Genomic DNA, 230,686 nt, shown 5'->3' with positions numbered 1-230,686 from the left:
CACAAAATCACGACAGGTTCAACGCCTTCTTCTTCCAACCGAGCAAGCATTCTTATCGCTTTTCGCATATCGCCCTTTAAGACTTCATCGGTAAATTGAAAGCTTGAGTAACGTGATTGTTGCACCATGACTTTTGCCACGTCATCAACTTTAATCGTATCTGCAGAAGGATAAAGCAGAGCGAGTTTTTCTAATTCTTGACGGCCAGCCATGATATTACCTTCACACATGTCTGCCAGGGCCGTAATGGCATTTGTTTCTATGTTTAAGTTGAGTTTATGTGCTTTATTGCTCAGCCATTTTTGTAGTTGAGCACCTTCGAGATCATATACATGACAAAACCAACCTTTATTTGCCAATGCAGAAAACCATTTGGTTTTTTGCACATCCTTGCCGGCTTTTGGTCCTTGAATCAGTAACACAACATCAGGGTTGTCAATATTTGCTATTTCTTGAAACTGTTTTGCGCCGGTTGCACCGGGCTTGCTGCTAGGCATGGTAAGTTCGATATATTGTTTGTCTGAAAATAAAGACATACTTTGCATAGCATCGATTAGGTGTGCCCACTCAAAGTCTGAATCAAGGGTAAAAGTTTGTCGTTCGTCAAAACCAGTTTGACGTGCGTGTTGACGAATTGCATCGATAATATCAAGTTTTTGCTGTGGTTCGTCACCAAAAAGAAGGATAAACGGCGGTAACGCATTTTGCTTAAGTTGCCGTGTAATATCGTTTGCGTTAATTTGCATCTGAAGCGATACCGCCTTGAAGTTCTGGATCTATCACTGAACTATTATATTGGCTAGACATCAGCCGGATAATGCGGTCGGCAGTTTCGTTACGTAATTCTTCAAGCACTAAATCCAATTCTCTAGACTTAGCTAAAATCTGATCTGGGTCGTCTTGGTATTCTCTAGAAACCGTTAAACTCTCTGACATGCTTTGTTTGCCGGGAAATAAAATTTGATAATCAATGGTGTATACCAATTCGTATTCTGCAACTTGACCGGTAGTAAATACCGACAATAAACGCCGTTCAAATTGTTCTGGCTGTAATAACAACACTACTGTTTTTGGCATATCTTGAGGCAAAATGGTGTTAATGTCGCCGATGAGACCGTTAAGTTGATAAACAGGCAGGCGCGTTTCAAGCGCCCTAGACAACGGAGAATATTGCAATGGCGCTTGAATTAATACTTGGGTTAAATTTACTGGTAAGGCTTGTGAACCACGAAGTTGAAAACCGCATGCGCTAATACTGAAGATTAGCACAACCAAAAGTGTTAGGTCGCCAAAGCGCACAAAAGAGACTTTTCCTAAGCTGAATAAATTTAACTTTTTTGCAAGCAAAATGATGTCCTTAATTGGCCACTATATTAACTAACTTACCTGGTATCACAATGACTTTACGCACTTGTTTCCCAGCCGTAAATGAGAGCACGTTTTCATGCTCAATAGCCATCCTTTCTAGCTCGTTTTTATCTATATCAGCACTCACTGTGAGTTTTGCACGTAACTTACCATTTACTTGCACAATAATTAACTTCTCGTCCTCAACTAAGGCGCTTTTATCAAAAACTGGCCAAGGAGAGGTTTGCAATTCATCTTGATATCCGAGCATTTTATGCAACGCTTCACAAATATGGGGCGTTACAGGGTTTAGCATTTTTACCATCGCGCTTAAGGCTTCTTGCATCAATGCCAATTGATCTAAATCGGCTTGCTGCTCATCCTTTACTAACTGTTGAGCGTACTTTTGTAAAAAGTTTAACAACTCCATCATTTTAGCGATAGCAGTATTAAATGTTTGACGGCGTAAAATATCGTCTGTGACTTTTTGAATGGCACCATGAAGTTCAAATCGCAATGCTTTTTGTGCTTTGCTAAGCGATTTTACATTGTATTGATATTCCACTTTAAAAGAGGCTTCAGCACAATGTTGTGAATGCTCATTTACCAAACGCCAAAACCTTCTTAAAAAGCGGTTAGCGCCTTCTACCGCTGATTCAGTCCATTCAAGGTCTTGTTCAGGTGGCGCGGCAAACATGGTATATAAACGGATGGTATCAGCACCATAAAGATCAATAACAGACTGCGGATCAATGCCGTTATTTTTCGACTTTGACATTTTGATCATGCCAGCATGTTGAGCAACTTGCTGATTCGATTTAAGCACGGCGCTTATTATGCGACCTTTATCGTCCTTTTCTAATGTTAAATCATCAGGTTTATGCCACGTTTTTTTACCGTCATTTTCAGTGTAAAACGCGTTGGATAAGACCATCCCTTGACATAACAATCGTTTAAATGGCTCATCACTTTCTACTAGGCCTTCATCGCGCAACAGTTTATGGAAAAAACGCGCATACAAAAGGTGTAAGATTGCATGTTCAATCCCACCAATATACTGATCAACAGGTAACCAATAATTGGCTTCACTTGGATCTAACATGGCATCTTTAGGGGCTGATGCATACCTCGCATAATACCAAGATGATTCCATAAATGTATCAAAGGTGTCGGTTTCTCGGGTCATTGCTGAGCCGGCATGGTTTGTTTTTGCCCACTCTGGATCAGACTTAATTGGCGAGGTCACACCATCCATCACAACATCAGTGGGAAGGACAACTGGCAAATCTTGTTCGTCGACTGCAAAAGAGTTTCCATTATCGTCATTGACTATAGGAATAGGAGCTCCCCAGTAACGTTGACGTGAAACTCCCCAATCACGTAGACGATAATTCACTGATTTTTTGCCTTTACCGATGCTTTCTAACTTAGCCGCAATCGCATTAAAGCCATCTTCATAGCTCAGGCCAGAATATTCACCAGAATTAATTAAGTCATTTTTTTCGGTGTAAGCCGCATCTGCAATATTGTGGTTTTCATCTTCCTTTTTATTGGCTACCACTTGCACAATAGGTAGTTTGTATTTTGTCGCAAACTCCCAATCACGTTGGTCATGCGCAGGGACCGACATAACAGCGCCTGAGCCATATCCCATCAACACAAAATTTGCTATCCAAATTGGCAGTTTCTCTTGTGTCAGGGGATGAATAGCATATAAGCCAGTAGCTAAGCCTTTCTTTTCCATGGTCGCCATTTCGGCTTCGCTTGTTTTGGTATTTTTACATTCTTCTATAAAAGCGGAGATTGCTTCGTTACCATTTGCCAATTCTTGTGCAATCGGATGTCCTGCCGCTATTGCTAGATAGGTCGCTCCATAAAGCGTATCGGGTCGAGTTGTGTAGACTTGTATTTGCTGATAGCCAGCAGTTTCATTCACTAAATCGAAATCAATATCAACACCTTCAGACCGTCCAATCCAATTTTTTTGAGCAACTCTGACTTGTGTTGGCCATTCGTCTAGTTGGTCTAAGTCGCTTAATAGTTGGTCAGCATAATCGGTAATTTTAATAAACCATTGTGGTATCTCTTTTTGTTCTACTTGTGCACCTGAACGCCAGCCTTTGCCGTCAATGACTTGTTCGTTTGCTAATACCGTTTGATCAACAGGGTCCCAATTAACGGTTGCATTTTTTTTATATACCAAGCCTTTTTCAAACAAGCGCGTAAAAAACCATTGTTCCCAACGGTAGTATTCTGGTTGGCAGGTGGTTAGTTCTCGCGTCCAATCATAACCAAAGCCAAGCGCATGCAACTGCGTTTTCATATAATCGATGTTTTGTAAGGTCCAGCTTGCAGGTGCGGTATTATTATCAATGGCGGCATTTTCTGCTGGCAAGCCAAATGCGTCCCAGCCCATAGGTTGCAGAACACTTTTGCCTTGCATGCGCTGAAAGCGGCTAACCACGTCTCCTATGGTGTAATTGCGAACATGGCCCATATGTAAACGGCCACTTGGATATGGAAACATGCAAAGACAATAAAATTTTTCTTTGTTTTCGTCTTGATTGGCTTTAAATATATCAATATTTTTCCAGTGCGCTTGTGCATTGGCTTCTATATCTTTGGGATTATATTCAAAGCTTGTCGTTGCATTTACTTCTGTGTTTGCCATTGATTAAAGGTTCTCTATTTATTACGAAACAGTCAATGGCATAGGATAGCTTGTAAGGGTAGGCCGGGACAAGATATAACACGATCATTTTTTCAACATTTTAGTGATAAAATACGCTACACTTTGTTGTTGTTAGATAGTCACAATAAGAAGAAATAGCAAAAGTATGTCCGAATCAACACTTGGTGAGCCCTCATCCGCCATGCAAAAAAAGTCTTCAATAGCACAAAAGCCTAGCCACGTGGGTGGTAATGAGTTTGGTATTCAACTTCAACTTCATCCTGAACACTTAACCGCTACCTACGATAAAAGCATGTTGCAAATTGCCGATGAGCATCAAGCTGACACTCATATGCTAATTGGTCAAGATCGAGCAAAAAATGCCCTAAGGTTTGGCTTAGGTGTTGATGTGGCAGGTTATAATTTGTATGTAATGGGTGAACAAGCAACGGGGCGACATACCCTCGTAAATGAATACATCACCGCACATACTAAGTCTTGCGCTAACGCGCAAGTTTATGATTGGTGTTATTTGAATAACCTTGAGAATGAAAGACAGCCAATATCCCTTGCATTGCCACCGGGCGACGCCAAGCAACTGGTAAACGACATCGAAAACTTTATAGATGAGGTACTTGCTACTTTTCCCGCGGTTTTTGAGAACCCGAGTTTTCAACGAAAAAAAGCCAGTGTTACTCGTCACTTTGAGCAAAAATACGACAAAGCAATAGACGATGTTGAACAAATTGCTGCTACAAAAAGTATCGCGCTTATTGAAGAAGGTAACAGCATTAGTTTTTCACCGATTATTGATGGTAAGCCTCTTAATGATGCAGAGTTTACGCGTAAAACGGATATTGACCGACAACATTACTATCAAATAATAGACGAGTTAGAAAAGGTCTTAAGCGAGGCATTGATTGAGCTACCTATGTGGCAACGCGAAAGCGCTGAGCAACTCAAATCGTTGAAGCAGCAAACGGTTGAGCAGGGCATTAGGCCTTTGTTAAAAGATTTAGAGCGACAATACAAAAACAATATCGCGATTTTGAAATATTTGCGGCAATTAAAGCATCATTGTATTGATATGGTGATTGAGACCTTAGTTATTGACAGCAAAGATGAAAAGTCAGATGAGTACGATAAACGGGCATTGTTTGTAGATACTTATGTACCTAACATTCTTGTAGAAAATAAAAACGATGTGCCGGTTCCTATTATTTATGAGCCCAACCCTAGTTACCAAAATATCTTTGGTAAAATTGAATATACTAGTGTGCAAGGCAGTGTATATACCAATTACCGAATGATAACCGCAGGTGCATTGCACAAAGCGAATTCAGGCTATTTAATTTTAGATGCAGATAAGGTGCTGGATAATCCACATGTTTGGGAAGCATTAAAATTAGCGCTTAAATTTGGTCAAATAAGAATGGAGCTTCCTCAGCAAGAAGTTGGCATGGTGAACTCTATAACTCAAATGCCGGAAGCGATAGCCTTGCAAACAAAAGTTATTTTGTTGGGATCGCGAGATTTGTATTACACGCTACAAGAATATGATCCAGAATTTTCAGAGCTTTTCAGAGTATTAGTCGATTTTGACCACGAAATTTCGCTTAATCAAACCAATGTTAACCAGTTTGTTACGCGAGTAAAAAAACAAATTAATCAACTTAATTTAAAAGGCATTGATATATCCGCAATGGCAGCGTTGATTTCTTATAGTTTGCGCCAAGCCGAGCACCAAAATAAGCTAAGCGCGAAATTTGCTGATGTTATCGAGCTATTAAATGAAGCAAACTTTTATTGCCAAGAAGAGCATGCAGCTGTGCTATCTGAACAACACGTTGAAGCAGCATTACAAGCAAAAAAGCACCGTTCTGGTCGTGTTAGCGACACATTTTTACAAGATATTCAGGAAGGGCATGTTCTCATCAGTACCGAAGGGCAAAGCATCGGCACCATCAATGGCTTGACTGTACTAGAAATTGGAGACACGACCTTTGGCACGCCAGCTAGAGTGACCGCAACGGTTTATGCAGGTTCAAATGGTGTGGTAGACATTGAGAGAGAAGTAGAGCTTGGTCAACCTATTCACTCTAAAGGCGTGTTGTTATTGACTGGTTATTTAGGAAATAAATACGCGCAAGGGTTCCCATTAACACTCTCTGCAAATATCGCTCTAGAGCAGTCTTATGGTTATATCGATGGCGATAGCGCTTCTTTAGCTGAATTACTAGCGCTTATCTCATCATTAACAGAAATTCCTCTGCAACAAGGCATAGCGGTAACCGGCTCAATTAATCAGTTGGGAGAAGTACAAGCCGTAGGAGGGGTTAATGAAAAAATAGAAGGTTATTTTACACTTTGTGAAAGCCGAGGTTTGACCGGTCAACAAGGTGTGATTGTACCTTGGTCGAATCACGTCAACTTAATGTTAAATGAAAAAGTACGGGAAGCTGTTAAGAATGGACTTTTCACTATTTATGCAGTTAAAAATGTCGACGAAGCGATCGAAATTACAAGCCAAAAAGAAGCGGGCAAATTGAATTCCCGCGGGCGCTTTGCTCGAAATAGTGTGCATTACTGTGCAATTAATCGTTTATATGCGATATCAAACGTAGTTAACGGCGCACACGAAGACTAAGAGGTGTTTAAGTTTAGTTTGTTTATTTAGGCGGCATACGTAAAGCGCCGTCTAAACGGATTGTTTCGCCATTTATGTAGCTATTTTCAGCGATATGCATCGCTAATTTAGCAAATTCTTCTGGTATACCTAAGCGTTTAGGGTGTTGTACGTTACTGGCAAGTGCTTCTTGTACCTTATCAGGCATCGCTAATAACATTGGGGTGCCCATTATACCTGGTGCGATCGCGTTTACTCTTATCCCTAGAGGAGCAAGATCTCTCGCCATTGGCAAACTTAAGCCAATCAAACCAGCCTTGCTTGCGGCATAGGCCGTTTGCCCAATTTGCCCTTCATACCCAGCAACAGAAGCCGTATTAATAATACAACCGCGGTCTTCGTTAATGCTTGAATTTTTGGCCATTGCAGCTGCCACAACTCGTGCAACATTGAACGACCCTACTAAATTAATATTGATGACTTTTGCAAAATCATCAAGTGGCATCGCTTCACCTTCTCGATTTAGCGTTCGTTTAGCAGGTGCTACACCAGCACAATTTATTAGCAATCGAATTTCTTTTCCAGCAAGTTTATTAACAGCAGCTTCAACTAGTGCGCTACTAGTGACATCGACATAATCAAACCAACAATTACTAGGGTGCATTTTTTGAGCAATTTCATCGCCACTATCTTTATTGAGATCAAAAATAACCACGTGCCAGCCATTCGCAAGTAAAAACTCTGCGCTCGCTTGACCTAAACCAGAACAACCTCCAGTCACAACCGCTAATTTGGCGCTAGCTGTCATAAAAACCTCATGTATTTATTTTTTAGGTAAAGTGATTTTGTTGTCATCGCTTGCTTTATAAATGACTAAAGTGTGTCCAATTGCTTGTACTTTTAATGAGCCTGTCTCACCAACAATGGCGTCCATAATGAGTGTTTTTTCGTCTCTGTCGTCGGAGGGTATTTTGACTTTGATTAGTTCATGATGAGCGAGCGCGTTATTTATTTCTGCAACGACACCTTCGGTTAGGCCATTGCCCCCCAGTTGCACAATTGGTTTTAAAGAATGGGCAAGACCTTTTAAAAATTGTTTCTGTTTATTACTTAATGTCATGTTTTATTACAACTTGATTAGATTATTACTTTAATTATGGTTGATATTCTATATTCTAACTCCACTTATAAGCTAAAGCGACTAATGATATTGATTCAGTAGTAAATAGACGGTTTTTAATGTGAACATTTTCGAAAGACTGTGTTCAGCTGGCATGATTATTTTACAACAAGATTTTGTTTTAATCATAGCTTCGGTGAGCTTGCTTAAGAATTACTGAACAAGATTGGCGGAACTAACGTATGCACCTTATAGTCATAAAAGGCTAGTCAGGGCATTATTTTCTAGTTAGATTGGCGCCTGTTTGGTGGCATAGGTCCATAAAGTGTAGTAATCTTTGTGGTGTAACGAAAAATATAAAGTACAGCAAAAACATATGATATACGTGCAACGCTTAACACAAGCAGTATATTAATTTTAACTTTTTTTAGAGGTTCACAGCGTTGAGCGACATGGCAAAAAATCTCATCCTTTGGTTAGTCATTGCAGTTGTGTTAATGATGGTGTTTCAGGGCTTTAATACTCCTACGACAGCCGCGAAAAATACGGATTACACAACTTTTTTACAAAACGTTGAAGACGGTAATGTAAAAGAAGTATTGATGGAGGGCCGAAACATAACCGGCACGCTTCGCAATAACGAAGAGTTTACAACCGTTATCCCACCAATTGGTGATCCGCAGTTGGTCGATCAATTGTTTAAAAAAGGGGTAATCAGCTACAGTGCAGAGACAGAAAAGCCAAGTTTCCTGAAAACCCTCTTTGTCAACTGGTTCCCAATGCTATTGCTAATAGGGGTGTGGATTTTCTTCATGCGTCAAATGCAAGGCGGCGGTGGTCGTGGTGCAATGTCGTTTGGTAAAAGTAAAGCTCGCTTGCTTAGTGAAGACCAAATCAAAACAACCTTCGCTGATGTTGCTGGCTGTGATGAAGCGAAAGAAGACGTCTCTGAATTAGTCGACTTTTTACGTGACCCAACTAAATTCCAAAAACTCGGTGGCCGAATTCCTAAGGGCGTACTAATGGTAGGTCCACCGGGAACAGGTAAAACCTTGTTAGCGAAGGCAATAGCCGGAGAAGCCAAAGTCCCATTCTTCACCATTTCAGGTTCTGATTTTGTTGAAATGTTTGTTGGTGTGGGTGCATCTCGTGTTCGTGACATGTTCGAACAAGCTAAAAAATCTTCACCTTGCATTATCTTTATTGATGAGATTGATGCAGTTGGACGTCAACGTGGCGCTGGTCTTGGTGGCGGTCATGATGAACGCGAACAAACATTGAATCAAATGTTAGTCGAGATGGACGGTTTTGAAGGCCATGAAGGTATTATTGTGATTGCGGCAACTAACCGCCCTGACGTACTTGACCCCGCGTTACTTCGTCCTGGTCGTTTTGATCGCCAAGTAACTGTAGGCTTGCCTGATATCCGCGGTCGTGAGCAAATTCTTAAAGTGCATATGCGTAAGGTACCAATTGCCGACGACGTAGAAGCGTCGGTCATTGCGCGCGGCACACCAGGGTTTTCGGGGGCTGATTTAGCAAACTTAGTTAACGAAGCTGCGCTGTTTGCGGCGAGGACTAACAAACGCTTGGTAGCGATGGAAGAGTTTGATAAAGCCAAAGACAAAATCATGATGGGATCAGAGCGTAAGACCATGGTGATGTCTGAGGAAGAAAAAACAAATACAGCATACCACGAAGCTGGCCACGCAATTGTGGGGCGCTTAGTGCCTAAACATGATCCAGTTTATAAAGTATCTATTATTCCTCGCGGACGCGCCTTGGGTGTAACCATGTATTTACCTGAGCAAGATAAATACTCTAACTCTCGCGAAGAGTTAGAATCTCGGATAGCGACCTTGTTCGGTGGCCGAATCGCAGAAGAAATTACCCTTGGTAAAGCTGGTGTGACAACAGGCGCTTCAAACGACATTGAGCGTGCAACAATGATAGCTCGAAAAATGGTGACGCAATGGGGCTTGTCTGAAAGAATGGGCCCAATGCTTTATGCTGAAGAAGAAGGCGAAGTGTTTCTTGGACGTTCAACGTCTAAGTCAAACAATATGTCTGACGAAACTGCGAAAGCGATTGACGCTGAAGTGCGTGAGTTGATAGACCGTAATTACAAGCTTGCTGACCAGATCTTAAAAGACAATATGGATATTCTCGAAGCGATGAAAGACGCTTTGATGAAATATGAAACCATAGATGCTAAGCAAATAGACGATTTGATGGATAGAGTTGAAGTACGCCCTCCCGCTGATTGGGGCAAGGCTGATAATTCGTCAAGTACTAACAAACCTACTGGTGGTGCTTCTATTGATGTTGGTAAAGAAGACAAACCATCTGAAGATGGCGAGCCAAGTGACGCGCCGCAATAAAATCTAAAATTAACGAGTAGCAGACAAACAACACCGACGCAAGTCGGTGTTGTTCGTTTTTTCTAGAGTTTTTTGCAGATATTTCTCTTTATTTCTTATCTTTTCTTTACTATCGGGTATAATCTGATCTAGCGTTTATGATCAAGTGGATAACGAATATGATGGTTTTTAAAGATAAAGAAGTCATCTTTAATAGCCCTAAAGTGATGGGTATATTAAATGTCACTCCCGATTCGTTTTCTGATGGTGGAAAATTCACCAGTGTCAATGCAGCCTTTGAACAAGCGCAACTTATGGTTGAAAAAGGTGCTTGCTTTATTGACGTCGGTGGAGAGTCTACGCGACCCGGTGCAAGTGAAGTATGTTTGCAAGAAGAACTCGATAGAGTTGTACCAGTTATCGAAAAAATAGCCAAGTCGCTCGATGTTATTGTGTCTGTCGATACCAGCAAACCAGAGGTAATGACTGCTGCAGTGAATGCCGGTGCTAAACTCATCAATGATGTACGAGCACTTAGCCTACCAAATGCCTTAGAAACTGCAGCAGGTTTTGCAAAAACTCACAATATTCCAACTTGCGTTATGCATATGCAAGGATCCCCGCTAATCATGCAAGACAATCCTAAGTACGAAAATGTCGTTGAAGACGTGGTTGAGTTTTTTAGGCAGCAGATTCAGCGCTTAACTCAAGCTGGTTTTAAATACCAACAAATTATGCTTGACCCAGGTTTTGGTTTTGGTAAAACCCTTGACCATAATTATCAAATGCTTAAATATTTTGTTAATTTTACACAATTTGACTTGCCAGTCTTAGCGGGTATGTCACGTAAATCAATGATTGGCAATTTATTAAACAAGCAAATTACAGAAAGACTCGCCGGTGATATTGCAACAAATACAATAGCAGCGATGGCAGGTGCAAGTATCGTTCGTGTACATGATGTTGAAGAAGCTGTTGACGCAATGAAAATTGTCGATAAAGTAAATAGACTAAGCGATCTATCAAATAACTGAGCCTTAAAGCGTGTTCGAGCGCATTGAGAAAGACTGTTAAAGGCTAAACTAAGGAATAATATGTCAAAGAGGCAATATTTTGGAACCGACGGTATTAGAGGTAAAGTTGGTCATAGTGTAATTAACCCAGAATTTGTAACTAAATTAGGATGGGCTGCAGGTAAAGTACTTGCAGGAACCGGCACCAATAAGGTGTTGATAGGCAAAGACACTAGGATTAGCGGTTATATGCTAGAGTCGGCATTAGAAGCGGGTTTGTCGGCTGCAGGTATTAATATTGGATTATTAGGTCCAATGCCCACACCAGCCATCGCTTATTTAACAAAAACGTTTAGATCGGAAGCCGGGATTGTAATTTCAGCCTCTCATAACCCTTATTATGACAACGGGATTAAGTTTTTTTCTAGGACGGGTCATAAACTAGACGATCAAATTGAACTCGCTATTGAGCAACAGATGCTTGCGCCAATGACTTGTGTTGATTCGGATAAATTGGGCAAAGCCAGTCGAATAAATGATGCCGCTGGGCGTTATATAGAATATTGCAAAGGCACATTTCCTTCTGACTTGTCTCTGTCGGGGATGAAAATTGTTGTCGATTGTGCCCATGGCGCAACATATCACATTGCACCAAATGTACTTTCAGAATTAGGCGCCAAGGTTATTGAGATCGGCACTGACCCTGATGGATTGAATATCAATCACAAGGTGGGGGCAACTTCTCTCAAAGCGACGGTACAAGCGGTTAAAAAGCACGGTGCTGATCTGGGCTTTGCGCTTGATGGTGATGGTGATCGCATCATGATGGTAGACGAAAAAGGAAATGTTGTAGATGGAGATCAAATAATTTTCATAATTGCCCGTCAGGCGCTTCGTTCAGGTAAATTAAATGGTGGCGTCGTTGGTACTAAAATGTCTAACCTAGGCATGGAAGTAGCACTTGAACAATTAGGTATTCCATTTGAACGTGCTGATGTTGGGGATCGCTACGTAATGGAATTATTAGTGAAAAAAGGCTGGTGTATAGGTGGCGAAAATTCAGGCCACGTGCTTAACTTAAACTACGCATCTACTGGTGACGGCATAGTGGCTGGTTTGCAAGTGTTATCTGCAATGCTAAAAGCCAACATGAGTCTAAGTGCCTTAAATTCTGGTTTCAGTAAATTTCCTCAACGCTTAATAAATGTCAAATTTGAAGACAAAGGTGTGGATCCTTTGCAATCTGATGCTGTTAAAAAAGTGGTCAAAGAAGCAGAGACGGCGATGGGTGATAACGGCAGAGTTTTACTGCGTAAAAGCGGTACAGAACCGTTAATTAGGGTGATGGTTGAAGCAAAGACCGAACAAGACTCCGACTTATGGGCGCAAAACATCGCGGATGTAGTAAAAAAAGCAGACTAATTTAATGTTTTTGTGTCAGCCAAGCTTGTATAATTGGAAAGGGTTAGTTACTATCAGCGCCGCTTTTTACGGTGCTGTTTTTTGTATATCAGATTAAACAGTCCTGTAAGACTGATTGGAGTTGTTTATGACAAAATCGCGCAAGCCAATGGTAGCAGGAAACTGGAAAATGAACGGTTCCCTTGCACTTTTAACTGCATTTACGCAAGCGGTTGAACTTAGCACTGTCGTTGACAAAGTGCTGTGTGTCCCTTTTCCATACTTAGCGGCAGCAGGTAAGGGTGATTTTGCAATTGGTGCACAAGATTGCAGCCAATTTGAATCTGGCGCTCATACTGGTGATATCGCAGTTTCTATGCTTAAAGAGCTAGGTGTAGAGTATGTGATTGTGGGTCACTCAGAACGAAGACAAGACCATGGCGAATCAAACGAAGATATTGCAGCAAAAGTAAGTACTGTCTTGAAAGCAGGTTTAACGCCCATATTATGTGTGGGTGAGCCATTAGAATTACGGCAAAGCAATACGTTTAAAGAATATGTGCTTGAGCAATTAAAAGCTGTTGATGAAATATGTGGTAGGTCAGCTTTAAGCCAGTGCGTAATTGCCTATGAACCTATTTGGGCAATTGGTACGGGAATGACAGCGACACCAGAACAAGCTCAGGAAGTACATGAGTTTATTCGTACACAAATAAGTGATTGGTGTGAAGCTGCCGGCCATTCAAGAATTCTTTATGGCGGTAGTGTAAATGCGAGTAATGCTGAACTATTGTTTGCAAAACCGGATATTGATGGCGGCCTAATAGGCGGCGCCAGTTTAAAAATTGAAGATTTTGTGGTTATTTGTAACGCCGCAAAATAAAAGAATAAATCAAGAGGAATATGATGTTATACGAATTGTTGTTAATTGCTTATCTGGTTGTTGCCATTGCCTTAGTGGGCTTTGTGTTATTACAGCAAGGGAAAGGCGCAGATATGGGTGCATCGTTTGGAGCAGGTGGCGCAAACACTATTTTTGGTTCAAGTGGTTCGGGTAATTTTATGACTAGAACAACAGCAATTTTAGCCACTTTATTTTTCGCTATTAGTCTAATCATTGGTGGTATGACGGCAGGTACTAGTGATACTACTGACGAATTTCAAAATATTGAAGTACCGGTAGATGATTCAATACCTGTTCTGCCTAACGATTCTGACATTCCTGTAGCAAATGACGCACCAGCGGTAGAGCCAAGTGATGTGCCTGAAACTACTCCTGACGATCAACCAAATAGTTGAAGTTGGCAGAGTAAGAGTTAACGCCTCATGACAATGAATATGCGGAAGTGGTGGAATTGGTAGACACGCCAGCTTGAGGGGCTGGTGGCCTCACGGCCGTGCGGGTTCAAGTCCCGCTTTCCGCACCAAATAAAAAAGGGGTCAGTGTTAAGTAACACTGACCCCTTTTTTTGCTTTTTTATTGTCTTGCATTTAATGAGGGCCCTAACCTTGAGCCTTTCGACCTTTTCAGTTGTCTTTCAATATTGCGCTTTACTCTATTAAGCGTAATCAAAAACGCTTGCTGAATGCTGTTGGCACTATCGGTTACAACAATATCTGTCGCATTTGTCATTTTTATACATATGGTGCAAGAAGTGAGAGGCGATTTTCCATTGTCTAACTTGTCAAAAACAATATCAAAACTAGAGGTGATATTATTGAAACGAGATAAGCTTAAGCCCACACGCGAATCGATGAACTCTCGGTCATTGTCGTTTATATTTTCACTATTTTCATGAATAGTATATCGCATAATTTTGAACTCTTATCCTTCAACACATCGAATTAAACTTTTCTATTACAAACTTTATCAATTAAAAGTGAACAAATAAATTCGAGAATATGTATAAGTAATATTCGGAAAAAACTGTCTATCGACTTGTATGGAATAGCTTACATGTCAGAAAATTTAAATTATAAGCACTTGCACTATTTTTGGGTGGTAGCGACCGAAGGTAGTATTGCGCGGGCTGCAGATAAGCTTTTCATCACTCCGCAGACCATTAGTGGTCAATTAAGTATGCTAGAAGAACGGATAGGACAGCCATTATTTGACAGAGTAGGGCGTCGCCTTAGGTTGACAGAAACAGGCCGTTTAGTCTTGCGCTATGCTGACGACATCTTCGAATTAGGGCGTGAACTTAGTGATGTGCTTAGAGGTGCACCACTTGTAGGTACTTCCGAATTTATAGTTAGTGCGGCGAGCGCTTTACCTAAAACAATTGTTTATAAAGTATTAGAGCCGGCCCTAACTATATCGGACGACATTAGCCTTACTTGTAAAGAAGGCCCAGTCGAAGCTATTTTAGGTGAACTTGCAGTACATGAAGTCGATATGGTGCTTACTGATACACCGCTTTCAAGCGCATTTAGCATAAAAGCCTATAATCATTATTTAGGACAATCGAGTCTATCATTTTTTGCATCACCTGCATTGGCTGCAAAATTAGATGACAATTTTCCCTTAAATTTGCACGATGCTCCTATGTTATTGCCAACTAAACAATACGCTATTCGGCAATTGTTTGACAAATGGTGCACCGACAACAATGTTTTCCCAACCGTGAAAGGACAGTATGACGATAGTGCGTTGATGAAGTCATTTGGCCAATCGGGTTTTGGTATCTTTTTCATGCCCAGTATCATTGAAGCTGAGGTCAAAAAAGCGTATGGCTTGACAGTTATTGGAAGAAGTCAGTCCTTAAAGCAAAAGTTTTACGCAATCTCTGCTGAACGTAAAGTCACTCATCCCGCTGTTGCCGCTATATGTAATACCGCAAGAGATATTATATTTAAATAAGTGCCCCAGCATTTATAATTCGGATGCTTCTTTTTTAGTGTGTTGATAAATAAATTTTCTCTATTTTTTGCGTGAGAAACTCTCTGTGTTTGATAGTAATTTGCCGGAAGGAGGGATTAATGTGGATTTTTGCATTAATCAGTTGGTATTCGGAGTATACAAAGCTATACTATGCACCGCATTTAAAAGCGTAAATATATAGACAAATTAAAAGGATAGAGTGTGACTCCTATTACTAAAACTTTCCAGTATGGTCAACATACTGTCACCCTAGAGACTGGGGCAATAGCAAGACAAGCAAGCGCAGCCGTAATGGCAAGCATGGACGACACTACAGTATTAGTATCTGTAGTTGGTAAAAAAGACGCTAATCCAGACCAAGGCTTCTTTCCATTAACCGTAAACTATCAAGAAAAAGCTTATGCGGCTGGTAAAATACCAGGAGGCTTCTTTAAAAGAGAAGGGCGTCCGGCTGAGCATGAAACACTTATTGCACGATTGATCGACAGACCAATCAGACCTTTATTTCCAGAAGGTTTTAAAAATGAAGTACAAGTGGTTATCACTGTTATTTCAGCTAACCCCGAAATTCCAACAGATATCATTTCGTTAATTGGTACTTCAGCTGCTTTAGCTATTTCAGGTATGCCGTTTAATGGCCCTGTTGGCGCAGCACGTGTTGGTTATATCGATAATGAGTTTGTGTTGAATACTCGCGCGTCTGAACTCGATTCAAGTCAATTGGACTTAGTGGTTGCAGGAACAGAAAGTGCAGTATTAATGGTTGAATCAGAAGCAGAAGTATTATCAGAAGAAGTAATGCTTGGTGCGGTTGTATTTGGTCATGAGCAATCTCAAGCCGTTATCAATGCGATTACTGAATTTGCAGAAGAAGTCGCTCCGGTTAAATGGGAATGGACTGCACCTGAACAAAATGTTGAATTAAAAGAAAAAGTAAAAGCAGCTGCTGAAGCCGGTATGACAGAAGCGTATCAGATTTCTGATAAAATGGACCGAAAGGTTGCAGTAGATGCAACTACAAGTAAAGCGCTTGAAGAATTGACAACTGCCGATGAAGAACTCGACCCAAAAGAGGTTTCTGAGTTACTTCATGAACTAGAAAGTGACGTCGTAAGATCACGCATTTTAGCGGGTGAGAAACGTATCGACGGCCGCGACCCAGACACTATCCGTGCGCTGCATGTAGCTACGGGCGTATTACCAAGAACTCATGGCTCTGCTGTATTCACGCGGGGTGAAACGCAAGCATTAGTTGTTGCAACACTTGGCACCGACCGTGACGCACAAATGATAGATGGCCTTGGTGGCTCTTCAAATAGTCGCTTTATGATGCATTATAACTTCCCTCCATACTGTGTAGGTGAAACAGGTTTTATTGGTTCTCCCAAGCGTCGAGAAATTGGTCACGGTAAACTTGCTAAACGCGGTATCCAAGCGGTTATGCCAAGTGCTGAAGAATTCCCGTATGTAGTGCGCGTCGTATCTGAAATCACCGAATCAAATGGTTCATCTTCTATGGCATCGGTTTGTGGTACTTCATTAGCACTTATGGATGCAGGTGTTCCTATTAAAGCGTCTGTTGCTGGTATCGCCATGGGCCTAGTAAAGTCTGACGATAACTTTGTTGTATTGTCAGATATTTTGGGTGATGAAGATCACTTGGGCGACATGGACTTTAAAGTAGCAGGAACTACTGAAGGTGTTACTGCTCTTCAAATGGATATTAAAATTGAAGGAATCACTCAAGAAATCATGCAAAAAGCGCTTAAACAAGCGAAAGAAGCAAGATTACACATTTTGGGTGTTATGGACCAAGCAATTGGCGGACACCGTGAAGAAATGTCTGAATTTGCTCCAAGAATTTACACCATTAAAGTGCAGTCTGACAAAATTAGAGACGTAATTGGTAAAGGTGGCGCAACTATCCGCTCTATTACTGAAGAGTCTGACACAAACATCGAAATAGAAGATGATGGTACGGTTAAGATTTTTGCTACCGAAAAAACCAAAGCAGACATTGCAATCGCTCGTATAGAGCAGGTTACGGCTGAACTAGAAGTAGGTAAAACCTACCATGGTAAAGTAATGCGCATTGTTGATTTTGGTGCGTTTGTAGAAGTTTTACCAGGCAAAGAAGGTTTAGTTCACATTTCACAAATTGCACATGAGCGTGTAAATAAAGTCACAGACTATTTGAAAGAAGGTCAAGAAGTAGACGTGAAAGTGATGGAGATAGATCGTCAAAATCGTGTTCGTTTAAGTATGAAAGAATTACTTGCAAAACCCGAGCCGAAAGAAAGCGCTGAAGACGAATAAGTCTCTAAGCTATCAAGAAACCGTCTTATAAAAAGACGGTTTTTTTTTGCTCCAATTTGGTAAAATTAACCGCTTAATGCACCCAGCGAACCTTTATTAATAATTTGTAACTCTTTTCCAATATAACAAGGAAGCATCATGACAAAATTAACAGAGAGCCAATCACAAGCGATAGAAGCAGCAGCTTTTAGACGATTACTTAATCATTTAGATAATAACAAACAAGTACAAAATATTGAGTTGATGCTACTTGCAGATTTTTGTCGGAATTGTTTGTCGCGTTGGTATATGGAAGAAGCCAATGCGCAAGGCCATGATGTGACTGACGCTCAAGCTCGCGAGGTGGTTTACAAAATGCCATATTCACAGTGGAAAGAAAACCATCAGTTACCAGCAACTGATGAACAAATGGCAGCATTTAATGCCAAAAAAGAGGCGAAAAATAAATAGTTGAAATGAACTTAATGACTTTGTTGTTAATCTAAAAACAAGTAATAACAGTCTGAAGGCTCGGTTTACTGCGCTTCTAAAGCTTTAATTGATGAAACTTTTGTGGAAAAGATCGTGTTAAATAGTAAACTAAAGACCCAAGCTGCTAAGGATAAAAATAGCACGTGATAAATTTAAAGATTGTTAAGCACTTCATTTTGACATTAGCAATGCTGATTGCAGTGTCGGGGTGTGCTAGTCGGGGTGACAATTACGACCCCGTTATTAGTGGTTTATTGTTAACCGAGCCTGAGCCTGTGAGCGCGCGCTCGCAATTAGCTATCGCCCAATATACTAATTATTTGTATCGCGCCCAAATGACTGACACAGAGCGCGCTGATTTATTGTTAAAACGTGGTTTTTACTATGATGCGATTGGTTTGGCAAGCTTGGCGCGAATGGACTACGCTGAAGCAATAAAACTTAATCCTTTGTTGGCGGAAGCTCACAATTCTGTTGGTGTGCATTATATCCAAGCGGGCATGTTTATGCGGGCATATGAGTCTTTTGATTCTTCTTTAGAAATAAACCCCGAATATGATTATGCACTGTTAAATAGAGGTATCGCTTTGTATTATGGTGGTCGTTCTGAGCTTGCCCAAAGCGACACATTAGCTTTTCTGCAAAATGATGAAAGTGACCCATTTCGAGTACTATGGCACTTTATTATTGCCCAGGGCGTTGATCAAGAAACCGCCCTACAGACCTTATCTACACACCGTGAAAAGTTACCAAATGACAATTGGGCAACTAGTATTGTCGATTTTTATCTTTCTCGAAAGTCAGAGAGTGAAGTGATCGCAGACTTATTGACAGACGTGTCGAGTCAAACCCAACTAAATAATCGTTTGTGTGAGGCTTACTTTTATTTAGGAAAGCATTTTGCGTCTGAAGGCAATGTGTCTAGAGCCGAGAATTATTTCAAATTGTCATTGAGTACCAATGTCTACGACTATGCTGAGCATAAGTACGCACGGATTGAATTAACCAATCTGCGGCAAGAGCGCCGTTCTCGAGCACAATAAGCTTGTTGAAAGTCATTAACTGTTGTTGTTTGCTACTATTGCTTGGCAGTATCTCTGCCAGTACAAGTCACAATACGGCAATGTTGTTATTTTATTCCTCCTCTTCTGATAGTTCAAAAAGTACTTTGCCTCCAAGTCAGTCCTTACTTTGGCGTGCTGCTTTGTCTGGCTCTTTACTAGCCGAGGAAAGAATAATTAAGCATGCGAAAGAATACAACCAGCACTATTGGATAAAAAAAGTCGCAGATTTAGGAAATCTCTCAGCAATAAAATTTTTAGCACAACAAAGCTCTGATCAAATTGAACGGACAAAATGGCTTTTAAAAGCCGCAAAACAACAAGATGAAGCCAGTCTTTTTGAACTCTCTTTACTAACTACCAATAAACGCCAACGTATAGCTTATTTGCATGAAGCAGCGAACCTAAATTATGCCCCTGCAATAATTGCTTTAGCAAAGTTTTATTATGCCAATAAAGATATGCAAGAGGCTACTGATTGGTTGAGGAAAGCGGCGACCTATGACGCCCAAAGTCAGTATAGGTTGGGTCGTTTACTATGGCAACAAAACAAACGAGAAGAAGCGCTAAAAGCATTTGTTGAAGCTTCAGAAGCTTATGCCGATGCGTCGGAATACGCAAAAACGATACAAGAAATAAGGCAAGTAAAACTTGATACATTAATACCAAGTTTGAATAATAACATGCTCCCAAGTGATAATGGCAGAGTGTGTGAACAACGCTTACAATTTGCCGCTACGAGCCTTGATAGTGCGGTCCACGCAAGACAATTTAAACAGTATTTTGAAAAAGATGAAAGATTTACCCATTTATCAATTTGTATATTACCCATTGTTTGGCTAGAAGATAATGCGTTAGCATGCCAGCCAGACAATGCTAGACAGCGTTGCGATCTTTGGCCGCTTGCGAAAATAAGACATAAACCTTTATATTCACATTTGGTCTTGTTTTTGCCATCAGGTAAAGCTTATGTACAAAATGGGTTGATGCATTTAGACCAAGCTGATGTTTATTCAGTGTTTGTTCACGAATTAGCCCATTTTGCTGGCTTTGTAGATGAATATGCGATTTCAGATTACTTAGCAGAGCAATACTGCTCAGGCATGTTTGAGGCCCCGAACTTGCTGGTCTACACTCAGAAAAGTGGCTTATCTCGTCAAGAGAATCAAGCAAATTTACAGGGCCTTGCAACAGATAAATGGGGTGGAGTCGCTTCTCTTTCCGCTTCGCGTACTTGCGCTAATAGTGATGTACAAAGTTATAAACCTTCTGCTGATATTACGTTTTTAGAGCATCATGATACCGACAATATTCCGCCCTTGTATTTGTTGTTTTGGCAAAATCAGTTAGAAAAAAAATCGGTGACCATAGGCGAGTACTTTGCTCGCCTTGCCGCAGAAAAAAATGACCCTGATCTAAGCCGGTATTGGCGCAATATCAATCTATAATTTAGGTTGTTTGAAATGGTCAATATACATGGCAGTTGCGCCACAAATAGCAACCGGCATCACTACAAAATTCAGTACAGGGATGAAACTAAACACATTGACCATAATGCCGAAGCTAAATGCCTTTGACTTATCTTGGCGAAGTGCATCCCGCGTAGAAACGAAAGCAGATTTGCGATTATCAAATGGGTAGTCAACATATTGGATTGCCATCATCCAGGCGGTAAACAAAAACCATAAAACTTGCCCAACTACGGGTAATAGGAAAAACAAAAGTAAAAAGCCAATTGCTCTTGGGATAAAATATCCTAACTTAGACATTTCTCTACCTAAGGTTCTAGGTATATCTTTAACAACATCTAATAGCCCTTCGTCACCTAAACTTTGATTACTCAGATATCGTTCAACTTTTTCGCTTAACAAGCCATTAAATGGTGCCGCTATCCAGTTTGCTAAGGTGCCAAAAATAAGCGCAAACACTAATAACACACTGATAATGGCAATAGGCCATAGTAGATATAATAAACCATCTTTTAGCCATCCTAACCAGTCTGGAATTAAATCTACCACGTAGTTAATTGAAAATTGGATGTAGTCGAGTAAGAAGTAGAATGCAGTACTAAATAGTAGCAAATTGATAATCAAAGGGACTAATACAAAGCGCTTAATGCCTTTTGTGCGTATTAATTCAAAGCCTTGAAAAAAATAACTAGCCCCCCCTCTATGATTGCTTTCTAAGTCTGATCGTTGACTAGCGTTTTGGTTCATTTATGATTCCGTTAATCTTGTGCTAATGTCAATATTGTAAATACTTTCAAGATAAGGTGCTATAGGCAAATGGTTTCAAGATATTACGGTGTTGACTTTAGTATTGAGCTTGTGCGTCGCTTAGCCTAAACTGAAGTAATAGTGTCTTATAATAAAAACAAAGCTAAATTTTAAATATGCGTTTAAAGAAGATTCGACTAGCAGGGTTTAAGTCTTTTGTAGACCCAACAAACATTCCATTTCCAGGCGACATGACGGCTATTGTTGGCCCAAATGGGTGTGGGAAATCGAATGTAATAGATGCTGTTCGTTGGGTGTTGGGAGAATCTTCAGCTAAAAATTTACGCGGCGACGCAATGACTGATGTCATTTTTAATGGGTCAACGTCAAGAAAAGCGCTTGGCCAATGTTCAGTAGAATTAGTCTTCGATAATAGCTCTGGACGAATACAGGGTGAATTTGCTGCTTTTAACGAAATATCAGTTAAGCGTGTTGTGACAAAAGAAGCCGTTTCAAGTTATTATTTAAACACGGCAAAATGTCGTCGTCGAGACGTCACTGACTTGTTTTTAGGCACGGGTTTAGGTCCACGAAGTTATGCAATTATTGAACAAGGAATGATTGCAAAACTAATAGAGTCTAAACCGCAGGAGCTTCGAATCTTCATTGAAGAAGCGGCCGGTATCTCTAAATATAAAGAGCGCAGGCGTGAAACGCAAAATCGGATATCGCACACTAAAGAAAATCTGGATCGACTCGAAGACGTACGTTCTGAACTTGGCACACAAATAGCGAAACTTGGAAGACAAGCAGCTGCAGCAACAAAATACAAAGAGTTGAAGCAAAATGAACGTCAATTAAAAGCAGAGCTTGCCACGATCAAATGGCTGGATCAAAATGAAATTGTGTCTAGCATTGATGCTGAAATAAACGAAAAGAATACTGTTTTAGAAGACTTAGTGAGTGGATTACAGGGTGATGAGTCTGGTTTACAAAGCTTAAAAAATAAACAGTCTATGTTGAAGCAACAACACCAAGATGCTCAACAGCAACTGTTCAAAGTGGGTACCGATATTACTAAGCTTGAACAGTCGCAGTTATATGCAAAAAAACGCGCTAGTCAAATACAATCAGAAATTGAACAAATCAAACAAAGTGAACATACATTAGTAAGAGACTTAAATGCAGTTTCTAACGAGGCGGCAAGCGCTAAAGAAAAATTATTGGAAGCACAACCAGAAAAAGAAATTGCTGAAGCACAACTTGCTGAAGTTGAAAGCAAAAAACTAGATGTTGACGAACAACTGCACAAAATCCTGAAAGACAACAAACGACTTGACGATGAGTATTATCTAAAGAAACAAGCCCTACAGCAAAAACATGGTCAAATTCAACAAACCGTTGCTATGCAACAGCGTAACGCCGAGAGGATAGGTGTTTTACAACAGGAGAGCGCTGAATTAAAAGATACTTCTTATGCAAAAAAATTACAAAGTGCTGAGCAAGACTTAACTGAAATTAAAACGGTACTTTCTGAATATGCATCTGAGAAAGAAGCGCTATCGCAATTGCTCAATCAAGCCAGTGATGTGACTAACCAAAGACAAAAGGCGGTAGATAGCGTTAGTAGACAAGTTGTTAATATTCAAGCAAAACTCGATGCTCAACAATCTTTGCAAAACGACAGTGATGAAGAAATAAACTTAAATGAAAGCTTTGATGAGCTGACAACGCAGACGGCTTGGCAATATTTTGATGTTGAAGCTGGATTTGAAGCGGCTGTTGATGCTGTGCTTCAGCATAGTTTACAACAAAGTAATACGGCATTAATTGTAGATGGGAAGTTAAACGAATCTATTTCCGATATTCTGCAAGCCGAAAACCTGCCTAGCTTATTATTTAGTGATGATTTCACACGAGAGAAAAAAGCAGGCTCATTAGCGGAAAAGATTAACAATACCGCTGTACCTGCATATTTTAATCATTTTATCGTTGTTGAGTCGACACTTGATGCCTTGCAAAAATGTGCTTCACTATCATCAAATATGGGGGTTGTGACAGTGTCGGGTCGATTGTTTTTTCGTGACCGTATTGTCAGCATCACTCAGTCTGATTCTAAACTTGTAAGAGCGGCACTGATTGAAGATATTCGTGAGGCTTTAGATAAAACTGAGAACGAACTTAGGCTAGCTAATAAAGCTTTTGAAAACGCCCAAGAAAAGGAAAAAGGCCTGCAAGAAACACTTAGTAAACTTGAAGCGCGCATTAGCAAGCAACAGGAACAAAAAACTGAGCAACAAATTTTGACTCAGAATTTAGCTTTTCAATTGTCACAAATGGATGACAGACTGAAAAAACTGCAAGCAGAAATAGCCAGTATTACAGAATCTTCTGAACAAGAAGATATGTCTTTAGAATTACTAAATGAAGAAGTTGAAATATTGAGTGTTGAGTTAAGCGACACTGAAGATAAGCGTAATGACTTTAATCAACGCAGTGAATCGTTGCAGGCACAACAGCAAAACATGCAAATACAGTTTAATCAGGCACAGCAGTTGTTGCATACCCATGCATTAACATTACAGCAATTACAAAACTCGCTGCAAATTTTGCAAGAACAAGGTAATAATAAACAAACATTGCTCGACGAAAACCGGGAAAAACTTGCCTTGCTTAACGAAGAAGCTGAAGAGTTATTATTACCAGAAAATGAACAAGAAGAAAAGTTACAAGCTCTTTTGGCCAAGCAGGAATTATTACGCAATAATATTGGCGAACAACAATTGTCTATCGATAAAGTTGATCAAGAAATCACTGAGTTAGAAAAAGGGCAGCAAGGCCTGCAGGCAAGAATGGATTCAATAAAATCCGAGATCGAATCGTTAAGAATACGTTCAGAAAGTGCCTCAGTAAGGTCGCAGTCATATCTAGAACAATTAGCGGAAACAGGTTTACAAATAAAAGATGTGTTAGCCAAATTTGAGCAAGAGGCAAGTGATAATGAACCGGGTAAGATGGCGGAGCAGGAGCTAAGCGCTCAAATATGGCAAGAAAACTTAGAAAAAGTCAGTGCTGCCATTAGTCGATTGGGGGCAGTTAACTTAGCGGCAGTGGCCGAATTTGAAGAACAATCTACGCGTAAAAAACATTTGGATGCACAAAACGAGGACTTGAGTAAGGCGCTAGATACACTTGAAGAAGCCATGCGTAAAATTGACAAAGAAACGCGAACTCGATTTAAAACAACCTATGATAAAGTAAATGCTGATTTAAAATCCTTATTTCCGAAAGTATTTGGTGGTGGTTCTGCTTATCTTGAACTCACAGGTGACGACCTACTGGAAACTGGGGTAACTATTATGGCAAGACCCCCCGGTAAGAAAAATAGTACTATTCAGTTATTATCTGGTGGAGAAAAAGCACTAACCGCATTATCATTGGTATTTGCTATATTTCGACTTAATCCAGCACCATTTTGCTTGTTGGATGAGGTTGATGCACCTTTAGATGACGCAAACGTTGGAAGATTTTGCCGCTTAGTGTCTGAAATGTCAGAAACGGTGCAGTTTATTTATATTTCGCATAATAAGGTGGCGATGGAAATGGCGACACATTTAACAGGTGTTACTATGGCTGAGCCAGGAGTTTCAAGAATGGTCGCTGTTGACATGGAACAAGCGCTCGCTATTGCAGAATAATTAGAACAAAGGGCAATAATGGAACAAGAATTACGCTACATATTAACGATTATAGGCGCTATTGTAATAGGCGGTGTTCTGATCCATGGAATGTGGACGGTACGCAAAAATGGTAGTAAAAATACAAAACGCGCTAAATTTCAAGAAAGCTCTTTTGAACCAGGTTTTGAACGAGAAGACGACCTCGGCGGTGATGGCCCCATTTATGACGATGTGGGAATAGGTAAGGTTAGAATTGTCAATGAGACCTTAAGCCCGATAGAGGATGATTTTGAAGATGACACTATAATTGAAGAATCGGTATTGAATGAAAATACCAATGAAATTGAAGACGTTGATATTGCCGACGATTCTGAATTAGTAACAAAAAACACCCAACTTACTGATTCAACTGATGAAAAAGAGCCAACAAACGGCGAACAAGTGGACAATCCTGAGCAAAGTAAAACCGGTTTTGAAGCACTTTACACCCCAGACGAATCCGAAGATGAAAGCCAATTACTAGCCTCTGAAGAAAGTGCGCCAGTAACAAAGGAAAGTGATAATGAAACTCACTTAAAAATAGTTGATGCTCATGTCGATGCGCCAGTTTATTCGAATGTGGTCACTCAACCCAAACCAGAATATACAAAAGCAGTCAATGCCAGAGCAGAAGCCAGTCGAGAAAAACCGGATGATTTTGGCCAACCTCCAGGGTTTCTGTTAAAGAAAAAAGACGATGAAAACGCAAGTTCAATTGCTACAAGCGCAGATACACCAATTGACAGTGCTTCGAGTAGCCAACAGAATGCGATTGAAGATAATCAACAAGATGCCTTGCGTAGCAAAAATTCGCTACCTAAAGAAGAAATTAAACCAGAACCTGATTTTTCACTGAACATTCAGGATGGGCCGTTGGTGCCAAATAACAATAGGACAAACGGAAGCAGACCCATTGCAGCAAAGCAAGGTGTTGAAAAAGAACTTAGTTTCGCAGAGCAGGCTAAACGATTTGTGCGACGCAACAAAAAAACAGTCGCAGAAAAAATTAGAAAAGAACCTACAACAAAAACAAAAAATGCTGAAGACCAGATGCGAATTGACTTTGACGCTGACAATATGAGCAGAAAAGACGATCTTAACGCATCCATCAATAAAGATGAAACACCTGATTCACAAACAGAACGTTCCAAGTCACCTAGCAGCCCTGCACAAGAGCAACAAACCGATGTGTTAGTGCTTAATGTTAGAGCTGAAAACGATAAGCCTATTTCTGGCGCAGCTTTATTACCCATGTTGTTAACCTTGGGGTTTAAGTTTGGTGAACACGATATTTTTCATCGTCATGTCAACACTAATGGCAAAGGGCCTGTTCTGTTTAGTTTAACCAATATGTTTAAACCTGGCGTATTTGATGTTGATAACATGGAAAACTTTGATACTTTTGGCGTTTCGTTATTTATGATGTTGCCGATTGATGGTGACGCACAACAGGTTTTTAATATGATGCATAATGCGGCCCGTAAAATTTCTAGTGAGTTTGGTTGCCGTATACTTGATGGGAATAAAGTCGGTCTAAGCAAACAAAGTTTGCAACAATATGTAGAGCGTATTAGAGAATTCGAACGAAAACGAATTAACCGCTAATCGCATCACTAACGACGATGAAAATAAAATCTTTGCAAAGATAAAGAGAGCTTAATGAGCAATTCTGCTATCAATAATAAAATTCAAAAGTTACGCGAAATACTAGAAGAATATAATCATCAATATTATGTATTAGATGATCCTTCCGTTCCCGATATTGAATATGATCGTGTTCTTAAAGACCTAATAGCGCTAGAGAATCAATACCCTGAATTTAGAAGTAGCGATTCACCGAGTCAAAAAGTAGGCGGTAAAGCACTCAGTAAATTCGAACAAATTAATCATGAAGTGCCCATGTTGTCTTTGGACAACGGTTTTAGTGAGGCTGACTTACAAGCTTTTGAAAAGCGAGTTAATGAACGTTTGAATACGTCTATTCATATTGAATTTGCCTGCGAGCCAAAATTAGATGGACTAGCAGCTTCAATTTTATATGAAAATGGACTTTTGGTTCAGGCCGCCACTCGTGGTGATGGCCAGGTCGGAGAAAATATCACTGAAAATGTCAAAACAATTGCCAATGTCCCTTTAAAATTACGGGGTGAAAATTTACCGCAAAGACTTGAAGTTAGGGGTGAAGTATTTATGCCTAAACAAGGTTTTGACAAACTTAACCAACAACAAAAAGAAATCGGCGCTAAGGTTTTTGCTAACCCCAGAAATGCTGCAGCAGGAAGTTTACGGCAATTAGATTCTAAAATTACGGCGGCGAGACCTTTACGGTTTTTTGCTTATTCAGTGGGCGTTTTAGAGGGTGGTAATATAAGTCAAAAAGCGAGCCATAGTCAGCGCTTGGCTAGTTTAGGGGAACTTGGTTTACCTTTGTGTAAAGAAAATCAAGTAGTGACCGGCTTTGATGAGTGTTTGAGTTATTTTGAAAAAATAGGGCGAATGCGAGATGATTTAAGTTACGACATCGACGGCGTAGTATTTAAAGTTAATGACTTACAATTGCAGCAACGACTAGGTTTTGTATCAAAAGCACCTCGATGGGCGATGGCGCAAAAATTCCCTGCACAAGAAGAAATGACAGTGTTAAACGATGTTGAATTTCAAGTTGGACGCACAGGGGCCATCACACCAGTTGCAAGGCTGGTGCCCGTGTTTGTTGGTGGTGTGACGGTGTCTAATGCGACTTTGCATAATCAAGACGAAGTGAATCGTTTACAAGTTAAGATTGGTGACACCGTAATTATTAGACGAGCAGGTGATGTAATACCGCAGGTTGTTTCTGTTGTGCAATCTAAAAGGCCAATGAACGCAAAAGATATAGCGTTTCCACGCCTTTGTCCTGAGTGCGGCTCGGACGTTGAGCGTATAGAAGACGAAGCCGTTATGCGCTGTACTGGTGGTTTGGTTTGTGGCGCGCAACGTAAGCAAGCAATCAAGCACTTTGCTTCCCGTAAAGCGTTTGATATTGACGGTTTAGGAGACAAAATCGTCGATCAACTGGTTGATGAAAACCTCATCGAAACACCCGCCGACATATTCACTTTGACTTTGAGTCAACTACTTGGCTTAGAAAGGTTTGCTGAGAAGTCTGCCGTCAATTTATTAAATGCAATTGACGCAGCCAAACAAACAACCCTACCAAAGTTTATTTATGCCTTGGGAATTCGTGAAGTAGGAGAGTCGACCGCACGTAACTTGGCAATGCATTATTTAAGTTTAGACGCTATCAAATTAGCGGATACGGAATCCCTCCAAGAAGTGCCTGATGTAGGTAAAATTGTCGCTACACATTTACATGCATTTTTGGCAGAAGATGCCAATATAAAGGTAATGGATAAGTTGATTGAAGCAGGTGTTAATTGGCCTGATATTGAAGCACCTAGTGAAGACAAACAGCCCTTGATAGGCAAAACCATTGTGTTAACCGGCACCTTAACGCAAATGGGCAGAGCGGAAGCAAAAAATAAATTGCAGGAGCTTGGCGCAAAAGTGTCAGGCAGTATTTCGGCGAAAACGGATCTGCTTATTGCGGGGGAGAAAGCTGGGTCAAAATTAACCAAAGCAGCAACACTCGGAATTGAAGTGTGGGATGAAAATCAGTTTGTCGAATTTATCGAAAGCACCCAATAATGCACAAAAATAATTATGCTAAGATAGCCAAATAAAGTTATACACTAGTGAGATAGTCAAACAATTGTGCTACTTAATATAGGCGAACACAATGGATAACAATAGACGTAAATTACTACAAGGAATGGTGCTAACGAGTGCCGGATTAGCGTCTGGAATAAGTTCTGCTAATGCTTTTGATAATCACGCAACCAATAAAACTGCTTTAAAAGGTAATATTAATCATTCGGTGAGTCGTTGGACATATGGCCATTTAAGTATCGAAGAACTATGCCAATTGGTAAAGACTTTAGGTTTTGCTGCTATCGATTTAGTTGGCCCCGATGATTGGCCGGTGCTAAAAAAATATGGCATTGATTCATCAATGTGCAACGGTGCAGAGTTAAATTTAACCGATGGGTGGATTCACGTAGAATTTCATGATGAACTTGTTGCTCGATATAAAAAGCACATCGATTTGGTATCTCAAGCGGGGTATAAAAATTTGGTTTGCTTTAGTGGTAATGCAAGAGGTATGTCAGCTGAGCAGGGTTTAAAGAATGCTGCAATGGGCTTGAAACGGGTAATTCACTACGCTGAAGAAAAAGGGGTTATTTTGCAAATGGAATTATTCAATAGCAAAATTAATCACCCCGACTACATGGCAGATAATTCGCCATGGGGTATTGCGCTTTGCAAACTCATTAACTCTACTAATTTTAAGTTGCTATATGATATTTATCATATGCAAATTAGTGAAGGCGATATTATTCGTACTATCCAGGAAAATCATGAGTATTTTGGGCACTACCATACAGCTGGCGTCCCAGGACGCAATGAAATTGATGATACTCAAGAATTATTTTATCCAGCTATTGCAAAGGCGATAGTGAAAACCGGGTTCAAAGGGTATTTGGCCCAAGAGTTCATTCCAACGCCAGAAAGCAAAGATGGTAAAGTGAAGTCTTTGCAAGGAGCTATAAAAATTTGTGATGTATAAAAACGCTTATAGACAACGTAAAGGGTAATTTTACGAATAGTAGACGTTCATTGAGTCAAAAAAAGCGATAATTAAAACGATAATGCGAGACGACAAATGAAAAATAATAAATATGATGCAATTGTAGTCGGATCAGGTATCAGCGGTGGCTGGGCAGCAAAAGAACTGACTGAAAAAGGCTTAAAGGTCTTAATGCTTGATAGAGGCAAGAATGTTGAGCATGGCAAAGGCTATACAAATGCCCACAAAGAAAATTTTGACTTGCCACACAAGAACCGACCCACCAATGAGATGAAAAAGAAATTCCCCGTGCTGAGTAGAGACTACGTTCTCAATGAAGCTACAAGCGGCATGTGGGCTGATGAACAAGATTCTCCTTATAAAGAAGATAAGCCTTTTAGTTGGTTTCGAAGTCATAACGTAGGAGGACGGTCGTTATTGTGGGGGCGGCAATCTTACCGCTTTAACGCCGAAGATTTTGTTGCAAACAAGAAAGAAGGGATAGCAGTTGACTGGCCTATTCGCTATGAAGATATCGCGCCGTGGTATGATCATGTTGAAAAATTTGCCGGAATTAGCGGAAACCGCGATGGTTTAAACGTGTTGCCTGACGGTGAGTTTATGCAGGTTGGTATGGACTTGAACGTTGTTGAAAAAGATGTCGCTAAACGCTTACAAAAAGCTTACAAAGGTGAACGTCATTTGATTATAGGGCGCACCTCTAATATGACACAGGCCAAACCGGAAGAGGGCAGAACGGCTTGCATGTATCGTGCAAAATGTTCACATGGTTGTCCGTTCGGTGCTTACTTTTCTACTCAATCTTCAACATTACCAGCGGCGATGAAAACGGGTAACTTAACCTTACGTCCGTTTTCGATTGTAAAAGAAATTTTGTTCGATAAAGATAAAAAACGTGCAACAGGCGTTATGGTCATCGACGCAGAAACAAATGAAACCATTGAATATCAATCAAAAATTATTTTCGTTAATGCTTCAGCCTTTAATTCAACTTGGCTTCTTATGAATTCTGCTACCGATGTTTGGGATAGTGGCTTAGGCAGTAGTAGTGGAGAATTAGGACATAATGTAATGGACCACCATTTCAGAACTGGCGCATCTGCAAGTGTTGAAGGATACGAAGACAAGTATTATTTTGGACGCAGACCAACAGGCTTCTATGTGCCAAGGTTTGCTAATTGGGGTAAAGATAAGCGCGATTATCTGCGTGGTTGGGGTTATCAAGGGGGGGCAAGTCGCACAAACTGGCGACGTGAGGTGTCAGAATTAGGCATAGGAGAAAACCTCAAAGATGCATTATCTGAACCGGGAAATTGGCAAATTGGCATGACCGCTTTTGGTGAAATGTTACCTGATCATAGTAATCGTATTTATTTGAGTAAAACCGAAACTGACAAGTGGGGTTTGCCTATTTTAGCCATGGATGTCGAAGTTAAAGACAACGAAATAAAAATGCGTAAAGACATGATGCAAGAAGCGGTGGACATGTTTGAGGCTGCCGGTTTAACAAACGTACATGGTTGGGATTCAGGCTATTCGCCGGGTATGGGTATTCATGAAATGGGTACTGCCAGAATGGGGCGTGACCCAAAAACATCTGTATTGAATGCTTTTAATCAAGTTTGGGATGCCCCCAATGTATTTGTAACTGATGGGGCATGCATGACATCTGCATCATGCGTTAACCCTTCCTTGACATATATGGCCCTTACTGCTCGCGCTGTTGATCATGCGGTCAAGGAACTGAATAAAAGGAATCTGTAAGATGGAAAGAAGAGATTTACTTAAAATGATTGCCGCTGCCACTGGCATGGCGATGGTCGGCAGCGCTTATGCTTACGACTTTGCGCAAAATGTAAAATGGCAAGATACCAACTTTAAGCAAGATGATATCCATTTTTTAAATGAGCTGGCAGAAGTCATCATGCCACGCACCAACACCCCAGGTGCTAAAGACGCTAAAGTGGGCGAAAGTATGGCTATTATGGTTAACGATTGTTACGAAGCAGAACAGATTGCTAATTTTAAGAATGGTATAAAAACAATTGAGGCTCTTGCACAATCTAATTACGGGTTACCTTTTGTTAAATTGTCGAAAGATAATCGGCATGAGTTAGTATCAAGCGTGAATGAAAAGGCTCAACAAGAGGTCAAACGTAACCAAACTATGGGTGAAAATGAGCAAGATAAGAGAAGTTATGAATACCATTATTTTATTATGATGAAACAACTCGTTTTGTTTTGCTTTTTCAACTCAGCCGAAGGCGCAACAAAAGTGTTGCGTCATGTGGCCATTCCTGGTCGCTACGATGGCGATATGCCTTATAAAAAAGGTGATAGAGCTTGGTATAGATAAAAACCCAAGCCTACTGTTTAAAACTTGTTGGTTTTTCGTTTTAAAAGCCGGCGCTCTTGCCATGCTTTAACAACAGACCAACGCCATATCCAGTCTAAACCAAAATACCCTATTGCGCCGGCAAATATTGAGCAAATTGCACACCCAAGTATAAAAGCTGGCCCGATAGTCGATATTGATTGTCCAAGCCAAGACCAACTCAATTCAAAATCAAAGGTGATAATTTCCGTCCCAAGTACAGTACTTCCCACCTGATAAGCAAAGTAAAATATAGGTGGCATGGTAATAGGGTTCGATATCCATACTGTTGCGATAGATAATGGCAAATTGACTCGCAAGGGGATAGCAGCCGCCGCAGACAATAGCATTTGAAAAGGCAATGGCCAAAAGGCGAAAAATAGACCAATACCGACGGCTCCCTTGGCGGAGCGCCTGTTTAAATGCCACAAATTTGGATCATGCAGTAATGTGCCGAACATTTTCAACGTACGGTTTTTCTTCACCTCATTGTGATCGGGTAAGAATCGTCGGATAAATTTCTTTGGCATTATTTGACTGCTCAAAATGGAAGTTACATGTACTCAATAAACGATAAGGCAATGTTAAGCTTTATCATTATTTTTTGTTCAAGCGCATTATGGCCTAAGTTACCATCAATTACACTGCTGCTTTGCGCAATTTGCGTATTAATTTTTTGTTACGCTTATAGTTTATCGGCCATTTTGCAAGCAGGCTTAATCGCATTCTTATGGGCATCAAGTGTCGCTTATTATTATTTATATTGGCAAATTGATAAGCAATATTTTGAACAAAACACCTTGATTACCGGCACAATCACATCCCTTAGCTCTATCCGAGTTAAACATCTTTCAGAATCGGATGAAGACAGTAAAAAAACAGAAGTTATGCATTCTAAAAGTGAAATAAAACGCTTTAACAAAAATCACAACACAGTCTTTAACATAAAAATTGATACCCTTGGCAATCAATCTCTTTGGCTAAAGCCAAGCGTTCGCATAAGTTGGTATGCACCATCTTTCGATATTTCTCAAGGTAATAAAGTACGACTGTTGGTCAAACTAAAACCACCGAATGGTTTAGCAAACCCAGACGGGTTTGACTATCACCGTTGGTTAGTCAGTAAAAACATCAGCGCAACGGGATATGTTAAAGACAGTCCTAGTAATCAGTTAATGCTGTTCTCACCAAGTGTTAGGCAAAATTGGATTACAGGTTTGAGTCGTCAACATCAAGAATACATGCCATGGCTTATTGCACTTACATATGGTGATAAACGGTATTTAAGTGCTGACGACTGGCTGTTAATTCAGCAAACTGGCACTGCCCATTTATTTGCAATATCTGGCATGCATTTGGGCATTGTAGCGGGTTTTGTGTTAGTGGTTTTAAAGGGGATGTTGTTGTTAATTGCGCTACTTTTTAACGTAAAGCAAATTAATTTACAGCATTTGAATTTGTTTATATGCTGTATTGCTTGCTCGTTTTATGCGTATATTGCAGGGTTTGAAATTCCTGTGTTGAGAGCATTAATTGCCCTTTTCATTATTTCTATCGTTCTCAACTTACAATGTTATTGGCGCCCAGTGTCTGTTTTTTTATTTGTAATTTGTTTATTTCTAGTATTGTTTCCGTTTTCAATTTTGAGTGTGAGTTTTTGGTTTAGTTTTGGTGCAGTTTCGCTCATTTTATTTTATCTATGGCGTTTTCCTGAACTTGAGAAAAACAATAGAAAACAGCCTCACACTTGGCTTTATTTGGTTTATTTTAAGTTTAAGACGATATTTAAATTACAAGTATTTTTATCACTCGTAACTCTACCTTTTGTGTTGTTTGTATATGGGACTTTGCCCCTAGTAGCAGTTCCCGCTAATTTATTTATGCTTCCAATAGTTAGCTTTATATTGGTGCCTGCTTGCTTGATCATAGCCTTGTTAATTTCAGTTGGTTTATATCCAAGCGGGCTATTGAGTATATTAAATGAAGCTTTAGCGTTAAGTATTAATATGCTCAAAGGTATAAACCGTTTTGCCACATTTCAGCCAAGTTTGGAATATTTGTCTGCATTAGACTATGCCGCTTTGACCTTGTTTATGTTTGTCTGCCTATTACCTAAATGGCCAACAAAAACAAAATGGTGTTTAAGCTTATTTTTGTGTTACTCAGGGTGGCAAATACTCTGCTATCAACAGTATTATTTTAGTCGAGAGACACGAGTGTATGTATTTGATGTGGGTCAGGGGAGTGCGGCAATTGTGCAAAGTAAACCTTCAGGCAGCATGCTTTCAAATTATGCTATTTTTGATACTGGCGGTGCTTATAGAGGCAGTTTTAGCATGGCAAAAAGTGCGCTATCACCGTTTTTAGAAAAACGTAAACAAAATAAAATAGATTTTTTATTGTTAAGTCATCTCGATAATGATCATGCGGGTGGAAAAGAATGGTTAACGAAGCAATATGTCATAGAGGAAGTATTCGCACCTAACAATTTATGTGGCAATAAAAATAATAAATACTGGTCAGGTTTAGCAATAACTATTTTATGGCCATTGAGCCCCCAATCAGGTGATGAAAACGACCATAGTTGTGTGGCGCGCATCAGCAATGGTGAAAATAGCATTTTGTTTACGGGAGACATTGAAAAAAATAGTGAGCAAGCTATTGTCGAGACTTATAAAAATACTAATTTATTGCAAGTAGATGTGCTTATTGCACCCCATCATGGGAGTCAAACTTCTTCCACAAAAGCCTTTGTAGAAGCCGTGCAGGCCAAGCATGTTATTTTTACTGCGGGTTTTAACAATCGCTGGAAATTTCCTAAACAAGAAATTCTAAATCGTTACAATAAAAACGATGCGTCGACCTTGATAACCGGTCGCGATGGCCGAATATTAATCAATATTGAAACACTAGAAGTTAGTGCATATTTAAGGCATGAGCATCAACGCTGGTATCGCCAACGTCACTAGCTCTTAAAGCAGAGATGTTTAATTGGCTATCAAGATATAAAAAGAGGTAGAATATAGCGAAATGAATAATGACCTATAAACATAATTTGACTGACACTCTCGAATCAAACGAGCAAACCGAACAAAAAACACGTCAAACTGTACGTCGGTTTCTCGGCTATATTAAACCGTTTAAATTACTTTTTTTGGTCGCCGTCATTGGCATGATTGGCTACGCATTAATAGATACCTACGTTTTAGCACAAGCCAAACCCCTCATAGATGACAGTCTAAATAATAATGATTACACGTTCTTGAAATTGGCAGCATATCTTATTGTCCCCATTTTTATCTTACGTGGCATTTTTAATTTTATGGGGACATACACCTTGGAGTATATTGGTACCAAGGTTGTGATGAAAATGCGCCAAGAACTATTCGAAAAATTTATTCATTTGCCCGTTGAATATCACGACCATCATTCTTCTGGAAGCCTAATCTCTAAAACCATATACGATACCGAGCAAGTTCGATGGGCTGCTGGCAAAGCACTATTAACATTGGTGCGAGAAGGGATGTTTGTCGTTGGTATATTATTTGTCATGTTTTATTATTCGTGGAAATTATCATTAATTTTCTTTCTTATCGGCCCCTTGGTTGCGGTTATTGTATCAGTAGTAAGTAAGCGATTTAGAAAAGTAAGCAAAGCTATACAACAGGCTATGGGTACCTTAACAGCTGCCGTCGAACAAGCCGTTAAAGGGCACAAAGTAGTATTAATGCATGATGCGCAAAGCTTAGAATCTGAACGTTTTGCTGAAAAGAACAATCAAAATCGTTTGCAAAATATGAAGCTTGCGACATCTCAAATACTCAGCGTGTCTACGATTCAAGTGATAGCCTCTATTGCCCTTGCATTTGTCTTTTTTGCGGCGAGTCTCCCCGCGCTTGCGGATGAATTAACGGCAGGTATATTTATTAACGTCATATTTTTGATGGTAATGTTGCTTAAACCATTAAAACAGTTAACAACCGTTAATACTGAGTTTCAAAAAGGCATGGCTGCTTGTAGCAGTATTTTTGAAGTTCTCGATAATTTAAATGAAGTAGATACGGGTACAAAAGAAATTGAACAGGCCAAAGGTAAATTGTCGTTAAAGAATATTACGTTTACCTATCCTACAAAAGATACTCCTGCGATTAACGACGTAAGTTTTGACGTAAAACCTGGGCAAACAGTGGCACTTGTAGGGCGTTCAGGCAGCGGAAAATCAACTCTGTCTAACTTACTAACGCGTTTTTATTCGCCGCAAGCAGGACAAATTTTGCTAGATGATATTAATATTAATGACTTAAGTTTACGAAGTTTACGTCGGCAATTTGCTCTGGTATCGCAACAAGTTATTCTATTTAATGACACTATTGCGAACAATATTGCTTACGGTATGGCAGATAAAGTCAGTCGCGAAGAAATCATAAAAGCTGCCGACGTTGCTCACGTGACCGATTTTGTGATGCAAGAAAAAGACGGTTTTGACACCATTGTTGGCGAAAACGGCTTAACGTTATCTGGCGGACAACGACAACGCATCGCAATAGCGAGGGCTATATTAGCTGATGCGCCAGTATTGATATTAGACGAAGCAACTTCGGCGTTGGATACGGAATCAGAAAAATATATCCAGCATGCCTTAGATGAATTTCAAAAATCACGCACAAGTATCGTGGTAGCTCACCGTTTATCAACCATAGAAAATGCAGACCTGATATTAGTGGTAGAGCAAGGAGAAATAGTTGAGAGTGGAACCCATCTTAGTCTACTAGAGCGCAAAGGAGTTTATTCGCAACTTCATGCGCTTCAGTTTTCTCAATAAGTATTAATATGATGGCAACAACCCTTCAACGATGGTGGTATAACAATAGTCTGTTAGTTTGGCTGTTATTGCCATTTACTTTGATTTTTTGGTCTTTGTCAGCCTTGCGTCGACTTGCCTTTATAATTGGCATTAAAAAACAGTACAAAAGTAAGATCCCGATTGTGATTGTTGGGAATATTTCAGTTGGTGGCAACGGTAAAACACCTTTAGTGATTTGCCTAGTAGAGTATTTTAAAGCCCAAGGTTACACCCCTGTTGTTTTGTCGAGAGGATACGGTGGACAGCAGAAAGACTTCCCTCATGTTGTTACTCACAATTGCCCGCCGGGTTTGGTTGGTGACGAGCCAGCCTTACTCAAAAATCGTCTAAAATGTGAAGTGTTGATAGATCCTAAACGAGCTAGAGCTTGCAAATATGTAGAATTAAATACCGACGCTGACATTATAATTTGCGATGATGGCTTGCAACATTACGCTTTAGGTCGAGACATTGAACTTTGCGTGATTGACAAAAGAGGCTTAGGGAATGGATGTTTATTACCAATGGGGCCACTTAGGGAGTCCGCTAAGCGTTTGAGTACGGTTGATACTATATTGTTCAACGCAAACGATGAACAGTTTGCAGCTTTGCAAGACAAATTACTTCAGAATGTAAGCATATCTTCATATCAGATGCGGCTTAAAGCGACACATTGGGTTAACTTGTGTAATGACGAAATCAAAGATGTGTCATACTTCTCAAGTTTTACTGACAAAAGCGCTATTTCAGCCATACTTGCAATGGCAGGTATTGGTGATCCCCAACGATTTTTTGATACCCTTGACGCACTAAATATTGCTTACAAAGAAGCTAAGTCTTATCCTGACCATTATCACTTTTCAGAAATTGATATACCTCAGAATTACACCGTGTTAATGACAGAAAAAGATGCAATTAAATGCAAACATTTTGCGCACAAAGACTGTTGGTACTTGAGAGTAGATGCAAGTATTGACGATGCTTTTTACAAAAGTATCGAGCAGAAAATAAAGAATTAACAGTTATATTGTGTTGTACGATTCTACAAACGATGCAAAATTGAAAGATAATAGGAGAATATATGGCGTTTGATAAAAAACTATTGGATATTATTGCATGTCCTAGTTGCAAAGGGAGTTTGGTCCTAGGTATATTGCCTGATCAAAAAGAAAAAGAATTAGTCTGTAAGTTTGATAGGCTAGCTTACGCTATAAAAGAAAACATACCTGTCTTGCTCGAAAATGAAGCGCGCGAGCTTACAAGCGAAGAACTCGCTGAACTTAAATAGAGACTGTCGATAATTAGATTTATTGGTATTGTCAAAATATCCAGTATAAGGAAAGTTAATGTCGTTTATAGTGGTTATTCCTGCGCGTTTTGCGTCGACCCGTTTTCCCGGTAAGCCCTTGGCCATGATCCATGGAAAACCTATGATTCAGCATGTATATGAGCGAGCAAATGCCGCAGGTGCCGACAAAGTAATAGTCGCCACAGACGATAAGCGCATAGGAGATGTAGTTAGTGCTTTTGGCGGTGATGTTTGCTACACCGCAGAGAGTCATCAGTCGGGTACAGAACGCATCGCAGAAGTGCTGACAAAAGAAGGGATTAGTGAAAATAAAGTAATTGTTAATGTGCAAGGCGATGAGCCCTTTATTCCCGAAGAAAATATCCGCCAAGTGGCCAATAATTTAGTAGCAGCGAAGACCCCTATGGCAACTCTTTGTTTTCCAATTAGTCATCGCGCAGAGCTAGAAAATAAAAATATAGTGAAGGTGGTATTCGCAAAAAATGGTAAAGCCCTCTATTTTTCTAGGGCGGCTATTCCTTTTGACCGGTCTTGGTTAGAAAACACCCAAAAGATGCAAGCAGATGCTTATTTTCGCCATATTGGCATATATGCATACAGAGCAGGGTTTGTTCACGACTATTTGGCTCTTACAGCTTCACATTACGAATCAATTGAGTCATTAGAACAACTCAGAGTGTTGTATCATGGATATGATATTCATGTGGCTGTGGCTGCAAAATCACCACCTCATGGCGTAGATACTCCAGAAGACTTACAACGCTTTAATGTAAAATAGCGCGAAATCTAATCCTGGTCTGGCGACAACACGGCCCACAAGTCATGTTCATCACTATGAATAATTTCTACCCAAACACGTTCTCCAGGAGAAAGTTCGTGTTCATTATTTATATGAATTAATCCGTCTATTTCTGGTGCTTCACCAAAACTGCGCGCCACAGCGCCTTCGCTGTTTACTTCATCAATAATGACATTATATTCATTGCCAATTCGGTTTTTCAAACGTTGTGCACTTATACGTGATTGTACTTCCATAAAACGTTGAAGTCGTTCTTCTTTAATATCTTCACTGACATGGTCTGTCAAAAGGTTTGCCTTTGCTCCTTCGACTGGCGAGTACTTAAAGCAACCAACACGATCAAGTTGAGCTTCTTCTAGAAATTCGAGTAACTCTATAAACTCTTCTTCTGTCTCACCCGGAAAGCCAACGATAAACGTAGACCGAATCACTAAATCTGGACATAATTCCCGCCATTTCTTTATTCGTTCAACGGTGCGGTCAGCACTGCCTGGGCGCTTCATTAAACGTAAAATGCGTTTGTTAGCATGTTGGAAGGGGATATCCAAATAAGGCAATATTTTCCCTTCTGCCATCAAAGGAATTAGATCATCTACATGTGGGTAGGGATATACATAGTGTAAACGGACCCACATATCCATCTCGCCCAATTTCTCACACAGTTGTTGCATGTGTGTTTTAACTGGCATGCCATTCCAAAAACCAGTTTGATATTTTACATCTACACCATAAGCACTGGTATCTTGTGATATCACTAATAATTCATTTACGCCCGCTGCTTTAAGACGTTTCGCTTCGTCTAATATCTCACCAACAGGCCGGCTAACTAGGTCCCCTCGCATGGAAGGAATAATACAAAAAGTACAACGATGATTACATCCTTCAGAAATTTTTAGATAGGCAAAATGCCGAGGTGTTAGTTTTATGCCATGATCAGGCACCAAATGCAGAAAGGGATTGTGACTTGGTTTTGGTAAATGTTCATGCACTTGTTCTACTACTGTCTCGTATGCATGTGGTCCAGTAATAGCTAAAACATTGGGGTGGACCTCTCTAATTTCATCTTCTTTTACACCCAAACAACCGGTAACAATGACCTTCCCATTTTCGTTGAGAGCTTCACCAATGGTGTCTAAAGATTCTTGCACAGCAGAATCTATGAATCCGCAAGTATTAACGATAACAAGTTCTGCATTGTTATATGTTGGCACAACGTCATAACCTTCCGTGCGCAATTGGGTTAAAATCCTTTCAGAATCGACTAGGTTTTTCGGGCAGCCTAATGAAACAAAGCCTATTTTAGCATTACCGGTTTTCGTAAATTGATTACCAGCATTATCACCAAGGGTTTTAACCGGGATATCCATGGTCGTTGATTGTTTTGGGTTGTACTGGTTAACACTCATTTAGTGATCTCAAAATAGATATGATGAAGCAACATATTTCTGCCGCTCATGAAATGATTAATTTACTTGCAGCAATTTCGATTTTATAAAATCCACAATGGTTGCCGTATTTGTTGATCGTACCGTAAATTCTGGTATTTGCATAAAAATAAATGCTTATTAAATGAAATTATTTGATTAATTTACAGGTCGTGTGTGTCATGTGATGCATGATCACACAACAATTATGCTTTGCGTTATGCTTACAGCAGTGTTAATAATAACAAACTTCACTCGCCTTTTACCAAGGAAAGACAATGTCGAATAATATTAAACAAAACAAACTCATTAAAAATATCAGCACCCTTTTAGTGTCAAGCCTATTAGTTGCTAGTTCAGCCTTTATACATGCACATGATGGTAATCAAGCCCTCGTGACAAGTGTAATGAAACGTGATGCCGAACAGCGGGCCAGAGACGTGCATAGAAGGCCTGTGCAAACCCTCTCATTTTTCCACGTTGAACCTGGTATGAAAGTAGCTGAAGCTTTGCCCGGCGGAGGATGGTATAGTCGAATATTAGCCGATTATTTAGGCAAGGACGGCGCGCTACATGGCATAAACTACAATGATGATATGTGGGCTATGTTTGGTTTTTTTGATGAAGAGAGTATCAAAGGACGAATTGCTGCAACGAGTAAATTTCCTCAACTAGTAGCAGGTTTTACTGATAATGGGATAACTTCAAGCGGCTTTACTTTTGCTTCAACCCCTGCTGCTGCAAATGGAACTCTGGATCGAGTATTGTTTATTCGTGCCTTACATAACTTAAATCGATTTGAAGAAAAAGCGGGGACGCTCTCCCAAGCATTAAAAGCAGCATATAATTTACTTAAAGCCGACGGCATGGTGGGTGTTGTCCAGCATCGTGCACCCGAAGATGCATCCGACAATTGGGCTGATGGGAGCAGAGGTTATTTAAAAGAAAGTGACGTCGTTAAGTCTTTCGAAGCAGCAGGCTTTGAATTAGTAATGCGTTCAGAGCTCAACGCCAATGAAAAAGACATGCCAGGTGAAGGTGACATTGTTTGGCGATTACCTCCAAGCTTCAATGGTGCTAGAGACGATGAAGAAAAGCGGAAAAAAATGCAGGCCATAGGTGAATCAGACCGAATGACCTTGTTGTTTAAAAAGAAAGGTGCAACGATTACTCATTAAAAATTATGCCACTAAAATATCCACTTAATTACTACGACGAATCTGGGCGCTTAAAACCGCCCATCTTTATTTATATATTTTTGTTATTTGTTTGTAGAGGTTTTCTTGTTCTTATTATTTCATTGTCTTTCAGAGAAGACAGTGAAGCCTTAATACGTTTATTTTATCCACATCCTTACCACTTTTATTTGTCTTTACTTCCGCTGCTACCAGCAGCATTTGCTTTGTATTTAGTCAGTTACCGAAACAAGCTTTGGAAGGAAACAAAGTTTGCTATTTTTAAATGTTTAAAACCTGCAATGATATTGGCTTTAGTAATCGATTTGCTGATCCAAAGCTACATTCTTATCCAACTTCAATTTGCTTTTTCTATGAGCCATGGCGTATCTATTTTTATGTGCGGCTTAGGGTTAGTGTATTTAATTCGAAGCCAACATCTCAAAAACCTCACGAATGATTGGTCAAGACCCTGATTTTATGCATTAATATGGGGTACTTAAAGGGTGACTAAGGAAAGCAATTTATGGTTGAAGCACATAAAGAGTTGACGGAAACAACAGATAATAAGCAAAACTTACAAGATCAAGAATCGATAAATGTAAAAACCACCCTTTTTGGTAAAGTAAAGCAATGGCGCAAAGGGTGGGGCGAACGATGGTCTAGATTGCACGCTAACCAGATAATTTACGTAATTGCATTGGTTTTATACTTCACAGTAGATGGAGAAAAAACTGAACCAAACACGCTGATATGGTTAATTGGTTTACTTGCTTTTTTTGGCATGGCGCGTGAGTTATGGGCGATTTTTGTCAAAGTATGGGAGTCGATGCTTGGTAGGCTTTTATTGCTTGTGAGCTATGCTGCGATTGCTAATTTTACTTTGGCACTGGCATCGCAAAAAGTAAACATGGTGATTGGTGCTGATCCAAGCCAACTTTACCATACTCAAGGTTTAACCACTTTATTAATGCTGCCGCTATGGCTCATGATTGTCAGTATTGTTGCTGTTATTTTTATGTTTGGTTTACTGCAAATATTAAAGCTAGTAACCGGTTTGTTTATTTTCATGCGTATTATTGGCAAAAGAGCTAAACCAAAAGAAGCATTTCCTAAGACCTTTATTATTATTCGATTGGTGCTACTTTTTCCGGTTACCATGACCATGACAAGTGCTGTTGGTTGGTATGGTGATCAACTCAATCTAGCTGATAATTCTGGCTTGAGTTTTAATGTTACTCCAAAAAATATTGCTGGAAAACAATTGGCAAAAGCAGGCATCGCTGGTATCGAAGAAAGCTTAAAAGATGAAACAATAACAGAGAAAGAACGAGAAGATTTGCTTCAACTTAAGGAAGATTTACAAAGTGGTATTGACGATAATTTTATCGAGTTCATGCCAGATGAGGAAGAAGCGGTTCAGAATTCTGAAGTGGAAGATTCAAGGGTAGCGACTGTATCTGAGTCGGCAAATGATGCGCCTGCAGATACACAAGAACCTACAGAAACATCAGGGACAGAAGTTACCGAAGTACCTGAAACTCAAGAACTCCATTTTCTCGATCAGTTAATTGCTTCTTTTGTTTATAACTTCGAGGCTTTTCAATTTTCACATTGCGATAAAACACCAACAGAAAGGGTAGTTTACATTAGTGAAAGTGAAATTTTGGCGGTAATAGAGGATAGCACGACAGCAACGGGTTATCGGTTTAGTACTCGAACCTGTGTCGTGAAGTAACATTGCTTACTAACACTATAAAAGGCAAATTCAATGGATAACAATGTGTTTGAAGCACCAGAGTCGGATTTGACGATTGATGAAACACTTAATATGGAAAAAGCTGACCGAGGAACTCGTTTGGGGGCTGTTATTATTGATACCATTGTGATGATATTTTTGGTTGTTCCCATAATCTTGTTTTCTGAAATTTTTACTAGTGGTATTTACTTCGATGGTTATTTATCCGAAGTGCTGTCAGGCTTGCTTGGTATTGTTGTGTTTGCGCTTATCAACTACAAACTATTAGTCACAAATGGCCAGACAATAGGTAAAAAGGCTCTAAATATTAGAATAATCGATGAACAAACGGGCAAACTTGCAAGGGGTTACAGCCTACTTACACGCTATGGGTTTTACTTTTTTGTCGTGTATATTCCCTTTGTTGGTTGGATTATATCTTTTGTCAACGCATTGTTTATTTTTGGTGACGAGAAAAAATGTATTCACGATAAACTCGCGAATACAATTGTGGTGAAAACTTAGATATACAACACCTAACGGCTTATTTTTGAGCTGAGGACAGAATAGCTTGTTGGAAATAGTCGTTAATACTTATTGTGCTGTCTTCTACTAATTTTTTATAACAAATGCCAGCGAAAGCAAATGAATGTTCACCTGACTTCATAAAAACACTTGGCGCGTTTTCGTTTGTTTGGTCATAAAGCCACTGGCCCTGTTTAATCGTCATAAATGTTTGACCTAAATAAGCGCCAAATAAGTTACAAATAGTAAAAATGGCTTTGTCTTCCAATGCGACAGCTTTATATTTGTCTAAAAATCCGACAATTATTGTGTCAATTTCAGAGATGCTTTTTTCGCTATAGTCTAATGTTAATTTAAATTCAGTGTTGGCTAGATTTACCGCATCATTTGCACTGTCTATCATTAATTTGTTTAATTCTTGTTGTTCCATAATTACCTTAAAAAAATTACCTTAAAAAATTATCTAATTATTTTGTGATGAGTCAAAAGACGGCAGGTCAATCTCTCGATGCTGTAAAAAAAGTTGGCTTAGTAAAGCTGTGCCCGGTCCTTTTTGCTCGGGTGACGGACAAACTAAAAAAGCAGTAAATTGTTTAAAGGCGCTTCCTTCTACCTGTAAGTGCACTAAATTTTTATCTGCTATTAAGTCAGTTACTTTATGTTTAGGCAACCAACAAAAACCGACTTTTTGCAGCAGTAAATCAATCGCCGTGTCAAATTGACTAACAGTCCAGCGATGCTCTGATTTTAACCAGCCTGTTTTTTCATCAGGTGTCTCAGACGTATCTTTGATAACAATTTGCAAATATTGAGACAAAGTATTGGTCGATAATGGTTGGGTTAAACTAGCTAATTCATGATCTGGATGACAAACTAGAACAAATTCAATATGGCATAAGGCTTCACCTAAATAACCACGTGGGGTATCTATTAAAATAACAAGATCTGCCTCTCGACTGGTCACAGCTTCAGTGCTACCAGTTAAAACAGTGTCTATGATCTTAATTCTGGACCCTCTACTCATCGGCAAAAATTCGGCCAAGACTGGAAAGAGGGCTTCTCTTGGGTAGGCCAAATCAACACATAATATGATTTCAGGCTCCCAATCTTGGTTGATATTAACCGCCAATTGTTCAAGTGACTGCACATTAAGCGTTAAATCCCTAGACCGACGTAACATAACTTCACCGGCCTGAGTTAACACTGCTTTACGACCGACAACTTCTAATAGTTGCACGTTTAGCATGTTCTGTAATTTAGATACAGCATGATTAAGTGAAGATTGACTCTTATTTAACGCAGAGGCCGCTTGTGCGTATCCACCATAGTCCACAACAGCTTGCAAAATGCGCCATTGTTCTAGAGTTGTTTTAGGACGGTAAACCACAATATCCTTTGTTCCTTAAACATTCGTCGTGTTTTATTAAAAATTAGTAATTGCAGAATACTAAACTATTATCTACAGCATAGAGTACTTTTATAATAATACTTAATTTCTGACAATAGAAAGACTCATAAAATAATGAAATATAATTCTTTTTTGCCAATTAGCGCTTTACTAGCACTATGCCTTATAAGCATATTGGTACATTTTTCTGTTATACCCCCAGGCGCACAGTTACTGGAGTCAATAAGAGATGTGTTTTCTGAAGGCGTTTACTGGGTAATTTTTTTAATCATATTGTTAGAATCCATCGTCTATGTAGGATTCTACTTTCCTGGTCAATTTTTTGCTGTGGTATTGGTGGTGGGTGCTAACCCAAGCATCAAGGATATAGTTTATTTGACCATAGCGATGGTGCTCGCTGCTACGATTGGTTCATTGATAAATTATTTTTTAGGCCAGTCTACCGGAACCAAAGACGCAAATGAGTCGGTTAAAAAGAATGAACAAATAAAGGTATCAAATTTACTCATAGCTATGATACACATAAATTCCTTGGCGTTTTTTATGTTTAATCAAGGCGCACAAAATAAGTCAATTAAAATCGTCGGGTTAGCTGGCTTATTAAACTTACCGTATTATCTTTTATTGATTGCAGGCACAGCGGTGCTGAGTGAGCAAGTAATGGCAATGGCGGAAAATACTTATATGTTGATAAGTGTTATTTCAATATGGCTCATTATTGCCTTGTTTTTTGATATCAAAAAAGCGAGAGCAAATAAATTAAAAGCGCAATCTGTGTAATTATTAGCCCTGGCGTTATAATTTATTTATCAAATAGCTTAATGCACGACTAGTGGCTACCATACCAAACGTCGCGGTAACCCCGACAAAAGCACCAAAGCCTGTACTGCAGTCCATTTTGCTCGCACCTTCACTTGCTTGTTTGGCAAATGAGACTTTACCATCAGGTGTAGGGTATTTAAGTTGTTCGCATGAATAAATACATTCCACGCCAAAATTACGTTTGGTATTTTTACTAAAATGATAATATCTACGTAATTCGGAACGTACCTTTGCTAGTAAAGGGTCTTGAATCGTTTTTGCTAAATCAGCCCGCCGTATTTGTAACGGGTCTGTTTGTCCTCCTGCGCCGCCAATACTAATGACTTTTATTTTATTTCGCTTACAATGCGCAATTAACGCTGCCTTCGCTTTTACACTGTCGGTAGCATCTATTACAACATCATGCTGAAAACCTATGTAATCTTTTACGTTCTCAGGCGTGACAAAGTCTTCTATTTCATTCACCTTACATTCGTGGTTAATATCCAAAATGCGTTTTTGCATCACTTCAGTTTTACTTTGCTCAAGCGTTGAATCCAAGGCGTGAATTTGACGATTAATATTGGAGATAGCTAAGTCGTCTAAATCAATCAGGGTTAGTTCGCCAATGCCAGATCGAGCAAGGCTTTCTGCTATCCATGAGCCTACACCTCCAATCCCGACTACTAGAATATGGCTTTGTTTAAATTGCATTAAGCCAGCGTTCCCATATAAACGTTTTATGCCTGCAAATTTTTCGAAATAAGTCATACAGTTACCTAAATAGTCTGCATTACTGGCTGTTGAAAATTGGTGTAACCAGTTATATCGTTATCAGATTTTGTGTCATGAAAGCTTAATGCGGTTTATATTGCAAGCATAGCTGTATTTTTTTACTATACTAGCTTGCTTAGTTGCTCTGTTAATGGACTTGAACCCCAGCAGAGTATTAAATTTTCTTATCGGTAAAAAAGTGCATTAGCCACTTTGCACCCGTTCAACAATAAAGTGAAATATGACAAAGATTACCTGTTTTAAGGCCTATGATATTCGTGGTGAATTACTCACTCAACTTAATGAAAATGTAGCCTATCGAGTAGGACGAGCGTTCGCAGAATACTTAAATGCTAAATCAGTTGTTTTAGGCTCTGATGCACGCTTAACATCTCGTCCTTTGAAACTGGCCTTAGCCGCAGGTTTAATTGATGGCGGTGCAAAAGTATCTGATATAGGTGACGCAGGTACTGAAGAAATATATTTTGCAACAAAGCATTTAGGGGTGGACGGTGGTATTGAAGTTACCGCCAGTCATAATCCAATTGATTACAATGGTATGAAAATGGTAAAGGCTGGTTCTGTTCCTATTAGCGGTGATACTGGCTTAAAGGGTATAAAAGCTTTAGCAGAAAGTTATGATGAATCAATAGTCATTGAACAACTGCTACACTATTCCGCGCTGAAACAGGTGAGTGATGAAGAATTTTTGCAAGGTGCTCATTCTATTAAAGAATTGCTTTTACTAGAGACTAAAGCTTATGAAAGAACAAGTTGCGTCAACGACTATGTATTGCATTTAAATGAATATATAGATATCAAAAAGCTTACTCCCTTAAAACTTGTTGTAAATTCGGGTAATGGCAGTGCAGGGCATATCGTGGACGCGATAGAGTTGTTTTTCAAACACCAGTCTGTCCCTGTAGAGTTTATTAAAGTGCATCACCAAGCTGATGGGACTTTTCCAAATGGTATTCCAAACCCCCTATTACCCGATAACAGAGCAGATACCGCTAAAATGGTAATCAAACACTCAGCAGATATGGGTATCGCGTGGGACGGCGACTTTGATCGTTGTTTTCTGTTTGATGAAAATGGTGATTTTATAGAAGGGTATTATATAGTTGGATTATTGGCTCAAGCGTTTCTAGACAAAAATAAAGGTGCAAAAATAATTTATGATCCTCGTGTTTTCTGGAATACCGAAGACATAGTCTCTAAAGCTGGCGGTAAGCCGATAAAATCTAAAACAGGACACGCTTTTATCAAAGAGCGTATGCGCAAAGAAGACGCAGTTTATGGTGGTGAAATGAGTGCGCACCATTACTTCAGAGATTTTGCTTATTGTGATTCGGGTATGATCCCTTGGTTACTGGTGGCAGAGTTACTTTGCACTTCAAAAAAATCGCTTTCATCAATGGTAAAGGAGCGTATTGCACAGTTTCCGTCGTCAGGAGAAATTAACTATAAAGTATCAGATGCAGGACAAACGATAAAAAAGATAATGCAGCATTACGAAGCTAGTGCCCAAGTCCTGGACAAAACTGACGGTGTAGGCATGGAATTTGGTTCTTGGCGATTTAATTTGCGTAGTTCAAATACCGAACCGGTTATTCGTTTGAATGTTGAAAGCCGTGGCGATATCTCTTTGATGCAAGAAAAAACCGCCGAACTAAGCGCCTTAATAACAGAGTAATACCAATAAAAAATCTAAAATACGGCGCCTTTGTGCTGAGGAAACTTACTCCATACATCAGCATTTAAGGCGTTGGTCATGCAAATCTCAACCTTTCACGCTTCATAAATAAGCCATAAACAAATGTGTTACTACAACAACTGTCGTTAAAATCATGCGCAATTGAGTGTAGGGAATTAGAATATCTCTCTCCAACGCTAATACATATTTGTCGTACATTAAAACACCAATGTATGTAATTGAGAGTACGCTTAAAAGAGTATCTCCACTGAGAAAAATGAGAGACAGCCAAGCAACGATGCTAGGCAACATTGCCATATACAATTGATGGTTTTTGCGTCTATTTTGTAAAGCGTCTAACCAATGAATACCGCCAAAAAAAGACAATATGATGGCAGAATATTGAACAAAAAATTCGAAACCCTCAAAATAAAAAAGCTGGTCTGTCATTATCAAAAGAGGAATAGTAATAAAGGGTAGCAAACCCAAATAACCTAATAATTTCGCGTTAGTATGCATTGGTAAGTCCTGATTTTTATGCAAGTTACAACAAGATTTTCATAAAAGGGCGCATCGATACTGCATTAAAAAGGCGCTGATTTCTTATGAAACAGCGCCTTAATTCAACTATTTATATCGCCTACTTTTTAATAGGTGTGTAGTCTCTTTTACTTAAGCCTGTATACAACTGGCGTGGACGTCCGATTTTTTGTCCAGGCTGGCTAAGCATTTCGTGCCAATGAGATATCCAACCTACCGTTCTTGCCAATGCAAATATACAGGTAAACATATTGGTTGGAATACCAATTGCGCTGAGCACAATACCTGAATAAAAATCAACATTAGGGAACAGTTTTTTCTCTGCAAAATACGGGTCACTCAGCGCAATTCTTTCTAACTCCATAGCCACATCCAATAATGGGTTATCTACATTGAGCTCTTTAAGCACTTCATGACAACTTTCACGCATTACCGTCGCGCGAGGGTCGTAATTTTTATAAACTCGATGACCAAAACCCATTAATCGGAAAGAGTCGTTTTTATCTTTTGCCCTAGCGATAAACTCTGGTATGCGATCAACGCTGCCAATTTCTTCCAGCATATTCAAACATGCTTCATTGGCGCCACCATGTGCAGGCCCCCATAATGACGCGACACCGGCCGCAATACAAGCATAAGGGTTAGCACCTGAAGAACCGGCTAAGCGAACTGTGGATGTTGATGCGTTTTGCTCATGATCAGCGTGTAAAATAAATATTCTGTCCATTGCCCGCTCAACCGCAGGACTGATATGGTATTCCTCAGCGGGGACTGAGAACATCATATTTAAGAAGTTTGCCGCATAACTTAGGTCATTTCTTGGATATACGAAAGGTTGTCCGACATTGTACTTGTAGCACATCGCCACTAAGGTTGGCATTTTTGCTATTAGACGGTGTGCAGAACGTTTTCTTTGATCAGGGTCACCCACGTCCAAATCACTGTGATAAAAAGAAGATAAAGCTCCAACAGTACCGCAAAGCATTGCCATTGGATGACTATCGTTTCTAAAGCCATGGAAGAACATATTTAATTGCTCATGCACCATAGTGTGTCGTGTAATCGTTTCTTTGAACTCTTGATACTCTTCGTTAGTAGGTGCATCACCGTGCAACAACATGTGACATACTTCCAAATAATCTGCATCACGGGCTAAATCTTCAATAGAAAAACCACGGTGAAGTAAAATTCCTTTTCCACCATCAATAAATGTTATTGCAGATTCGCATGAGCCGGTTGCCATAAAACCTGGGTCAAAAGTAAAGTAGCCATTCCCACCTATACTTCTCACATCGATTACAGGATGCCCTTCTGTACCCTCCAAAATAGGAAGTTCTAGTTCAACATCGCCTGCTTTGAGGGTAGCTGTCTTATTTGACATGAAATCATTCTCCTAAGTAAATAGTAACCGATTAAACGCAATAACTGCCTAAATTGTTCAACATTTATGCAAAAAAACGTAATAATCTTTCAGTATTGACAATCTTTTGTTTTAAAAAACGGGGAACGTCATTCTTCCTTTATTAAGCGCTTAAGTCAATTCAAAAATAATTACAGCCTAAAAGAGCAAAAATCAACAAAGATTGTTATGCACTAGTACAAATCTACAGAAGTTATTTACGAATTGGCCGATAATGGCAAGTTATAAACAAAAGTTTACGACCAAAGTTTGAGAAACTAAAGAATCATTGCTATTCGACACTTAGGTTGATATATTCAAACCCGCTGAATTTACAGGGATATTTGCTAAAAAATGGTAATATTTTGTTCACAGGGCGTTAACAAAAGTTACCAAAATGTAAACACACACAATGCACTAGATACACGTTTTATGATGCACTATTTATAACTCGGTATCCGCACAAATTAACAGGCGTTTTTATTGTGAAAAAACAAAGACCAGTCAATTTAGACTTGACCACAATCAAATTACCTTCTGCAGGCAAGGCTTCCATACTCCATCGTGTCACCGGCGTCGCAATGTTTTTTGCGATGTTATTTGTGATATGGGCTTGGGCGACCTCATTGCACTCGGAAGACGGTTTTAACCAAGTTGTCCAACTAATGCAAGGTTTCTTCGGCAAGTTTATTGCCATCGGCACCTTATCTGCGCTCACTTACCATATTTTAGGTGGTTTACGCCATTTGGTGATGGATATGGGCTATTGGGAAGAATTAGAATCAGGCAATACTAGCGCAAACGTGACGATAGGTTTGTGGATTGTTCTGACAATAGTGATAGGAGTTGTATTATGGTAACTAACCAAGCTTCAATAAAACGAAATGGCATACAAGACTATGTCTCAATTCGTGCTACAGCTGCGATCATTTTAGCTTTCAGCATTTATATGCTGTACTTTTTTGTTGCCACCCCTGTTATTACCTATGATGTTTGGAAATCTTTGTTTGAGTCGATATTCATGCAAGCGTTCACATTGATTACACTCATTGCGGTAATGATTCATGTGCGCATTGGCTTATGGCAAGTACTGACAGACTATGTAAAACCGCATAGGTTAAGAATGATACTGCAGTACGTGTTAAATATTATTGCAGTGGCGTACGTTGCTGTTGGCTTATTTGTTTTGTGGGGTGTTTAGTATGAGTTTACCAGTTCATGAGTTCGACGCGGTTGTTATTGGTGCTGGTGGTGCCGGCATGCGCGCTGCGTTACAAATATCTGAATCAGGACGATCTTGCGCGCTACTATCAAAAGTCTTTCCGACCCGTTCTCACACAGTATCGGCACAAGGCGGTATTACAGTTGCACTTGGCAATAGCCACGAAGATAACTGGGAATGGCACATGTATGACACTGTAAAAGGTTCAGATTACATAGGCGATCAAGAAGCTATTGAATATATGTGTAAAACCGGCCCTGAAGCAATTATCGAAATGGAAAATATGGGCTTACCTTTTTCTCGTACAGAAGAAGGAAGAGTTTACCAACGTCCATTTGGTGGCCAATCGAAAAATTTCGGCGGTGAACAGGCAGCCCGAACAGCTGCCGCTGCAGACAGAACAGGCCACGCATTATTGCATTTGTTATATCAGCAAAATGTAAAAAATAAGACTAAAGTATTTTCTGAATGGTATGCACTCGATTTGGTGAAGAACCAACAGGGACAAGTTGTTGGCTGCACCGCAATAGATATTGAAACCGGCGAAGTAGTCTATTTTAAATCAAAAGCCGTAGTGTTAGCGACGGGTGGAGCAGGGCGTATATATGCTTCAACCACTAACGCCCACATAAACACTGGTGATGGTGTTGGCATGGCGCTTAGAGCAGGTGCCCCATTACAAGACATGGAAATGTGGCAGTTTCACCCAACAGGTATAGCCGGCGCTGGTACACTTGTGACCGAAGGCTGTCGTGGTGAAGGTGGATATTTACTTAACAAAGACGGCGAACGCTTTATGGAGCGTTACGCGCCAAACGCAAAAGACTTGGCAGGCAGAGACGTGGTTGCACGTTCTATGATGACCGAGATAAGAGAAGGTCGTGGTTGCGACGGACCATGGGGAACGCATATTAAACTCAAGCTCGACCATCTTGGTAAAGATGTGCTTGAATCTCGTTTACCAGGAATTTTAGAATTATCACGTACCTTTGCTCATGTCGACCCTGTCAAAGAGCCTATTCCGGTAATTCCAACTTGTCACTATATGATGGGTGGAATACCAACTAATGTTGATGGTCAAGTAATACAAATTGATAAAGACGGCAATGAATCGCCGCTTGAAGGTTTGTTTGCATGCGGTGAAATTGCCTGTGTATCAGTGCACGGTGCTAACCGTCTAGGCGGTAACTCCTTACTCGATCTAGTGGTGTTTGGCAGAGCGACTGGCCTTCACTTAGGCAAGAGCATTGACGACATAGAAGTCAAATCTGAGGCTTCAGCGTCAGATTTAGACGCTGCAATGGCTAGGTTTAATCGTTGGGAGTCATCTGAGGTCGGCAAAGGTGAAGATCCAGTTCAAATTAAGAAAGACATGCAGCAATGCATGCAATTGAACTTCTCCGTATTTAGAGAAGGCGAAGCTATGGCGGAAGGGCTTAAAGAACTTGGTGAAATCAGAGAAAGACTACAAAACGCTCGACTAGACGATAAAAGTAGTGATTTTAATACCCAAAGAATTGAGTGTCTTGAACTCGATAATTTAATGGAAACTGCTTACAGTACTGCAGTCGCGGCTAATTTCAGAACCGAAAGTCGTGGTGCTCATAGTCGTTTTGATTTTCCTGAGCGTGATGATGAGAATTGGTTGTGTCATTCGGTATATGTGCCTGAAGACGAATCAATGCGCAGAAGAGATGTAAATATGGCGCCTAAAATCAGGGAAGCATTCCCTCCTAAAGCGCGCACATACTAAGAGGTAACAAGAGATGCAGTTAACATTTTCAATTTATAGATATAATCCTGACGTCGATGATGCTCCTAAAATGGTTGATTACCAACTTGAAGTTGAGGAAGGTCAAGACATGATGGTGCTAGATGCACTAATTGCCTTAAAAGAAGAAGACCCAACTTTGTCTTTCCGTCGTTCTTGTAGAGAAGGTGTTTGTGGCTCAGATGGAATGAACATGAATGGCAAGAATGGTTTAGCCTGTATTACGCCATTGTCAGCGCTTGGTTCGGGTACAATTGTAGTTAGACCATTACCTGGTTTACCTGTGGTGCGTGATTTGGTTGTCGACATGACGCAGTTTTATACGCAATACGAAAAAATAAAACCGTTTTTGATTAATGATGACAAGCAACCGCCTGCTCGTGAATATTTGCAGAGCCCAGAAGATAGAGCAAAACTAGATGGCCTATATGAGTGTATCCTTTGCGCTTGTTGTTCTACTTCATGCCCGTCATTCTGGTGGAATCCAGATAAGTTCATAGGGCCAGCTGGCTTATTGCATGCATATCGTTTTTTGATTGACAGCAGAGATACTGCAACCGACGAACGTTTAGGTGAATTAGACGACGCGTTCAGCGTGTTCAGGTGTCACGGCATTATGAATTGCGTAAGTGTTTGTCCAAAAGGATTGAATCCGACTAAGGCGATTGGTCAAATAAAATCAATGCTATTGCAACGCGCAGTGTAAACAATTGTGCGATTGAATTTTAAAGCTACCCTATATCGGTAGCTTTTTTGTTTGTGTTGTTTTGGTAAGAGCGCTTTAAGAAATGGTCAATGAATTTTTTGGCATTGAAAATGCATGATTGAAAATGCATGAGTAGAGTGCTCAATATTAATGACAATTTTTTAATCAACGCATTTAGTTTCTGATAGCGATAGATATTTTAAGATCGCGAAAAGAGGACTAATTTTTTCTTTTTTGGGGCAAATTGCTCAATATTTAGATTAAAAAGGCATTTTTTTAAAAAAAGATGTAATACATTGGTTATATAAGATTTAATTTAAAAACTACTTAGAATACAATATACACATAAACTCGAATCAAGGCTTAAAGATGCAAAAGAGCGTGATGCAAGCATGGTGGGACTCTTCACATATGGCAGGAGCGAACGCCGCTTATGTCGAAGAACTATACGAAACATATTTAGAAAACCCCTTAGAAGTACCCGAAAATTGGAAATCAGTGTTTGATGCACTGCCAAAAGTAGAAGGTGTTGAGGTTGAGAGCAACCATACTTCCATTCGGGAAGAGTTTAAGAAGATGGCGGCATTGGGCCCGGCAGCGCGCATGGGCAGCAGCTCAACATCATCAGATTCTGTGCCAGGTGATGAAAAACAAGTCAAAGTACTACAACTAATAAATGCCTATAGATTTAGAGGTCATCAACACGCCGATTTAGACCCATTAGGTTTATGGAAGCAAGAGCGTGTAAGAGATTTAGAACTATCACATCACAACCTATCCGAAAATGATTTTCAGAAAGTGTTTAGTCTGGGCTCATATGCCGTTGGTAAAGACAAAATGGCTTTGGGTGATTTGTTTAAGTCACTTAATCGCACTTATTGCGGTTCTGTTGGTTCTGAGTATATGCACATTACCGACACAGAACAAAAACGTTGGATACAGCAGCGTCTTGAGTCAGTAGAGGCAAAACCCACCATCGACCGAGAAGCAAAAATAAAAATTCTAAAAGGGCTGATTGCCGCCGATGGAATGGAAAAATATTTAGGTGCAAAATTCACCGGTGCAAAACGTTTTAGCCTAGAAGGTGGCGATGCACTTGTGCCTATGCTTAAAGGCTTAATTACCGAAGCGGGTGCTGCTGGGGCAAAAGAAGTGGTGCTTGGCATGGCTCACCGCGGCCGATTAAATGTTCTTGTTAATGTATTAGGTAAAAATCCATCAGTACTATTTGACGAATTTGCGGGCAAGCATGACGACTCACTTGGTGCAGGTGACGTAAAATATCATGCGGGTTTTTCTTCAGACTTTATAACGCCTGGCGGAAACGTGCATTTAGCCTTAGCGTTTAATCCATCTCATTTAGAAATTGTTAATCCAGTTGTTATGGGGTCAGTTAGGGCCCGGCTCCAGCGTCGCGCATGCACCGATGGTTCAGCGGTGTTGCCAATTACTATACACGGCGATTCTGCAATTGCAGGGCAAGGTGTTGTGCAAGAAACGTTTAACATGTCGCAAACGAGAGGATTTTCGGTTGGTGGCACAGTGCGGATCGTCATCAATAACCAAGTGGGCTTTACAACATCTAATACTGAAGACACTCGTTCAACACAATACTGTACTGATATCGCGAAGATGGTGCAGGCACCTATATTCCATGTTAACGCAGATGATCCAGAAGCAGTGGCCTTTGTGACAAAAATCGCGCTTGAATATCGCAACAAATTTAAACGAGATGTTGTTATTGATTTAGTTTGTTATCGTCGTCATGGTCACAACGAGGCTGACGAACCAAACGCAACGCAACCATTAATGTATCAAAAGATTAAAAAGCATCCGGTTCCTAGACAAGTTTATGCCGATCAATTATTAGTGGAAGGTGTAATAGAAAAACACGAAATAGATAAACTAGTTGCTGACTACAGAAACGCCCTAGATCATGGCGCTTGTGTCGTTGAAGAATGGAGACCAATGACAGAGCATTCTGTTGATTGGAGTCCATATATTGGACATGATTGGGATGTTGCTTACGATGGCAGTGTGAAAAAAGAAAAGTTGGTCGATTTAGGTAAATCAATCACTTCATTCCCTGAAGGCCACAAGCTGCAATCGCGAGTCAATAAATTGTATGGTGACCGAGTTGCCATGATCAATGGCGAAAAACCTCTGGATTGGGGCATGGCCGAAAACTTAGCATATGCGACTATTTTAGACGATGGCACTGATATTAGAATGACCGGTCAAGATTCGGGACGTGGTACGTTTTTCCATCGTCATGCCGTATTGCACGGTCAAACCGATGCAGTAGCTTATATGCCGCTGCAGCATTTGCATGATAAACAAGGTGCTATTGAGATATACGACTCAGTATTATCTGAGGAAGCCGTTATGGCCTTCGAATACGGTTATGCCACAGCTGAACCCGCAACCTTAACTATATGGGAAGCGCAGTTTGGTGATTTTGCTAATGGTGCTCAAGTCGTTTTTGACCAATTTTTGTCCTCGGGTGAGGCCAAATGGGGGCGTCTATGTGGTCTTACCGTTTTACTACCACACGGTTATGAGGGACAAGGGCCAGAACATAGCTCTGCAAGATTAGAACGCTTTTTGCAGTTGTGCGCTGACCACAACTGGCAAGTATGCGTGCCGACTACGCCAGCACAAGTGTATAATATGCTTCGTCGTCAGGCGGTCAGACCAATGCGCAGTCCGCTTATAGTAATGTCGCCAAAATCACTGTTACGTCATCCACTTGCCGTATCTAGTATTGATGAACTTGCAAATGGGGTTTTCCATAATGTCATTGGTGAGATAGATGACATTCCGTCAGAAAAAGTAGAACGTGTCATTATGTGTTCAGGCAAAGTTTACTTTGATTTGTTGGAACAAAGACGGAAAAACGAATTAAACAACATTGCCATTGTGCGAATTGAACAGCTTTATCCATTTCCGCAAAAAGAAATGGACGAAATTGTTGAGCAGTATGCACATGTTAAAGACTGGGTATGGTGTCAAGAAGAACCACAAAACCAAGGTGCATGGTATTGCAGCCAGCATCATTTTAATCAGTCTATACCAAAAGATGCAAAACTCACTTACGCCGGCAGGTCAGCTTCAGCTTCACCTGCGGTTGGGTATCTATCAGTTCACAACCAGCAACAAAAAGCACTGGTTGAAGACGCACTAACAATTAAATAAGGAACCTGAAATGGCTCATGAAATAAAAGTGCCGGTATTACCAGAATCTGTTGCCGATGCAACTATTGCTACTTGGCATGTAAAAGCTGGTGAATCTGTAACTCGCGATCAAAACTTAGTTGACATTGAAACTGATAAGGTTGTTTTGGAGGTAGTGTCTCCAGCTGATGGCGTATTAAGTGAAATTATTTCAACTGAAGGCGACACTGTTCTTGGTGAGCAGGTTATTGCTAAAGTTGAAGAGGGTGCTGCAGCCAAAGCCGGTGCAAGTGCCCCTGCTCCAGCCACCGAAGCCGATGTTCCGGGCGGTGAGGCTTCAGATATTGCAGTGCCTGTGTTACCCGAATCAGTAGCCGATGCAACTATCGCTACTTGGCATGTTCAGGCCGGTGAATCGGTAACTCGAGACCAAAACTTGGTTGATATCGAAACCGACAAAGTCGTATTAGAAGTAGTAGCGCCGGCTGATGGTGCATTAAGCGAAATCATCGCAGCAGAAGGCACAACGGTTGTTGCGGAAGAAGTGATAGCTAAGTTTGTTGCAGGTGCTGCTTCAGCGAGTGCAGCTTCTGCGCCAGCGAATGATAGCCCAAGCGAAGCAAGCGCAGACGCAGATGCGTTGAGCCCGTCGGTGAGACGCTTGTTGGCAGAAAAAGACATAGATCCAAACAGTGTTAAAGGCACTGGAAAGGGTGGTCGTATCACTAAAGACGATGTTGAAAATCATATTAAAGGCGCTTCTAAAGCACCTGCTAAAGCTGCACCAGTTGCTGCTAGCGAAGAAGAACCTTCAGTTGCCTCAGGAACCCGCACTGAAAAACGTGTACCAATGACACGCCTGCGTAAAACAATAGCCAACCGCTTACTTGAAGCGAAAAACTCAACGGCTATGTTGACTACATTTAACGAAGTTAACATGAAACCAATTATGGATTTGCGTAAGCAATATCAAGAAGGTTTTGAAAAACGTCACGGCATTCGCTTAGGTTTTATGTCCTTTTATGTCAAAGCGGTAACTGAAGCCCTTAAACGCTTCCCTGAAGTAAATGCGTCGTTAGATGGTGATGATATTGTTTATCATAACTACTTTGATATTTCGATTGCCGTTTCAACACCAAGAGGCTTGGTTACACCAGTGCTTAAAGATACCGACATGTTAGGTATGGCTGGTGTCGAGAAAGGTATCAAAGCATTAGCATTAAAAGGAAGAGACGGCAAATTGTCTTTAGATGAGTTGCAAGGTGGTAATTTCACTATCACCAACGGTGGTGTGTTTGGTTCGTTAATGTCAACGCCAATTATTAATCCACCACAAAGTGCTATTTTGGGTATGCATAAGATCCAAGATCGCCCTATGGCAGTTAATGGGAAAGTTGAAATACTGCCTATGATGTACTTAGCCTTGTCTTACGATCACAGAATAATAGATGGTAAGGAGTCTGTTGGGTTTTTAGTAACAGTGAAAGAAATGTTAGAAGATCCAACACGTCTAATATTAGACGTTTAGTATTAAATTGCTTTCCTTAAATTGATACTTTAGTAGGAAAGTGATTATTAGGGTAATGCCTGAGGTATTATCTGCTTTATCGCCGGATTCATGATAGAATTCGGCGCTGTTTTAACCGGGCATAAAGTACTAAGTTTACGCAAAATTTGCTTTAGTGACAGAGTATAAAGTCACTTTATTGAGCTAAACATTCAGCCCTTCATTCAACAATATCGGATAAAATAACCATGAATTTGCATGAATATCAGGGTAAACAGTTATTCAGAGAATACGGCTTGCCTGTATCTGAAGGATATGCTGCTGATACCCCACAAGCCGCTGTAGAAGCAGCCGACACAATTGGCGGTAGCGAGTGGGTAGTAAAATGCCAAGTGCACGCAGGTGGACGCGGTAAAGCAGGCGGCGTTAAGCTTGTCAAAACTAAAGATGAAATTAGAGCCTTTGCACAAAATTGGCTTGGTAAAAACTTAATTACTTACCAAACAGACGAAAACGGACAGCCAGTAAGCCGCATATTGGTAGAGTCTTGTACCGATATTGACCAAGAACTGTATTTAGGTGCAGTTGTTGATCGTTCTTCTAGAAAAATTGTTTTTATGGCGTCTACAGAAGGCGGCGTTGAAATTGAAAAGGTAGCTGAAGAAACCCCAGAGAAAATTCTTAAAGCTGAAATTGACCCATTAACAGGTGCTCAACCTTTCCAAGCGCGTGAGATTGCATTTGCACTTGGTTTAAAAGGTGTTCAAGTAAAACAGTTTACGCAAATATTTCTTGGCCTTGCTAAAATGTTTGAAGACCTAGATGTTGCGCTTATTGAAATCAATCCATTGGTAATAAAGGCTGATGGCAACATGCATTGCTTAGACGCAAAAGTGGCTATAGATAGCAACGCTTTGTATCGCCAGCCTAAAGTTCGTGAAATGCACGATCCATCTCAAGAAGATGCGCGCGAAGCACAAGCAGCCCAGTGGGAACTAAACTATGTCGCCTTAGACGGCAATATTGGTTGTATGGTTAACGGTGCTGGTCTTGCAATGGGAACGATGGATATTGTTAAGCTGCACGGTGGTAACCCAGCTAACTTCCTTGACGTGGGCGGCGGTGCTACAAAAGAACGTGTTACCGAAGCATTCAAAATAATTTTGTCAGACAGTAACGTAAAGGCAGTATTGGTTAATATTTTTGGCGGTATAGTCCGTTGTGACATGATTGCTGAAGGTATCATCGGTGCAGTTGAAGAAGTCGGTGTAAACGTACCAGTAGTGGTTAGACTTGAAGGTAATAATGCTGAATTAGGCCGTCAAAAACTAGAAGAATGTACACTAAATATTATTGCGGCAGCTAGCTTGTCGGATGCTGCTCAAAAAGTGGTAGATGCGGCAGGAGGTGCAGCATGAGTATTTTAATCGATAAAGACACCAAGGTTATCTGTCAAGGTTTTACAGGTGGTCAAGGTACTTTCCATTCTGAACAAGCGATAGATTATGGCACGCAAATGGTAGGTGGTGTAACACCTGGCAAAGGCGGAACAGAGCATTTGGGTCTTCCTGTGTTTAATACTGTGAAAGACGCAGTAGCTGCAACCGGTGCAACAGCCTCTGTCATTTATGTACCAGCTCCATTCTGTAAAGATTCTATTATAGAAGCAGCTGATGCTGGTATTAAAATCATAGTGTGTATTACCGAAGGTATACCCACTATCGATATGCTTTATGTGAAAGAATATATCTCCAGCAAAGATGTCACGATGATTGGTCCTAACTGCCCAGGTGTTATTACACCAGGTGAATGTAAAATTGGTATTATGCCTGGTCACATTCATAAAGCAGGTAAAGTAGGTATTGTATCTCGTTCTGGCACTTTGACTTATGAAGCGGTGAAGCAAACTACCGATGAAGGCTTTGGTCAATCTACCTGTGTTGGTATTGGTGGCGATCCTATTCCGGGTAGCAACTTCATTGACGTTCTAGCGTTATTTGAAAAAGATCCTGCAACAGAAGCCATTGTGATGATTGGTGAAATTGGCGGAAATGCTGAAGAAGAAGCAGCCGCATTTATTAAAGACAATGTAACCAAACCTGTTGTATCTTACATTGCTGGTGTTACCGCACCTGCAGGTAAGCGCATGGGACACGCCGGTGCGATTATCGCAGGTGGTAAAGGTACCGCTGATGAAAAATTCAAAGCACTTGAAGCAGCCGGTGTAAAAACTGTTCGCTCACTAGCTGACATTGGTAAAGGTTTACGCGAAATTACCGGTTGGTAAATTCCCTATAACTTTTAGTTATTCGAAAAAGCCCATCGAAAGATGGGTTTTTTATTGTTTAACAGTTAATCAACACCAAGTTGACCCTTAGAAAGCCAAAAACCGCAGATAAAAGCTAGCACTAGCTCCAAGCCTAAATAAATGTACATAATCGTATTTGGATTACCATCTATTAGCATTCCTAAAACTCGAGTAAATGCCATTCCAAGCATTAACCATAAAAGCATTCCCATTGCGACATGAACTGTAGAATCTTTTTTAGCTAGGAAAACAAGTATCAACCCTATTGCAATCGACATTCCACCGTATGTTGCTCGCATATCGATAATGCCCGATGAACTAGTTGGAGAGGTATCCGTCACAAAGCTAGACATTTCAATGGGTATGAGCGTAAACGCTAGTCCATAAATCAGGAAAAAAGCAGCTCCGACGAATACCACTAATTTTCCCACGGTCATGTACCGACTAAAATCTTTCATATACGATTATTTCCACTTTTACTAACTTTATATAGATAACCATATTTACAAAAACTATCTGCCTTTCACTTCTTCTGGGTTTAAAACACGCACTTCACGCTGCGGGAAGGGTATTTCAATATTATGTTCTTTCAGCGTTTCAAAAATAATTAAAAGAAGGTCGCCACCTACACGGTTTTTGCCGTCATCTATGCCAAACATCCAAAATTCGACAAACATATTAACGCCTGAATCGCCGAAGCTGTCTATTTCACAATCAGGTCGCTCCTCAAAAGGTAAGTCGTCTCCGCTTAACACTTGCGGGTGAGTTGCAACTGCCGCCTTGATAAGTTCTACCATCGGGCGTATGTCTGTTGAATATGCCACAGTAAAATCGACGCGATAGCGTTGTTTAGGATCTTTGTGAGACCAGTTAACTAAGAGGTCTGAGATGAATTTTTCGTTTGGTACAAGGATATCTTTACCGTCGTAGGTTTCTAGCACGGTATAGCGCATTCTGAATTCGCGCACAAAGCCACTTTGCCCACCGTCTATTTCAACATAATCACCAACAGTTAGTGAACGGTCTAATAAAATAATAATACCGGAGATAAAATTAGAAGCGATAGATTGTAAACCTAGGCCAATTCCAACACCGACAGCACCACCAAATACAGCAAGAGTGGTCAGGTTAATACCCATTATGTTCAGTAAAAGCAATACAACAATGCAAAATAGCGTGACTTCGAATAACTTTGTAAATACTTCTTTTGTCGGAATGTCGAGTGCTGACTGCTTTTTGATAATAGCTTTACCAAAGGTGTTAGAAGTGCGTCCTAACCAAAACAACAAACCTCCAAATATAAGAACACGAGCAACTCCATATGCAGATATTTCAACATTACCAAGCGTGATTGAAATAGATTCTAGAGCAACAATCAATATTGGTAAAATACCCAACATGTGCATAAACAGTATTGGTAAGCCTACCCAACGAAAGACATTTGCGGGGAAGGGACTTGCGACGAATGCATTAATAAACGAATGGAAAAATAATAAAACCGCTACCGTTAATGCTGTTTGTAAAAGCCAATATTCAACTTCATAGGTTCGAGCAATTTCAATACTCGCTTTCATTAAAATAATCGCAATAATTGGCGCAATCATTGAACCGATTATAAACGCAAGTTTTCGTGCTGGATGAGATGACTCAAAAGGCTTTTCATTGAGTGTTTTAATATTTTTTCTAATTAAAAATGCTACCCAAAAAGCAAATATATAGCTTGAGACTATGACAGCTAATTGGATATAGGTCATTTGGTTAGAAATTGCGACAGTGATATTGGCGATTAACAAGTCAAACTTTTCACTTAACTGTGCGGGATCCATAAATATTCTTTTTAACCTTAATCGAGTGCAACCATAGTAGCGCTCAATAAATAAAAACTCTAGGTTTTTAGTTAATTGGTAAAGTTATACACCTTAATTTACGTGTACTTCAAAAGTACTTAGCAGAAGCACAAACAAGAAAAAGTTTGCTTATATTTATCGTATTTATTGAGAAAAAAGCGCTAAATTGTAAATCAATTGTTGCAATTTTGTATGAATACGTATGCAGGCATATGTTAATAAATTTTCAAAAATGTAACATCTATGGGAAGTGGCAGTAAGGCGTTTTATGTGATTAAGACTTTGTATCTTTAATTACAACAAAAACAACTATTAAAGGCTTTGCTGCTGAGACCGGTCAATTTTGACAACTATATGAGACACACATATGAACAAATTTAAACCCAACCATATTACTCGCGCATTGCTTGCTAGTGGTATGTTGCTCGGGAGCCCTGCCTTATTTGCCCAAGATGCAAGCAACGATGCTTCAAGTGAAGAAGAAGCGGTTGAGGTCATTGAGGTTAAAGGTTTTAGCACAAGCCTGATTAAATCGCTCAATCAAAAACGATTCAGTGACACAGTAACTGAACAGCTTTCTGCAGATGATTTAGGAGGTTTACCAGATGTATCTATTGCAGATGCGTTAACAAGGTTACCAGGTATATCTGCGGTTCGAACAGGGGGGCAAGCGGCTGAAATTAATATTCGTGGCTTAGCCGGGGATTTTGTATTTTCAACTCTAAATGGTCGCGAACAAGTTTCAACAAGTGGTAGTCGTTCAATCGAGTTTGACCAGTATCCTTCTGAGCTTATTACATCAGGTGCTGTTTATAAATCACCTAAAGCATCGCTTATTGAAGGTGGCGTTGCAGGAACCGTTGAACTAAAAACAGCAAGCCCTTTGGCGAATACCCAACAACATACATTTAATATGAATGTTCGAGGCATGTATAACGACAGAGCAAAAGAAGTCTCAGACGCTGATGAGTTTGGTCACCGTTTAAGTTTTTCATACCAAGGGAAATTTGCAGACGACACCTTAGGCGTCGCCCTAGGGTATGCTCGTTTATTTCAACCTAGCGTATCGACACAATTTATAGGTTTAGCGTCTAACAGAGAGAAAGATGTAGACGGATTAGCCGGTGACACAGAAAATTTTAACCCCAATTTGCCTGAAAACGAACAGTGTGTTGAATGTGAAATTATTGGCGAAGGCTTTGAAATGCAGCATAAAGGTGGCGCCGAAACGCGCGATGGCTATGTGGCAAGCATCGAATGGGCCCCCGTAGATAATTTTACGCTCAAAGCTGATGCTTTTTATTCAAAGTTTGATTCAGAAGCATTTGCTCGTGGCTTTAGGGTAAAACTTGAAGCACCTAATGTGGCAGTTGGAAATCCTACAATAGTGGATAATACCGTTATTGGTGGTACCTTCAATCGTTCGGGGGGCGGCTTTACACGAGTGGAACTGGTGAATGACGATAATCAAGATTTTGATGAAATCAAAAACTTTGGTTTAAACGGCAATTGGGAAATCACCGACAATTGGACAGCAAACTTCGATATTTCAAGCAGCTCTGCAGAGAGTGATTTTCGAAATGGCTTATTATGGTCATTGGTTGCTGAAGATGCCAACGCTGAATCGCCACAGTTAGATGAAAATATATCCATTAGCTATTTACTCAATGGTTTGGACTTACCCGATTTAGGTTTTAATCAAGCAGATGCATTTTCTGATATCAATCGTGTGTTGGTTTCAAAATACGGAATTTATCCTTTCCAAAACTCTGACAAACTTGATGCGTATCGCTTAGATTTTAAATATCAATTAGAAAATGATTATGTTTCTTCGATTGAGTTTGGAGCGCGTTATTCTGATAGAACTTATACCAATGATCGCTCGGTCTATGAATATGGTTCTGATTCTAATTTTTCTTCTACTCAACCCCCGTTGAGACTTACGCAAGACATGGTCGAAGTTGTAAATTGGGAAGGGGATTTTTCATATTTCCCTAGCTATTTATCTATTGACCTTGATAAAGCACTTAATGCTTGGTTCCCGGGTGGCATTCCTCAACCTCGTCAAACATGGGGTGGGTTTGATGGTGTTATAAATGCGCCAGATGATGTTTTACTTGGAGGGGATACGTCATGGTCTGTTCTGCAAAGTGGAGAGGTATACGAAGAAGTCACTTCAGCTTATGTAATGGCCAATTTAGACATGGAGCTAGGCGGCATGCCAGTCACTGGTAATGTTGGCATTCGTATGGTTGATTCAAAACAAGCTTCAACATTTTTACAAGACGTAGACGGTGATATTGATGCTGGTGCACAAATCATTAGAGATGAAGTAGGGTTAGCTTCTGATCAGTTCCGTTCGGTCATATTAGAAGACACATACACTGACTATTTACCGTCTTTAAACTTGAACTTCCAAGTTGCTGATAATTCTTACGTACGGTTTGCAGCAGCTAAAGTAATGGGTAGAGCACCTATTAATGAGATGTTCGCAAATACTGGTGTTCGCGTTAGTTTACCTTTAGCTGAGCGCGATATAGATACTGGTGAAATTACCGTAACAGGGCAGGCTACTGCCAGCGGACAAAGTGATAATTCGCCTTATTTACGTCCGTTTTATGCCAATCAATATGATTTATCTTTTGAACATTACTTTACTGAAACCGACGGGGCTATTGCATTAGCGCTTTTCTATAAAGATATTCGGTCGTTTGTAGATCGCAGCACAACCGACCCTTATGACTTTAGAGCGAATGGGTTTAACGTACCAGAAACTGTCGATTTAATTGTTCAAGAAGACGACGGAAGCGGCACAGGCACTCTGATACCCGTTTTGGATGCGAATGGATTACCATTGACTACGACAGTTCCTGTTGTTGATGGTTCTTATACGACAGCAGTAAATAACGGTGAAGGTGGTTACATTCGTGGTGTTGAATTTTCTTACACACAAATATTTAGTTTTTTACCTGATTTGTGGAGTGGTTTAGGCGCTAACGTCAGCTATTCATATACTGAAACAGAAATCACTCGTATCTCTGATCCTAACCAAGGTATTTATTCAAGTGACCTACCAGGGCTATCGCCAGTAGTATTTTCTGGGACCTTATTTTGGGAACATGAGGGATTTGAAACTCGCATTAATGCGCGTTATCGAGACCCTTTTGTTTCACAACAAGTGGCAGTAAACGCTCAGGTAGTTAATTTTGATTCTGAGATGGTGGTTGATTTTCAAGCTTCATACGAAATCAACGAAAATTTGGGTATTTTGTTCCAAGCGAACAACATTACAGACGAGCCAACAAAATCCTATTTTGGTGAAGAATCTAGAACAGGCACCATTCAGTATTTTGGCACGCAGTTCTTCCTTGGGGTGACGTATTCATTATGAAAACACTAAAAACATCCAAATTAAATATAAACAGACAGAAAATAACCAATAAAATAGTGGAGTTACCAACTATGGTTAATTTAAGAAAAACCTTAAGTGCAATACTCCTGGTGATGAGTGCTTTAATACTTGCTGGGTGTGGCGGTTCAGGCGTTGAACCTGGGCAAGTTGCCGTTACCTGTAACGTGCCTAATATTCCAAATGCTAGTGGAACGTGTGTGCCACCACCTCCTATTTTGTGCCCAGCACCAACTGTACCAAACGATACTAACGATGCCTGTGTGGTTGGCTTTAACTCTAATCTACCTGATCCTGTATTTTTCCCAGCCGAAAACCAAGCGGTGCTTTATTACAACCGTGGTGATGTAGACGCAGATAATTCAGCCAATGACCCTGTGTATGAAGGGTGGCGTTTGCATACTTGGAGCAATGCTGCATGTGATGCCTACGCCGATGGCGACACAGCTTGGGCAGACGGTCGTATTCACGATGGTATAGACCCTACTTATGGTGCGTATTGGATCCTCGATTTAAAACCAGGTTATGCCGACACCGAAGGCGCATGCCATAACTTTATTATTCATATCGGCACTGACGATGCCGGCAAAGAGATGGGCGGTGGTGATTTTGCGGGCAGTTTAACGCAAGATGATCCTCGCTTTGCGCGCATGAATTTTACTTTGTCTGGAATAGCCGAAATTTATGAGTTTCCAATTGACTCTTTGGGTGAGCAGCCAGTTTCTGTTGAAGGTGCTCAAGCACATTGGCTAGATGCACAAACTATTCTTTGGAATGTTGATGACGCGATTGTCGATACTGTTAAATTACATTATTCAGCAGACGCTAACCTCGATATTACTTTGGAAGAGGGCGTATTAAATAGCACAACAGCCGAACTGACGGAAGTTGATCTTACTGACGCTCAACAAATGATTGCGCCGCATTTAAATGGTCTCACTGCATTTGCGGGTAATTGGACTAATGATGATGCAAAAGCAGTTTTGACTACTCAAGCTATTGTTGGCGCTTACGACAGTGAAAACAAACTTGTTGCGGCAACACGTTTGCAAATTGGTAATGTATTGGATGAACTTTATACTTCTGGTGATGCGGATGCTGACGAAACAGCTCTAGGCGCGATATACACGGATAGCGGTATTACTGCTGCTGTGTGGGCACCTACTGCACAAAATGTGGCGCTTAAGCTATATAACGACGATAAAACCCTAGCATCGAGCAACGCCATGACTCTCGATCCTGTGACAGGTGTTTGGTCTTATAATGGTGGTAGTGAACTTGACCGCCAGCTATATCGCTACGAAGTCACTGTTTATTCGCCCGTTAACGACACTATAGAAGTGTTAGATGTGACTGACCCATATTCAGTTAGCTTGTCGGTAAATGGTCGGTTTTCACAGTTTGTAAATTTAAACGATGATGACCTGAAACCAGATGGTTGGGAAACTCATAACATTCCTACCGTAGAAAACTTTGAAGACATCGTTATTTATGAGGGTCACATTAGAAACTTCAGTATTAGAGATGAATCAACAAGTGAAGCTAATCGTGGTAAGTACATGGCGTTTACTGAAAAAGGCTCGGCCCCGATGCAACATTTGCAAACTCTGCAAAGTAAAGGGTTGACGCATTTTCATGTCTTGCCAGCGAATGATATTGCAACAATAAATGAAGATTCTGCAAGAACGGTTGATTGGAATAGTACAATACAGGAACTGTGTGCATTAACGCCCAGTTCAGATGTGTGTAACGACAATACGCCGCGCGATATTACTATTGCTGAGCATTATGAAAGCTTCAGTGTTTTAACTGAACCTGGCGCGGCACAAGCATTTACTGAGCAGCTTCGTAATTTTGATTTGTTCAATTGGGGCTACGATCCTAAGCATTTTAATACACCTGAAGGTAGTTATTCGTCAGATGCAGATAGTGTGGCGCGTATAAAAGAAATGCGTTCAATGAACCAAAGTCTGCATGAGATTGGCCTTCGGGTAGCCTTAGACGTAGTTTATAACCATACTAATGCTTCGGGTCTCTTTGCTAATTCAGTATTTGATAAGGTCGTCCCCGGGTACTATCACCGTTATAACATTGAAACGGGAGATATCATTAGAGAGACCTGCTGTGATGACACTGAACCACGTAATCGCATGATGGAAAAATTCATGGAAGATTCGTTACTTATGTGGTCTGAGCAATATAAATTTGATGCATTCCGTTTTGACATTATGAGTCAAGCTTCAAAAACCACCATGGTAGAGCTATTTGAATCGGTTAAAGCGGTTGACCCAGACACATATTTCTACGGAGAAGGATGGGGTAAAAATACCGCACCTTATGGTGATTTTGAAATCGCGAGCCAATTTAATATGGCAGGCACTGAAATTGGCACCTTTAACGACCGTATTAGAGAAGCCGTGCGTCAGGGTGAAATCTTTAGCCGTGAAACGTCAGAAGGTGCATTAAACGCACAAGACAGAGTGAAAATGAGTCTTGCCGGTACTTTGACCGACTTTATCCTTAAAACATCGGGTGGAAGCGATTCTGAAACCAGTGTATTAGGTGGTTATGCGCTTGATCCAGCCGACATCATTAACTATGTGTCAAAGCATGATAATGAAACACTCTGGGACCAATTTAACTATGTTTTACCTGAAGATTTGAGTTTAGAAGAACGTGTTAGAGCACAGAACATAGGCATAGGTATCCCATTAATGTCGCAAGGTATTCCGTTCTTGCAAATGGGCGGTGACTTTTTACGCTCAAAATCAATGGACAGAAACACGTTTGATGCGGGTGATTGGTTCAATTATGTCGACTTTACTATGCAAACCAATAACTGGAATGTGGGTTTACCTTTAGCTCAAGATAATCAAGGACGCTGGGACGAAATATCTCAGTTTATGAATTCACCTGAACGCGCTGCAAGTATGTCAGAGATTGAATTTGCCGCCGAGGTTTTTCAAGAGTTTTTAAGTATACGCTCAGCAAGTTCATTATTTAGATTAACTACGGCCGACGAAATTAAAAATAGAGTAGGCTTCCATAATCTAGGTGCGCGTCAGCAGCAAGGTTTAATTGCTATGAGTATTGACGATGGTATTAATGGTGAAGATAGTGTCGCTCTTGATGACCTAGACATGAATTACGATGCCTTGATGGTTGTGATCAACTCAGGTTATGAAGAAAAGTCCATTGAAGTCATGACGGCAGCAGGGTTTGAGCTGCATCCAATGCTAATGAACTCAATTGATCCTACCGTTAGAGGTGCAAGCTTTACTGATACCAGTACAGACGAACAAGTCATGGGTATGTTCACAGTACCACCATTGACGATAGCTGTATTTGTTAAATCACAAGGGATGGAAAGAGGCTATGGCTTGGCTGCTACCGCTACCGCGGGTGCTCCTGATGTTGTGCCATACGGAGACACTACTGTGTATGTGCGTGGTGGATTCAATGATTGGGGATTAGCTAGCCCAATGGAATATAAAGGAGAAGGTGTTTACGAAGCCGCAATTGAGGTTGAAGGAAATACAGAATACTTCTTCAAAGTTGCGTCAGAGGATTGGTCTACCGTTGACTTTGGTGAAAATGCTGAGCCTGTTGTTATTGAAGGCGAAGCGAAAACACTTAAGCGTGGGGAAGGAAATTTAAGCACTACTCTTGACGTATCGGCAACCTATCTATTTACACTTGATGCGAGTGATGCAAATGCTCCTGTATTGACAGTAGTAAATGAAGAACCTTACGTAGGCAATACCATTTATATTAGAGGCTCCATGAATGGCTGGGGTACTGGTGATGAATTGTTATATCAAGGTTCTCGTATTTATAGCGCAAGCCTTAACTTAGATGCCGCAGAACATCAATTTAAGGTAGCTAACGAAGGATGGGCTGGACCAAACCTTGGTGGTGCTAGTGCTGACCCTGCTGATGTAAATGTGTCGGTGGGCGGGCAAGACCAGTTCTTGTTTGAAGGCGGCGATAACCTTGTCCTAGACATTAGCGAAGCGGGTGATTATGTGTTTATTTTTGATACACAAAACCTCGATGAGCCTAAAGTAAGGGTATTTGCTGAAGCCTTCTTTGGCGAGACACCTGTTTATATTAGAGGTGGTATGAATGGTTGGGGTGAAGTCGACCAACTTGAATATCAAGGTGCGGGTGTATATAGCGTCAATATTGCGTTAGATGCAGCTGATGTTGACTTTAAAGTAGCAAGTTCCGATTGGTCAACGATAAACTTAGGCGCTGTAGATGAAAACTCTAATGGAGTAACGGTGGATCAACCATATACTTTATTTAGAGACGCAAACAGTCAAAATATGTCAATAAGTATAAGCGAAGCGGGTACCTATGAGTTTAAGGTGGTGGGACCCGATGCTAATGCTCCTACTTTGACAGTTTCGCCCATTGAATAACTCAAACTAAGGTGACCAGAAAATGAATCGAAAAAGGCCGCTTTGCGGCCTTTTTTTTATTTTTTAAAGTATCTTTTTTATTTAACTTTCTATTTAATAGAGACTCTACAATTTTTAGTCTACGCTAATGAAAATAAAGAATACGCCAAAACTCGTTCTAGAATTATGCTCATTGTTTGTGCTTGTGCCTGCGGTTTTGGCTTATAGTCCATATGCTTGGCTCAATATTATGGCTGTCATCTTAGCACTTTGTTTATTAGTTGAGGCTATTAAGCAAGAGTGGTCAACGGTTTCTTTTAGCATAATTTTAGCAAAGTTAAGATCAGTCACTGTGAGTCGGCAGACTTGGTATAGAATCTTAGGAAAGTGGTTTGTTTTTGCCTCCATTGCATGTCTGTTGGTTTATATCTACTTACCTGACAAACTCTTTCATGTACTAATAAACCAGCCGATTTTGTGGCTAATTATTGTTTTGATTTATACCTTTTTGTCAGTGCTACCCCAAGAATTTTTATACCGAACCTTCTTTTTTAAACGTTATGCAGTGCTTGGCCTAACACAGTCATGGTTTATATTTTTAAATGCCTTGTTGTTTAGTCTAGGTCACTTGATGTTTCATAATAACTTGGTGATGGTATTGACATTTTGTGGAGGCCTTTTGTTTGCTTATACGTACACTCAAACTAAGTCATTCATCGCAATATGCGTTGAACATGCCTTGTATGGGCTATGGCTATTTACCGTTGGAATTGGCGGTATGTTAGCGTTTCCGGGTGGCTAAGTTATTAATTTTATTTTGAATGCTCCCATCGACAGCACCCGCCCTTAATGCTCTTTTATAATAGTAAATAGCCAGTTCGTTTTCTTTTAACTTGGCTAAAATTTCGGCTGCTTGTATGTTATATAGCCCATTGTGGGGTAATGCATCAGCCAATATTTGTGTGGTTTTCAACACCATAGTAAGGTTTTTTGTGTCTTGGTAATATGCGAGGTTATCCTCCATCATTTCAAGCCAAGTTATTGTTTTTTGAAAATAGGCTAAACCGAGTTCTTGTGGCTTATTTGTTGGTTTCGATAAAGACAAGTCTTTTGAGTTCTCAACAAAAGGATAGTGTGAAGTAAGGTTTTCGATAGTTGCATAAGCATTATACTCTTCGCTTGGCAGCACTAAACGTTGGCGCCAAGTTTGTTCTATGGCAATATCGCGCCAATTAGCTCTAGGTTGATGTCTAATTACAACTTGTTTTAGTTGTTGGTAAAATGCTTCAGAGATTAAATAATAAGCTTGTAGCTTGGGATGCAAGTGTTCTAGCATCAAACTATTCCCAATTATTTGTTGGGGGCTTCTGTTTGATAATAAGCTAAAGCTATCTACAAAATGAACACCGTCACGTTCTAATAGTTTATTTATTATTGAATTTATTTCTTTTGGCGCACGAAACTTCAGTAAATCATGTTGAATTGCAAGTTCAAAATGCATCAAGGCAATATCACGGGCATTTGCTTTTAGCGCACGCTGAGCAAATTGAAAATGTAAATTTGCTGACTGGCTTTTAGTAAATTTTCTCGATATTTTTTGATAATCTTTTATCGAAAGCGTTTGCTGCTTTTGCATGTTGTCTAATACTTGTTTATTTGTAGCTTCAATTGGCAGACTAGCTAGGGGTTGCTGATGCTGATAATTACTAGCAATTGACGATAACAATACTGGAATATTCGCTGCAGCGTATTTGTTGAGCAAGGCGTTTAAATTTGTTTCAAATTGATGTAAGCCAGCTTGATACACCGGACTTGCATATTCTATATTTTGATTTTGGGCAACTTTTGCCATCATCGTGCGACTTTTTTCAAAATTATTTTTATCAGTCTCTACTGCTGTTTGATTCCCTCTTTCAAATTGAGCATAAATCCATTGAAACAACTGAAATGTTCGGAAGTCTTTCAAATATAGTTTAGTACGGGTTAACCAATATCCGTTGGCAAGACTAAAGTTAGAACTGGCGCCCAAAATTCCCAAAAATTCGTTATGCCCCGCATAAATGAGTACCATGTCGGGTTGTTGGGCTATGATTTGGTCGGCCATATCTAAGAGGGTAAAACTATTGACTGCCGACATTGCAGTATTGATCACTTCAACATGATGTTCAGGCATACTTTGTCTAAGTCTTTGCTCCAATGTGCCTGCAATCGATGCACCTAGCCCATACGGAAAGCCAGCGGCACTGCTTCCTCCTTGAACTACCACTCTAAAGCCGTTTTCTGGTTTATTCGCTAGAAAGAAGTCTGTTTCTAAACTGACGCTAGGTTTATTTTGACTGAACGGAAAATATCTATCCATAATGTTTGGAGTAGCTAATAAATATGCATTGTTAGCAGGGTTAGCCACAAACAATTCATGGCTTTTACCAAAACCGATAAGTCTAAGCGTACCTTCAAAAGCTAATACAAAGATAAGGGGAATTAAAAACGCAATGATATAAAATACAAAATGTTTTCGATTAGCCGCTTTATTTAACTGAGTCTTCGGTTTATTCATTAGTTTGATTCTGTTGGTTAATTTTTCTCAATTATATGTTTTTATGATTTTGGAAATATTTTTAAGGCTTTACACTTGCTCTAATGTCTTTAGCACGCTTATTATTCGGCTCCATTTTAATTACTTGATCAAGTTCCTCTATGGTTCGCTGAGTATCGCCTAATTTAAAAAACACTTCCGCTAAACTCAATCGGTAATTAGTATTGTTTGGTTTTTCTGCAGAGGCGCGTAGCGCATAATATTTGGCCAGCGGCAGTTTATCGGCCCGCAGATACAATAAACTTGCAAGGCGAGCCATGTCAGTTTGTTCTGGTATCGCGTCGTATAATATACCTGCGATGTTGGCAGCACGTTCAAATTCTCTGCTACTTTGATAATAATCTAAAAGTGTTTTTTGGGTTTCAATCCATGACGTGCCTTTTATTCTCGAAATGGCAATACTGTTCACTGGGTCAGTAGCTTTTGGAAACGGAACAGGTTTTTTGCGATCTACAAAAGGATAATCTGAAGTTAACTGTGCGATTTTATAATTGGCGTAAATTTCGTCAGCTTTAGTCAAGGGATTTGTTTTAAAAGCGTCGTCAGTTTTGATGACATATGATGATGACAATACTTTGTATTTATTCAAAGCTTGAAAAAATGCTTCTGCAAGTAAAAAGTATCCCTTTTTGTTTGGGTGCAGGTGTTCGAGCATTAAACTGTTACCAATTATACCGTCACTAGTTTGGCCGTGCATAAAAGCATAGCTATCGACTAGTTTGACATTAAAATCTGCGCTTAATTTACGAATAATAGTATTAAAACGTGAAGGCGCTCTAAACCTTAAAACATCATAATCTAGCGCTTTTACATAATAGCCATGGGCACTTTTCACATCATTAGAGTGATAAAAACGCTCGGCTAATTGATAAAAATAGTCTGCGTATTTGGCACTTTCAGCTATTGCAATGTCATCTTGCCTAACGGGTGTAGATTTTCGTTTTAGTGATTCACTTAGCTCACTTAAACGAGTTTTATCGTTTGTTTGTGACCTATTGGCTGCTGCTGATGCAAAGGGGGCTTGGTCTTTTTCGTTGGCAACCAAAGTCGATAAAAAAACAGGGATTTCAGCACTATTAAACGCGGCTAAAATCATTGATAAATTTTGTTCAAATTGATGCACGCCCGCTGTAAAGGTTTCGTCGTTGTAAATAATCGCTTTGTTTTTTGCAACTTGTGCCATCACAGTGCGTTGAGCATCTATGGGGTTTTGCTGGTTTAAATTATCAGTTTGTTTTTTCTTAGAAACAAAACGGTGATAAAAATTTTGAATAAGCTGGTACAAGCGAAACTCTTTGAGCTTCAAGAACAACAAATTACTCGCATGGCCGCCACTACCAGCATAAATAGAGCCAACTCCCATTACGCCAAGATATTCATTATGACCGGTGTAAATGAGCACAATGTCAGGTTCAATGGCAATGACTTCATCTGTAATGTCGAGCAAGGTATATGTATTTATGCTAGACATGGCTACCGAAATTATCTCCACTTCCAATTCGGGTTGGCTTGCTTTTATTCGTTGTTTTAACATCCCTGCTACTGAGCCAAAACGTCCATACGGGAATCCAGCCATTGTTGATCCGCCCATGGTGACTATCCGCAAAGTGTCTTTTTCTTTGTTGTGTTTAAACAAGAATGTATCGGGAGCGACACGTGGAATATTTTCTGTCGCTGGGAAATAACGTTTGATTAATTCAGGATTTGGCTGAACATATTGATTAAATTGCTCTGATGGCACAAATAGCGGATAAACTTTCCCATAGGAGAAAATGCGCAGTGAAAGTTCTAATAGCGCTATAATAACAAAAGGCAATAAACATGCGATTGCATAAAACAGGAATTTTTTTGCTTTCATAAAGAAACGTAACCCAAATTGGGTTTATTTTTCTTTGAGTGTAGCATAAAGTGTGCAATCAATGGCAGGTAGAAACAGTCTTTTGCATACCTATTCATTGCAAAAATAAGTAGGATACTATTAGCTAAACTAGTAGGCTCTTCAACCTAACAATTGCAAGATATGCATATATAATAATAAGTTGTGGTATACAAATAATGTCGGAAGAATTAAATGGTAGTAAACGACAACAAGACCAATCAAATATTGGTGAATTAAGCAAAACTTTGCCGCAAAAAAACTGTGTTATTTTAGGTATATCTGCCTATTACCATGATAGTGCGGCGGCTATTTTAGTAAACGGTGAAATTATTGCTGCGAGTCAACAGGAGCGCTACTCGCGAAAGAAGCATGATCCGGCCTTTCCCATTGATGCAATTGACTTTTGTTTAGAACGTGCAGGCGTTGATTTAGAAAATGTTGATGCTGTTGTATTTTATGATAAACCATTGCTTAAATTTGAAAGACTACTCGAAACTTATATGGCAAATGCGCCTAAAGGCTATCGCTCATTTGTGAGAGCCATGCCTATATGGTTAAAAGAAAAGCTGTATTTAAAAAAAGTACTCAAAGATGAATTGTCAAATATTGTCTTTCGGCGTTATGCAAATCAAACTGATTTGTCATTATCTGAAGCTAAGTCAAAGCTTAAAAAGAAAGTTAAGTTGCCCCAACTTCTCTTTTGTGAACATCATCAAAGTCATGCAGCAGCGGCATTTTACCCAAGTCCGCATGTCTCTGCTGCAGTGGTTTGTCTAGATGGCGTAGGTGAGTGGACAACCTCTTCAATCTGGCAAGGAAAAGACAAACAAATTATACCGCTACAAGAAATACAGTTTCCACATTCCTTGGGTCTTCTTTATTCTGCTTTTACGCAGTACTGTGGTTTTAAAGTGAATTCCGGTGAATATAAACTCATGGGTTTAGCGCCATATGGCGATGCTAAATATGTACAAATTATTTATGATCACTTAATCGACGTCCGTGAAGATGGCAGTTTTACCCTTAATATGGATTATTTTGATTTTGCCACGGGTAGCCATATGACTAATGCAGCGTTTCATTCACTGTTTGATGGTCCGGCCCACAGTTTTGACGCAGCAATGACCCAAAAGCAGATGGATTTAGCAAAGTCTATTCAAGTTGTTACCGAAGATATTGTGTTGAAAATAGTCGCCACAGCATATCAATTGACTGGTGAAGAAAATTTATGTCTGGCAGGAGGCGTTGCTTTAAATTGTGTATCTAATGCAAGAATTATTAAAGAGAGTAAATTCAAACATGTATGGATTCAGCCAGCTGCAGGCGATGCAGGAAGTGCACTAGGAGCCGCGCTACAAGTTTGGCATCAATATTTTGAAGGTAAACGTACTGCAAGTAATGGTCGAGATGATATGCAAGGCGCCTATTTAGGTGACGAATTCAGTAAAGAACAAATTGAGTCAGACATTACCTCACTTAACTTACCTTTCTCTGTTTTATCTGAAGATGATTTATATACACAAACGGCTCTTTATTTGTCTCAAGAAAAGGTGCTAGGTTGGTTTCAGGGGCGCATGGAGTTTGGACCAAGGGCACTTGGCAATAGGTCTATTCTGGGCGATCCGCGCAGTCAAAAAATGCAAAGTCAAATGAATTTGAAAATCAAACAACGAGAGTCTTTTCGACCTTTTGCTCCGGCCGTATTAGAGGACGATGCGAAGCAATGGTTTGATCTTAATTGCACTAGTCCTTATATGCTGCAAACAGCAAGCGTACTAAAATGTAAACGTGTTGATGAATGTGATGCAGAAACCAAGAATGAATCTAGCGTAAAAGGTTTAGCAAAGTTGGCGCAAATACGTTCACAAGTCCCCGCGATCACTCATGTCGATTATTCTGCAAGAGTGCAAACTGTTAATGAATCAAGTAACCCTAAGTTTCATAAACTGCTAAACGCTTTTAAAGTAATAAGTGGCGTAGGTATGGTTATCAATACTTCCTTTAATGTTAGGGGAGAGCCACCCGTTAGATGTCCAAAAGATGCAATTAGGTGTTTTTTAGCAACCGATATGGATGTGTTAGTTTTAGATAATTTTGTTCTTGATAAAAAAGAACAGCCCTTAGACGCAATACGCAATGCAAAACTTATACATTTTGAAAAGGACTAGCGTTAACATGACTAAGCTACAACAATGGTTTAAAAATGAAGTTTTGTTACCTTTTGCTGAACGACAAGATGTTCTTGCTTTGAAGAGCTTTGCCTTAACGATGGCGGTTGCTTTTCCTGCAGTATTTATGTTGCTACTACCCTGGTTATTTCATGGTACTTTGCAAGGTACCGTGCCATTATGGCCGGCAATGATCAGCTTCATATTAATGGCTTTGTATATATTTAAGCCACTTTTTTTATACTATCCTTATGTGCTTTGGATGATATTTGCTTCTATCTTGGGTTGGTTTAATACGCGAATTATCTTGGCACTTGCTTACTATTTCTTGATTGTGCCAATAGGGCTTTTCATGCAATGGCGAAAAGGCTTACAATATAAAAATAAAATGCCGCTTGAATCTGCATGGATACCACGCAAACAAAAGCCGAATAAACACAATTTGAAGGAACCTTTTTAATGCTTGAGTTTATACAGGACCTTTGGGCTTTTCTTCGGGTAAGAAAAAAAATTTGGTTATTACCGATTATTATTATTCTCGCGTTATTGGGAGCAATAGTAGTGGCAACACAACAGTCTAGCCTAGCGACTTTTATTTACACTTTATTTTAATACTTGTGACTCGCTCTTTAGCTGTTGCAAAAATAGAAGATGAACTGCTCTTAGCCATACGCACAAAAGACATTATTTTGTCTGCACCGCCAGGTTCAGGAAAGTCAACTTACCTACCTATCAGTTTGCTACAAAAAAGTCATTTCACTGGGCAAATAATCATGCTTCAGCCGCGGCAAATTGCCGTGCGTAATATTGCCGAATATATTGCGAAACAGTTACATGAAGAAGTAGGGGGGAGAGTTGGTTATCAAATGCGTGGTGAGGCCAAATATAGCAATAAAACCCAGCTAATGATAATGACTGAGGGCTTGCTAAGTGCCAAAATACGAAACGACCCTGAACTCTCTGGCGTGTCGTTAATCATTTTTGACGAGTTTCATGAACGTAGTCTTCATTCGGATATCAGTTTAGCGCTTTGCCTCGATGTGCAAAGAGCGTTAAGAGAAGAACTGCGTATTTTAGTCATGTCGGCGACGCTGAATATCAAACCATTACAAAAATTACTGCCAACAGCGGTGAATATAGCGTCAGAAGGCCGAAGCTATAATGTTGAGCAATATTATCGTCCAATATTGCATGCTCGATCGGGATTACAATATTATCCCCATGACATGCATAAACAAGTATTGCTAGTGGTTAAAGAAGTCTTGCATATGCCAGTGATAAGTGCGAAAGGACATATTTTAGTTTTTCTGCCTAGTGCAAAAGATATCACTATGTTGGCGCAACTATTTGCCCATGAGAATTTACCAAATATATCTATACACAAGTTGTATGGTGCATTGTCAGCTAAACAACAAAAATCTGTGTTTGGTCCAGTATCTAAAGGGCAACAAAAGCTTATACTTGCGACCAATATCGCAGAAACTAGTATTACGATAGATGGTGTCAGTGTAGTAATTGATTCTGGTTTAGAAAAACAAATGTCCTTTAATTTGAGCGCGCAACTCAATGAATTAAAACTTATTCAAATATCAAAGTCTTCAGCTACACAGAGAGCAGGGCGCGCGGGTCGTCAACAGGATGGAATTTGTTTTCGATTATGGTCGCAACAGCAGCATCAATACCTGATTGAAAATAGTCAGCCGGAAATAACACGAGTCGATATCAGTAGCAACGAGTTATTATTGCAAGATTGGGGCAGCGATTTTCAATCTTTACTCCTTATTGATAAACCAAGCAAGGCCCAAATAAGCCATGCCAAGAATCTTCTACAGACGCTTTGTTTTAGTCATGAAAATAGCACCATAACCGCCAATGGTAGAATTGCGGCAGGGCTTTCCTGCCATCCAAGGTCGGCATTACTATTAATAGATGCTCAACAACACCTAAAAAATCAACGAACTGAGCTGGCGTTTTCACTTGTTTTAATGGTGGTGATATTAGAAAACAAAGCTCTCGACAAACCCGCACAGTCGCGCGATATCATGATTCAAATGCAGTGGTTTTTAAAAGAATTACACACAAACAAACATGATAGTTTACTTTCCACTTCATACATTAAGGATTTAAAAAGGTGGTGCACACGGTTTGGGTTTATTCAGCAATATGAATCTGAAAGGCAGATGTTAAAAGTATTATCAACCATCAATTTGGATGCTTATAGAAACACAATCGTTATAAGCTTATTAAGGGCCTATGGCGATAGGCTTGGTCTTAGCAAAATAATCCACACAAACAGAAGCAGTACCGACTTAGAAATGAAATATTTGCTGTTTAATGGAACTGGCGTCGCAATCAAACAATTTAATTACGAACAAGACTTAGGCTCCCTGCCTAGAGCAATAATTTGTTTAGGCGCACAAGTGCGCGCCAGTGCTTATAGTTTGGTGAATTTATATTTTCAAATTGATGATGCTGATTTTGAGGCTTATTGTGAAAAAAATATGCGAACGGAGATTGAACAAAAATGGGATAACAAACTGCAAAAAGTAGTATTTCTTAAAACAAATAACATTGGAGCAATACGACTTTTTGAACAAAATATTACTTTCGAGGTGGCAAAGCAATGGTTAAAAACAGCGGCAATATTCTCGGCTGAGGAATCATTACTAAACATTGAACAGAAAAGCCATCAGATATTACTAGGCCAAATTAAGGAGTATGGATTAAGGCGAATAAGCGGCGACGCATGGTCGTTAATAGAACGTATAAATCTAGCACATATATTGGCGCCTAATATGCAGTTTCCGTATTTGTCTGAAAATACTCTATTTTCGTCTTCTCAACAATGGCTATACCCATTTTTGAAAGATAAGTTGAGTTGGCAAGATATTAAACAATTAAATTGGTCACAAATGTTTGAAGCAATATTAACGTGGGACCAACAAAACTATTTGAAAATACACTTTCCTAAGCACTTTATTGCACCCACTGGTATTAAACATAAATTAGAATATACGGTTATCGATCGTCAAAATTATTTGGTTGGTTTAGCAATTAGAATACAAGAGCTCTATGGCCTAAATGAGACACCTTCTATCGCAAATGGGACATTATCAATAAGCCTTTCGCTGCTCTCACCAGCCAACAGAGAAATTCAGAAAACAAAAGATTTAGGCCGCTTCTGGCAGGGAAGCTATAAAGAGGTACAAAAAGAAATGAAAGGGCGTTATCCAAAACACTTTTGGCCGGACAATCCTGAGTCAGCGATACCTACTTTACGAAGCAAAAAGAAGATGTGAGTCAAAATATTCATTTCCGCATTACAACATCACACCGTCTAAAAAAAGTGATGTTTTAGTGCAACACAAACAAAATATAGCTCTTATAATCATTATTTTTTAAGCTGAATACGTATGTATCTGTCCTCCTTATTTGTAAAGGAGTAAGCTCTATAAATGGGGAAACTAATAAGAGGAAAGTGTTTTGAATAAGAAGGCGATATTCAATCCGCAACGTTATTTAATTTGCTTGTTAATATTGAGCATTATCTTGTTCTCTTTACAGTCATGCAATAAAGTGCAGGAACAACCAAAAAAAGAATCATCACCTCATACCAAAGCGATGACAGAATTATCTAATCAACATAAGCGTAAACATCATAGTTTAGGTCAAGGAAAGCCTGTAATTTATCAGGTGTTTACTCGTCTGTTTGGGAATAAAAATGACAGCAATATTCCTTGGGGTACAATGGAACAGAACGGTGTTGGAAAATTTGCAGATTTTAATGATGAAGCCTTGTTAGGCATAAAAGCCTTAGGCACCTCTTATATTTGGTATACAGGGGTTCCTCACCATGCTGTGATAAATGATTATTCGGAATATGGCATCACAAATGATGATCCGGATGTTGTAAAGGGTCGTGCTGGTTCCCCATATGCTGTTAAAGATTATTATAATGTTAATCCAGACTTAGCAATTCAAGCTAACAATCGATTGGCAGAATTTGAAGCACTAATAAGGCGAACACATAAACATGGTATGAAGGTAATCATTGATATTGTGCCTAACCATGTTGCGCGTCATTATCAATCTTTGTCGCTTCCAGAGGGACAAAATAATTTTGGTGCGACAGATATCACCTCTCTTGAATATCATAAACACAATAACTTTTATTACATTCAAGGTGAGCCGTTTCAAGTTCCCGATGCTGAAGACCAAATGGTATTAGGAGGAGAGCAACATCCGTTGGCAGATAATACATTTGAAGAAGTACCAGCAAAATGGACGGGAAATGGGTCACGTGCAGCAAAACCAAATGCCAATGATTGGTACGAAACTGTAAAGGTTAATTATGGTGTTCGGCCTGACGGCACCTATGATTTTCCGCGCTTACCTGACGATTTTGATGATAAGACATATAAACAGCACAATGAATTTTGGTCACAACAAACAGACTTACCAGACTCTTGGTATAAATTTGAAGCCATTGTCCATTATTGGTTAGAAAAAGGCGTTGACGGCTTTCGTTATGATATGGCTGAGATGGTGCCAGTTGAATTTTGGTCATTTTTAAACGCGTCTATAAAAGTAAAATATCCTGAGACTCTGCTCTTGGCAGAAGTATACAATCCAGACTTATACCGAGACTATATACAGTTGGGTAAAATGGATTACTTATATGACAAAGTCGAATTTTATGATTCGTTAAAGCTAGTCATGCAAGGCAAAGGCCCGGCTAGTCCACTTGCAGAAATTCAAACAAGCTTGGCAGATATAGAACAACATATGCTGCACTTTTTAGAAAACCATGATGAACAGCGTATTGCTAGTCCAGAATTTGCTGGGAGTGCCGAACACGGCAAACCCGCTATGGTTGTTTCTGCGCTGATAAGTCGATCTCCTACTATGCTTTATTTTGGTCAAGATGTGGGCGAAGATGGCAGCGAAGACCTTGGTTTTGGCAAGCCAAGCAGAACCAGTATATTTGATTATGCGGGGGTACCTGCCCATCAAGCATGGATGAATAATGGCAAATTTGATGGCGGACAATTGTCGTTAGAACAAAAGCAGCTTCGTGAGTTTTATAAAACGCTTATGAATATTTCTGCTCGCCATCCCGCGATGCAAGGCGATTTTATTAGCCTTCATAGTCATAACCTGATAACGGGTGAACACTATTCTGAACAGCAATTTTCGTTTGTGCGCTATACAAACAATGTAATGCTAATAGTGGTTTCTAACTTTGCGATGCAAACGAGCAAATTACGGCTGAAACTGCCTAAAAATTTGATTCATCGATTAGAGTCGATAAAAGGGGGTAGTGTGGCTAATAAAAGTTATCCGTTAAATGATTTGTTAGGTGGAGACACTAGCCATTTATTGTTTAATGATAACACAGCGACCTTTGATCTTGAGCTGTCACCTATGCAGTCTCAAGTGTTTGAGCTTGTATTGACATCTGGAGACTAGCCATGTTTTTGCTAAAGCGACGATTCAGGATGGTAAATAGAATTAGCACGCTCTTAATACTGTGTGGCGTGCTTGTATCTACTGCAATTGCGAGTGAATTTCGCCGCTTAAGCAGTGCAGAGTTAATTGCAGAAGAAGGCAGATTAGTTTTATTGCTTGATTCGGGCGAAGTGGACATTAGAGCAATAAATTCGGGTACCGTTGAAGTACTTTATAAACTAAATGATAGCGAACAGTTGCCGTCATTTGCATTACCAGAATACACAAAACCTTTTATTGGTGGTGTGCTCAGGCAAACAGAGGATGGCTATCTTTATCAGTTACCCGAGGTCACACTTAATATTCAGGCAAACCCATTTAAACTCTCTTTCAGCAATAAAAATGGCTATTTAACACAAGAAGAAACAGGTGCCTTTTTGTACGAAACTATCCGGGGCTTTAGATTTGCCCTTGAAGACGAAGAAAGGCTAATGGGTGGAGGCCAACGAATATTAGGAATGAATAGAAGAGGGCACAGATTACCGTTATACAACAAAGCTCATTATGGTTACAACTCAGATTCTTCTCAAATGTATTTTGGTCTACCGGCCGTCATGTCAGACAAAGGTTATGCAATCGCGTTTGATAACAGCGCAAATGGCTTTATGGACCTAGGGTATTCAGAAAAAAATATACTGCAATTTGAAGCAGAAGCGGGTCGTACATCTTATATATTTACCGCTGGAGAAGATTATCAACAGCTAATACAAAATTTTGTTAGTGCAACTGGCACACAACCCTTGCCGCCACGATGGGCATTAGGAAATTATGCTTCTCGATTTGGTTATAAATCTCAACAAGAAGTATTGGATACCATCGAAAAGTTTATTGATCTAGATTTTCCAGTAGATGCGGTTGTTCTAGATTTGTATTGGTTTGGTCCAGATATCAAAGGGCATATGGGAAATTTGACATGGGACAAGGTTAATTGGCCTGAACCTGAAAAAATGATCAGCGATTTAAACGCTAACGGTGTAAAAACGATAATGATCACTGAGCCATTTATCTTGCGTTCATCTAGTCAATGGCAGTCGGCTATCGATAATTCAGCCTTGGCCAAAAACTTGGCTGGTAACGCACGTACCTTCGATTTTTATTTTGGAAATACTGGCTTAGTCGATGTGTTTGATCAAAACGCCCGCGATTGGTTTTGGCAATATTATAAAAAACTTAATGCACAGGGTGTATCAGGTTGGTGGGGGGATTTGGGTGAACCCGAAGTACATCCTGCAGATACCTTACATAATATGGATGGAAATATAGTTACTGCAAACGAAATTCATAACGTTTATGGGCATCGTTGGGCAAAAATGGTTTACGAAAACCAAAAAGACGCTCGTCCACTAGAGCGACCGTTCATTATGATGCGTTCTGGTTTTATCGGTAGCCAACGTTATGGCATGATTCCATGGACTGGAGATGTAGAGCGGTCATGGGCGGGGTTGCAACCACAGGTAGAACTAGCGTTGCAAATGAGTATCTTTGGTCTCGCATATATCCATAGTGATTTAGGAGGCTTTGCTGGTGGTGAAGAGTTTGACGCAGAATTATATACAAGATGGCTGCAATATGGGGTTTTTCAGCCAGTTTACAGACCTCATGCACAGGACCATATTGCTCCGGAACCTGTTTTTCATAACCTAAAAACCCAAGAGATTGTGCGTGATTTTATTAAATTACGTTATCGTCTATTGCCTTACAATTATTCTTTAAGCATACAAAACAGTATGACAGGTCTTCCAATGATGCGGCCTTTGTTTGTAGAGTTTTCAAACGCTTCAATTGACCGCACTGACGCGTACATGTGGGGAGATTCATTGTTAGTTGCACCTGTGGTTGAGCAGGGTCAGTCAGAAAAAGATGTATTGTTGCCACACGGTAAATGGTTCGATTTTTGGACACAAAAGGAATATATCGGAGGTAAGACCGTTACTATAGAAACACCTTTAGAAAGGATCCCGGTTTTTGTGAAAGCTGGTGCATTTGTGCCTATGACTGCACCCATTCAAAACACTTCACAGTACAATAGTGGGGCGCTCGATGTGTTTTACTATTTTGATGATACAGTTGCTAACGCTGAATATACTATGTTTGATGATGATGGAATAAGTCCAAACACTATAAAATCTAAGCAGTATCAATCTTTTCACTTTACAGCTCAAGCGAAGGATCATGAACTAGAAATTAATTTAGATGTAAAAGGGCAATACTCGACAGCTCCAAGCCAACGTGACATTACTTATACTATTTACAATATCAATGCTTTACCTAAAATGATAAAAGTAGACGGCCTTGAATATGACGTGATTGAAAGCGACGACGCTAGTCCAAAGCTTGGTTTGAGTCTGATTGATGAGCTACATGCTATTTATCATGCTGATAAACGCACACTGATAATTAAAACCAAAAATGTGACAAAAAATCAGATTAAGATAGTAAAGTAGATATTGGCACTACGATAATTAGCAAATTAATTTATGGTTTAATAGCATCTTTGTGTAGCATAAAGCGTTCACAAGTATTACTTAAATAGTCGCTCATTTTTTGTAAATTCAGCGTATTTATTCTCTCGCCAACGGCAGTTGATCTGAAGCGACCATATCCTGCTAGCAGACAAAACCAAGATATAGCGGGATAATATCGTGACATATTTCGCTCTTCCAGCACTGGAGTAATATCTTTCCCTGCATCCCAGCGGCTCAATAACGCTTTTAAGTTTTCTGAATAATCAGTCATTGCGCGATTATCTTGCCAATAATTAGAATCATTTCGGGTATTTACTTTATAGTGACAAACAATATAGTCCCTAATACCCTCATATCTATCTTTTATATTTTGATTAAATATGTCACGGCTTTGGTCGGTGTATTCCCCGTTTTTAAATGTCTTTAAAAACAATCCGATGCTCTCCATTACGAGGTGTAAAGCAGTTGCCTCCAAAGGCTCTATAAAACCTTGAGAAAGGCCGATAGCCACAACATTATTTTTCCAAGCTTTTTTCATCCTGCCAACGCGCATCTTTAGATGTCGTGCTGTAATAGAGTCATCAACATTTAAGTGTTGCCGTAATTCAGTTTCAGCCCTTTCAAAATTAGTATACTTTGAACTAAACACATAGCCATTTCCCGTCCGATTAGTCAGCGGTATGTGCCAAGCCCATCCAAATTTTAGTGCACTGGCTCGCGTTTCAGATTTAAGTGGATTAGCAGGTGCAGTCGGCAGAGCAATGGCTGAATCGTTATATAAATTATTAGCAAAACTTTCAAAATCTACGTGTTGTACTTTTTCTAACAATAAGCTCGAAAAGCCTGATGCATCTATAAAAAAGTCGGCTTGGATTTCTAATTCTTGGGGCAGATTGTTTGGTTCACGATCGCAACTTTCTAATTGGACTCGAATAGATTTGATATTATGTTGCGCGTCCTGTTGTGCACTAATAAACTTACCTAATGTATGTTTTACGCCGGCTTTAAGCGCTATTTTTGCCAAAAATTTACCAAGTAATAAAGAATCAAAATGATAAGCGTAATTTAGCGGTACTTGAGATTGGCGATTCTTGGTTAAAGGAGCTAAGGCATTGGCACTCAGTTGAGCGCTCAAAAAAAATGCATCTGGTGTGCATAGTGCGTTTTTACCATTTAAGCGATGCATACATTGCTGTAGAAAAACGCCAGCAGTTTGTCTATCGGTCGCTGAGGGAAATGGATGGAAATATTGGTTACGGTCAAGATGATTAGTCCAATTAACGAAACTAATACCATTTTTATAAGTGGCATGACATTCAGGCATCCACGTATCTTCTTGTATATTTAACATATCAAAAAATTGTTTCAAATGAGGCGTCGAGCCTTCACCAACGCCTATTGAGCCAATATTTGCACTTTCAACAAGATGCACTCTAAAGTCTGAAGATAAAAACTTTTGTAATAGATTAGCTGTCATCCAACCAGCTGTGCCACCACCCAATATCACAAGGTTCTTCATGTTTATACTCATAATTGAAAGTGTTAATCGAAAAGCAAATATCAAAACTTCGGCTATATATTCTAAATCATTGCTCTCATTTGTCTTTATAACCCAGCTATTATGAACTTAATAGTAGGCCTTTTAATAATTATTCCTTTTATTTATGTGAATACGTATGCACATGAATAGTTAATTTAAATGGTACGGGTTACACTTTATGTTACATGATTGTTAATGAACCTGAGTTATTAAAAATGCCCGCAACAAAAAGGCATTGCTTAATCAAACTCGATAGATAAACAATAAGTTAACACCACAAATGGACTATCAATGCGTAAACAACAACCTCAACTCAGTTTTTTTCAAGTTTGGAACGTCAGTTTTGGCTTCTTAGGCGTTCAATTTGGTTTTGCCCTACAAAACGCAAACGTTAGTCGAATCTTGACTGATTTGGGTGCTGATCTGCATTCTTTATCTTTGTTTTGGATTGTCGCACCGTTGATGGGATTGCTAGTACAACCAATAGTAGGGGCTGCATCTGATAGAACTTGGAATAGATTAGGAAGACGCAAGCCTTATATATTAGGTGGCGCTCTAGCGGCTGTTATTGGTATGATTTTATTGCCAAATGCACCGTTGTTTGTTGCTTTTATGGCTCCTATGATATTTGGGGTGTTAATGGTGGCTTTAATGGATGCTTCATTTAATGTTTGCTTTCAACCCTTTAGGTCTTTGGTGTCAGACATGGTACCAGGCTCACAACGAAACGTCGGTTATTCAGTGCAGTCAATATTGATTAATATAGGTGCGGTTGTAGGGTCAATATTACCCTTTTTATTGACCAATGTGATTGGATTGGATAACACTGCACAAAAAGGTGAAGTCGCTGAGACCGTTGTGTGGGCATTTTATATTGGTGCAACAGTACTTCTTGGTTCAGTACTATGGACGGTTTATCGGACTAAAGAATATGCACCGGCCGACTATGCCGCATTTAAAGGGTTAAGTGAACAAGACTTAGCGACCAACGTTGCCCCTAAAAAGAGCATGATAAAGCGTCTACATGATTTTTTCATTCTAGTGAAAACTATGCCAATTACCATGCGTGGCTTAGCCGGCGTACAGTTTTTTTCTTGGTTTGCTTTGTTTATTATGTGGGTATATACCACTCCTGCTATTACACAGCATATATGGGGGGTAGAAGTTAAATGGTTTGATCCAGATTATTTAGCTTCAATTGGCAATGTCATGCCACAAGCAATTGTCGATGCAAAAGGTGCGGCGGGTGATTGGGTAGGTATTATTTTTGCTGCTTATTCTTTATTTGCTGCTATTTTCTCAATCTTTTTGGCTCGCTTAGCTGATAAATTTGGTCGTAAACTTGTATATGCGAGTTCGCTGTTTATAGGTGGCTTGAGTTATATCAGTTTTATGTTTTTTCAAGACCTAACACCCATCCATGTAGATTTATTGATTACTCAAGTTACTGTCCCAACAGGAGCTGTTTATTTGCTAATCCCAATGATCGGGATTGGTATTGCATGGGCCGCTATCTTGGCTATGCCATATGCAATGTTAGCAGGCTCTCTGCCTGCGGATAAGACGGGTGTCTACATGGGTATATTCAATTTCACTATTGCATTGCCTCAGATTATCTCAGGGATTACCGCAGGTTTGATTTTGAAGTATGTGTTTGACAATGTTGCTAGCAACATTATTGTTTTGGCGGGCGTATCGATGATTATTGGTGGATGTTTGGTCTTTTTTGTCAAAGAAGTAAACGAAAACGAATCATTAGTTGATTAATCTGCGCAAGAGGCTCTGACAACAAGTTCAGGCTGCATTAGTATATCTTCAACCGTCTCATTTTGGATTAGCTTGACGAGGTTGCTCACTAATAGCTTGCCAGCTAATGCTGTATTTTGCTGAACAGTCGTCAAAGGAGGGGTAGCAAATCCGCTGCTCTGAATATTGTCGTAGCCAACAACAGCAATATCGTTAGGTACTTTTAAATCTCTTGAGCGAATAGCACGAATAGCCCCTATTGCCATTAAATCAGAGGCACAAACTATGGCATCTGGCTTGGTTTTATCCAATATTGTACAAGCAGCGTTATAACCGTCTATCTCAGTCGATATTGCGTCAACTTGTAATATTTCGTCTGGAGCTAAATGAGCTTTTTTAAGCGCTTTTGCAAAGCCCAAATAACGCGCTTGAAGTTCTGGTGCACCAGCGTTTATTTCACCAATAAATGCAAAGGTTTTGTGCCCTCGATCTATTAAGTGCTGGGTAATCATTAGGCCACCTTGGTAATTGTCAGATCCGATTGAAATGCCTGGGTGATTGTCATCAGGCGCTCCCCAACGTAAAAAACGCGTGCCTTGTTCTTCGAGCTGAGTCAATTTATATTCATATTCAGTAAAACTGCCATACCCTAATAAAATTAGACCATCTGCCTTTTTCCCATCCTCATACATTGCATGCCAGTCATCACTTAAATTTTGAAAGGATACTAACAAATCATATCCAGCAGCAGCAGATGCTTTGGTAATGCTACCTAACATACTGATAAAAAATGGGTTAATCGAAGAATCATCAGAAGTGGGATCTTCAAAAAACAATAGCGCCAGCGTTTTACTTTGTTGCTTACGCAGATTACTGGCGTTTTTATCTACTTTATAATTAAGGTCCTTTGCAATTTGTTTAATTTTTTCACGAGTTTCTGGATTTACTAAATGGCTGTCACTAAGTGCCCGAGACACTGTTGACTGAGACACGCCAGCCATATGCGCAATATCTATAGAGGTTGCTTTGCCTTTCATTTAGTGAAACCCATGTTCAGTTAATTTCCATTTCAAATTTATACACTAGTCAGACTTGTTTATACAAGTCCTAGTTTTTATAGCAAATAACCTTTTAACCAATATCCGACTAGGTGATATACTATCACCTGATGATTATTAACCGAAAAAATAAAAGGAACCTTGCACTATGGCCGAGACTGACATACGTCCGACCAACTTTATTCGTCAAATCATAGACAAAGACTTAAGCTCTGGCCTACATCAAAAAATCAGTACTCGATTTCCGCCGGAGCCAAACGGGTATCTTCATATGGGTCATGCAAAATCAATTTGCTTGAACTTTGGGATTGCACAAGATTATCAAGGCAGTTGCAATCTTCGTTTTGATGATACAAATCCTGATAAAGAAAATATAGACTTTGTTAACTCTATTAAAAGTGATGTGCAATGGTTAGGTTTTCAATGGGACGGAGAAGTTAAATATTCGTCTGGTTATTTTGATGAATTACATGCTTATGCCGTTGAGCTTATTGAAAAAGGCTTAGCTTATGTAGATTTTAGTACCCAAGAAGCGGTGCGTGAAATGCGCGGAACACTCACTCAACCGGGCACAGACAGTCCCTATCGAAATACATCAATTGCAGAAAATCTATCTCATTTTGAAAAAATGAAAAATGGAGAGTATCCAGAGGGACATTGCAGTTTACGCGCTAAAATTGATATGAGCTCAGCTTTTATGTGCATGCGAGATCCTATAATTTATCGGATAAAATTCGCTCATCATCATCAAACTGCTGACAAATGGTGCATTTATCCAATGTACGATTTTACCCATTGTATTAGTGACGCGCTAGAAGGTATCAGTCATTCGTTGTGCACACTAGAATTTCAGGATAATCGTCGTTTGTATGATTGGGTAATCGACAACATCAGTATTTCAGCTAGGCCTAGGCAGTATGAGTTTAGTAGGCTAAATCTTGAATATACTGTGTTGAGCAAGCGTAAGTTGATTCAATTGGTAGAAGAGGGGCATGTTGATGGCTGGGACGATCCTCGAATGCCAACAATCGCAGGGATTCGCCGTAGAGGTTATACGCCCGCTTCAATAAGAGAATTTTGCAAGCGTATAGGCGTAACAAAAATGGACAACATGGTTGAAATGAGCATGTTGGAAGCCTGTATTAGAGATGAGTTAAATGAAAATGCACCTCGACGTATGGCGGTTCTAAACCCTATTAAGGTGCTTATTGAAAATTATCCTGAGGATAAAAAAGAGATTCTAAAAGCGCCCAATCATCCAAACGATATTAGTATGGGAGAGCGGGATGTTGTCTTTAGTAAAACCTTATACATTGAAGCTGAGGATTTTAGGGAATCCGCAAACAAAAAATTTAAACGCTTAGTCATTGGTAAAGAAGTGCGATTGCGCAATGCTTATTTTATAAAGGCAGAAAGGTTTGATACTGATGAAGAAGGAAACGTAACCTGCGTTTATTGCACTTATGATCCTGATACTTTAGGTAAAGACCCTGCTGATGGACGCAAAGCAAAAGGTGTTATTCACTGGGTGAGTGCAGAACATTGTTTGCCAGCAGAAATTCGTTTGTATGATCGTCTATTTACAGTACCCAATCCCGCTGCTGAGGATGATTTTGCTGCTTGCATTAACCCTGATTCTTTGCGCTCGGTAGAGGGAGTTGTTGAGTTAAGCTTACAGTCGGGCAAAGCGCAAGAAAGTTTTCAATTTGAGCGCACGGGTTATTTTGCCGTTGATAAAGAAAGTAGTGTAGACAAATTGATATTTAATCGAACTGTTGAACTGCGCGATACGTGGTCTAGATCACAATAATAATATGGCTACTAAAAAAGGAAGCAAATGCTTCCTTTTTTTACTTGAATTGGCAGTCTAAGGATTGCCCCGTAATTCCTCTACTTATATCAGACATTAAATAAACGTAGGTTGGCATAATATCGTCCGCCGTTTTTAGCGTTTTAGGATCTTCCGCTGGAAACGCTTTTGCTCGCATGTTGGTGCGAGTTGCCCCTGGGTTAATGCAGTTAAAACGCAGGGTACTGTTTTTGTGTTCGTCAGCAAGGACTTGCATCATTCCTTCAGTGGCAAATTTTGAAACACTATAAGCACCCCAAAAAGCGCGGCCTGAACGGCCAACTGAGGATGTCGTAAAAGCAACTGACGCCAAAGCAGTTTGACGTAACAAGGGTAAAAGCGCTTTAACGATTAAAAACTGGCTGTTTACGTTAACTTGCATAACCTCTTCATACTCGGAGGCCTTGATTTGTTCAAATGGGCATAGGTTGCCTAAGACACTGGCATTAAATAAAACGCCATCCAGTCTTTTAAATTGGCCTGTAATGGTGGATGCCATTCCTTCATAATCCGACTCAGTCGCCCCTCGTAGATCTAAGGGTAATATGCAGGGTTGTTTACATCCCATCTCAAGTATTTCATCGTGTACTTTTTCAAGTTTATTAACGGTTTTACCAAGCAATATTATTTCAGCGCCAGCTTGTGCAAAAGTAATAGCCGCGGTTCTGCCTATACCGTCGCCAGCACCCGTTACCAAAATAACTTTATTGCTCAAGCTTTGTTCGTGAATTTCAAATGCTAAATGGGGATATTGGTTTGTCATATAAAATTGTCTTGTTAGCTTGAGATAATCGCCGGCATAGTACATCACAAATACAAATAGCTAAAGTAAGTAAGACGACTTTTTGCTAAATGACATTTTTTTATTACATTACGTTTACAAAGGCGCTACACAAGCCTGTTAAAATAGGGTTTATGTAAGTGCATGAATAATTCAGATTGTACGAGTTGAAAATAACTGACTTGTTTGTGTATGGGACAAATAACGAATAGTGTGCTATTGAATTAACATCATGGTATAAATCACAAAAAAGGACTTTTATCCCCTTTTTCTTTTGTCTTTCATCCCCACATTATTTTGGGAAACAACCAATTGGAGCAATAGTTTGCAATTTTTATTTGAATACGGTTTATTTTTAGCACAAGCTATAACCATTGTTATCGCTTTTGCTGCCATCGTGATAATTATTGTCTCGGCGGCGAGCAAACAAAAAGGAGGTTCGCCTTCAGGTAACTTAGAACTTGAATCCTTATCTGATAGTTTTGATGATCTTGAGGAAATGGGAAAGCAAGCGCTGCTTAGTAAAGATGAGTTAAAACAGCATTTAAAAGAAGAAAAAAAGACTAAGAAAAAAACGAAAACTGAAAGTGATACTAAAACTAATCACTTATTTGTAATCGATTTTAATGGCTCGCCAATGGCGAAAGAAGTTGAGACGCTTCGCAAAGAGATTACCGCTATTTTATGCATTGCTAAAGACAACGACGAAGTATTGGTCAAAGTTGAAAGTGGTGGGGGAGTAGTACATGGATATGGGCTTGCTGCTTCGCAGTTACAACGTATTAAAGACCGTGGATTAAAATTAACGATAAGCATCGATAAGATTGCAGCGAGCGGCGGTTATATGATGGCTTGCGTGGCCGACAACATAATCGCAGCACCTTTTGCAATTGTTGGATCAATTGGTGTGGTTGCTCAAATACCTAATTTTAATAAATTACTTAAAAAGAACGATATTGATTATGAAATGCATACCGCCGGAGAGTTCAAACGCACCTTAACTGTTTTTGGTGAAAATACCGAAGAAGGTCGTTCTAAGTTTCAGTCGGAGCTTGAAGAAGTGCACATAATGTTCAAAGAGTTCGTCACGACTAATCGACCGAGCCTAGAGATTGACCAAGTAGCGACAGGTGAATATTGGTATGGATCTAAAGCGCTAGAAAAGCAATTAGTTGATACTTTGCAAACCTCTGATGACTTTTTAATGAAAGCGAACAAGTCGTTTAAATTGTATACATTAAAATATGCCAGTAAAAAGACACTTGCTCAAAAGCTTGGCCTAGCTGTATCAGACGGTGTAGAAAATGCCTTTACAAGAGTGCTTGCAGGCCTTAGAAACTGGCAATTGTAGTGGCAACATTTCGATTTCATACATAAAAAAAGGACCATAAAGGTCCTTTTTTTTCTGAAAAAGAAAACTAGCGAGGAGCTTTTGCGCCTGAATTATCAGCCATAATTTGCTGAATATAAAAATCACGAACTGAAAACGTTTTGGCCGCTTTAGCTTTTTTAGCTGCAGGGGCTTTTTTCTTAGGTGCTGGCGTTTCTTTTGGCGCAGCTGCCTTTTTAGCAGCAGGTTTTGCTTTGGCTGCTGGCGCTTTTTCTTTAGCGGGTGAAGCTTTAGCACTTTTAGTCGCTGCAGAAAGTTCAGTTGCCATTTCGTCTAACTGAGCTAGACGCACATTTTTGCCGCCATCAACACTATACCAACCACCTTTTGCCTCTATTGTCGGGGCTTTTCCGTTAGCTTTTGTGTATGCTTTGGTAAAAGATTCCAGTACGGTATCTTTGTCTAGTTTACTCATAAATAATAATGTACCTTTTTATTGTTTAAAATTTGTTAATATTGAATAGTTTATACCTAAATTAGCAGAAATGTCTAATTTCTTATAAAAAGGATTTGAAATTGCTATTACAACAACTTATAAAACATTTAAATGAGCTGCTAAATCCTATGCAAATGCATGATTATTGCCCAAATGGTTTGCAGGTCGAAGGCAATCACAAGGTCAATAAAATTGTCACGGGCGTCACTGCTAGTGAGGCTCTTATTGATGCTGCAATCGAAGCAAAAGCTGACCTTATATTGGTCCACCACGGCTACTTTTGGAAAGGCGAAAACCCAATCATCACAGGCATGAAGAAAAAACGCTTACAAAAATTACTTGCTCATAATATTAGCCTTTTAGCTTACCATTTACCGATTGATGTTCATCCTGAATTAGGAAATAACATGCAGTTAGGACTTCAATTAGGATGTATTAATATTGTTCCGCATCCCGACATTAGTCCCAAAGGAATTGTCATGCTTGGAGACCTTGAAAATTCACTAGATAATGAAAAGCTATGTGATTTGATTTCAGATAGATTGAATAGAAGAGCATTAGGGGTAGGTGAGAATACTACCATTACAAAGCTTGCATGGTGCACGGGTGGCGGCCAGTCATACATTGATAAAGTAGCAACGGGAAGCATTGCAATAGATGCATATATTTCAGGTGAAATATCTGAGCAGACGACTCATAGCGCGCTTGAACAAGATATTGTTTACTTTGCTGCAGGACATCATGCAACAGAACGTTATGGTGTTAAGGCTGTAGGTGAATGGATATCAAAACAGCACAAAATCAGTGTGCAATTTATCGACATTGACAACCCGGCTTAATCAACAATATGGAAATCAGAGGTAATTTTGACGGTATAGCCAATAAGTTTGATGCCAATATATACGGCACAAGCAAGGGGCGTTTGAGACATCAATTATTGCTACATCACTTGAGCTCGTTTATAGACTCAAATGCGCTTAATGTGCTCGATATTGGCGCTGGTACCGGTGTGATGAGTGCTGAATTTGCTCAAAAAGGTCATCATGTGTCACTAGTGGATATCTCAAAAGATGCATTAAAAATAGCCGAAAATCGCTTAAATGATGCTAAAAATATTGAAATATACAATATGTCTTTTGATGGTTTTGTCAGTAACTACAAAACCAAGCCAGCAAAAAGCTACGATTTAATACTCTGCCATGCGCTGTTAGAGTGGCTTGAAAATCCATTCGACGCAATAGATCAGGCCTTGAAATTATTAGATAAAAATGGCGTGTTATCGTTGAGTTTTTTTAATCAAGACGCCAAAGCATTTAATAATTTAATATATGGAAATTTTGATTATGTGATTAATGGCATGCCGCATAAAAATACAGTGCGTCTAAATCCACATAATGCTCAGTCTGCCCAAGTTGTAATAAAGTGGTTAGAAGGTCGAAGTGATCTCAGTATTGTAAAACAGTCGGGAATTAGATGTATTCATGACTATTTGCAAAAAAAAGAAAGTATTGTGAACGATTATCAGCGATTGTTCGAACTAGAAATAGAATACGGTAGTCAAGTTCCCTTTATGTGGTTGGGTAAATATTTTCATGTGATAATTCACAAATTATGAAATGTTTTATGGCTGTAAAAAGGAGTCGTTATGAGCATTAAATATGTTCCTTTAGCACCACAACACTTTGCGGCAATTGTAGAACTTGGAAACGATGTTCACGGTGACAATTATTTAAACTTGAATACCGTTGAAAATTTGTATCAACAAAGTTGGTCTCAAAATATTAATGCTAGCTGGGTAGCAATTGATACCGATTTTAATTTGCAAGCCTCAAGCGAGTTACACACACCAGAAATACAGTCGCGAAAGAAAAAACGTATTCTAAAAGATGGTTTATTAGTTGGTTTCAGATTAACAATAGCCGCAAATAATTGGAATGTTGATGAATGGTGTTCCCCGCAAGATTGGTCTCATGAACATCAGAATATATGCTATTTCAAATGCAACACAGTCGATATCAATTATCGAGGCAGTGGAATAGGCTCGACTCTCTTAGCTAGATCTATTGAACGTTGCGAACAACAGGGGGCGAGGGCTGGTTTAGCGCATATATGGTTAGCAAGTCCTGGTAACTCAGCCTACCGATATTTCACTGCATGCGGTGGACGGCTAATTAAAAAACATCCAAATAAATGGCAAAGTGCTTCAATTGAAGATGAATATGTCTGTCCGGTTTGTCAGAATATTTGTTGCTGCGTTGCAGCCGAAATGCTGCTCGAATTTTCACAAAAATCCATATGATATACGACCCTTTAGTAGACAACATAATCCCTAGCAATCAGCCTTACCCAGATAGCGCATGGGTAAGCGAAGAAAAGAAACAATACCCCAAATTAGATAAGGATGTCGAAACAGAAATCGCAATAGTAGGTGCAGGTTATACAGGCTTATCTACTGCCTACCATTTGGCAACAAAATACCAGAAAAATTGTATTGTGATTGATGCCAATCAACCTGGTTGGGGATGCAGTGGCCGAAATGGTGGTTTTGTTCTGCCTGGGAGCGGGCGAATGAGTGCTCCGCAAATGACTAAAAAATGGGGTGAAGTAACAACAAAATTGATTTATCAAGAGTTTTTAGATTCTGTTAATGCTGTAGATGAGCTAATAACCAGTGGTATAGATTGTCAGAGACAAAATGGCGGGTATATAAAGTTAGCGCATAAAGCATCTAAACTAGCACCATTGCATCAACAGCTTGTTGAACATAGTTCAACCTACAAGGACGCCATTATTCCTTTGAGTCAGGCGCAGGTAAAAGATGAATATTTAGGAGGTGTAAAATCTGCAGGGGGCATATATTTTCCTAACGCTTTTGGAATAAACCCTTGGTTGTTTTGTCATGGACTGGCAGAGCGTGTCGAAAAACAAGGAGTTAAGATTTTTGGTAATACGCCGCTAATCAACTGCCTTGATAAACAAAATGCTAATGCAAAACAGCATGTGTTGTTTACACCAAATGGTAAAATACACGCAAAAACGTTGATTATAGCTAGCAATGCTTATCATCCTAATAAACTTTTTCCTATTTTAAAAAACAAAACATTTCCTGTCATTTCTAGTATTTTAGTGACAAAGCCATTGAGTAGTGAGCAACTTGATTTACTTAAAATGCGAGAGGGCTTAATGGTAATGGACACTAGACCTATGAAATACTATTACCGCTTGTTATCTAATAATCGCCTTTTATTTGGTGGCAGAGGCGCCGTGACTGGTAAACGTGCTAATCATAAAAAGTATCGGACAATACTTGAAAATGGGCTTTTGGAGACTTTCCCGAGGTTAAAAAGTGTTGAGGTGGAAAAATTTTGGAGTGGTTGGGTCAATATTTCTTATGATGATTATCCAAGGATCTATCACGATACCCAACAAAATATATTGTATAGCAGCGGATATTGCGGTGCAGGCTTAGCATTTTCGGTACAAGCTGGAAAGCGCTTAGCGCAACTACTGCATGAACCACACACTTTACCAAAACTACCATTTTGGCAAAGTGAATTAAAAACTTACCCATTCCCGACAATGAGAAGAATCGCTTTACATGGTCTATATGCGTTAACTAAGCTCAGAGGTTCCTAGCGTTAAGCGTTTAAGGCTTTTTCAATTGCCCCTGAAATAGCCATTGGTTTAGTAGTGCTAGCAAAACGTTTAATGACTTGCCCATCTTTTCCAATTAAAAACTTAGTGAAATTCCACTTAATCCTAGCACTTCCCAATAAGCCCCGTGCGTCTGTCGTTACTTTTTTAAAAACAGGATGAGCATTATCACCGTTGACTTCCACCTTTTTGGATAATGGAAATGTTACCCCAAAATTTAATTCGCAAAATTGCTCAATATCTTGGTCAGAACCAGGCTCTTGACCGCCAAATTGATCGCAAGGGAAACCAAGTACAACTAAACCTTGGGCTTGGTATTTTTGATAAAGTTCTTCTAAGCCTTTATATTGTGGAGTGAAGCCGCATTTACTAGCGGTGTTAACTATCAATACTACTTTGCCTTCGTATTCAGAAAGTTTAACTTCTTGATTTTTATTATTGGTAAACGTGAGTGAATAAAAGTCTTCCGACATGCCGCGATATCCTGTTTTTGGTATAAATTAAAAACAATAATATCATAAATCTATTAAATATTGCTTAGCGGCCTAATTTTACTTTTATCCGCGCTAAGCGCTTTTGATTTTTTTCATTGAGTGTCACAGTTTCTAATTCTTGTAAAAGATGATCGACTAATAAACCTTTGAATTCCTGTTGCTCAAGGTCTCCTAAACATTGCAGTAAATTCAATGAAAAGGCAGGAACACCCGGAAAGGTAGAATAAGCTTTATGAAAACAAGCGATTGCATCACTATATTCACGTGCATTGTATAATTTCATGCCCTTGTCGTTAGCAGCTAAAGCGCGGTCTTTTTCAATATGATAAGTTTCCTCAAGCTCTGACACTAACTCTGCACAAATAAGTCTTTCTATGTGATTTTCTTGCACTAGCAGTTGTTCATCGCATTCTGCTAAGATTTCATTTGCTTTATCGCTGTTACCTAATCCAAACCAAACTTTAACTGCGTCAATGAGGGTGCTAGTGTTGGCCTTCGACAAACTGCCGATTGAATTGGTATCATGAATAAGTTTTTCAGCCCGTTCTTGGTCACCTTCAATGGTATATGCAAGGGCTAACATATAGTTTTTTTGTGTTTCTGACTGGCGATCAGCTTGGCCTCTGTTTGCCTTACCTATTAATTTTCTCGCTTCAATGAGTTTGTGCAGTCTTTGTTCTTCGTAATCTTCTTGTGACAGTGTTACATGGTCATCACTATTGACTAAGTGTTCTGCCATTTGAATATGAAATCTGGCGAGTTCAAGCGCATAATCGAACATTCTGTCCTTTACAGATAAGTTGTTTTGGACTTTCTTTTCTAGTAGTGCTTGTGCTAAATCGCTCTTGTCCAACATTTTGTATGCAAAGACTTTTAATCTTGTGGCTTGAATAGATAGTTCGCTATCTTTTATGTTATCGAGTAAGCGAGCAGCTTCATGGTAGTCTTTCTTGCCTATAGATAAGCTAGCCATCCACTCAAATGCTTTGTCTTTTGTCAGGCTTTCTGAAATTAAGTGGTTAAGCATTTTTTGGCACTGTTGCCATCGCCCGGTAAAAAATTCACTTTTGATTAAACCCCAATGCGCCCATAAAATATTCGACGATTTTTTTAATACATCGGAGTATAAGCTAATAGCTTCAGGGTATTGTTTTTCGGCCATGAGTAGTCGACCACGCATTTTTAAAAAATCATTTTTAAAACGTTTGTTTACATTGCCTTTTAACATATGGGTAATGATGTTGAGGGCCTGTAAATTGTCTTTCCGACTCATACAGTCTAAAACAGGTTGGATCTCTTTACGCAGGCGTAAATAATGAATCATATTCAAACGCAAACTCCGCATAGTATAGGGTTTGATTATGATAAAATCGGGGTGTAAATCGAGTATTTGGCCAATTGTTTGCGGCATGCCGTCAGACGTGACAAACACTAAACCGGTGGATGCTTTGAATAAACCTTGCTCTTGCAATTGTAATATCCACTCTACACCTGTTTTACTTTGACCTAAATGGAAATCCATTAATACCAAGTCAAAATTGGCTAAGCGCAGTCCATTTTTTAATTCATTCCCGTTGCTGTAACTGGCAATATCAAACTGCTCAATGGCCATCAAGTGACCTCTTAGATTTGTTCGTGCAGTAGCATTATCCTCCACAATCGCAATACGTAGCAATCGAGACTGGCGCGATTTTTCTGCGGTAGGTAAAAGTTGTGACGCTTCTGTCATGAATGATTGCCGATGTGAAGTTATTGTTGATAAGCAAAATTGCTTAGCGCTATGACGATATATATAGCTATATCGGTCATTTTAGAAAACACTTAAACGCGTGTGCAGCGTAATTTACCGAGTCTCTTATCCATGTTTGTAGGCGACTGATTGTTTACATTTCACCCTATATTCATTTATAGTTAACGTTAACGTAAAGGTAAGCTTTGCGATGAAAGCATAAAATGGGCTTTTAGCTACAGCTGCTTACATGTAAATCAGTAAATTGAAGAGTGTATATGTCAAAAGTTAAACAGTTAATAAACGGTAATTTTGAGTTTTCAGCATCAGCTGACTTTATTTCAGTAACGAATCCGGCGAATAATAAAGAAATTGCTCAACTTCCTGTCACTACAGACGCAGAAATATCCGCAGCGGTAGAATCGGCAAAACAAGCTTTTGAATCTTGGAAAAAAGTACCTATTTCAGAACGAGCAAGAGTGATGTTGCGTTATCAGCATTTGCTTAAGGAAAATCATGATGATATCGCAAAAATATTATCCCAAGAGACGGGTAAAACCTTAGAAGATGCAAAAGGCGATGTGTGGCGAGGTATTGAAGTCGTTGAACAAGCTGCCAATGTAGCATCTTTGATGATGGGGGAAACCGTTGAGAATGTCGCTACAAATATTGACACTTACAGTATGATTCAGCCATTGGGAGTATGTTTTGGAATTACACCTTTTAATTTCCCCGCTATGATCCCACTATGGATGTTTCCGATGGCAATTGCATGCGGCAACACTTTTGTACTAAAACCTTCGGAACAAGACCCACTAACGCCTATGAAATTGGCAGAATTATTTGCTCAAGCGGGTGCACCAAAAGGGGTATTAAATATTGTACATGGTGGTAAAGAGCAAGTTAACACACTATTAGAACACCCCGATATAAAGGCAGTTTCATTTGTTGGCAGTGTGCCAGTTGGACAGCATATTTACCGAACGGCAACGGCCAACATGAAACGAGCACAGTGTTTTGCCGGTGCTAAAAACCATTCTGTGATTATGCCTGACGCGAATAAACAACAAGTACTCAATAACCTTGTTGGAGCAAGCGTTGGTGCTGCTGGGCAACGTTGTATGGCAATATCTGTTGCTGTTTTTGTGGGTGAAAGTAGTGAGTGGATAGACGAATTAGCAGCCAAGATTGGTCAGGTTAAACCTGGCCTTTGGGATGACAAAGAAGCTGGTTTTGGTCCGTTAATATCTCCTCAAGCAAAAGCCAGAGTTTTATCGCTTATTGAGCAAGGTAAAAAAGAAGGTGCCACTTGTTTGGTAGACGGCAGTGATTTTAGTGTTGAAGGCCATGAAAATGGCAATTGGGTTGGTCCAACGGTATTTACCAATGTGAATGCCGAGATGCAAATCTACCAACAAGAAATATTTGGCCCTGTTTTATGCTGTATGCGGGTTGACTCCCTAGCGGATGCAATAGCATTGGTAAATGCAAATCCATTTGGCAATGGAACATCAATATTCACGTCCAGCGGCGCCGTCGCTCGAAACTATCAAAGCAATGTTGAAGTTGGGCAAGTTGGTATCAATGTGCCTATTCCTGTTCCCTTACCGTTTTTCTCTTTCACGGGGTGGAAAAATTCTTTTTATGGCGATTTACATGCATATGGCAAACAAGCAATTCGTTTTTATACCGAAACCAAAACAATTACTGCAAGATGGTTTGATGACGAAACGGTTAGCGGGCCAAATATGACCATAAATTTACGTTAATAGTGGGAGGCGGGGTAATGGATTTCGAATTAAACGAAGATCAACAAGCGTTTATTGATACTGCAAAGCAATTTTCAGAAGCTGAATTAAGCCCGTTCGCTGCACAATGGGACAGAGACCATCATTTTCCAGTTGATGTCATTAAAAAAGCCGGTGAACTAGGCTTTTGTAGTTTATATACGCCAGAAGACGCAGGTGGTTTGGGCTTATCAAGACTCGATTCATCGATTGTGTTTGAACAATTAGCAATGGGATGCACAACTACTACTGCGATGTTAACCATTCACAACATGGCGACTTGGATGATAGCTTCTTGGGGAAGTGAGCAAGTCAGAAATGAGTTTATGGACAGTTTAGTCTCAGGCGAGAGTATTGCCAGCTATTGTTTGACGGAGCCAGGTAATGGTTCTGATGCGGCAAATTTAAGAAGTACAGCCAAACAAGATGGTGACGATTTCGTATTAAATGGTGCAAAGGTGTTTATATCAGGGGCGGGTTCGACACAAGTTTTGGTAGTAATGGCCCGCACAGGTGAAGCTGGCCCTAATGGTATATCAGCGTTTGTAGTGCCTGCTGATACCAAAGGTATATCATACGGTAAAGCAGAAGAGAAAATGGGCTGGAATGCACAGCCAACGCGTATGGTCAGTTTTGATGATGTTCGTATAAACAAAGCCTACTTATTAGGTAGTCTTGGGCAAGGTTTCAAATTTGCTATGCAAGGTTTAGACGGTGGTCGCATTAATATTGCAACCTGCTCAATTGGTACTGCTCAGCAAGCGCTCAATACTGCGACCGCGTATATGCAAGATAGACAGCAATTTGGTAAACCCTTAGCTAGTTTTCAAGCCCTACAGTTTAAATTAGCCGATATGGCGACAGAACTTGTTGCAGCGCGCCAACTAGTGCGCTTAGCTGCGAGTAAAATAGATATTAAACATAGGGATAGAAGTACATATTGTGCCATGGCGAAGCGTTTTGCTACGGATGTTGGTTTTGATGTATGCAATCAAGCACTGCAAATACATGGGGGTTATGGCTACATCAAAGAGTATCCATTAGAGCGTCATGTGCGCGATGTACGTGTCCATCAAATCCTAGAAGGTACCAATGAAATAATGCGCGTCATTATTGCACGGCGCCTGCTGTCGGATATGAGTGAAATAGTATAGGTATTTCAAAATGAATCATATTGAAACGGTAGTCATTTCAAAATTAGAAACTCGAGCAAACGCCAATATAGGTCGTATACAACTTAATAAGCCTAGTTCGTTAAATGCGTTAGACCTAAAAATGGTAAAAGCCATACTAGAGCAATTACAAGCTTGGCAACACGATAATAGCATTGCAGCGGTGTTTATCGATAGCTGTCTTGAAAAAGCGTTTTGCGCAGGAGGTGATATTGTCAGTATGTACACTGCAATGTCTAAAGAAGCAAAAAATAACCCAGAAGATCTGCCCGACTTTATGGCTGAATTTTTTGCTACTGAATACCGTCTTGATTATTGCATACATGCTTACCCTAAACCGATAATTGCATGGGGTAGCGGCATTATTATGGGCGGTGGTTTAGGTGTGTTTGCAGGCTCTCATCTTAAAATTGTAAGTGAAACCGCGCGAGTAGCGATGCCCGAAATAAGCATTGGTCTTTTCCCTGATGTAGGCGCGAGTTATTTTTTAAATAAAATGCCAAAAGGCGTTGGAAAGTTTTTAGGGTTAACAGCGTCCAGCGTCAATGCCAAAGATTGCATCGACATAGGCATAGCCAACCATCTGATTTTAAATCAAGAAAAACTTAACTTTATCACTCAATTACAAGCACTCGAACAAATAGATATGCAGAGTATTCGCAAGACATGCGAAGCTTTACAAAGCAACGATTCAAGTAATATTCCGGTCCCCACAATTGCACCGCTTTTTGATACATTAGCGGTGCTTGAAGAGATGCAAAGTCTAGCTGATATTGAAAATTATTTACGTACGCTTATCCAAGGCAAAGAGCTTCAATTAAATCAAATTACATATTTACAAAAAGCGCTTGATAATTATTGTTATGGCAGTCCAATAACGGCAAAGCTAGTTGTCGAGCAACTCAAAAGAGGAAATAAACTGAAGTTAGCGGATTGCTTTCGTATGGAGCTGAATATGGCATACCGGTGCAGTATCAATGGTGAATTCCAAGAGGGTGTAAGAGCTTTACTGATTGATAAAGATAAATCACCAAAATGGCATTATAAGTCTCATACTGACGTTCCTGACAGTGTTATCGAAAAACACTTTACGTTTTTATGCGAGAGTGAGAAACAAGGTTTAGGTAATTTAGAGCAACAATTTGGAGTGCACAATGACTCACGCGAATGATATACATATTGCTTTTTTTGGGTTAGGTAATATGGGTTCGGGTATGGCAAAAAACTTGCTAAAAGCCGGCGTTAAAGTAACTGTATTCGACTTAATTCAGGCACCAGTAGATGACTTAGTTAATTGTGGAGCGATTGGAGCTAATACACCAGTAGAGGCTGTTTCGAATGTTAACTGTGTAGTCAGCATGTTACCAGCCGGTAGGCATGTTGAAAGCCTATATGGAGAAATTTTACCTAAACTTAAGGACAAGTGTTTGCTAATCGATTGCAGTACTATTGAAGCTGATATCGCGAAGCTACTTCATGAAAGAGCGCAACAAGCTGGTCATAAATTTGTTGATGCACCTGTATCAGGGGGTGTTGCTGGAGCGGCTGCAGGTAGTCTAACCTTTATTGTAGGTGGTAGCGAAAGCGATATGCTAGCTGCAAAACCAATATTAGAAATTATGGGTGAGCATTGTTTTCATGCGGGCGGTCCTGGCGCCGGTCAGGTTGCAAAAATATGCAATAATATGTTGCTAGCAATATTAATGTCAGGCACTTCTGAGGCCCTGCAGTTAGCCGTTGACAATGGCATCGATGCGGCAGTGATGTCAAAAATTATGCAGCAAAGCTCAGGAAATAATTGGACCCTAGAAAAATACAACCCTGCACCCGGTGTAATGCCGGCCACTCCAGCGTCTAATGAATACCAAGGCGGTTTTATGGTTGATCTAATGAATAAAGATTTAGCCCTGGCGATGAATGCTGCAGCTAGTAATAGTTCATTGGTGCCAATGGGCGCAATGGCAAAGTCTTTGTATCAGATGCATAAAAAAAATGGCCACGGAAGCTTAGATTTTTCATCTATATTTAAAGCATATTCGGAGCAAAAATAAAGTATAATATCGTTAAATATGTAGTGTTATTATTTATTAGTGCTGGCTAAATATGCAAATTCAAAAAAGTGCATTGTTTCTTGATAGAGACGGCGTAATCAATGTCAATCATGGCTATGTATTTAAGAAAGAAAATTTTTCTTGGATTGATGGCATTTTCGACTTAGTTAAACAAGCGAACAAGGCAAATATGCTAGTTTTTGTGGTGACTAATCAGTCCGGCATTGGCAGGGGTTACTATTCAGAAACAGAATTTACTCTCTTAAATACTTGGATGGTGAGTGAATTCAAGCGCTCGGGAGGGCACATTGATAAGGTATATTGGTGTCCACATCACCCTGAACATGCCGTCGGAGATTACCGAAAGGTCTGCGAGTGTCGAAAACCTAAAACAGGAATGATTGAACAAGCATTAAACGAATTTGCCATAAATCTATCGAGCTCCGTTATGGTCGGAGACAAAGCATCAGATATGTATACTGCCATTAATGCCGAGCTCGGCAGAGCTTATTGGTTGGGTGCACACGAGTCTGATATGCATGAACTGGCTGACCAAGAGCATCAAAAAACTATCATTCAACCGATACAAGCATTGAGCAATATTCGTCTTTCTACTGTTCGCTAAAATCTTTTAAATGCTTAATTGACCGACTTAATAAATTAGTGTCTATGTCTTTCAGCACTTTTGTTTGGGTTTCAAGGTTTACCACTTCATGACTACCATCAGTACCAACAATTGTTTTTAAAGGGTAGCGTAGTACTACTAAGTTTTGATCTTGAGTACTAACGATCCATTCTCTTGTAGGGGCTTGAAGCGCTTGTCCAGTGGAGTAACGGCTAATTTGTGCGTTGCATTCAAAGTATTGCAAAATAGTGGGGGCAATGTCTTCGTTTGATGAAACAACAAGTGGCATGTCAAAGTTACTGTGTAACTGATAATGACCTAGAGTCTGATTTTTATGAATTAACAATACTTTTGCATTATCAGCTAAGACATTAAAGTCTAATTGATCGAGCTGAGCTGATGTCAACGACGCCAAAAATAACCCACTGTTTGCTTCAAGCATTTGTTTAGAAAGTTCAGCAAATACTTGTTCAGTTTCTTGGCTCGCGATAAAGCTTTGATAGGGTACTTCAAATGCTTCCATCAATTCGGCTACAACAGACGGATTTTGCGTCATGCTAAGCAAATTATTGGGGATGCCATAATGAAGTTGTCTGATAAGGCTAATATCGTCGGGCTGAGTATTAAGATGATATTTATTGGCGGTAAGACCAGCAAACACCTCATTTTTGCTTGCTTCCACAACAGCTAATACAATCACCTTTTTACTATTATCAACACTGCAATAAACAGGTTGTGGTGGGTAGTTAAAACGGTTGCTATCGCTATTATATTGCAATTCTTCGAGCTGCTGTCGGTTTTCTAAATCAAGCAAACCATAACGAGCCATTAAGGTTTTAGCCGTTGCCGGGTAAGATAAAGGAAACATATTGTCTTGTTTTAGAACGGGTGTATACAGTCTCGCATCTGCCCAAACATGAATGGCATGACTACTAATAAAACATAATACAAACGTTACTATAATGTAGGGTGCGATTTTATATTTACGCAAACGGTCAAAACGCTTATAAATTGCATTAGCAATTACTAGTTGAAAAATTAACCAAATGATAAAAAGTAAAATCAAATAAAACCACTGCAACCAACCAAAGGCCCCAATCTGTCCTCGGGTTTCACTGCGTAATAATTCAGCTGAACTGAAAGATATATGAAAGCCAGTTTTGTTGTATAACAATGCGTCGAAGGCTAGTAGTGCCAAACTTGAGGCTGCAATCACCGATGAGGTGGCACGTAATACTCGCATATTTTGGATTTGATAACACAATGGTAAGACCAAAATTACAAAACCTAAAAATATGATAAAACTAGTATGGCCTAACCACGTGGTTATTAGATAGATAAAGCTAATTGGAGTATCTGCAATAGGCGTCGAAAATAAATAAACCAGCGATATAGCAATCGCCATAAATATGTTCGCTAGCGCGAACCAATGGCCCCACCCAACATGTTTTGTTATTTGCTGGCGTCTTGGAGATTCAGAATAAATCATATATGCCCTAGCTAGCTGTATCCTTTGTTACATCGCGATTATGAAGTGTGCTTTTTGTTAAAGCATCACAAAACTGGGATACTAAAACCTCTCTTTTATCAGCTGAGACCTGATTATTAAAAATATTGGTCAATACATTTCCCAGAGCCATGATAGACAAATCTCTACTTGACCGGTTTCGCTCTAACGCGACAAACACATCTTGCATTAAGGTTTCAAACTCTTCATTACTGTAACGTGACCGTATTGGCATAAATTTGTCCTGTGCTTTTTATCGAAAAACTCGTTACAATTGCAGTATTGGGCTTCTGCTTCAGTATAAAGCCTTCGACTAGTTTTACCAATTTTTGTTCGTTTTATCGCGAATCGCACAAATTTCAGCCAATTTTTATAACAGGAATCAATCACTTTTTATGAGTGCAAACGTCAAACAATTTGTTGTTCATCAAATAAGTCTGTCAGAAGACGGAAAGCTTCATTTTATCCCCAAGTCGAATTGCTTCGAACTTAGTCCAGCGATTTATGATTTAGCAGCGCAATTGCATCATGTGTTTAACGCTAAACCCAGCAAAGGAGTGGGAGGATTTGGAGATACCGTAGACCCGACTTTTCGTCAACATCTTGAAGCGCTGCAAAATGATAGTTTGGACTTCCATGGATTTAGCGTGGAAGCTTCTCAGCAGTTATTAAAAGCAATTGTAGATGAAGCAATGGTCGAAACAGGCTATGTTATATTCAGTCAATACGATTACCTTGCAACTGACTATTTGATGATAGCCATGCTAGATGCAAAGGAACTGGTTACCGTCAATAATGACTTAGAACTTTCTCAAAATAGATTCCTTGAATTGAGTAAAATGCAAATAGCAGTTCGTATAGACTTGACGCAACTTGAAGTAGACGAGCAAAATGCAAGATACATCAGCTTTATAAAGGGGCGCATGGGGCGAAAAGTATCTGATTTTTTCATGAACTTTATTGGTTGCGAAGAAAAAGTGGACACTAAAGTTCAAAATAAAGAATTTGTGCGGCATGTGGATGATTATTTATCGACGCAACAACTTGCGCCAAACGAAAAAAACGACCATCGCCAGGCAGTTTCTAAATACTACAAAGATAAAGCTAGCATGGGAGAAGAAGTTGAAATTTCTGAAGTCAATAATATTTTGCCTCGCTTAGATGAAGTCGACCATAGCTTTACGAACTATAATAAAAACTTAGAAACCCCCCTTGAAGAAAAATTTCAGGCTGATAAATCCATGCTAAACGCGATGAATAAGTTTTCTGGCGCAGGCAAAGGCATGAGTTTGAGTTTTGATAAAAAACTTCTAGGTGACAACATTCATTACGATAAAAGTTCAGATACTTTAACCATTGTCGGCCTGCCACCTAATTTAAAAGATCAATTGATTAAAAGTGTGCAAGGTGGCTCACACTAATGCAATTATTTGTAAACGATCTGACGGTAATGGATTTTTCCTATTTGTGCCCTAGAAGGGGTATGGTTGGCGAGAGCTGGATTGTCGATGTGATTTTAGATGGTGGTTTAAATGATGAAAGCATGGTGCAAGATTTCGGCATTGTAAAAAAACAACTCAAACGAATTATCGATGATTATGTCGACCATAAACTCGTTGTACCTGCTGAAAACACAAAAGCTAACATTCATCATCCGCAGTCAGATGAACGTGTGCAGGTTGACTTTTTATTCGATGAAGATAAATGGATTCAATTAAATTGTCCGCCAGAAGCATATGCCTTTGTTTATAGTGAAACGGTTAATAAAAAAAGCGTCACTCACTATCTTAAAGATGTGATTGCAACGCATCTTCCTGAAAATGTCCATGATATCGAAATTAACTTGCGTGAAGAAATAATCAATTCGCCTTACTATCACTATACTCACGGTTTAAAGAAACACGAGGGCAACTGTCAACGTATTGCTCATGGTCATCGCTCAAAAATTTTGATAAGCGAAGATGCAGAAAACGCAGAATGGCTGCAAACTTATTGGGCGAAACGATGGCAAGATATTTACATTGGTAGCAATGAAGACATAGTAGATGCAAACACACTGAGTTTTGAGGTAAAGCAATTTACTAGCGCAAACTGCTTTCAGTACGAATCCTCACAAGGTATTTTTGAAATGGCCATTGACAAAAGTGCCTGTGAACTAATTGATTATGACTCCACGGTGGAGTGCTTAGCGCAATATGTCTTAGAAGAAAGCCGTAAAAAGAGCAATAAACGACTTAAAGTCATGGCTTTTGAAGGCGTAGGTAAAGGAGCCATGTGTGGAGACTAGAACCTTACGGAGCGCAATTATATTCGTCACTCTTTTTATGCTGCCTTTAGCCATTTTTGCTCAAACCCAGCCAATACTAGAAGGGGACTTTACCCAAGGTAGCCTTGTAAGAGGTAAATTGGATACCGGCGCTAAGGTTTTTTTGAATGACAAAGCGATAAAGGTAAGTAAAAAAGGGCATTTTGTATTTGGCTTTGGTCGTGATGCCGCCTTAACGCAGACCTTAAGTTGGCAACTTGCGGATGAAACTAAGCAACAAACATTGCAGATAACCTTAAGCAAACGTGAATACAAAATTGATAAAATAACGGGTGTTTCGCAAAAGTACGTAAGCCCTGCAACAGAAGTGTTAGAACGCATTCGAAAAGAAAACAGTGCAATTGCTAATGCTCGTGCCGTTTTTACCAATAGCATAGATTTTACACAAGACTTTATACTCCCTGCAGAGGGCAGGATATCCGGTGTTTATGGGTCACAACGTTATTTTAATGGAGAGCCGAGAAGACCGCATTTTGGACTCGATATAGCAAATATAACTGGCACACCAGTAATCGCGCCTGCAGCGGGTATTGTTCGTTTAGCGCACGATGATATGTATTATTCAGGTGGGACGTTGATTTTAGATCATGGCTTTGGTGTCAGCTCAACATTCATTCATCTCAGTAAAATTCATGTACAAGAAGGTGAAAAAATCGAACAAGGAAAATTAATTGCAGAAATTGGTGCAACTGGCAGGGTTACTGGTCCCCATTTAGATTGGCGAATCAACTGGTTTCGTGAACGCCTAGATCCAGCGTTACTTGTAACGCTTCCACAATAATACCAGCTAAGACCTTAGTTTAGACCCAACCAATTTTCAAATTTAGCTTTATCTGCAATTTCTAACACACAGATATCATCAATAGCGGGGCTAAGCTCAAAATGTAATTGTTTTAGGCGCCCATCGCGCATGACATGTATTGGCACTGATTCACCTTTTGCCTGCTGTTGCAATATTTGATAAAAGCGTTTCTCATTGCACTGCCAACCATTGACCGCAATTATAACATCATCAATATGCATACCAGCAAGAGCAGCAGCTCGTCCCTGTTGCACAGAAATAACGCTCAATTGTTGATTATTCATGGCTAAGTTTGCGCCTATATCAACATTGTAATGAATCTTAAGTTCACCGCCAGTATCCTGCATGTTTTGCTTTGGTCTTGTATTCAATTGAATACCAATATGTTGTAGTAAAGAGGGAAGGGGAAGATCTAATGTTGTTTGGGTTGCCATATGGATGAAACTATCCAAATCAATGTTATATTTTTCTTTGCATATTTGCTGTATGACATTGTCAGGCGTGCCTTTATTTACTTTCCCATAGTCCTGCCATAAATCGAGCATAATAGTGTCGAGTGAAACGGCTTCTTGTGAATGCTGGCGCAATAAAATATCTAAGCAGAGAGCTACAATTGTGCCTTTGTTGTAATAGCTAACAATATGATTGTTTGAGCCAGCATCCTGTTTGTAAAATTTATTCCAAGCTTCAAAACTAGATTGTGCGACACTTTGTTTAAAGCGACCTGGGTTGTTAAGTAAGCGTGAAATGACTTGATTTAATATTTCTAAGTATTTTTTTGGCGAAATAACTTTTGCGCGGGCTAAGCTTAAATCATCATATAAAGATGTAAAACCTTCGTAAATCCATAATTGTGGCGTGTAAGTTTCAACTGATAAATTTGGCTGTTGCATCACCTCTGGTTTAATACGTTTTACATGCCACGTGTGGAATAACTCGTGACTGCACAAACTCAAAAATGTTTGATATTCTTTTTCCATTTCATTATTGCCATCTGTGCGAAAATCATTAGCGGTAGCGGCATTAAAAAGTGGTAAATCAAAACGACTGTACTGCAATACCGTGCTATTTAAATGCTCTAAACCGCCAAATCCTTTGTCACATACTAGGGTCATAAACCAGTATTCTTTGCACGGAATTTCGCCAAACAAGGCGAGATGATGAGATATAATTGGCTCTAAATCTTTTTGCAGTCGATGTAAGTCAAGGTTATTTTGACCAGTGAACACCAAGTGGAACTCGCATCCTTTATAACTGAAGCTATGTTTAGTAAATAAACCAAATATGACAGGGTGGTCAATAAATTCTAAGTAGTTGGTACTGGTATATTGCGCAACGTTATCTGTATTTTTTGAGTCATTTACTACTGGTGTCATAGCGGTCGCAACATCCGCCGATTTTCCCATGCTTTTGCAATCGACGTACAAAATGTGTTCTGCGTTTTCTGTTCCTTCAATACTTAAGAATAAGCTAGTGCCATTAAAAAAGGCATACTCGTCGTCAATGTAAGCACTTCTGACTGATAAGTCATAAGCATAAATTTCATATTCTAATTCTACATTGTGAAACACCTCGCCCCGCACATGCTCAAGCGACCAAGTTTGTTTGTCTGTTTGTGATAAGCAAAGTGTTTTTGTAAGGCAATTTAACTCAATTAAATTACGTGAGAAATCACGAATCATATAACTGCCGGGGATCCAAGCGGGTAAGGTCAACTGCGTTTTTGTAGTAGGCGCAATAGAAGCGCTTAATTTCACCTTGAATAAATGTTCGTGAGGGCTAATGACGCTGACGGTGTACTGAATGGTTTGTGCAGGCATATCAATTATTTAGCTGTAAAAGTATCAATGGTTCTCAATATAGCATGCCAACTAGATATTTACAGGCTAGTTCATAAACTAACTTGTAGAAGTGTAAAGGCGGTTGTAAACTTAACAAAAGATAAAAATGATAATAAAAGAGTTAGCATATGCGCGAAATAGAAAAATTAATTAACCATTATGGTGAAAGCCACCAAAACAAAACTAATATCCTTATTCATGCTATTGCAGTGCCAAGTATATATTTTGTGACAATCGCATTAATTTGGTCGATTCCGGTCCCTGAATTTATTGCTAAATACAATATTACATGGGCACATATAGCGGCTATTCCCACTTTATGGTATTACTTCAAACTATCAGGTCCTATAGGCGCTGCAATGACTATACTCACGATATTGTCATTCGGTGCCATCAACTTTTTAGCAAATGCTCAATTGCTTGTCGAAAATGGCATTACTGTATGGCAATTTGCGCTGGCCTTATTTGTGCTGATGTGGATTCTTCAATTTGTAGGGCATAAAATAGAAGGGAAAAAACCATCGTTTTTTGAAGACTTACGTTACTTGTTAGTAGGCCCAGCATGGTGGTGGGTACATTGGTTAAAAAGGCTAAACATTAACTACTAAAAGCAAGGCATAATTACATTGAGTCAAACGATTGGGCTTAGGCAATCTGTTTCTAAGCCCATATTCCGCTAATATAAGTTATCCCAACAACATTAACGACTCTAGCATCTGCATAGAAAATGGGTTCAGCTTTTTAGATTCGCTATCAATCTGGTCAAATGCGATAGAAACGGGGATAGCCGCTTTTATCCCAGCCATTACACCTTTTTTGCCCTTGATCATTTCATGCACTGCGTGTGTTCCAAGTTTTGTTGCCAATAATCGGTCTTGCCATACGGGGGAACCACCACGTTGTACGTGCCCTAGCGTAAGAATTCTTACGTCTACACCAGTTTCTTTTTCAAGTGACTGTTGTAGGATGTTGAGACCTCCCGGCCAAATGTTTTCTGTGACGACTATTATATGACTAGAGTTCTTGTGATGCAGTCGTCGTTTAGATAATTTATCAAGTATTTTCATTACTTCTTCAGCAGCGCTAGTAAAAGTTTCTGGTAAAACCACATGATCTGCTCCACTTGAAATAGCCGAATTTAATGCAATAAAACCAGCTTCTCGACCCATTACATCAACTAAGAATATCCGTTCAAATGCTTCAGCGGTGTCTCTCACTTTATCCAACGATTCTACCGCTGTTTGAATAGCAGTGTGGTAGCCAATTGTGTAGTCAGTACCAGCGATATCATTGTCAATGGTTCCAGGTACACCAATAACCGGCTTATCCCAATAATACTGCAGTTTTTGGGCTCCCTTGAATGAACCATTTCCACCTATAACAATAAGACCATCTATCTCTTCATCATCTAAATTTTTGGCTGCTTGTTTAACATATTGGTCTTTTCTAAACTTTTCGCAGCGAGCACTGTGCAGAATTGTGCCGCCCCTTTGTAGCAAATTTTGCACAAGTGAAGTGTGTAAAGGTATAGATTCTTTTTTTAGTAAGCCTATATAGCCAGAACGATACCCAACAACCTCTATACCTTCACTTTCGCAACTTAAACAAATTGATCTAATACAAGCATTCATGCCGGGTGCATCGCCGCCCGAGGTAATTATTGCAATTTTCTTTATTGTCATTTGAAACCTTTCTTGTATATTTTGTCGTATCTAGCATAACAAATAAAATTTAAAGGAAAACAATTGCATGAAAAAAATTATTCTGCTGACTTGTATGCTTTTGTTAGGTGGTTGTTCAACAAAGTTTGCATACAACAATGCAAGCTGGTTGATTTACTGGTACATGGATGACTATATCGAATTGAACGATGCGCAAGAAGACCAATTTGATCGCTATTTTGCTGAGTGGATAGAGTGGCATAAAGCTGAGGAGTTGCCTAAATATGCCGCGCAGTTGAATCAAATAATTGAAGATATTGAACAGCAAAATATTAACCTTGAACGCATCGCTTTTCACCGAGACAATGCGCGTGCTCATTGGGTTAGGGCCAGAGAATACATCGCAGAAGATTTAGTTGCGCTTGGTCGCACCTTAAGCGAAGAACAAGTGGTTTATTTACTAGCCGCATTGGAAGAAGAAAACCAAGAAGACGAGGAGGAAATGGCAGAGAATAAGGAACTCTCTAAAGATAAACGAGACCGAAATTGGGTAAAACGAAACCAAAAAAATATTAGACGTTGGATGGGGCGCTTGAGCGATGAACAAAAACTCTTCATTTCTGGTTTTCGTGAACGTTTTGAATCTACAGGAGTGCTCTGGTTGGATTATAAACGTCGCTATCAGCAAGCCCTACGGGAAACCTTTGCTATGTCTGCACGAGATGAAAATTTTGATGCGGCATTGTTAGAACTCATTGTTAATCCTGAGCAATATAGGGGCGAAGTATTTGATGAAGCTACCGATAGAAACTTACTCGCGGCCAGTGAATACATGATGGGTTTATACGACATGGCAAATAAAAAACAACTAAAAAGACTGATAGACGAGATTGACTCTATCAAGGAAGATGCAATTAGCCTGCAAAAATAAACATATCCAATTTAGCCACAGTTTAATCGCTGTGGTTACTGCTACAAGGTGAAAATGGCATACCGAAAGGTGTTTATCGCACCTTACCGTTATTCGTCGCATTTCAATGTATTCTTTTATAAGCACTTGTTACTTTTATTTCACCGTATATCACTGTGAAATAAAAGTGAGAGCCATTATGTTCAGTTACATTATAGTTGACGATGAAAAGCTAGCCCGTGCTAAGGTTAGAGAGTATATGAAAAGCTTCCCTAAATGGACTTTGCTAGGTGAAGCTAGAGAATTTAAAGAAGCAGAAGATCTAATTATTGCTGAACAACCCGACCTATGTTTTATAGATATCAACATTATCGGAGGAAGCGGCATTCAGTTAGTTGATAATTTAATGAAAAGCATTAACAGCCATTGGATATTCACGACTGCATATTCAGAATACGCAATTAAAGCATTTGAACTGAATGCAATCGATTATTTACTCAAGCCATTTTCGAGAGAACGTTTTCAAGATGTTCTTATTAAGACGGAAAAACGCCTTAAACCTTCGAATCATACTTCACCATCAAAGCTTGCTGTTAAATCGATTGGTGAGGTGCATTTTGTTAATGTCGATGATGTCATTTGGATTAAAGGCTCAGCAAATTATGTAGAGCTTCATTGCAAAGAAAAAATGTTTTTGCATAGAGAATCAATTAATAACTTAGAATCGAAGTTAGACAAGCAAACATTTATTAGGGTGCATCGTAGTGCCTTGGTGAATATTAATAGCGTAGCGTCGTTATCAAGTGAATTAGGGCGTTATACTTTATTGCAATTAGTTAACGGTGACGAAGTAAAAATAAGTGGCACACATAAACCCAAATTATTCGAAATGCTAGGCTTAAACTAACATGCATCGTTGATGTTTTTAACGGACAGTTAAGTGTTGATATCAATCAGCCTTTTGGCAATAAGGTAAACAAGTGGTCAAACAAGAAAGAAACATAAAAGAAACACGTTTTCGTAAACCCTCCTTTTGGCTTTTACATAGTGTGGGTTGGTTTGTGTATTGGGTGTTATTTATTACTGAAAACACACTTCTTGTCCCCGAGATGAAAGGGTCTAGTTTACATATCGCCATTCCTTTGTTTGCCAGCGCATTTATGGCAGCTGTTATTACTATACCCTTGCGTTACATTTATCAGCGATGTTGGCAATTACATCCAACTAAGATATTGATGGTGGTGATTATTTCTTGTGTGGTAGCCTCTTTGATTTGGACGCCAGCAAAAAATATGGCGATGTGGAAATTTAACGAATCTGATTACGCCATGGCAACCAAAAAAGGCAATGCACAAGATAAAAATAATCAAAATGAAGCGAGCGAGTTTAATTCCAACAAACAACTAAAGGAAAGCGATGCTTGTCCTAGCGAGTCAAAACCGAATAGAAAAACAGTGTTTGAATACTTTAATTCCCTTGTATACAGTTTAGCCATGATATTAGCTTGGAGTACTCTGTATTTTAGTATTAGCTTTTATTTTAGATTAGTCAGTGAAAAAGAAATGCACCTCGCAGCAGTGAGGTTATCTCACAGCGCTCAAATTAAGATGCTTAGATACCAAATTAACCCGCATTTTTTGTTTAATACCTTAAATGCAATTTCTACCTTGGTTTTAATGGGGAACAAAGAAAAAGCGAATGGAATGTTAGTTAGGCTTTCGACTTTTTTACGCTTTAGTCTCGACAATGACCCAGAAAAAAAGATTGCACTTTATGATGAATTGAAAGCCCTTATGCTTTATTTGGAAATTGAAAAAACACGCTTTGATGAGCGCCTTAATATCCAATTTGATGTGGAACATGAAACTGAAAACTATTTAGTCCCTAGTTTATTGTTGCAACCTTTGGTCGAAAACTGTATCAAGTATGCTATTGCCAAAATGGCGACAAATGGTCAAATTGCGATTAAAGCAAGTTCTGAGGGACGATGGTTATGTTTAGAAGTTGCCGATAATGGCCCTGATGCAAACCTGGTTCTGGATCACTTTAACGCAAAGCAAAACACTAAAAATGAAGGTGTTGGTTTAAGAAATATTAGAGAGAGACTAATGGTGCTTTACCCTAAAGAATTTACATTTTCGATGGATAAAAATGATTTGGGCGGTCTTTCCGTGCTAATTAAAATACCCCTTGAGAAGAATGCGTGAAGAGAATAAAAACCGTCATCGTTGATGATGAACCATTAGCAAGGCAAGGGCTTATTTTTCATATTGCTAGGCATGAGCAATTTGAAATAGTGTGCGAATGTGCAGATGGGCATGAAGGGTTAGAGGCGATTAAAACGTATCATCCCGATGTGATGTTTGTTGATATAGAAATGCCGAAGCTAAATGGCATTGAATTAGCATCAATTATTCACAAGAGAAGCACCCAAGATGCCAATCAAGCACCTAAAATCGTGTTTGTTACCGCTTTTAAAGACTATGCTTTGGAAGCCTTTGAATTTGAAGCGTTCGATTATTTGTTAAAACCCTATGCAGAAGAACGCGTCGACAGTTGTTTAAACAAGCTACAAAAAGTAATTGGCGAAGAGAATACACTTAATTTGCATGGCCACTTAGACAAATTAATAAGTCGTAAAACTGGTGAGAGTTTGTTGAGTTTTATGCAGCGTTTAGAAGCGTCTAAATTTGAGGGTATGCATGTATTACAGCATACAATATCTTTAAAAAGCGGAAATGAATGGGTACGCGTGCAAATTGATAGCATTATGTATATTGAAGCTGCAGGCGATTATATGTGTGTGCATACACATGATGGTACCCATATTATTCGTAAAACCTTAAAACAGTTTGAACAAGAATTGTCGCAAGATTTGTTTGTTAGAGTAAGCCGCTCGGCTATAGTAAATTTAGCCAAGGTACAAAAACTAGTGCCAAACTCAAATGGAGAATACCTTGCGGTTTTAAGCTCGGGTGATGAAGTAAAAGTAACCAGAGCGTATAAACAAAACCTGTCAGAATTTAATGAACACTAAAGGTAAAATGAATGCGTCTCAACTCGATCTGCTATTTTTAGACAAACCATTTTGACTGAATTATTTGACTAGCAATTCACTATCACAAGCGGTCATTGGAAGCCAACAAGTTAATTGCTTTTATTGATTGGTTGGAAACAAAAATACACTCCGTTAGTTAAGGCCTTTACAGATAAGAACTATCGCTATCAATACTCGATATTAATAAAGCAGACGGTCGTCTGCACATCTTAATCAATATCAAATGGGCTTATCGCCCCTGATGAATGCTGTCCAATTACATGGGTATAAATTTGTGTAGTCCTTAAATCGTTATGACCGAGTAACTCCTGCACAGTGCGAATATCCGCACCAGTCAAAAGCAATTGCGTTGCAAAGGAATGCCTAAATGTATGAGCAGTAACATGTTTTGTGATTGAAGACTCTCTAACTGCTAACTTTAAAGCCTTTGAGAGCGCCGTGCTATGAAGGTGATGCCGACAATAATATCCATCATAAGGGTGTTCACATCTGGTTGTAGATGGGAATAAATATTGCCATTTAAACTCCTTAATAGCATTTGGGTATTTTCTCGCAAGGCTTGGCGGCAAGCTAGTCATTCCGCTGCCCTCTGCAATATCTTTTAGGTGTATGCGACGAACTTTCTCTATCTGAGCTTTTAATGGTTCAATCAGTTTTTTAGGTAACATGGTGGTGCGGTCTTTGCCACCTTTGCCTCTAAACACAAATACTGTTTTAGCCTCAAAGTCGATATCTTTAACACGTAATTTGAGTAACTCTGTTTTGCGCAAACCACTGCCATACAGTAATGAAAACATCAGTTGATATTGAGGCTTCATCAGTTCAATGATTAATAGGGCTTCTTTGTGAGATAGCACAGTTGGAACTCTTTTGGGTGCCCTTGCTCTTACTGTATCAGATAGAAGTGTTAATTCTCTTTTGAAGATGTGCTTATACATAAACACAATAGCGCACAATGCTAAGTTCTGTGTAGATGACGTTACTTCTCGGTTAACGGCAAGGTGTGTTAGAAATTGTGTCACCTCTTGTTCACCAAGGTCTTTAGGATGACTTTTTTGATTAAACAAAATGAAACGCTTTATCCAAAATAGATATGTTTTTTCAGTTTGTATTGAATAATGTTTTGTCCTCATGACGTGTCGAATGCTTTCAAGAAACGGCGAGTTAGCCATTATTGACTCCTTATTGTATGGTGTAGAAACTCAAGATGTTCAGTAAACCGCATTCTACAAAAGTGGCAATCGGCCTACAGGCCAGTATTTACTGCACTTAAGGATAGACTCAACCTTGTTGTTACCATGAATGCATAGTAATTACGTAAATACATTAGCCATTTCACTCTAAGCCATTGTTATTAATATACTTCCCAGAAAACTAAGGACGGTATTACTATGAATCCATGGTAAATACACAAAAAATTGTAGAAATCGCCATAGAAAAAATAGTAAGGTATTGAAATACAATAAGTATGAGGACTTTGTGAAATGAAACGATCTTGCAGTTACAATGCGGTCATCATAATAAGTTGTTAACTTTCTAAAGGGAATTATTAGTTTGTTGGAAGATTTTGGCTCTTCAATTATTAGTGGATTTTTAAGGGGTATTGGTTATATTTTGGCTGATATCTTTTTTGGAACGATTTGCTATTGGATCGGCTGGCCAGTTTGTAAAATATTGACTGGTGGCAGATATCCCCCCAAAAATCAGAATACTTATTGGTCAGAAACTAGTAAGACAGGGGGATGGTGCAGCTCGGTCGGATTATTAATTTTGGTCGCTATCGGTATTTACTTTATTTCATTTAGAGGTTGAATAATGGCAATATTGAGTCCAAAAGTTAACAAACCAATGAACTACGCGCCTTCGGCGCCGGACACAGCTGCGCTGCGCCGGTTATTGAGGTGTTATATTGCTACGTAAATCATACAAATTATGTCGAATCAATACAAAATAAAAGAGATAGAGCGTCGGCTCGAAAAATTGCAAAACTATTTACTGATCGCCAAGGGTTATCTTAATGATGGCTCAAATGCAGAATGGCATGGGTTTAGAGCATTTTACTCACCAAGAGAGAAAAATGGAAAAATTGAGCCGCCTAACAAAGATTGGATTACGAATGTGTTTATTCCTAGTAAGCTCAAACAAATCGCTAAATCTGAAGACCAAATTGAATCATTGGAAAGGGCGAGTTGACCGTGAAAGTAACGCAATATAACAAAAGAATGAAGACGGATTTGTCAGAAAAGCACTGCCAAACCGCTTATTCAAAGTGTTATGTTGCATGGGAAGTCTAGTGAAATATTCGTCTGCGCTGTTAATACTAATTTTTCCTCTCTCGGCAAATGCCTGCTTTGTTCTAACAGATGTGTCAATGGAAAAGCATCAATTTCAGATTCTAGTGGCTTCTGTTTGCGCCGTTGTCTTTTTATTATTAAGCCTAAGTCTGCGGCGTTTTACAAACAATAAGCTGGTATGGCGGATTCATTTATTGGTTGCTTGTTTTGTTTATGTACCCAGCTTTTTATGGTATTTGTGGCATAGTTTTGATTCATGCGGAGTACCTCAAATAGTATTTGGGATTAGAGTATTCGCTGTAGGCATGTTTGTTTTGTTATGTACTGAAGTAACTAATCTCATTTTAGTTCGGAGGCGTAATGCAACATAACAAACGCTTTAAGCGGACAAAAATGAAGAGCAATTTTCGCCGCTTAAGCGGGTGTTAGTTTTTAACAGGATATGTTGATGAAAGAAAGACTTTTTAAATACGCTACAATTGGAGTTGTGTGCCTTCTCATTTTGAGGCCAGATACTATAATGCTTGCGTTGTTTTTAGATGCTATTGGGTTAGAATTATTTGTACTTTTTTTGGGTATGCAATTTCGACAAATACGGACTTTTATTCAATTCCATATTCAATCAGCATTATCTTGCGTAGCACTTAAAACTAAATTTCAAAGGTCGTTTTTCTTCATTCCAAAATTTTCAGAGCTAATAAGGATGCCATCAATGTTGTGCCATGCGATTCCAGGCTTTGGCGGCTTTTATAGTATAATTTGGCTTATCAGAACAAATACACGTGTTCAGCAGAAAAACTAACAAACACTTGAAGCGGACAAAAATAAAAAGCAATTTTCGCCGCTTAGCAAGGTGTTATGTTTCCAGGTAGGCTGGGATGAGCCCTAAATACTCTATAAAGGGTTTGAAGTCTCTGTCAACGAACAAAAGCGGCATGTTTTCTTGAATACAGAAAGAAGCAATAATTACGTCATTGGTTTTTCTTATCGTTATACCTTTCTTGCGCAAGCTTCTATAGTTATTTGCATATTCGATAACATGTTTAGAATTGAACATAGTGTATTGGTCTAAGATGGATAATTTTTTCTTCACTAGTTCAAACTGTTTGTCATCTCTAACCCCCTGTAATACCTCAAGAAAGATGAGGTCACCCATAGCCAAAGCACCAGCCATGAGACTGTCATCGAGCAAGTCAGTTTGAGGAGTGATTCGACCGTTTAGATAATCTATCCAAACACTCGTATCAGCAAGTATCATTCATTATTCCTCATTTCATCTAGGTCACCTTCCCAACTAATGTTTCCTCTTAATGCCCTGATTGATTGTTGTCTTTTTCTTTGAACTAATAGTTTAAGACCCTGCTCAACAACATCTTTTTTTGTTGAGAGGCCGGTTGCTTTTAGAGCCTGTGCCATTAGCTCGTCGTCGATAACTATATTAGTACGCATACATCACCAGTGTGTATATATTCAAAATGTTTACACATTGTAGTTCGCTTGCAGAAACATAACAAGAGATTAACGAGTGTTATATGTCTTGAGGTACACGTTATTTTTATTTCTATTTTTCAAATAATATTATTAGTTGGACTCGTAAAGCTTCTCCTGACGACTGAAAAACCTGAGTTATGCGCAGGTATTTATGCCATTGTTGTCTTCGTATTCAGTCTGCTACTAGATGGCGGGCTTTTAACATCTTTGGTTGGAGCATTAATTTCTGGTTTACTAGCGTTTGGCTATTTTTGGCTACTCGATAGATTTAGAGATACGATATGGTTTTGGGTGACACTTGTTGTTGGATTAGTTGTCGGTCTTATATGATAGTTGGAATGAGTACTAGGTTGATTTTGGCAACGTCATATAACAAAAGGATTAAGTTCAACTGTCAGCCCAGTAAAAGACTATCCAATAATCTCTTTAGCCTCTTCACTCATGCTCGCGAATTTGGCTTTATGAATCGCTTTCAGCGGCATGTTGTTAACATAGCGGTATAGATCTCTAGCTTCCATAATAAGTTTGCCTTCGGGTTTACTAGTTTTTTTAATCAATTGAATTAAACACTGTAATAAGTTTAGATTCACGCCTATATTCAATGGAGATACTTTTTTTGCCGCAGTGAATTCATTGTATGCTTTTGCAAAATTTCCTGTGCTGTATAGATGTATTCCGGTTTTATTGTGTTTTATATAATTGTCTCTGTCTTGCTTGTTTTTTGTTAGTTCACTTTCTGCCAAATACATAATTGAACTATCAACCTTACCTTCATTTTGTTTAATGATTTTAGTTATTTTACTTGCTTCCTCATAGTCTCCGAGGTCAATCATGAGTTTCAAACTATCGGCGGCCATCGCAACCGGATATTCGGTAAAATTTCTTTCAATTTCTATTTGGCTTTCTTCTAAGGCTTTTTTCGATTCGGTTGTTTTACCTTCAAGATTAAGGACCCTAGCGTGAATAACAGATTCAAATATATCTAAATCAAAATCATCAGGTTGAGAGTGCACTGTATCGTCTGTGCGAGCGCGTTGCACAGCAAACATTGCTTCTTGCATAAATTTGTTTTTAAGGTTTTTACTGTCGGCATATTCGGCGGCATCTAGGATGCTACGAACATATCCGCACATATGATTGACGTTTTTATGCACGGAGCGTTGTGATAATTCGTATATTGATTTAGCACTATTCATCGCCAATTCAAAGTCTTCGTTTTCCCTCGCAATTTCACACACCCTAAAATGTCTTTCAATGGACAACGGAGACAACGCCAATGCTTCCAAAATAAACTTTAGCGCTTCTGGTTTTTTATCGTATTGCAGGTAAGCGTTAGCGATAATATCGTATGCCTCTACATTATTCGCAGAGTTATCAATTGCTTGTTTGGCTAATTCAATCGCTTGTTCGTATTGCTTTTTAAATAATTTAGTTTTTGCCATAGAGCATAAAGCCCACTGAACTTGTCTATGTTCGAGTATGTTATCGAGGATCTTTTCTGCTTGGTCAAATTCTTCCGTTTTCCAATATAGCTCTACTAAAATTTGTAAAAGGTGGTTTGCGTATCTGGGTTCTGTCTCAATAAAATGCTTACAGGTATCGATACTCAATTCATATTTTTGGTGGTCGATTTGACTGTAAAGAGCAGACAAAGCAACACGACGGTTGGTGGCTCGGGTGATACGTGCGTTAAGTTGAGCCTGCGAAAAAGGTTTTACTAAATAATCATCTGGTTGCTTTTCAATTGATCCTAGCACCATCGAGCGCGCGCTATCGCCACTAATCATTATAAATACAGCAGATGGTTTAACTAAATGTAATTTTCGAATTTCCTCTAGAAATTCGAAACCATTTTTACGGTTCGTGCCAAGATGTAGGTCGCACACTACAATATCAAACTTCACTAGTTTACATGCTCTTAGGGCGGTCTCGGCAGAGAGTTCGGTCGTTATTTTTGTGGCACCTAAACTGGTTAATAAGCCACGTAAAAGCATAAGAAAAGGTCGTCTATCTTCTACCACTAAACAGCGTTTGTCAGAATAATCGAGGGTACTCATATTAGACTTTTGATTTCCCGTTTGTTAATTCGCTTACGTTTTTTTGCATGTTCATTATATCGACCTATGAAAATTGGCCTTGAGTTGCCCGCTAGAAAGCCGATACACCCCATAAGGTTTTAATTTTTAAACACAATGTATTGCGAAAATTAATGATTTCAATAAAAGAAAATATTGCTCACAATACCCGTATAAATAGCGTGTTAAAAACACCTGAAAAGCTAGGCAAGCGTTCTGCTGCGTTCGCTTTGTACTTAAGTATGATGCATCCTGATGTTACACAGTATTCTCGCTTTTCAGAGAGTCAAAGTGAGCATGAGCATTCATACTCTGGTATGGAGAATGGGGCCTATCGTTATGCTAGAAAATACGCACGATCAGACGATTATGCTAGCGCTAATGAACTCAATAGCGCCTTACAGTACGCCAACAATCCAATGTTACTTTTATGCTTGTACCAAAGCTTATTTCCACAAGCATTGCACTACAAAAGTGAATACCAAGCGATACCAGACGAGGTTCAAGAGAACACGGTATTTTTTACTCAGCATCCATCAGCTTTAGCGGAGGATGACGCCCCATTGCATGCGTCAGAAAACTCAGCAAATAATATTGAGAAGGTAGTTGATATGTATAATACGGTGACTGAAGCCAAAACGTATTCCTTTTAAATTCTGGTAATCAAGCTAATACTTTCAGTTGAATGGCTTGCTTCTATCTTTCTTCTTGTGCTATCTTTCGCGCCGCAATTTTGCATTGGTTTTACGTTCCAATTAAGGTCATCAGGCCGTCGCAAAGGACTCAACATGAATAAATTTCTCGTGTGTGCACTTTATAAATTTGTGTCACTTGAAAACTATAAAGATTTACGTCAACCGTTAAAAATCTTTATGGAAGAACATAGTATTAAAGGGACTATTTTATTAGCCTCAGAAGGTCTAAATGGCACCGTGTCAGGTACCCAAAAAGCCATTAATAGTTTGTTAGCGTTTCTTAATAAAGATAATAGAATCAAGCCAATTTCTAATAAATTTTCATGGCATGAAGAACAACCATTTTATCGTACTAAAGTGAAATTAAAAAAAGAAATTGTAACAATGGGCGTCGATGGTTTAGATCCTCGGAAAACGGTTGGAACCTACGTAGCACCAACACAATGGAATGCCCTAATTAGTGATCCAGAAGTAACAGTGATTGATACACGAAATGAGTATGAAATTGAAATTGGAAGTTTCGAAAATGCGATCAATCCTAACACTGGTGCATTCAGAGAATTTCCTGAGTATGTCGCTAAAAACTTAGATCCAAACAAACACAAAAAAGTAGCAATGTTCTGTACTGGTGGTATACGTTGCGAAAAATCAACGGCCTACCTTAAAGAAAATGGCTTTGAGGAAGTTTATCATCTGCAAGGTGGGATATTACAATATCTCGAAGATGTGCCTAAAGAAGAATCGTTATGGAAAGGTGAATGCTTTGTTTTTGATAATAGAGTCGCTGTTAATCATGACTTAAAGAAAAGTCATTATGACCAATGCTACGGTTGCCGCTTACCGATTACCGAAGCAGACAAAATGTCCAATAAATATGAAGCGGGTGTGAGCTGCCCTAAGTGTTATGGAACACATACAGATGAGCAATTAGCCAGATTTAGAGAAAGAGAAAAGCAAGTTATGTTAGCAAAACAGCGCTCACAACTGCATGTTGGAACAGAAGCGCGGGATCTAATGCAACAAAAACGCCTACAAAAAGCAGATGCACAGCGCGAAAGGGCATTGCAAAAAAACAAACTCACTAAATAATTAAGCTTGCTTGGCCAATTTTTGGCCTTTTAGGTATTGTTTTATAAGTTATTTCATGAGCTTAGGCTTTTTAGCTAGACAGTGATCTACCTTAAAGAGTAAACTAAAATCTAGTGGATACATCGCACAACAAGAGCCAGACATTAAAATGACTGATAAAGCAAATACCCCAAAATTAGACGCTGAACAGATTGCAGAGATTAGAAGAGAATTTGATTATTTTGATAAAGATAATAATGGTCAAATTGATATGCCTGAGTTTATAGAGCTTTTAACAATTTTGTCGCCAAAAACGAAAGCTAATCACGTTCAAGAAGGCTTTAACATGGTTGATAAAAATGGTGATGGCTACATCGATTTTGAAGAGTTTTTAAATTGGTGGCAAGAAGGCTGGTGGGAATACTAAGTTTCCACCCACATATCTCCCAATCTACTCGATAATTCGTCGACTTGTTAGCGGCCTAGTCCCTATACCATGTATTTTTTCTACTTAGCCGCTCTTCAATTCAATATTGCCCAAATCTGCTATTTAAATTATTTCATTGTTTGATAGAATGCGGGGCAAAATTCAAGGAGCTATATATGGCAATGTACGTAGTAGGGCATAAAATTCCCGATTCAGATTCAATTTGTGGTGCAATTGCGCTGGCTTATTTAAAAAATCAAATAGGTGAAGAGGCAACTGCGACTCGTTTAGGTGAAGTTTCTCCAGAAACCCAATTTATTTTAGATAAATTTGGCTTCCAAGCTCCAGAGTTAAAAATGAGCTACGCAGGCGAAAACGTATATATTGTTGATCATACTGAAAAAACACAAGCACCTGATGATATAGACGAGGCTACCGTGGTGGGTGTTGTTGACCATCACAAATTGGGTGATTTGACTACATCGACACCATTAGAGTGCTGGATTCGCCCAGTGGGGTGCAGTAACACCATTATAAAGATGATGTACGATTTTTATCAAGTTGATATCCCTAAAGATATCGCGGGTATTATGATGTGTGCAATTTTGAGTGATACTGTTATTTTCAAATCTCCAACTTGCACAACAGCCGATATTAAATGTGTAGAAGCTTTAGCTGAAATTGCCGGTATAGACGACTTTAAAGAATTAGGCATGGATATGTTTAGAGTAAAGTCTGCGGTTCAAGGCACACCAGTAAGAGAACTTGTTAAGCGCGATTTTAAAGATTTTGATATGCACGGAAAATTGGTTGGAATCGGACAGCTTGAAGTCATTGATTTGTCGGTTTTTGATGATATTAAGTCTGATTTAGAAGCTGATATTGCGAAATTGAAGGAAGAAGGTGGTCGTCATACTGTGTTATTGCTGCTCACTGACATTATGCAGGAAGGTTCGCAAATGCTCATTGCTTCTGACGATGAAGGTTTGATCGAAACTGCTTATGGACTGAAGGCGACAGATAAAAAGCTATGGCTAGACGGCGTGTTAAGTCGTAAAAAGCAAGTTGTACCGCCTTTACAGGACGCTTTTGCCTAATATTCTTAACACTTTATATTATTACAGATGGTGTTACTCTACCGATTTAAGCCTTGTGAAAACAAGGCTTTTTATTTTCCATCGTCCTCATTAGTATTATCTGACTGTTCATTTTTTTTCAAAGCTTTGGTGGGTAAATCATTGTCAGGGATACTCTTACGAACTTTACGCTTAATGGGTAAATCGCCGCTTTCAGAGGATTCGAGAGGTTTGAAACGGCGTTTAGCTTGCACAACTTGAGTTTTATTGTTGTTTTTGGGTATTTTTTTCTTTGTTGCGACATTTTGTTTTTGATCTTTTGTTTTTAGCCCTGTAAACGCGGTGTTTATCTCAGCTAAGCTCGCAAAGTCAACTTCGCCGACATAGTTGGCTTTAATTGCTTCAAAGCTACGCCAATCTTTTTTCCCAACTAATGATATGGCAGTACCTTTGTCACCAGCGCGTCCCGTTCTGCCAATGCGATGAATATATTCTTCTGGAAATTTAGGTAAATCATAGTTGAGCACCAATGAAACATTGCGGATGTCTAAGCCACGAGCACCAAGATCAGTTGTCACTAAGACACCATACTTACCGTTGCCAAAATCTTGTAATACCTGATTCCGCTGTTTTTGCAGTAATTCACCATGCAAAGCAATAGCATCAAACTGCTGTTTGTATAACATTTCTTGTAACCGCACGGTATCTTCACGGGTAGCAGTAAAAACGATGGCCTGTTCTCTTTTTTCAATGTTAATTAGTTTGCACAACTGCAGGTCTTTTTGTTTTACTCCGTCAGATAAATAAAATTTTTGTAAGATGTCTTTGTGCGGTTGTTCATTTGAATCAATGACAATTTTTTGCGGGTTATTGAGTAATTCGTTTGTCATCTGTTTTATTTGAGCTTGCTCAATAGTGGCCGAAAACATCATCGTTTGTCGCTTCCTATGGTCAGCTTGGCCATGAATTGCAGCTAACTGCATCGAAAATCCGAGTTCTAGCATACGGTCTGCTTCGTCCAAAATCAGCAGTTCTAGACCATTTAAGAATAAATGCCGATCTTTTAAGTGGTCGGCGATTCGGCCTGCTGTTGCTATAATGATTTGTGGTTTTCTGCGCAATACATTCACTTGGTCGTTATAGTTTTCACCACCTACGACCAAACTTGCTCTTAGTTGTGTGTTCGCAATGACTTGGCGACATACCCCAAATACTTGTTTAGCAAGTTCTCTTGTTGGCGCTAATATCAGTGCACGAGGGTCGGCTTTAGAAAGCGCTCTAGTTGTTAGTAGGCGATTGACCATAGGCACCACAAACGCTAAGGTTTTACCCGAGCCGGTTTTCGACGACGCTAATATGTCTTTATTTAACAAGCCATATGGTATGGCTTGCTGTTGAATATCAGTCAAATTCGAAAGTTGCATTGCATCCAAATTCTTGAGGATGCGATGGTCAATAGGTAAGTCAGTGAATTTCAAAAAAAACGCCCAATGTTATGATTGGGCGCTAGTATACATTTACTGCTGATTAATTTCTAAAAAACCTCAATCGTCCTTAACCATTAAACTGACATTTCCGGCACGTCGCAATCGACTATTAATTTGCCAGCAGTTTTCTCACGTATTTCTTCGATACTTACGCCTGGAGCACGTTCTTTCAAATGAAACGCACCATCAGTGACTTCTAGGACGGCTAAATCGGTTATTATGCGGGTGATACAATTAACACCAGTTAACGGTAATGTGCATTCAGCTAATAGCTTAGACTTTCCGTATTTGTCGGCGTGTGTCATGGTAACAATGATATTTTTAGCACCGGCTACTAAATCCATAGCGCCTCCCATGCCTTTTATTAACTTACCAGGGATCATCCAAGAAGCAATATTGCCTTGAACGTCAACCTCAAAAGCACCTAATACGGTAAAATCAACGTGTCCACCACGGATCATGGCAAAGCTTTCTGCTGAATTAAATATAGAAGCACCAGTGCTAGCTGTGACGGTTTCTTTGCCAGCATTGATCATGTCAGCGTCGACTTGTTCTTCAGTTGGGTAAGCCCCCATACCAAGCAATCCGTTTTCAGACTGCAACATTACTTCAATATCACTAGGGACATAGTTTGCCGCTAAGGTTGGGATACCAATACCTAAGTTTACGTAGTCTCCATCTTTAAATTCTTGGGCGACTCGCATTGCGATTTGATCTCGTGATAATGCCATATTATTGAGCCTCCTTTGACAATACTTTACGTTCTATTCGTTTTTCGAAACTGCCTTTTATCACTCGGTCTACGTATATACCTGGGGTGTGAATTTGACTTGGTTCTAATTCGCCCGGCTCCACAATTTCTTCCACTTCTAGTACTGTTATTTTGCCTGCAGTTGCCGCCATTGGGTTAAAATTCATGGCGGTATGGCGATAACTACAGTTTCCAAAACGATCGGCTTTGTATGCTTTAACAATAGCAAAATCGCCCGTAATACTGGGCTCCATGATATATGGGCGACCGTCAAAGGTTTTGACTTCTTTACCTTCACCTACAGGCGTACCATAACCAGTTGCGGTATAAAATGCGGGTATACCTGCTCCACCTGCACGCATTTTTTCAGCAAGAGTACCTTGTGGTGTTAATTCTACTTCTAGAATCCCACTTAGCAGTTGTTGCTCAAAAAGAGCGTTCTCACCCACGTAGGAAGAAATCATTTTTTTGACTTGTTGGTCTTCTAATAAAATGCCTAATCCAAAACCATCAACGCCGCAATTATTTGATACGATTGTTAATCCTTTCGTGCCCATCTTTTTGATTTGAGCAATTAAACCTTCTGGTATACCGCATAATCCAAAGCCACCAGCGATTACGGTCATGTTATCACTAAGACCAGACAACGCTTCTTCATAGCTAGTGACTACTTTGTCAAAACCTGCCATATAACTCTCCTACACTAATTATTATCAATAAGTATTTACCACTTGTTTAATTTTGTAAAATTGATTTAATGTATGCATTAATAAATTAAATTAATTAATAATAGGGCTTTGTCTTATGATTTCGTATAAAAACATGAAAGCTTTTATAGAGGTTGCTCAGTCAGCTACGTTTGCAGAAGCCGCTGAAAAATTATACTTGTCGCAACCAGCGCTCAGTACATCAATAAAAAACATGGAAGAACAACTGGGCGGTAAATTATTTATCAGAAGTACTCGAAAAGTTGAGCTAAGCCCTGAAGGCAGGATCTTTTTACCCAATGCCAAACGTGTGCTTGCTGATTTTGATGGTGCAATAGACGATGTTAAAGCCTTATTTAGTGCTCAAACGGGGAGTATCGTGATAAGTGCGATGCCTGCTTTCGCTGAAGGGCAATTAGCACAAATCATAAATGGATTTAATAATAAACATGCAAATATCGCTATTCGAATACTCGATGTTGTTATGGAACAAGCAATAGAAAATGTGCGTGCAGGTAGAGCTGAACTTGGCTTTGTATTTAAACCACAAAACATCCAAGGTCTGCATTTTACACCCTTATTTACTGACGAGTTTTGTTTAGTTGTACCTGCTAAACACGTCTTAGCAACGCAAAAAACATGCACATTAAACCAAATGAGCAAATTTCCTATGGTAGCTATGAATAGAGAGTCTAGCTTACGAATGTGGTTAGATGCGGCGTTGAACGCGGCAAATTGCAAGGTGAATATAGTATCTGAAGCCACGCAATTGGGCACTATCGGTCAAATTGTATCTCAGGGATTGGGCATAGCCATTGTTCCTCAATTATGTCGACAACAGATGCAAAACAAAGGCCTCGTGTGTGTGCCAATCAAAGATTTACGACTTTCGAAAGAGGTAGGTGTTATCACCCTTCAAAACGCAAAACAACAAAACCTCAAACTTTCAACAGCAGGGCAACGGTTTTATGAATATTTACTCAATGTATTTTGAAGGGTTTGAGATATTAAATGCGTGGAACAAGAGTAATCGCACCTTCTTCAATGCGCATATCTATCGGCAACGCACTTAAAAGCGCTTCGGTAGGGTTATTTTGATTTAGTCGATAGACGGGATTGTTAGCTAAAAAATGATTAATACCATTCATTATTTGTTGGTTGACTGTGCCTAAACTACCGCTAAAGCCTGCCGCGTCAACACTTGATTCTAGCAACGCAAGATCTTTCAAAAAAATAGCTTTAACAGTACTGTCGTAATAAGGATTCCCTTCAATTTTCATTTTTAACTTTATAGGGTAATTAATACCGAAAGTGGATAATTTTGCACTCGAACTAAACGCTAGCACAACGATTTCGCGCTGCTGTGGACCAATAGTGATATCTATATCATTGACGTTAAATTCAACAGGTATACCCAGTATACGCACCTCTTTGTTGAAGGATGGGAGCTTTTTGTTTAAGGCGCTTTCTAACTCAGTATTTGTGAGTGAATAGATTGACAAACCAGTAGCACTGCAAGCACTTACCATAACCGCCAATAGTAAGATAATGCCACGTATAAGATTTTTCATATTACACTTTTGATGTCTTATTTTATGGTAGTTAGGATAAATGAAATGACAGAGAATTGTAATAGGGCGGTACTAAATGGTTTGATTTACCATTTCTTTTTAGGAGCAAATAACGAATCGATATCTTCTTTTTCTTGAGCTTTTTCGGCCATGACTTGTTTTAAATTACTGTCTTTAACATTGGTTTCTAAGGTTTTCAACATACTTTCAAGTTCTTCTTTACGTCTTTTAGAATACTCGCTTTTGGGTTTATGTGCGACCAATGCCTTTATCGCTTTTTCAATGTATTGACGCGCTGAGCCTTGCATCTTGCTGGCGACAGCATCGTTTGCTCGTTTTGTTAATGTTTCTACGTTGACCCTTAATTGTAAACACTCTATTGCTTTTTCTTCGCGAGCAAAAACATTGGGAGGAATTTTACCTTTATTATTTTCGTTTCTTAATATGTTTCGTATTTTCTTGACGGCTTGGATATATTTTATAATGACCTTGTCTGCTGCAGGTAGTTGAAAACTCTCTTGATTAGGGGGCGTAGCGCTGGCATCAATACCTTTTAAGCTTTTCGTTAGTTCATCTAATTTGGTCACGATATCGGGAGTGGGATTGTATTCGTGCATGACTTTTAATGCGCGAATTGACCGTTTTCTTAAAATAAGTAATGTAAGCTGCGAAAGCGGCATTTTTATAGCCGCAAGAAAGGCTTCTTCGGTTTCTTCGAAAATAGTTTTATGCAGACTAACTTCTTCTCTTTTCTGTTTTTCTTTTTTTTCATTATGTTGTTGGACTGCTGTAGCGGCAATCCCACAAACTATCAAAAAAGTAATCAGAATAATAATAATAGTATAAGTCATTGCTTGTTCAATTAAACCCTTTACACGTGCTCAAAAATGAATTGGCCTGACAATCAATTAAATACATATTTATGGCAACCTTAACTCAAAAATACTGCCACCATTTTCGGCACAATTAGACAGGCTGATGTTTCCGGTGTTGCCACTGTTTTTATGGGTTTGTGCAATTAAACGGGCAAAGAACAAACCTAAGCCAGTGCGACCTTCAGAAATACAAAAATTGTCTAGTTTAACCGTAGCCATATCTAACATCGCTTTGGGGTAACCCGGACCATCGTCTTGAACAACCAAGGATAATGTGTTGTTTTCAATTTCTGCCGTAATTTCGATGTGGTTACAACCATAACGAATAGCATTTATGAGTACGTCATGAACTAATAAATAAATCAGCTCTCGATCTAAATACCAAGATAAATCTTCATCAACATTGACCTTAACAGTCAAATTCTTTTGCTGTGCGTAAGTGCGGTTTGATTCAACCACTTCTTCGATTAAATCACTTAAAAAACACTCGTCAATATTGACCGGCAATGCATTTAATTCTGCTCGATATAAAGACAAGACTTGTACTAATGTCGTATTCATTCTATTAGCTTCATAATGGACACTGTTAATGCCTTCTCGCGCAGACGTGTTATTTTCTGGAATATTTGCTGATAATTGTTCGATGGATTGCATCAAGAGGCTCAATGAATTTTTCATGTCATGAATAGCAACAGCAATCACAGAAGAAAAGTCGAATTGGTCGTTGATTTTATTTTCTTTGTTATCGTTTTTGTCGATAAGATTTTGTTCTGTGCTTTGTAAGGTCACTGTAAATCACGCCTTTTAACTAAGTTTGAAAAGAATTTGTTTTTATCTAAATTATTTATGCAAAAAAAAACTAAATTCGCTATTATTGTGTTCATAAAGATATTAGTGCTTTTAAAAATCGACTCTCAAAACAACAACAACATAGCTCGACTAACAATACTATATCGGCAAATTAAAAAAACAGCTTAGAAAATTCTTTGGCGTATAAATTTATACGTATTGTTAGCTTTGCTTAAAAAAATGTAAGGGAATCGATGAAATTACAACAACTTAGATACATTGTTGAAGTATTAAATAATAACCTCAATGTCTCAGCAACAGCCGAGAATCTTTATACATCTCAACCTGGAATAAGCAAGCAAGTGCGGATGCTAGAAGATGAACTTGGTATTCAAATATTTGGTCGTAGCGGAAAACACTTAACCCATGTGACAGAAGCTGGGAAAGAAGTAATCAATATTTCACGCGAAATACTGGCAAAAGTAGAGAGTATAAAGGCTGTTGCTAGAGAGCATACTTTGCCTGACCAAGGTAAATTGAACATCGCTACCACGCATACTCAAGCACGCTACGCTTTACCTGAAGTTATACAAGGCTTTATGTCAAAGTATCCGAAAGTTTCTTTGCATATGCACCAAGGGACACCATCGCAAATAAGTGATTTGGCCGCAAAAGGCGAAGCAGACTTTGCCATTGCTACTGAATCACTGCATTTATACAACGATTTAGTAATGCTACCTTGTTATCATTGGAATCGCTCTATTATCGTTAACCGGTCTCATCCCTTAGCCAAAAAATCAACTATTACGATAAATGAGTTAGCAAAATATTCTTTAGTGACTTATGTTTTTGGTTTTACCGGACGCTCAGAATTAGATAGAGCGTTTAATACGGCAGGCTTAGAGCCAAAAATAGTATTCACCGCCACTGATGCTGATGTGATTAAGACATATGTGCGAATGGGAGTAGGTGTTGGTGTAATCGCGTCGATGGCGATTGACGAAAAATTAGATGCTGATTTAGTAAAAATAGATGCGCGACATTTGTTTGATTACAGCACAACGAAAATTGGGTTTAGGAAAGGTTCGTTTCTGCGCAATTACATGTATGAGTTTATTGAACGATTTGCGCCCCATCTTACTAAAGAAGTAGTCGAACGAGCGATGATGCAAAAAAACAGTCAAGAGGTCGAAACTATGTTTAAAAACCTCACTTTGCCTGTAAAATAAGTTGGCCCATTAACATTCTATGATGTTGACCGCGAGGCCGCCTCTGGCGGTTTCTTTGTATTTGCTTTTCATATCATTGCCAGTATCCCACATTGTTTTGATAACTTTGTCTAGGGATACTTTATGGTTACCTGTTCCTCTAAGCGCGAGTCTGGATGCGTTGATAGCTTTGATTGCGCCCATTGCATTTCTTTCAATACAAGGGACTTGAACTAAGCCCCCAACAGGATCACAAGTAAGACCTAAATTATGCTCCATGCCAATTTCTGCTGCGTTTTCGACCTCATCTACTGAGCCTCCCAATATTTCTGTTAATGCCCCAGCAGCCATTGAGCAAGCCACGCCTACTTCACCTTGGCATCCTACTTCAGCACCTGAAATAGAGGCATTCTTTTTATATAGTATGCCAATTGCAGCCGCTGTTAATAAAAAACGGCATGCTACGTCGTCAGTCATTGTCCGTATAAATTTATGATAGTAATTCATCACAGCAGGAATGATCCCAGCTGCCCCATTTGTCGGAGCGGTTACAACGCGGCCGCCATCGGCGTTTTCTTCGTTTACCGCAAGTGCAAACATATTGACCCAATCCATAACTAGCATAGGGTCGTTGCTTCTTTCATTTTCTAAGCGCGCTAACAAGGCTGGTGCGCGTCGGTGAACCTTTAATCCCCCGGGTAAAATACCTTCATTACTGGTGCCATTCTCAATGCATTCTTGCATAACGTTCCAAATGTCTATCAAGCCTTTTTTTAGGGCATCTTCAGACATAAAAGCACATTCATTTTTTAGCATTAAAGTGCTAACTCGAATGCTATTTTCTTTACACATTGCAATTAATTCATTTGCTTTTGAAAAAGGAAATGGCGCATCTTTTTGGGCTTCAGCAAATTTTTCGTTTTTCTGCGCTTCAAATTCAGATTCTTCGACAATAAATCCACCACCAATTGAGTAGTAAGTTTGTTGTGTAACTAAGACTTCGTCTCGGTAAGCAAAGAATGTCATGCCATTAGCATGTTTAGACAAGGTTTTACGACGATGAAATAAAATTGCGCCTTGCTTCGAAAAATCTATTACTTTTTTTCCGAGCAAATTAAGTTGTTGTTCTGATTCGACTTTTGCCAGCATTGCATCGACAGATTTTACGGGTACATTTTTAGGCGTATAGCCTAACAGGCCAAGTATGACTGCTTTGCCGGTCCCATGGCCTTTGCCAGTCTGACCTAACGAGCCATAAAGTTCAGTTGTTATTTTACTGATGTTTTCGAATTCGCCAATATCTATTAGGTGTTCACAAAACGTTAAAGCTGCATGCATAGGGCCCACCGTGTGTGAGCTAGAAGGGCCAATACCAACTTTGAACATATCAAAAACGCTAATCATATGACTTCTCTTTAAATGTTAATACTGAAAGTGTTACACAATTTATTCGCAACACAAGTGATTATTGCTAATCGAACTCATTAGTTTTTTTAAGGAAGATTACATAACAGCAAATGAAGAATGTTTATAAAGTAATATGGTCTTTTAGAATTGACAAGATACCTGCCGTAGCGCCCCAAATTAGTTTAGTCTCATAAGGTATAAAATAAACGGGAAATTGTTTATTGCTGCGATGAATGATTTGTTCGGAATAGTTTTTTTCTTCCATTAAATAAGCTAATGGCACACCAAAAACATTTGCGACTTCGTTTTTATCAATGACTAAATCAGTTTTAATGTTTAGGCTAGGTTGATATACACTTATGATAGGCGTTACAGCAAAGCCACTTACGGTCCGATAGGGTTGTAAGCTTCCGATTAACTGCAAGTGTTTAGCTTGTAAACCTACCTCTTCTTCAGCTTCTCTATACGCGGTTTCAATTAAGTTTTTATCGTGTTTTTCGGCTTTACCCCCTGGGAAACTGATTTGACCGCCATGGTGTTTTAAGTGCTCAGCTCTTTGGGTAAACAAAACTGAATATTCGCCTTGAAATTGATAAATACAAACAAGCACGGCTGCAGGGCTATTCGCATCTGGAAAAGGTTCACTTCTTTTTTTCGACATAACAAAAGGCCTGTTAAAGGCGCTTATGAAATCTTCTATCAACACGTTTGCCTGTTGTCCTGTTGTTTAATCAAAGTCGCTACTTGTTTTTGCGGCCATGACCGGTAGTATCTTATCGACTTTATGTAGAGTTTCTAAATATTCGTCCTCTGCTTCCGAATCGATTACTATTCCACCGCCCGCCCAACAATGCATCATGCCATCCTCGGCCAGGAGTGTTCTTATACAAATGTTTGTATCCATATCATTTTTAATACCAACATAGCCAATACTTCCGCAATAAATGCTCCGTTTATCGGGTTCCAATTCTTGGATAATTTGCATGGCTCTTATTTTCGGCGCTCCTGTAATTGACCCGCCGGGAAATGCACCTTTTAATATGTCAAACGGACTTGATTGTTGTTTTAATTCACCCACTACAGTGCTCACCATATGATGAACTGCAGGGTAACTTTCAAGCTTAAACAATTGAGGCACTTTTACTGAACCTGCCAAGCAGTGCTTTGATAAATCATTACGGAGCAAATCAACAATCATCAAATTTTCGGCTTTGTCTTTTTCCGAAGCCAACAAAGCTTGTGCAAGGCTGGCATCAGTTTTTTGATTAGGCGAACGTTTTCTGGTTCCTTTTATAGGTTTAGTTTCTACTTGTCCGTCTTTTATGCATAAAAACCTCTCTGGCGAAACGCTTAAAATACAACTATTTGGTAGTCGTATAAATGCAGAGTAGGGTGCTTTATTTGCCTTTTTTAGTCGTTTATACGCTGTCCATTCACTGCCTTTATATTTTGCACTGAAACGCTGAGCAAAATTTACTTGATAACAATCACCGGCCAATAGATATTCATTTACGGTTGATAGTTGTTGAATATATGTTTCTCGATCAATATTAGCTTTCCAATCGCTTTGCAATTCAAAGCCTTTATTCAAAGGTGTTTGCCCTTTATTTGTTATCGTGCGCTGAAAGTCTGTCACACTCTGCTGTAAACGTTGTTCATCCCAATCTATAAAATATAATTCTGAATTAAGATTATCGAAGATAACACTATGATCATAAAACCCAAGCGCTATGTCAGGCATCAGAAACTGTGTTGGATTTCGGTCTTTAATATTGTCACTAACTACGTTTAAATCATACGCAAAGCAACCTAAAGTGCCTACAACAAAGGGCAAAGAAGTAAGCGCTGGGTCTGTTTTAGTTTCGAATAATTCACAAAATTCTTTGTGCAATATAGATAAACTATCAAAAGGACAATCTTGTTTGCATCTCGAAAATTTATGTTTCCAAGCCCCTTTTAATGAAATTTGCTTTGTTTTTAGTTCAAACGTTATTACGGGTTGTTTAACGACAATATCAAATTGTGAGTTGATGCTGGTATTTTCACAACTATCAAGCAAACAGGCGTAGTCTTGGTGTTGGTAATTATCAAACAAACAGATAAGGTCTTGATGACTAACATTATTGATTTTGTGGTACTTAAGTGAATACAACGAATAACCTCTTAAAAATCAACGTTAGGGTACTACTATTGTGTGGTGGTTTTATTAGCTAAGCGTAGTATACTTTGACTTACTCAAATACACCATTTTTCATTACAACGGAGTCCCAATGACACTTATCCGTCAGCAAGATTTTATTGACAGTATTCAAGATGCATTACAATTTATTTCTTTTTATCACCCTTTAGACTATGTAAAAGCGGTTGAAGCGGCCTACGAAAGAGAGCAAAGCCAAGCCGCAAAAGATGCGATGGCGCAAATTTTAATTAATTCACGTATGTCAGCTGAAGGAAAAAGACCTTTATGTCAGGATACTGGCATAGTGACTTGTTTTGTCAAAATTGGCATGCAAGTTAGCTGGGATAAAACTGACATGACTGTGCAGGAAATGGTTGACGAAGGAACTCGAAGGGCTTACTTAGATCCGGATAATCCGCTTCGTGCTTCTATCGTGAAAGATCCTGCTGGAAAAAGAATCAATACTAAAGATAATACTCCCGCGGTTTGTCATTTAGATATGGTGGCGGGTGATAAAGTCGAAGTGATGATCGCAGCGAAAGGTGGCGGTTCTGAAAATAAATCTAAAATGGTGATGCTAAATCCAAGTGATGATATTGCCGAATGGGTAGTGAAAACTCTACCAACAATGGGTGCCGGTTGGTGTCCACCAGGTATGTTGGGATTGGGCATAGGCGGAACTGCAGAAAAAGCGGCTGTGCTTGCTAAAGAAAGCCTAATGGACCCGGTCGATATTCAAGAATTGATAGCACGAGGGCCAGAGACTACTGAAGAAAAATTGCGGGTTGATATTTTCAAAAAGGTCAATGATTTAGGGATTGGTGCACAAGGTTTAGGTGGATTAACAACCGTTGTGGATGTAAAAATAAAATCTGTTCCTACCCATGCCGCATCAAAACCGGTGGCAATGATTCCTAATTGTGCGGCAACAAGACATGCACATTTTTACTTAGATGGAACTGGTCCGGCAGAATTAAAAGCGCCTAAACTTGAAGATTGGCCTCAGGTGACTTGGGAAGTTGGTGAAGATGTTCGCAGGGTGAATTTGGACGATATTACTAAAGCTGACTTACTAGACTGGAAAGTAGGTGAAACTGTCTTGCTTAGCGGCAAAATGCTAACAGGCAGAGATGCTGCACATAAGCGTATTCAAAGCATGTTGCAAAGCGGTGAAGGGTTACCAGAAGGGGTTGATTTAACCAATCGTTTTATTTACTACGTGGGTCCAGTTGATGCTGTGGGTGATGAAGTGGTGGGTCCTGCCGGCCCGACAACCGCCACCAGAATGGATAAGTTTACAGATATGATGCTGGAAGAAACAGGCCTTATAGGCATGATTGGAAAGGCTGAACGCGGCCCAGCGACCGTTGAAAGTATAGCCAAGCACAAATCAGTATATTTAATGGCTGTAGGTGGTGCGGCGTATTTAGTTTCGAAGGCAATTAAGAAGTCACGCGTTGTTGCCTTTGAAGATTTGGGAATGGAAGCCATTTATGAATTTGAAGTAGAAGATATGCCGGTGACAGTAGCAGTTGATAGCACGGGCGCAAATGCTCATGAAACTGGCCCTGCTATTTGGAAAGCGAAAATTGCTGATTTAGATGCAGTTTTGTCAAAATAAAAAACGTCGTTTGTAAATGAATCCTTAGGAGTCAAAATTGCATATACCAACATGGATGCAAACCACGCCATTTATAGTGATGGCGTGCTTATTGGTACTCGTCCCAATTATTGTGTTGTTATTTGCACGCATGAACCATCAAAATAAAATGAAATTGAGCGAAAGCTTATTTCTGGACAATCAAAAATCTTTAGAGAACGGTTTGGCGCTAAAACAACAAGAAATTGAGCAATTACAAACTCAACATAAGGCTTATGTCGCAGAATCACAACGAGTGCAACTTAGTTTGCAGAGCGGCCTTCAAGAATTGCAAAATACATTAAACGAGCAACAAGGAAAAATTGGTGAACTCACCCAGCAAAAGCAACAGTTGTTAGAGCTCAAGCAAGCACATATCGATTTACAACAGCACTTTGAAAATAAAACAAGTGAATTAGCCGACTTAAACGCAAAATATGAAAGTCAACGAGCAGCTATGGCTGAAGAAAGAAAGGCCTACGATGAAAAGCTAGATATATTAAAAAATGCCGAGAAAGCACTGTCGTCTAATTTTGAAATTTTGGCGAATAAAATATTTGAACAAAAAGCGGAAAAATTCACTAAGTCGAGTGAAACTGGGCTCAATCATCTTTTGTCGCCACTGAAATCACAAATTGACGATTTTAAGAAACAAATTAGTGATCAATATGTGAAAGAAGGACAAGAGCGAGCTGCTTTAAAAACAGAGATATTGTCGCTTAAAGAGCTAAACCAACAAATTACCCAAGAAGCGGCTGCTTTAACCAATGCGTTAAAAGGAGACAATAAACAACAGGGCAATTGGGGGGAAGTCGTCCTGGCTAAAGTACTCGACGAATCTGGCTTAAGAGAGGGACATGAGTACCAAGTACAAATGCACTTAAAGAATGAGGAAGGTAAAAATTATAGGCCAGATGTGGTCGTGCATTTACCTAATCAAAAAGATATTGTAATTGATTCTAAAGTGTCACTTGTTGCTCACGAAAAATATGTTAATAGTGAAGACGAAGTAGACAAGCAAAAAGCCATCAAAGAACACGTTAATTCGATTAAAGGCCATATCAAAGGCTTGAGCAAAAAAGACTACCAAGAATTAGATGGCGTCCAGACTCTTGATTATGTATTAATGTTTATTCCAATAGAAAGCGCATTCTCTAACGCAATAGAGGCCGATCCTGAACTTGTTAAGCTGGCAATGGATAATCAAATAATGCTGGTTAGTCCAACTAACCTTTTGGTGGCGCTGCGCACCATCAACAATATTTGGCAATATGAGTATCAAAATCAACATGCAAAAACAATTGCTGAAAAAGCGGCGAATATGTACAACAAATTTGCCAATTTTGTTGAAGATATGGAAAGAATTGGTCGTCAAATAGACAGTTTAGGTAGTCATTATGACGGAGCGATGAATAAATTATCGCGAGGCAAAGGGAATTTAATTCGCCAAGCTGAAAGCTTTAAATCGCTTGGCGTCACCCCCAAAAAATCAATTTCTAAAGATCTTCTTGGAGAAGAAGAAAGCGACTCAACGGAAACCTTAGTATCAGAAACAAAGGGTGCCATTGCTGAAAAACCGGAATAAAGATTAAAAGCTTTGCAATACTATTATTGATTAAAGTAGACTGTATATACTAAAGGTTAGTATTTACTTTATGCTTACCTGTTTATTTTGGTCAAAAATTGTTTTGAAAATAGTAAGGAAGCTTATGTCATTTTTGCGCGTTGTATTGGTAATTTTTTCTCTGTTAACTTTAAATTTTAGTGTGACTGCAAAGATATTGGTCGAACTAAATGAATTCCCTGAATGGTTTCAAGAAGCGGCCGCTAGAACAATTGAAGTTAAATCAGAAACCTTAATTGAGATAGAAAATTTCAATGTCAAATCTAAAATAAAGGGTAAGGCTGAGTTATCTAGCGCTGAGGACGGTGTTTGGTATTATATCATTGATATCGGCACAAGTAGCCCAGTAGAATGTTACGTGTTTACCACTTTCGATGGACCAGCTAATTCATTACATGCCATTGTTGAGCACAGTTTAGGTGGCGTAGAACGCTTAAATGATAAAAAACTAGCATCGCGTTTTAATTATGCATTAGATGTTGGCTTGGTTGACGATACGCCTTATATGGCATTAGACACGCTATATAATTTGACCGATGGTAAAGAAACCGTTGCAGGCGTTTTAAAAGGTTTGTCAGCAAGAACCAATAACAGTTTGCAAATATGTATTCATAACGAAATAGGATATGAGGAAGCGTTCACAGGCGTTTTTGAAAGTTTTGTTGGCGCATTTATAAGCAGCGAATCAAACCCAGAGTTTTTTGAGGTTGTTTATAAACTAGAGGCCAATGATATGCCAATTGGCTATAGTCTTGAAAAATATAGCCTAGATGAAGATGGCGATGTATATGTTCAAACCCAAGATGCGATGATAATGCCAGTAGATTCTCAATCTGTGTCTCGCTCTGACTCTGTATCAACTGAATATAGTCAGCCCGACGGAAGTTTAATTAATGCGGATACTTACAGTATTGAGAATAGTGTATTAAGTTCTCAATTTAGCATTCAATATATTGATGAAGCCTGGCAAGTAGAAGGTCAACTGCAAGGGAAAGAATTGAGCCAGACCTTAGAATATAGTGACTGGTTGTTATCTAGTTTTGGTAGTTATCTTGAAACCGTTATTTTGCAAGAAAGCAAAGACACATCGGCCCAGTATTCTATTTGGGTCTCTGAAATCAATCCAACGGCAGCAATGACACTTGAACTCAGTAAATTATCTGACCGAGAAGACGCAAATATTCGCGTTGCGATGGGTCCCTTAAAAATCGATTTTCTTGCAGACAGTAACGGCATTTTTCAAGAGGGAAGTTTTGGTCAGGGACCTATGAAAATGAATATGGGACTGATGTATGTCAAAGGTTTGCCGAAAATACCATGATTAACATAAACCGTTTTATTGGCGTATTTTTGTTTGCTCTTTCTTTGAGTGCACAGGCACAAAGTGACCCTTCGTTTGCTCATGTTCAGCTAGACACACATGATTCTTATGAATTTCCTTTAGCAGACAAAATTAGCTTCAGTTTGTTTACGCAGGATGCGATGGCAAGTGCAAAAGTGCTTGAGCAGTGGTCGGGGCTTGAGTACAAGGTTATTGATGATAATTCAATCGCCGTAACGCTGTATCAAAACAAGCCAACATTTAACGGCAGTGGCGACCTAAAATATAAAAATGATAGTTTTGTCATAGATATTAGTGAACAAAGTACGCAAAATTTTATAGAAGGTTTTACAGTTCCAGAGAATTCGAGCAATGTTCTCGTTAATATAGAGGCATATGTTAGCCGATTCATAGAGAATCCCACTTATGAGCATGGTTTTAATATTGCTTCACGAGTTGCTGACAATAAAAGCGGCGATTGCACAGAATATGCGGTTCTGACAACCGCATTGTCGCGTGCCTTAGACAAACCTGCAAGACTTGTATTTGGCACAGTATTTATTGAAAGTGAGAATGGTGTAGAGGCAGTTGGACATGCCTGGACTGAAATTTTGCACCAACAAAACTGGCATATTATCGATGCTGCTTTGTTCGGCATAGAAGATGGTACAAACTCAAGTCGAGTCTATTACCTACCAATTTCAACGCTCGTTGATGAGGGGCCTGGATTTGGGTTTTCAATTGCGAGTAGCATGGTTGTCATGCCTTATAAAATACAAGGCTTGCGAAGCGCGCCATAATTTGTCCACACCTCAATTATTTAACGGTGTTTTGCAATGTTTTATATTCGTCGTTTGAAATATCGAATGCAAACAATAGCGCATGTTTCGCATGAATATTGAGAGGGTCTTGTGTATTTTGAGCGATACTAAACAAAAGCGTTTTCATTTCTTGGTTTGGCCTAAGTGTACCCTCTGTAAGACTATTGATAACAGACACTCTCGTCGCAAGAGCATATGTGTCCTCTAAATATTGATTAGCAAGTTCTTGTTTTTGTGAGGAATCACTGAACCGCAAAATATTTTCAATCAGCATCCCTTTGTTATCAGTGGTGGATCCTATAATTAAGCTTTTTAAGTCTTCGACAATGACTGCTTTTTGATTCTGATTGAGTTGATAGGGCTGTAAAAGATCCAGTGCTAATAGTTTAGTTGATGAGTCTTCTTTTTCAAACATTGCGATATCAATAATAAACGCATTTGTATTGTTATTTTCCATGGCAAGATTTGTCGTTGCGATTAAATGCAATAGCTTCTTGTTACTCTGCGATGTGCCATCTATTGCTAAGTTTTCAGCCAAATTTTGAAATAATGTTTCGGTATCTTCTAATTGTGCACTTTGCAAAAGACTGGTTATAAAATAAATAGCGTCTGAGTCGGCCTCTACACTAACAAACTGATCTAATAAAACCTGCACATTCTCAGGATCGGCTTTTAGCTTAGCGTGCAACAAATCGATCGTTTCTGAGAAATAATTAATATCACCAGGTTCTTCACTATTGCTTATCATTACTAAAAAATCGAGCAATTCCAACGTGCTAGTATCATCTCCTAATCTAGCTAACACTGAAGAAGTTGATTGAACAGAGGGATCAGTTTCGTCAATATCGCTTAAAGGAGGGATTACCTCTGTTGCTTGCGGATTGTTTTGCTGTAAGAGTTGCTGTTGGTCATTTTGCCAGGGGTTTTTTACTTTTTGTTTTGTACTGGCTCGAATATTGTTTGGGTCATTTTGTTGTTGGGCAGTTATTACATGATCAAGACGTTTTGAGCCGGTCAAATACCCCGCTAAAAAAACTATGACGGTGAAGCTAAGTAAATATATACCCTTTGAAAGACTAAGTTTCACTCGAATAAACTTCCTTTCCTCATATTACGACTCTATAACATAACTGCTGCTGACCTGAACTTTACCTACAAGCATTAACATAACTGAACAGTATTTTTCGCATGAAAGCTGGACAGCACGTGCTAAATGTTTTTCTTTTATCCCGTCGCCTTTGACCACAAATTCTGCATGGATATGAGTAAATATTCGAGGCGCAGATTCGGCACGTTTTGCCTCTAGCTTGCACACGCATGCCTCTATCGGTTGTCTGGCCTTACGCATAATTTCAACAACATCAACCGACGAACATGCACCTAGACTCATCAATACAGACTGCATTGGTGACAAACCTTCACCATTTCCATCAAGATGTAAAGTCCGCCCGTCATCCATTGTGCCTTCAAAGGCTAAACCGGTTTCACTTTTTTGCCAAACTACTTCAGCTTTCATTATTTACCTTTCTCTTTGTTATTAATTTTCAATTATTACGATACAGTTTTTATCTAGTTTTATCTTTTTGTTTTTATATAGTTTACCAATCGCTTTTTTGTACGCGCCTTTACTGACCTTAAAATGTGAGAATATATCTTCGGGACTACTTTTATCGGTTAGTGTTGATAAACCGCCGTGAGCTTTAAGATCGTCAATGATCCGCTCCTCAAGGCTTTCACGAGCTTTTGCAGTTTGTAATTGCAAGGTCAAATCAACTTTACCATCGGTTCTAATTTGTTTGATGTAACCATTTAATTGCTCACCCAATTTGAGTGTTTTCGATAAATCACTTTTAAATAATAAACCTGCATTTTTATTGTTTATTATCGCCTTATAACCAAGTGGTGACTCTGCATAAATAAGTAAATCAACTGCTTGTCCTTTTTTCAAAGAGTCAGTGTTGTCACTGAGTTTTCGTTCTATTTTACTAGTACCGATAAGCTTATTTTGTTTATCTAACATAAGAGAAATGACATAAGACATTCCAATGTCTAAGCTACTATGGCACTGACTTTGTGGAAGGTAAAGGTCTGGTTGAATTCCCCAATTTGCAAAATAACCGTGTTCGCTGGCACCAGTAATGACTAATGGCGCGAATGCTTGCATGTCCAATTTGGGCATTGTTAAACTGGCTAGCAGGGTCCCATCGGCTGCAGTATAGATAAATACATCGATGCACTCTCCAATCGCTAAATCTTGCTCAGATTCCTTTAATACAACCGGCCGCTCTAAGGAATTATCGGAGTCATTTAAATGATAAGCGAACGGTAGAATATCACTCACTTGTAGTTGATTACGTTGACCTATCTTTAGCATATGATTTAGAGTACATGAATTGTTAGAATGTTGCTGTAGAGTATATCAAAGTCTTTATGTTCTCGCGCTAATATTGCAAAGCTGAGGCTTGGGCCATTATTAATGATTTATATATAGGGTAAATTATGCTGTTAAATGCCGACCTAGGCGAAAGTTATGGAAAATGGGAAATGGGAAATGATGAAGCCATAATGCCTTATATTGATCAAGCAAGTATTGCTTGTGGCTACCATGCAGGTGACCCAATAGTCATGCAAAGGTGCATTCAATTAACAAAAATGCATGATGTTAGCATTGGAGCGCATGTAGCTTACCCAGACATACAGGGTTTTGGTAGGCGTTCAATGCGTATTCCTGAAGCCGAGTTAGTGCCAATAATAATGTCTCAAATTGCAACATTAGATGGTTTAGCTCGTTGTGCTGGTACCAAGGTAGACTATGTCAAACCACACGGTGCACTTTATAACGATATGATGCAATCGAGTGATATCTTGCAAACAGTATTCAAGTCAATTGCTAATTTTCATGTGCCCCTGACGCTTATGGTTCAATCACTGGTAGACAATTCAATTGTTGAAAAAATGTCGACACAGTTTAATGTTCGAGTAATTTACGAAGGGTTTAGTGATAGAGGCTATAATAACGATGGTTTGCTTCAACCAAGAGGGAAGCAAGGAGCTGTTCTTAACTTGCAAGCTAGTGTATCGCGTATCAAGCACCTACAAAAATTTGGAAATATTTTAAGTGTCGACGGAAAATCGCTGCGGTTAAAAATAGACTCTATGTGTGTTCATTCAGATACTCAAGATGCGGTTAATATCTGCCAAAGAATTCGTGAATTGATTGATAATGCATAATCGATGAAGCACATGTTAACGATATAAAACGGCTAAGAATGATTAGATCGCAAGTTAGCTATTACAAGATCAATTCAATACTAAAACTTTCTAGAGCGGGTGAGAGCGCGGTCTTGCTTGAATTTATCAATCAAGAAAGGTTTACTCTAGTTGATAAAAACCGTATTTTACAGCAGTGGGTTAATGGCATCAGTGAGGTCTTGCAAGATACGATAATAGATACAGTGGTTTCCTATGAAAGCGCACTGGTAATTTATCAAGCCGATTTACTTGATTTCTATTTTGTATTGAACACGGCTAAAACGGTCTTAGTCTCAGAAACGCATTCAAGCAATCCAATTAAACAAAATAATCAGTTTAGAACACATGTAATACCTGTATGTTACGAGCTAAATAAAAGAACAATGCCGAACGATTCTGATTATGTTTGTGAGCAAACAAAAATAGACAGAAACACTCTAATTGAGCTGCATACTTCTATAGATTATCAAGTCTTTGCAGTTGGTTTTATGCCAAACTTTGCTTATTTGGGCGAATTACCAAAGCAGTTAGCCCTTAAACGCTTAGCTAATCCACGAGTAAAAGTGCCTGCAGGAGCCGTTGCTATCGCAGAAACACAAACTGCTATCTATCCATCGATATCTCCTGGCGGTTGGCATATCATTGGGTATATACCTTTGGATCTTTCAATAAACAATGAAAATGATTCAAAAGCCTTTAAAACTGGCGATAAGGTGCGATTTGAGTCAATAAATTATCAAACATACGAAGACATGCGAACATCTTCACAATGTTAATATTCATTAAAAATTGCCTTAGTATTCGATTTACCAATAACCCTCAGTTAAGGTGTATGTTTTGCTGGTAATTACACGGGTAGGTTTGTTAGCTGGCCTTGTCGATAGTGGTCGTCGAAGTGTTCAGGCGCAAGGTTTTAGCCAATCAGGTGCGCTTGATTGGGTAAACTATCAGTTAGCTAACGCCATTTGTGGTGTGCCATTGAACTCTACTTGTATCGAAATTTTGGGTGGAGAATTCGCGTGTACTTTTTCGCACGATATCATTATTTCAATTACAGGTGCTCATCTCGACGTTTTCTTAAACCAAAAAAGGGTTAAGTTAAATACTATGCTCTGTATTAGCAAAGGTGATAATTTAGCATTGGGAAATTTACAGTCGGGTTTTGTTAGTTATATCGCCATTGGAGGAGAGTTTAATAGTCCTCGATTTGGGCAAAGTGTTTGCGCGGTGAAACGCGAGAAAGTAGGGGGCTTACATCAAGATGGACAAACGTTATCGGTCGGAGATAGGCTGATTTACAATGCATTTGTCAGAAAATCGACGACGTTCGATGAAAATAAGCAAAAAATAATTCCACCCGTATTACAAAAATATATTGACGCTAGTCTTCAGCATGAACGTGTTTTATCGGTTAATTCAGGCTATCAAAGTGATTTCTTTTCACAATTAAGCGTATCTTTATTTTATGAATCTGATTTTACAGTAAGTCGATACTTTGACAGGATGGGTGTGCGATTAATATCGCTTTTTAATATTCGTAAAGATGCCTTAAATTGTTCATCATTGCGCTCTCAAGGGATAGTGTTGGGCAGTATTCAAGTTCCGGAAAATGGTAACCCCATCATTTTGCGAAACGATAGACAAACGATCGGCGGCTACCCCATAATAGGCATTGTAGATAGTGTCAGTTTGAGTATGTTAGGACAAGCAAAAGAGCATGACATAATTCGATTTGAATGCTGTGATGCGCAAGAGAGCGACACCAAAAGACTAACAATAAGCCTCGCTTTGAAAAAAATATTGAATGAATAAAAGGAACTAAATAATGGCAATGGTATATCTTAATGACAATTTAGTTGATCAAGAAAAAGCAATGATATCTCCCATGGATAGAGGATTCTTGTTTGGCGATGGTATCTATGAAGTTATACCGTGTTACGATGGGAAGCCAGTTGGTTTAGACTTGCACCTTGCGCGAATGAATAGGGGCTTAAACGAAATACAACTGAAGTATAAAGCTGAAAGAAGCGAATGGATGGACAAAATAAATCACTTGATCAGTCAATATGACAAATCGAGCGTTGGCGTATATATTCATGTTAGCAGAGGCACCGACACAAAACGCTTTCATGCTTACCCGCAGGACATTCAACCAACTGTTTTTGCATATGCTTTTGAAATACCACCTTCTCAATCACTTGATTGTAGTCATGCAAAAACGTTCACAGTCGCTACCGTAGAAGATTTGCGTTGGCAGCGTTGTCACATAAAATCCACCTCGTTGCTCGGCAATGTGATGCATTTTCAACAAGGACAAAATGCAGGTACAGACGAAGTCATATTATATAATCAAGATAAAATAGTCACAGAAGCCGCGGCATGTAATGTATTTATTGTGAAAAACAATTTAATCATGACACCAAAACTAGATAATCATATTCTGCCAGGTATCACTCGTGAGATATTGTTGCACGCACTTAGAGAGGAGGGATTTCACGTGTCAGAGCAAGATATAAGCTTAGAAAGCGTGAATACTGCTGATGAAATATGGTTGACCTCATCATCAAAAGAGCTTGGCCCTGTTAGCAAAATTGATGAACGAGTGTTAAATAATGGTAAGGCTGGCCCAATGTGGTTATTGGCGCTGCAAGCATACAATAAATACAAGTTTGCACTATAACATTAGTTTATGGCCACATTGCTCCCATAAGGCATGTTATCTTATTCGTCTAAATCGTTGTCGCAGTTTTCTTTGTTACACTGACCATATAAATAAAGGCTATGATTTATCAGTGTCATGTCATTTTCAATTGCGACATCTTCTTGTCGTTTTTCGATAACATCGTCTTCAAACTCAACCACTTTTCCACACTTTAAACAAACTAAATGATCGTGATGCTCTTTATGGCTAATTTCAAAAACGGATTTTCCACCTTCAAAATGATGACGGTTTAATATACCAGCATCATCAAATTGATTTAATACTCTATAAACGGTTGCTAAGCCTATTTCTTCTTCCATTTCAATTAGTATTTTATACACATCTTCGGCGCTGATATGCTGATTCTTAGGGTCTTGAAGAATTTCTAGGATCTTAATTCGAGGCAGTGTGACTTTTAAGCCGGCTTTTTTTAATTCTTTATTTTGGTCCATGTGCTTAACTTGTTCTGCTTAATTGTGCCAGTATTATAAGACAGTTTTTGATATTTAACAGTAAATAGACCATAAATATGCGCTGAAAGCGTGTTATTTTTTCGTTCAGCGCATACTCTGATTTTCTTAAAGGTTTATATTATAACGCGCGCCAAAGCCCGCTCCATAAACAACCGCATTTAGCCAAAGTCTATTGGTACCCCAGGTCGCTCCTCGAAAATTGGGCTCGCCGGCAAACATAATAATTTGACCATTACCGTGGCGTTCGCGGGTTAAAAATGCAGAATTTGCAATACGATTCGCTGCCTCTGGCCATAAAAGGCCACTCATTCTTACATGCAGTGATTTATCCAATGGCAGGGCATACCAACTTAAATAGTCTTCGCGCTCAACTGGCTCTTTTAAATCTTCGTATACACCCACACTAACAGCAATTTCTGCTTGGCTATTTGCCACTAAAACAGCCTGATCACGATAAAGTAAGGGCAAAGTTTGATTTACGCCAAATGTTAACCAATGTTTTTGATCCGTACTACCTGCAGCAAATGCGCCAGCAGGCATAAATAACTTTTGCCAATCATCACGTTTTTCGAGTTCGTCTTTTTTCAAAGGCTTGCCTTGACCAGCCCATGGGTAAGTAATTTCTGATGAGATACCCGAAGCAAACAGTTTATCTGTAACTTCATATGCTTCTTCAGCAAGAATCCTGCGCTGTAAGGCAATATTAAAGTCTTCAGCATCTTCAAATATTTGGTCAACGTTACGAACGGCCGCATTTTCTCGATGAGTATTTAGCGCACGACTTGCTCTATTGTGAGTAATGAGAGTGCCGCCTTGCTTTACCCAATCTAATAAGGTGTTTGCCATTGATTTTGAAAATGACCAGCGAGAGGGCACAACGATCGTATTATAACGTCTTAAATCGGTTGAATTTAAACTATTACCGTCAAGGTGACTATGTCTAATACCTAGATTACTATCGATGCTCCACCAACTGCTGCCAAGGTCATAAGAGCTAGTATTCGCTTGTGAAACAAACGCAATCTGAGGCTTTGTTAGCAATACAAAATGATCTCCACCCCAATCCGGTAGCTCGCCATCGCCTAACCCTTGCGTTATTGAACTTACTTTTAAACCAAGTTCATCTGCACTAGTTTGAATATGCGTAATTAAATCACTATTGGAGACATTGTCAGTGATAGTGACTGCAACGCTGCCCCTTGCAAACTTTTGTTGATTGAATTCTGATGATTTGTCAATCACTCGAACCTGAACACCGCGCTCCATTAAGCGAGCAGCAAACGCTAATGATTTATCATCGCTTCCATCTACAATCCATGCTATTGCATCTTTATTTAGGATGTTTTTAGCACTGACTGGCTTTGTATATGCTGCCACGTTGGCGGTAATTTCATCATCTATTGTGTACGCATTTAATCCATACATCATGGTTAAATTCCATGCTGATGTATCGTACATTATAGAGTCTCCTGAGCGTAAAACTTCTTGTCTCTCTTTTTCAATGACAGAAGGTAATAGCTCGGAATCAAATTCCATGATCGCTGACAACAGGCGAGCCTCAGGCTGTCGGTTTAATACAACCAGACTTCCTTTTGGCACATTAGCAGTTACTCTTTTACCGAGGTGATTAAGTGCCTTCTTAAAACTTAACGCTTTTGTGGTAACACTTATTTCTATGTCTTGCGCAAGCAGTTTTTCAGCAAGCAGGTGCAAACGTGATTGGTTCGTTGTATTTGAAATGACAAAAGTGCGATCTGAATAAGGCGACTTATTAGACACTAAAAACTGCCGATCTTGCCAGTAGTCTGCATACATGTCTTTACTATATTTTTGCAAAGTATTTAAATTTGCCATTGTACTTACATATTGATGATGCACCGACTCCATGTATGTTTGCACGGTTCCTTCAGGCCTGCGTACACCATCCTCTGCGATGCGGGACTGTTCATACAATATATGCATACTTCCGCGATATTCTGCATAATTAGAATAACCTGGGTACCAATTTTCAAACCATTCGCCGGTGTAATAGCGCCAACCTTCTTGATCAAATGCTTGGCTTTGATCAACAGCAAATTTTTTCGCCCACTCTTGCACACTTGGTGCAATATTTTTATTTAATGGCTCTCTCGGTGGTCCCATTAGATAAGTATCTTGAGAACCCATTTCGTGGCCATCAATCATTAATTGTGGACGCCATTTGTTGATAAGTGCAACACGACCTTTTGTTTCAGGTTGAGTTAAATAGAAGAAGTCTCTGTTTAAGTCAAATAAATAGTGATTGGTGCGTCCGTAGGGCCAATCACCCCTATGAAGTAGAGACTGATTATCGACGTTTGGAGCTGTGCTTCTATATTGTTCTAAAGATTTAGCAAATCGGTCTCTGCCGTCGGGGTTCATTAAAGGGTCTATCACTATTAACATCTCATCTAGCAATTTTTTATTTGCGTCTGTCTTGTCTGCGATTAAGTGATAGATAGAGGCTAGGGCTGCATCTGCACCTGAAGTTTCATTTCCATGAATAGAATAAGCCATCCAAGCAACTGCGGGCAGGCGATCCATTATTGCTTTTGCCTCGCCAGAACTTGTACTGCGAGGATCGGCAAGTTTTGCAATATCGGATTGTATTTCATCTAATTTATTGAGGATGCCGGGACTAGCAATAAATACTGCAAATAATGGTCTACCTTCATGGCTCTTGGCATACTCAATTACTTTCATTCGATCGCTTTGACCTTGCCAAGTATTGACGGCTTGAGTAATTTGTACCGATGAGGCAACACGATAGCCTACTTCAAAACCCAAAATGTCTGCTGGAGGTGTTATTGAATCGTCGTAATCACCCCTTAGCATAGTGCCTTTATAATCAATATCAGGAGAATAGGTAGGTTTCATTACAAGTCCTGCAGCAGTACTTGCAGAATAAGTCATGATGGATACACAGACATATAATAGAAATTGCTTTAATCGCATAGTGAGTAGGCCTTATTAGTGCGCATAAATTACGTTTTTTTATTGATTATTTTCTGAATCTAGTGATGATACGTTTGTTGCTTGTGGTGCTTCAACATGAGTAAAAAAGCTATTAAGTAAATAATTAATTGCGTTATTGCGCAGGTTCACAAAAAACTCTTTTTCGTTCACCTCTACACTTGTTGTAACAGCGCTTTGTTTTTGTTGATATAATTCTAATCGCTCTTTAAATTCTACTAATTCTTGCGCTTTTTCGTCTTCAGACCAAGTTAAGTCGGCAATTAGACTGATAGCTTTTTCTTGAGTTTCGATGGCTAATTCAAATTGACCTTTAGCGGCATAGGTCGCTGCTAGTGTATCAACATAGGTATGTCGCTCACTGTTTTCGGGATCTTCAATGATCCGCTCCGCGAGCGTTACAGCATAGTCAGGAGGTGTAAACGGATTATCGTCTAAGGTAGATAAAAACCAGGCAATATTATTGGTTTGTAGTGGATTATTTTGTTCAGCGGCTTGCATTAAAATTGCCGTACCTTTATCGACATTAGGCTTGGTTTTAAAGCCATTTGCGTATAATAAGGCTAAATCTGTTGCCGAAATAGTGGCGGGTTCATTTTCATGAGCTCTTTCCAAGAGCCATATTGGATTGCTGCTTTGAGGGAGCTTATTTTCTTCTAAACCGTATAAACTTGCTAGTAATACATTTGCTGGTGCATGATTTCGGTGAGACAGCCTAACTAAGCCTTTTTCTCCAGACTCTATTAGCTCGTCATCGTCCCCCATTATTTTCATCAACGCAAAAGATAGCGCTAAAGCGTTTCGATTATTCCGTCGAAGGATTTTAGTCCAGTTGAAAACCTGCTGCCAATCTAAGTAATCACCTTGTCGGGAATACGCCCATAAAATTCTTTTCTGCGCGGTACGAATCCCTGATTGAGCTAGCTCTAAGCATTTTTCAAAATTGTCTGTGGGTTCAGCATCAAATACTTTGTTGCAGGTAAGTAAATCATAATTGAAATAAGGAATATCGAGTTTTGGTGCTTCTTCTTCGGGTAATATACTTTGTTTTATTAATAAGAATACAAAAATGAGGGCTGCCAGTATAAGAAGAGTCGTACCAAGTTTTTTCATCGATAAGTGCCAATTTTGTTACGTAGCTTGTTTAATCTATTTGAGAGCGCGCCTGTGAGCTGCTCACCTATGACCTGCTCAACAAACGCGAATATTCTCTCTAGTCTATTGCAAGAGCCAAGTTGTCTTTGATTTTAACAATAAGGTCATAAATTTAGTATAGAGAGCTTTACTACGTCCTGCAATGCTCTCTTTATTTAGCGCAATTCACTTAAGCACATTTCTTCTTCGATTTGTTTGCACCAAGCTAACACTCGTTCTTCAGTCAGTTCTGGTTGACGGTCTTCGTCTATGCCTAAACCAACAAAGTGGTCGTCGTCTGCCATACCTTTAGATGCCTCAAAATCATAACCTTCAGTGGACCAATTACCGATAATAATGGCGCCTTTGGGCTCCACGATGTCTCTTATCATGCCCATTGCATCAAGAAAATATTCAGCATAGTCTTCTTGATCACCACAGCCAAATATCGCGACTAACTTTCCTTCAAAATCTATTTCTTCTAAGTCTGGGAAAAAGTCATCCCAATCGCATTGTGCTTCACCATAATACCAAGTAGGTATGCCGAACAAGAGTAAATCAAACTCAGCAATTTCTTCTTTTGTGCTTTTGGCAATATCTCGAACATCAATCAAGCTTTTGCCAAGTTCTTTTTGGATCATCTTAGCGATATGTTCTGTATTACCAGTGTCGCTTCCAAAAAATAAACCTACACTTGCCATCGTAATTTTACTCCACTAATTTCAGGTTAAGACTAATAAGCATATGGTCGCGACCTTTCTAGACGCCAGACGATATAAAAAACAACTGAATGATTCCCTTGGCCAGAAAACCGACACAACCGAGTCCTAATACGCCGTATGCCACACAACGGCCCATCATCGGTACATTATTTTTTTTCATTACATCGTGCACTGCATAGGCAATCAATAAAAACAAACCCACCAGCGTAATGTTTAAAAGTATCGATTCTAATTGTTGAAACGTTTCTGATGACATTGCTATTCACATGCTTAAAATTTGCGCGGATATTAACACAAAAAACAACAAAAACCGACATTAAGCAAGTAAAATATCGACCGAATATGTATACACTAATATCCATTTAAATACTTTGTTATCAAAGTGTTAACAATCGTCCGTTTCTCTGCATGGAGCCAGTGACCGGCATTAATGATTTTAGCAGTGGCATTTGGAAATTGTTGCTTAATTATCGCCTGATGTTGGCTGGTAATATAATCAGAGTGTTGACCCTTTATAAAAAGTACTTTTCCTGTAAAAACGAGTTCATCTGTTAAATCCCATTTCGACAAAATAGGATAATCTCTGACCAACATTTTTAGATTGAAACGCCATTTCCAAATCCCATCATCGTTGTATAAGCTTTTTAATAGAAATGCCGCGGTACCAACATCTTTTACGTGTTCAGACAGTTGTAATTGAGCATCTTTGCGAGATTGAACAGTTGCCAAATCAACATTTGTTAAACCGCTAATTACGTTGTGGTGTCGAGGTTCATATGCAACTGGAGCCATGTCTAAAATAATAAGATGATTAATAAGTTGTGCCTGCATATGACACAATGTCATGGCGACTTTTCCACCAAGTGAGTGGGCGACAAAACTGGCAGAAGAGATGCCAATGTGCTGCAAGGTAGATGCAAGTTGTTGCGCAGATCGTTTAAAACTGAATGCATCTGACCATGGTGACTCTCCATGGTCTGGCAGATCAATATTGATCACAAAGTAGTCATTTTCCAATGCTCGTCTAATAACGCTTAAGTTGTCACTACTGCCAAACAGCCCATGGATAAGAACAACACAGGGCTTGTCGATTGCGCCATAGGATTTGTAATGTAGTATTTGACTCACTTAATTACCTAAATTGCTAGCAAAGCATTACATATTAGGGTAGTTAGGACCACCTGCACCTTCAGGCACAACCCAGTTAATGTTTTGACTTGGTTCTTTAATATCACAGGTTTTGCAGTGAACACAGTTTTGCCCATTAATCTGAAACTGCTTTTGCCCGTCATTATCTTCAATCACTTCGTACACCCCTGCAGGACAGTATCGTTGCGCAGGTTCATCAAACTTTTCTAAATTTACGCCAATAGGAATAGTGGCATCTTTTAATTGTAGATGACAGGGTTGATCTTCCTCATGGTTGGTGTTTGATAAAAACACGGAAGATAACTTATCAAAACTAAGTTTACCGTCCGCTTTTGGATATGCAATTTTAGGCATACTGGATGCCGTTTCTAAGCAAGCATGGTCTGGAGTAGAATCATTGATGGTAAAGGGAAGTTTGCCGGCAAAAAAGTTTTGGTCTAGCATATTATAAGCACCGCCCAAGACCATCCCAAATTTGTGAATAGCGGGACCAAAATTTCGTGAACCATATAACTCATCATACACCCAAGCATTTTTAAAGTTCTCTGTGTATAAGGCGGGTTCTGCGACCTTTTTGTCAGCTTGCAGCAGCTCAAATAGGGTTTCGGCAGCGACAATACCAGATTTCATTGCCGTGTGGTTGCCTTTAATCTTTGCAAAATTAAGTGTGCCGGCGTTACATCCAACCATTAAACCGCCCGGAAAAGTCATTTTAGGCAGTGAATGTAATCCGCCTTTTGCGATTGCACGTGCCCCATAAGCAACTCGCGTTCCGCCACTTAGAGTATTAGCAATTACTGGATGATGTTTAAGACGTTGAAACTCATCAAAAGGGCTTAGATGAGGATTTTTATAATTAAGGTCTACAATCAAGCCGACAAATACTTGATTATTTTCACCGTGGTATAGATAGCTACCACCAGTTGCATCTGACAAAGGCCACCCGGCGGTATGTACCACTAAACCTTCTTGATGTTGTGATGGCGGAATGTCCCAAATTTCTTTAAAACCAATGGCATAATGTTGAGGGCTACAGTCTTTGTCTAAATCAAACTTTTCGATTAAGGATTTACCAAGGTGTCCTCGACAACCCTCAGCAAATACAGTGTATGTGGCTGTTAGCAGCATTCCCGGCATGTAAGTATCTTTTTGCTCACCTGATTCACTTACCCCCATATCCCCAGTAATCACCCCAGCGACTTTACCACTTTCATCATAATGCACCGAAGCGGCTGCAAAGCCAGGATAAACTTCTATTCCTAACGCTTCGGCTTGTTCGCCAAGCCAGCGACACATATTAGCCATACTAGCAATATAATTACCTTTGTTATGCATTGTCTTTGGCGTAATGGCATTAGGAAGTTTGGTTGCGTTTTTCTCATCTTTTAGTAAATAAATATGATCTTCAGTGACCGATGTAGTCAGTGGAGCGCCCAGCTCTTTCCAATTTGGGAATAATTCATCGAGGGCTCGTGTCTCAAAAACTGCACCAGACAATATGTGAGCACCAATTTCTGAACCTTTTTCCAATACGCAAACGTTCAATTCTTGTTCGCTGGCGTTAGCGAGTTGTTTGAGTTTTATAGCAGTAGACAAGCCAGAAGGACCGGCTCCGACGACGATAACATCAAATTCCATCACTTCTCTTTCCATAATGCGCTCCGGTCTGTAAGTAGGCTATATTTATGCGACGCTATATTTTGCTTGATGTAGCTGCTCAAAGCGAAGTAAATAAGTTTATAGTTCTGTATTCGTCAATTGAATATTACAAGGTGTCAAAACAATGTAAAATTATTATACGCGGAAAAGGTAATCTAGGTTGACGTTTACGTCAACTAAATATAAATTGCAGCCTGAATTCGAAGTATACAATTTTTGAAACGCTTAGAGGACAATATGAAAATTTTAGTACCCATAAAACGTGCTATAGACTACAACGTTAAAGTACGAGTAAAACCTGATAACTCAGATGTCGATTTAACTAACGTTAAAATGGCAATCAATCCTTTTTGCGAAATTGCTGTTGAAGAAGCTATTCGATTAAAAGAAAAAGGCGTAGCTACCGAGATCGTTGTGGTATCGATAGGTGCAAAAGCCGTGCAAGAGCAAATAAGAACAGGCCTAGCTCTTGGCGCAGACCGTGGGATCCATATTGAAACAGACGCGAAACTTGATTCGCTGCAAATTGCTAAATTACTGCAGAAAGTAGTTGATGAAGAAGCACCTGAATTAGTCATTTTGGGTAAACAAGCGATTGATTCAGATAACAATCAAACAGGTCAAATGCTAGCTGCACTAACAGGTATGCCGCAAGGCACTTTTGCTAGTGAGGTTCTTGTGGCTGATGGTAAAGTCAATGTTACCCGTGAAATAGACGGTGGACTACAGACTGTGGCGCTTGATTTGCCTGCTGTTGTTACTACTGATTTGCGCTTAAACGAACCGAGATATGCGTCATTACCAAACATTATGAAAGCAAAACGTAAACCCATTGACGTTAAAAACGCCGCTGATATGGGCGTTGAACTTGCATCAAAAGTGGCCTTACTTAAAGTCACGCCTCCAGCACAAAGGGAAGGTGGTGTCACAGTAGCGAGCGTGGATGAGTTAGTTGAAAAATTAAAAAATGAAGCAAAGGTGATTGCATGAGCATATTAGTATACGCAGAGCACGACAATGAAACCCTGAAAACAGAAACTAACAAACTTGTGCATGCAGCTAGCGCCGCTGGAGATGACATCACGCTCTTGGTTGCAGGTTCAAATTGTGCAACAGTTGCGGAGAATGGCGCAAAAATTACTGGCGTGAGCAAGGTATTGGTTGCCGACAACTCGGTTTATGAGCATCAGTTGCCTGAAAACATTGCTGACTTGGTAGTAGAACTAGCGAGCGAATATACCCATGTGTTTGCCGCCGCGACAACAACGGGCAAAAACTTTATGCCGCGAGTCGCTGCTTTATTGGACGTTGCGCAAATTTCAGACATTATTAGCGTTGAATCTGCCGACACCTTCACTCGCCCGATATATGCCGGAAACGCTATAGCAACTGTTCAGTCTTCTGATGTTAAAAAAGTGGTAACCGTTCGCGCAGCCGCTTTTGACGCTGCCGGAAACGAAGGCAATGCAAGTGTTGAGTCAGTAGGGTCGGTCATTGAGGCTGTTAAATCTAGTTTCGTATCTGCAGAGCTGACCGAATCTGAACGCCCAGAATTAACCGCTGCTGAAGTTATCATCTCGGGTGGTCGTGGCATGCAAAATGGTGAAAACTTTGCCTTATTAAACGGTATAGCAGACAAGTTAGGCGCCGCTATTGGCGCATCTCGTGCTGCTGTTGACGCAGGCTTTGTGCCTAACGATATGCAAGTTGGGCAAACGGGTAAAATTGTCGCTCCTCAACTATATATCGCAGTGGGAATTTCTGGAGCGATTCAACATTTAGCCGGTATGAAAGACTCAAAGGTGATTGTTGCTATTAACAAAGATGAAGAAGCGCCAATATTCCAAGTCGCTGATTATGGCTTGGTAGGCGATTTATTCGAAGAGCTTCCCAAGTTAGAAGCAGCTTTATAGGTGTAAATGCGAATAGCATTTTGATACAACACCATTAAAGGTAAAATGAAGACAAAAACGGGGCCAAAATAGCCCCGTTTTTTTACATTTATAAAAGCAAATGAATACAGTTTCTATCATTAAAAGCAAATGTATTAGTTTGCATTTTTAGCTTAAATTGTCTCGTTTAAATTAAAACAAGCGGCAATAATTTCTGCTTCTTCTGGTGTATTCATGACGTGAAGAGAAATTCTAAATAATCCATTTCGTTGATCAAATCGGACATGATGATGCTTAAGTTTTTTAATCGTTATTGAGGTATTTGCTGCTTGTATACACAGACTCCCCCCTGTGGCTTTACTAATTTCACTTTGGTTTAAAAAAGCATAAGCGCTATGGGCCAAACACTCTTCACTTAGCTTATTAATGAGTGTTTGTTTTAAACTGTAGTTATGCGTAACCAAGTATTGATAACTTATTTTTTTAAGCACTTCGATTGACGCGTTTGCTAATACATAGGGGGCTACAGAGGGAGTGCCGCCCCAAAATCGTTTGGCATCTTTGGCGTTTTTATAATGCGTCATATCAAACTCGAAGGGATTTTCATGAGAAAACCAACCCAATAAATCAGCTTGCAGTGTTGTAACAATATTCGCATTCACTACCATAAATCCGGCGCCTGAACCCCCGCATAACCACTTAACACATGAACCAAATATTGCCTCAACCTGCCAGTTAGCAAAGTCGACAGGAACAATCCCTATTGATTGTGCAACATCGACACAAATATAGGGCGTAAACTCTCTTATTGCATCCACTATGGTCGGTATATCAGATTTAATTGAAGTATTTGAATGTACGTGAGTAATCAGACAAGCCAAAACATCATGTTTTTCGCAAATTTCACGCCAAGCTTCAATGTTATTTGCTGCACCTTTTACAAGTACGAGTTCTAGTTGATAACTATGCGCTAGTCCGGTCACTACAAAACCCATAGATGCAAAAGCATCCTCGTGCATAACAACTACTCTTTGCTGACGCGTTTCAGGGCGTTTTGCTATAGCACTTAAAAAACTCGAAAAACCAGAAGCTAAATTACTTTGTGGACAAACTTCACTTTCTTTTGCGTTTACTAACTGCGCGATATTGCGATTAAATGCGCTGATTTGAGCTAGCCAAGATGGCCAAGCATCACCACCTTCTGCTTGCCAAGGCTCAAAGTAGTGACGCTCTAAAGCTACTTTTGCGGCCTTTGGTAGTGGACCTACCGAATGTGATAGTGCATATATGCCATTAGGAATAATAAATTCAGAAGCGTAGTTAGTCATAATGGACCTTATAATTTAAGTGTTTGATTTACCACTAATAGACGGTCTGACCTTGCCGTATTCGACACTCCATTTGTCGGTCATGGCACAACGTATGTCCCAAAGTTCTGGGAAAAATCGTTTAGCAGCGCCTTTTTGCAATAAGTCAACTGGTCGGCCTTTCAAAGATGCGGAACCCAAGCCAATTGAACGATGAATTAAAAACATATGACGCCACCTGAACAACTGCAGTTGTTCATCAAATTCAATTAATGCTTCAGCTACCGCGTATTTGTGATCATGGATGTATTCGTCATCATATATAGATTCAATACTGTATTTTCCGTTTTCTAAATAATATTGAGTAAAATGTGCCCATAAATCATTAGGCATTTTCAGTAACATCCTAAAACCGGGCGATTCTTGCCCACTTCCGTTACCAAGTTGTAATCTGATTTGTTGATATTCTTTCGGCGACATTGTTTCTAGCACGTCCAATTGATCTACCATCATTCGTTGTAATTTATGGACTCGTGAAAATAATGTAATGACGCGATGATGAGATTGATTTTCCATATAATCTAAAATATCTACTAGCGTAAAACAAATGAGTTTCATCCATAATTCTTCAACTTGGTGAATGATTTGAAACTGCATTTCGTCTGCTGTTGCAAGGTCTTTAATTGCCTTTTGACAATCTAAAAGCTTGTCGCATTGCAAATAGACACCATAATCTAGCATGTCTGGTGATTCTATCATTCTGTAATACTTATCTTTTTGCATATGTCATCCTAGAGTGAAAGTGTATCAGCTCAATCTTATGAATAGAGTACTACAAATGCGTCAGAACAATGTCCTTATGTTTTGCGTATTATGTTTTAAGTGGGCATAATGTTCTTATAAAAGGTTTAATAGGTAAAAAATGTTCTTTAATTATGGATAAAATAGATAGAAAAATTCTTTCCGTATTGGAAGGGGACGCCCGAATTTCATTTGCTGATTTAGCGCTAAAAGTGGGTCTAAGCAAAACGCCATGCTGGAATAGGGTAAAAGAGTTAGAACTAAAGGGGGTTATAAGCGCTTATACCGCCAGAGTAGATCCTTACGCCATAGGATTAGAAGTGCAGGCAATTGTGCAACTAGTTTTAAATTTTGGCCAAGCAGATGCATTTGAAGAAAGCGTATTGAGACATGAAAAAATTTTGCACTGTTTTGCTGTCACTGGTGACTATGATTATGTGCTGCATGTAGTGGCTAAAAATATAAGAGATCTAGATGAATTTTTACGCAGTGAATTGTCGCAATTCAGTGGTGTAGAGCGTTTCAGTACCGCTATAAGTACTCGCAGTATTAAAGAAATAGGGCGTTTATTACCCATATCTGAGAAAGACACATAACTGAAATTTGCTTCATACACATTCGCAAATGTTACATTTAGACACAATTTAGGTAAAGATTCTGACAAATCTTTAATAGTAAATCCTAGTCCATTGTCCCTGCATGAGCGTATAATTATAACATTAACAAGATTATCACAACGTTAGGAAAATTCATGAGTAGTGGTTTACGTAAAACGGGCTTGCCCGTCATTCTTTTGGTGACAGCCATCGCAATAATGGTCGTATTAATCCAATTGAAGCCTGAGCCAGAAGTTAAAGAAGTTGAAGTACAAGACTTTTTAGTTGATGCCGTTGATATCTTCTCCCAGGACGTTGAGTTTTTAGTCTATGCACAAGGCGCTGTGCAACCTAAAAACAAAACTGTCTTAAGTTCGCAAGTGAGTGGCCGAGTTATTACGATTTCGGAGAAATTCAATGAAGGTGGATTTTTCAGAAAAGGCGATATGTTAGTTGAGTTAGAAAGTGATGATTATAAAACAGACTTGCTTCTTGCTGAGGCAGAAGTAGCAAGAGTTCAAGCAAGTTTAGATGAAGAAATTGCTCGTGGGAAAGTGGCTGAACGTGAGTGGAGTTCGGTAAATTCGGGTACGCCACCTGAACTTGGCCTGCGCAAACCTCAATTAGCGCGAGAAAAAGCTAACTTAAAAGCGGCAAAAGCAGGTTTAGACAGGGCAAAAAGGAATCTTGAACGGACTATTATTCGAGCCCCTTACGATGGCTTAGTAAAAACTCGCATGGTCGACCTAGGTCAATTTGTGGCACTTGGAAGCCAAATAGGAGAAGTGTTCTCTACAGACGTTGCCGAAGTTCGTTTGCCACTTACTGATAATGACGTGGCATTCTTAGGTGATTTAGACGAAAAACAACCTAATGTAACCTTGAGTGCTGATATCGCCGGTAAACGCCATTTTTGGCAGGGGAAACTGGTAAGAGATGAAGCCGTATTAGACGAAGCGAGAAGAGTTATTTATGGAGTAGTTGAGGTTCAAGACCCCTATAATATGGTCACTAAAGTACATCAAAGCGAATTGAAGTTTGGACGTTTTGTAAGTGCCGCAATTAGTGGTTTAAACGCTAGTAATATTATTAAGTTACCACGTTTTGTTATGCGCTTAGACGGCACCGTTTTAACCGTAGATAAAGATATGAAGTTGCAAATTAATACGGTTGACGTGATGCGTGCAGAAGAAGACTTTGTGTACATCAGTGGAGGCTTGCCTAGCGAACATAAAGTGGTGATGTCAGCAGTGTCGACACCATACAATGGCATGCCAGTTAGATTTGTGGATGACAATTCTGAACCACCGCCGTCAATAGACGAAGATGAGCCAGGTGAGATAAGCTTATGAACAGTAAGATAGACACAAATAAAGGCATTGTTGCATGGTTTGCGCGCAATAATGTAGCTGCAAATTTGCTCATGATAATCATCATAGCGGGCGGTATTGCAGGCATCTTCAAGGTACAAAAACAAATATTCCCTCAATTTGTACTTAACTTAATTAGTGTACAGGTTCCTTATTTAGGTGCTGCACCACAGGAAGTCGAAGAAGGAGTAATTCTTAGAATAGAAGAGGCCATAAAAGATCTAGAAGGGATTAAAAAAATTACGTCTACTTCGCGTGAAGGCCTTGGCTCGGTAACCATTGAAGTGCTTGATAACTATGATGTGCAAGACCTACTTGACGAAATAAAAGTACAAGTAGATGCAATTTCCACTTTTCCCGCAAATACTGAAAAGCCAGTTGTTTATCGATTGAAAGCACAACAAGATGTATTGTGGGTGTCTGTTTATGGTGATGTCACCGAACGTGAATTGAAAGAATTAACTAAATCGATACGTGATGAAATTGCTAACCTTGATGGTATCTCAGATGTAGGTGTATTTGGCGCTAGAGACTATGAAGTATCAGTGGAAATAGCCGAGGTACAACTGCAAGCATATGATTTGACTTTTGATGACGTCGTTGCCGCGATAAGACGCTCATCGGTTGATATACCCGGCGGGTCAATACGTTCAGACAATGGTGATATTTTATTAAGAGCAAAAGGTCAGGCTTATAGTGCGTGGGATTTTGCAAAAATTCCACTTATAAACAGAAGCGATGGTACACGTTTATTGATTGGTGACATTGCCTCGATTAATGATGGGTTTGTTGAAGACAATAATTTTGCGAGATTTGATGGAAAAACAGCAATGAACATTCGCGTCAGAGCTGTTGGCGATCAAAACGCCTTAGAAATATCAAAAAACGTCAATGAATATCTAGACAAAAAACGGACGGAGTTACCCGCCAATGTGCAAGCTGACTCATGGGGGGACAGTTCATTTTACCTAAATGACCGTCTTAGCATGATGTTGTGGAATATGTTACAAGGGGCTGTTTTAGTCTTTATTGTGCTGTCAATTTTCTTAAAGCTGAAGCTTGCAGCTTGGGTAATGGTTGGTTTGCCAGTTTGTTTTTTAGGCACCTTGATGGTCATGCCAATGGATAACATAGATGTGTCTATCAATCTGTTAAGTCTGTTTGGGTTTATTTTGGTACTTGGTATAGTGGTCGACGACGCCATTATAATGGGGGAATCCGCCTATGCAGAAATAGATAAAAACGGGCATAGCTTGGATAATGTTATCCGCGGTGTACAAAAAGTAGCGATGCCAGCTACTTTCGGTGTATTAACAACCATAGCCGCATTTTCACCTATGTTAATGGTCAGCGGCACCTTTGGTGTCATTTGGAAGACCATCGGCATGGTGGTAATTTTGTGTCTTGTATTTTCGTTAATAGAATCTAAATTGATTTTACCTGCCCATCTTGGCCACATGAAAGTCAAACCTTATGATCCTAAAACGGCCAATGGTTTGCAAAGAGCGCGCCAACGGTTTAATGAAATGCTAGCGCACTTTATTAAAGAAAAATACGGTAAATTTTTAATAGCGGCGGTTAAAAACCGTTACACCACACTTACCGCATTTTTGGCAATGTTTATAGTGACTATTGGTTTATTTGCAGGAGGACAAGTACGCTTCGTATTTTTCCCCAATATCCCCTCTGACTTTATGATTGCATCAATTGAAATGGAAGCAGGTTCGTCTTTAAAACAACGTGACTTGGCAATTGAAGAGTTATTACGAGCAGCCCAGCGCATGAATAAACAAATTATTGATGAGACAGGAGCGCCTGCGATAAAGCATTCTTTGGCTTTCGATAATGGCCCCTTGTCTGGGCAACTATTTGTAGAACTTACAAAAGGTGAAACTCGCGAATTAACCGACAAAGATATGCAAGATATATGGCGTAATTTTATGCCTGAAATTCCTGGTGTTAGGTCATTGGATATAGGCAGTCCAGGCGGTCCTGGTGGCGGTTCCGATTTAAGTTTCGAATTTAGTTCTAACAATATACAACCACTTAAAAACGTCACTAAAGAATTAAAGAGTTACTTAGAAGGCTACAATGGTGTTACTGAAGTTAATGATTCATTTAGTGGTGGGAGTGACGAAATTCAGCTTGAAGTAAAACCACAAGCTGAAGCACTTGGCATTAGTTTATCTCAACTTGCTCAACAGGTTAGATATGGATTTTATGGTGCCGAAGCGCAACGCATTCAGCGTGAAGACGAAGAAGTCAAAGTCATGGTGCGCTATCCAAAAGAAGATCGTAACTCCATTGGTAACTTAGAAAACATGCGTGTGCGCGCACCCAATGGGGATGATGTGCCATTTAACCAAGTAGCAGATGTTCGCATGTCGGAAGGATATGCCAGCATTATTCGTGTAGATGGCTCGCGCTCTATTACAGTAAATGGAAAAGTGAATAAAGACATTGTTGATCCAGGTGAAGTTGCCTCAACAATAATGAAAGATGTGATACCAGAAATGCTTGAACGTTACCCTGAAGTAACATTTAAACTGCAAGGGATTTCAAAAGAGCAAAGTGAAGCGACGTTCTCACTAGCACAAGGCTTTTTATTTGCTTTGTTTATGATATTTGCACTTATGGCTATCCCTTTAAAGTCTTACTCGCAACCGCTTATTATTATGTCGGTGATTCCATTTGGCTTAGTAGGGGCGGTCATTGGACATTTGATAATGGGTGAGGCGATAAGTGTACTTTCTATTTGTGGTATTATTGCCCTTGCTGGCGTTGTGGTAAATGATTCATTAATTATGGTGGATTTTGTTAACCGTGCACGCAAAGAAGGCTATGCTCTTTTAGATGCAGTCTATCAGGCAGGAACACAACGTTTTAGAGCTATTATTTTAACGTCTTTGACAACATTCATGGGTTTGTTGCCGATATTATTTGAAAAAAGTCTGCAAGCTCAAATAGTTATTCCAATGGCAATTTCACTCGCCTTCGGTATATTATTTGCTACCATCATCACATTATTGCTTGTACCATCTCTGTACTTAATATTAGATGATATCAAAAATCTGTTTAGAGGAAAAAAGCACTTAGCACGTGAACTTCCTAAAGAAGAGCTCAAAGCGTGAGTGCTTAAAAAGAGTGCCAATAGCGCTCTTTGATTTCCACAAAGAATAAGGACGTCAAGTGGCGGAAGAAGCGCTTTACAAAACCAATGATCAACATCCACTCAGCTCTCTTGAATGGTCTGTAACAACTATCAGCCCCATTGATATCGCGTTTAGCTTACCCTTAGGTTTTGCAAAAGATAGTGATCAAACACGCGAAATTATTGCTCAAATAGTTGAACTCGTTCCAACAATAAACGCTGTCATTCCTAAACACTCTAAACAACTTGGTTCTTTTGTGGATGCAGAGTATTTGTCTTTAGAAGACGATGTGTCATCGTTAGCTCTTTTTTCATGGGCGCATGAAGTTAAAGGTAACAAGGTTAAATTTCACATCTTTCCAAATAGTATAGCGATAGCCGAGGTGATATTAAATCAGCTCTATGCCAATGACGCCCAAGCGCTTGATGATTTAGTGTTAGATCACACTAAAACAATTCTAGATGAGGCTTATACCGAATTTGACAGCATCCTAGTAGAACTTGAGAAGTCGTTGACTAACTCAGAAGCAATTTTTGATAGAAGCGGCGCTAAGGCAAAAGTATACTGGCCATCACGCAGTCTTATATTAAATGAAGATCAAACTAAAGATGTGAAACGAGCGCCAATAATAAAAGACTGGCTTGCGGAAACCTTGCGCAAAAGTGACGCGCAGCGGATTATAAATGGCGAGATTCAGCACTCAATGACTTGGATTAAATATATTGTCGTTGATTCACCATCTGAAAACGGCAGTGGATTCAGTGAACATAAACAGCTCTGCTTAGACACCATGATATTGGCGCAATATTGCTATACTGCGCAAGAAAAGTGCAATAGACAATTACGGCAAGCTATAGAATGGGCGTTTAAGGGTGAAAAAAAGAAATTAGAGTCACAATTACAACGTGCTAAACGTTCTTTAGAAAAAGGGCGCGTGGTTTCAAAATTACACAGCGTAGAAGTAAACGAATGCTTAAGGCATCTTAATCGAAAAAAACGGGAGTTGATTGAGGATATATTTAAGTGCTGGGAATATGAGCGGCTAGTCGAGAATGGCAATGTTATGCTAGATGTATGCAAGGATAAAATTAATGAAGCAAATTCGAGACAAGCTAAAATTAGTGCTTACAAAACAGAATACATATTAATTGGGATTAGTTTGTTTACCGTTTTAGACTTCTTTTTCTTTGTCACGCAATTTAGTCGCGAAGCGATGGCCAATCCAACGCTCGATCATAACGATGGTGGTCCCTCTTCATTCTTAACGATAATTGCAGAAATCCCTGCCGATTTAATGTTTTTCATTGGGATTGTCGCAGCGGGTTTGATTTTTATCACCTACAAAAAAGTGAAAGGCTAAGATATGTATGTCGGCAACTTATTAAGCAAGACAATCACAAGTTGTTTTACACTTTTGTTGTGCTTATCTTATGTCGAGTTAAGTGCAGCGGCATCCCAAGTCGAAGGTAATACAGCGATACAAAAGCAATCTCTTACTGTTTATGTAGATGATTTTCCACCCTATATTAATTCTGCTAACAAACCCCTAGGTAGCGCTGCTCGGACCTTAAAGGTGTTGGGTAAATATGCAGATGTTAATATTGATTTTGAATACCTACCATACTCAGATGCAATGGCACTCATGCGCTTGCAACGTGATCTTGTTTCGTTTCCGTATTTTTACACTGAACAACGAGCTGAAGAGTTCTATTTTTCTGAGCCAATTTCTACCGTTTCTATTCAGGTTTTTTACAGTAGGCAATTTAACAATATCGGTGATCGTAAAAATTTAGAAGCGTTAAAAGTGGGTAAAGTTGACGGCAATAGTTATGGTCAAGAAATAGACAATATGCTTGTTAATGCTGAAATATTTGATAATGAGATTAACGCGGTTGCGGCATTAATGAATAATACTATTGACGTGTTGCCAATGGCTAAAGGAGTAATGGATGCAATTATTCAATCTCACTATAGTGCGCAAAAAGAGTTAATTCGTCCCATTTTAGCCATACAAGGTACCGAAAAGTTTCATTTAATGGCGCCAAAAAGTGATTATGGTAAGCAGGTAATTGATACCCTAAATGCGGCAATTAAACTCAAGTTTGGAAACGAAACACCGCTAGAGAACAAAATTGAGTCTGCACCAAAGGTTGATCTCGCCGAATTAATTCCAGCAGAAGGATTTCCAGCGATAATTGGAAAAGGTGTTAATGATGATGAGTCTTACACTCTGCCAATTGGCACTAAAGCCATTGTTCTTGACTGGAGTGAAGGTATACGTCGACCTAACTCTGCAACTAATATTAATCGAAATATGTTGTTAACTAGTAAAGTTGTTATTCTAAATGGACCTCATGTCGGAAAAGAAATGATGGTTCGTAATATGCACATTCAGCTCCAATAATGACCAGACCTAAACCTATGTGATGTAGTCCTTTAATGAACTTAGAAATAATTTTTAGTATTTTGGGTTGGTCAGGCACCGTTATTTATTTAGCCAATCATACTTATATCAGTGTAAAAGCCGATTGGCGCAAATGGATTTATTTTGGTGGTAATTTAATTGCGGCCACTTTTCTACTTATTCAATCTACCTATTTGGCGTCATGGCAAGCGGTGGTTATTAATGCTTTTTGGATGCTTATTAGTATGTGTTTGTTGGCGGGAATTAGTTTTGAACGCATATATGTGAATGCCAAATATTACTACGTATTATGTGCGGTATTGTTTAGCAGTTTGTGTATCACGGGCCTTTTTATTGACTTTGTTCACTTAGCTCAGTTGTTTGCATGGTCATCGGCTTTCGTTTTTTGCTCCTGTTACTTCTTGTTCTCAGCGAAACGAATTAGCTCACGTGCATATTTAACGTTTAACATTTATGCTGCTTTAGTGCTGTTACCACAACTCTACTTTACGTCTAATTGGCCAGCTTTTGGGCTGGAAGTTGCGTGGGCGGCAATATCAACCTACGGTGTGATTAAAAGCTATCAGAATGTACATTTAATTGATTAGCGTTTGCTAGCTTTATTTTTGGATAATTCATAGACACAAATATTGACTGCACTCGCTACATTGAGTGAGTCTATATTTCCGCTGCCTTCAATATTAAATGGCTCTGCTCTGCACCCCGTTAGCTCACTCAAGGGCACACCGCGAGCTTCATTTCCAAATAAGTAGCATTTATATTCGAAAAACGCTGCCGAATTGATAGATTTACCTTCCATATCAAGGTACGCAAATTTATCAAACCTATTGTGTAAATCATCTAAACTGACTTCTTGTTCGATGGGGACATGAAAAATTGCACCCATGCTAGCCCTGATAACTTTGGGGTTAAATGGGTCAACGCTATTTTTACTTAATAACAAACGGAAGTCCCCAAACCACGCCAAAGTTCTGATTATCGTTCCTAGGTTGCCAGGGTCTTGTATTTCGTGTAAATACACACAAGGCTGTTTTGCATAATGATCTGATACTGTGACTGCCTTTGGCATAGGGACACAGGCTAAAATACCTTGAGGGTTCTTGGTATTACTTAAACCTGCCATTTGCTTTGTGTCTACCTGCACAACATTAAAATCATTGGAAAGTTTTTGCGCTAAAGGCCTGTGTGTTTCAGAGAAGTATATTGTCGCCTGCTTTAAATATGCTTGAGTTAATGCGGCTTTTTTAAGCTCAAGAATAAGATGTTCACCTTCTAGCAAATAACTATCAAATTGGGTTCGATATTTTTTTTGTTGTAGTTTTTTAATATCGCTTAGTTTCATTGATGACAGCCCGCTTTTTGTATGAGGATTTCTCAGCTCAACAATTGTAGCGCTTTGAATGCCTTAAGTCAGGTGAAAAGCCAAGTCGTCGGTAAATTAATTGCAGAAGATATTTGCAAACTGTGCCTAGCAACTTAAAATGGCCTTTGTTTTTGTAAATCACCAATTAGCAGGACGGCATGGCCCGATCAAAAACCAGTAAAAAATGGCTCGACGAGCACGTTAATGACCCTTACGTACAAAAGGCACAACGCGATGGTTATCGGTCACGCGCCAGTTATAAATTAATTGAACTTAATGAAAAAGACTCACTGTTTAAGTCGGGCAGTGTTGTCATGGATTTAGGCGCAGCACCAGGTGGATGGTCGCAGATAGTGGCGCCTATCGTAGGTGAAAGTGGCCGCGTAATCGCATCTGATATTTTACCAATGGACGGCATTGCGGGTGTTGATTTTATTCAAGGCGATTTTACGGAAGCCTCCGTTTATGAGCAAATATTGAACAGTTTGGGCAGCAGCCAAGTAGATTCTGTTATTTCTGATATGGCCCCAAACATGAGCGGTGTGAATACTACCGATCAACATGCTTCTATGTACCTTGTTGAACTTGCATTGGATATGGCCCGAAATGTATTAAAACCCGGTGGTAGTTTTTGTGCTAAAGTTTTTCAAGGCGTTGGCTCAGAAGCTTTTACGAAAGAAGTACGCGCATCGTTTAGCAAAGTGATTGTTCGTAAACCCGCTGCATCTCGCCCACGTTCACGTGAAATTTATTTAGTGGCAAAAGGATTTAAAGCTTGATACCAAGGGCGCTTGAATTTGTGTAAACCAAATAAGCAAAACCAAGCATGTTTTGGCATTAATATAATGAAAAATAATATGTTTAAAAAAGCCTTTTTTTGTTCATTTCTAATTATCTCATGCCCCTATGTTCACTCAGAGCAACAAGTAACACGTTTAACCTCCGATGGTCCTAATAATGGGCATTCCGCTTATGACTTGATAAGGAAATTTGCAGGACCAAGATCTATAGAATCCCCCGACTTGTATCCAGACAACCACCCTGGAGTTCTCCATATATTTGAAGATACAGATGAAGAAGTAGGGCATCATTTTGTGTTTGTTTTGCACCGAGATGTTGATAAGGACCGCGATAAATATATAAAGTTTAACGATCGCCAACGAAATGAAATTAAAGCATATAGCAAATCTAAAAAAGCTTTAAAGGCTTATGAAGGTGAAACACTAAAATATAAATGGAAGTTTAAACTACCGTCCGATATGTCGCTTTCGAATAATTTTAGTCATTTTTTTCAGCTTAAATCGGTAGATGATGGTGTCGGTCAACCCATTTTCACTTTTTCGGGCAGATCATATAAAAATCAAAAGTGGTTTGCCTTATCACATGCAGGTGTTCAAAAAGCGTCTATTATTGCTAAAAAACCGTGGCAAAATATATCGGAAGTGTGGTTAGAAGCAGAATGCAAAGTTACTTATTCGAATGAGGGTAAATTAGAAGTCACCATTAAACGACTTGATCAGCAAGAAGTATTGATACATTTTGAATCCGAAAATATAGATATGTGGCGCGGCACTGATAAGCGTCATTTTGTCCGCCCAAAGTGGGGTTACTATAGGTCTCTCAAATCGAAAAGTATGCTTGCCAACGAAAAAGACTCGATACGCTTTGCTGATTTTGAGGTCATCAAATATTAAACGCCAATTTTAGAAGCGAGCAAAGTAGTCGAAATTTAACGTTCTAATAAATGCAATTTGTCTTTAACACCATTCCATTCATCAGCATCTACGGGTACTGGTTTTAATTTTGTAATATTGGGCCACTTTTGGCTTAGTTGTTCATTTAAAGCTAGATATTCAATTTGGTCTACGGGTAATTCTGTATCTTGATATATTGCATCAGCGGGACATTCAGGTACACATAAGGCGCAGTCAATACATATTACCGGATCAATCGCTAAAAAATTTGGTCCTTCAAAAAACGCATCTACAGGGCAAACCAGAACACAGTCAGTGTACTTGCATTTAATGCAGTTATCGGTCACTACAAATGTCATAAAAACTCATGCTAATCTCAAAAAGTAAGTAGAGATAAGTCTAAAGTAGCCGCTTCAAAACACAAGTTAAATTGAGTTTTCAGGTGTTGCATAAGGCTTTACTATCTTACCTCGCTAATCTGATTTACACTAAAGCATCCCGGCAGACAGGCTGTCTGGCAGTATAAAGAGTATATACAACATGTTGCGCCTCACTGATATCAAGCTTCCTTTAGATCACGATGAATTTGCGATAAAAAAAGCTATTTTGGAAAAGCTTGAGATAGATGAAGAGCAATTCCTTAGCTTTGAAATTTATAAGCGTGGATACGATGCACGCAACAATAAAAATATTCTGTTAATTTATAGTGTAGATGTTGAAATAAAACAGCAAGATGCATTGTTGTCAAAATTTTCTAACGAACCACACGTGCGACTTAGTCCTGATATGCAGTATAAATTTGTTACTCACGCGCCCTCTAATTTAAAAGATAGGCCTGTAGTAGTTGGATTGGGGCCCTGTGGATTGTTTGCTGCCTTAATTTTGGCACAAATGGGATTTAGGCCAATTATCATAGAACGCGGGAAAGCGGTTCGTGAAAGAACAAAAGATACTTTTGGATTTTGGCGCAACAAACCATTAAACCCTGAGTCTAACGTGCAATTTGGCGAAGGAGGCGCAGGCACTTTTTCCGACGGCAAATTATATAGCCAAGTAAAAGATCGCAAGCATTATGGTCGTAAAGTCCTACATGAGTTTGTCGCAGCTGGCGCGCCACAGGAAATAATGTATGTCAGCAAACCGCATATAGGGACCTTTAAATTAGTTAATATGGTTGAGAAAATGCGTGAAACGATTATTGCCCTGGGTGGCGAATTTCGCTTCAGCAGTAGACTTGAAAAACTCAATCTAGTATCTGAAGCCGACGATGAAACACAAGCACTTGAAAATGCAGACCAAGCCAGTCAGAACAAGTCTTATAGACTAAAAGGCTTATATTTGTCTGATGGAGAATACATTGATTGCGAACACCTTATCCTTGCCATAGGACACAGCGCCCGAGATACCTTTGAAGGGCTTTATAAACAAGGGGTGTATATTGAGGCGAAACCATTTTCAATTGGCTTCAGAATTGAACATGAGCAAAGTATGATAGACCGTGCTCGATTTGGTGATAACGCTGGCAATCCTATACTAGGCGCTGCAGATTACAAACTGGTGCATCATTGTAAAAACGGGCGCACAGTATATAGTTTTTGTATGTGCCCAGGTGGCACAGTAGTAGCAGCCGCGTCAGAACCGGGCAGGGTAGTTACTAACGGAATGAGTCAATATTCTCGCCATGAGCGCAATGCTAACAGTGCTATCGTTGTGGGTATCTCACCAGAGAAAGATTATCCGGGGCATCCACTAGCGGGTATACAATTGCAAAGAGACTTAGAGACTATGGCTTTTGAGTTGGGAGGTGAAAATTATTTTGCGCCTGCACAATTGATTGGAGATTTTTTAGCGGGTAAAGCGAGTGAAGACCTTGGAGATGTCAAGCCTTCTTATACACCTGGTATTAGCCTTACCGACTTAAGCAAAATAGTGCCAACTTTTGTAAGCGATGCAATACAAGAAGCTATTCCTGCGTTTGAAAGACAGATTAAAGGTTTTGCTAAAGTAGACGGCTTGTTAACAGGCGTAGAGACTCGAACTTCATCACCTATTTGTATTAAACGTAATAAAGACTATCAAAGTATTAATGTGACCGGTTTATATCCTGCGGGTGAAGGAGCTGGTTATGCGGGCGGCATTTGGTCAGCAGGTATTGACGGTATTAGAGTAGCGGAAGCTTTAGCTTTGCAAATGGTTAAACAAACACTAGAAGAGAGCAATAAGCCTTAGCGTTTGCGGCGTTTGTTAGCTTTATGTTCTCGAGATACTTGTTTTTGTTCACGCTTACTAGGGGTTAATGAGCCATCTTTAAAGCGTTGCTTACGGTCTTGTTTGTCTTGGTCTTTTTTCGCTAAATCTTGTTTTATTTTTAATTCTTCAGCTTGAATCATGTCAGGGTGTTCAAGTGTGATTAGGCCTAACATACCAGAACGTAATTCATTAATGAGGACTTCACATATTTTATGTAAATTAACACGTCCTCCTGATCTAAGCGCTCCTCGGCGAGTTGCTGCCTGCTCTAAAAATGCAATTTCGGTGTCTGGAATGTTATCAAGGCCAAAACGATTTTTGAGCAATACAGGGTAAGTTTTAATTAAATAGTCAGCCGCATAAAAACCGATATCTTCATATTCCACAATGGTGTCTTTAATTGCACCTGTCACGGCTAATCGGTAACTACTATGTTCATTCTCAACCTTTGGCCATAATATGCCAGGCGTATCGAATAAGGTAATACCGCCTTCTAAATTGATTTTTTGTTGAGATTTAGTGACTGCTGGCTCGTTGCCTGTTTTTGCTATAACGCGCTGAGCTAAAACATTTATTAATGTCGATTTACCAACGTTAGGGATCCCCGCGATCATAGCATTAATCACTTTTACACCACCGACTTTTGAGGGCACCATTTTTTTACACAAATCCAGTACAAGCTTCATTTTGCTTTTTTCATCTGTTCGGGTGGTAATCGTTTTTACGCCTTTTTCGCTTTCTAGATAAGATTGCCATAATTTTGTCAGCTCAGGGTCAGCAAGATCAGCTTTACTGAGCACTTTTATGCAAGGCAAATTGCCGCGTAGTGAAGAAATTGCCGGGTTAGCGCTGGAGTAAGGAATGCGTGCATCGAGAACTTCAATTAACAAGTCGATTTTTGGCAAGAGTTCTTTCATTTCTTTTTGGGCTTTATGCATATGCCCTGGATACCACTGAATTGCCATTGTGTTAAGAACCCTCTGTACCAATAAATTCAAACATGATTATATCAGTATTATTAACGACATCCTTAGCTAAATTAGCTTCTTTTAAATTTGTTTTGATAGTCTTTTGGTGTCAATTGTGTGTATCGTTTAAACAAACGAGAAAATGAAGCAACATCCTCATAACCAATATGATTGGAGAGCCCTTTAATATTAAACTCTCCACTTTCTAAGAGGCGTTTTGAATGCTCAATTCGAACAGCTTGTATGTATTCTATTGGTCGCATAGACACGCTTTTCTGAAAACGCCGATTTAGTGTCCGTGGCGTTACATTTGCTTGCTCTGCTAGTAAATTAACGCTTAAATGAAGAGAAAAATTTTCTTCTACATACTCTTGAACTTGTTGTATTAGCGGGTCATTGTGACGTTTATAAAGCTTTAGGTTAGCGTACATGCTTTGATTGCTTTTACGTGAATCGACTATTTGAGTCTTGGCGACTTGATTGGCAATTTCTCTACCACAATAACGTTCAATTAGTAACATAGCTAAATCATAAAAAGCACTACCTCCAGCGGCACAAAAGATATTATCATCTTGCGTGACTAGTTGTTTTTCGTCCAAATTAACCTCAGGATAATCTTCTATAAAACGGCTTGCATAACCCCAATGAGTTGTTGCTTTGCGCCCATTTAATAAACTAGCTTCTGCTAATAAAAACGCGCCGCTGCAATTGCTAGCAACGTCGGCGCCAGATTTGTATAAGCGCCTTAAATGCGGAAAAAGCGGGGCGCTGTTATTAAGCACTTTATCAATTGAGTCACCAATTGTTGGAACCATCAATAAATCACATGTTTCTACTTCGTTAATACTTGCGTGGGGCACAATGGTTAATTGCTTACTACACGTAAACGAACTGCCATGTAAGCTCGCAATTTGTACATCAAACCTAGGTTCAACCGGCAGGTTTAGATAACGTTGCCAGCTCACTCCTGTAAAGGAAAATAAGTCTAACGCGCCTGTTAATGCGCTACTAAGCGCGCCATCAAAGCCAATAATCACAACTTTGTAGGGTTTATAATATGGCATATAGAGTCGTCTTTTAGTGTGTTTTTGTTAAAACAGTCAATAGGCTTATACCGTGATATAAGTACGATAAATGCTTGTCACATATGACCATAATTATGTCATAAATGACAATGCTTTTGCACGACAATATCTATTATATTAAGAGTCCTTGGTTTTCTTTCTAAATATCGACTGGTCGACAGTCACTATAATGAAAGTGCCAATGTACATTCAAAAACTCTATTGTTATTCAATTTTGTATCTATAGAGTTTGTTGACACTTAAATCTGAACAAAACTCAAGAAGGTTACTATGGCTGCTGACACCCTCATACACGATTTTGAACTCCCATTTCAGTTATACGATGTGCTTGATGCAGAAGCGTTGTGTAAACATGACAAATTTTCTGAACACAGTGTAGAAACCTTTGATGCGGTTTTAGATACGGCGCAAAAAATGGCAACCAATTTATTTTTGCCACATAACCATATTGCTGATAAAAATGAGCCACAATTTGATGGGCATAAAGTCAGTATGATTGACGATGTGAAGGTTGCTTTTGATGCATTTAGAGAATCAGGCTTTATCGCTGGCCGTTATAGCTTCGAAGATGGTGGTATGCAACTGCCAGAAACAGTTATGACAGCGGTGTCAGCATATTTTATGTCTGCAAACCCTTCCACTACGGCATATCCTTTTTTAACAGCCGCTGCAATCAACGTTATTTCGCATTTTGCTAACGAAGAACTAAAAAATGCCTTTATGCCAAGAATGTTAACTGGCGAATTTACCGGGACAATGGCCCTAACAGAGCCACATGCAGGTTCTTCTCTTGCCGACATTAAAACTACCGCTAGTCCTCAACCTGATGGCAGTTACCGTTTAAAGGGAAGCAAAATTTATATTTCTGGGGGAGAACACGAGTTATCTGACAACATCGTACATTTAGTCTTGGCTAAAATACCAGGTGGGCCGGGTGGTGTGAAAGGAATATCGCTATTTGTTGTACCTAAATACCGATTAAATTCAGACAATAGCGTTGGTCCTAGAAATGATGTGCAACTGGCTGGTCTGTTACATAAATTGGGTTATCGCGGCACTACATCAACAGCGTTGACCTTCGGTGAAAACAACGATTGTCATGGATATCTGGTTGGTGAACCGCATTTTGGTTTGCGCTACATGTTTATGATGATGAACGAAGCCCGCATAGGCGTTGGTTTTGGTGCTGCAATGATAGGTTATAGAGGTTATTTATATTCTCTTGATTATGCAAAAGACCGTACTCAAGGTCGTATAGCGCCAAATAATAAACCGGAAGATGACGCCACTGCTATTATTAATCATGGCGATGTAAAACGCATGTTATTAGCACAAAAAGCATATACCGAAGGTGGTATGTCTCTGTGCTTATATGGTTCAAATTTAATTGATCGTATTAATACTTGTGAAGATGAAGCCCGCAAGCTAGACCTTCAAGAAATGCTTGATTTACTTACACCGGTATTAAAAGCTTGGCCTTCGGAATATGGTCCAAAAGCGAATGATTTAGGCATTCAAGTGTTAGGAGGGTCTGGCTATACAAGAGAGTATTATTCTGAGCAATTTTGGCGAGACAACCGTCTGAATCCAATACATGAAGGGACTAATGGCATTCAAGCCTTAGATTTAAGTTTCCGCAAAATTTGGCAAAAGAATGGCTTAGGTTTACGTGTTTTACAAAAAGAAATGCAATCAGATTTTGCTAAGGTTTCTACCACGCAAAGCGCAGAATTAGTGCAGGCTCTTAACCCTTATTTGAGTGAACTTCATGAGGTGTTAACGCACCTTACAGCGGTTATGCAAACCGAAAAAGCGTTTACCCTAACGGCTAATGCACAGGCGATGATGAATATATTTTCTAGCATTGTTGTAAGCTGGATATGGATCAGGCAAGCAAGTAAAGCAGAACAGCTTTTGGCAGACACCAGCGATCAACAAAAACAAAATTACTACAAAGGTAAAATCCAAGCCGCTAAATATTTTATTGAATGGGAGTTGCCCACCGTTGCAAGAGATATTCAACTATTAAAAACAAACAACTCAACCTGCGTTGATATGAACAACGATTGGTTCTAAGGAGATAACAATGACTAATGTAACGAATAAACAGTGGCGACTAAAAACGCGACCTTTTGGTGAGCCAGGAGATGACACGTGGGAATATACTCAAACAGCGGTTCCAAAGATACAAGCTGGTCAGTTTTTAGTTAAAGTAGACTATATTTCATTAGATCCAGCCATGCGTGGTTGGTTGAATGATGCAAAGTCATATATCGAACCTGTTCAAATTGGTGATGTTATGCGCGCAGGTACCGTGGGTACAGTTATACAAAGCCAACATGATAAGTTTAAAGCGGGTGATGTGGTTTGCGGGTACAACGGTGTGCAAAGCTATGCGGTTAGTGATGGCACTGGAATGCACAAAGTCGATCCTAATTTAGCACCACTATCTTATTATTTGGGTGTATTAGGTATGCCAGGTATGACAGGTTATTTTGGATTATTAAAAAGCGGCGAACCAAAGGCAGGTGAAACAGTGGTTGTATCTGGCGCTGCAGGTGCTGTCGGCAGTTTAGTCGGGCAAATTGCACGTATTAAAGGTTGCCATGTGGTAGGTATTGCGGGCGGTAAAGAAAAGTGTGAGTTCCTCGTAAATGAACTTGGCTTTGATGCCGCGGTTGACTATAAAAGTGAAAACGTAAAGAAAGCCCTTAAACAAACTTGTCCAAATGGCGTTGACGTATTTTTTGATAATGTTGGTGGCGACATTCTAGATGACGTGCTTACTCAAATAAATCAAAAAGCACGTATTGTCATTTGCGGCGCAATTAGTCAATACAATAATACTACGCCTATCAAAGGTCCTTCAAATTACTTATCTTTGTTAGTTAACCGAGCAAAAATGGAAGGCATAGTTGTGTTTGATAATATAAAAGAATACCCAGTGGCAATGCAAGATATTGCGGCTTGGATCCAGTCTGGAGACCTAAAAGTGAAAGATCATATTGTGGAAGGAATTGAGACCTTTCCAAATACACTAATGATGCTATTCAAAGGCGAAAACTTTGGCAAACTTGTGCTGAAAGTGGGAGAGTAATTCATGATTACTGCTGCTGATGTAAAAGGTAAACGAATACTCATAACTGGTGGGGCATCAGGCATTGGTGCTGCTAGTGGTCTATTATTAGCCAGAAGAGGCGCGAGCGTTATACTTTCTGATTTAGCCATAGATCAAGGAGAAAAGCTTGCATCCCAAGGCAAACAAGAGGGTTTGGATATTACCTTTAAACAAGTGGATGTTAGTGCTGGAAGTCAGGTTCGTTCATTATTTAGTTTTGCTATGGAAACCCTTGGTGGGATAGATGTCGTGCTGAATAACGCTGGAGTTGATCATGAGCCTCGCCCGCTACATGAACTTACGGATGAAGATTTTGACCGTAATATCGCAATTAATTTGAAAGGAGTATGGCACTGCATGCGTGCTGCAATTGCTTGCATGGCATCAAATGGAGGCGGCCATGTTATTAATCTTGCATCAATAGCTGGTTTGCGTTCTGCGCCGTCTTTGTCTGCCTACAGTGCTTCAAAACATGGCGTAGTAGGTTTAACAAAAACAGCGGCACTTGAGTACGCAAAAATAAATATTCGATTTAATGCGGTATGCCCAAGTTTTATCGATACTCCCATGGTCCAAAATAATCTCGATAAATTAGATGAACGTGGTAAAAATCTTATTGTTAAGGCCAGTCCATTAAAACGCTTAGGGCATGTAGACGAAATAGCAAATGCTATTGCTTGGTTAGCAAGTGATGAATCATCTTTTATGAACGGACATTGCTTAACCCTTGATGGCGGAATGTTGGCCTAATTCAAAAACAGTTATTGAACGGAGAAAGATGTGAAAGATTTATTTGATTTGAGCGGTAAAGTAGCTCTTGTTACGGGTGCAAGTCGAGGCATAGGCGAATCAATAGCAAGGTTATTGGCATCAAAAGGTGCTCATGTAATTGTTTCTAGCCGAAAAATAGAAGCTTGCCAAGAAGTTGCTGACAGTATTGTCAAAAATGGGGGGAAAGCGAGCGCATTTCCTTGTCATGTAGGTGAAATGTCTCAAATTGATGCCGTTTTTTCACATATTAAGGCGCAACATGGTCGCATTGATATTTTAGTTAATAACGCAGCTGCAAACCCTTATTTTGGCCATATACTTGATACAGATTTAGCGGCTTACAGCAAAACCGTTGATGTTAATGTTAGGGGCTATTTTTTCATGTCGGTGGCTGCTGGCAATATGATGAAAGAGCAGGGAGGAGGTGTGATATTAAACACTGCATCGATTAATGCTATAAGTCCGGGTGATATGCAAGGGATCTACTCTATTACCAAAGCCGCTGTAGTTAGCATGACTAAAAGCTTTGCTAAAGAATGTGGCCCCCTAAACATTAGAGTAAATGCTTTATTACCGGGCTTAACAGATACTAAATTTGCATCAGCTTTAACTACCAACGATGCAATTCTTAAGCAGGCACTTAAAGTTATACCAATGGGGCGTGTTGCAAATCCAGATGAAATGGCAGGTACAGTATTGTATTTAGTGTCTGAGGCTTCCAGTTACACCACCGGCGCTAGTGTTATAGTCGATGGTGGAATGTTAGCGTAAAAGTACAACTAAAAATAAGGCTATCTCAGTTTTATTTGAGCTAGCCTTATTATGTTTTTACAGCGTCTGCGCTATAGCTTTAGCAAGCACTGAGACGTTTTTATGGTTAATACCTGCAATATTTACACGGCTCGAATCCACAAAGTAGATCGCGTGCTGATCGCGTAAAGCTTGTACTTGTTCTGGTGGAATACACAAGAAAGAGAACATGCCTTTTTGTTTGTTGATAAAACTGAAATCTTTATCAACGTTCTGATCTTCTAAGTTGCTCACCAACATGGCCCTTAATTCGGCCATTCGAGTGCGCATTGCTTCGACCTCGCTTATCCAAATATCGTTTAGACTCTTATTATTCAGTATGATGTCAACTAACGCACCACCATAAGAAGGAGGCATTGAATAAATGCCTCGCGCTACAGATTGTATTTGCGATTGTGCAATATCCTTGGTTGATTGGTCTTTGCATATAATGGCGGCTAAGCCAACTCTTTCCCTATATAAGCCAAAGTTTTTAGAGCAAGACGCCGCTACGATAACTTCTTCTAAGTTTTCAGCCATAAGACGCAAGCCATAAGCATCTTCATCAATTCCGTCGCCGAAACCTTGGTACGCAATATCAATAAAAGGTAAAAAACCGACCTTACTCGCTAAGGCAGTTAATTGTTGCCATTGCTCTTTATTTAAGTCAGCACCAGTAGGGTTGTGACAGCAACCATGCAATAAAACAACATCATCGGCACTTACTTTTGACAAGCAATCCATCATTTCATCAAATTTAATACTTGCTGAGTTTTTATCAAAGTAAGGATATATTTGTAAATCTATACCAGCATCACCTAATAGCGGAATATGATTCGCCCAGGTTGGATCACTCACCCAAACACGGGTATTTTTATTCACTCTCACAAGTAATTCAGCCAATATACGAAGTGCTCCACAACCACCGGGTGCTTGCACCGCAGCAACCCGATTTGCGCTTGTTACAGCCGAATTGTGACCCAGCAAAAGTTCTACCATTCCGTTGATATAGCCTTGATTTCCTTGAGGCGTGATATATACCTTCGACGTTTCACTTGCTAACAGCATTTGTTGCGCTTGTGATACGCAATCCAGAATAGGCGTAAGGCCTTGTTCGTCCTTATACACACCAACCCCAAGATCAATTTTAGCGGGATTGGGGTCTTTTTTAAAAGCAGCGGACAAGCCTAAAATAGGATCGGGAGATAGCGCAGACAGCGATTCGAACACGGTGTTACTTCCTTAATTAGTAAAATGCAGTAAAGTTGGGGCTATTATGCCTGTTTAAATAATAATTTCGAGGCCTATTCTATTGATGTGCAGAAAATCTTTTCTGTTTTTTAGTTCACGCTCAAACTATCGTTGTCGCCAATCATCATATGAAGGGCAACATGCACCAAACAGGTTCAATTGATAACAAATTTGAATTCTTGTTGACCTATGAGTTTTGCATTGGTGTCGAAACTTCGTTCTTCCCACAAACAATTATGATTTTTATCAACTAGCAAGATTGTGCTTGAACGTGTGCCATATTCTTCACTTGTTATGAATATGGAAGACAATTTCCTTTCCCAATCGATTGGAACACCAGTTTTAGGCAGTTCATCATCGCTAGCGGCGACATCATTCATTAATAATTCAAATAAGTGTTCATAGTGTAGTTCACCACTTTGCCTGCAATAGTCAGCTAAGGCTTTGCGGCCCGCATCCAGTTTTGGCCACGGGCTATTAAGACTCGCATTCGATAAGCCATAAACGCCATTGTTTAGGCCATATGAAGTGTTTTCAAAGCTATTATAAACCTGCAAACTACCTATGTTGCCGAATAACAAATTATAACCGTTGTAATTTTCATGTGTTGTTTGCAAATTTGCTAAATATTCATCATCAGGCTGATGATTTACTAGATAATTGGCGACAAGCTCGCCCCGACTGACTGCATTCTCTCTTTCTTTGCCCGGTGCTCTAATATTAGTTAAAGCTGCAATGCGTCCTTTTTTATTTATGCCCATCCATGTTCCACCAGCGACTAAATCTTTACCCGCTAAAATATCTGATTGACCTTGCCAAAAGTGTGACGCTTGGGTAGGTCGCTTATGGAATTCATCACGATTGGCGGCAATAATTAGGGGGTATTTGGGATGTTGGTTGACTGCAATAAATAATATACACATCTATAAATTTATACTTGTTCGAAATACTTGCAACAAAAAAGACCTATACAATAGTGATTTGTTATCGTAACTTCAACCAATTCAACGAATAAACTGTGCTAACATACTTTCACGAAAGGGCGTGTTTGCATTAAAAGTACCACTAGATGTATATGGTATAGCGTCAAAAATAATTTTTAACAATAGGAAGTAGTGAGTGAAAAGAAAGAAGCTAGATTCTGAATTAGTGCATGCAGATCGCCAAGTTAATTTACCCCAGTCGGGCGCGGTGCATGAGGCAAGTAATAATTCAGTTTTATTTCATTTCGATGATGTAGCTGATTTAGAAGCTGTTTTTCAAGGTAAGAAAAATGGTCATGTTTATTCACGAAGTTCTTCTAGTTCTTCAGTTGCTCTGCAAAATATATTAGCAAAATTTGAAAGTGGGAAATATGCAACTGTTTTTTCCACAGGTATGGCAGCGATTAGCGCGCTAATGTTTTCCTTGTTAAAATCGGGAGACCATATCGTAGTTAGTAAATTCCTTTTTGGTAACACTCGCAGTTTTATTGATTCTTTGATGAGGTTTGGCATTGATGTCGATTATATTGATACCACAAAGGTCGATAATTTAGCGGCCGTTGTGAAACACAATACTAAAATGGTATTTTGCGAGAGTATTGCAAACCCTGGCACGCAAGTAGCTGATTTAAAAAATATAGGTGACTATTGCGCATCTAACAGTTTGTTATTCGTGCTTGATAATACAATGACACCTTGTGTTCTATTGGATGCAAAGGCGGTAAAAGCAAATTTACTCACCACCTCTTTGACAAAGTATGTATCTGGACATGGAAACGTGTTAGGAGGTGTTGTTGTTGATATGGGAAACTTTGATTGGACGGGTTTTGATAATATCTATGATGTATACAAAAACGTTGAGCCAGATGCTTTAGGCACGACACAAATTAGGAAAAAGGGCTTACGAGACATTGGTGCAACACTAGCGGCCCAGTCAGCGCATTTGATTTCAACGGGTCTCGAGACTTTATCAATGCGCATGATGAAAATATGCGAAAACGCTCTAAAAGTGAGTCAATTTTTGGCAACTCATAATGGCGTTACCAAAGTATTATATCCAGGTTTACCCGAACACCAACAACATGTGCTGGCAAAGGAACTGTTTAACGGTAATTTTGGTGGTATATTAAGTTTTGAACTTGACGCTAGCATAGATGTACGCTCATTTATTAACGCCTTAGATATGATTTTGTCTGCGACCCACTTAGGAGACAACAGAACGTTAATTTTGCCTGTCGCAAGCACAATATTTTATGAAAATGGTCCTGAGCAAAGGGAAGAAATGGGGATTTCAGATACCCTGATACGCATGTCTCTTGGTATTGAAAACGCCGATGATATAATTCAGGATTTAACGCAAGCATTGCACATGTAAAAAATTTCAAATTTTTTAAAAATTTTATGAACCAAAACACGGGAGTGAACACTAATAATAGTAACAATTTTGATAATTCGGATTGAGTTAACGAAATTGTTTGTGTGTTCCTAGTTGAGTGTGTTGAGCCCCGCGATTGTGCGGGGCTTTTTTTGTTTTTAAAAGCTTATTCGTCTTTTAGAGCAGCAGAAATATCCGCTAAAAAGTCTTCATCATCGGGCTTAACACGGCTTCCATAGTGGACAATGGAGTTACCTTCTTTATTTAACAAATATTTGTTAAAATTCCACTTAGGTTGTTTACCCGTTTCCTCTGCTAGTTGAGCATAGAGCGGGTCTGCGTCTTCACCTCTAACGTCGATTGGCTCAAACATTGGAAAATTAACGCCATAGGTCAGTTCACAGATTTCAGCAGTTTTACTTTCATCATCATATTCTTGCGCAAAAGAATTGGACGGAAAACCAACAACGACCAGGCCGTCATTTTTAAAAGTATCATATAGTTTCTCTAGCCCCTCAAATTGAGGAGTAAACCCGCACTTGCTTGCCGTGTTTACAAATAACACCGCCTTCCCTGCGTAAGCATCACACATGTTTACTATTTCTTGTGAGTTTAATTTTCGCTTCATGTGCTTTAATACATCGGGGCAATCTGCTGCCAATGTGGTAGAAGCAGCAGAGGCGATCATTGCGCCTAATACTATTGATAATTTTTTCATTGACGGTCCTTTATATAATTAGGTGATTTACGTTATTCATAACGAGATGCTCTAGCTTTAGATCACACTTCTTCCAATTTGTGTACAATTAGTTTTAATATGTACGCTAAACTACAATAGGCTTATTATTATTTATTTTAAACATGGCTATACTATCCATGCTGTATCAAATTAATTATCCACATATCGCAAAATGCAATCGAGAATGCTGAATGAACTTAAATAAGACCGCTTTACCTTCAAATAAATTTCAATTAATCGCTGTCATTATTGGTACAAGTGTACTCTTTAGTTGCAACGCAACCGATAGCAGTTCAACTGCAGCAGTTAATATAGACTCCTCTAAGACCTCATCCATCATAAATACAAAAACGATTGAACAAAAAACGCTTCAAATTGATACGCGTGTACTTGAGCAGGCAGCACCCGTCTCATTGACAATGGAACAAATAATGTCTGACCCAGATTGGTTGGGTAGGCAGCCCGAAAATGCATATTTCTCGGCAGATGGAGATAGCATTTTGTATTCTCGAAAGCGCGAAGGTGCAGTAGTACGAGATTTATTTATCACCAGTGCTAATCAAGGCAATGGCATTATTGTTGAACATCAAGATCGGCATTTATATGATTATGATGTAATAGTAGATGATCAAGACTTTGATTTTGTTGGATGGATTCATGAAGGTAATGTATTTGCGCAAAACAAACAGACGAAAAAAGTTACTCAATTGACTAAAAGTAGTGATAGAGCATTTAATCTATCCTATTACAAAAAAACTGGACTTTCTTATCAACAGGGCAGTCGTTTTTATGCAGTAGATGTTAACACCGGCAAGCAAGAACAGTTGTTTGAATGGTATTTTGGTAAAGCCCCTACGGCAGTCGATGCACCCAAAGATTATATCGCTAAAGAGCAAATTAAATTAATTAAATATATTCAAGTGCAGCGGAAAAACAAACAAGATAGGTTTGAGTTTGACCAGAAAGTAAAGCAGGAAAACCCCTCACATATGGTCTCTACCTTTTATTTTAATAAAAGTGATACCAATGTAGCCGCGAGTGTTTCGCCTGATGGCAAGTACGCGATTGTGGTAACCCGTGAAAATACGCCAACGCGTTCTGATACTGATATCATGCCGCACTACATTCAGGAAGACGGACGAATAGCCGCACAAGCGGTAAGAAAACGAGTCGCCGATGCAGAACCACAAGCTCATGATATACATTTTTTAGACTTACGAGCGAACACTCAGAAACGATTGAGTTACAAAGCTTTACCTGGGGTGAATGAAGATGTATTGGCTTCCGTAAAAGCAGAGAATGCAACTCGTGTTGGTAAAACATATACACCCAACAGATTACCTCGAGAAGTACGTTTGTTGTCTACTCAGTCACCTATAAAGTGGCATGATTCAAGTTCACATGTAGCGCTGATGTTAGAAGCGTGGGATAACAAAGACAGATGGATTGTCACGGTCGATGTTGAAAAACCTCAACTAACCAACCAACATCGTGCTCACGACAAAGCATGGATAAATTATAGATTTAATCAGTTTGCTTGGTTTGATAATTCACTCAGTTTGTGGCTACTTAGTGAAGAATCGGGCTATTCACAACTATATACAAAAGCCCTAGACGGGGACTTAAAAGCTATTACACAAGGTAATTTTGTGGTTGACGATGTTGTGCTAACAAAAGATGACCGTTATTTTTATTATACCGCAAATAAGAAACATCCTGGCATATACGAAATTTATCGACGTCCAAGTGAAGGGGGAAATGCAACTGCCTTAACCGACTTAAATGGTAAAACTGAGTATGTCTTGAGCCCTAATGAAAACGAATTAGTGCTAACCCATTCTAAGCTTACTATGCCGCCAGAATTATACACGGTAACTGTAGATGATGCTGTTACAGAATCCGTTATGGCTAATAAGCTTACTAACACAGTTAGCCCAGAGTTTCTGTCTATACCCTGGACTTCCCCATCAATTGTCGCCATAGAATCTAGTCATACAGAACGTCCTATTTATTCACGCGTTTATTTGCCTGAACAAACCGACAGCAATGAAAAACGACGTGCGGTTGTATTCACCCACGGAGCTGGATATCTGCAAAACGCGCACCTTGGTTGGTCTGGATACTTCAGGGAGTTTATGTTTCATTCTTTATTGGTCTCAAAAGGGTATGTTGTCCTTGATATGGACTATAGGGCATCAGCAGGTTATGGCCGGGATTGGCGCACCGCAATTTATCGGCAAATGGGAACTCCAGAGGTAGAAGACTTAAAAGATGGTGTGAGATGGCTGGTCGATAACGCGAATGTTGATGAAGGCAGAATAGGCACTTATGGTGGGTCCTATGGTGGGTTCTTGACGTTTATGTCGCTATTTAATGAACCAGAGCTATTTCAAGCAGGTGCTGCTTTAAGGCCCGTGTCTGATTGGGCGCATTACAATCTTGGGTATACATCAAATATATTAAATACGCCTAATGTCGATCCAATCGCCTATGAAAGAAGTTCACCTATTTATTTTGCCGAAGGTTTAAATAAACCCTTATTGATAAATGCACCGATGGTTGACAATAACGTCTTTTTTGTTGATGTGGTTAGACTTGTGCAACGTTTAATTGAATTAGAAAAAGAAAATTTCGAAACGGCAATCTATCCGGTAGAACCCCATGGTTTTGTCCAGCCTAGCTCATGGCTAGATGAATATCGACGCATCTTTAAATTGTTTGAAACGCATTTGTAAGTAGGGTCAAAAGAGGAGCGGATATGCTAGCGTGTTTTATTATTTCTTTTTAAATACGATTGCTAAACCGATAACAAAGCCTAAAATTATGCCATACAAATGAGCTTCAATTACCACATTTGCTTGAATCAATGCTTGTAATTTGGCGTCAGGTTCACTCAATTGTTCATCAACTATTTTAATAATAACGCCGGCTAGCAATAAATAGCCACTAGCGCGTTTTTTCTGGATATCAATGATAGCGCCGATAACAAACAAACCATGTAAAATCCCCGACAAACCCACGTACCAAATAACATTGGGTGCAAACAAGTAAATGCTTGCGGAGATACCAACACCTAAGACAATACACTGTAAGAACAAACGGCGACTGTTAGCGTAATCACCATGTAACAGCCATAACAATAATAGGCCGAGCAAATTTAACATTAAATGCCAAATGTTTGTATGTAACAAGTGAGCGCTTAAACCTCTCCAGTACTCATATTTAATAAACCCTTCTCGCTCAAACGCTAGGTAATGATAGGCTTGGTGATTAAAAAAACTATCAACAGCAAACAATATGATACACAAAGCACCTATTATAAGATAAGCAAAGTATTGCTCAGGCTTGCTAGGCAATTGTTTGATAAAGCGATTAAAAATATTCATTGTTTACTGACTTTGTCTTTATTAACGTATCGCGAATAAGTACACTTATATTATTAGCAAGGCAATATAATAGAGCAGGATATTGATAATGATCCATCAAGAGCTTGAAAATGCCATATTAACGATTGTAATGGATCGCGCCGATAAAAAAAATGCGCTTGTTCCAGAAATGTATCGAGATATGGGGTTAGCGTTAGAAAATGCATCAAAGCCTGAAAGCGGTGTCAAAGTGATAATAGTAAAAGGCGCCGCAAATTGTTTTACTGCGGGCAATGATGTTGCTCAATTTGCTAAAGCAGTTAATCAAAGCAATCCTTCGCTTAAAGACACCTACCATTTTATGCATGCATTGTTGCATTGTCCTTTACCTGTTATCGCACAAGTAGAAGGTCTCGCCATTGGTATTGGCACAACACTATTACTGCACTGTGATTTTGTTATTTGCCACAAAAACACAAAGTTTGCGATGCCTTTTATTAATTTGGGCTTGGTACCAGAATACGCTTCAAGTTTTATAATTCCTCGTATCGCTGGCAATCTAGTAGCAAAAAAGTTGTTAATGTTGGGTGAATCGTTTGGTTCGGATCAAGCTTTAGAGTGGGGCTTTGTGACTAAAATTGCCGATGATAACTTACAACATGAAGTTGACTCACTTGCGCTAAAGCTTGCCAATAAACCTGCTCTTGCTTTAATGCAGACTAAAAAATTAATAAATCACGATACAACAGAAGTTTCTGAGCACATAGACCGCGAATTAGAAATATTTGTAGAAGCAATGCAGAGCCCTCCGGCAAAAGAAGCGTTTGCTGCCTTTTTGGAAAAACGTGAAATTAACAAAACCTATTTTAAATAAGACGGAACAGCAATGAATTTTAAGAAAATGCCAATGGTGGTAGCGATAATTATAAGTGCCTTATTGGGAGCGTGCTCAAGTAACGAAGAAAAAGTAGTGCTCGAGGACCGTGAACCAGAGGCTGCAACCGGTGTGCAAAATAAGCAGTTAGTCAGTAGTCAACATTATATGGTTGCTGCCGCTAATCCTTATGCTGTTCGAGCAGGCCAAACAGTCATTGAAAATGGCGGTACTGCTATTGACGCAGCCGTTGCAGTGCAAGCAATGTTGACACTCGTTGAGCCTCAGTCTTCGGGCATTGGCGGTGGTGCATTTATTATGTATTGGGACAATGCGAATAAAACACTTCATACTTTTGATGGAAGGGAGACTGCACCGGCGTCGATTGACGAAAATGTATTTATTCAAGATGGCAAAGCTATGGCTTGGCGACAAGCGGTGGTCGGTGGAAAGTCAGTAGGTGTCCCGGGTTCATTAAAAGCATTAGAAATGGCACAAGCTGCTTTTGGTAAGCTTTCTTGGGACAGTTTATTTGATGAGAGTATTTCTCAGGCAGAAAATGGATTTGTGGTATCACCTAGGCTTGCTCGTTTAGTTGAAATTGATGTGCATCCAGGTTTGAACCTATTCCCAGAATCTATGGCCTACTTTAAACCTGATGGAAAAGCCATAAAAGCTGGCGATATAAAAAAGAACAAGGCGTTAGCAGAAACGTTTAGACTTATTGCTAAGGGTGGTTCTGATGTGTTTTATAAAGGGCAGATTGCTAAAAATATAAGCGATACTGTGAACACAGCAGCGGTGAACCCAGGTACGATATCAGCTACTGATTTTGCCCACTATGAGGCTATTGAGCGGGCTCCCATGTGCAACAAATATAGACAATACAAAATTTGCGGTATGGCCCCGCCAAGTTCTGGGGGCGTGTCGGTTTTTCAAATTCTCAAGGTATTAGAGCAGTTTGATTTAAGCCAATATGGACCTCAAAGTGCAGAATTTGTCCATCTATTTACGCAAGCAAGTGCTATGGCATTTGCAGATCGTGCCGAATATATAGCAGATTTATCATATTTAGAGCTGTCTGCAGAGCCATTAATCAATCAAGACTATTTAGCCGAACGTGCAAAACTTGTTGGTGTTAAGCAGCCATTTTCAACTAAAACGGCAGGTCAACCATATCCAATGCTAGTCACTACGACAGATAACGCCTATGAATTAGACAGCACAAGTCATATTAGTATTGTTGATAAACAAGGGAATGCAGTATCTATGACCAGCAGTATAGAATTTATGTTTGGTTCAGGTCTCATGGTTGACGGCTTTTTATTGAACAATCAACTTACCGATTTTTCTTTAAATCCAAATAAAGATGGCAAACCGGTACTTAATAGAGCTCAAGCAAATAAACGCCCACGCAGTGCGATGAGTCCTAGTATCGTGTTTGATGATAAAGGTGAGTTGATTTTGGTAGTGGGTTCGCCAGGTGGTAGCCGGATCATCAACTATGTCGCGCAAACAATCGTCAACGTACTCGATTTTGACATGGATATTCAAACAGCCATTGATGCGCCGCGCGTTAGTAACAGAAATGGATCAACTGCGTTAGAAAAGGGCACTAATATTGTTAAATTGGAATCTAAACTAAGTGACCTTGGTCACAAGGTACGCATCGTCGATTTAAACAGTGGGTTGCACGGCGTGCAAATTAAAGACGGCGTGCTTAAAGGCGGAGCCGACCCAAGACGAGAAGGAATTGCCTTAGGTCAGTAAGCGTTAAGGAACGGTATTACTAACGCTTTTCACTTTCCAGTCTCCGCTTTCTTTGACTAATGAAATTGTTTTTAGCTCGGTTATTTTTTTGTTGTTATAATGCCCAATTATTTTCATTTCGATATCCGCGCTTTTTTGTTTTTCCGAAAATAATAAAGCGCCACCAGAAATAGGTTCGGTGGTCATGTCGTCTAAACGTAAATTGAATACTTGACGCTGAACATTCTTATTGGTGTGATACCCTTTTAAAATTCGTGCGAATCTTTCTGTACTAAGTTTTGTTGCTCTATCTAGATTTTTATCGTTATAAACAGCACGCATGAAAATCACTGCAGCATACTGGGGTGTATCGCTGCCCATCATTCCATATTTGCCCGCTTTGACTTCTTCCTCATCGGGAGACGAACAAGCAAATACACTCAAACATAGTATAACTATCCAACAAAATTTACGCATAAATATTCCATATCAAATTCTACCCTCTACTTATCGGCAATTATGAATAAAGATTTAGCGTTGGTTGCTCTGGTATTAGGGGATAAGTCTTTAGCAAAAAAAGACACAGTGCAAAGCTGTGTCTTTCAGTGACTCTGAATGTAAACAAGCGACTATCAATAAACCTTGTCTGTTATTGAACTTCTTCTAAGTCTGAAAATTGCCCTGCAAATAATGGGCTGCTTAAATAACGTTCTGTCCCAGAGGCTAATAATACGACAATGATTTTATCTTTATTCTCGGGTCGAGCGGCAAACCTTTCAGCGGCAACAACTGCCGCTCCCGACGAAATGCCGGCTAAAATACCTTCCTCTTTCATCAGTCTTTGAGACATTTCCATGCATTCTTCGTTTGATACTTTCTCAACTTCGTCAATAATACTTAAGTCAAGGTTGCCTGGAATGAAGCCAGCGCCAATGCCCTGAATTTTATGAGGTGCAGGTGTTAAATCCTGTCCTGCTAAAGCTTGGCTGATTACAGGTGAATCTTTAGGCTCTACTGCGACCGTGGTGATTGCTTTACCTTTGCTGTTTTTAATGTAACGAGACGTACCGGTGATGGTGCCACCCGTGCCAACGCCGGCTATAAATGCGTCGACTTTACCGTCGGTAGCGTCCCAAATTTCAGGGCCAGTGGTTTGTTCATGTATTTCAGGATTCGCAGGATTATCAAATTGATTCATAGCAACGTACTTGTCAGGGTTAGCTTCCATTAACTCTGCTACTTTTGCAACTGCGCCCTTCATGCCCTTTGGCGGTTCCGTTAATACCAGGGTTGCACCAAGCGCTTTTAATAACTTTCTACGCTCTAAACTCATGGAGCTTGGCATAGTCAAAGTGATCTTATATCCCCTTGATGCCGCAACAAATGCTAATGCAATACCTGTATTACCACTTGTCGCTTCGATAATTTCTTTATCTTTAGTGAGAGCACCTGATTTTTCAGCGTCCCATATCATGTTTGCCCCTATTCGGCATTTAACACTGAAACTTGGGTTTCTTGACTCAATTTTGGCATATACATTACCGGTGACTACTCTATTGAGTTTTACTAATGGTGTTTTGCCAATGGCAAGAGAACTATCTTCAAATACGTTCATAGGGATTTATCCTTTTTTTCTTTTTAAATACAAGGTTTATAGTCTATATCACTCAGACTTACTGGCGTTCATTAATAATTTTTACTGTCGTGTTTTATGTAAAATTCGTACATTATACCGAGCACTTGCTTGCATGTGGCAGTATTGTGCTCAGTTGAACTAATAGTATAGATTAGGGTGTTCTGCAAAAAAGCAAAGTGCTTTTTTGCTATAACATAGAGCCGCTTGGTCTTTGTTAATGTCTAAAGCGTGCTTTTTAAGCAATATCACATTGAAAATGGTTTTGGCGAATTAAAAAATAGGAATAATATGCAGTTTACAGGTACTAACGACTATATTGCGAGCAAACAACTACAACTGGCTGTTAATGCGGCAATTACACTTGAAAAACCATTGTTGATTAAGGGTGAGCCAGGCACAGGCAAAACTATGTTAGCCGAGCAATTAGCTAAGTCCTTAGACACAAATTTACTGCAGTGGCACATAAAATCCACCACCAAAGCGCAGCAAGGACTATACGAATACGATGCGGTATCTAGGTTGCGAGACTCTCAACTTGGCGATTCTCGAGTAGAAGATGTCAATAATTATATAATCAAAGGTAAGTTATGGCAGGCGTTTGTTGCCAATAAACGGCCCGTGTTGTTAATTGATGAGATCGACAAAGCCGACATTGAGTTTCCTAACGATTTACTACTAGAACTCGATAAAATGGAATTTTTTGTTTATGAAACTCAAGAAAATGTGGTCGCCAAACAGCGTCCTATCGTTATTATTACGTCGAATAATGAAAAAGAATTACCAGACGCATTTTTACGTAGATGCTTTTTTCACTACATAGAATTTCCTGAACGAGAACAAATGCTAGATATAGTCAAAGTACATTATCCAGATATTAAAAAGGATTTGTTAGACCAAGCACTCACTTCATTTTTTCAAATTAGAGAAGTAAATGGATTAAAAAAACGACCATCAACTTCTGAACTCATAGATTGGCTGAAGTTGTTGGTTGCTGACGATATTCCGGCAGATGTATTACATAGCTCAGATAAAAAGAATGCCTTGCCGCCATTATATGGCGCTTTGTTGAAAAATGAGCAAGATATACATTTATTTGAAAAGCTCATGTTTATGGCCCGTCGCTAACATGTTAGTCGATTTTTTCTACACCCTAAGAAAACATCGTGTTAAGACTAGTATTACCGAATTTTTGGACTTAATGGCGGTAATGAAAACAGGCTTAAGTTATGCTGATATTGACGAGTTTTACTTGTTAAGTCGCACTGTTATGGTTAAAGATGAAAGTCAATTTGACAAATATGACAAGGCCTTTGGGGAGTATTTTAAAGGGGTACAAGCGCTAGACCTTTTTAACGAAACCATTCCTGAAGAATGGTTGAGAAATGCCCTTGAGAAAATGCTCAGTGACGAAGAAAAGAAGAAAATCGAAGCACTAGGCGGTTTAGATAAACTCATGGAGGCCTTTCAAGAACGGTTGAAAGAACAAGAGAAACGTCATGAAGGCGGCAATAAGTGGATAGGTACAGGTGGCACTTCGCCATTTGGTGCTAATGGACACAATCCAGAAGGCATAAGGATAGGGCAAGAGAAAAATCGAAATAACTCTGCAGTAAAGGTGTGGGATAAGCGAAATTTTAAAAATTTATCGAATGACGTTGAATTAGGTACGCGCAATATTAAAGTTGCCTTGCGACGTTTAAGACGTTTTGCCAAAACAGGGGCAAGCGAGGAACTCGATATTAACGATACGATTAGTTCTACCGCTAAAAATGCAGGATACTTAGATATAAAAATGGCTCCTGAACGCCATAACGCGATAAAGCTATTATTATTTTTTGATATCGGTGGCTCTATGGATCCACATATCAAACAGTGTGAAGAATTATTTTCTGCGGCGACGACTGAATTTAAGCATATTGAATTTTTTTATTTTCATAACTGTATTTATGAAGGGGTATGGAAAGATAACAGCAGACGTCACGATGCAATGACAGATGTTTATTCGATATTGCACAAATATGGCCCAGATTACAAAGTTATATTTGTCGGCGATGCCACTATGGGCCCTTACGAAATTACTTACCCAGGTGGCAGTGTCGAGCATTGGAATGAAGAACCCGGCAGTGTCTGGATGCAGCGAATGCTGAACCATTTTGAATATGCGATTTGGCTTAATCCCCAAGCAGAAGCTTACTGGCATTACCATGCTTCAATACAAATTATGAAACAACTAGTTTCAGATAAAATGTATCCTCTTACCTTAGAGGGATTAACTGACGGCATTAAAGCACTATTAAAAAAGTAGTGTTTCCGAAGTTTTAGTTGCATTTAGTGTTATTACGACTCCACTAAACATTTTCTAAATATTTATGATAGTTGACGCTTTTTGTTTTAAAGCGTATAAAACACAGCCAAATATGAAACAGAAAAATTGTTAATGAAAAGACTTAACAAATTTATAAGTGATACCGGTTATTGTTCGCGACGTGAAGCCGACAAGTTGATCGAACAAGGGCGCGTTAGAATAAATAACAAAAGCCCTGAACTTGGCACAAAAGTGATTGAGAGCGACCTAGTAACCGTCGATGGCAAGGCAGTAAACGCGGTGCCAGAAAACAAAAGTGACAGAATTTATATTGCCTATCACAAGCCGGTAGGAGTTATTTGTACAACAGAACGAAAAGTGAAAGGAAATATCATAGATGCTATTGGGTTTAAGCATCGAATCTTTCCAATTGGACGCTTGGATAAACCGTCAGAAGGCCTGATTTTACTGACAAACGACGGTGATATTGTCAATAAAATACTGAGAGCTGAAAACACCCACGACAAACTCTATAGAGTAAGTGTTAATAAGAATATTAACCCTTTATTCATCAAGAAAATGTCCAGTGGTGTGCCAATATTAGATACAATAACGTTGCCATGCAAAGTCACAATGATTGGTAAAAAGAGCTTTGATATTGTGCTGCAACAGGGTTTAAATCGTCAAATACGGCGTATGTGTGAATTTTGTGGTTATGATGTAGAAAGACTTGTTAGAAAGCGCATTATGCACATAAACTTAGCTGGCTTAAAGCCGGGACAGTATAGACATTTAGATCAACAAGAAATACATCTTATGAATAAAGCGCTTGAGGGTTCAAGTAAGGTTTCTCTTCAACATGCCAAATAATGTCCGAAAGAATTTTGTTAGCGAACTAAACGTTCTTTCGAAACTTGCCTGGCCTTTACTCATTGCACAAATAACACAAACCTTAATGGGTGTATCAGATACTATTATGGCGGGACGCTATAGTTCTATCGATATGGCAGCGGTTGCGATTGGTGTTGGTATTAGCTTACCTATGTTGGTGTTTATCCAGGGCATAAGCCTTGCGCTAACGCCGATTATTTCAAGGCTAGACGGAGCGAAAAAAGTCGATGATGTTGCCAAAAACGTTTGGCAAATGATGTATTTATTATTGTTTTTTGCAGGCGTAGCTTTACTTTGTTTGTTCTTGTTACCTACCTTAATCGACGCAATAGACATGCCGCAAGATGTTTCAGGAAAAAGCCTCGGTTATCTGACTTATGTGTTTTTAGCTGCACCTGGCTTTGCCATATACCAGTGTTTACGAAATTATTGTGAAGGTTTATCGCTAACCAGGCCCACAATGATGATTATGGGAGCAGGTTTGCTCGTTAATATACCTGCCAACTATATATTAATAAATGGTCTTTATGGAATGCCTGAACTAGGCGGGGTAGGCTGCGGTGTGGCCACAATGATCGTGATATATGTGATGGCATTTGTCACTTTTCTATATACTTTAAGCGCTAAAAAACTTAAACCCTATAGGCTTTATGACGTATTTTTGATACCTAAGAAAAACGATATTTTTAGCCTGCTTAAAATGGGATTGCCAATAGCCTTTACCTTAATATTTGAAGTCAGTTTATTTGCCATTGTTGCGGTCTTACTTGCGCCGTTTGGAGCGCTTACAGTGGCATCGCATCAAGTTGCTTTGAATGTTTCTTCTCTTATATTTATGTTGCCTTTGAGCATAGGTTTAGCCTTAGCTATCAGAATTGGGTTTTTGATAGGGGAAGGGCGTTCAGCACATGCTAAATTAACCTATTTGGCAGGGTTATTATTAGCTATTTTAACAGTTTTTGTCACGGCAACGACAATATTACTCTTTAACGAAGAAATAGCAGGTTTATACAGTAATGAAGCTCCATTGATTGCAGCAGCATCTAGTTTGTTGATACTTGCAGCGCTATTTCAATTTTCAGATGCGATACAAGTTGTTTCAGCCAATGCATTACGCGGTTATAAAGACATGACGGCTATGTTTATTATTAGTTTTATCGCTTATTGGCTGATAGGGTTTCCTGTGGGGACAGTATTAGCAACGACAGATTTAATTGTGCCCAAAATGGAAGCCGCAGGGTTTTGGGTAGGATTTATCGTAGGTCTCAGTGTGGCAGCGGTCATGACCGTTACACGTGTTAAATGGATACAAAAGCATAAAGTGTTCGACTAGTGCCACGTGAACTATATGTCAGCTAAGCGTAGCGCTAAAACAGCACTACGCTGAGCTAACAGTATTCAGCGAAAATACCTTCTGATAAAAATCAATGGCAGTAATAGTGCTGTCAATATTGGCGCTGTGCCACCACCACCTCCACTACTCGCTGGCGGATTGCTTACCTGTGTTTGAGTTAAGTTGACACTGACTGTCTGTGAAACAGTGCTAATACCGTCACTCACTAAAACCTGATAACTTACACTACTGCCTGTTGTAGGGGTTGTGGTGCTGAAAGTGTTGCCGGTAATTGTTTCACCATTCACCGTTATTGTCAGATTATCATTTTCGGGGTCGGTTACATTAATCGTTAGCGTAATACGTTGGCCACCATTGGCACTTGTTGGTGCATCAATACTGGATATAACCGGTTCCGCATTATTATCAACATTCACGGTTATTGAGGCCGAGCTAGCATTGTTATTACTATCAGTCACCACCACATCATAGTTTAAAACCGCATCCGCTTCGACATTAGGTGCAGTTAATTGAAAGCTCCCGTTTGCTTCTATAATGCTTGCTGCAGGGCCCATAGTTTGTGTCCATACAACGGTAGTATTGTCGCCATTTGGTTCATTTATGCTCAAAGGAATCGTCAATAATTGCGTTTCTACAACATTTAAAGTAATCGAATCATTCCCATTAAAAGACAACTCTGGTGCGCCTTCAATCTGCACTTGTTCAAAAGGTTGAGAATTCTCTAACTCTGAAAAAGTTTGATTGACTAATTCACTCTGCGCAACGACGGGAACGGGGCCAGGATTTGCACCCGCTAACATCGTTAAGTCAAAACTAAGTATGTCTGTGCTTGATTCTTGTGGTGCCTTGTTAACTTCCCAAACAAGTTCATTATTGATAATTTGTCCGTTAAATGCAGCACTAAAATTACCAAAATCAGTTCCCACTGGTAAGGGAACAATGATCCGGTAATTTCTTGCTTCGCTCGTTGTGTTGGGTCCTACGTTGACAGCCAGAGAAGCTGTATCGCCAGCTTCTACTAATCGTTGGGCGGCACCTGTTAAGAATACATCGTCATCTTTACGGTTAATATCTACAGTGATGACCCCCAAATCGTCGAGTCCACTCGCGGTGCCCATGGCAATTGCACCATAATAATCGTCCCCAGATGTTGAATCGGGTAAGTTATGAATAACTCTTAAATCAAAAGGGGTATCGGCATCAATTGAGGTTGGCGCTATAGCAACAAGCTCATCCTCACTAAGTGTATTTTCTACTACTGCGTAGCGCATGTCGTAGCTATCTGAAGTAGCGCTTGATCCAGTAAAACTTTGGACTGCGATAAAATAAGTACCGGCGTCTGGGAAATTTAAAGATACTTCTTCAGTTGAATCACTCGACAGGCTTTCACCTATTACTTCCGAGCGAGAAGCCACACCGTCGCTATTGGCATCATAAATTAAAAATAGGTCTAAATCAGGCGCGGTAGAACTCTTTATTTCGGTAACGAGTCTGACAGCATTGCTAGGTACCTGTATCGTGGTAATCTGCACGCCATCATTTAAATTATCGAACAAGTCACTATTGTCAGAATCTTCGCTGACTTGACCATCAACCACCGTTGCTTTTACTGGCATGTATCCGCTAACAAAAAAATTGGGAAGATTGATTGCTTCTATATCTGCTTGTAATAGAGAATCAATTTGCCGACTACTATCAAATTCTAAGGCTAATGGAATATCACCAATAGATGCAAATACACTAATGGGCAGTGTTGCGTCAGGTAATCCAGGTGAAGAAAAACTCACGCTAGCAAACGAATACTCAGTTTTAGGGGCTCGAGCACTCTCAATCTCAAAACTAACGGTTTGAGTTTGGCCTTCGTTTAGCGTGAAAGAACTAGGACTAATATTAATGGCCAAACCATTGGTTATAATTGCTGTGCTGGCAGTCCAAGTAGCATCTGTTGTTGCCGTGAAGGTTCTTGTCCATGTGCAAGTGCCGGCACATTCATCGTCCGTTATTGATGGTATATTTAAGGATCTAGGGTCGCCGCCTATTGCAGGGTTAGCACGCGTATAATTAGTGCCTGATTCAGACATCACTAAACCTGACGCAACCGCGAGATCTACATTTATTCGTCCTGCTCCTTTATCAAAAAAATCTCCATTTTCTGGGTCGGTTCCAACATCTGTTTGTACTGTAGATGTCGCGGTGAGAGATAACGCTGACCTGATTTCATCGGGTGACCAGCTGGGATGGACTGACTTTATTAATGCCGCAGAGCCTGCGACATGTGGGCTAGACATTGAAGTGCCAGATAAAAAATTAAAATCACTGGCTGCCGGTTCATGTCCATCATGCCCAAATTGTTGGTCAGCATAAGCGGCATAAATATCGACTCCCGGACCGGTTAAAGTAGGCGCCAAAGTACTATTGGTTTCATTTGGTCCTCTTGATGAAAAATTAGCAAGTACATCTACACGGCTTTCGTCAACAACTTGAGTAGCATTTCCGGTTGTAATTGTGGCTCTGTGGTTACTGCCAGAATCTAACCATGATTTTAAACGATTACCGTTTTCAGCGTTAATATGAATGCCTGGCACCACATATTGGTCATTGGCTAAAAATGTATCACCGCCGTCGACATTAGCTAAAACATAACCACCAGCTCCTCCATCACGGACATTTTCGGCTTTTGCGATACGCGCAATTTCACCTCGATCACAAACGACTATTTGTCCATTAAAGGTGCCAGCTGGAAATGCTTGTAGGCATTGAGCAGGGTCGCCATTGGGATCGTTAGGATTAGTAAAGTCACCCGCATATACGATTGGAGCACTTATATTGCCAGTATTACTTTGTCCCGTAATAGCCGATAGGCTGCTGCTTCCACCTGAAAAACTATTAATTTCTTTGGCAAAGACATTTTCTCGCCCATGCTCAGCCGCTGCTACACTTGTATACCAAGGAGCATTTTTTACTGTTGAACCAGGATTTGGGCCACTATTCCCTGCTGACGTAGCAACAAATATACCCGCATTACGAGCAGATAAGAATGCTTGTTCAGTATTACTATTCCAAGGGTTTCCACCGCCACTGATAGAAAAGTTAATGATATCGACCTGATCACGAATGGCATCTTCTATTCCTTGAATAATCGCAGCACCAGGGCAATCGCCATAGGTATCACCTGCGTCAGTGCGACCACCGTAACACACTTGATAAGAAATAATATTTGCTCTGGGCGCTACGCCTGATATTTGAGGAAATGAAAATCCGGTCGGTACACCAGCACTTTCTTGCTCACCAAACTCAGGTGTAACTTCAGCAACATTTAATAACACGTTTCCAGCGGCAGTAGACGCTACATGGCTCCCATGACCACCATAATCTTCACCATTACGAGGTAAATTAGGCGGGAAAACATCGGTATCCGAGTAATCGTCGGTGATCCTAGAGTAGCTTCTTACCCCGATTAATTTGTTATTACAAAGTTCTGGAAAGCCGTTCGCGCAATCACCAATAAATACTCCATTACCCAAAGGGTTAGTGTGCACATAACCATCAGCGGCTTGTTCCGCAAAAGACGGGTGGTCAGTATTTATCCCAGAATCAATGATACCAACAATGATTCCTTCGCCTTGACTTGGAGCAATGTTGGCCAGCGCGCTACCATCCCACACGGCAGGAGCGCCTACGAGGGTTGGCCCTCTGTCAGTATTTAGCCTAAATGTTTGTTCTCGTGTAATACTTTTAACTTGAGTCAAATTGGCCAATTGCTGAGCTTCGTTTTGTGTAAGTTTTAGAGCTAAGCCATTTAGCGCGTACTCAAAACTAGCGAGGGGATCTACTTTTCCGAGTACTTTTTCCGCGTCAGCATAAAAACTGGTTTTTTGTTTGCGGATTTTTTGTCTGTGTTGGTTTAATGCAGGTGTTGAGTCAGTAAAACGAGTATCGATATCTTGGTCATGTCCGTGCCGAAGATTTAAAATACGTAGTGATTCAGTATTTTGGGCTAGAGCTTGCTCGTTTAGTTCTACAATATACGTATATTTTGCGTCACCTAAACCTGCTTCAAAGGTAAATTTATTAGGCGAACTTAGAGATTTTTTATCACTATTGAGTGTAAATTTAACTAGTTCTGGACTTCTTTTATTTCGTCTTTGATCTACTGTTGCTTGTTCTTCTTTGTTTATTGCTGGTACAAACTCGCTTAGCGGTGGATTTAATTCGCCATCAACCTTTTTGCTAATTTGCTCAGATTTAGCAACAACCAAATTTGAACCATAAAGAGCGGTGATGACCGCTGCAGCAACTAATTTCATTTATTTCTCCACAATCTGATAGCGCATATGTTTTGCTATATTGTTAACGACCATAATGTAAAACAATCAATGATAATTTTATAACATTTACGGTAGTAATTAATTTTATTACGTACTTTTATCACTTACTAAGACGACATTTTCATAAGAATGTTGCATATATTGAATACTTATATTCTCCATATGTATACCAGAGTTTTAACAGGGAATCGCGAATGTGTACACAATGTAATGTAAAGGTTTATAAAATCGTACATTTATAGATACAAATTTGTTACACATGTTATATGCATCCTACTAAAAAATCATAATTAGACGAATTATCCTAATACCGCAACGATATAAATTTAAATAGCAAAGCAGCAAAGCTAATGCTTGACTAATATAACTTATCTTATCGATTTAGTTTGAGTATCTAATATGACAGATAAATTAGTTAAAGACAGAAACCATTTGTCAGGTATAAAAATGACAAATACGGTCAATATTATCGATAACGGACTTATTGATATTCCCATGCTGCAATTACTTGACGAGGATGGGATACAAACTGACAAAAATTATGCGCTAAAGCTAGATAAAAAAACAGCGGTTAACATTCATTATAGTATGGAGTACACGCGTCTTCTTGATGATCGAATGATTGGTTCGCAAAGACAAGGAAGGATAAGTTTTTACTTGGCAAGTAGAGGGGAAGAAGCAGCGACTGTAGCGTCAGCTGCGGCCCTTAGTGAACTTGATATGATTATGTCACAATACCGCGAACAAGGTGCCTTAGTGTATCGTGGTTATACAACTGACCAGTTCATGGACCAAATGTTTAGCAATGAACTGGATCCCAACAAAGGCCGCCAAATGCCGATTCATTATGGCGATAAAGCGTTAAACTTCATGACTATTTCATCTCCATTAGGAACACAAATACCTCAAGCTTCTGGTTATGCCTATGGTCAGAAAATGGCCGGTAAACAGGCAATTACAATGTGTTATTTTGGTGAAGGCGCCGCAAGTGAAGGAGATTTTCATGCGGGTCTTAACATGGCTGCTGTATTGAACTGTCCTGTCATTTTCTTTTGTCGCAATAATGGTTATGCAATATCTACTCCCGCTGAGGAACAATTTGCGGGAGATGGCATTGCGTCAAGAGGCATTGGTTATGGTGTGCGTACGATCAGAGTGGATGGTAACGATGTAATAGCAGTATATGCTGCGACTCAACATGCTAGAGAAATAGCGCTTGCCGAAAATTGTCCAGTTTTAATTGAAGCAATGACCTATAGGCTTGCTGCACATTCAACGTCTGATGATCCGAGCGGTTATCGTAGCAAAGACGAAGAAGCTAAGTGGCAACTAAAAGACCCTATTTTAAGGTTTGCAAAATGGTTAGATGCAAAAGGGTGGTTAGACCAAGCTGCTCTCGATAAATTTAAAGAAGATACTCGAGAACAAATATTGAGTTCTTTGAAACGGGCCGAAAAAGTAGCCATTAATCCAATCGAAGATATTATCGAAGATGTTTACGATACCCCTCCTTGGCACTTGCAAAAGCAATTAACTGAACTAAAAACCCATATCCAAAAGTATCCTCAACACTACCCTAAAACATCGGGGAGAATAAAGTAATGGTAAAAATGAATCTCCTGCAAGCAATTAATAATGCACTCATTACTGTTATGGAAGAAGATGAACGTGTCATGGTATTTGGAGAAGATGTTGGTCATTTTGGCGGTGTTTTCAGGGCCACTTCTAACTTACAACATAAGTTTGGTAAAGCTAGATGCTTTAATACCCCGCTTACTGAGCAAGGCATTATTGGATTTGCCAATGGCTTAGCTTCGCAAGGTGCTATCGCCGTTGCAGAAATTCAGTTTGGTGATTATATCTTTCCGGCTTTTGATCAAATAGTAAACGAAACAGCAAAGTTCCGATATCGATCAGGGGGGCAATTTAGTTGTGGTACCTTAACTATCCGAACGCCCTATGGAGGGGGCATTGCAGGTGGACACTATCATTCCCAGTCTCCTGAAGCGTTTTTTGCTCATATCCCGGGGATGAAAATTGTCATCCCACGTAATCCATATCAAGCAAAAGGCTTATTATTGGCAAGTATTAAAGATGATAATCCAGTGTTGTTTATGGAGCCTAAAAAAATCTATCGGGCATCGGTTGGCGAAGTACCTGAAACTGGCTATGAATTGCCTTTAGGCAAGGCTGATTTCGTAAAAAAAGGCACTGATATTACCTTGTTAGCGTGGGGAGCTCAGGTAGAAATCATTGAAAAGGCCGCTGAAATGGCTTCAAAAGACGGGATCTCCTGCGAAATTATCGATTTACAAAGTATATTGCCATGGGACGCAGAAGCTGTATGCCAATCGGTTTATAAAACAGGTAGATTGTTAATAAATCATGAAGCACCACTGACAAGCGGCTTTGCAAGTGAAATAGCTGCAACTGTGCAACAAGAATGCTTTTTATATCTCGAAGCACCTATTGCTAGAGTATGTGGTCTTGATACACCTTATCCGCTGGCACATGAAAAAGAGTACATGCCAGATCACTTGAAAACGTACGAAGCTATTAAACGTACATTAGACTATTGAGGTTGGCAAAATGAGTGATTTTATTCTACCTGATATTGGTGAAGGCATTGTTGAATGCGAGCTATTAAAATGGTTGGTAAAAGAAGGCGAAGAAATTGTAGAAGATCAGCCTGTAGCGGAAGTCATGACAGACAAAGCAACGGTAGAGATACCAGCTATGCACAATGGCGTTGTTGGGAAACTGCATTATAAAGAGGGTGATATTGCAAAAGTACATCAGCCCCTATTTTCTATGCAGAGTATCGATTCAGACAATCACATGAAAAATGAGGCAAAAGCACTGACAAAAAAAAGTGAAAAAGTGCAATCGAACATACCTAGTGCAATCGAAGCATTTATTTTACCCGATATTGGTGAAGGTATCGTTGAATGTGAAATTATGCAATGGCATATTCAAGAGGGTGATAACGTTGCCGAAGACCAAGTAGTTGTTGAGGTCATGACTGATAAAGCAGTTGTTGAAATTCCAGCAAAACACAATGGGAAAATCGTAAAAATTCATTATCAAAAAGGAGACATTGCTAAAGTACATACCCCTTTGTTTGACCAGTATATAGATAATTTGAGTAATTCTGATGTAAATCAACATAATTCTGCAGACGTAAAAACCGCCACAGTTGCAATTGAGTCAGATAAGCTAAAATACGAGACAGAAACTGAAGTAATGCCATCAAACCACTACTCACAAGGTGAAAATTTTGATCCTCCCCATGCCGGTAGTAAGAATATCGCGAGTCCAGCTGTCAGGCGTTTGGCACGTGAAATGAACATAGCGCTGTCTAAGATTAAGGCAAGCGGCCCCAAACAACGTGTATTGAAGCAAGACGTGCTGTTATATGCAAATAAAACAGATGCACGGTCAACGGACGCCCAAAAAGATGAAACCTTTATAAGAGATGCTAACACTGTCGAAAATTCGCCAAGTGTGACTAAAGTTGTTGATAGAGTCATGCCACTAAAAGGTATACAAGCGGCAATGGCAAAGCAAATGATTGCTAGTGTTAGTACAATTCCGCATTTTACTGTGTCTGATGAACTATGTATGGACAAACTCATAGCGTTACGCTCCTTGCTTAAACCAGAGTTTGAAAAAGAAGGGCTATCACTCAGTTTCATGCCATTTTTTATTAAAGCACTTTCACTTGCTTTACATGAATATCCTATCCTTAATAGTCAACTCAATACTGAAGCGACGGAATTAACCTATTTATCTGCGCATAATATAGGACTAGCGGTCGATTCTAAAATTGGGCTATTAGTGCCCAATATAAAAAATGTTCAAAATTTAAGCTTGTATCAAATAACGGTAGAACTTAATCGCTTGATAGATTTAGCAAGATTAGGAAAATTAAGTAACAAAGATTTAAGTGGCGGTTCGATTAGTGTATCTAATATTGGTGCCCTCGGGGGAATAACCGCGACACCTGTCATCAATAAACCTGAAGTCGCTATTGTTGCACTAGGCAAAATACAGAAACTACCTCGTTTCGACTCTTCTGATAATGTTTTTGCCTCTAATATAATGAGCGTTAATTGGTCAGGTGACCACCGTGTCATTGACGGCGCGACAATGGTTAAATTTAACAATCTTTGGTTAGATTATTTAAGCAATCCCGAAAAAATGCTGGTACATTTACGTTAACCAATATTTACTATCAAAAATAGAACACAAGGGATGTTGTAAACTGTTTTGTGTTGGAGATGTAATATATGCTTAGTTATCAGCATCAATTCCATGCAGGCAATCATGCCGATGTATTCAAGCATTTGTGCTTAATAGCCCTTATTAATAAATTTAAACAAAAAAGCAGACCGTTTTTCTTTGCTGACTCACATGCTGGAGAGGGCGAGTATTTACTAAATACAAACGAAGATAATCGTTTTGATGAGGCCTTTGCGCGGCACTTAGATTTTTCATTAAAAAACACGCAAAGTAACACGCAAAATGAATTTACGATGCTAAATAATAGTGTATTTAATGATTATGAACACTTATTGAACGACTATTCTACCCAGCAGGGCAACAATCCCGTTTACCCAGGCTCTTCGGTTATTTTAAAAGATCTATGTTGCGCTGGAAACTCGATTCATGTTAACGAATTGCATAATGATGCATACAAAAAATTAAAAAGGCGGATGCGTGGCAGTGGTATACATGTTCATCAGCGTGACGCCTATGAATTCATTAATGCGCTGCTACCACCAAAAGCGCCCCAACCAATGCGTGGCGGTATTCTTATCGACCCTCCATATGAGGATAGTTACGAATATGATAATGTCTATGAGGTCGTAAACAATACTATTAAGAAATGGCCTATAGGTATTTTTGCCATATGGTACCCATTATTATCTGAGCACAGGAAAGATAAAAGAAGTGGTCAATTGCTTCGCAATCCCAAATCAGGACTTAGTGAAAAAATGGTCGAACGAATAGCTGGATTACAAATGAATGGTCTAATTGATTGTCGTTTTATTTGGCAGGACAAACGTGATTTTAACGGCATGTATGGTTCAGGTATTGCACTTATCAACCCGCCTTGGCAAATAGAGGAAGTGTTAACTGAAGTCTTGTCTTTCTTAAATGCACAACTTCCAGAATCAAATCAGGGTTATTCTGAACTTAACACATTGTTGCGGTCTGCATAAATTTGTTAGATATGAATGAAAAGTCGCTCAAACACTTTTATATTCCGGATGATCAGTCTTTATATTTGTTGTCTCATCAAGATGCTAAAAAAATTAAAGATTGGTTTGCTTTATGTAAAAAACAACTTAATAAATTAGGTTATAAGCAGGTTGAATTAATAGGGAAAGGAGCCTTTGGGTTCGCATTTGCAGGTATATCGGGTTTAGGAGAAGAGCGAGTCTTCAAATTTTCTAAAATCACATTGCCACAACATATACAAGATCGCCTAGAAGACGAAGCATACATGCAAGGAAAATTGGTCCATAACCTTATTCCAGAAGTGATTGCATTTCAAAAAATTAAAAGACAGTCTATTTTGGCGATGGCACGAGCGCCTGGGGTCGATTTAGAACAGTTTTCGTTACGGCACGGCCCATTACCGATTAAAAGTATTATAAAAATCATACAGATGCTGTGTGAAGTATTGATAAAATTGAGGCAATTTAAAAGTGATGGTGAAAGAAAACCAATTGTACATGGCGATATCAAACCCTCTAATTTAGTTTGGGATGCAACAAACGAATCCATTATGCTGATCGACTGGGGTTCAAGTGTGTTCGCACAAGTTGACGAAAATGGGCAATATATTGGTTCAAACGTCATGGATCTTATGTCGGGTGATTTACAAGAAACTAATGCACGATTAGGCGATGTTTATTTTATAGGTAATGATCAACTTAATGGAAAGTTATCTTCTCCTCGCTTTGACGAACAAGGATTAGCGAGCACTATTTACGCACTAGCATCAGGTCAATCATCAAGATTTGGTAGAAAGATTATTACGCCTAGCAGCTTAGGTCTGCCCAAGCAACTGGCCGATTGTTTAGAAGCAATGATGAGTGATGACGACGAAACAAGGCGGCGTGGGGGTGATTATATGTTTGCTAATTATCAACACCTTTCTCGCATTGTCGTTCAAACAGATAATATTAAAGAACAAATTTGTTTACTTCCCACTTGGATCAATCAAGAAATTAAAGATATTGAGACGGTTGTATATAGTTCAAGAAAGTCATTTTTACGGGGACAATACGGATTTGACGAAAGTAATTTGCATTATTTAGATGATGCTCAATTTGAGCGTTATTATAAAAACTACTTACAGGGCATGGGAGAAAATGAAAAAGCATTTATTTCTGCAGTGAGTCGTTTAGGCAAATACCCTGTTGTCGGAGGTTTAGCTATAAAATGGCAAGATAATGGTATATACGTCGATTCCTCTTTGAAACTGTATAATCCTGAACTTCAGCACTCCTTTGATCGTAGTGTAGACAACATGATCACGCTTGCTCGGGCAATTCCAGGCTCAGGTGTTTTTAAATCTTGTATGTTCAATGCAAAGAATACCCTACATGTCGAAAGGAAGAACGAAAACGAAAAGTTTATTGCTCAAGTACCCTTGTCAATTCCCTATGAAATGAGCAAGGTATCGATTGTTGAAGACGAATCGAGAATGCACTCTTATTTTGAGGATGGAGAAGATCCCGACGAATTACTTAAGTTGCCAGAACCTATTTTATCCCGAATTCATCAATTGAATGCAATCCATCATACAGGGTGTATTATCTTTGAAGCGCTGCCGACACACTTAAAAATTCATAATTATTACACTTTATTAGACCATTCTAAGCAAAAAATCTTTAACAGCTTATTACAAGAGCTTCTGCAATTTATCGATTTGATAGATGGGCTTGGCATTTCTGGTTTTATGAAGCTCCCTTATAAAGATACGAGGTTTTTTGATTTTCAAGCGGCTTTACCTGACCGCTTTGCCCCTAGGAATCCGTATCAAAATTCAACCAACCCTACATAAAATGGAGTATTAACGTTTGCTTGCAAATTTAGAGAATTTATTTGAATTAGATGAAATAGAAATTGGTCTATACAGAGGCAAAAGTTGGGACTTGGGATATAGAGCCTTATATGGTGGGCAAGTGCTAGGTCAATCGGTTATGGCTGCATATAAAAGCGTTCCTGATAATAGGAAAATACATTCTTTTCATAGTTATTTTTTGTTGCCGGGCGATGCCAGTTTACCCGTCGTATACGAGGTTGAAAATGTACGAGATGGTAGAAGTTTTTCTGCTCGGCGTGTAAAAGCTATTCAAAAGGGAAGGACAATATTTTACATGACTGCATCCTTTCAATTGCCAGAAGAAGGACTGACACATCAATTTGTTGATGTTCCTGATATGCCTCCGCCTGATTCAATTGATAAAGACATCCGGTTTTATGATACACACTTTGAACAATTATCTAGCCGTATGCAAGCAGCCTTGCCTTTTCACAGGCCAATTGACATCCGTTCGGTTAATCATTCACACGCCTTCAATGCTGAAAAACGAGAACCAAAAAGGCAGTTATGGTTAAAAGGGACTGATTCATTACCCCAAGACACTGCACTTAATCAAGCATCCTTGTCTTATGCGTCTGACTATCATTTTTTAAGTACGGCTTTGCAAGCACATGGCCTGTCGGCACAAGATAAGTCGTTACGATTAGCCACAATTGATCACGCCATGTGGTTTCATGCTGAGTTTAAATTTGATGATTGGTTAATGTATGAAATGGAAAGTCCCTTTAGTGGTAATGGTCGCGCACTAGTACAAGGCAAAATATTTAATAAGCATGGAAAGCTAGTGGCTTCATCAGTACAAGAGGGATTGTTGCGACAAATAAAATGATATAGCGGAGAATTAAAAAGGCCCGGAACATAACGTTCCAGGCTTAGGGGTGGCTCATTTAAGAGCCTTGCGCTAACTGTTTCACGTGATATTACTTCTACATATCACGTTCTATATGTTTTGCTCGCCACCGCCACAAAAGCATATTTGCAATTGGTGGATGTATGTATAAGCAAATGACTAACTAAAGCCGGACATTAATGATAGCTTAAAAAATAGATAATGTTAACGTGATTTTTATTAATTTTTATGGTCATTTTAGTTTGGGATCACGAGCATGATGAAAATGTTAAATGATGTCTATATATTTCAGTCACATAGATTTACATTGTCGATTAATTGGGATAATTTGTTTTAAGGACGGTAAATGTTTCTAAAGCGTTTTATTAACAAAATAATTCGACATAGTCTATGCTACACCTGATAGATCAAAATATAGTCTGGGCTAAATAAAGGAATAGACTACGTGCTTAGAAAACATAGTGTTCTAAGATTGTTAAACTATACAGATTAGGTTTTTATGTTACATAAGATTTGGTTAGCTTTTATTGTGTCTGCATTTGTAGCAACGTGCTACAACGTATTTGTGACCGGTGATTTAGGCAGTTTTCAACAAGTTATGAATGCAGTGACCAGTATGGCTCGCACGAGTGTTGATATCGCGTTAGGGTTAATTGGTTTATTAGCCTTTTGGTTGGGTATCTTTAAAGTAGCAGAACATTCGGGTCTGATTAGTAAGTTTTCTCGTTTACTTGCGCCATTTTTGTGTCGGATAATGCCTGATATTCCCCGTGATCATCCTGCTTTAGGCAGCATAACCATGAATATGTCGGCCAATATTTTAGGTTTAGATAACGCCGCCACACCATTTGGTATCAAGGCTATGCAAGACATGCAAACCTTAGCGCCCATCAAAGATACACTTACTAATAGTCAAATTTTATTTTTAGTACTCAATACGTCATCCGTTACACTTTTCCCTATAGCAGTGTTTTTGTACAGGGCGGAACAAGGTGCAGCTGAACCTACAGATGTATTTATTCCAATTTTATTGGCGACCAGCGCTTCTACCTTAGCGGGTTTGTTTGTGACATGTACGGTACAGAAAATTAATCTTTTTAACAAAGTTGTACTTTTGTATCTAGTCGCTATTTTTAGCTTTTTGGCGGCCGTGATTCTATATTTTTCCACACTTGCAGCAGAGCAATTGTCTGCACAATCTGCTTTGATAGCTAACTTTGCTCTATTAACCTTTATCGTTGCCGTGTTAGTTATAGGGTGGCGCAAGGGACAAAATACATACGAGCAATTTGTAGATGGGGCAAAACAAGGCTTTGAAGTTGCTATTTCAATAATTCCATATCTACTGGCGATGCTTTTTGCTATTGGCATGTTACGAGCAAGTGGCGTTTTAGACTTAGTCACTGTGCAAATTTCACATTTGTTTGCGTTTATGGGCTTTGATACGCGCTTCGTTGATGGCTTACCAACCGCCATTATGAAACCTTTAAGTGGTTCTGGTGCACGAGCATTGATGATCGAAACAATGCAGTTTCATGGCGCGGATTCATTTGCGGGGCGTTTAGCTTCTGTCTTGCAAGGGTCAACAGAGACTACTTTTTATGTCTTAGCTGTGTATTTAGGAGCGGTAGGCATAAAACATAGCAGATATGCGGTAGGTTGTTGTTTAGCCGCTGATTTTGCAGGTATATTTGCTGCTATTTTAGTCTCTTATTGGTTTTTTGGTTAACAAATCTACTTTAAGAGCTAGGGGAAAGCACATCAAAACCAATGTTACTCAGCATACCGCATAGTTGTATAAGCGGAAGACCTACGAGCGAATTTGGGTCTTCGCTTTCAATGCGCTCAAACAAGCTAATGCCCAAGCCTTCTGATTTAAAACCACCCGCACAATCAAGAGGGTTTTCTTGTCTAACATAATATTCAATTTGTTTACTTTGTAAGGTCCTAAAATAAACATGCGTGACAGCCAAATGGGTCTGAATGCGTGTTGATACATTTACGCTGTCGGCATATACAACACTTAGTCCAGTATAAAAACTGACTTTTTTACCACTAAATGATCTTAGTTGTGAGATGGCATTTTTAACAGTTAGTGGTTTGCCTATAATCTCACCTGAGGGTGAACACGCGACTTGGTCAGAAGCAATGACAATAGCCTTGTGATTATTTTTTTGTACAGTTTTTGCTTTTTCTACACTTAAGCGCATCACCAAGGATTGCGGTGTTTCTCCAGCTTGTGTGCGTTCATCTATGTTAGGTGCAATTTGTATAAATGCATCCTCTTTAAGTTGCTCGCTTGGCAATAGTATTTTAGACAATAGCGCCGCTCTGTATCGCGACGACGATGCCAATATAATGGATACGGTCATAATACTCCTAAGTTACACTCCTAAATAGCACTCAATGGCAACAAAATACTGTTTTTCGAACAACACATAAGATACTAGCAAATAGGCAATGGCTTAGATACAGAAAAAGCTTTGACTAATTGAGTGTTAATCTATACAATCCGCGCGCTATGGCAAATGTGAAACTACCAAAAAAATTAGATCCGTACAAAAGTGCACAAAAATTATCAAGTTATGTTGGTAAATATTTAGCACAAGACATGCATAGATTTAATGAGGCGGTGGAATCCATTAACGGTGACATCCTAATAGAAGTTGAGTTTTCAAAAGACGCGCAGAGTCTTACTTATTTTAAAGGGAATGCGAAAGCAAATGTCGTTGTTGTTTGTCAACGGTGTAATAAGTGTTTTGAACATTCAGTTAATACTGAATTTTGTTTTGCTCCCGTGCAGGGGAATCAAGATCTAGACATTATACCCGATGCTTACGAGCCGGTAGAGGTCAATGACCACGGAGAAGTTGATTTATTTGAATTGTTGGAAGATGAACTGATATTAGCCCTACCAATTGTCGCATTGCATGCGCAAGAGGATTGCGAAATCAAGGCTGACGACCTACAATTTGGCGAAATCGAACCGGAACAAGAGCGAAAGAACCCATTTGCGGTTTTAAAAGAGCTTAAGCGAGATTAGGAGTAACCTATGGCGGTACAAAAAAGTAAGAAAGCGAGAGCAAAACGCGGCACGCGTCGTTCTCACGATTCATTGACAGGACCTACACTTTCTGTTGATGCTACTTCTGGCGAAACTCATCGTCGTCACCACGTGACAGCCGATGGTTTCTACAAAGGTGAAAAAGTCGTTGCTAAATAGGCATCGACTTAAGTATGTTCTAAGATAGCTTGTCGAAAATAAGCTTGTCTTCAAACGACTTACCTATAGAACATGTAGCTGAAACATCAGCTGACATCAATATAGCAATAGATATCATGGGGGGCGATCGCGGCCCCCATGTTTTTTTATATGCTGTCGAAAACATTCTTCAAAAGCACCCAAAAGTTAATTTGACACTTTGCGGTGATGATAAGTCTAAAAAACTGTTTGCTTCATGTCTTGCTAACAATCGAGTCAAATATGAGGTATGTGAGCAGATTGTCAATATGTCTGACAAACCAACAATGGCGATCCGCTCTAAAAAGCAATCTAGCATGCGCAAAGCACTTGAATTAACCAAGTGTAAGGAAGTTGATGCATGCGTTAGCTCTGGTAATACTGGGGCGCTCATGGCGACCGCCTACTATGTATTAAAAACACTTCCAGGTATTACTAGGCCAGCGCTAGCTACACTCCTTCCTACTCAAAATAACAGTAGAGTATTATTGTTGGATTTAGGGGCATCAATTTCTTACGACGCCGAGTCTTTATATCAATACGCGTTAATGGGCTCAATATTAATGCAAGAATGCCAATTAGTTGAACAACCAAGAGTGGCGCTACTCAATGTTGGGGAAGAAGAAATAAAAGGGCATTCATTAGTAAAACATGCAGATTTACTCATTCGTTCAAGTGACACCATCAATTATATAGGTTATGTAGAAGGCGATGATATTTTTGCTGGGAAATCAGATGTGGTTGTTACAGATGGTTTTACCGGAAACGTAGCACTTAAAGCCAGTGAAGGAATTGCTAGCTTTTTAAGTAATGAAATAAAAACAGTGTGTACACAATCGTTTTTTTCGCGTGTGCTTAGTAAATTAGCGATGCCATTGTTCAAAAGTCTTTACCAACGGATGAACCCCGACCAGTATAATGGAGCGAGTCTGTTAGGATTGCGGTCGATTGTGGTAAAGAGTCACGGGAATGCCTCTCCAGAGGCTTGTTATTTTGCGGTAGAACAAGCAATTATGGAAGTTAAGCAATCTGTGCCAACAAAAATAAAAGCAAAAATTGAACAAGAATTGATGGAGCATTGATGCAAAAATATTCACGAATAACAGGGACGGGCAGCTACTACCCGAAAGATGTGCGAACAAACGCTGATCTAGAAATTATGGTCGATACATCTGATGAATGGATTACTGACCGCACAGGTATAAAAGAAAGACGTATCATTGGTGAAAATGAAACAGCCGCAACCATGGGTGTGCAAGCTAGTCATTTGGCTTTAGAAGCTGCTGGTATAAAAGCGAATGATATTGACATGATAATATGTGCTACTACCAGTGGACGTTACGCGTTACCAAGTACAGCTTGCGAGATTCAAAAAGCATTGCAAGTTGACAACATTCCAGCGTTTGATGTTGCCGCTGCTTGCGCAGGTTTTTGTTACGCACTTAGTGTTGCTGATCAATACATTAAAAGCGGAATGTCACAACGAATTTTAGTCATTGGTAGTGATTGTTTAAGCCGTTTAATCAACCCATCAGACAGAAGTATGGTGATTTTGTTTGGTGATGCTGCAGGGGCTGTTGTTATTGAAGCAAGTGATGAACCAGGCATACTTTCGACGCATATAAATGCAGCTGGGTCTTACGGTGATTTGTTGCAAGTCGGCAATCCAACAAGAGGTAATGAGGCTTCAGTGCATGAAAACTGGGGCTCAATGAAAGGCAACGAAGTATTTAAGGTAGCGGTCACAAAACTCAGTGAAATTGTTGAACAAACTTTGCACGCTAATAATTTATCAAAGTCGGACTTAGACTGGTTGGTACCTCATCAAGCAAATTTCCGAATTATTAAAGCAACTGCGCGAAAGTTGGATATGTCATTAGACCAAGTCGTTATGACCTTAGAAAAATACGGTAATACTTCGGCTGCAACCGTTCCAACAGCCCTAGATACTGCTATCCGGGATGGCAGAATAAAACGTGGGCAACATTTATTACTTGAAGCGTTTGGTGGCGGATTTGCTTGGGCATCTGCACTAGTTAAATATTAATAAGGTATAAATATGAGTAAACTCGCTTGTGTATTTCCTGGTCAAGGTAGTCAATCGACTGGTATGTTAGCTGAACTAGCGCAAAACTTTAGTATGGTTGGCGAAACATTTGAGCAAGCATCAGATGCATTGGGCTATGATGTATGGGACGTAGTCCAAAATGACGAAACAGGAAAGTTGGGACAAACCGAAATAACCCAGCCGGCATTGCTTACAGCAAGTATCGCCTGCTGGAAAGTACTAAATTCAGAAAAAGAGATAAAAGCAGACTTTTTAGCCGGTCATAGCTTAGGTGAATATACTGCCTTAGTGGCTGCTGGTGTATTAAGCTTAGACGCGGGTGTGAAGTTAGTAGAGGCGCGTGGACAGTTTATGCAGCTAGCAGTAGCACCTGGAGACGGTGCAATGTATGCAATCATTGGTTTAGAAGATGACAAAGTTGAAAAAATATGTGCTCAAATTGCTGAACAAACGAAGTTAGTAGTGAGTCCAGTCAATTATAATAGTCCGGGACAAATAGTTATCGCTGGCGCTAAACAAGCGACTGATTTAGCCGCAATTGCAATCAAAGAAGCCGGTGCTAAGCGTGCTTTGCCGCTAGCAGTGAGTGTGCCTTCGCACTGTTCTTTGATGAAAAGCGCTAGTCAAAAATTAGAAAGTCTATTAAGTGCAGTGCAATTTGCAGAACCTATCATACCAATTATTAATAATGTGGACGTTAGTATTAACACTGTGCCTGCTGCTATTAAAGATGCACTAGTACGACAACTATACATGCCAGTACAATGGACAAAAACAGTGCAAGTGCTGGCACGCGAGGGGGTAACCGACATTTATGAAGTTGGCCCTGGGAAAGTATTGACGGGCTTGATTAAAAGAATTGATAAATCTCTCAGTGCAAAGAGTATGAATACGCCTCAAGATTTTTAATTCTATAGATAATAAAAATGGAAAAAAACATGTTTGATTTGACGGGAAAAGTTGCCTTGGTTACTGGGGCGAGCAGAGGAATAGGGAAAGCGATTGCGGAGCAATTAGTTGCCGCAGGTGCTACGGTACTTGGAACAGCAACCAGCGAAGCAGGCGCAGAAGCTATCTCAGGATACCTTGAAGGTGCTGGTAAAGGATTTTGCCTAAATGTAAATGAAGACGATGCTATGCAGGCTTGTCTGAAAAGCATGGTGGAAGAGTTTGGCGCAATAGATATACTGATAAATAATGCTGGTATTACACGCGATAATTTATTGATGCGCATGAAAAATGACGAATGGTCCTCAATACTAGATACCAACTTAAGCTCGGTATTTAAATTATCAAAAGCTGTTATGCGCGGTATGATGAAGAAAAAATCTGGCAGAATAGTATCTATTGGGTCGGTTGTTGGTTCAACAGGAAATGCAGGCCAAGCAAATTATGCTGCTGCTAAAGCTGCTGTAATTGGATTTAGTAAGTCCATGGCACGCGAAATTGCGTCTCGCGGTATAACTGTTAATGTGGTCGCGCCAGGTTTTATCGATACGGATATGACACGCGCATTGACAGATGATCAAAAAGCAGCGATTTTCAATGATATTCCGGCAAACAGATTAGGCAATCCTGAAGAAGTAGCAGCAACGGTGCTGTTTTTATGTTCAGATTCTGCTGCATATATCACCGGTGAAACCATCCATGTAAATGGTGGCATGTATATGTGCTAAATCAATAATTATTGATTTTTATTGATTTAGCACTAAATAACAGTTGATACGAGGCTTGTTTTAACGAATAATTTACATTCTGTGGTTCGACCACAGAATAAATGCTTGGTTAAGCTTGCATGGCGAGGGTAAGGTCAATAAACTATGCCCCGCTATTTTATTTTAGGTATGTAAAGGAAACCTGTAATTATGAGTAACATTGAAGAACGCGTAAAAAAAATCATAGTAGAGCAATTGGGCGTTAAAGAAGAAGAAGTAAAATCCGAGGCCTCTTTTGTAGATGATTTGGGTGCTGACTCTTTGGATACAGTAGAATTGGTAATGGCTTTGGAAGAAGAGTTTGATACTGAAATTCCAGATGAAGAAGCTGAAAAAATAACCACTGTTCAATCGGCGGTTGACTACATAAACGCTAACAACGACGCGTAAGAATGCTTTTAGAAAAACGGCTCTTCAAACGGGAGCCGTTTTTTTATATCTGAAAATCAAGCAATTTCTTGTATTTATCCTTATTATAATAATACAAAGAAGTCGAAACTGAGGAGGTTGTGTGAGCAAACGTCGTGTAGTTGTAACCGGCATGGGTATGCTGACGCCACTTGGCAATGATGTTGATTCAACATGGTCAGGCATTTTAGCGGGCAAAAGCGGTATTGATAATATTACATGCTTTGATACAGCAGAGTTCAACGCTAAAATTGCAGGCGAAGTGAAAAACTTTGATGTTGAAGAATATATTCCTAGAAAAGAAGCCAAAAAAATGGACCGGTTTATTCAGCTTGGTATTGCTGCTGGCATGCAAGCTCTTAAAGATTCAGGTCTAACCATAAATGATGCCAATGCTGCGAGAGTTGGAGTGTCGATAGGATCAGGCATTGGTGGTTTACCTTTAATTGAGGAAAATCACAAAAAGCTAACCAACAGCGGACCCAAGCGAGTATCTCCATTTTTTGTTCCATCGACAATCACAAACATGATTTCTGGCTTTCTTTCAATTATGGAAGGCTTAAAAGGGCCTAATTTAAATGTTGTTACTGCTTGCACCACGGGTGTTCATAATATAGGTATTGCCGCCAGAACTATTGCCTACGGTGATGCTGATGCAATGCTTGCTGGCGGTTCAGAGGCAACTATTACCCCGCTAGCCTTTGCTGGGTTTGGCGCAGCGAGAGCGCTTTCTACGAACAATGCTAACCCTCAAGGCGCAAGTCGTCCTTGGGATAAAGACAGAGACGGCTTCGTGATGGGAGAAGGCGCTGGTGTGGTCATGCTTGAGGAATATGAAAGTGCAAAGGCAAGGGGCGCTCAAATATATGCCGAATTAGTAGGTTTTGGTATGAGCGGTGATGCTTTTCATATGACTTCTCCCCCTGCAGATGGCGCAGGTGCGGCTCAAGCAATGGAAAATGCAATAGTAGATGCAAAAGTCGATAGAAATCTTATTGGCTATGTTAATGCTCATGGTACATCCACACCTGCAGGTGACATAGCCGAAGTCGCCGCTGTAAAAACAATATTTGGTGAGCATGCGGCAAAGTTAAAGGTGAGTTCAACAAAATCAATGATTGGCCATTTGCTCGGTGCAGCAGGTTCAGTTGAAGCGATATTTACTATATTAGCGCTGCGCGATCAAATAGCGCCGCCTACTATAAATTTAGATAATCCAAGTGATGGTTGTGATTTAGATTTTGTCGCAAACAAAGCGGCTTCATTTAAGGCCGATTATGGACTGTGTAATTCTTTTGGCTTTGGTGGCACCAATGGTTCTTTATTATTTGTAAAGCCATAAATTAAATAAGGGCGGCCCATTGCCAGATGATTTTGAAATCTATTATGTGACTGCATCGACGAGTGTCGATGTACGTGACAGGGCCATGAATTATGGGGATGGTTGCTTTACTAGCATTTTATTTAATGGTGATAATTTTTGTCTCTTGAAAGAGCATATTGACAGGCTGTTCGACGATGCCACTTGTTTATCTTTCAACCTTGATAAAAATGAGTTGCAAAAAGGCTTATTATCTCCGCTAAAAAACATAAAATCACAATACAATGGTCAACATAAAGCCATAAAAGTTCTTGTGTCACGTGGTGTTGGTGGACGCGGATATCAAACACCAGACCAAGTCACCGTCAACATATATATCACGGTGCATGATTGTCTACCTCCACAGTATCCTAAGGAAATGTCTTTAGATTATGAATATCATTTGGGAGTATGTGATTTTTCTTTAGCCTCTCAATCTTTATTCGCTGGTGTAAAGCATCTAAATCGTCTAGAACAGGTCCTCGCTAAACATCGTCTAAAACGTTACTCTTATCTTGATGACTTTATCATGCTAGATTCTAATAATAGGCTTGTCGAAGCGACATCTGCTAATATCTTTGTAAAGTTAGCTGGGTATTGGTGTACGCCTCGTATAGAAAGCGCTGGGGTAGACGGGGTAATGCGGAGACATGTCATGAAGACTATGCTTGAACAAGGTATAGAAATAAAAACACGTGATATTTATATTGATGACTTACAACAAGCCCAATCAGTTTTTCTAACAAATGCAATATCTTTAGTCATACCCGTTTCACATTTGCATTTAAAAAATAAAGCTAATGAGAGTATTACACTGAACGACACCGACCAGTCTACCGTAAAAGAATTAATGTCTCTGTTCGCCAGTAATACATTATATTCAGAGTTAGTATTAGAATGAAACGATTCATATTAATAACTATTGTTAGCATAGTCGTCATGTCATTATGTTTTTTATTTGTGGGTTATACTAAAGTAACGGCAATTGATAACACTATTTTGAATAACCAGACGCCGTTATTGTTCGAAATAAAACCAGGTTCTAGTGTTTATTCTGTTAAACAAAGATTAACAGAATATGCAAAAGTTGACAGCATTGGTTTTAAATTGTGGTTAAGATTAAATCCTGAGGTAAGCTCTATAAAAGCAGGGATGTATGAGTTGCCACCCAATGCCAATTTTACTGAGCTTATGAGTATGTTCGCTTTAGGCCAAGAAAAACAATTTAGTATTACCCTTGTAGAAGGCGATACAATTGCAAATTGGTTAGCGCAAATTGCCTTGCTTGATTCGTTACAAAATGATGTTCGTTCGGCTAATGGGCTTTATCAGTATTTGGTAACTGACGGAAGTTTTTGTGAAAACGATTATCAGAGTATCGAAGGTTGTCTATTACCTGACACCTATTTTTATACTCATAATGACTTAGCGTCTAGCGTATTTACACGGTCTTATAAAGCAATGGAAAGTGTAGTCAAACAGGCTTGGCAAGACAGATATATTGATACGCCAATTACTGATGCATATGAATTATTAGTGTTAGCATCCATTATTGAGAAAGAAACTGCTTTAAGCGAAGAAAGAGGTGAAATTGCGGGTGTTTTTAGCAACCGATTAGAGCGAAATATGCGCTTGCAAACTGACCCAACCGTTATTTATGGCGTGGGAGAAGACTACGATGGCGATATTACACGTCTTCATTTACGAACTCCCACACCTTACAATACCTATATAATAAAAGGTTTGCCAATAACACCTATATCTATGCCGAGTAGGGCGTCAATAAATGCCGCTGCTCGGCCAGACATAACTGATAATTTATATTTTGTTGCCAGTGGTAGTGGTGGACATGTTTTTTCGCAAACACTTGCGGATCACAATAAAGCGGTGCGGCAATACTTAGAGACGCTTAACAATAAACAATAAAATAATAATCAATAAAAGAATACCCAATAAGAGAATATTTTGCATAGTTCAGGATTTATTGTTGTAGAAGGATTAGAAGGTGCGGGCAAGAGCACTGTGATAGATGCTATTAGAGACTTTTTAAGCAAGAAAGGTCAAGTAGTCGTATGTACTAGAGAGCCTGGCGGCACTCCTATGGCAGAAGCTATAAGAGAGTGTGTAAAGCACCCTTGGGCTGAGGAAGAGGTTACACAAGAGACCGAACTTCTTCTAATGTACGCGGCGCGGTCACAATTAGTGCAAAACGTGATTAAGCCAGCATTAGCCAGCAATTACTATGTAGTTGGTGACAGACATGATTTATCATCTTTGGCCTATCAAGGAGGTGGTCGCAGGGTTGAGTTAACAAAATTACATCAACTACGTCAATTAACGCTAGGCGATTTTGTCCCTGACTTTACTTTGTATTTAGATATTGATCCCAGTTTGGGTCTTGAGCGGGCAAGAGGACGCGGTGAATTGGATAGAATTGAAATGGCTGGTTTAGATTTTTTTAAACGTGCTCGTCAGGTATATATAAATACGATTAGAAGTATGCCTAACGCTATTCAGATAGATGCAAGCCAATCCGTTGGCGAGGTAAAAAAAGATGTGTTAAGTGCATTAGACAACTGGTATCAAAACAGGTCACTATGAATCTTCCGTGGTTACAGACTATCCAAAATGATTTATTTGTAAGGTTGCAAAATCAACAATTGCATCATGGTATTTTGTTAGATGCGGCTAAAGGTTGTGGCGAAGAACATTTAATCGTTGTACTCGCTAAGGCCATCGTGTGTGAGAGTAAAAATGCATGTGGACAGTGTAAGTCTTGTGCTTTATTTGTTGCGCAGTCTCATCCTGATATAAAATGGGTCAAATCTGATAAACCAAGTATTGGTGTTGATCAAATTCGTGAAGTTGGAGATTTTGTAGTTAGCACATCACAATTATTGGGTAATAAAGTAGTTATTATTCCCGATATTCAACGTTTAACAGAATCGGCAAGTAATTCATTATTAAAAACATTAGAAGAACCTAACTCAAACACATATATACTGCTGTCTACCACTGAACTGCAATATGTGTTGCCTACTATTAAAAGTCGTTGCGAAAAAATCAGAGTGTCCTTACCAAAAGTAGAGGAATCTTTAGCGTGGTTGCAACAAAAAACAGATAAGACAGTTAATCAACAAGGACTCGATGCTTACTCAGGCTCTCCTTTACTTTACTTAGATGCTCTTACAAGCGATGAAGATCTACTTTTATTGTTTACAGGTGATCTTGAACAACTGTTGGACTGCAATCTAAGTCCTCAAAGCATGGCGACCAAATGGATGAATCATCTATCGACGATTTTTACTTGGACTTATCAGTGGGCAAAAAATGAGTATAAAACTGAATTGCTGGCTAATAATAGTCAACATGTATTAAACAGTTTAGAGAAAATTTTAGATGAATGCAGTCGTTGCAAGAGTTTGAGTAATAAAGCTGGAATCAATAAAGGCTTATTATTAAGTCAGCTTTTTAATAAAGTCCAAAATAGGGAAGGCCAATAATGTTTGTTGATTCTCATTGTCATCTAGACCGCCTCAAGCTTAATGAGAGCGAATTAGATAACGCCGTTAATGAAGCAACACTGGCTGGTGTTGAGCATATGCTGTGTGTTGCTGTATCGGTAAAAGAATATGAACAAATGTTTGACAAAGTTAAGCATTTTAAGAATGTATCTGTTTCTTGTGGTGTACACCCATTGCATCAAGAAGATGCGTCTACGGCTAACGAGTTGTTGAGGGTTTGTTCCCGAGATGAAGTGGTAGCAGTTGGGGAAACTGGCTTAGACTATTATTATAGTGAAGATACAAAAGCAATACAATTGACCTCATTTGTCGACCACATAAAAACGGCGAATTTGCTTAAAAAACCATTAATTATCCATACTAGAAGCGCTCAAGAAGACACCCTTTCACTTTTAAATGCGCATTATGAAAGGTCTACAGGAGCAGTATTACATTGTTTTACAGAGAGTTTGGAAATGGCACAAGCGGCTATAGAAATGGGTATTTATATTTCTATTTCTGGTATTGTTACTTTCAATTCTGCAAAGGAATTACAACAAACCGTAAAGAAAATTCCACTCGACAAGTTATTAATAGAAACTGATTCACCTTGGTTAGCACCTGTTCCGCATAGAGGTAAAGAGAATCAGCCTAAACACGTGGTGGATGTGGCTAAATTTATTGCAGAGCTTAAAGGGGTACCGCTAACACAATTAGCTGAGCAAACAAGCCATAATTTTTACACGCTTTTCGATAGAGTAAAAAGTTAACAATGTCTTTTCCACCTTGGCGACAATCGTTAGCTCGCAGCTTACATAAACATAGGAGCAAGCCTGAATCTAAATATTTTCAAGTAGCTTCGGTAGATAGTGATGGGAAGCCACGCAATCGAACTATGGTGCATAGAGGATTTTTAGACGGCTCAAATAGTATCATTGCTATTAGCGATACACGTAGTGCTAAATTTAATGACTTTGCAAACTTAGCAGAAGCTGAAATTTGTTGGTATTTTTCTATCACGAGAGAGCAATACAGGATTCAGTCTAAGGTGGTAATGCATAGGCTTACTAAAAACGATGGCGAAGAGACCCTTGCGACAACAAGTCTTCTACAAGTAGTTTGGAATACGCTATCAGATGCAGCTAAGTCACAATTCTATTGGCCCTCACCTAAAAGTGATGCGATTCAAAACCAAAGCCAAAACCAAAACGAAGCCAAAAAAAGCAGTATTCCGAAAGAACATTCATCCCCCGAGTGTTATAAGACATTGCCAGCTAATTTTGCAGTACTTATTTTCTCACCCCTAGAAGTGGATTATTTACACCTTAAAACTCAACCACAAACACGTATAATATACAGCGTAAATAAGCCCAAGCTTGATGAAAATGCTAATTGCCTCATTGATGAAACATGGTGTGAAAAGAGCGTTAATCCTTAATAACAAGAGCCAAAAAATTCATCCTTAGCTCGCCAAAGCTAAATTATCTTCAAATAGATAAGCTAGTTTTGCACTGTGTAACTGCGTGCCTGTACTTTTTTGTAATTTACGAATAATTTGAGTTTGTTCAAAACTAAAGTCTTCATCAAAATATATGACTTCACAAGTATTTGCCTTGAGTAACCTGCAAATATATTCGAATTGTTTATTATTCGAATTAACTTGTAGTTGTCTTGCATCAGCCTTGGCGAAGCGATAATGCTTACTTAAGTTAAATACCCATGCAGAACTTGTACTCATTCGCCTGTGCTCAATTGACTTTTCGTCCCATTGAATATTTTTAGCAGTAGGGTTAACAAACTTTGCTGATACATTTTCTTGTGTTGAAGTATTCATAACTGGTTACCTATACAATATGTATGTATATACAGTACTACTGTATAAGTAATTAGGCAAGTACTTATTTTCTATTTTTTATTATCTTTTGCTTAAGAGGCTTCAGTAGCTTATCCCTTCGAAGTAAAAGAGCAGCGATTCCCATTGCAAAATATATTATGGCTTCTATTTCGGTGGATTTTATAGACCATAAAAAGTGAAGACAAGCCAGGGCTAGCGCTAAATATACCCAATTATGCAAACGTTGCCAGTTGCGTTTTAGTTTAGACTTTGCAAAATCAAAAGAGCTGACTAGCAACAAACTTAATATGAAAAGTGAACAAAACCCAACAGTGATATATGGCCTGTCGATGATTTCACTTACTATCAATCGCCATTCAAATTGCAGTTCAAAAACGATGAATACACCAAAATGACTTAATGCATAGATTGCTGCATAAACGCCAAGTGTCTTCCGTATTCGTATGAGTTGTATAAATTTGAAGACTCGGCTAAGAGGGGAGATAGTGAGGCTGAGCAATAATAAATTAAGCGCTCCAATACCAGTAAAGTCTAGTAAATACTGCACGGGATCGCCTGGCAATAGTCCTGCAATCGCCGCGTATAATGTCCACGTTAAATATAAAAGGGAAGCTGAATGAATAAACAACCTTGTTAGGTTGATATATCTAGCATCAATTCGTATCGGCTTGTTGACCAAATAAAATGTCATATATTTAGTAGTTTTTTTGAAGATCTAAATCATTGTATAATGGCGCTACTTCGCTATAACCATTAAATAATTGTGTATCAATTCGTTCTTGATTAAAAACACCTTTGCCCATGATTCTGCGTTCTCGAGCCTGCGACCATCTCGGGTGCGCCACCTCAGGATTTACGTTTGCATAAAAACCATATTCGTTAGCAGCTAAACGCTTCCAACTAGTAGGCGGCTCTTTGTCGACTAATTTGATGTGGACGATGGATTTTATGCTTTTAAAACCATACTTCCAAGGTGTCATTAGTCTTATCGGCGCGCCATTTTGTGGCGGTAGGGTTTTGCCATACATACCCACTGTTAGTAAAGCTAAGGGGTGCATAGCTTCGTCTATACGTAAACCTTCTACATATGGATAGTCTACACCGCCGCCAACAAAACGACTGCGTTGGCCAGGCATTTGCTCAGGATCGTATAAAGTTGAAAATGCGACATATTTAGCTTTACTTAAGGGTTTAGTCAAGGCGATAAGTTTACCAAGTTCGAAGCCTATCCATGGGATTACCATAGACCAGGCTTCTACGCATCTAAAACGATATATTCTTTCCTCTAAAGGTAACAATTTGAATAAATCATCATAACCAAGCGTCAATGGCTCTTCTACAAGGCCATCGATGCGTAGACTCCATGGGTCAACTGTAAAATCTTGCGCTTTTTCTTTTGGGTCAGATTTGCTGGTGCCAAATTCGAAGAAATTGTTGTAACTGGTAGCAACATCTTCTGGGGTTTTATCACTAACAACAGGAGATTTATTATATGTACTGCTGACGTACTGTAATTTTTGTGTTTCGAATATTTTTTCTTTATCAGAACTAAACCAATCTGCCTTGGCCATCGTTCCTAAGCTTGGCGCTAACGAGCCTAAACCTACGTAGCCTAAATTTTTTAAAAGCGACCTACGGTTGTGATAAATAGACTCGTCGGTCACATCTTGTTCGCGAGCTTGACTGGCTTGTTTAGATTTTATTAACATAAGTACGGCCTTTTGTGATTTGTTAATATGACCGTGAAACTTCTGAAAAGATTGCAGCTATTGCTGAGAATCACTCATATTATGTGATTTAGGTAAAAATAAGTTAGCATACATTCTATTGGCATATTCGTCGGTCATGCCTGATATATAGTCTGCTATGACTCTGTATTTATCGTTTTCTTCCTCGGTAGACTCCCATCTAAGCTTTGTATTGTGGGGTAATAAGCGTTCTGGCTCGCTGCTAAATGCCTCAAACAAACTCATCACTATTTGTTGCCCTTTATATTCTATTAGTTGAATGTCAGGTTTTTTGATCACATGCTTAAAGACAAAATTCTTAAATAAATTTAATGCAAATTCTGCTGCCTCTGGTAGCACTGCTACATAATCTAAAATGGCGTGTTCAAAGACATGTTTGCGATGGATAGATATTGCAGTAATAAAAACATTGACCAAAGCTCCAATAGCATTTTTACGCAGATACGCTGTTTGTCCAAATAATTTCTTTTGGATTTGTTGGATATTTTCGCTTAAGCCTTCAACTTCAAGATCACGAATAATATTACTGACTTCATCTTCAAATATCGCCTCGTTGACTAAATTCATCACTATTGCATCTTCCAAATCATGAATAGCGTAAGCGATATCATCGGCTAGTTCCATTATTGAACAGTCTATTGATTTATGGATTGTTTTAGCATGCTTGCTGTCACTCTGCTTGAATACCATAAAATTTGTTTTGTCTTCAACCGATACTGGTTCCATTATCCAATCAAACACAGACCTATCACAATCATATAATGATTTTGGTGGATGCCAAGAGCCTGCTTTAACTTGTGAAAAACGTTGGCTAACATCAGGGATTATCGCCGTATTGTTGAGAACTGATGTGAAATTTGGATATTTTACAATCCCAAGTAGACTGCGCCTTGCCAAATTCATACCGTCACTTTCAGAATAGGCTTCAAGCTTTGTTAGAATTCTAAAGGTTTGTCCATTACCTTCAAACCCACCATATTTGTGCATCATATAATGAAGTGCAATTTCACCGCCGTGGCCAAAAGGAGGGTGTCCTAAATCGTGAGCGAGGCATATTGTCTCTATCAAATGTGGGTCTATCTCCAATTCTTGAGACAATGACGCTTGTTTTATCGCTAATTGAGCTGCGATGCCTGTGCCTATTTGTGCAACTTCAAGTGAGTGTGTTAATCGCGTGCGAAAAAAATCGCTAACACCAACACCCATTACCTGTGTCTTTGCTTGTAATCTCCGAAAAGATGCACTGTGCAATACTCGTGCTTTATCTCGCTGAAAAGCGTTGCGATGGTCACCATCTCGTTTTATATTTCGTGTACCTAATCGTTGAGACCAAATATCCATTAAATTGTCTTTTCTCGAATTGTAGTTACAATCACTGGATTATCGTTTCCAAATAAATAAGTACTCATTGTATTTTTTATCTCATTAGTATTTAAGGCCTAAAAGGCATTAACATCATCGTCTTTTATGTATGAGGTATAGTGCCTATTACAGTAGTCTGTGTGACTAAATTTTGATTTATCAATGATATAACTAAAGGTCGAGTTGATAAACTTTTTTGTTTGAGAGAATTAACACTACTGCTCAACGATATAATTAGCAATCGTTTATTGTTGCGCATTTAAATTAGCATATTTATTTTACATGCATTTTAATCACATTTCGGGATGAATTAATTTATCAACAGTAGACGTACAACTTTCCAAAAAAATGTCGACAAAGCACTGTACTTCGGGCAATTCTTTTTGTAACACTTGCAAGCTTTTATTTAGATTTTTTTCCACATGACAAAATTCCACATTATTAAATCGAAGTTCGTTTTGTGTTTTGACATATGCTTGGAGTATGTCTGCTGCTTTTACTATTTTTTTGTATTCAGGGTCCACTTGCGATTGCACTAACAACGGCGCCATTTCTTCCTGCAAATCATCAGGCAATGATGCCAAACATTCTTTTTCTGCTAAATCTTCCAGGTTTTTATATGCTTTTGTAAATTCAGGATTATGATATTTAGTATTGGTATTTAAGTCTTGCAATTTAGTTTCAGATACTTCGTGGTAAATCGCTAAAGTCGCGGCCTTTTCTGGATTGAGCTTACCGCCAAAGCGTTTATTTTTAATTACCGTCAATATATGTGCAATTACCGCGACTTGGTGACAATGCTCTGAGACGTTTTCAGATTGAAAACAATGCATGAGTGCCCACCGTTCTAATAGTGGCATCCTAGTTATCCATGCCATGAAGACACTTTGTTCTTGCATAAATTTTATCCTATTTGCTACTTTTATAGCCTGTAATTAACGTGAGATATAATGCTAGATTAATTTACGTCTGCTTATAATTAAGAAAAAACTCTTCCATGCTTTCAAGAGCAGGTACCAAAGTATCGTATGATGGCAGAAACACCAATCTAAAATAACAACCATCAAATAAATTAAATGCACTGCCATGCACGAGCAATATCTTTTTATGTTTGAGTAAATCTAAAATTAAATCAACATCACTTTTAATGTTAAATTTTTTCTCGTCAACTTTTGCAAAACAATACATTGCGCCTTGGGGTTTCATACAAGTAATACCGGGAATGTCATTTAGCTTCTCACTTGCTAAGTTGCGCTGAGATAACAAACGACCTTCCTTTGCGACCAAGTCATTAATGCTTTGATAACCGCCAAGGGCAGTCTGAATGGCATGTTGACACGGAACATTCGCACACATTCGCATAGATGATAATATGGTCAAACCTTCAATATAACTTTTTGCTATATTTTTATTGCCACTGACTAATAGCCAACCTGCTCGAAAACCGGCAACACGGTAATTTTTTGATAATCCGCTGAATGTGACACAGAACATGTCAGGAGCAAGTGCAGCAATACATTGATGTTTTGCTTGGTCAAACAAAACTTTGTCATAAATTTCATCACTGAAAATAATCAAATTATGCGCTCGTGCTATTTTGACAATTTCTAGCAAAACTTCCTTAGAATAAACGGCACCCGTTGGATTATTAGGGTTAATAATGACTATTGCTTTAGTGTTTGCGGTTATTTTAGACTTGATATCATCTATATCAGGAAACCAATTTGATTGTTCATCACAACGATAATGAACGGCATTTCCCGACGACAAATTAACTGCTGCCGTCCATAAAGGATAATCCGGTGCTGGTATTAATACTTCATCACCTAAATTAAGTAAGGCTTGCATTGACATGGTGATCATTTCGCTTACACCGTTGCCAATATAAACATCGCTAATGTCGATATCCAAAATACCTTTTTGTTGGTAATACTGCATTACAGCGACCCTAGCGCTATAAATGCCTTGTGCGTCTGAATAACCTTGCGCGCTTGGTAACTGTCTAATTACGTCTTTCAAAATATCATCGGGCGCTTCAAATCCAAATGGGGCAGGGTTGCCTATGTTGAGTTTGAGTATTCTTTCACCCGCTTCTTCCATTTTATTAGCTTGAGCAAGAATAGGGCCTCTAATGTCGTAACAAACATTAGCCAATTTTGAAGATTGCATAATTTTTGGAGGAATTGGCATAAAAAACAAAGATCCGAGTTAAATTAGAAGGGTATAAATAGTAAGTGGGTAAGAGTAAACCAATGAGCTTGCTGTGTTAAGTAAAGATTTGAAACAATTTTCGTATAAGTTAATTGTTTAATTTAGCGTATAGTTAACTATAGGATTTTGCTTAGGAGAATAATGCGATGCCAGCACCCTTGATTTGGCTTGGCGCGGCTTGCTTGGGATTATATGCGAGCAACAAAGCGAATGTCGCCTATTTAAAACACCACGATATCGTGGATGCAATGCCTGGTGAAAGTGACCAAAAATCTATACCCGTCAATGGTAGTATAGTCACGTGTGGTATTTACGGTGTGTTAGATCACACCGGTATATGGTACGAGAATACGATTTATGAACTCTCTGGTAAGGGACTAGTGCGCTGTGTTTCTCCGGAAAGGTTTTTAGGCAATCGTTCTGGCACGCATATTTATGTGGCATGTAAACCCAATAACAAGGTATTAGCAAATTGTTTAGCCGCAAACAGGGCACGTAAGCAATTATTTACCTTGTTAGACTACCACTTGTTTGATCAAAATTGCCATAGGTTTGTAGCTGAAATGCTAGTCAATCATGAGGTTGCCGTCACTAGTTTCTCAGATTTAAACACCTTCTTAAGTGAATTTTTTGATGTTCCTATTAAATGGAATCGAGCATTAGTTAAAAAGTAAGACCATAAGCTTAATTCCTGCAGGTTTTTGAGCTTGAATGTTAATATTAATCATTTAAAGTATTGAAGAGATGACATTTATGTACTTTACTTAAAAGGTACATTTTCATTTGCTATTTTCCATTCACTTAAGGTGATTATTTATGACTCAACACGCTGATCAAACATCCTCTACAGAAGAATCCGATAACCCGCTAGCAAATACTGGTATAGCTAGGGTGTTACCCGCTGCTGATTTAGCAAAATTCGATTGTTTCAAATGGATCGCACTTGGCATTAACGATTTTAAAAATGCTAAAGTAATCAGTCTTACTTATGGAATTATCTTTGCTCTTATTCCTTTAGGTATTACTTATTTAATAAGAGAATCTGAATTTTATATGGTAGTTTTCCCTGCAATGATTTGTTTTATGTTGCTAGGGCCATATTTAGCTGCTGGTTTATATGATGTTTCATGGCAATTTGAAAAACAGCACAAACC

General features: G+C 39.3%; 198 protein-coding genes and 1 tRNA gene (2 of these 199 only partly in view). 128 read left to right on the top strand and 71 right to left on the bottom strand.

All coding sequences use genetic code 11. The features are described from left to right. The 3 genes in view from holA to leuS are tightly spaced (at most 10 nt apart) and all read right to left on the bottom strand, a layout consistent with a single transcriptional unit that may run on beyond the window. A protein-coding gene (gene holA / locus RM552_RS06620) for a DNA polymerase III subunit delta (RefSeq protein WP_311367981.1) crosses the window boundary here: on the bottom strand, positions 1–746 show its 5' portion. 283 nt of this gene lie to the left of the window's left edge; only the first 746 of its 1,029 coding nucleotides appear in the window; its start codon is at positions 744–746; its stop codon lies beyond the left edge, outside the window. Next, positions 736–1,347: an LPS-assembly lipoprotein LptE gene (locus RM552_RS06615; protein WP_311367980.1), complete on the bottom strand. Its 612-nt coding sequence runs from the start codon at positions 1,345–1,347 to the stop codon at positions 736–738. The genes holA and RM552_RS06615 overlap by 11 nt, the downstream gene beginning before the upstream one ends. A 10-nt stretch (positions 1,348–1,357) precedes the next feature. Further along, positions 1,358–4,018, bottom strand: a complete 2,661-nt coding sequence (leuS, locus tag RM552_RS06610) for a leucine--tRNA ligase (protein ID WP_311367979.1) — start codon at positions 4,016–4,018, stop codon at positions 1,358–1,360. A 313-nt stretch (positions 4,019–4,331) separates the two neighbouring features. Between leuS and RM552_RS06605 the strand changes: the two genes are divergently transcribed. Continuing rightward, a complete protein-coding gene (locus RM552_RS06605; protein WP_432277197.1) occupies positions 4,332–6,665 on the top strand; it encodes a Lon protease family protein in 2,334 nt (777 codons plus the stop codon). A gap of 22 nt (positions 6,666–6,687) precedes the next feature. On the opposite strand, the gene RM552_RS06600 is transcribed toward RM552_RS06605, so the two are convergent. Beyond that, entirely contained in the window at positions 6,688–7,452 is a 765-nt protein-coding gene (locus tag RM552_RS06600) for an SDR family NAD(P)-dependent oxidoreductase (protein ID WP_311367977.1), read from the bottom strand. A gap of 15 nt (positions 7,453–7,467) precedes the next feature. Beyond that, complete coding sequence (yhbY, locus tag RM552_RS06595) at positions 7,468–7,764, bottom strand: ribosome assembly RNA-binding protein YhbY (protein ID WP_311367976.1); 297 nt, start codon at positions 7,762–7,764, stop codon at positions 7,468–7,470. A 443-nt stretch (positions 7,765–8,207) separates the two neighbouring features. On the opposite strand from yhbY, the gene ftsH reads away from it, so the two are divergent. The 6 genes from ftsH (at position 8,208) to RM552_RS06565 (ending at position 13,965) form a co-directional block, all read left to right on the top strand. Further along, positions 8,208–10,145 (top strand): ATP-dependent zinc metalloprotease FtsH, encoded by a 1,938-nt coding sequence (gene ftsH, locus RM552_RS06590; RefSeq protein WP_311367975.1) that lies wholly within the window; start codon positions 8,208–8,210, stop codon positions 10,143–10,145. Between the two features lie 161 nt (positions 10,146–10,306). Further along, on the top strand, positions 10,307–11,158 hold the full coding sequence (gene folP, locus RM552_RS06585) for a dihydropteroate synthase (RefSeq protein ID WP_311368291.1): 852 nt from the start codon (positions 10,307–10,309) through the stop codon (positions 11,156–11,158). Positions 11,159–11,218: 60 nt separating this feature from the next. Beyond that, positions 11,219–12,559: a phosphoglucosamine mutase gene (glmM, locus tag RM552_RS06580; RefSeq protein WP_311367974.1), complete on the top strand. Its 1,341-nt coding sequence runs from the start codon at positions 11,219–11,221 to the stop codon at positions 12,557–12,559. Between the two features lie 127 nt (positions 12,560–12,686). After that, a complete protein-coding gene (gene tpiA / locus RM552_RS06575) occupies positions 12,687–13,421 on the top strand; it encodes a triose-phosphate isomerase (RefSeq protein WP_311367973.1) in 735 nt (244 codons plus the stop codon). Between the two features lie 23 nt (positions 13,422–13,444). Then, the gene (gene secG, locus RM552_RS06570) at positions 13,445–13,837 is read left to right on the top strand and encodes a preprotein translocase subunit SecG (protein WP_311368290.1); all 393 of its coding nucleotides are present in this window, start codon (positions 13,445–13,447) and stop codon (positions 13,835–13,837) included. A 41-nt stretch (positions 13,838–13,878) separates the two neighbouring features. Continuing rightward, positions 13,879–13,965, top strand: a tRNA-Leu gene (locus RM552_RS06565). A 50-nt stretch (positions 13,966–14,015) separates the two neighbouring features. On the opposite strand, the gene RM552_RS06560 is transcribed toward RM552_RS06565, so the two are convergent. Further along, complete coding sequence (locus RM552_RS06560; protein ID WP_311367972.1) at positions 14,016–14,351, bottom strand: hypothetical protein; 336 nt, start codon at positions 14,349–14,351, stop codon at positions 14,016–14,018. A 144-nt stretch (positions 14,352–14,495) separates the two neighbouring features. Here RM552_RS06560 and nhaR point away from each other — a divergent pair, with 144 nt between their 5' ends. The 5 genes from nhaR (at position 14,496) to RM552_RS06535 (ending at position 20,715) form a co-directional block, all read left to right on the top strand. Next, positions 14,496–15,398: a transcriptional activator NhaR gene (gene nhaR / locus RM552_RS06555; RefSeq protein ID WP_311367971.1), complete on the top strand. Its 903-nt coding sequence runs from the start codon at positions 14,496–14,498 to the stop codon at positions 15,396–15,398. A gap of 222 nt (positions 15,399–15,620) precedes the next feature. Next, on the top strand, positions 15,621–17,735 hold the full coding sequence (pnp, locus tag RM552_RS06550; protein ID WP_311367970.1) for a polyribonucleotide nucleotidyltransferase: 2,115 nt from the start codon (positions 15,621–15,623) through the stop codon (positions 17,733–17,735). 138 nt (positions 17,736–17,873) lie between these two features. Then, positions 17,874–18,185, top strand: a complete 312-nt coding sequence (locus RM552_RS06545) for a DUF1244 domain-containing protein (protein WP_311367969.1) — start codon at positions 17,874–17,876, stop codon at positions 18,183–18,185. Positions 18,186–18,349: 164 nt separating this feature from the next. Continuing rightward, complete coding sequence (gene nlpI / locus RM552_RS06540) at positions 18,350–19,249, top strand: lipoprotein NlpI (protein ID WP_311367968.1); 900 nt, start codon at positions 18,350–18,352, stop codon at positions 19,247–19,249. Between the two features lie 2 nt (positions 19,250–19,251). After that, on the top strand, positions 19,252–20,715 hold the full coding sequence (locus tag RM552_RS06535) for a tetratricopeptide repeat protein (protein WP_311367967.1): 1,464 nt from the start codon (positions 19,252–19,254) through the stop codon (positions 20,713–20,715). On the opposite strand, the gene cysZ is transcribed toward RM552_RS06535, so the two are convergent. Beyond that, a complete protein-coding gene (cysZ, locus tag RM552_RS06530) occupies positions 20,710–21,483 on the bottom strand; it encodes a sulfate transporter CysZ (RefSeq protein ID WP_311367966.1) in 774 nt (257 codons plus the stop codon). The genes RM552_RS06535 and cysZ overlap by 6 nt on opposite strands. Positions 21,484–21,659: 176 nt before the next feature. Between cysZ and smc the strand changes: the two genes are divergently transcribed. From smc to RM552_RS06500, 6 genes are all read left to right on the top strand, one after another. Further along, complete coding sequence (smc, locus tag RM552_RS06525) at positions 21,660–25,181, top strand: chromosome segregation protein SMC (RefSeq protein ID WP_311367965.1); 3,522 nt, start codon at positions 21,660–21,662, stop codon at positions 25,179–25,181. Positions 25,182–25,199: 18 nt separating this feature from the next. Then, a complete protein-coding gene (gene zipA / locus RM552_RS06520; protein WP_311367964.1) occupies positions 25,200–26,807 on the top strand; it encodes a cell division protein ZipA in 1,608 nt (535 codons plus the stop codon). A gap of 54 nt (positions 26,808–26,861) precedes the next feature. Continuing rightward, a complete protein-coding gene (ligA, locus tag RM552_RS06515; protein WP_311367963.1) occupies positions 26,862–28,889 on the top strand; it encodes an NAD-dependent DNA ligase LigA in 2,028 nt (675 codons plus the stop codon). Positions 28,890–28,980: 91 nt separating this feature from the next. Further along, complete coding sequence (locus tag RM552_RS06510) at positions 28,981–29,868, top strand: hydroxypyruvate isomerase family protein (RefSeq protein WP_311367962.1); 888 nt, start codon at positions 28,981–28,983, stop codon at positions 29,866–29,868. Between the two features lie 96 nt (positions 29,869–29,964). Beyond that, on the top strand, positions 29,965–31,653 hold the full coding sequence (locus RM552_RS06505) for a GMC oxidoreductase (RefSeq protein ID WP_311367961.1): 1,689 nt from the start codon (positions 29,965–29,967) through the stop codon (positions 31,651–31,653). 1 nt (position 31,654) lies between these two features. Beyond that, positions 31,655–32,245 carry a gluconate 2-dehydrogenase subunit 3 family protein gene (locus tag RM552_RS06500; RefSeq protein ID WP_311367960.1) on the top strand — a complete coding sequence of 197 codons (591 nt, stop codon included), beginning with the start codon at positions 31,655–31,657 and terminating at the stop codon, positions 32,243–32,245. 17 nt (positions 32,246–32,262) lie between these two features. Here the strand turns inward: RM552_RS06500 and RM552_RS06495 are convergent, their stop codons facing one another. Next, the gene (locus RM552_RS06495) at positions 32,263–32,793 is read right to left on the bottom strand and encodes a DUF2062 domain-containing protein (protein WP_311367959.1); all 531 of its coding nucleotides are present in this window, start codon (positions 32,791–32,793) and stop codon (positions 32,263–32,265) included. 27 nt (positions 32,794–32,820) lie between these two features. On the opposite strand from RM552_RS06495, the gene RM552_RS06490 reads away from it, so the two are divergent. The 5 genes from RM552_RS06490 (at position 32,821) to kdsB (ending at position 39,193) form a co-directional block, all read left to right on the top strand. Further along, positions 32,821–35,232: a DNA internalization-related competence protein ComEC/Rec2 gene (locus RM552_RS06490; RefSeq protein ID WP_311367958.1), complete on the top strand. Its 2,412-nt coding sequence runs from the start codon at positions 32,821–32,823 to the stop codon at positions 35,230–35,232. A gap of 68 nt (positions 35,233–35,300) precedes the next feature. Continuing rightward, complete coding sequence (gene msbA / locus RM552_RS06485; RefSeq protein ID WP_311367957.1) at positions 35,301–37,085, top strand: lipid A export permease/ATP-binding protein MsbA; 1,785 nt, start codon at positions 35,301–35,303, stop codon at positions 37,083–37,085. Between the two features lie 8 nt (positions 37,086–37,093). Further along, positions 37,094–38,125 (top strand): tetraacyldisaccharide 4'-kinase, encoded by a 1,032-nt coding sequence (lpxK, locus tag RM552_RS06480; protein ID WP_311367956.1) that lies wholly within the window; start codon positions 37,094–37,096, stop codon positions 38,123–38,125. Between the two features lie 62 nt (positions 38,126–38,187). Then, a complete protein-coding gene (locus RM552_RS06475) occupies positions 38,188–38,394 on the top strand; it encodes a Trm112 family protein (RefSeq protein ID WP_311367955.1) in 207 nt (68 codons plus the stop codon). 58 nt (positions 38,395–38,452) lie between these two features. Then, a complete protein-coding gene (kdsB, locus tag RM552_RS06470; RefSeq protein ID WP_311367954.1) occupies positions 38,453–39,193 on the top strand; it encodes a 3-deoxy-manno-octulosonate cytidylyltransferase in 741 nt (246 codons plus the stop codon). Positions 39,194–39,201: 8 nt separating this feature from the next. On the opposite strand, the gene rimO is transcribed toward kdsB, so the two are convergent. Next, a complete protein-coding gene (rimO, locus tag RM552_RS06465; protein ID WP_311367953.1) occupies positions 39,202–40,620 on the bottom strand; it encodes a 30S ribosomal protein S12 methylthiotransferase RimO in 1,419 nt (472 codons plus the stop codon). Positions 40,621–40,916: 296 nt separating this feature from the next. Between rimO and RM552_RS06460 the strand changes: the two genes are divergently transcribed. The 4 genes from RM552_RS06460 to RM552_RS06450 are packed head-to-tail and all read left to right on the top strand — an operon-like array spanning position 40,917 to position 44,076. Then, complete coding sequence (locus RM552_RS06460) at positions 40,917–41,816, top strand: class I SAM-dependent methyltransferase (RefSeq protein ID WP_311367952.1); 900 nt, start codon at positions 40,917–40,919, stop codon at positions 41,814–41,816. A gap of 5 nt (positions 41,817–41,821) precedes the next feature. Further along, positions 41,822–42,289, top strand: a complete 468-nt coding sequence (locus tag RM552_RS17735) for a DUF2919 family protein (protein ID WP_432277184.1) — start codon at positions 41,822–41,824, stop codon at positions 42,287–42,289. Positions 42,290–42,339: 50 nt separating this feature from the next. Next, the gene (locus tag RM552_RS06455; protein WP_311367951.1) at positions 42,340–43,551 is read left to right on the top strand and encodes a hypothetical protein; all 1,212 of its coding nucleotides are present in this window, start codon (positions 42,340–42,342) and stop codon (positions 43,549–43,551) included. 33 nt (positions 43,552–43,584) lie between these two features. Continuing rightward, positions 43,585–44,076 carry an RDD family protein gene (locus RM552_RS06450; protein WP_311367950.1) on the top strand — a complete coding sequence of 164 codons (492 nt, stop codon included), beginning with the start codon at positions 43,585–43,587 and terminating at the stop codon, positions 44,074–44,076. A gap of 19 nt (positions 44,077–44,095) precedes the next feature. On the opposite strand, the gene RM552_RS06445 is transcribed toward RM552_RS06450, so the two are convergent. Both RM552_RS06445 and RM552_RS06440 read right to left on the bottom strand, forming a co-directional pair. Further along, the gene (locus tag RM552_RS06445) at positions 44,096–44,506 is read right to left on the bottom strand and encodes a hypothetical protein (RefSeq protein ID WP_311367949.1); all 411 of its coding nucleotides are present in this window, start codon (positions 44,504–44,506) and stop codon (positions 44,096–44,098) included. Between the two features lie 33 nt (positions 44,507–44,539). Next, complete coding sequence (locus RM552_RS06440) at positions 44,540–45,463, bottom strand: LysR family transcriptional regulator (protein WP_432277183.1); 924 nt, start codon at positions 45,461–45,463, stop codon at positions 44,540–44,542. A 135-nt stretch (positions 45,464–45,598) separates the two neighbouring features. Here RM552_RS06440 and RM552_RS06435 point away from each other — a divergent pair, with 135 nt between their 5' ends. Beyond that, a complete protein-coding gene (locus RM552_RS06435; protein ID WP_311367948.1) occupies positions 45,599–46,264 on the top strand; it encodes a DedA family protein in 666 nt (221 codons plus the stop codon). A 15-nt stretch (positions 46,265–46,279) separates the two neighbouring features. Here the strand turns inward: RM552_RS06435 and tcdA are convergent, their stop codons facing one another. Then, positions 46,280–47,056 (bottom strand): tRNA cyclic N6-threonylcarbamoyladenosine(37) synthase TcdA, encoded by a 777-nt coding sequence (tcdA, locus tag RM552_RS06430; RefSeq protein WP_311367947.1) that lies wholly within the window; start codon positions 47,054–47,056, stop codon positions 46,280–46,282. A 244-nt stretch (positions 47,057–47,300) separates the two neighbouring features. On the opposite strand from tcdA, the gene RM552_RS06425 reads away from it, so the two are divergent. Then, complete coding sequence (locus tag RM552_RS06425; RefSeq protein WP_311367946.1) at positions 47,301–48,755, top strand: phosphohexomutase domain-containing protein; 1,455 nt, start codon at positions 47,301–47,303, stop codon at positions 48,753–48,755. A gap of 102 nt (positions 48,756–48,857) precedes the next feature. Here RM552_RS06425 and RM552_RS06420 read toward each other — a convergent pair whose 3' ends face one another. Both RM552_RS06420 and RM552_RS06415 read right to left on the bottom strand, forming a co-directional pair. Continuing rightward, positions 48,858–49,274 (bottom strand): DUF3429 domain-containing protein, encoded by a 417-nt coding sequence (locus tag RM552_RS06420; RefSeq protein ID WP_311367945.1) that lies wholly within the window; start codon positions 49,272–49,274, stop codon positions 48,858–48,860. A 121-nt stretch (positions 49,275–49,395) separates the two neighbouring features. Then, positions 49,396–50,676: a citrate synthase gene (locus tag RM552_RS06415; protein WP_311367944.1), complete on the bottom strand. Its 1,281-nt coding sequence runs from the start codon at positions 50,674–50,676 to the stop codon at positions 49,396–49,398. A gap of 503 nt (positions 50,677–51,179) precedes the next feature. On the opposite strand from RM552_RS06415, the gene sdhC reads away from it, so the two are divergent. The 8 genes from sdhC to sucD all read left to right on the top strand — a co-directional run bounded on the left by sdhC (position 51,180) and on the right by sucD (position 61,361). Then, complete coding sequence (gene sdhC, locus RM552_RS06410) at positions 51,180–51,554, top strand: succinate dehydrogenase, cytochrome b556 subunit (RefSeq protein ID WP_311367943.1); 375 nt, start codon at positions 51,180–51,182, stop codon at positions 51,552–51,554. Then, positions 51,548–51,895: a succinate dehydrogenase, hydrophobic membrane anchor protein gene (sdhD, locus tag RM552_RS06405; protein WP_311367942.1), complete on the top strand. Its 348-nt coding sequence runs from the start codon at positions 51,548–51,550 to the stop codon at positions 51,893–51,895. The genes sdhC and sdhD overlap by 7 nt, the downstream gene beginning before the upstream one ends. A 1-nt stretch (position 51,896) precedes the next feature. After that, positions 51,897–53,669: a succinate dehydrogenase flavoprotein subunit gene (sdhA, locus tag RM552_RS06400; RefSeq protein ID WP_311367941.1), complete on the top strand. Its 1,773-nt coding sequence runs from the start codon at positions 51,897–51,899 to the stop codon at positions 53,667–53,669. Between the two features lie 13 nt (positions 53,670–53,682). Beyond that, the gene (locus tag RM552_RS06395; RefSeq protein ID WP_311367940.1) at positions 53,683–54,393 is read left to right on the top strand and encodes a succinate dehydrogenase iron-sulfur subunit; all 711 of its coding nucleotides are present in this window, start codon (positions 53,683–53,685) and stop codon (positions 54,391–54,393) included. A gap of 369 nt (positions 54,394–54,762) precedes the next feature. Next, on the top strand, positions 54,763–57,588 hold the full coding sequence (gene sucA / locus RM552_RS06390; RefSeq protein WP_311367939.1) for a 2-oxoglutarate dehydrogenase E1 component: 2,826 nt from the start codon (positions 54,763–54,765) through the stop codon (positions 57,586–57,588). Between the two features lie 10 nt (positions 57,589–57,598). Further along, positions 57,599–59,095 carry a 2-oxoglutarate dehydrogenase complex dihydrolipoyllysine-residue succinyltransferase gene (gene odhB, locus RM552_RS06385; protein WP_311367938.1) on the top strand — a complete coding sequence of 499 codons (1,497 nt, stop codon included), beginning with the start codon at positions 57,599–57,601 and terminating at the stop codon, positions 59,093–59,095. Between the two features lie 227 nt (positions 59,096–59,322). Further along, entirely contained in the window at positions 59,323–60,492 is a 1,170-nt protein-coding gene (gene sucC, locus RM552_RS06380; RefSeq protein ID WP_311367937.1) for an ADP-forming succinate--CoA ligase subunit beta, read from the top strand. Next, on the top strand, positions 60,489–61,361 hold the full coding sequence (gene sucD, locus RM552_RS06375; protein WP_311367936.1) for a succinate--CoA ligase subunit alpha: 873 nt from the start codon (positions 60,489–60,491) through the stop codon (positions 61,359–61,361). Before sucC ends, sucD begins: the two co-directional genes overlap by 4 nt. 65 nt (positions 61,362–61,426) lie before the next feature. Here sucD and RM552_RS06370 read toward each other — a convergent pair whose 3' ends face one another. Together RM552_RS06370 and RM552_RS06365 are read right to left on the bottom strand one after the other, a co-directional pair. Beyond that, a complete protein-coding gene (locus tag RM552_RS06370; RefSeq protein ID WP_311367935.1) occupies positions 61,427–61,840 on the bottom strand; it encodes a DUF4345 domain-containing protein in 414 nt (137 codons plus the stop codon). Between the two features lie 54 nt (positions 61,841–61,894). Continuing rightward, positions 61,895–63,208: a mechanosensitive ion channel family protein gene (locus tag RM552_RS06365; protein WP_311367934.1), complete on the bottom strand. Its 1,314-nt coding sequence runs from the start codon at positions 63,206–63,208 to the stop codon at positions 61,895–61,897. Between the two features lie 388 nt (positions 63,209–63,596). Here RM552_RS06365 and RM552_RS06360 point away from each other — a divergent pair, with 388 nt between their 5' ends. From RM552_RS06360 to RM552_RS06350, 3 genes are all read left to right on the top strand, one after another. Beyond that, positions 63,597–66,620: a TonB-dependent receptor gene (locus tag RM552_RS06360; protein ID WP_311367933.1), complete on the top strand. Its 3,024-nt coding sequence runs from the start codon at positions 63,597–63,599 to the stop codon at positions 66,618–66,620. 71 nt (positions 66,621–66,691) lie between these two features. Continuing rightward, positions 66,692–71,062: an alpha-1,6-glucosidase domain-containing protein gene (locus tag RM552_RS06355; RefSeq protein ID WP_311368288.1), complete on the top strand. Its 4,371-nt coding sequence runs from the start codon at positions 66,692–66,694 to the stop codon at positions 71,060–71,062. A gap of 127 nt (positions 71,063–71,189) precedes the next feature. Then, entirely contained in the window at positions 71,190–71,843 is a 654-nt protein-coding gene (locus RM552_RS06350; protein ID WP_311367932.1) for a CPBP family intramembrane glutamic endopeptidase, read from the top strand. On the opposite strand, the gene RM552_RS06345 is transcribed toward RM552_RS06350, so the two are convergent. Both RM552_RS06345 and RM552_RS06340 read right to left on the bottom strand, forming a co-directional pair. Beyond that, positions 71,823–73,598 (bottom strand): SGNH/GDSL hydrolase family protein, encoded by a 1,776-nt coding sequence (locus RM552_RS06345; protein WP_311367931.1) that lies wholly within the window; start codon positions 73,596–73,598, stop codon positions 71,823–71,825. The genes RM552_RS06350 and RM552_RS06345 overlap by 21 nt on opposite strands. Positions 73,599–73,659: 61 nt before the next feature. Further along, positions 73,660–75,495, bottom strand: coding sequence for an SGNH/GDSL hydrolase family protein (locus RM552_RS06340; RefSeq protein WP_311367930.1), 1,836 nt, complete (start codon positions 75,493–75,495; stop codon positions 73,660–73,662). Between the two features lie 197 nt (positions 75,496–75,692). Here RM552_RS06340 and RM552_RS06335 point away from each other — a divergent pair, with 197 nt between their 5' ends. The 6 genes from RM552_RS06335 (at position 75,693) to RM552_RS06310 (ending at position 85,636) form a co-directional block, all read left to right on the top strand. After that, positions 75,693–77,684 (top strand): carbamoyltransferase family protein, encoded by a 1,992-nt coding sequence (locus tag RM552_RS06335; protein ID WP_311367929.1) that lies wholly within the window; start codon positions 75,693–75,695, stop codon positions 77,682–77,684. A gap of 7 nt (positions 77,685–77,691) precedes the next feature. After that, entirely contained in the window at positions 77,692–78,144 is a 453-nt protein-coding gene (locus RM552_RS06330) for an SxtJ family membrane protein (RefSeq protein ID WP_311367928.1), read from the top strand. Beyond that, on the top strand, positions 78,144–78,296 hold the full coding sequence (locus RM552_RS06325) for a DUF5989 family protein (RefSeq protein ID WP_311367927.1): 153 nt from the start codon (positions 78,144–78,146) through the stop codon (positions 78,294–78,296). Before RM552_RS06330 ends, RM552_RS06325 begins: the two co-directional genes overlap by 1 nt. A 5-nt stretch (positions 78,297–78,301) precedes the next feature. After that, positions 78,302–80,983 (top strand): ATP-dependent helicase HrpB, encoded by a 2,682-nt coding sequence (gene hrpB, locus RM552_RS06320; RefSeq protein WP_311367926.1) that lies wholly within the window; start codon positions 78,302–78,304, stop codon positions 80,981–80,983. Between the two features lie 184 nt (positions 80,984–81,167). Then, positions 81,168–83,153 carry an alpha-amylase family protein gene (locus RM552_RS06315; RefSeq protein ID WP_311367925.1) on the top strand — a complete coding sequence of 662 codons (1,986 nt, stop codon included), beginning with the start codon at positions 81,168–81,170 and terminating at the stop codon, positions 83,151–83,153. 2 nt (positions 83,154–83,155) lie between these two features. Next, entirely contained in the window at positions 83,156–85,636 is a 2,481-nt protein-coding gene (locus tag RM552_RS06310; protein WP_311367924.1) for a TIM-barrel domain-containing protein, read from the top strand. Between the two features lie 31 nt (positions 85,637–85,667). Here the strand turns inward: RM552_RS06310 and RM552_RS06305 are convergent, their stop codons facing one another. Next, positions 85,668–87,176: a tryptophan halogenase family protein gene (locus RM552_RS06305; protein ID WP_311367923.1), complete on the bottom strand. Its 1,509-nt coding sequence runs from the start codon at positions 87,174–87,176 to the stop codon at positions 85,668–85,670. Positions 87,177–87,488: 312 nt separating this feature from the next. On the opposite strand from RM552_RS06305, the gene RM552_RS06300 reads away from it, so the two are divergent. Then, positions 87,489–88,964 (top strand): MFS transporter, encoded by a 1,476-nt coding sequence (locus RM552_RS06300; protein ID WP_311367922.1) that lies wholly within the window; start codon positions 87,489–87,491, stop codon positions 88,962–88,964. On the opposite strand, the gene RM552_RS06295 is transcribed toward RM552_RS06300, so the two are convergent. Continuing rightward, a complete protein-coding gene (locus tag RM552_RS06295) occupies positions 88,961–89,980 on the bottom strand; it encodes a LacI family DNA-binding transcriptional regulator (protein ID WP_311367921.1) in 1,020 nt (339 codons plus the stop codon). The genes RM552_RS06300 and RM552_RS06295 overlap by 4 nt on opposite strands. 169 nt (positions 89,981–90,149) lie before the next feature. Here RM552_RS06295 and glnS point away from each other — a divergent pair, with 169 nt between their 5' ends. Further along, positions 90,150–91,811, top strand: coding sequence for a glutamine--tRNA ligase (gene glnS / locus RM552_RS06290; protein WP_311367920.1), 1,662 nt, complete (start codon positions 90,150–90,152; stop codon positions 91,809–91,811). Between the two features lie 40 nt (positions 91,812–91,851). Here glnS and RM552_RS06285 read toward each other — a convergent pair whose 3' ends face one another. Continuing rightward, positions 91,852–92,613 carry a YciK family oxidoreductase gene (locus RM552_RS06285; RefSeq protein WP_311367919.1) on the bottom strand — a complete coding sequence of 254 codons (762 nt, stop codon included), beginning with the start codon at positions 92,611–92,613 and terminating at the stop codon, positions 91,852–91,854. Between the two features lie 343 nt (positions 92,614–92,956). Here RM552_RS06285 and sohB point away from each other — a divergent pair, with 343 nt between their 5' ends. Continuing rightward, the gene (sohB, locus tag RM552_RS06280) at positions 92,957–93,982 is read left to right on the top strand and encodes a protease SohB (protein ID WP_311367918.1); all 1,026 of its coding nucleotides are present in this window, start codon (positions 92,957–92,959) and stop codon (positions 93,980–93,982) included. Between the two features lie 67 nt (positions 93,983–94,049). Here sohB and RM552_RS06275 read toward each other — a convergent pair whose 3' ends face one another. Continuing rightward, positions 94,050–94,436, bottom strand: a complete 387-nt coding sequence (locus RM552_RS06275) for a hypothetical protein (protein ID WP_311367917.1) — start codon at positions 94,434–94,436, stop codon at positions 94,050–94,052. 95 nt (positions 94,437–94,531) lie between these two features. Here RM552_RS06275 and RM552_RS06270 point away from each other — a divergent pair, with 95 nt between their 5' ends. Genes RM552_RS06270 through RM552_RS06255 form a run of 4 tightly spaced genes read left to right on the top strand, consistent with a single transcriptional unit; the run spans position 94,532 to position 98,093 of the window. After that, positions 94,532–95,296 (top strand): Nif3-like dinuclear metal center hexameric protein, encoded by a 765-nt coding sequence (locus RM552_RS06270; RefSeq protein ID WP_432277182.1) that lies wholly within the window; start codon positions 94,532–94,534, stop codon positions 95,294–95,296. Between the two features lie 8 nt (positions 95,297–95,304). Continuing rightward, a complete protein-coding gene (locus RM552_RS06265) occupies positions 95,305–96,072 on the top strand; it encodes a methyltransferase domain-containing protein (protein WP_311367915.1) in 768 nt (255 codons plus the stop codon). Positions 96,073–96,102: 30 nt separating this feature from the next. Then, positions 96,103–96,756 (top strand): GNAT family N-acetyltransferase, encoded by a 654-nt coding sequence (locus RM552_RS06260; RefSeq protein WP_311367914.1) that lies wholly within the window; start codon positions 96,103–96,105, stop codon positions 96,754–96,756. Further along, positions 96,753–98,093, top strand: coding sequence for an NAD(P)/FAD-dependent oxidoreductase (locus tag RM552_RS06255; RefSeq protein ID WP_311367913.1), 1,341 nt, complete (start codon positions 96,753–96,755; stop codon positions 98,091–98,093). Before RM552_RS06260 ends, RM552_RS06255 begins: the two co-directional genes overlap by 4 nt. Positions 98,094–98,095: 2 nt before the next feature. Here RM552_RS06255 and RM552_RS06250 read toward each other — a convergent pair whose 3' ends face one another. Both RM552_RS06250 and RM552_RS06245 read right to left on the bottom strand, forming a co-directional pair. Continuing rightward, on the bottom strand, positions 98,096–98,584 hold the full coding sequence (locus RM552_RS06250; RefSeq protein ID WP_311367912.1) for a glutathione peroxidase: 489 nt from the start codon (positions 98,582–98,584) through the stop codon (positions 98,096–98,098). A 64-nt stretch (positions 98,585–98,648) separates the two neighbouring features. Beyond that, positions 98,649–100,334: a response regulator gene (locus RM552_RS06245; protein WP_311367911.1), complete on the bottom strand. Its 1,686-nt coding sequence runs from the start codon at positions 100,332–100,334 to the stop codon at positions 98,649–98,651. Between the two features lie 278 nt (positions 100,335–100,612). Between RM552_RS06245 and RM552_RS06240 the strand changes: the two genes are divergently transcribed. The 5 genes from RM552_RS06240 to RM552_RS06220 are packed head-to-tail and all read left to right on the top strand — an operon-like array spanning position 100,613 to position 105,969. Beyond that, the gene (locus RM552_RS06240; RefSeq protein ID WP_311367910.1) at positions 100,613–102,103 is read left to right on the top strand and encodes a CoA-acylating methylmalonate-semialdehyde dehydrogenase; all 1,491 of its coding nucleotides are present in this window, start codon (positions 100,613–100,615) and stop codon (positions 102,101–102,103) included. Positions 102,104–102,120: 17 nt separating this feature from the next. Further along, on the top strand, positions 102,121–103,275 hold the full coding sequence (locus tag RM552_RS06235; protein WP_311367909.1) for an acyl-CoA dehydrogenase family protein: 1,155 nt from the start codon (positions 102,121–102,123) through the stop codon (positions 103,273–103,275). A gap of 10 nt (positions 103,276–103,285) precedes the next feature. Next, positions 103,286–104,464 (top strand): enoyl-CoA hydratase/isomerase family protein, encoded by a 1,179-nt coding sequence (locus tag RM552_RS06230; protein WP_311367908.1) that lies wholly within the window; start codon positions 103,286–103,288, stop codon positions 104,462–104,464. Further along, positions 104,448–105,344: a 3-hydroxyisobutyrate dehydrogenase gene (gene mmsB / locus RM552_RS06225; RefSeq protein ID WP_311367907.1), complete on the top strand. Its 897-nt coding sequence runs from the start codon at positions 104,448–104,450 to the stop codon at positions 105,342–105,344. Before RM552_RS06230 ends, mmsB begins: the two co-directional genes overlap by 17 nt. A 52-nt stretch (positions 105,345–105,396) precedes the next feature. After that, complete coding sequence (locus tag RM552_RS06220; RefSeq protein ID WP_311367906.1) at positions 105,397–105,969, top strand: D-glycero-alpha-D-manno-heptose-1,7-bisphosphate 7-phosphatase; 573 nt, start codon at positions 105,397–105,399, stop codon at positions 105,967–105,969. On the opposite strand, the gene RM552_RS06215 is transcribed toward RM552_RS06220, so the two are convergent. Beyond that, positions 105,956–107,458 carry a DUF3413 domain-containing protein gene (locus RM552_RS06215; RefSeq protein ID WP_311367905.1) on the bottom strand — a complete coding sequence of 501 codons (1,503 nt, stop codon included), beginning with the start codon at positions 107,456–107,458 and terminating at the stop codon, positions 105,956–105,958. The genes RM552_RS06220 and RM552_RS06215 overlap by 14 nt on opposite strands. 7 nt (positions 107,459–107,465) lie before the next feature. After that, complete coding sequence (locus tag RM552_RS06210) at positions 107,466–107,711, bottom strand: YejL family protein (RefSeq protein ID WP_311367904.1); 246 nt, start codon at positions 107,709–107,711, stop codon at positions 107,466–107,468. Between the two features lie 160 nt (positions 107,712–107,871). Between RM552_RS06210 and yejK the strand changes: the two genes are divergently transcribed. From yejK to RM552_RS06195, 3 genes are read left to right on the top strand one after another with little or no spacing between them, the layout of a single operon-like run. Next, positions 107,872–108,897, top strand: coding sequence for a nucleoid-associated protein YejK (yejK, locus tag RM552_RS06205; protein WP_311367903.1), 1,026 nt, complete (start codon positions 107,872–107,874; stop codon positions 108,895–108,897). Continuing rightward, a complete protein-coding gene (locus RM552_RS06200) occupies positions 108,897–109,763 on the top strand; it encodes a 6-carboxytetrahydropterin synthase (protein ID WP_311367902.1) in 867 nt (288 codons plus the stop codon). Before yejK ends, RM552_RS06200 begins: the two co-directional genes overlap by 1 nt. A gap of 19 nt (positions 109,764–109,782) precedes the next feature. Then, positions 109,783–110,583 (top strand): M23 family metallopeptidase, encoded by an 801-nt coding sequence (locus RM552_RS06195; protein WP_432277196.1) that lies wholly within the window; start codon positions 109,783–109,785, stop codon positions 110,581–110,583. Positions 110,584–110,597: 14 nt separating this feature from the next. Here RM552_RS06195 and RM552_RS06190 read toward each other — a convergent pair whose 3' ends face one another. Continuing rightward, positions 110,598–112,424, bottom strand: a complete 1,827-nt coding sequence (locus RM552_RS06190; RefSeq protein ID WP_311367901.1) for a M61 family metallopeptidase — start codon at positions 112,422–112,424, stop codon at positions 110,598–110,600. A gap of 149 nt (positions 112,425–112,573) precedes the next feature. On the opposite strand from RM552_RS06190, the gene RM552_RS06185 reads away from it, so the two are divergent. Continuing rightward, entirely contained in the window at positions 112,574–113,053 is a 480-nt protein-coding gene (locus tag RM552_RS06185; RefSeq protein ID WP_311367900.1) for an Mpo1 family 2-hydroxy fatty acid dioxygenase, read from the top strand. 78 nt (positions 113,054–113,131) lie between these two features. Here RM552_RS06185 and RM552_RS06180 read toward each other — a convergent pair whose 3' ends face one another. Then, positions 113,132–114,127, bottom strand: coding sequence for an ATP-dependent 6-phosphofructokinase (locus tag RM552_RS06180; protein ID WP_311367899.1), 996 nt, complete (start codon positions 114,125–114,127; stop codon positions 113,132–113,134). 67 nt (positions 114,128–114,194) lie between these two features. Here RM552_RS06180 and RM552_RS06175 point away from each other — a divergent pair, with 67 nt between their 5' ends. From RM552_RS06175 to RM552_RS06160, 4 genes are all read left to right on the top strand, one after another. After that, positions 114,195–115,037 (top strand): DUF6279 family lipoprotein, encoded by an 843-nt coding sequence (locus RM552_RS06175; protein WP_311367898.1) that lies wholly within the window; start codon positions 114,195–114,197, stop codon positions 115,035–115,037. A 178-nt stretch (positions 115,038–115,215) separates the two neighbouring features. Next, positions 115,216–115,923, top strand: coding sequence for a LytR/AlgR family response regulator transcription factor (locus RM552_RS06170; RefSeq protein WP_311367897.1), 708 nt, complete (start codon positions 115,216–115,218; stop codon positions 115,921–115,923). A gap of 73 nt (positions 115,924–115,996) precedes the next feature. After that, positions 115,997–117,223, top strand: coding sequence for a sensor histidine kinase (locus RM552_RS06165; protein ID WP_311367896.1), 1,227 nt, complete (start codon positions 115,997–115,999; stop codon positions 117,221–117,223). Continuing rightward, the gene (locus RM552_RS06160; RefSeq protein ID WP_311367895.1) at positions 117,220–118,053 is read left to right on the top strand and encodes a LytR/AlgR family response regulator transcription factor; all 834 of its coding nucleotides are present in this window, start codon (positions 117,220–117,222) and stop codon (positions 118,051–118,053) included. Before RM552_RS06165 ends, RM552_RS06160 begins: the two co-directional genes overlap by 4 nt. A 230-nt stretch (positions 118,054–118,283) precedes the next feature. Here the strand turns inward: RM552_RS06160 and RM552_RS06155 are convergent, their stop codons facing one another. Then, positions 118,284–119,246, bottom strand: a complete 963-nt coding sequence (locus RM552_RS06155) for an integron integrase (protein ID WP_311367894.1) — start codon at positions 119,244–119,246, stop codon at positions 118,284–118,286. Between the two features lie 760 nt (positions 119,247–120,006). Between RM552_RS06155 and RM552_RS06150 the strand changes: the two genes are divergently transcribed. After that, entirely contained in the window at positions 120,007–120,267 is a 261-nt protein-coding gene (locus tag RM552_RS06150; RefSeq protein WP_311367893.1) for a hypothetical protein, read from the top strand. 549 nt (positions 120,268–120,816) lie between these two features. Further along, on the top strand, positions 120,817–121,170 hold the full coding sequence (locus RM552_RS06145) for a hypothetical protein (protein ID WP_311367892.1): 354 nt from the start codon (positions 120,817–120,819) through the stop codon (positions 121,168–121,170). A gap of 54 nt (positions 121,171–121,224) precedes the next feature. Here RM552_RS06145 and vapC read toward each other — a convergent pair whose 3' ends face one another. From vapC to RM552_RS06130, 3 genes are all read right to left on the bottom strand, one after another. Beyond that, positions 121,225–121,626: a type II toxin-antitoxin system VapC family toxin gene (vapC, locus tag RM552_RS06140; RefSeq protein ID WP_311367891.1), complete on the bottom strand. Its 402-nt coding sequence runs from the start codon at positions 121,624–121,626 to the stop codon at positions 121,225–121,227. Continuing rightward, positions 121,623–121,817 carry a type II toxin-antitoxin system VapB family antitoxin gene (locus tag RM552_RS06135; RefSeq protein WP_311367890.1) on the bottom strand — a complete coding sequence of 65 codons (195 nt, stop codon included), beginning with the start codon at positions 121,815–121,817 and terminating at the stop codon, positions 121,623–121,625. The genes vapC and RM552_RS06135 overlap by 4 nt, the downstream gene beginning before the upstream one ends. A 452-nt stretch (positions 121,818–122,269) precedes the next feature. Beyond that, positions 122,270–123,916 (bottom strand): response regulator, encoded by a 1,647-nt coding sequence (locus RM552_RS06130; RefSeq protein WP_311367889.1) that lies wholly within the window; start codon positions 123,914–123,916, stop codon positions 122,270–122,272. Between the two features lie 152 nt (positions 123,917–124,068). Between RM552_RS06130 and RM552_RS06125 the strand changes: the two genes are divergently transcribed. The 4 genes from RM552_RS06125 to RM552_RS06110 all read left to right on the top strand — a co-directional run bounded on the left by RM552_RS06125 (position 124,069) and on the right by RM552_RS06110 (position 127,221). Beyond that, the gene (locus tag RM552_RS06125) at positions 124,069–124,587 is read left to right on the top strand and encodes a hypothetical protein (protein ID WP_311367888.1); all 519 of its coding nucleotides are present in this window, start codon (positions 124,069–124,071) and stop codon (positions 124,585–124,587) included. Positions 124,588–124,722: 135 nt separating this feature from the next. After that, entirely contained in the window at positions 124,723–125,718 is a 996-nt protein-coding gene (gene trhO / locus RM552_RS06120; RefSeq protein WP_311367887.1) for an oxygen-dependent tRNA uridine(34) hydroxylase TrhO, read from the top strand. A 148-nt stretch (positions 125,719–125,866) separates the two neighbouring features. Then, the gene (locus RM552_RS06115; RefSeq protein ID WP_311367886.1) at positions 125,867–126,124 is read left to right on the top strand and encodes an EF-hand domain-containing protein; all 258 of its coding nucleotides are present in this window, start codon (positions 125,867–125,869) and stop codon (positions 126,122–126,124) included. A gap of 176 nt (positions 126,125–126,300) precedes the next feature. Continuing rightward, a complete protein-coding gene (locus RM552_RS06110) occupies positions 126,301–127,221 on the top strand; it encodes a manganese-dependent inorganic pyrophosphatase (protein ID WP_311367885.1) in 921 nt (306 codons plus the stop codon). Between the two features lie 71 nt (positions 127,222–127,292). Here the strand turns inward: RM552_RS06110 and RM552_RS06105 are convergent, their stop codons facing one another. The 3 genes from RM552_RS06105 to RM552_RS06095 all read right to left on the bottom strand — a co-directional run bounded on the left by RM552_RS06105 (position 127,293) and on the right by RM552_RS06095 (position 130,127). Further along, the gene (locus RM552_RS06105) at positions 127,293–128,678 is read right to left on the bottom strand and encodes a DEAD/DEAH box helicase (RefSeq protein ID WP_311367884.1); all 1,386 of its coding nucleotides are present in this window, start codon (positions 128,676–128,678) and stop codon (positions 127,293–127,295) included. Positions 128,679–128,761: 83 nt separating this feature from the next. Next, positions 128,762–129,418 carry a CoA transferase subunit B gene (locus RM552_RS06100; RefSeq protein WP_311367883.1) on the bottom strand — a complete coding sequence of 219 codons (657 nt, stop codon included), beginning with the start codon at positions 129,416–129,418 and terminating at the stop codon, positions 128,762–128,764. Position 129,419: 1 nt separating this feature from the next. Then, entirely contained in the window at positions 129,420–130,127 is a 708-nt protein-coding gene (locus RM552_RS06095) for a CoA transferase subunit A (protein ID WP_311367882.1), read from the bottom strand. Positions 130,128–130,242: 115 nt separating this feature from the next. Between RM552_RS06095 and RM552_RS06090 the strand changes: the two genes are divergently transcribed. Further along, complete coding sequence (locus tag RM552_RS06090) at positions 130,243–131,139, top strand: LysR family transcriptional regulator (protein ID WP_311367881.1); 897 nt, start codon at positions 130,243–130,245, stop codon at positions 131,137–131,139. A gap of 13 nt (positions 131,140–131,152) precedes the next feature. Here the strand turns inward: RM552_RS06090 and RM552_RS06085 are convergent, their stop codons facing one another. The 3 genes from RM552_RS06085 to RM552_RS06075 form a co-directional block, all read right to left on the bottom strand. Continuing rightward, entirely contained in the window at positions 131,153–131,716 is a 564-nt protein-coding gene (locus tag RM552_RS06085; RefSeq protein ID WP_311367880.1) for a YceB family lipoprotein, read from the bottom strand. 86 nt (positions 131,717–131,802) lie between these two features. Beyond that, positions 131,803–132,567, bottom strand: a complete 765-nt coding sequence (locus RM552_RS06080; protein WP_311367879.1) for a hypothetical protein — start codon at positions 132,565–132,567, stop codon at positions 131,803–131,805. A gap of 69 nt (positions 132,568–132,636) precedes the next feature. Continuing rightward, entirely contained in the window at positions 132,637–133,380 is a 744-nt protein-coding gene (locus RM552_RS06075; protein WP_311367878.1) for a sensor histidine kinase, read from the bottom strand. A gap of 254 nt (positions 133,381–133,634) precedes the next feature. Here RM552_RS06075 and cysB point away from each other — a divergent pair, with 254 nt between their 5' ends. After that, positions 133,635–134,609 carry an HTH-type transcriptional regulator CysB gene (gene cysB / locus RM552_RS06070; RefSeq protein ID WP_311367877.1) on the top strand — a complete coding sequence of 325 codons (975 nt, stop codon included), beginning with the start codon at positions 133,635–133,637 and terminating at the stop codon, positions 134,607–134,609. 9 nt (positions 134,610–134,618) lie between these two features. Here cysB and RM552_RS06065 read toward each other — a convergent pair whose 3' ends face one another. From RM552_RS06065 to pabB, 3 genes are all read right to left on the bottom strand, one after another. Then, positions 134,619–135,992 (bottom strand): L-serine ammonia-lyase, encoded by a 1,374-nt coding sequence (locus RM552_RS06065; RefSeq protein ID WP_311367876.1) that lies wholly within the window; start codon positions 135,990–135,992, stop codon positions 134,619–134,621. 124 nt (positions 135,993–136,116) lie between these two features. Further along, positions 136,117–136,701 (bottom strand): CoA pyrophosphatase, encoded by a 585-nt coding sequence (locus RM552_RS06060; RefSeq protein WP_311367875.1) that lies wholly within the window; start codon positions 136,699–136,701, stop codon positions 136,117–136,119. A 21-nt stretch (positions 136,702–136,722) separates the two neighbouring features. Continuing rightward, positions 136,723–138,147 carry an aminodeoxychorismate synthase component I gene (gene pabB / locus RM552_RS06055; RefSeq protein ID WP_311367874.1) on the bottom strand — a complete coding sequence of 475 codons (1,425 nt, stop codon included), beginning with the start codon at positions 138,145–138,147 and terminating at the stop codon, positions 136,723–136,725. Positions 138,148–138,265: 118 nt separating this feature from the next. Here pabB and RM552_RS06050 point away from each other — a divergent pair, with 118 nt between their 5' ends. The 4 genes from RM552_RS06050 to RM552_RS06035 all read left to right on the top strand — a co-directional run bounded on the left by RM552_RS06050 (position 138,266) and on the right by RM552_RS06035 (position 143,558). Next, positions 138,266–139,795 (top strand): fumarate hydratase, encoded by a 1,530-nt coding sequence (locus RM552_RS06050; RefSeq protein ID WP_311367873.1) that lies wholly within the window; start codon positions 138,266–138,268, stop codon positions 139,793–139,795. 37 nt (positions 139,796–139,832) lie between these two features. Continuing rightward, positions 139,833–141,398 carry a DNA recombination protein RmuC gene (locus RM552_RS06045; RefSeq protein WP_432277181.1) on the top strand — a complete coding sequence of 522 codons (1,566 nt, stop codon included), beginning with the start codon at positions 139,833–139,835 and terminating at the stop codon, positions 141,396–141,398. A gap of 124 nt (positions 141,399–141,522) precedes the next feature. Further along, the gene (locus RM552_RS06040; protein WP_311367872.1) at positions 141,523–142,758 is read left to right on the top strand and encodes a hypothetical protein; all 1,236 of its coding nucleotides are present in this window, start codon (positions 141,523–141,525) and stop codon (positions 142,756–142,758) included. Then, positions 142,755–143,558 (top strand): transglutaminase-like domain-containing protein, encoded by an 804-nt coding sequence (locus RM552_RS06035; RefSeq protein WP_311367871.1) that lies wholly within the window; start codon positions 142,755–142,757, stop codon positions 143,556–143,558. Before RM552_RS06040 ends, RM552_RS06035 begins: the two co-directional genes overlap by 4 nt. A 16-nt stretch (positions 143,559–143,574) precedes the next feature. On the opposite strand, the gene RM552_RS06030 is transcribed toward RM552_RS06035, so the two are convergent. Genes RM552_RS06030 through RM552_RS06020 form a run of 3 tightly spaced genes read right to left on the bottom strand, consistent with a single transcriptional unit; the run spans position 143,575 to position 145,953 of the window. Next, positions 143,575–144,666: a hypothetical protein gene (locus RM552_RS06030; RefSeq protein WP_311367870.1), complete on the bottom strand. Its 1,092-nt coding sequence runs from the start codon at positions 144,664–144,666 to the stop codon at positions 143,575–143,577. Positions 144,667–144,690: 24 nt separating this feature from the next. Next, positions 144,691–145,095 carry an OsmC family protein gene (locus tag RM552_RS06025; protein ID WP_311367869.1) on the bottom strand — a complete coding sequence of 135 codons (405 nt, stop codon included), beginning with the start codon at positions 145,093–145,095 and terminating at the stop codon, positions 144,691–144,693. 21 nt (positions 145,096–145,116) lie between these two features. After that, complete coding sequence (locus RM552_RS06020) at positions 145,117–145,953, bottom strand: CvfB family protein (RefSeq protein ID WP_311367868.1); 837 nt, start codon at positions 145,951–145,953, stop codon at positions 145,117–145,119. A gap of 125 nt (positions 145,954–146,078) precedes the next feature. Here RM552_RS06020 and RM552_RS06015 point away from each other — a divergent pair, with 125 nt between their 5' ends. The 4 genes from RM552_RS06015 to RM552_RS06000 all read left to right on the top strand — a co-directional run bounded on the left by RM552_RS06015 (position 146,079) and on the right by RM552_RS06000 (position 149,511). Continuing rightward, positions 146,079–146,810: a 5-oxoprolinase subunit PxpA gene (locus RM552_RS06015; RefSeq protein ID WP_311367867.1), complete on the top strand. Its 732-nt coding sequence runs from the start codon at positions 146,079–146,081 to the stop codon at positions 146,808–146,810. 38 nt (positions 146,811–146,848) lie between these two features. Next, positions 146,849–147,607: a 5-oxoprolinase subunit B family protein gene (locus tag RM552_RS06010; RefSeq protein WP_311367866.1), complete on the top strand. Its 759-nt coding sequence runs from the start codon at positions 146,849–146,851 to the stop codon at positions 147,605–147,607. 61 nt (positions 147,608–147,668) lie between these two features. Beyond that, a complete protein-coding gene (locus tag RM552_RS06005; protein WP_311367865.1) occupies positions 147,669–148,643 on the top strand; it encodes a 5-oxoprolinase subunit C family protein in 975 nt (324 codons plus the stop codon). Between the two features lie 13 nt (positions 148,644–148,656). After that, complete coding sequence (locus tag RM552_RS06000) at positions 148,657–149,511, top strand: aminotransferase class IV (RefSeq protein ID WP_311367864.1); 855 nt, start codon at positions 148,657–148,659, stop codon at positions 149,509–149,511. 41 nt (positions 149,512–149,552) lie between these two features. Here the strand turns inward: RM552_RS06000 and fur are convergent, their stop codons facing one another. The 7 genes from fur to RM552_RS05965 all read right to left on the bottom strand — a co-directional run bounded on the left by fur (position 149,553) and on the right by RM552_RS05965 (position 157,654). After that, the gene (gene fur, locus RM552_RS05995) at positions 149,553–149,984 is read right to left on the bottom strand and encodes a ferric iron uptake transcriptional regulator (protein ID WP_311367863.1); all 432 of its coding nucleotides are present in this window, start codon (positions 149,982–149,984) and stop codon (positions 149,553–149,555) included. Between the two features lie 126 nt (positions 149,985–150,110). Next, entirely contained in the window at positions 150,111–152,900 is a 2,790-nt protein-coding gene (locus tag RM552_RS05990; protein WP_311367862.1) for a M14 family metallopeptidase, read from the bottom strand. 117 nt (positions 152,901–153,017) lie between these two features. Then, positions 153,018–154,109, bottom strand: a complete 1,092-nt coding sequence (locus RM552_RS05985) for a hypothetical protein (RefSeq protein ID WP_311367861.1) — start codon at positions 154,107–154,109, stop codon at positions 153,018–153,020. Between the two features lie 197 nt (positions 154,110–154,306). Next, complete coding sequence (gene fldA / locus RM552_RS05980; RefSeq protein WP_311367860.1) at positions 154,307–154,831, bottom strand: flavodoxin FldA; 525 nt, start codon at positions 154,829–154,831, stop codon at positions 154,307–154,309. Positions 154,832–154,889: 58 nt separating this feature from the next. Then, positions 154,890–155,108 (bottom strand): DUF2788 domain-containing protein, encoded by a 219-nt coding sequence (locus tag RM552_RS05975; RefSeq protein WP_311367859.1) that lies wholly within the window; start codon positions 155,106–155,108, stop codon positions 154,890–154,892. A gap of 95 nt (positions 155,109–155,203) precedes the next feature. After that, positions 155,204–155,980 (bottom strand): alpha/beta fold hydrolase, encoded by a 777-nt coding sequence (locus RM552_RS05970; protein WP_311367858.1) that lies wholly within the window; start codon positions 155,978–155,980, stop codon positions 155,204–155,206. 27 nt (positions 155,981–156,007) lie between these two features. Further along, on the bottom strand, positions 156,008–157,654 hold the full coding sequence (locus tag RM552_RS05965) for an electron transfer flavoprotein-ubiquinone oxidoreductase (RefSeq protein WP_311367857.1): 1,647 nt from the start codon (positions 157,652–157,654) through the stop codon (positions 156,008–156,010). Positions 157,655–157,897: 243 nt separating this feature from the next. Here RM552_RS05965 and RM552_RS05960 point away from each other — a divergent pair, with 243 nt between their 5' ends. Then, complete coding sequence (locus tag RM552_RS05960; RefSeq protein ID WP_311367856.1) at positions 157,898–158,650, top strand: electron transfer flavoprotein subunit beta/FixA family protein; 753 nt, start codon at positions 157,898–157,900, stop codon at positions 158,648–158,650. Continuing rightward, positions 158,647–159,573: an electron transfer flavoprotein subunit alpha/FixB family protein gene (locus tag RM552_RS05955; RefSeq protein WP_311367855.1), complete on the top strand. Its 927-nt coding sequence runs from the start codon at positions 158,647–158,649 to the stop codon at positions 159,571–159,573. Before RM552_RS05960 ends, RM552_RS05955 begins: the two co-directional genes overlap by 4 nt. A 152-nt stretch (positions 159,574–159,725) precedes the next feature. Here the strand turns inward: RM552_RS05955 and RM552_RS05950 are convergent, their stop codons facing one another. Both RM552_RS05950 and RM552_RS05945 read right to left on the bottom strand, forming a co-directional pair. After that, entirely contained in the window at positions 159,726–160,880 is a 1,155-nt protein-coding gene (locus RM552_RS05950) for an aminotransferase class V-fold PLP-dependent enzyme (RefSeq protein ID WP_311367854.1), read from the bottom strand. Positions 160,881–160,895: 15 nt separating this feature from the next. Further along, positions 160,896–161,642: a tryptophan 2,3-dioxygenase family protein gene (locus RM552_RS05945; protein ID WP_311367853.1), complete on the bottom strand. Its 747-nt coding sequence runs from the start codon at positions 161,640–161,642 to the stop codon at positions 160,896–160,898. A gap of 152 nt (positions 161,643–161,794) precedes the next feature. Between RM552_RS05945 and RM552_RS05940 the strand changes: the two genes are divergently transcribed. From RM552_RS05940 to RM552_RS05915, 6 genes are all read left to right on the top strand, one after another. After that, positions 161,795–162,256: an Lrp/AsnC family transcriptional regulator gene (locus RM552_RS05940; protein WP_311367852.1), complete on the top strand. Its 462-nt coding sequence runs from the start codon at positions 161,795–161,797 to the stop codon at positions 162,254–162,256. 155 nt (positions 162,257–162,411) lie between these two features. After that, complete coding sequence (locus tag RM552_RS05935) at positions 162,412–163,608, top strand: efflux RND transporter periplasmic adaptor subunit (RefSeq protein WP_311367851.1); 1,197 nt, start codon at positions 162,412–162,414, stop codon at positions 163,606–163,608. Then, positions 163,605–166,757, top strand: coding sequence for an efflux RND transporter permease subunit (locus RM552_RS05930; protein WP_311367850.1), 3,153 nt, complete (start codon positions 163,605–163,607; stop codon positions 166,755–166,757). The genes RM552_RS05935 and RM552_RS05930 overlap by 4 nt, the downstream gene beginning before the upstream one ends. 58 nt (positions 166,758–166,815) lie before the next feature. After that, a complete protein-coding gene (locus tag RM552_RS05925) occupies positions 166,816–168,138 on the top strand; it encodes a hypothetical protein (RefSeq protein WP_311367849.1) in 1,323 nt (440 codons plus the stop codon). A gap of 3 nt (positions 168,139–168,141) precedes the next feature. Continuing rightward, positions 168,142–169,182, top strand: a complete 1,041-nt coding sequence (locus RM552_RS05920) for a substrate-binding periplasmic protein (RefSeq protein ID WP_311367848.1) — start codon at positions 168,142–168,144, stop codon at positions 169,180–169,182. Positions 169,183–169,217: 35 nt separating this feature from the next. Then, complete coding sequence (locus tag RM552_RS05915; protein ID WP_311367847.1) at positions 169,218–169,790, top strand: CBU_0592 family membrane protein; 573 nt, start codon at positions 169,218–169,220, stop codon at positions 169,788–169,790. On the opposite strand, the gene RM552_RS05910 is transcribed toward RM552_RS05915, so the two are convergent. Next, positions 169,787–170,545: a TrmH family RNA methyltransferase gene (locus tag RM552_RS05910; protein ID WP_311367846.1), complete on the bottom strand. Its 759-nt coding sequence runs from the start codon at positions 170,543–170,545 to the stop codon at positions 169,787–169,789. The two genes, RM552_RS05915 and RM552_RS05910, sit on opposite strands and share 4 nt — an antisense overlap. A 179-nt stretch (positions 170,546–170,724) precedes the next feature. On the opposite strand from RM552_RS05910, the gene rlmE reads away from it, so the two are divergent. After that, positions 170,725–171,345: a 23S rRNA (uridine(2552)-2'-O)-methyltransferase RlmE gene (rlmE, locus tag RM552_RS05905; protein WP_311367845.1), complete on the top strand. Its 621-nt coding sequence runs from the start codon at positions 170,725–170,727 to the stop codon at positions 171,343–171,345. 66 nt (positions 171,346–171,411) lie between these two features. Beyond that, the gene (locus tag RM552_RS05900; protein ID WP_311367844.1) at positions 171,412–172,260 is read left to right on the top strand and encodes a heparin lyase I family protein; all 849 of its coding nucleotides are present in this window, start codon (positions 171,412–171,414) and stop codon (positions 172,258–172,260) included. Positions 172,261–172,295: 35 nt separating this feature from the next. Here the strand turns inward: RM552_RS05900 and fdxA are convergent, their stop codons facing one another. Further along, a complete protein-coding gene (gene fdxA / locus RM552_RS05895; protein ID WP_311367843.1) occupies positions 172,296–172,619 on the bottom strand; it encodes a ferredoxin FdxA in 324 nt (107 codons plus the stop codon). Between the two features lie 181 nt (positions 172,620–172,800). Here fdxA and RM552_RS05890 point away from each other — a divergent pair, with 181 nt between their 5' ends. After that, the gene (locus tag RM552_RS05890) at positions 172,801–174,489 is read left to right on the top strand and encodes an NAD(P)/FAD-dependent oxidoreductase (protein ID WP_311367842.1); all 1,689 of its coding nucleotides are present in this window, start codon (positions 172,801–172,803) and stop codon (positions 174,487–174,489) included. Here RM552_RS05890 and ylqF read toward each other — a convergent pair. Together ylqF and RM552_RS05880 are read right to left on the bottom strand one after the other, a co-directional pair. Further along, complete coding sequence (gene ylqF, locus RM552_RS05885; protein ID WP_311367841.1) at positions 174,486–175,475, bottom strand: ribosome biogenesis GTPase YlqF; 990 nt, start codon at positions 175,473–175,475, stop codon at positions 174,486–174,488. The two genes, RM552_RS05890 and ylqF, sit on opposite strands and share 4 nt — an antisense overlap. Before the next feature lie 74 nt (positions 175,476–175,549). Beyond that, positions 175,550–176,542, bottom strand: a complete 993-nt coding sequence (locus tag RM552_RS05880; protein WP_311367840.1) for a GlxA family transcriptional regulator — start codon at positions 176,540–176,542, stop codon at positions 175,550–175,552. 291 nt (positions 176,543–176,833) lie between these two features. On the opposite strand from RM552_RS05880, the gene RM552_RS05875 reads away from it, so the two are divergent. From RM552_RS05875 to RM552_RS05860, 4 genes are read left to right on the top strand one after another with little or no spacing between them, the layout of a single operon-like run. Next, positions 176,834–178,639, top strand: a complete 1,806-nt coding sequence (locus tag RM552_RS05875; protein WP_311367839.1) for an acyl-CoA dehydrogenase — start codon at positions 176,834–176,836, stop codon at positions 178,637–178,639. Positions 178,640–178,649: 10 nt separating this feature from the next. Continuing rightward, positions 178,650–179,660, top strand: coding sequence for an NADP-dependent oxidoreductase (locus RM552_RS05870; protein ID WP_311367838.1), 1,011 nt, complete (start codon positions 178,650–178,652; stop codon positions 179,658–179,660). A gap of 3 nt (positions 179,661–179,663) precedes the next feature. After that, complete coding sequence (locus RM552_RS05865; protein WP_311367837.1) at positions 179,664–180,431, top strand: SDR family NAD(P)-dependent oxidoreductase; 768 nt, start codon at positions 179,664–179,666, stop codon at positions 180,429–180,431. Between the two features lie 30 nt (positions 180,432–180,461). After that, on the top strand, positions 180,462–181,223 hold the full coding sequence (locus tag RM552_RS05860; RefSeq protein WP_311367836.1) for an SDR family oxidoreductase: 762 nt from the start codon (positions 180,462–180,464) through the stop codon (positions 181,221–181,223). A gap of 57 nt (positions 181,224–181,280) precedes the next feature. Here RM552_RS05860 and RM552_RS05855 read toward each other — a convergent pair whose 3' ends face one another. Together RM552_RS05855 and RM552_RS05850 are read right to left on the bottom strand one after the other, a co-directional pair. Beyond that, positions 181,281–182,471 (bottom strand): amino acid aminotransferase, encoded by a 1,191-nt coding sequence (locus RM552_RS05855; protein WP_311367835.1) that lies wholly within the window; start codon positions 182,469–182,471, stop codon positions 181,281–181,283. Positions 182,472–182,647: 176 nt separating this feature from the next. Next, positions 182,648–183,415: an NRDE family protein gene (locus tag RM552_RS05850; protein ID WP_311367834.1), complete on the bottom strand. Its 768-nt coding sequence runs from the start codon at positions 183,413–183,415 to the stop codon at positions 182,648–182,650. 196 nt (positions 183,416–183,611) lie between these two features. Between RM552_RS05850 and RM552_RS05845 the strand changes: the two genes are divergently transcribed. Beyond that, positions 183,612–184,850, top strand: coding sequence for a cystathionine gamma-synthase family protein (locus tag RM552_RS05845; RefSeq protein ID WP_311367833.1), 1,239 nt, complete (start codon positions 183,612–183,614; stop codon positions 184,848–184,850). Positions 184,851–185,016: 166 nt separating this feature from the next. Here the strand turns inward: RM552_RS05845 and RM552_RS05840 are convergent, their stop codons facing one another. Beyond that, positions 185,017–185,568, bottom strand: a complete 552-nt coding sequence (locus tag RM552_RS05840; RefSeq protein ID WP_311367832.1) for a glutathione peroxidase — start codon at positions 185,566–185,568, stop codon at positions 185,017–185,019. A gap of 212 nt (positions 185,569–185,780) precedes the next feature. On the opposite strand from RM552_RS05840, the gene RM552_RS05835 reads away from it, so the two are divergent. Then, positions 185,781–188,324, top strand: coding sequence for a S9 family peptidase (locus RM552_RS05835; protein WP_311367831.1), 2,544 nt, complete (start codon positions 185,781–185,783; stop codon positions 188,322–188,324). A gap of 39 nt (positions 188,325–188,363) precedes the next feature. On the opposite strand, the gene rrtA is transcribed toward RM552_RS05835, so the two are convergent. After that, positions 188,364–188,975, bottom strand: a complete 612-nt coding sequence (gene rrtA / locus RM552_RS05830; protein WP_311367830.1) for a rhombosortase — start codon at positions 188,973–188,975, stop codon at positions 188,364–188,366. An 88-nt stretch (positions 188,976–189,063) separates the two neighbouring features. Here rrtA and RM552_RS05825 point away from each other — a divergent pair, with 88 nt between their 5' ends. Both RM552_RS05825 and ggt read left to right on the top strand, forming a co-directional pair. Further along, positions 189,064–189,828, top strand: a complete 765-nt coding sequence (locus tag RM552_RS05825) for an enoyl-CoA hydratase-related protein (RefSeq protein ID WP_311367829.1) — start codon at positions 189,064–189,066, stop codon at positions 189,826–189,828. Between the two features lie 12 nt (positions 189,829–189,840). Next, positions 189,841–191,598, top strand: coding sequence for a gamma-glutamyltransferase (gene ggt / locus RM552_RS05820; RefSeq protein WP_311367828.1), 1,758 nt, complete (start codon positions 189,841–189,843; stop codon positions 191,596–191,598). 3 nt (positions 191,599–191,601) lie between these two features. Here the strand turns inward: ggt and RM552_RS05815 are convergent, their stop codons facing one another. Then, a complete protein-coding gene (locus RM552_RS05815; RefSeq protein ID WP_311367827.1) occupies positions 191,602–192,054 on the bottom strand; it encodes a hypothetical protein in 453 nt (150 codons plus the stop codon). 172 nt (positions 192,055–192,226) lie between these two features. Further along, positions 192,227–193,192 (bottom strand): cysteine synthase A, encoded by a 966-nt coding sequence (gene cysK / locus RM552_RS05810; protein WP_311367826.1) that lies wholly within the window; start codon positions 193,190–193,192, stop codon positions 192,227–192,229. A 309-nt stretch (positions 193,193–193,501) separates the two neighbouring features. On the opposite strand from cysK, the gene RM552_RS05805 reads away from it, so the two are divergent. From RM552_RS05805 to RM552_RS05790, 4 genes are all read left to right on the top strand, one after another. Then, positions 193,502–194,338: an AAA family ATPase gene (locus RM552_RS05805; RefSeq protein ID WP_311367825.1), complete on the top strand. Its 837-nt coding sequence runs from the start codon at positions 193,502–193,504 to the stop codon at positions 194,336–194,338. 1 nt (position 194,339) lies between these two features. Next, positions 194,340–195,518, top strand: coding sequence for a vWA domain-containing protein (locus RM552_RS05800; RefSeq protein ID WP_311368285.1), 1,179 nt, complete (start codon positions 194,340–194,342; stop codon positions 195,516–195,518). Positions 195,519–195,650: 132 nt separating this feature from the next. Next, on the top strand, positions 195,651–196,388 hold the full coding sequence (locus RM552_RS05795; RefSeq protein WP_311367824.1) for a pseudouridine synthase: 738 nt from the start codon (positions 195,651–195,653) through the stop codon (positions 196,386–196,388). After that, positions 196,378–197,742: an MATE family efflux transporter gene (locus tag RM552_RS05790; protein WP_311367823.1), complete on the top strand. Its 1,365-nt coding sequence runs from the start codon at positions 196,378–196,380 to the stop codon at positions 197,740–197,742. The genes RM552_RS05795 and RM552_RS05790 overlap by 11 nt, the downstream gene beginning before the upstream one ends. A 65-nt stretch (positions 197,743–197,807) precedes the next feature. Here the strand turns inward: RM552_RS05790 and RM552_RS05785 are convergent, their stop codons facing one another. Further along, positions 197,808–202,070: a S8 family serine peptidase gene (locus RM552_RS05785; RefSeq protein WP_311367822.1), complete on the bottom strand. Its 4,263-nt coding sequence runs from the start codon at positions 202,068–202,070 to the stop codon at positions 197,808–197,810. A gap of 420 nt (positions 202,071–202,490) precedes the next feature. Between RM552_RS05785 and RM552_RS05780 the strand changes: the two genes are divergently transcribed. The 7 genes from RM552_RS05780 (at position 202,491) to RM552_RS05750 (ending at position 211,790) form a co-directional block, all read left to right on the top strand. Next, positions 202,491–203,693, top strand: a complete 1,203-nt coding sequence (locus RM552_RS05780) for a thiamine pyrophosphate-dependent dehydrogenase E1 component subunit alpha (protein WP_311367821.1) — start codon at positions 202,491–202,493, stop codon at positions 203,691–203,693. Continuing rightward, positions 203,693–204,670 (top strand): alpha-ketoacid dehydrogenase subunit beta, encoded by a 978-nt coding sequence (locus tag RM552_RS05775; RefSeq protein WP_311367820.1) that lies wholly within the window; start codon positions 203,693–203,695, stop codon positions 204,668–204,670. The genes RM552_RS05780 and RM552_RS05775 overlap by 1 nt, the downstream gene beginning before the upstream one ends. 10 nt (positions 204,671–204,680) lie before the next feature. After that, the gene (locus tag RM552_RS05770) at positions 204,681–206,312 is read left to right on the top strand and encodes a dihydrolipoyllysine-residue acetyltransferase (RefSeq protein ID WP_311367819.1); all 1,632 of its coding nucleotides are present in this window, start codon (positions 204,681–204,683) and stop codon (positions 206,310–206,312) included. Positions 206,313–206,380: 68 nt separating this feature from the next. After that, the gene (gene rlmJ, locus RM552_RS05765) at positions 206,381–207,316 is read left to right on the top strand and encodes a 23S rRNA (adenine(2030)-N(6))-methyltransferase RlmJ (RefSeq protein WP_311367818.1); all 936 of its coding nucleotides are present in this window, start codon (positions 206,381–206,383) and stop codon (positions 207,314–207,316) included. 11 nt (positions 207,317–207,327) lie between these two features. After that, positions 207,328–209,169 (top strand): protein kinase domain-containing protein, encoded by a 1,842-nt coding sequence (locus RM552_RS05760; RefSeq protein WP_311367817.1) that lies wholly within the window; start codon positions 207,328–207,330, stop codon positions 209,167–209,169. 16 nt (positions 209,170–209,185) lie between these two features. Further along, positions 209,186–210,040 carry an acyl-CoA thioesterase gene (locus tag RM552_RS05755; protein ID WP_311367816.1) on the top strand — a complete coding sequence of 285 codons (855 nt, stop codon included), beginning with the start codon at positions 209,186–209,188 and terminating at the stop codon, positions 210,038–210,040. Positions 210,041–210,560: 520 nt separating this feature from the next. Beyond that, positions 210,561–211,790, top strand: coding sequence for a nucleoside recognition domain-containing protein (locus RM552_RS05750; protein ID WP_311367815.1), 1,230 nt, complete (start codon positions 210,561–210,563; stop codon positions 211,788–211,790). A gap of 10 nt (positions 211,791–211,800) precedes the next feature. Here the strand turns inward: RM552_RS05750 and RM552_RS05745 are convergent, their stop codons facing one another. Continuing rightward, on the bottom strand, positions 211,801–212,433 hold the full coding sequence (locus RM552_RS05745; RefSeq protein ID WP_311367814.1) for a Maf family protein: 633 nt from the start codon (positions 212,431–212,433) through the stop codon (positions 211,801–211,803). Between the two features lie 149 nt (positions 212,434–212,582). Between RM552_RS05745 and yceD the strand changes: the two genes are divergently transcribed. The 14 genes from yceD to RM552_RS05675 all read left to right on the top strand — a co-directional run bounded on the left by yceD (position 212,583) and on the right by RM552_RS05675 (position 223,794). Then, positions 212,583–213,104: a 23S rRNA accumulation protein YceD gene (yceD, locus tag RM552_RS05740; RefSeq protein WP_311368284.1), complete on the top strand. Its 522-nt coding sequence runs from the start codon at positions 212,583–212,585 to the stop codon at positions 213,102–213,104. 9 nt (positions 213,105–213,113) lie between these two features. Continuing rightward, positions 213,114–213,284 (top strand): 50S ribosomal protein L32, encoded by a 171-nt coding sequence (gene rpmF, locus RM552_RS05735; protein WP_311367813.1) that lies wholly within the window; start codon positions 213,114–213,116, stop codon positions 213,282–213,284. Positions 213,285–213,349: 65 nt separating this feature from the next. Continuing rightward, positions 213,350–214,384 (top strand): phosphate acyltransferase PlsX, encoded by a 1,035-nt coding sequence (plsX, locus tag RM552_RS05730; protein WP_432277195.1) that lies wholly within the window; start codon positions 213,350–213,352, stop codon positions 214,382–214,384. Further along, complete coding sequence (locus RM552_RS05725) at positions 214,384–215,349, top strand: beta-ketoacyl-ACP synthase III (RefSeq protein ID WP_311367811.1); 966 nt, start codon at positions 214,384–214,386, stop codon at positions 215,347–215,349. Before plsX ends, RM552_RS05725 begins: the two co-directional genes overlap by 1 nt. 12 nt (positions 215,350–215,361) lie before the next feature. Then, positions 215,362–216,279: an ACP S-malonyltransferase gene (fabD, locus tag RM552_RS05720; protein ID WP_311367810.1), complete on the top strand. Its 918-nt coding sequence runs from the start codon at positions 215,362–215,364 to the stop codon at positions 216,277–216,279. Positions 216,280–216,308: 29 nt separating this feature from the next. Further along, the gene (fabG, locus tag RM552_RS05715; protein ID WP_311367809.1) at positions 216,309–217,046 is read left to right on the top strand and encodes a 3-oxoacyl-ACP reductase FabG; all 738 of its coding nucleotides are present in this window, start codon (positions 216,309–216,311) and stop codon (positions 217,044–217,046) included. A 189-nt stretch (positions 217,047–217,235) separates the two neighbouring features. After that, positions 217,236–217,475 (top strand): acyl carrier protein, encoded by a 240-nt coding sequence (acpP, locus tag RM552_RS05710; protein ID WP_311367808.1) that lies wholly within the window; start codon positions 217,236–217,238, stop codon positions 217,473–217,475. A 121-nt stretch (positions 217,476–217,596) separates the two neighbouring features. Beyond that, entirely contained in the window at positions 217,597–218,835 is a 1,239-nt protein-coding gene (gene fabF / locus RM552_RS05705; protein ID WP_311367807.1) for a beta-ketoacyl-ACP synthase II, read from the top strand. Positions 218,836–218,854: 19 nt separating this feature from the next. Continuing rightward, entirely contained in the window at positions 218,855–219,754 is a 900-nt protein-coding gene (gene pabC / locus RM552_RS05700) for an aminodeoxychorismate lyase (protein ID WP_311367806.1), read from the top strand. Further along, positions 219,751–220,779 (top strand): endolytic transglycosylase MltG, encoded by a 1,029-nt coding sequence (gene mltG, locus RM552_RS05695; RefSeq protein ID WP_311367805.1) that lies wholly within the window; start codon positions 219,751–219,753, stop codon positions 220,777–220,779. The genes pabC and mltG overlap by 4 nt, the downstream gene beginning before the upstream one ends. Before the next feature lie 36 nt (positions 220,780–220,815). Beyond that, positions 220,816–221,454, top strand: coding sequence for a dTMP kinase (tmk, locus tag RM552_RS05690; protein ID WP_311368283.1), 639 nt, complete (start codon positions 220,816–220,818; stop codon positions 221,452–221,454). Beyond that, a complete protein-coding gene (locus RM552_RS05685) occupies positions 221,451–222,356 on the top strand; it encodes a DNA polymerase III subunit (RefSeq protein ID WP_311367804.1) in 906 nt (301 codons plus the stop codon). Before tmk ends, RM552_RS05685 begins: the two co-directional genes overlap by 4 nt. Beyond that, complete coding sequence (locus RM552_RS05680) at positions 222,356–223,126, top strand: TatD family hydrolase (RefSeq protein WP_311367803.1); 771 nt, start codon at positions 222,356–222,358, stop codon at positions 223,124–223,126. The genes RM552_RS05685 and RM552_RS05680 overlap by 1 nt, the downstream gene beginning before the upstream one ends. A gap of 2 nt (positions 223,127–223,128) precedes the next feature. Then, positions 223,129–223,794 carry a pyridoxamine 5'-phosphate oxidase family protein gene (locus RM552_RS05675; protein ID WP_311367802.1) on the top strand — a complete coding sequence of 222 codons (666 nt, stop codon included), beginning with the start codon at positions 223,129–223,131 and terminating at the stop codon, positions 223,792–223,794. Positions 223,795–223,818: 24 nt separating this feature from the next. Here the strand turns inward: RM552_RS05675 and RM552_RS05670 are convergent, their stop codons facing one another. The 6 genes from RM552_RS05670 to RM552_RS05645 form a co-directional block, all read right to left on the bottom strand. Further along, positions 223,819–224,190: a hypothetical protein gene (locus tag RM552_RS05670; protein WP_311367801.1), complete on the bottom strand. Its 372-nt coding sequence runs from the start codon at positions 224,188–224,190 to the stop codon at positions 223,819–223,821. A 64-nt stretch (positions 224,191–224,254) separates the two neighbouring features. Further along, on the bottom strand, positions 224,255–224,902 hold the full coding sequence (gene msrQ / locus RM552_RS05665; RefSeq protein WP_489753034.1) for a protein-methionine-sulfoxide reductase heme-binding subunit MsrQ: 648 nt from the start codon (positions 224,900–224,902) through the stop codon (positions 224,255–224,257). Between the two features lie 4 nt (positions 224,903–224,906). Beyond that, entirely contained in the window at positions 224,907–225,920 is a 1,014-nt protein-coding gene (gene msrP, locus RM552_RS05660) for a protein-methionine-sulfoxide reductase catalytic subunit MsrP (protein WP_311367799.1), read from the bottom strand. Positions 225,921–225,977: 57 nt separating this feature from the next. Further along, on the bottom strand, positions 225,978–227,300 hold the full coding sequence (locus RM552_RS05655; protein WP_311367798.1) for an anti-phage deoxyguanosine triphosphatase: 1,323 nt from the start codon (positions 227,298–227,300) through the stop codon (positions 225,978–225,980). Between the two features lie 314 nt (positions 227,301–227,614). Beyond that, the gene (gene yfbR, locus RM552_RS05650; RefSeq protein ID WP_311367797.1) at positions 227,615–228,220 is read right to left on the bottom strand and encodes a 5'-deoxynucleotidase; all 606 of its coding nucleotides are present in this window, start codon (positions 228,218–228,220) and stop codon (positions 227,615–227,617) included. 64 nt (positions 228,221–228,284) lie between these two features. Then, entirely contained in the window at positions 228,285–229,511 is a 1,227-nt protein-coding gene (locus tag RM552_RS05645; protein ID WP_311367796.1) for a pyridoxal phosphate-dependent aminotransferase, read from the bottom strand. Between the two features lie 167 nt (positions 229,512–229,678). Here RM552_RS05645 and RM552_RS05640 point away from each other — a divergent pair, with 167 nt between their 5' ends. Then, the gene (locus RM552_RS05640) at positions 229,679–230,206 is read left to right on the top strand and encodes a hypothetical protein (RefSeq protein WP_311367795.1); all 528 of its coding nucleotides are present in this window, start codon (positions 229,679–229,681) and stop codon (positions 230,204–230,206) included. A gap of 142 nt (positions 230,207–230,348) precedes the next feature. Next, positions 230,349–230,686: the 5' portion of a DUF2189 domain-containing protein gene (locus RM552_RS05635; RefSeq protein ID WP_311367794.1), read on the top strand. 472 nt of this gene lie beyond the right edge of the window; only the first 338 of its 810 coding nucleotides appear in the window; it begins with the start codon at positions 230,349–230,351; its stop codon lies beyond the right edge, outside the window.

Source organism: Glaciecola petra (genome assembly GCF_031846345.1).
Taxonomy (GTDB): Bacteria; Pseudomonadota; Gammaproteobacteria; order Enterobacterales; family Alteromonadaceae; genus Glaciecola; species Glaciecola petra.
This window is presented reverse-complemented; position numbering and strand designations above follow the sequence as displayed.

Coding starts and splice junctions, on each gene's coding strand:
- leuS (WP_311367979.1), bottom strand. CDS start 4,018: ATGGCAAACACAGAAGTAAATGCAACGACAAGCTTTGAATATAATCCC.
- RM552_RS06605 (WP_432277197.1), top strand. CDS start 4,332: ATGTTGCAAATTGCCGATGAGCATCAAGCTGACACTCATATGCTAATT.
- RM552_RS06600 (WP_311367977.1), bottom strand. CDS start 7,452: ATGACAGCTAGCGCCAAATTAGCGGTTGTGACTGGAGGTTGTTCTGGT.
- yhbY (WP_311367976.1), bottom strand. CDS start 7,764: ATGACATTAAGTAATAAACAGAAACAATTTTTAAAAGGTCTTGCCCAT.
- folP (WP_311368291.1), top strand. CDS start 10,307: ATGGTTTTTAAAGATAAAGAAGTCATCTTTAATAGCCCTAAAGTGATG.
- glmM (WP_311367974.1), top strand. CDS start 11,219: ATGTCAAAGAGGCAATATTTTGGAACCGACGGTATTAGAGGTAAAGTT.
- tpiA (WP_311367973.1), top strand. CDS start 12,687: ATGACAAAATCGCGCAAGCCAATGGTAGCAGGAAACTGGAAAATGAAC.
- secG (WP_311368290.1), top strand. CDS start 13,445: ATGTTATACGAATTGTTGTTAATTGCTTATCTGGTTGTTGCCATTGCC.
- RM552_RS06560 (WP_311367972.1), bottom strand. CDS start 14,351: ATGCGATATACTATTCATGAAAATAGTGAAAATATAAACGACAATGAC.
- nhaR (WP_311367971.1), top strand. CDS start 14,496: ATGTCAGAAAATTTAAATTATAAGCACTTGCACTATTTTTGGGTGGTA.
- RM552_RS06545 (WP_311367969.1), top strand. CDS start 17,874: ATGACAAAATTAACAGAGAGCCAATCACAAGCGATAGAAGCAGCAGCT.
- cysZ (WP_311367966.1), bottom strand. CDS start 21,483: ATGAACCAAAACGCTAGTCAACGATCAGACTTAGAAAGCAATCATAGA.
- smc (WP_311367965.1), top strand. CDS start 21,660: ATGCGTTTAAAGAAGATTCGACTAGCAGGGTTTAAGTCTTTTGTAGAC.
- zipA (WP_311367964.1), top strand. CDS start 25,200: ATGGAACAAGAATTACGCTACATATTAACGATTATAGGCGCTATTGTA.
- ligA (WP_311367963.1), top strand. CDS start 26,862: ATGAGCAATTCTGCTATCAATAATAAAATTCAAAAGTTACGCGAAATA.
- RM552_RS06510 (WP_311367962.1), top strand. CDS start 28,981: ATGGATAACAATAGACGTAAATTACTACAAGGAATGGTGCTAACGAGT.
- RM552_RS06505 (WP_311367961.1), top strand. CDS start 29,965: ATGAAAAATAATAAATATGATGCAATTGTAGTCGGATCAGGTATCAGC.
- RM552_RS06500 (WP_311367960.1), top strand. CDS start 31,655: ATGGAAAGAAGAGATTTACTTAAAATGATTGCCGCTGCCACTGGCATG.
- RM552_RS06495 (WP_311367959.1), bottom strand. CDS start 32,793: ATGCCAAAGAAATTTATCCGACGATTCTTACCCGATCACAATGAGGTG.
- RM552_RS06490 (WP_311367958.1), top strand. CDS start 32,821: ATGTACTCAATAAACGATAAGGCAATGTTAAGCTTTATCATTATTTTT.
- msbA (WP_311367957.1), top strand. CDS start 35,301: ATGACCTATAAACATAATTTGACTGACACTCTCGAATCAAACGAGCAA.
- lpxK (WP_311367956.1), top strand. CDS start 37,094: ATGATGGCAACAACCCTTCAACGATGGTGGTATAACAATAGTCTGTTA.
- RM552_RS06475 (WP_311367955.1), top strand. CDS start 38,188: ATGGCGTTTGATAAAAAACTATTGGATATTATTGCATGTCCTAGTTGC.
- kdsB (WP_311367954.1), top strand. CDS start 38,453: ATGTCGTTTATAGTGGTTATTCCTGCGCGTTTTGCGTCGACCCGTTTT.
- rimO (WP_311367953.1), bottom strand. CDS start 40,620: ATGAGTGTTAACCAGTACAACCCAAAACAATCAACGACCATGGATATC.
- RM552_RS06460 (WP_311367952.1), top strand. CDS start 40,917: ATGTCGAATAATATTAAACAAAACAAACTCATTAAAAATATCAGCACC.
- RM552_RS17735 (WP_432277184.1), top strand. CDS start 41,822: ATGCCACTAAAATATCCACTTAATTACTACGACGAATCTGGGCGCTTA.
- RM552_RS06455 (WP_311367951.1), top strand. CDS start 42,340: ATGGTTGAAGCACATAAAGAGTTGACGGAAACAACAGATAATAAGCAA.
- RM552_RS06450 (WP_311367950.1), top strand. CDS start 43,585: ATGGATAACAATGTGTTTGAAGCACCAGAGTCGGATTTGACGATTGAT.
- RM552_RS06445 (WP_311367949.1), bottom strand. CDS start 44,506: ATGGAACAACAAGAATTAAACAAATTAATGATAGACAGTGCAAATGAT.
- RM552_RS06435 (WP_311367948.1), top strand. CDS start 45,599: ATGAAATATAATTCTTTTTTGCCAATTAGCGCTTTACTAGCACTATGC.
- tcdA (WP_311367947.1), bottom strand. CDS start 47,056: ATGACTTATTTCGAAAAATTTGCAGGCATAAAACGTTTATATGGGAAC.
- RM552_RS06425 (WP_311367946.1), top strand. CDS start 47,301: ATGACAAAGATTACCTGTTTTAAGGCCTATGATATTCGTGGTGAATTA.
- RM552_RS06420 (WP_311367945.1), bottom strand. CDS start 49,274: ATGCATACTAACGCGAAATTATTAGGTTATTTGGGTTTGCTACCCTTT.
- RM552_RS06415 (WP_311367944.1), bottom strand. CDS start 50,676: ATGTCAAATAAGACAGCTACCCTCAAAGCAGGCGATGTTGAACTAGAA.
- sdhD (WP_311367942.1), top strand. CDS start 51,548: ATGGTAACTAACCAAGCTTCAATAAAACGAAATGGCATACAAGACTAT.
- sdhA (WP_311367941.1), top strand. CDS start 51,897: ATGAGTTTACCAGTTCATGAGTTCGACGCGGTTGTTATTGGTGCTGGT.
- RM552_RS06395 (WP_311367940.1), top strand. CDS start 53,683: ATGCAGTTAACATTTTCAATTTATAGATATAATCCTGACGTCGATGAT.
- sucA (WP_311367939.1), top strand. CDS start 54,763: ATGCAAAAGAGCGTGATGCAAGCATGGTGGGACTCTTCACATATGGCA.
- odhB (WP_311367938.1), top strand. CDS start 57,599: ATGGCTCATGAAATAAAAGTGCCGGTATTACCAGAATCTGTTGCCGAT.
- sucC (WP_311367937.1), top strand. CDS start 59,323: ATGAATTTGCATGAATATCAGGGTAAACAGTTATTCAGAGAATACGGC.
- sucD (WP_311367936.1), top strand. CDS start 60,489: ATGAGTATTTTAATCGATAAAGACACCAAGGTTATCTGTCAAGGTTTT.
- RM552_RS06370 (WP_311367935.1), bottom strand. CDS start 61,840: ATGAAAGATTTTAGTCGGTACATGACCGTGGGAAAATTAGTGGTATTC.
- RM552_RS06365 (WP_311367934.1), bottom strand. CDS start 63,208: ATGGATCCCGCACAGTTAAGTGAAAAGTTTGACTTGTTAATCGCCAAT.
- RM552_RS06360 (WP_311367933.1), top strand. CDS start 63,597: ATGAACAAATTTAAACCCAACCATATTACTCGCGCATTGCTTGCTAGT.
- RM552_RS06355 (WP_311368288.1), top strand. CDS start 66,692: ATGGTTAATTTAAGAAAAACCTTAAGTGCAATACTCCTGGTGATGAGT.
- RM552_RS06350 (WP_311367932.1), top strand. CDS start 71,190: ATGAAAATAAAGAATACGCCAAAACTCGTTCTAGAATTATGCTCATTG.
- RM552_RS06345 (WP_311367931.1), bottom strand. CDS start 73,598: ATGAATAAACCGAAGACTCAGTTAAATAAAGCGGCTAATCGAAAACAT.
- RM552_RS06340 (WP_311367930.1), bottom strand. CDS start 75,495: ATGAAAGCAAAAAAATTCCTGTTTTATGCAATCGCATGTTTATTGCCT.
- RM552_RS06335 (WP_311367929.1), top strand. CDS start 75,693: ATGTCGGAAGAATTAAATGGTAGTAAACGACAACAAGACCAATCAAAT.
- RM552_RS06330 (WP_311367928.1), top strand. CDS start 77,692: ATGACTAAGCTACAACAATGGTTTAAAAATGAAGTTTTGTTACCTTTT.
- RM552_RS06325 (WP_311367927.1), top strand. CDS start 78,144: ATGCTTGAGTTTATACAGGACCTTTGGGCTTTTCTTCGGGTAAGAAAA.
- RM552_RS06310 (WP_311367924.1), top strand. CDS start 83,156: ATGTTTTTGCTAAAGCGACGATTCAGGATGGTAAATAGAATTAGCACG.
- RM552_RS06305 (WP_311367923.1), bottom strand. CDS start 87,176: ATGAAGAACCTTGTGATATTGGGTGGTGGCACAGCTGGTTGGATGACA.
- RM552_RS06300 (WP_311367922.1), top strand. CDS start 87,489: ATGCGTAAACAACAACCTCAACTCAGTTTTTTTCAAGTTTGGAACGTC.
- RM552_RS06295 (WP_311367921.1), bottom strand. CDS start 89,980: ATGAAAGGCAAAGCAACCTCTATAGATATTGCGCATATGGCTGGCGTG.
- glnS (WP_311367920.1), top strand. CDS start 90,150: ATGGCCGAGACTGACATACGTCCGACCAACTTTATTCGTCAAATCATA.
- RM552_RS06285 (WP_311367919.1), bottom strand. CDS start 92,613: ATGACAAACCAATATCCCCATTTAGCATTTGAAATTCACGAACAAAGC.
- RM552_RS06275 (WP_311367917.1), bottom strand. CDS start 94,436: ATGAGTAAACTAGACAAAGATACCGTACTGGAATCTTTTACCAAAGCA.
- RM552_RS06265 (WP_311367915.1), top strand. CDS start 95,305: ATGGAAATCAGAGGTAATTTTGACGGTATAGCCAATAAGTTTGATGCC.
- RM552_RS06260 (WP_311367914.1), top strand. CDS start 96,103: ATGAGCATTAAATATGTTCCTTTAGCACCACAACACTTTGCGGCAATT.
- RM552_RS06255 (WP_311367913.1), top strand. CDS start 96,753: ATGATATACGACCCTTTAGTAGACAACATAATCCCTAGCAATCAGCCT.
- RM552_RS06250 (WP_311367912.1), bottom strand. CDS start 98,584: ATGTCGGAAGACTTTTATTCACTCACGTTTACCAATAATAAAAATCAA.
- RM552_RS06245 (WP_311367911.1), bottom strand. CDS start 100,334: ATGACAGAAGCGTCACAACTTTTACCTACCGCAGAAAAATCGCGCCAG.
- RM552_RS06240 (WP_311367910.1), top strand. CDS start 100,613: ATGTCAAAAGTTAAACAGTTAATAAACGGTAATTTTGAGTTTTCAGCA.
- RM552_RS06235 (WP_311367909.1), top strand. CDS start 102,121: ATGGATTTCGAATTAAACGAAGATCAACAAGCGTTTATTGATACTGCA.
- RM552_RS06230 (WP_311367908.1), top strand. CDS start 103,286: ATGAATCATATTGAAACGGTAGTCATTTCAAAATTAGAAACTCGAGCA.
- mmsB (WP_311367907.1), top strand. CDS start 104,448: ATGACTCACGCGAATGATATACATATTGCTTTTTTTGGGTTAGGTAAT.
- RM552_RS06220 (WP_311367906.1), top strand. CDS start 105,397: ATGCAAATTCAAAAAAGTGCATTGTTTCTTGATAGAGACGGCGTAATC.
- RM552_RS06215 (WP_311367905.1), bottom strand. CDS start 107,458: ATGATTTATTCTGAATCTCCAAGACGCCAGCAAATAACAAAACATGTT.
- RM552_RS06210 (WP_311367904.1), bottom strand. CDS start 107,711: ATGCCAATACGGTCACGTTACAGTAATGAAGAGTTTGAAACCTTAATG.
- yejK (WP_311367903.1), top strand. CDS start 107,872: ATGAGTGCAAACGTCAAACAATTTGTTGTTCATCAAATAAGTCTGTCA.
- RM552_RS06200 (WP_311367902.1), top strand. CDS start 108,897: ATGCAATTATTTGTAAACGATCTGACGGTAATGGATTTTTCCTATTTG.
- RM552_RS06190 (WP_311367901.1), bottom strand. CDS start 112,424: ATGCCTGCACAAACCATTCAGTACACCGTCAGCGTCATTAGCCCTCAC.
- RM552_RS06185 (WP_311367900.1), top strand. CDS start 112,574: ATGCGCGAAATAGAAAAATTAATTAACCATTATGGTGAAAGCCACCAA.
- RM552_RS06180 (WP_311367899.1), bottom strand. CDS start 114,127: ATGACAATAAAGAAAATTGCAATAATTACCTCGGGCGGCGATGCACCC.
- RM552_RS06175 (WP_311367898.1), top strand. CDS start 114,195: ATGAAAAAAATTATTCTGCTGACTTGTATGCTTTTGTTAGGTGGTTGT.
- RM552_RS06170 (WP_311367897.1), top strand. CDS start 115,216: ATGTTCAGTTACATTATAGTTGACGATGAAAAGCTAGCCCGTGCTAAG.
- RM552_RS06155 (WP_311367894.1), bottom strand. CDS start 119,246: ATGGCTAACTCGCCGTTTCTTGAAAGCATTCGACACGTCATGAGGACA.
- RM552_RS06150 (WP_311367893.1), top strand. CDS start 120,007: ATGTCGAATCAATACAAAATAAAAGAGATAGAGCGTCGGCTCGAAAAA.
- RM552_RS06145 (WP_311367892.1), top strand. CDS start 120,817: ATGAAAGAAAGACTTTTTAAATACGCTACAATTGGAGTTGTGTGCCTT.
- vapC (WP_311367891.1), bottom strand. CDS start 121,626: ATGATACTTGCTGATACGAGTGTTTGGATAGATTATCTAAACGGTCGA.
- RM552_RS06135 (WP_311367890.1), bottom strand. CDS start 121,817: ATGCGTACTAATATAGTTATCGACGACGAGCTAATGGCACAGGCTCTA.
- RM552_RS06130 (WP_311367889.1), bottom strand. CDS start 123,916: ATGAGTACCCTCGATTATTCTGACAAACGCTGTTTAGTGGTAGAAGAT.
- RM552_RS06125 (WP_311367888.1), top strand. CDS start 124,069: ATGATTTCAATAAAAGAAAATATTGCTCACAATACCCGTATAAATAGC.
- trhO (WP_311367887.1), top strand. CDS start 124,723: ATGAATAAATTTCTCGTGTGTGCACTTTATAAATTTGTGTCACTTGAA.
- RM552_RS06115 (WP_311367886.1), top strand. CDS start 125,867: ATGACTGATAAAGCAAATACCCCAAAATTAGACGCTGAACAGATTGCA.
- RM552_RS06110 (WP_311367885.1), top strand. CDS start 126,301: ATGGCAATGTACGTAGTAGGGCATAAAATTCCCGATTCAGATTCAATT.
- RM552_RS06100 (WP_311367883.1), bottom strand. CDS start 129,418: ATGGCATTATCACGAGATCAAATCGCAATGCGAGTCGCCCAAGAATTT.
- RM552_RS06095 (WP_311367882.1), bottom strand. CDS start 130,127: ATGGCAGGTTTTGACAAAGTAGTCACTAGCTATGAAGAAGCGTTGTCT.
- RM552_RS06090 (WP_311367881.1), top strand. CDS start 130,243: ATGATTTCGTATAAAAACATGAAAGCTTTTATAGAGGTTGCTCAGTCA.
- RM552_RS06085 (WP_311367880.1), bottom strand. CDS start 131,716: ATGAAAAATCTTATACGTGGCATTATCTTACTATTGGCGGTTATGGTA.
- RM552_RS06080 (WP_311367879.1), bottom strand. CDS start 132,567: ATGACTTATACTATTATTATTATTCTGATTACTTTTTTGATAGTTTGT.
- cysB (WP_311367877.1), top strand. CDS start 133,635: ATGAAATTACAACAACTTAGATACATTGTTGAAGTATTAAATAATAAC.
- RM552_RS06065 (WP_311367876.1), bottom strand. CDS start 135,992: ATGATTAGCGTTTTTGATATGTTCAAAGTTGGTATTGGCCCTTCTAGC.
- RM552_RS06050 (WP_311367873.1), top strand. CDS start 138,266: ATGACACTTATCCGTCAGCAAGATTTTATTGACAGTATTCAAGATGCA.
- RM552_RS06040 (WP_311367872.1), top strand. CDS start 141,523: ATGTCATTTTTGCGCGTTGTATTGGTAATTTTTTCTCTGTTAACTTTA.
- RM552_RS06035 (WP_311367871.1), top strand. CDS start 142,755: ATGATTAACATAAACCGTTTTATTGGCGTATTTTTGTTTGCTCTTTCT.
- RM552_RS06025 (WP_311367869.1), bottom strand. CDS start 145,095: ATGAAAGCTGAAGTAGTTTGGCAAAAAAGTGAAACCGGTTTAGCCTTT.
- RM552_RS06020 (WP_311367868.1), bottom strand. CDS start 145,953: ATGCTAAAGATAGGTCAACGTAATCAACTACAAGTGAGTGATATTCTA.
- RM552_RS06015 (WP_311367867.1), top strand. CDS start 146,079: ATGCTGTTAAATGCCGACCTAGGCGAAAGTTATGGAAAATGGGAAATG.
- RM552_RS06010 (WP_311367866.1), top strand. CDS start 146,849: ATGATTAGATCGCAAGTTAGCTATTACAAGATCAATTCAATACTAAAA.
- RM552_RS06000 (WP_311367864.1), top strand. CDS start 148,657: ATGGCAATGGTATATCTTAATGACAATTTAGTTGATCAAGAAAAAGCA.
- fur (WP_311367863.1), bottom strand. CDS start 149,984: ATGGACCAAAATAAAGAATTAAAAAAAGCCGGCTTAAAAGTCACACTG.
- RM552_RS05990 (WP_311367862.1), bottom strand. CDS start 152,900: ATGAAACCTACCTATTCTCCTGATATTGATTATAAAGGCACTATGCTA.
- RM552_RS05985 (WP_311367861.1), bottom strand. CDS start 154,109: ATGAAAAAACTTGGTACGACTCTTCTTATACTGGCAGCCCTCATTTTT.
- fldA (WP_311367860.1), bottom strand. CDS start 154,831: ATGGCAAGTGTAGGTTTATTTTTTGGAAGCGACACTGGTAATACAGAA.
- RM552_RS05975 (WP_311367859.1), bottom strand. CDS start 155,108: ATGTCATCAGAAACGTTTCAACAATTAGAATCGATACTTTTAAACATT.
- RM552_RS05965 (WP_311367857.1), bottom strand. CDS start 157,654: ATGGAAAGAGAAGTGATGGAATTTGATGTTATCGTCGTCGGAGCCGGT.
- RM552_RS05960 (WP_311367856.1), top strand. CDS start 157,898: ATGAAAATTTTAGTACCCATAAAACGTGCTATAGACTACAACGTTAAA.
- RM552_RS05955 (WP_311367855.1), top strand. CDS start 158,647: ATGAGCATATTAGTATACGCAGAGCACGACAATGAAACCCTGAAAACA.
- RM552_RS05950 (WP_311367854.1), bottom strand. CDS start 160,880: ATGACTAACTACGCTTCTGAATTTATTATTCCTAATGGCATATATGCA.
- RM552_RS05945 (WP_311367853.1), bottom strand. CDS start 161,642: ATGCAAAAAGATAAGTATTACAGAATGATAGAATCACCAGACATGCTA.
- RM552_RS05940 (WP_311367852.1), top strand. CDS start 161,795: ATGGATAAAATAGATAGAAAAATTCTTTCCGTATTGGAAGGGGACGCC.
- RM552_RS05935 (WP_311367851.1), top strand. CDS start 162,412: ATGAGTAGTGGTTTACGTAAAACGGGCTTGCCCGTCATTCTTTTGGTG.
- RM552_RS05930 (WP_311367850.1), top strand. CDS start 163,605: ATGAACAGTAAGATAGACACAAATAAAGGCATTGTTGCATGGTTTGCG.
- RM552_RS05920 (WP_311367848.1), top strand. CDS start 168,142: ATGTATGTCGGCAACTTATTAAGCAAGACAATCACAAGTTGTTTTACA.
- RM552_RS05915 (WP_311367847.1), top strand. CDS start 169,218: ATGAACTTAGAAATAATTTTTAGTATTTTGGGTTGGTCAGGCACCGTT.
- RM552_RS05910 (WP_311367846.1), bottom strand. CDS start 170,545: ATGAAACTAAGCGATATTAAAAAACTACAACAAAAAAAATATCGAACC.
- rlmE (WP_311367845.1), top strand. CDS start 170,725: ATGGCCCGATCAAAAACCAGTAAAAAATGGCTCGACGAGCACGTTAAT.
- RM552_RS05900 (WP_311367844.1), top strand. CDS start 171,412: ATGAAAAATAATATGTTTAAAAAAGCCTTTTTTTGTTCATTTCTAATT.
- fdxA (WP_311367843.1), bottom strand. CDS start 172,619: ATGACATTTGTAGTGACCGATAACTGCATTAAATGCAAGTACACTGAC.
- RM552_RS05890 (WP_311367842.1), top strand. CDS start 172,801: ATGTTGCGCCTCACTGATATCAAGCTTCCTTTAGATCACGATGAATTT.
- ylqF (WP_311367841.1), bottom strand. CDS start 175,475: ATGGCAATTCAGTGGTATCCAGGGCATATGCATAAAGCCCAAAAAGAA.
- RM552_RS05880 (WP_311367840.1), bottom strand. CDS start 176,542: ATGCCATATTATAAACCCTACAAAGTTGTGATTATTGGCTTTGATGGC.
- RM552_RS05875 (WP_311367839.1), top strand. CDS start 176,834: ATGGCTGCTGACACCCTCATACACGATTTTGAACTCCCATTTCAGTTA.
- RM552_RS05870 (WP_311367838.1), top strand. CDS start 178,650: ATGACTAATGTAACGAATAAACAGTGGCGACTAAAAACGCGACCTTTT.
- RM552_RS05865 (WP_311367837.1), top strand. CDS start 179,664: ATGATTACTGCTGCTGATGTAAAAGGTAAACGAATACTCATAACTGGT.
- RM552_RS05850 (WP_311367834.1), bottom strand. CDS start 183,415: ATGTGTATATTATTTATTGCAGTCAACCAACATCCCAAATACCCCCTA.
- RM552_RS05840 (WP_311367832.1), bottom strand. CDS start 185,568: ATGAAAAAATTATCAATAGTATTAGGCGCAATGATCGCCTCTGCTGCT.
- RM552_RS05835 (WP_311367831.1), top strand. CDS start 185,781: ATGAACTTAAATAAGACCGCTTTACCTTCAAATAAATTTCAATTAATC.
- rrtA (WP_311367830.1), bottom strand. CDS start 188,975: ATGAATATTTTTAATCGCTTTATCAAACAATTGCCTAGCAAGCCTGAG.
- RM552_RS05825 (WP_311367829.1), top strand. CDS start 189,064: ATGATCCATCAAGAGCTTGAAAATGCCATATTAACGATTGTAATGGAT.
- ggt (WP_311367828.1), top strand. CDS start 189,841: ATGAATTTTAAGAAAATGCCAATGGTGGTAGCGATAATTATAAGTGCC.
- RM552_RS05815 (WP_311367827.1), bottom strand. CDS start 192,054: ATGCGTAAATTTTGTTGGATAGTTATACTATGTTTGAGTGTATTTGCT.
- cysK (WP_311367826.1), bottom strand. CDS start 193,192: ATGAACGTATTTGAAGATAGTTCTCTTGCCATTGGCAAAACACCATTA.
- RM552_RS05805 (WP_311367825.1), top strand. CDS start 193,502: ATGCAGTTTACAGGTACTAACGACTATATTGCGAGCAAACAACTACAA.
- RM552_RS05800 (WP_311368285.1), top strand. CDS start 194,340: ATGTTAGTCGATTTTTTCTACACCCTAAGAAAACATCGTGTTAAGACT.
- RM552_RS05795 (WP_311367824.1), top strand. CDS start 195,651: ATGAAAAGACTTAACAAATTTATAAGTGATACCGGTTATTGTTCGCGA.
- RM552_RS05790 (WP_311367823.1), top strand. CDS start 196,378: ATGCCAAATAATGTCCGAAAGAATTTTGTTAGCGAACTAAACGTTCTT.
- RM552_RS05785 (WP_311367822.1), bottom strand. CDS start 202,070: ATGAAATTAGTTGCTGCAGCGGTCATCACCGCTCTTTATGGTTCAAAT.
- RM552_RS05780 (WP_311367821.1), top strand. CDS start 202,491: ATGACAGATAAATTAGTTAAAGACAGAAACCATTTGTCAGGTATAAAA.
- RM552_RS05775 (WP_311367820.1), top strand. CDS start 203,693: ATGGTAAAAATGAATCTCCTGCAAGCAATTAATAATGCACTCATTACT.
- RM552_RS05770 (WP_311367819.1), top strand. CDS start 204,681: ATGAGTGATTTTATTCTACCTGATATTGGTGAAGGCATTGTTGAATGC.
- rlmJ (WP_311367818.1), top strand. CDS start 206,381: ATGCTTAGTTATCAGCATCAATTCCATGCAGGCAATCATGCCGATGTA.
- RM552_RS05760 (WP_311367817.1), top strand. CDS start 207,328: ATGAATGAAAAGTCGCTCAAACACTTTTATATTCCGGATGATCAGTCT.
- RM552_RS05750 (WP_311367815.1), top strand. CDS start 210,561: ATGTTACATAAGATTTGGTTAGCTTTTATTGTGTCTGCATTTGTAGCA.
- RM552_RS05745 (WP_311367814.1), bottom strand. CDS start 212,433: ATGACCGTATCCATTATATTGGCATCGTCGTCGCGATACAGAGCGGCG.
- yceD (WP_311368284.1), top strand. CDS start 212,583: ATGGCAAATGTGAAACTACCAAAAAAATTAGATCCGTACAAAAGTGCA.
- rpmF (WP_311367813.1), top strand. CDS start 213,114: ATGGCGGTACAAAAAAGTAAGAAAGCGAGAGCAAAACGCGGCACGCGT.
- RM552_RS05725 (WP_311367811.1), top strand. CDS start 214,384: ATGCAAAAATATTCACGAATAACAGGGACGGGCAGCTACTACCCGAAA.
- fabD (WP_311367810.1), top strand. CDS start 215,362: ATGAGTAAACTCGCTTGTGTATTTCCTGGTCAAGGTAGTCAATCGACT.
- fabG (WP_311367809.1), top strand. CDS start 216,309: ATGTTTGATTTGACGGGAAAAGTTGCCTTGGTTACTGGGGCGAGCAGA.
- acpP (WP_311367808.1), top strand. CDS start 217,236: ATGAGTAACATTGAAGAACGCGTAAAAAAAATCATAGTAGAGCAATTG.
- mltG (WP_311367805.1), top strand. CDS start 219,751: ATGAAACGATTCATATTAATAACTATTGTTAGCATAGTCGTCATGTCA.
- RM552_RS05685 (WP_311367804.1), top strand. CDS start 221,451: ATGAATCTTCCGTGGTTACAGACTATCCAAAATGATTTATTTGTAAGG.
- RM552_RS05680 (WP_311367803.1), top strand. CDS start 222,356: ATGTTTGTTGATTCTCATTGTCATCTAGACCGCCTCAAGCTTAATGAG.
- RM552_RS05675 (WP_311367802.1), top strand. CDS start 223,129: ATGTCTTTTCCACCTTGGCGACAATCGTTAGCTCGCAGCTTACATAAA.
- RM552_RS05670 (WP_311367801.1), bottom strand. CDS start 224,190: ATGAATACTTCAACACAAGAAAATGTATCAGCAAAGTTTGTTAACCCT.
- msrQ (WP_489753034.1), bottom strand. CDS start 224,902: ATGACATTTTATTTGGTCAACAAGCCGATACGAATTGATGCTAGATAT.
- msrP (WP_311367799.1), bottom strand. CDS start 225,920: ATGTTAATAAAATCTAAACAAGCCAGTCAAGCTCGCGAACAAGATGTG.
- RM552_RS05655 (WP_311367798.1), bottom strand. CDS start 227,300: ATGGATATTTGGTCTCAACGATTAGGTACACGAAATATAAAACGAGAT.
- yfbR (WP_311367797.1), bottom strand. CDS start 228,220: ATGCAAGAACAAAGTGTCTTCATGGCATGGATAACTAGGATGCCACTA.
- RM552_RS05645 (WP_311367796.1), bottom strand. CDS start 229,511: ATGCCAATTCCTCCAAAAATTATGCAATCTTCAAAATTGGCTAATGTT.
- RM552_RS05640 (WP_311367795.1), top strand. CDS start 229,679: ATGCCAGCACCCTTGATTTGGCTTGGCGCGGCTTGCTTGGGATTATAT.